Annotated in this window: 179 protein-coding genes and 1 riboswitch (1 of these 180 only partly in view); of the genes, 100 read left to right on the forward strand and 79 right to left on the reverse strand. The window is 43.8% G+C overall.

Features of this window, described 5'->3' with window-relative positions:
- The 5 genes from topA to VXQ11_RS04340 all read left to right on the forward strand — a co-directional run.
- Positions 1-1886, forward strand: the 3' portion of a protein-coding gene (topA, locus tag VXQ11_RS04320; RefSeq protein WP_416705502.1) for a type I DNA topoisomerase. It extends 757 nt beyond the left edge of the window; 1886 of the gene's 2643 nt are visible here — the last part of the coding sequence; its start codon lies off the left edge, out of view; its stop codon occupies positions 1884-1886.
- Positions 1887-1978: 92 nt separating this feature from the next.
- Positions 1979-2785: an NYN domain-containing protein gene (locus VXQ11_RS04325; protein ID WP_064094856.1), complete on the forward strand. Its 807-nt coding sequence runs from the start codon at positions 1979-1981 to the stop codon at positions 2783-2785.
- Positions 2786-2790: 5 nt separating this feature from the next.
- Positions 2791-3549 (forward strand): hypothetical protein, encoded by a 759-nt coding sequence (locus VXQ11_RS04330; RefSeq protein WP_180010920.1) that lies wholly within the window; start codon positions 2791-2793, stop codon positions 3547-3549.
- A 131-nt stretch (positions 3550-3680) separates the two neighbouring features.
- Positions 3681-4253: an HdeD family acid-resistance protein gene (locus VXQ11_RS04335; RefSeq protein ID WP_179993119.1), complete on the forward strand. Its 573-nt coding sequence runs from the start codon at positions 3681-3683 to the stop codon at positions 4251-4253.
- 73 nt (positions 4254-4326) lie between these two features.
- Positions 4327-5469 carry a glycerate kinase gene (locus VXQ11_RS04340; protein ID WP_416705503.1) on the forward strand — a complete coding sequence of 381 codons (1143 nt, stop codon included), beginning with the start codon at positions 4327-4329 and terminating at the stop codon, positions 5467-5469.
- A 25-nt stretch (positions 5470-5494) separates the two neighbouring features.
- Here VXQ11_RS04340 and VXQ11_RS04345 read toward each other — a convergent pair whose 3' ends face one another.
- The gene (locus VXQ11_RS04345; protein WP_416705504.1) at positions 5495-6631 is read right to left on the reverse strand and encodes a S41 family peptidase; all 1137 of its coding nucleotides are present in this window, start codon (positions 6629-6631) and stop codon (positions 5495-5497) included.
- Positions 6632-6854: 223 nt separating this feature from the next.
- Here VXQ11_RS04345 and VXQ11_RS04350 point away from each other — a divergent pair, with 223 nt between their 5' ends.
- From VXQ11_RS04350 to VXQ11_RS04365, 4 genes are all read left to right on the forward strand, one after another.
- A complete protein-coding gene (locus tag VXQ11_RS04350) occupies positions 6855-8843 on the forward strand; it encodes an ATP-dependent helicase (protein ID WP_416705505.1) in 1989 nt (662 codons plus the stop codon).
- 83 nt (positions 8844-8926) lie between these two features.
- The gene (locus VXQ11_RS04355; protein ID WP_416705506.1) at positions 8927-9178 is read left to right on the forward strand and encodes an RNA recognition motif domain-containing protein; all 252 of its coding nucleotides are present in this window, start codon (positions 8927-8929) and stop codon (positions 9176-9178) included.
- A 189-nt stretch (positions 9179-9367) separates the two neighbouring features.
- Positions 9368-9871 (forward strand): DUF6586 family protein, encoded by a 504-nt coding sequence (locus VXQ11_RS04360; RefSeq protein WP_064094850.1) that lies wholly within the window; start codon positions 9368-9370, stop codon positions 9869-9871.
- Between the two features lie 105 nt (positions 9872-9976).
- A complete protein-coding gene (locus VXQ11_RS04365; protein WP_064094849.1) occupies positions 9977-10255 on the forward strand; it encodes a hypothetical protein in 279 nt (92 codons plus the stop codon).
- A gap of 169 nt (positions 10256-10424) precedes the next feature.
- On the opposite strand, the gene VXQ11_RS04370 is transcribed toward VXQ11_RS04365, so the two are convergent.
- The 4 genes from VXQ11_RS04370 to VXQ11_RS04385 form a co-directional block, all read right to left on the reverse strand.
- Positions 10425-12140 (reverse strand): cation:proton antiporter, encoded by a 1716-nt coding sequence (locus VXQ11_RS04370; RefSeq protein WP_416705507.1) that lies wholly within the window; start codon positions 12138-12140, stop codon positions 10425-10427.
- 135 nt (positions 12141-12275) lie between these two features.
- Positions 12276-12431, reverse strand: a complete 156-nt coding sequence (gene rpmG / locus VXQ11_RS04375) for a 50S ribosomal protein L33 (RefSeq protein WP_001205031.1) — start codon at positions 12429-12431, stop codon at positions 12276-12278.
- A gap of 12 nt (positions 12432-12443) precedes the next feature.
- Positions 12444-12680 carry a 50S ribosomal protein L28 gene (gene rpmB / locus VXQ11_RS04380; protein ID WP_000048256.1) on the reverse strand — a complete coding sequence of 79 codons (237 nt, stop codon included), beginning with the start codon at positions 12678-12680 and terminating at the stop codon, positions 12444-12446.
- Positions 12681-12845: 165 nt separating this feature from the next.
- The gene (locus VXQ11_RS04385; RefSeq protein ID WP_416680447.1) at positions 12846-14294 is read right to left on the reverse strand and encodes a coniferyl aldehyde dehydrogenase; all 1449 of its coding nucleotides are present in this window, start codon (positions 14292-14294) and stop codon (positions 12846-12848) included.
- Between the two features lie 114 nt (positions 14295-14408).
- On the opposite strand from VXQ11_RS04385, the gene VXQ11_RS04390 reads away from it, so the two are divergent.
- The 5 genes from VXQ11_RS04390 to VXQ11_RS04410 all read left to right on the forward strand — a co-directional run bounded on the left by VXQ11_RS04390 (position 14409) and on the right by VXQ11_RS04410 (position 18063).
- Complete coding sequence (locus tag VXQ11_RS04390) at positions 14409-15140, forward strand: TetR/AcrR family transcriptional regulator (RefSeq protein WP_064094846.1); 732 nt, start codon at positions 14409-14411, stop codon at positions 15138-15140.
- A 48-nt stretch (positions 15141-15188) separates the two neighbouring features.
- Positions 15189-16055, forward strand: coding sequence for a formyltetrahydrofolate deformylase (gene purU / locus VXQ11_RS04395; protein WP_064094845.1), 867 nt, complete (start codon positions 15189-15191; stop codon positions 16053-16055).
- 193 nt (positions 16056-16248) lie between these two features.
- Entirely contained in the window at positions 16249-17010 is a 762-nt protein-coding gene (locus VXQ11_RS04400; protein WP_416705508.1) for a TonB-dependent receptor, read from the forward strand.
- A gap of 25 nt (positions 17011-17035) precedes the next feature.
- Complete coding sequence (locus VXQ11_RS04405) at positions 17036-17659, forward strand: MotA/TolQ/ExbB proton channel family protein (RefSeq protein WP_064094843.1); 624 nt, start codon at positions 17036-17038, stop codon at positions 17657-17659.
- Positions 17659-18063 carry an ExbD/TolR family protein gene (locus VXQ11_RS04410; protein WP_416680442.1) on the forward strand — a complete coding sequence of 135 codons (405 nt, stop codon included), beginning with the start codon at positions 17659-17661 and terminating at the stop codon, positions 18061-18063. Before VXQ11_RS04405 ends, VXQ11_RS04410 begins: the two co-directional genes overlap by 1 nt.
- 64 nt (positions 18064-18127) lie before the next feature.
- Here the strand turns inward: VXQ11_RS04410 and msrA are convergent, their stop codons facing one another.
- From msrA to VXQ11_RS04440, 6 genes are all read right to left on the reverse strand, one after another.
- Positions 18128-18652: a peptide-methionine (S)-S-oxide reductase MsrA gene (msrA, locus tag VXQ11_RS04415; protein ID WP_416680440.1), complete on the reverse strand. Its 525-nt coding sequence runs from the start codon at positions 18650-18652 to the stop codon at positions 18128-18130.
- Positions 18653-18755: 103 nt separating this feature from the next.
- Positions 18756-19217, reverse strand: a complete 462-nt coding sequence (locus tag VXQ11_RS04420) for an META domain-containing protein (RefSeq protein ID WP_416705509.1) — start codon at positions 19215-19217, stop codon at positions 18756-18758.
- Between the two features lie 106 nt (positions 19218-19323).
- A complete protein-coding gene (locus VXQ11_RS04425) occupies positions 19324-20367 on the reverse strand; it encodes a DUF4105 domain-containing protein (protein ID WP_416705510.1) in 1044 nt (347 codons plus the stop codon).
- Between the two features lie 26 nt (positions 20368-20393).
- Positions 20394-20906, reverse strand: a complete 513-nt coding sequence (locus VXQ11_RS04430; RefSeq protein WP_064102242.1) for a dihydrofolate reductase — start codon at positions 20904-20906, stop codon at positions 20394-20396.
- 198 nt (positions 20907-21104) lie between these two features.
- Entirely contained in the window at positions 21105-21947 is an 843-nt protein-coding gene (gene thyA, locus VXQ11_RS04435; protein WP_416705511.1) for a thymidylate synthase, read from the reverse strand.
- A 180-nt stretch (positions 21948-22127) separates the two neighbouring features.
- Positions 22128-22619, reverse strand: a complete 492-nt coding sequence (locus VXQ11_RS04440) for a lipocalin family protein (protein WP_416705512.1) — start codon at positions 22617-22619, stop codon at positions 22128-22130.
- Positions 22620-23029: 410 nt separating this feature from the next.
- Between VXQ11_RS04440 and VXQ11_RS04445 the strand changes: the two genes are divergently transcribed.
- Positions 23030-23542: a CHAP domain-containing protein gene (locus VXQ11_RS04445; protein ID WP_064094835.1), complete on the forward strand. Its 513-nt coding sequence runs from the start codon at positions 23030-23032 to the stop codon at positions 23540-23542.
- Between the two features lie 15 nt (positions 23543-23557).
- On the opposite strand, the gene VXQ11_RS04450 is transcribed toward VXQ11_RS04445, so the two are convergent.
- From VXQ11_RS04450 to lgt, 3 genes are all read right to left on the reverse strand, one after another.
- Positions 23558-23944, reverse strand: a complete 387-nt coding sequence (locus VXQ11_RS04450) for a hypothetical protein (protein WP_416705513.1) — start codon at positions 23942-23944, stop codon at positions 23558-23560.
- A complete protein-coding gene (locus VXQ11_RS04455; RefSeq protein ID WP_416705514.1) occupies positions 23937-24329 on the reverse strand; it encodes a hypothetical protein in 393 nt (130 codons plus the stop codon). Before VXQ11_RS04455 ends, VXQ11_RS04450 begins: the two co-directional genes overlap by 8 nt.
- Positions 24330-24421: 92 nt before the next feature.
- Positions 24422-25231: a prolipoprotein diacylglyceryl transferase gene (gene lgt, locus VXQ11_RS04460; protein ID WP_064094832.1), complete on the reverse strand. Its 810-nt coding sequence runs from the start codon at positions 25229-25231 to the stop codon at positions 24422-24424.
- A gap of 93 nt (positions 25232-25324) precedes the next feature.
- Here lgt and VXQ11_RS04465 point away from each other — a divergent pair, with 93 nt between their 5' ends.
- Positions 25325-26104, forward strand: a complete 780-nt coding sequence (locus tag VXQ11_RS04465; RefSeq protein WP_416705515.1) for an NRDE family protein — start codon at positions 25325-25327, stop codon at positions 26102-26104.
- A 53-nt stretch (positions 26105-26157) separates the two neighbouring features.
- Here the strand turns inward: VXQ11_RS04465 and VXQ11_RS04470 are convergent, their stop codons facing one another.
- The 4 genes from VXQ11_RS04470 to tatA form a co-directional block, all read right to left on the reverse strand.
- The gene (locus VXQ11_RS04470; RefSeq protein WP_416705516.1) at positions 26158-28398 is read right to left on the reverse strand and encodes a PhoX family protein; all 2241 of its coding nucleotides are present in this window, start codon (positions 28396-28398) and stop codon (positions 26158-26160) included.
- A 195-nt stretch (positions 28399-28593) separates the two neighbouring features.
- Positions 28594-29370 carry a twin-arginine translocase subunit TatC gene (tatC, locus tag VXQ11_RS04475; RefSeq protein WP_416705517.1) on the reverse strand — a complete coding sequence of 259 codons (777 nt, stop codon included), beginning with the start codon at positions 29368-29370 and terminating at the stop codon, positions 28594-28596.
- Complete coding sequence (gene tatB, locus VXQ11_RS04480) at positions 29367-29789, reverse strand: Sec-independent protein translocase protein TatB (protein WP_144724545.1); 423 nt, start codon at positions 29787-29789, stop codon at positions 29367-29369. Before tatB ends, tatC begins: the two co-directional genes overlap by 4 nt.
- A gap of 9 nt (positions 29790-29798) precedes the next feature.
- On the reverse strand, positions 29799-30017 hold the full coding sequence (gene tatA / locus VXQ11_RS04485; RefSeq protein ID WP_064094827.1) for a Sec-independent protein translocase subunit TatA: 219 nt from the start codon (positions 30015-30017) through the stop codon (positions 29799-29801).
- Positions 30018-30203: 186 nt separating this feature from the next.
- Here tatA and VXQ11_RS04490 point away from each other — a divergent pair, with 186 nt between their 5' ends.
- On the forward strand, positions 30204-31082 hold the full coding sequence (locus VXQ11_RS04490) for a permease (RefSeq protein WP_416705518.1): 879 nt from the start codon (positions 30204-30206) through the stop codon (positions 31080-31082).
- Between the two features lie 167 nt (positions 31083-31249).
- Here VXQ11_RS04490 and rdgB read toward each other — a convergent pair whose 3' ends face one another.
- The 8 genes from rdgB to VXQ11_RS04530 all read right to left on the reverse strand — a co-directional run bounded on the left by rdgB (position 31250) and on the right by VXQ11_RS04530 (position 42039).
- On the reverse strand, positions 31250-31876 hold the full coding sequence (gene rdgB, locus VXQ11_RS04495) for an RdgB/HAM1 family non-canonical purine NTP pyrophosphatase (RefSeq protein ID WP_416680418.1): 627 nt from the start codon (positions 31874-31876) through the stop codon (positions 31250-31252).
- 104 nt (positions 31877-31980) lie between these two features.
- Positions 31981-32571: a tetratricopeptide repeat protein gene (locus VXQ11_RS04500; protein ID WP_191730370.1), complete on the reverse strand. Its 591-nt coding sequence runs from the start codon at positions 32569-32571 to the stop codon at positions 31981-31983.
- Complete coding sequence (metW, locus tag VXQ11_RS04505; protein WP_004278415.1) at positions 32568-33161, reverse strand: methionine biosynthesis protein MetW; 594 nt, start codon at positions 33159-33161, stop codon at positions 32568-32570. Before metW ends, VXQ11_RS04500 begins: the two co-directional genes overlap by 4 nt.
- Entirely contained in the window at positions 33161-34321 is a 1161-nt protein-coding gene (gene metX / locus VXQ11_RS04510; RefSeq protein ID WP_064094823.1) for a homoserine O-succinyltransferase MetX, read from the reverse strand. The genes metW and metX overlap by 1 nt, the downstream gene beginning before the upstream one ends.
- A gap of 112 nt (positions 34322-34433) precedes the next feature.
- Positions 34434-36131 carry a 2-isopropylmalate synthase gene (gene leuA, locus VXQ11_RS04515; RefSeq protein WP_416705519.1) on the reverse strand — a complete coding sequence of 566 codons (1698 nt, stop codon included), beginning with the start codon at positions 36129-36131 and terminating at the stop codon, positions 34434-34436.
- A 432-nt stretch (positions 36132-36563) separates the two neighbouring features.
- Positions 36564-37247 carry a Fe2+-dependent dioxygenase gene (locus tag VXQ11_RS04520; RefSeq protein ID WP_044111892.1) on the reverse strand — a complete coding sequence of 228 codons (684 nt, stop codon included), beginning with the start codon at positions 37245-37247 and terminating at the stop codon, positions 36564-36566.
- Between the two features lie 72 nt (positions 37248-37319).
- Positions 37320-39551, reverse strand: a complete 2232-nt coding sequence (locus VXQ11_RS04525) for a TonB-dependent receptor (protein WP_044111894.1) — start codon at positions 39549-39551, stop codon at positions 37320-37322.
- A gap of 310 nt (positions 39552-39861) precedes the next feature.
- Entirely contained in the window at positions 39862-42039 is a 2178-nt protein-coding gene (locus VXQ11_RS04530; protein WP_416705520.1) for a TonB-dependent receptor domain-containing protein, read from the reverse strand.
- A gap of 264 nt (positions 42040-42303) precedes the next feature.
- Here VXQ11_RS04530 and tig point away from each other — a divergent pair, with 264 nt between their 5' ends.
- From tig to VXQ11_RS04550, 4 genes are all read left to right on the forward strand, one after another.
- Positions 42304-43635 (forward strand): trigger factor, encoded by a 1332-nt coding sequence (gene tig / locus VXQ11_RS04535; protein ID WP_064095175.1) that lies wholly within the window; start codon positions 42304-42306, stop codon positions 43633-43635.
- A 182-nt stretch (positions 43636-43817) separates the two neighbouring features.
- Entirely contained in the window at positions 43818-44423 is a 606-nt protein-coding gene (gene clpP / locus VXQ11_RS04540; protein ID WP_064094818.1) for an ATP-dependent Clp endopeptidase proteolytic subunit ClpP, read from the forward strand.
- Positions 44424-44452: 29 nt separating this feature from the next.
- Entirely contained in the window at positions 44453-45763 is a 1311-nt protein-coding gene (gene clpX, locus VXQ11_RS04545) for an ATP-dependent protease ATP-binding subunit ClpX (RefSeq protein ID WP_064094817.1), read from the forward strand.
- A 170-nt stretch (positions 45764-45933) separates the two neighbouring features.
- Positions 45934-46650 (forward strand): DUF2846 domain-containing protein, encoded by a 717-nt coding sequence (locus VXQ11_RS04550; RefSeq protein ID WP_416680411.1) that lies wholly within the window; start codon positions 45934-45936, stop codon positions 46648-46650.
- A 69-nt stretch (positions 46651-46719) separates the two neighbouring features.
- Here the strand turns inward: VXQ11_RS04550 and VXQ11_RS04555 are convergent, their stop codons facing one another.
- The gene (locus VXQ11_RS04555) at positions 46720-48246 is read right to left on the reverse strand and encodes a fumarate hydratase (protein WP_064094815.1); all 1527 of its coding nucleotides are present in this window, start codon (positions 48244-48246) and stop codon (positions 46720-46722) included.
- Between the two features lie 720 nt (positions 48247-48966).
- Here VXQ11_RS04555 and VXQ11_RS04560 point away from each other — a divergent pair.
- Positions 48967-49206 (forward strand): DUF2171 domain-containing protein, encoded by a 240-nt coding sequence (locus VXQ11_RS04560; RefSeq protein WP_064102255.1) that lies wholly within the window; start codon positions 48967-48969, stop codon positions 49204-49206.
- A gap of 152 nt (positions 49207-49358) precedes the next feature.
- Here the strand turns inward: VXQ11_RS04560 and VXQ11_RS04565 are convergent, their stop codons facing one another.
- The 4 genes from VXQ11_RS04565 to VXQ11_RS04580 all read right to left on the reverse strand — a co-directional run bounded on the left by VXQ11_RS04565 (position 49359) and on the right by VXQ11_RS04580 (position 55184).
- On the reverse strand, positions 49359-49910 hold the full coding sequence (locus tag VXQ11_RS04565) for a GNAT family N-acetyltransferase (RefSeq protein WP_064094813.1): 552 nt from the start codon (positions 49908-49910) through the stop codon (positions 49359-49361).
- Positions 49911-50053: 143 nt separating this feature from the next.
- Positions 50054-52192 (reverse strand): phosphate acetyltransferase, encoded by a 2139-nt coding sequence (gene pta, locus VXQ11_RS04570; RefSeq protein ID WP_064094812.1) that lies wholly within the window; start codon positions 52190-52192, stop codon positions 50054-50056.
- Positions 52193-52246: 54 nt separating this feature from the next.
- The gene (locus tag VXQ11_RS04575) at positions 52247-53467 is read right to left on the reverse strand and encodes an acetate/propionate family kinase (RefSeq protein WP_064094811.1); all 1221 of its coding nucleotides are present in this window, start codon (positions 53465-53467) and stop codon (positions 52247-52249) included.
- A 451-nt stretch (positions 53468-53918) separates the two neighbouring features.
- Positions 53919-55184, reverse strand: coding sequence for a glutamate-5-semialdehyde dehydrogenase (locus VXQ11_RS04580; protein WP_144724111.1), 1266 nt, complete (start codon positions 55182-55184; stop codon positions 53919-53921).
- Positions 55185-55505: 321 nt separating this feature from the next.
- Between VXQ11_RS04580 and VXQ11_RS04585 the strand changes: the two genes are divergently transcribed.
- Positions 55506-56843 carry an alpha/beta fold hydrolase gene (locus tag VXQ11_RS04585; RefSeq protein WP_416705521.1) on the forward strand — a complete coding sequence of 446 codons (1338 nt, stop codon included), beginning with the start codon at positions 55506-55508 and terminating at the stop codon, positions 56841-56843.
- Positions 56844-56871: 28 nt separating this feature from the next.
- Here VXQ11_RS04585 and VXQ11_RS04590 read toward each other — a convergent pair whose 3' ends face one another.
- Complete coding sequence (locus VXQ11_RS04590) at positions 56872-57735, reverse strand: class I SAM-dependent methyltransferase (RefSeq protein WP_416680405.1); 864 nt, start codon at positions 57733-57735, stop codon at positions 56872-56874.
- Positions 57736-57858: 123 nt separating this feature from the next.
- Positions 57859-58881 (reverse strand): beta-N-acetylhexosaminidase, encoded by a 1023-nt coding sequence (nagZ, locus tag VXQ11_RS04595; protein WP_416705522.1) that lies wholly within the window; start codon positions 58879-58881, stop codon positions 57859-57861.
- 199 nt (positions 58882-59080) lie between these two features.
- On the opposite strand from nagZ, the gene VXQ11_RS04600 reads away from it, so the two are divergent.
- From VXQ11_RS04600 to VXQ11_RS04630, 7 genes are all read left to right on the forward strand, one after another.
- Complete coding sequence (locus VXQ11_RS04600) at positions 59081-61267, forward strand: carboxy terminal-processing peptidase (RefSeq protein WP_064094807.1); 2187 nt, start codon at positions 59081-59083, stop codon at positions 61265-61267.
- A gap of 435 nt (positions 61268-61702) precedes the next feature.
- Positions 61703-63553, forward strand: a complete 1851-nt coding sequence (locus VXQ11_RS04605; protein ID WP_416705523.1) for a putative bifunctional diguanylate cyclase/phosphodiesterase — start codon at positions 61703-61705, stop codon at positions 63551-63553.
- Positions 63554-63696: 143 nt separating this feature from the next.
- The gene (locus VXQ11_RS04610) at positions 63697-65289 is read left to right on the forward strand and encodes a peptide chain release factor 3 (RefSeq protein ID WP_064094805.1); all 1593 of its coding nucleotides are present in this window, start codon (positions 63697-63699) and stop codon (positions 65287-65289) included.
- Positions 65290-65400: 111 nt separating this feature from the next.
- Positions 65401-66222, forward strand: coding sequence for a hypothetical protein (locus VXQ11_RS04615; RefSeq protein ID WP_191730380.1), 822 nt, complete (start codon positions 65401-65403; stop codon positions 66220-66222).
- Positions 66223-66269: 47 nt separating this feature from the next.
- Complete coding sequence (locus VXQ11_RS04620) at positions 66270-67232, forward strand: RsiV family protein (protein WP_416705524.1); 963 nt, start codon at positions 66270-66272, stop codon at positions 67230-67232.
- Entirely contained in the window at positions 67229-68050 is an 822-nt protein-coding gene (locus tag VXQ11_RS04625; RefSeq protein ID WP_416705525.1) for a TatD family hydrolase, read from the forward strand. The genes VXQ11_RS04620 and VXQ11_RS04625 overlap by 4 nt, the downstream gene beginning before the upstream one ends.
- A 127-nt stretch (positions 68051-68177) precedes the next feature.
- On the forward strand, positions 68178-68984 hold the full coding sequence (locus VXQ11_RS04630) for an enoyl-ACP reductase FabI (protein ID WP_416705526.1): 807 nt from the start codon (positions 68178-68180) through the stop codon (positions 68982-68984).
- 235 nt (positions 68985-69219) lie between these two features.
- Here the strand turns inward: VXQ11_RS04630 and secB are convergent, their stop codons facing one another.
- The 4 genes from secB to rsgA all read right to left on the reverse strand — a co-directional run bounded on the left by secB (position 69220) and on the right by rsgA (position 71552).
- Positions 69220-69678: a protein-export chaperone SecB gene (gene secB / locus VXQ11_RS04635; RefSeq protein WP_064094800.1), complete on the reverse strand. Its 459-nt coding sequence runs from the start codon at positions 69676-69678 to the stop codon at positions 69220-69222.
- A 38-nt stretch (positions 69679-69716) separates the two neighbouring features.
- Complete coding sequence (gene grxC / locus VXQ11_RS04640; RefSeq protein ID WP_004278388.1) at positions 69717-69971, reverse strand: glutaredoxin 3; 255 nt, start codon at positions 69969-69971, stop codon at positions 69717-69719.
- Positions 69972-69992: 21 nt separating this feature from the next.
- A complete protein-coding gene (locus VXQ11_RS04645; RefSeq protein WP_064094799.1) occupies positions 69993-70400 on the reverse strand; it encodes a rhodanese-like domain-containing protein in 408 nt (135 codons plus the stop codon).
- A 93-nt stretch (positions 70401-70493) separates the two neighbouring features.
- A complete protein-coding gene (rsgA, locus tag VXQ11_RS04650) occupies positions 70494-71552 on the reverse strand; it encodes a ribosome small subunit-dependent GTPase A (protein ID WP_416705527.1) in 1059 nt (352 codons plus the stop codon).
- A gap of 125 nt (positions 71553-71677) precedes the next feature.
- Here rsgA and orn point away from each other — a divergent pair, with 125 nt between their 5' ends.
- From orn to VXQ11_RS04665, 3 genes are all read left to right on the forward strand, one after another.
- Positions 71678-72235, forward strand: coding sequence for an oligoribonuclease (orn, locus tag VXQ11_RS04655; protein ID WP_005103209.1), 558 nt, complete (start codon positions 71678-71680; stop codon positions 72233-72235).
- Positions 72236-72709: 474 nt separating this feature from the next.
- Positions 72710-73480 carry a ThiF family adenylyltransferase gene (locus tag VXQ11_RS04660; protein ID WP_191730384.1) on the forward strand — a complete coding sequence of 257 codons (771 nt, stop codon included), beginning with the start codon at positions 72710-72712 and terminating at the stop codon, positions 73478-73480.
- A 98-nt stretch (positions 73481-73578) separates the two neighbouring features.
- On the forward strand, positions 73579-75411 hold the full coding sequence (locus tag VXQ11_RS04665; protein WP_416680394.1) for a tetratricopeptide repeat protein: 1833 nt from the start codon (positions 73579-73581) through the stop codon (positions 75409-75411).
- A gap of 68 nt (positions 75412-75479) precedes the next feature.
- Here the strand turns inward: VXQ11_RS04665 and VXQ11_RS04670 are convergent, their stop codons facing one another.
- The 3 genes from VXQ11_RS04670 to VXQ11_RS04680 are packed head-to-tail and all read right to left on the reverse strand — an operon-like array spanning position 75480 to position 80240.
- Entirely contained in the window at positions 75480-76895 is a 1416-nt protein-coding gene (locus VXQ11_RS04670) for an efflux transporter outer membrane subunit (protein WP_416705528.1), read from the reverse strand.
- A 10-nt stretch (positions 76896-76905) separates the two neighbouring features.
- Positions 76906-78882: a MacB family efflux pump subunit gene (locus VXQ11_RS04675; protein WP_064094793.1), complete on the reverse strand. Its 1977-nt coding sequence runs from the start codon at positions 78880-78882 to the stop codon at positions 76906-76908.
- Between the two features lie 2 nt (positions 78883-78884).
- Entirely contained in the window at positions 78885-80240 is a 1356-nt protein-coding gene (locus VXQ11_RS04680; RefSeq protein ID WP_064094792.1) for a MacA family efflux pump subunit, read from the reverse strand.
- A gap of 592 nt (positions 80241-80832) precedes the next feature.
- Between VXQ11_RS04680 and VXQ11_RS04685 the strand changes: the two genes are divergently transcribed.
- Positions 80833-81282, forward strand: a complete 450-nt coding sequence (locus VXQ11_RS04685; RefSeq protein ID WP_416705529.1) for a bacteriohemerythrin — start codon at positions 80833-80835, stop codon at positions 81280-81282.
- Here VXQ11_RS04685 and holA read toward each other — a convergent pair.
- From holA to VXQ11_RS04705, 4 genes are all read right to left on the reverse strand, one after another.
- Positions 81279-82277 carry a DNA polymerase III subunit delta gene (gene holA, locus VXQ11_RS04690; protein WP_064102268.1) on the reverse strand — a complete coding sequence of 333 codons (999 nt, stop codon included), beginning with the start codon at positions 82275-82277 and terminating at the stop codon, positions 81279-81281. The genes VXQ11_RS04685 and holA overlap by 4 nt on opposite strands.
- Positions 82278-82286: 9 nt before the next feature.
- Complete coding sequence (gene lptE / locus VXQ11_RS04695; protein WP_064094789.1) at positions 82287-82820, reverse strand: LPS assembly lipoprotein LptE; 534 nt, start codon at positions 82818-82820, stop codon at positions 82287-82289.
- 206 nt (positions 82821-83026) lie between these two features.
- Positions 83027-85648: a leucine--tRNA ligase gene (gene leuS, locus VXQ11_RS04700; RefSeq protein ID WP_416705530.1), complete on the reverse strand. Its 2622-nt coding sequence runs from the start codon at positions 85646-85648 to the stop codon at positions 83027-83029.
- A gap of 122 nt (positions 85649-85770) precedes the next feature.
- Complete coding sequence (locus VXQ11_RS04705; RefSeq protein ID WP_416705531.1) at positions 85771-86124, reverse strand: DUF4124 domain-containing protein; 354 nt, start codon at positions 86122-86124, stop codon at positions 85771-85773.
- 685 nt (positions 86125-86809) lie between these two features.
- On the opposite strand from VXQ11_RS04705, the gene VXQ11_RS04710 reads away from it, so the two are divergent.
- From VXQ11_RS04710 to VXQ11_RS04805, 20 genes are all read left to right on the forward strand, one after another.
- On the forward strand, positions 86810-88537 hold the full coding sequence (locus VXQ11_RS04710; protein ID WP_416705532.1) for an acetolactate synthase 3 large subunit: 1728 nt from the start codon (positions 86810-86812) through the stop codon (positions 88535-88537).
- Complete coding sequence (gene ilvN, locus VXQ11_RS04715; RefSeq protein WP_064094785.1) at positions 88534-89025, forward strand: acetolactate synthase small subunit; 492 nt, start codon at positions 88534-88536, stop codon at positions 89023-89025. Before VXQ11_RS04710 ends, ilvN begins: the two co-directional genes overlap by 4 nt.
- 106 nt (positions 89026-89131) lie before the next feature.
- The gene (gene ilvC / locus VXQ11_RS04720; protein WP_144724060.1) at positions 89132-90148 is read left to right on the forward strand and encodes a ketol-acid reductoisomerase; all 1017 of its coding nucleotides are present in this window, start codon (positions 89132-89134) and stop codon (positions 90146-90148) included.
- A 906-nt stretch (positions 90149-91054) separates the two neighbouring features.
- Complete coding sequence (locus VXQ11_RS04725) at positions 91055-91564, forward strand: hypothetical protein (protein ID WP_144724061.1); 510 nt, start codon at positions 91055-91057, stop codon at positions 91562-91564.
- A 114-nt stretch (positions 91565-91678) separates the two neighbouring features.
- Complete coding sequence (locus VXQ11_RS04730) at positions 91679-92380, forward strand: molecular chaperone (protein WP_416680383.1); 702 nt, start codon at positions 91679-91681, stop codon at positions 92378-92380.
- Positions 92381-92421: 41 nt separating this feature from the next.
- Positions 92422-94752, forward strand: a complete 2331-nt coding sequence (locus VXQ11_RS04735) for a fimbria/pilus outer membrane usher protein (RefSeq protein WP_416705533.1) — start codon at positions 92422-92424, stop codon at positions 94750-94752.
- Positions 94753-94760: 8 nt separating this feature from the next.
- Entirely contained in the window at positions 94761-95168 is a 408-nt protein-coding gene (locus VXQ11_RS04740; RefSeq protein ID WP_416680380.1) for a hypothetical protein, read from the forward strand.
- Between the two features lie 245 nt (positions 95169-95413).
- Positions 95414-96700, forward strand: coding sequence for a glycosyltransferase family 4 protein (locus tag VXQ11_RS04745; RefSeq protein ID WP_416705534.1), 1287 nt, complete (start codon positions 95414-95416; stop codon positions 96698-96700).
- A gap of 20 nt (positions 96701-96720) precedes the next feature.
- Positions 96721-97272, forward strand: a complete 552-nt coding sequence (locus VXQ11_RS04750) for a phosphatase PAP2 family protein (protein WP_144724064.1) — start codon at positions 96721-96723, stop codon at positions 97270-97272.
- Positions 97273-97359: 87 nt separating this feature from the next.
- Entirely contained in the window at positions 97360-97560 is a 201-nt protein-coding gene (gene iscX, locus VXQ11_RS04755) for a Fe-S cluster assembly protein IscX (RefSeq protein WP_064094779.1), read from the forward strand.
- A 109-nt stretch (positions 97561-97669) separates the two neighbouring features.
- Positions 97670-98101, forward strand: a complete 432-nt coding sequence (gene ndk / locus VXQ11_RS04760) for a nucleoside-diphosphate kinase (RefSeq protein ID WP_064094778.1) — start codon at positions 97670-97672, stop codon at positions 98099-98101.
- Positions 98102-98223: 122 nt separating this feature from the next.
- Positions 98224-99459 (forward strand): 23S rRNA (adenine(2503)-C(2))-methyltransferase RlmN, encoded by a 1236-nt coding sequence (rlmN, locus tag VXQ11_RS04765; RefSeq protein ID WP_064094777.1) that lies wholly within the window; start codon positions 98224-98226, stop codon positions 99457-99459.
- A 14-nt stretch (positions 99460-99473) separates the two neighbouring features.
- Entirely contained in the window at positions 99474-100274 is an 801-nt protein-coding gene (gene pilW / locus VXQ11_RS04770; RefSeq protein ID WP_005261820.1) for a type IV pilus biogenesis/stability protein PilW, read from the forward strand.
- Positions 100265-101056: a helix-turn-helix domain-containing protein gene (locus VXQ11_RS04775; RefSeq protein WP_064094776.1), complete on the forward strand. Its 792-nt coding sequence runs from the start codon at positions 100265-100267 to the stop codon at positions 101054-101056. The genes pilW and VXQ11_RS04775 overlap by 10 nt, the downstream gene beginning before the upstream one ends.
- A 23-nt stretch (positions 101057-101079) precedes the next feature.
- Positions 101080-102201, forward strand: a complete 1122-nt coding sequence (gene ispG, locus VXQ11_RS04780) for a flavodoxin-dependent (E)-4-hydroxy-3-methylbut-2-enyl-diphosphate synthase (RefSeq protein ID WP_064094775.1) — start codon at positions 101080-101082, stop codon at positions 102199-102201.
- A 3-nt stretch (positions 102202-102204) separates the two neighbouring features.
- The gene (hisS, locus tag VXQ11_RS04785) at positions 102205-103500 is read left to right on the forward strand and encodes a histidine--tRNA ligase (protein ID WP_416705535.1); all 1296 of its coding nucleotides are present in this window, start codon (positions 102205-102207) and stop codon (positions 103498-103500) included.
- A gap of 30 nt (positions 103501-103530) precedes the next feature.
- The gene (locus VXQ11_RS04790; protein ID WP_064094773.1) at positions 103531-104229 is read left to right on the forward strand and encodes a YfgM family protein; all 699 of its coding nucleotides are present in this window, start codon (positions 103531-103533) and stop codon (positions 104227-104229) included.
- Positions 104226-105374: an outer membrane protein assembly factor BamB gene (gene bamB / locus VXQ11_RS04795; RefSeq protein WP_416705536.1), complete on the forward strand. Its 1149-nt coding sequence runs from the start codon at positions 104226-104228 to the stop codon at positions 105372-105374. Before VXQ11_RS04790 ends, bamB begins: the two co-directional genes overlap by 4 nt.
- Before the next feature lie 167 nt (positions 105375-105541).
- A complete protein-coding gene (gene der / locus VXQ11_RS04800; RefSeq protein ID WP_005103252.1) occupies positions 105542-106951 on the forward strand; it encodes a ribosome biogenesis GTPase Der in 1410 nt (469 codons plus the stop codon).
- 138 nt (positions 106952-107089) lie between these two features.
- Positions 107090-107734 carry a 4'-phosphopantetheinyl transferase family protein gene (locus VXQ11_RS04805; protein ID WP_416705537.1) on the forward strand — a complete coding sequence of 215 codons (645 nt, stop codon included), beginning with the start codon at positions 107090-107092 and terminating at the stop codon, positions 107732-107734.
- Between the two features lie 23 nt (positions 107735-107757).
- Here the strand turns inward: VXQ11_RS04805 and VXQ11_RS04810 are convergent, their stop codons facing one another.
- On the reverse strand, positions 107758-108528 hold the full coding sequence (locus tag VXQ11_RS04810) for an SDR family oxidoreductase (RefSeq protein ID WP_416705538.1): 771 nt from the start codon (positions 108526-108528) through the stop codon (positions 107758-107760).
- An 89-nt stretch (positions 108529-108617) separates the two neighbouring features.
- On the opposite strand from VXQ11_RS04810, the gene mazG reads away from it, so the two are divergent.
- From mazG to VXQ11_RS04890, 16 genes are all read left to right on the forward strand, one after another.
- Positions 108618-109430: a nucleoside triphosphate pyrophosphohydrolase gene (gene mazG, locus VXQ11_RS04815; RefSeq protein ID WP_416705539.1), complete on the forward strand. Its 813-nt coding sequence runs from the start codon at positions 108618-108620 to the stop codon at positions 109428-109430.
- Positions 109390-109809 carry a ComEA family DNA-binding protein gene (locus VXQ11_RS04820; RefSeq protein WP_416680371.1) on the forward strand — a complete coding sequence of 140 codons (420 nt, stop codon included), beginning with the start codon at positions 109390-109392 and terminating at the stop codon, positions 109807-109809. The genes mazG and VXQ11_RS04820 overlap by 41 nt, the downstream gene beginning before the upstream one ends.
- 137 nt (positions 109810-109946) lie before the next feature.
- Complete coding sequence (pcnB, locus tag VXQ11_RS04825; protein WP_191730397.1) at positions 109947-111419, forward strand: polynucleotide adenylyltransferase PcnB; 1473 nt, start codon at positions 109947-109949, stop codon at positions 111417-111419.
- The gene (gene folK, locus VXQ11_RS04830) at positions 111416-111901 is read left to right on the forward strand and encodes a 2-amino-4-hydroxy-6-hydroxymethyldihydropteridine diphosphokinase (RefSeq protein ID WP_416705540.1); all 486 of its coding nucleotides are present in this window, start codon (positions 111416-111418) and stop codon (positions 111899-111901) included. The genes pcnB and folK overlap by 4 nt, the downstream gene beginning before the upstream one ends.
- 53 nt (positions 111902-111954) lie before the next feature.
- On the forward strand, positions 111955-112764 hold the full coding sequence (gene panB, locus VXQ11_RS04835; RefSeq protein WP_144724072.1) for a 3-methyl-2-oxobutanoate hydroxymethyltransferase: 810 nt from the start codon (positions 111955-111957) through the stop codon (positions 112762-112764).
- Position 112765: 1 nt separating this feature from the next.
- The gene (panC, locus tag VXQ11_RS04840; protein ID WP_416705541.1) at positions 112766-113614 is read left to right on the forward strand and encodes a pantoate--beta-alanine ligase; all 849 of its coding nucleotides are present in this window, start codon (positions 112766-112768) and stop codon (positions 113612-113614) included.
- An 18-nt stretch (positions 113615-113632) separates the two neighbouring features.
- Positions 113633-114484, forward strand: a complete 852-nt coding sequence (gene rapZ, locus VXQ11_RS04845) for an RNase adapter RapZ (protein WP_064094763.1) — start codon at positions 113633-113635, stop codon at positions 114482-114484.
- Positions 114481-114750: an HPr family phosphocarrier protein gene (locus VXQ11_RS04850; RefSeq protein WP_064094762.1), complete on the forward strand. Its 270-nt coding sequence runs from the start codon at positions 114481-114483 to the stop codon at positions 114748-114750. The genes rapZ and VXQ11_RS04850 overlap by 4 nt, the downstream gene beginning before the upstream one ends.
- Before the next feature lie 2 nt (positions 114751-114752).
- On the forward strand, positions 114753-115286 hold the full coding sequence (gene yjgA / locus VXQ11_RS04855; protein WP_416680368.1) for a ribosome biogenesis factor YjgA: 534 nt from the start codon (positions 114753-114755) through the stop codon (positions 115284-115286).
- 712 nt (positions 115287-115998) lie between these two features.
- Entirely contained in the window at positions 115999-117267 is a 1269-nt protein-coding gene (locus VXQ11_RS04860; RefSeq protein ID WP_064102288.1) for a sensor histidine kinase, read from the forward strand.
- 84 nt (positions 117268-117351) lie between these two features.
- Positions 117352-120102 (forward strand): bifunctional [glutamate--ammonia ligase]-adenylyl-L-tyrosine phosphorylase/[glutamate--ammonia-ligase] adenylyltransferase, encoded by a 2751-nt coding sequence (gene glnE, locus VXQ11_RS04865; protein ID WP_416705542.1) that lies wholly within the window; start codon positions 117352-117354, stop codon positions 120100-120102.
- A gap of 24 nt (positions 120103-120126) precedes the next feature.
- Positions 120127-121053 (forward strand): branched-chain amino acid transaminase, encoded by a 927-nt coding sequence (locus tag VXQ11_RS04870; RefSeq protein WP_416705543.1) that lies wholly within the window; start codon positions 120127-120129, stop codon positions 121051-121053.
- 128 nt (positions 121054-121181) lie between these two features.
- On the forward strand, positions 121182-121904 hold the full coding sequence (locus tag VXQ11_RS04875; RefSeq protein ID WP_416705544.1) for a glycosyltransferase: 723 nt from the start codon (positions 121182-121184) through the stop codon (positions 121902-121904).
- Positions 121905-121942: 38 nt separating this feature from the next.
- Positions 121943-122686: a hypothetical protein gene (locus VXQ11_RS04880; protein WP_416705545.1), complete on the forward strand. Its 744-nt coding sequence runs from the start codon at positions 121943-121945 to the stop codon at positions 122684-122686.
- 2 nt (positions 122687-122688) lie between these two features.
- Positions 122689-123501, forward strand: a complete 813-nt coding sequence (locus tag VXQ11_RS04885; RefSeq protein WP_416705546.1) for a glycosyltransferase family 25 protein — start codon at positions 122689-122691, stop codon at positions 123499-123501.
- 6 nt (positions 123502-123507) lie between these two features.
- Positions 123508-124560, forward strand: coding sequence for a glycosyltransferase (locus VXQ11_RS04890; protein WP_416680365.1), 1053 nt, complete (start codon positions 123508-123510; stop codon positions 124558-124560).
- A 15-nt stretch (positions 124561-124575) separates the two neighbouring features.
- Here the strand turns inward: VXQ11_RS04890 and VXQ11_RS04895 are convergent, their stop codons facing one another.
- Together VXQ11_RS04895 and VXQ11_RS04900 are read right to left on the reverse strand one after the other, a co-directional pair.
- Positions 124576-125598: a glycosyltransferase family 2 protein gene (locus VXQ11_RS04895; RefSeq protein WP_416705547.1), complete on the reverse strand. Its 1023-nt coding sequence runs from the start codon at positions 125596-125598 to the stop codon at positions 124576-124578.
- Between the two features lies 1 nt (position 125599).
- Entirely contained in the window at positions 125600-126724 is a 1125-nt protein-coding gene (locus tag VXQ11_RS04900; protein ID WP_416705548.1) for a glycosyltransferase, read from the reverse strand.
- A gap of 659 nt (positions 126725-127383) precedes the next feature.
- On the opposite strand from VXQ11_RS04900, the gene VXQ11_RS04905 reads away from it, so the two are divergent.
- Entirely contained in the window at positions 127384-128349 is a 966-nt protein-coding gene (locus VXQ11_RS04905) for a glycosyltransferase family 2 protein (protein ID WP_416680364.1), read from the forward strand.
- Between the two features lie 21 nt (positions 128350-128370).
- On the opposite strand, the gene VXQ11_RS04910 is transcribed toward VXQ11_RS04905, so the two are convergent.
- The 4 genes from VXQ11_RS04910 to VXQ11_RS04925 form a co-directional block, all read right to left on the reverse strand.
- Entirely contained in the window at positions 128371-129243 is an 873-nt protein-coding gene (locus tag VXQ11_RS04910) for a lysophospholipid acyltransferase family protein (RefSeq protein ID WP_416680363.1), read from the reverse strand.
- Positions 129244-129261: 18 nt separating this feature from the next.
- On the reverse strand, positions 129262-129483 hold the full coding sequence (locus VXQ11_RS04915; RefSeq protein WP_004278319.1) for a hypothetical protein: 222 nt from the start codon (positions 129481-129483) through the stop codon (positions 129262-129264).
- A 114-nt stretch (positions 129484-129597) separates the two neighbouring features.
- Positions 129598-131382: an aspartate--tRNA ligase gene (gene aspS, locus VXQ11_RS04920; protein WP_064094750.1), complete on the reverse strand. Its 1785-nt coding sequence runs from the start codon at positions 131380-131382 to the stop codon at positions 129598-129600.
- A 162-nt stretch (positions 131383-131544) separates the two neighbouring features.
- Positions 131545-132309, reverse strand: coding sequence for a DUF4184 family protein (locus VXQ11_RS04925; protein ID WP_144724112.1), 765 nt, complete (start codon positions 132307-132309; stop codon positions 131545-131547).
- A gap of 141 nt (positions 132310-132450) precedes the next feature.
- Here VXQ11_RS04925 and znuD point away from each other — a divergent pair, with 141 nt between their 5' ends.
- Positions 132451-134589 (forward strand): zinc piracy TonB-dependent receptor ZnuD, encoded by a 2139-nt coding sequence (gene znuD, locus VXQ11_RS04930; RefSeq protein WP_191730405.1) that lies wholly within the window; start codon positions 132451-132453, stop codon positions 134587-134589.
- 105 nt (positions 134590-134694) lie between these two features.
- On the forward strand, positions 134695-136158 hold the full coding sequence (locus tag VXQ11_RS04935) for a phospholipase D family protein (RefSeq protein WP_191730406.1): 1464 nt from the start codon (positions 134695-134697) through the stop codon (positions 136156-136158).
- A gap of 84 nt (positions 136159-136242) precedes the next feature.
- Here the strand turns inward: VXQ11_RS04935 and VXQ11_RS04940 are convergent, their stop codons facing one another.
- Positions 136243-136701 carry a hypothetical protein gene (locus VXQ11_RS04940; RefSeq protein WP_064094746.1) on the reverse strand — a complete coding sequence of 153 codons (459 nt, stop codon included), beginning with the start codon at positions 136699-136701 and terminating at the stop codon, positions 136243-136245.
- Between the two features lie 179 nt (positions 136702-136880).
- Here VXQ11_RS04940 and VXQ11_RS04945 point away from each other — a divergent pair, with 179 nt between their 5' ends.
- Positions 136881-137333, forward strand: a complete 453-nt coding sequence (locus VXQ11_RS04945; RefSeq protein WP_416705549.1) for an RcnB family protein — start codon at positions 136881-136883, stop codon at positions 137331-137333.
- A gap of 170 nt (positions 137334-137503) precedes the next feature.
- Here the strand turns inward: VXQ11_RS04945 and VXQ11_RS04950 are convergent, their stop codons facing one another.
- Positions 137504-138001 (reverse strand): phosphate-starvation-inducible protein PsiE, encoded by a 498-nt coding sequence (locus VXQ11_RS04950; RefSeq protein WP_064094744.1) that lies wholly within the window; start codon positions 137999-138001, stop codon positions 137504-137506.
- Positions 138002-138175: 174 nt separating this feature from the next.
- Here VXQ11_RS04950 and VXQ11_RS04955 point away from each other — a divergent pair, with 174 nt between their 5' ends.
- Positions 138176-138382: a hypothetical protein gene (locus VXQ11_RS04955; RefSeq protein ID WP_004278311.1), complete on the forward strand. Its 207-nt coding sequence runs from the start codon at positions 138176-138178 to the stop codon at positions 138380-138382.
- A gap of 61 nt (positions 138383-138443) precedes the next feature.
- Here VXQ11_RS04955 and VXQ11_RS04960 read toward each other — a convergent pair whose 3' ends face one another.
- The 3 genes from VXQ11_RS04960 to VXQ11_RS04970 form a co-directional block, all read right to left on the reverse strand.
- Positions 138444-140225, reverse strand: coding sequence for an acyl-CoA dehydrogenase C-terminal domain-containing protein (locus VXQ11_RS04960; RefSeq protein WP_416680356.1), 1782 nt, complete (start codon positions 140223-140225; stop codon positions 138444-138446).
- 169 nt (positions 140226-140394) lie between these two features.
- Positions 140395-142197: an acyl-CoA dehydrogenase C-terminal domain-containing protein gene (locus VXQ11_RS04965; protein ID WP_416680355.1), complete on the reverse strand. Its 1803-nt coding sequence runs from the start codon at positions 142195-142197 to the stop codon at positions 140395-140397.
- Positions 142198-142498: 301 nt separating this feature from the next.
- Positions 142499-143104 carry a hypothetical protein gene (locus VXQ11_RS04970; RefSeq protein ID WP_416705550.1) on the reverse strand — a complete coding sequence of 202 codons (606 nt, stop codon included), beginning with the start codon at positions 143102-143104 and terminating at the stop codon, positions 142499-142501.
- Between the two features lie 135 nt (positions 143105-143239).
- Between VXQ11_RS04970 and baeS the strand changes: the two genes are divergently transcribed.
- The gene (gene baeS, locus VXQ11_RS04975; protein ID WP_416705551.1) at positions 143240-144892 is read left to right on the forward strand and encodes a sensor histidine kinase efflux regulator BaeS; all 1653 of its coding nucleotides are present in this window, start codon (positions 143240-143242) and stop codon (positions 144890-144892) included.
- 13 nt (positions 144893-144905) lie between these two features.
- Entirely contained in the window at positions 144906-145592 is a 687-nt protein-coding gene (locus VXQ11_RS04980; protein ID WP_064094738.1) for a response regulator, read from the forward strand.
- Between the two features lie 235 nt (positions 145593-145827).
- On the opposite strand, the gene VXQ11_RS04985 is transcribed toward VXQ11_RS04980, so the two are convergent.
- From VXQ11_RS04985 to VXQ11_RS05015, 7 genes are all read right to left on the reverse strand, one after another.
- A complete protein-coding gene (locus tag VXQ11_RS04985; protein ID WP_416705552.1) occupies positions 145828-146382 on the reverse strand; it encodes a GNAT family N-acetyltransferase in 555 nt (184 codons plus the stop codon).
- A gap of 64 nt (positions 146383-146446) precedes the next feature.
- Positions 146447-146815 (reverse strand): MmcQ/YjbR family DNA-binding protein, encoded by a 369-nt coding sequence (locus VXQ11_RS04990; RefSeq protein ID WP_416705553.1) that lies wholly within the window; start codon positions 146813-146815, stop codon positions 146447-146449.
- Between the two features lie 73 nt (positions 146816-146888).
- Entirely contained in the window at positions 146889-148334 is a 1446-nt protein-coding gene (locus VXQ11_RS04995) for a protein adenylyltransferase SelO (protein WP_416705554.1), read from the reverse strand.
- Between the two features lie 133 nt (positions 148335-148467).
- Complete coding sequence (locus VXQ11_RS05000) at positions 148468-149634, reverse strand: acyl-CoA desaturase (protein WP_064094732.1); 1167 nt, start codon at positions 149632-149634, stop codon at positions 148468-148470.
- Positions 149635-150077: 443 nt separating this feature from the next.
- Positions 150078-150791, reverse strand: coding sequence for a glycerophosphodiester phosphodiesterase (locus tag VXQ11_RS05005; RefSeq protein WP_416680347.1), 714 nt, complete (start codon positions 150789-150791; stop codon positions 150078-150080).
- Between the two features lie 142 nt (positions 150792-150933).
- Positions 150934-151518, reverse strand: a complete 585-nt coding sequence (locus tag VXQ11_RS05010; protein WP_064102308.1) for a cob(I)yrinic acid a,c-diamide adenosyltransferase — start codon at positions 151516-151518, stop codon at positions 150934-150936.
- 92 nt (positions 151519-151610) lie between these two features.
- Positions 151611-153446, reverse strand: a complete 1836-nt coding sequence (locus VXQ11_RS05015) for a TonB-dependent receptor plug domain-containing protein (RefSeq protein ID WP_416705555.1) — start codon at positions 153444-153446, stop codon at positions 151611-151613.
- 36 nt (positions 153447-153482) lie between these two features.
- Positions 153483-153694, reverse strand: a riboswitch (cobalamin riboswitch).
- Between the two features lie 144 nt (positions 153695-153838).
- Here VXQ11_RS05015 and VXQ11_RS05020 point away from each other — a divergent pair.
- Both VXQ11_RS05020 and trpB read left to right on the forward strand, forming a co-directional pair.
- The gene (locus VXQ11_RS05020) at positions 153839-154483 is read left to right on the forward strand and encodes a phosphoribosylanthranilate isomerase (RefSeq protein WP_416705556.1); all 645 of its coding nucleotides are present in this window, start codon (positions 153839-153841) and stop codon (positions 154481-154483) included.
- A complete protein-coding gene (gene trpB / locus VXQ11_RS05025) occupies positions 154464-155708 on the forward strand; it encodes a tryptophan synthase subunit beta (RefSeq protein WP_064094727.1) in 1245 nt (414 codons plus the stop codon). Before VXQ11_RS05020 ends, trpB begins: the two co-directional genes overlap by 20 nt.
- Before the next feature lie 128 nt (positions 155709-155836).
- Here the strand turns inward: trpB and VXQ11_RS05030 are convergent, their stop codons facing one another.
- On the reverse strand, positions 155837-157477 hold the full coding sequence (locus VXQ11_RS05030) for an acyl-CoA synthetase (protein ID WP_416705557.1): 1641 nt from the start codon (positions 157475-157477) through the stop codon (positions 155837-155839).
- A gap of 233 nt (positions 157478-157710) precedes the next feature.
- Between VXQ11_RS05030 and VXQ11_RS05035 the strand changes: the two genes are divergently transcribed.
- The 5 genes from VXQ11_RS05035 to VXQ11_RS05055 all read left to right on the forward strand — a co-directional run bounded on the left by VXQ11_RS05035 (position 157711) and on the right by VXQ11_RS05055 (position 163691).
- The gene (locus tag VXQ11_RS05035; RefSeq protein ID WP_416705558.1) at positions 157711-158997 is read left to right on the forward strand and encodes a D-arabinono-1,4-lactone oxidase; all 1287 of its coding nucleotides are present in this window, start codon (positions 157711-157713) and stop codon (positions 158995-158997) included.
- A 10-nt stretch (positions 158998-159007) separates the two neighbouring features.
- Positions 159008-160165, forward strand: coding sequence for an alanine racemase (locus tag VXQ11_RS05040; RefSeq protein ID WP_416705559.1), 1158 nt, complete (start codon positions 159008-159010; stop codon positions 160163-160165).
- Between the two features lie 227 nt (positions 160166-160392).
- On the forward strand, positions 160393-162315 hold the full coding sequence (thrS, locus tag VXQ11_RS05045) for a threonine--tRNA ligase (RefSeq protein ID WP_416705560.1): 1923 nt from the start codon (positions 160393-160395) through the stop codon (positions 162313-162315).
- 59 nt (positions 162316-162374) lie between these two features.
- Positions 162375-162872: a translation initiation factor IF-3 gene (gene infC / locus VXQ11_RS05050; RefSeq protein WP_004647518.1), complete on the forward strand. Its 498-nt coding sequence runs from the start codon at positions 162375-162377 to the stop codon at positions 162870-162872.
- A 171-nt stretch (positions 162873-163043) separates the two neighbouring features.
- Positions 163044-163691 (forward strand): HAD hydrolase-like protein, encoded by a 648-nt coding sequence (locus tag VXQ11_RS05055; RefSeq protein ID WP_416705561.1) that lies wholly within the window; start codon positions 163044-163046, stop codon positions 163689-163691.
- A 42-nt stretch (positions 163692-163733) separates the two neighbouring features.
- Here VXQ11_RS05055 and VXQ11_RS05060 read toward each other — a convergent pair whose 3' ends face one another.
- Positions 163734-164285: a hypothetical protein gene (locus VXQ11_RS05060; protein ID WP_416680334.1), complete on the reverse strand. Its 552-nt coding sequence runs from the start codon at positions 164283-164285 to the stop codon at positions 163734-163736.
- A gap of 103 nt (positions 164286-164388) precedes the next feature.
- On the reverse strand, positions 164389-164844 hold the full coding sequence (locus tag VXQ11_RS05065; RefSeq protein ID WP_416705562.1) for an Hsp20 family protein: 456 nt from the start codon (positions 164842-164844) through the stop codon (positions 164389-164391).
- Positions 164845-165126: 282 nt separating this feature from the next.
- Between VXQ11_RS05065 and VXQ11_RS05070 the strand changes: the two genes are divergently transcribed.
- The 6 genes from VXQ11_RS05070 to VXQ11_RS05095 all read left to right on the forward strand — a co-directional run bounded on the left by VXQ11_RS05070 (position 165127) and on the right by VXQ11_RS05095 (position 167929).
- Entirely contained in the window at positions 165127-165747 is a 621-nt protein-coding gene (locus VXQ11_RS05070) for a glutathione S-transferase N-terminal domain-containing protein (protein ID WP_064094718.1), read from the forward strand.
- Between the two features lie 74 nt (positions 165748-165821).
- A complete protein-coding gene (locus tag VXQ11_RS05075) occupies positions 165822-166112 on the forward strand; it encodes a hypothetical protein (RefSeq protein ID WP_064094717.1) in 291 nt (96 codons plus the stop codon).
- Between the two features lie 7 nt (positions 166113-166119).
- On the forward strand, positions 166120-166542 hold the full coding sequence (locus VXQ11_RS05080; RefSeq protein ID WP_004278284.1) for a YqaA family protein: 423 nt from the start codon (positions 166120-166122) through the stop codon (positions 166540-166542).
- Between the two features lie 185 nt (positions 166543-166727).
- Positions 166728-166922 carry a 50S ribosomal protein L35 gene (gene rpmI / locus VXQ11_RS05085; RefSeq protein WP_004278281.1) on the forward strand — a complete coding sequence of 65 codons (195 nt, stop codon included), beginning with the start codon at positions 166728-166730 and terminating at the stop codon, positions 166920-166922.
- Positions 166923-166933: 11 nt separating this feature from the next.
- Positions 166934-167293: a 50S ribosomal protein L20 gene (rplT, locus tag VXQ11_RS05090; protein ID WP_004647525.1), complete on the forward strand. Its 360-nt coding sequence runs from the start codon at positions 166934-166936 to the stop codon at positions 167291-167293.
- A 153-nt stretch (positions 167294-167446) separates the two neighbouring features.
- Entirely contained in the window at positions 167447-167929 is a 483-nt protein-coding gene (locus VXQ11_RS05095; protein WP_416705563.1) for a GNAT family N-acetyltransferase, read from the forward strand.
- A gap of 351 nt (positions 167930-168280) precedes the next feature.
- On the opposite strand, the gene VXQ11_RS05100 is transcribed toward VXQ11_RS05095, so the two are convergent.
- Complete coding sequence (locus tag VXQ11_RS05100) at positions 168281-169306, reverse strand: hypothetical protein (RefSeq protein WP_416705564.1); 1026 nt, start codon at positions 169304-169306, stop codon at positions 168281-168283.
- A gap of 159 nt (positions 169307-169465) precedes the next feature.
- Here VXQ11_RS05100 and pheS point away from each other — a divergent pair, with 159 nt between their 5' ends.
- The 3 genes from pheS to VXQ11_RS05115 all read left to right on the forward strand — a co-directional run bounded on the left by pheS (position 169466) and on the right by VXQ11_RS05115 (position 173255).
- Entirely contained in the window at positions 169466-170446 is a 981-nt protein-coding gene (pheS, locus tag VXQ11_RS05105; RefSeq protein ID WP_004278272.1) for a phenylalanine--tRNA ligase subunit alpha, read from the forward strand.
- Between the two features lie 134 nt (positions 170447-170580).
- Positions 170581-172962 (forward strand): phenylalanine--tRNA ligase subunit beta, encoded by a 2382-nt coding sequence (gene pheT, locus VXQ11_RS05110; RefSeq protein ID WP_416705565.1) that lies wholly within the window; start codon positions 170581-170583, stop codon positions 172960-172962.
- A complete protein-coding gene (locus VXQ11_RS05115; protein WP_004783565.1) occupies positions 172959-173255 on the forward strand; it encodes an integration host factor subunit alpha in 297 nt (98 codons plus the stop codon). Before pheT ends, VXQ11_RS05115 begins: the two co-directional genes overlap by 4 nt.
- A 100-nt stretch (positions 173256-173355) precedes the next feature.
- Here VXQ11_RS05115 and VXQ11_RS05120 read toward each other — a convergent pair whose 3' ends face one another.
- The 3 genes from VXQ11_RS05120 to trxA all read right to left on the reverse strand — a co-directional run bounded on the left by VXQ11_RS05120 (position 173356) and on the right by trxA (position 175964).
- On the reverse strand, positions 173356-173643 hold the full coding sequence (locus VXQ11_RS05120) for a hypothetical protein (protein ID WP_064094713.1): 288 nt from the start codon (positions 173641-173643) through the stop codon (positions 173356-173358).
- 401 nt (positions 173644-174044) lie between these two features.
- Positions 174045-175313, reverse strand: a complete 1269-nt coding sequence (rho, locus tag VXQ11_RS05125; protein WP_004278267.1) for a transcription termination factor Rho — start codon at positions 175311-175313, stop codon at positions 174045-174047.
- Between the two features lie 324 nt (positions 175314-175637).
- A complete protein-coding gene (gene trxA, locus VXQ11_RS05130; protein ID WP_064094712.1) occupies positions 175638-175964 on the reverse strand; it encodes a thioredoxin in 327 nt (108 codons plus the stop codon).
- 261 nt (positions 175965-176225) lie between these two features.
- On the opposite strand from trxA, the gene ppx reads away from it, so the two are divergent.
- From ppx to VXQ11_RS05155, 5 genes are read left to right on the forward strand one after another with little or no spacing between them, the layout of a single operon-like run.
- Positions 176226-177746: an exopolyphosphatase gene (gene ppx / locus VXQ11_RS05135; protein WP_064102317.1), complete on the forward strand. Its 1521-nt coding sequence runs from the start codon at positions 176226-176228 to the stop codon at positions 177744-177746.
- A gap of 30 nt (positions 177747-177776) precedes the next feature.
- Positions 177777-178601, forward strand: coding sequence for an acetyl-CoA carboxylase carboxyltransferase subunit alpha (locus VXQ11_RS05140; RefSeq protein WP_064102318.1), 825 nt, complete (start codon positions 177777-177779; stop codon positions 178599-178601).
- Positions 178538-179911, forward strand: coding sequence for a tRNA lysidine(34) synthetase TilS (gene tilS / locus VXQ11_RS05145; protein WP_416680320.1), 1374 nt, complete (start codon positions 178538-178540; stop codon positions 179909-179911). The genes VXQ11_RS05140 and tilS overlap by 64 nt, the downstream gene beginning before the upstream one ends.
- Positions 179912-179913: 2 nt before the next feature.
- Complete coding sequence (gene proC / locus VXQ11_RS05150) at positions 179914-180753, forward strand: pyrroline-5-carboxylate reductase (protein WP_064094708.1); 840 nt, start codon at positions 179914-179916, stop codon at positions 180751-180753.
- Between the two features lie 19 nt (positions 180754-180772).
- Positions 180773-181342, forward strand: coding sequence for a YggT family protein (locus tag VXQ11_RS05155; protein WP_064094707.1), 570 nt, complete (start codon positions 180773-180775; stop codon positions 181340-181342).
- A gap of 241 nt (positions 181343-181583) precedes the next feature.
- Here the strand turns inward: VXQ11_RS05155 and polA are convergent, their stop codons facing one another.
- Positions 181584-184346, reverse strand: coding sequence for a DNA polymerase I (gene polA, locus VXQ11_RS05160; protein WP_416705566.1), 2763 nt, complete (start codon positions 184344-184346; stop codon positions 181584-181586).
- Positions 184347-184507: 161 nt separating this feature from the next.
- Between polA and VXQ11_RS05165 the strand changes: the two genes are divergently transcribed.
- Positions 184508-187216, forward strand: a complete 2709-nt coding sequence (locus tag VXQ11_RS05165; RefSeq protein WP_416705567.1) for a DUF2339 domain-containing protein — start codon at positions 184508-184510, stop codon at positions 187214-187216.
- Between the two features lie 40 nt (positions 187217-187256).
- Here VXQ11_RS05165 and VXQ11_RS05170 read toward each other — a convergent pair whose 3' ends face one another.
- Together VXQ11_RS05170 and VXQ11_RS05175 are read right to left on the reverse strand one after the other, a co-directional pair.
- Entirely contained in the window at positions 187257-188180 is a 924-nt protein-coding gene (locus VXQ11_RS05170; protein ID WP_064102323.1) for a mechanosensitive ion channel family protein, read from the reverse strand.
- A gap of 9 nt (positions 188181-188189) precedes the next feature.
- Complete coding sequence (locus VXQ11_RS05175; protein WP_144724113.1) at positions 188190-188969, reverse strand: hypothetical protein; 780 nt, start codon at positions 188967-188969, stop codon at positions 188190-188192.
- A 144-nt stretch (positions 188970-189113) separates the two neighbouring features.
- On the opposite strand from VXQ11_RS05175, the gene gspE reads away from it, so the two are divergent.
- Positions 189114-190601: a type II secretion system ATPase GspE gene (gene gspE, locus VXQ11_RS05180; RefSeq protein ID WP_191730428.1), complete on the forward strand. Its 1488-nt coding sequence runs from the start codon at positions 189114-189116 to the stop codon at positions 190599-190601.
- Positions 190602-190651: 50 nt separating this feature from the next.
- On the opposite strand, the gene VXQ11_RS05185 is transcribed toward gspE, so the two are convergent.
- The 6 genes from VXQ11_RS05185 to VXQ11_RS05210 form a co-directional block, all read right to left on the reverse strand.
- Positions 190652-191044: a DUF4951 domain-containing protein gene (locus VXQ11_RS05185; RefSeq protein WP_416705568.1), complete on the reverse strand. Its 393-nt coding sequence runs from the start codon at positions 191042-191044 to the stop codon at positions 190652-190654.
- Between the two features lie 179 nt (positions 191045-191223).
- Positions 191224-191649 (reverse strand): organic hydroperoxide resistance protein, encoded by a 426-nt coding sequence (locus VXQ11_RS05190; RefSeq protein ID WP_064094700.1) that lies wholly within the window; start codon positions 191647-191649, stop codon positions 191224-191226.
- A gap of 102 nt (positions 191650-191751) precedes the next feature.
- Positions 191752-192579 (reverse strand): carbon-nitrogen hydrolase family protein, encoded by an 828-nt coding sequence (locus tag VXQ11_RS05195; RefSeq protein WP_064094699.1) that lies wholly within the window; start codon positions 192577-192579, stop codon positions 191752-191754.
- A 20-nt stretch (positions 192580-192599) separates the two neighbouring features.
- Complete coding sequence (gigB, locus tag VXQ11_RS05200) at positions 192600-193118, reverse strand: anti-anti-sigma factor GigB (protein WP_064094698.1); 519 nt, start codon at positions 193116-193118, stop codon at positions 192600-192602.
- Positions 193119-193230: 112 nt separating this feature from the next.
- Positions 193231-194199 (reverse strand): RsbU family protein phosphatase GigA, encoded by a 969-nt coding sequence (gigA, locus tag VXQ11_RS05205; protein ID WP_064094697.1) that lies wholly within the window; start codon positions 194197-194199, stop codon positions 193231-193233.
- 102 nt (positions 194200-194301) lie between these two features.
- The gene (locus VXQ11_RS05210; protein ID WP_064094696.1) at positions 194302-195201 is read right to left on the reverse strand and encodes a VacJ family lipoprotein; all 900 of its coding nucleotides are present in this window, start codon (positions 195199-195201) and stop codon (positions 194302-194304) included.
- Positions 195202-195650 lie beyond the last annotated feature (449 nt).

A 195650-nucleotide genomic window follows, 5' to 3' on the forward strand; every position in this document is an offset into this window, starting at 1 on the left:
ATGATATTCGTCTTGAAGCAGTCAAGCAAAATGGCAAGACGCTCAAACTGCGCAACAAAGATGAAACTGATGCGCTTTTAAACCTGATCAAAGATGCCGAATACAAAGTCATCAGTCGTGAAGATAAACCGACCAAGGTCAATCCAAGCGCACCGTATATCACTTCAACCTTGCAACAGGCCGCCAGTACCCGATTGGGCTTCTCGGTGAAGAAAACCATGATGCTGGCGCAGCGTTTGTATGAAGCCGGTTTCATTACCTATATGCGTACCGACTCCACCTTCTTGAGTGATGATGCGGTCAATATGGTACGTGGTCATATCGAATCTGAATTTGGTGAAAAATATTTACCTGCCAAGCCGAACCGTTATGGCAATAAAGCCGGTGCTCAAGAAGCGCATGAAGCCATTCGTCCATCGAATGTCGCACTCAAAGGCGATAGTCTTGCCGGTGTAGAGCGTGATGCACAGCGTCTGTATGACCTGATCTGGCGTCAGTTTGTGGCCTGCCAGATGACACCTGCAGAATATTTATCATCAACGATTTTAGTGGATGCTAATGGGGTAGAACTCAAAGCCAAAGGTCGTACCTTGGTGTTTGACGGTTTCACTAAAGTACGCGGTCAGAACAAGTCGGATGATGATGTGCTGTTGCCTGCTGTGAAAGTGGGTGAAGTATTAAAGCTTGAAAAGCTCGATCCTTCTCAGCATTTTACCAAGCCACCGGCACGCTTTACTGAAGCCTCGCTGGTGAAAGAACTCGAGAAGAAAGGCATTGGCCGTCCTTCGACCTATGCTGCGATTATCTCGACCATTCAGGATCGCGGTTATGTGAAACTGGACAACCGTCGTCTCTATGCCGAGAAGATGGGCGAGATCGTGACGGATCGTCTGGATGAAAGCTTTAATAACCTCATGAACTATGACTTTACCGCAGACCTTGAAGGTCAGCTTGATAAAGTCGCAGATGGTGAACGTAACTGGAAAGAGCTGTTAGACAGCTTCTACGGCGACTTCAAGCAGCGTTTGACCACGGCACAGGGTGAAAACGGCATGCGCCGCAATCAGCCTGTGGAAGTCGATGCGGTACATTGTAAGGAATGTGACCGTCCGATGCAGATCCGTACCGGAACAACGGGTGTATTCCTGGGTTGTTCGGGTTATAACCTGCCACCCAAAGAACGTTGTAAAGGCACGCTAAACCTGACTCCGGTTGAATCTCTGGCAGCTTTGTCAGATGATGATGCGGCAGAAACTGCAGACCTGATGTCAAAAAAACGTTGTCCAGTCTGTGGCACTGCAATGGACAGCTATGTGATTGATGGCGGTCGTAAACTGCATATCTGCGGAAACAACCCGGATTGTGATGGTTATGAGCTGGAAGAAGGCGAGTTCAAGATCAAGGGCTATGATGGTCCGAGCATTCCATGTGATAAATGTGATGGTGAAATGCAGCTGAAGACGGGTCGTTTTGGTCCATACTTTGCCTGCACCAGCTGTGAGAATACCCGTAAAGTTCTGAAAAATGGTCAGCCTGCGCCACCACGCGTTGATCCGATCAAGATGGAACATCTGCGTTCCACCAAGCATGACGATTTCTTTGTGCTGCGTGACGGTGCAGCCGGTTTGTTCTTGGCAGCAAGCAAGTTTCCGAAAGTCCGTGAAACCCGGGCACCGAAAGTGGCAGAATTGCGTACCGTGGCCGACCAGCTCGACCCGAAATACCAGTTTATCTTGCAGGCACCGGATGTTGATCCTGAAGGGAATCCAACGCTGGTGAAATTTAGCCGTAAGAACCAGTCACAATATATTGGTTCAGAAAATGCTGAAGGCAAGCAGACCAAATGGTCTCTGGTTTATCAGGACGGAAAATGGGTGGAAGCCTAAACTTCAAAATTGAAAAAATGCTGACGAAAGTCGGCATTTTTTATGTCAGAATCATTTATAGAAAAAATTAAAAATAATATTTTGGGGTAAATGTGGATATTCAGACCAAAAAGTTTGCTGTATTAATTGATGCCGATAATTCTTCTATTAATGCGATTTCATCAGTCTTGGAAGAAGTTGCGAAATATGGCATTGCCAGTGTCAAACGTGTGTATGGGGACTGGAGCAGCGAAACTTTAAAGAAATGGCGAGATGTGCTACTTCCACTTGCTATTACTCCGGTACAACAATTCGCCTATACCAAGGGTAAAGATGCCACGGATATGATCCTGATTATTGATGCCATGGACTTGTTATATGCAGGTGCTTTGGATGGTTTCTGTATCGTCTCCAGTGATAGTGATTTTACCCCCTTAGCCTCAAGAATCCGTGAAAATGGCTTGAGTGTGTATGGTTTTGGAAAGAAAACGACTCCAGAAGCTTTTAAAAAAGCATGTGATAAGTTTATTTATGTGGAAAACTTGATTGCAGACATTGATATCAAGCAGCAGGAAGAGGATGAACTCGCTAATACTTCCCCGAAGAAAGGAGTAAGCTCTGACAAATCTTTAGACCATAAGATGGTGACTCCACCTAAGGAAAATTCAAATCTTCCTGAAGGGATGGATCGGGCTACGCTGAATCTGATTTATAAAGCTGTAAAAGATAATGCGGATGAAAATGGTTGGGCGAATTTAAGTATGGTCGGGCAGTATATCAGTGCAGTAAAACCTGATTTTGATTCTCGTAACTATGGTAGAGCCAAATTGTCAGGTTTAATTAAAACTCTAAATCTTTTTGAAACCAAGATTGAAATGAGCCAGATGTATTTAAGAAAAATAAAAAAACAGAGCGTGTAACTGCCATGTGGAAAAAGATTCGGATTCTGATTTTATTAATCATCTTGTTGATTGTTGCAGTCAATGCCTATCGGGACCAAAATCAGAACTGGTCCAAACCGGTTATGGTATTGCTACATCCGATTAATGCTGATGGATTGCCGACCACACAGCAATATATCCAGCAACTGTCGGGTCAGGATCTGAATGGAGCCAGGGAATATCTGGAAAAAGCAGCACAGCAATATCGTGGTCAGCCAACTTATTTTTATTTTAATTTAGGTCGTGAACTTAACGCTTTACCGCCGAAAGTCCCTGAGCAGGCCTCACTCATCGATACCGTTTTATGGAGTTTGAAATTCCGTTTTTATGCCTGGAAACAGCATCAAAGTACTGATGGTTCACCTAGTGTGACTTTATATTTAAATTATTATGATCCTGCACAAACCAAGCAATTAAGGCATTCAACTGCCTTGCAAAAAGGCCGGATTGGATCAGTCAATTTATTTGCCTCCAAAAAACAGGCTGAACAGAATAAAATTGTCTTGGTACATGAGTTGCTGCATGCTTTTGGGGCCTCGGACAAATATGATTTAGCGACAGGACAGCCGCTTTATCCGGTGGGTTATGCATTTCCAGATCAGCAACCTTTGTTTCCGCAAGCCAAAGCAGAGCTGATGGCAGGTCATATTCCCACTTCTCAAACGACCAGCAAAATGCCAGATGCTTTAGAGCAGACATTAATTAATGCGATCACAGCCATTGAACTTGGGTGGAAAGAATAACAACCTCCTTGTCACTGACCCCATAGCTGTTGCCAGCTTGAAGTCATGACATGAAAGTTGCATTTTTTATACAGTATGGTCAATTAAATCGCTTAAGATAAATTAAACGAACAGCATCAAGAAGAATAAAAATGAAAACAGTAGGTAATGACCTTGTATTCGATTCCTTACATCGAAACCGGAAATGGTATCTGCTCTTTGGTATCTTGCTGGTTATTTTTGGTTTGATCTTATTGGCGACCTTACCTGTGGCAACCTTATCTGCAGTATTTATATTTGGCGTGCTGATGATGGTCGGTGGGGTCTTACATATTATCGCATCCTTCAAGATTTTTGAGGGCGGTATGCGCTGGTTCTGGGCCTTATTTGGCCTGCTGTATTTAGTCGCCGGATATTTTGCTTTTACCACACCCGTGCAAACCGCGATCGTTCTAACCAATGTTCTGGCCATTATCCTGATTATTGCAGGAGTCATCCGCTTAATAAATGCCTTTGTATTCCGGCCAATGGCGGGATGGGGCTGGATCCTGTTTTCCGGCATACTGACTCTCCTGGCCGGAATCATGATCTTGCGGACACCAGATGCTCCGTTCTGGGTGTTGGGCTTGTTTCTAGCCGTTGATATTTTATTTCAGGGTATTAACTACCTGATGCTTGCTTCCTATATTCGCCGTGAGGTTCCGAAAAGTTCTTCTAAGGTTTAATCCTTTGTTTTAAGAGCATTATATACACTCTTTTTGATACTGTAGAGATACCAAAAAGAGTGATCGTCGCTATATGTCAAAAATCTTTGTTCTTGCACCAGATGCCTTTAAAGAAAGTATGAGTGCTCAACAGGCATGTGGAGCAATGCAGCGGGGTATCCAGAAAGTCATTCCGGATGCCTGTATCATACAGGTACCGATGGCTGATGGTGGTGAAGGAACTGTCGATGCGCTAATTTCAAGCCTAAGGGGACAGCAAATTCCATGTGAAGTGACCGGGCCACTGTTTGAGCAACGTATTCATACCTATTGGGGTTTAATGGACGCAGGTCAAACCGCCGTGATTGAAATGGCCAAGGCCAATGGCATTCATTTATTACCACCTTCACAGCGTAATCCGATGTTCACGTCAACCTATGGCACAGGAGAGATGATTAAACAGGCATTGGATCTGGGAGTGAAAAAAATCATCATTGGGCTGGGTGGCAGTATTACCAATGATGCTGGTGCAGGGATGGCTCAGGCACTGGGCGTGCGGTTTTTAAATCATGTAGGTGAGCCAATTCAGGTCTGTGGTGGAAACTTAGATCTGGTCAAATCAATGGATTTATCTGGACTGGATCCACGTTTAGCAGATACTGAAATAGTCATTGCATCAGATGTCAATAATCCGCTGTGTGGACCACATGGTGCATCGATAATCTTTGGCCCACAGAAAGGGGCAATGCCGGAAATGGTCAAGCAGCTGGATCAAAACCTTGGTCATTTTGCCGATGTAGCCGCTAGGCAGATTGGCCATGATCATCGTCATGTTGCAGGTGCGGGTGCAGCCGGTGGACTGGGTTTTGGTTTAATGGCATTCACCGCTGCCTCTATTCGTTCCGGGGTGGAACTGATGATTGAACAGGTTCAATTGAGCGAGAAAATAGCTCAGGCAGATTATGTCCTGACTGGTGAAGGTAAAATTGATTTTCAAACCAAATTCGGTAAAACACCATTTGGGGTGGCACAAGTGGCCAAACAATTGAATAAACCTGTGATTGCTTTTGCGGGTCTAGTCGGTGAAGGAATTGAGGATCTGTTTGAATCAGGATTTAGCCAGATTATTGGTATTAATCCACCAGATTGTCCTTTAGAAGAAGCCTTAAAAAATGCAGAAGTAAATCTGCAATTAGCAGTTTCGAAAGTTTGTGCTGATTTGGATTTAGTACAATAGGTTTAAAAGCTAGACATCACAGTCATTATAGACCTTGTTCTAAATAACGCTGTGCAAGTTGAATTTCGGCACTATATTCAGCTTGGTTTTGTGGTTTTGGTAGTTTGATGGCTGGCGGGATGCCAAGGCCGTCAATTTCTTTACCTGCAGGGCGGTGAATATAGGTTGATGCATAGTAAATTTGAAGTTGCTTGGAAGGCGAGGTCTTTTCCATCACATTTGAGGCATCAAGAGCGCCATAGGTTGGCCGCCCCATCGTGACCACACGAGGATTTTGCTGCGCAGTTAATACAAATTGTTCGCATGAGCTACCGCAATTTTTATCGATCAAGATTACCACCTTTTGCGGTGTTGCTAAAATATCTTTGCTTGTAACCACCTCTTGCGATTCTTTGTATGAACTCATACTGACCCATTGATTTTGCTGTTCACGCATTTTTTTAATTGTTTTATTGAGATGAGTCAGTGAATCTTCATCTGTTAAAAAGCTTTTGTATGCTTCCCATCCGTCAATATTGGTAGAGGAGGCATAAATTTGTGGAGAGGTATTCCAGTACTTCGCTTCCCCTAAAATCTTATATAATACTTCAGCTGTTTGGTCACTGCCGCCACCATTGTTACGCAAGTCAATAATCAAATACGGTGCTTTTAAAAGATTATCTTGATTACTGGATACCACCTGCTGAATTTTTTCATACAGAGCATAGTCAAAAGATAAAATGGTTAGTAAGGTGGTGGAATCAGATAGTTTTTTTGTGGTAACTCTCTCAGCTTTATTTTCTGTTATCACTTCAATTGGTACTTGCGTGTCTGAAGATTGCTGTTGTGCTGCTTGTGCATCTGGATGAATACTAATACCTAAATGACCATTTCGAATGGATTTCATGAAAGGTCGAATAATTTTTTGACACTCCACAACGGTTTTTACACCCTGAAGTTTTTCTTTTTGTTGATTGAAAATCTGTTGAATCTGTTCAGGGTAGGTGGTCCATCTTTTGGCAATAATCCCTGCATCATTTTCAAGGATGAGGTGGGCGGTATATTCAAGGTCTTTTAAGCAGACTTCGGGTGTCATTTCTATAGAAACTGTTTCTGCATGTAAATTTGAATACATGCCAAAGCTCATGATCAAAGCGCTGAGTGTTTTATAGGTTGTATGCAAGTTGCAGCATCCTTGTTTTTATTAAAAAATACGAGATTTATTGAGTAATTTTTATACCAATATTTAACTTATAAAATCAAATGTAAAACATCAACTTAGTTGTATTTAAATGCATGAAACAAAAAAAGAGTTCTACAATAAATCAAAAGGAAAATAACAGCAGAACACCCAGAATCTAGCCTGCTCTGTTAAACTATCTTTCTCCCTAGTACATTGAGACACTATGAGTTTAGCCACCCTGATTGATGAATTAAATCCCCAACAAAAGCAAGCAGCGACCACAGAAGCAAAACACAGTTTGGTGCTGGCCGGGGCAGGTTGTGGCAAAACCAAGACCATCGTGGCACGCGCAGCTTACTTGATTGAACAGGGCGTGCCTGCCAACCAGATTCAGATTCTGACCTTTACCCGCCGGGCTGCCAGTGAAATTGTGGCGCGTGTCGAACTGGCACTTGGTGAACAAGCCAAGGGACTGCGGGCCTCGACCTTTCATACCTTCTGTATGTATCTGCTGCGCCGTATTCCGAAAGCTTTTGGTCTGGAACAGTTTTCGATTATTGATCGTGATGATCAGCTGATGATGTTCCGCCTGATTCGCGGTCGTGATGACAAGAAGAACCCCAATCATTTGCCTAAGCCTCAGGAATTATGTGATTTGTATTCCTTTGCTCGGAACACCCGGCAAAAACTCAGTCTGGCGCTGGAAAAACAGATGCCGGAATATCTGGCCTTAAAGGACCAGATTGCCGAAATCATGAAAGAATATGAAGCACGTAAGCAGGCGCGAAGTTTTCTGGATTATGACGATATTCTGGCGATAGTTGCCACGGCGCTGGCACAGTCCGAAGGTCTGGTCGACTATGTCGCTTCTATATGCCGACATATGCTGGTGGATGAAATGCAGGATACCAATCCATTGCAATGGGCTTTGCTGGAGCCACTCAAAGACCGGATCAGCCTGTTCTGTGTCGGTGATGATGCCCAGTCGATTTATGGCTTTCGTGGTGCAGACTTTGAAAATATTCACCATTTCAAAGAACGTGTGCCAGATGCGCAAATTTTTAAATTAGAAAAAAACTACCGCTCGACCCAGGAAATTCTGGATCTGTCCAACTGGCTGCTCGATCAGTCTGAAATCAAATATGATAAACGTCTGGAAGCGTATCGGGGAGAAGGCATTAAGCCGCGTATGCATATCTTCCCGAATGAGTTTGATGAAGCCAAATGGATTGCGATTGATATTAAAGAACGCCATTATCTGCAAGGCAGCAAATGGGGCGAGCATATGGTTCTGGTTCGTTCCAGCTTTGCCGCACGGCATATTGAAGCGGCCTGTATCGCGGCCAATGTGCCATATCGCTTTATTGGTGGCATGAAGCTGCTGGAAACGGCGCATGTCAAAGATTTGCTCAGCATGCTGCGGGTGGTCGCCAATCCATTGGATGATATTGCCTGGATGCGTTTCTTAACCCTGTGGAATGGTGTAGGTGATGTAGGTGCCAGCAAGCTGTCACAGCAGCTATTGGCTGAACCTGAAATGGATCAGATTGCAAAGAAATTAGAACAGTTTGGCAAGATACCGCTAGAAACCATTCTGATTATGCAGCAGATGAATGTGCTCCAAGGCGAAGTGCAAGCCTGTGTCAGCCTTGCGATTCAGGCGATTGAATCTCAGTTGGCGGAAAACTATAAAAAGGACTGGTCACGTCGCCAGAGTGATTTTGAACTGGTCAAACAGCTGGCGTCCAAGCATTCGCAGCTGAGTGAATTTTTAGAGGAATATGTACTGGATCCGGTGTCAATCTCGGAAATTGAACGTCAGTCCGATCATGATGTGGTGACGCTGATTACCATTCACTCAGCCAAAGGCACCGAGCAAAATGTATGTTATGTAGCCAATGTCACGCCGGGGAATTATCCGCATGCACGTGCCCAAGGTGATTTTGATGATGTCGAAGAAGAGCGTCGTGTGCTGTATGTAGCATTGACCCGGGCAAAAAATGAATTGATTCTGACCAAACAGAACCTGAATCATTGGGCGCGGGAAACGGTCGATGAGCAGGGGCGTAAAGTCGAGAGCTATTTCCTGAATGATCTTACCCGGCAGTTCTGCACCACGGAAACTCATTACAAAACCCGGCAGCAAACCGTCAAAAGTGCCTTGATTGAACGCAAGTCGATTAATTTAGATTTTGGCATTGATCTCGATTAAACTATAGCAAAGTTGTTTCATGCAAAAAGTAGAGTAGGCGCGTGCTTTTTGATATTTTTTGCCTATCTTCTTAAGGTTATTAGATGAAAATTTTAGTTCGTAATTTAGAACGTACAGTCACAGAAGCCGAATTGCTGAAACTGTTCCAGGAATACGGCACAGTAGAAAACTGTACTTTGGTGCTGGATGCTGAAACTGGTAAATCTAAAGGCTTCGCCTTTGTAGAAATGCCACATGGTCGTGAAGCAGTTAAAGCGATCAAAGGCTTGAATACCTTACGCTTACATGGCACAGGTATTCGTGTCAAACAGGCTGAAGACAAGCCACAGGCGTAAATAGAAAAAGGAGCAGATGATGCTCCTTTTTTATGGCTGTAATTTAGGATATTTCAATTTGCTCAGTGGGCTTAATGCTTTGAAGTCGGATCTGGATGAATTCAGTTTAAACATCTTTTGATTGCGAAATGCAGGCGAACCTTTTACTTTATAAAAGCCAAAATTTGTTTTAACCCTTAGGAAATCTCGATGACCCGTGTTGCTCGCTATCATGCGGACCGTACCAATCAAAAACTGTATTTTGCCCGTCTTTCCTGCCAGCAGGCAGAGCAAACCGAACATGTACAACAGGCTCAGGCACAACGTGAGGCAACTGTTTTTCATTTACATGGTGCCTTGTTGGCATTTTTGCAGGAACTGGTACGTTACTATCGCCTGAATGATCCTAATCCGACCCTGAAATCAATTGAAGAACTGATGGCGGCCAAAGGCCAGATTTCGCCAGAAGTCACTGTGCTACAGCATTTATCTAAAAGCGGTTTCATTGCTGAACTGAAGCGCGCCTATCGTTTATGCCAGTATGCGCCAGAACCAAGTACCCCAGAACCTGAAGACGAAACCTCTTCAAATCTCATCATTAAAGTCACACAGTCTCCACAAGCATGGTTACCTGATACTGCTATATTAAGAGAGTGGCATCGTGACCTGACCCAATTAATTGATGGGTTTCGTAATGAGATGATTGAATTTTAATCAGATCGGCTGTACTTGAAATTACAATTTTTAACCCTATATCAATTACTCTAATGATGCAAAGTGCATTCAGCTCTTTGCCGCCATGTTGAACGTGGAGGATATATGTCTATAGAACAGTTGAAAGACTTATTTGGTAATCAAGACGCGATTTTAGAACTCGTTCAACTTGAAGGTGGCGCATTGGCTTTACGCAATGCAGGTTCACATAAACAGCCTTTGGTGATGATTCAGTTTAATGACGAGGTAAAAGCTCTACTTGGAGAGCAGACTCCTTTTGTTGCGCAGCAGATGATTCAGGCGGCCTTATATGGCTTGCTGGAACAGCAGGTCAATGAATGGCAGGCTGAGGTTGTGGATGAAGAGCCAAAGTATATGAGTTAATCGTTAAAACCCATTTAAAAAGCACACGATCAGTGTGCTTTTTTGGTTTTATCAGAAATGCAGTGATGCGGATTTATAAGTACAAGAAAGAGCTTCAGTGCCTGCTTTCCTATAAAAAAGTTGCCGGATCTGGCAACTTTTTTATAGGGAGGAATTCAAAGAAAAATTTTTAATGAGAAGGCGTATGCTGATGCGCGATTTCAATCTGGTTTAAAATATGATTACTCATATTTTTTGCCATTTCCTCTTTGGCATAATATACCTCACCAATATTATCCCGACGGATTGCTTCAGCTTCTTCCTTACTTTCTGCACAGACCAGTACCTGAATTTGGGGATTCAAAGTCTTGGCAATGTCGACAATTTTATGGATATCGATTATATCCATAGGGGAAATGACCAATAAGCGCGCGTGCTGAATATGCGCCTGAATGAGAACGCCAGCTTCAGTGGCAATACCGGAAACCGCAGCAATACCTTTTTCACGCAGATTTTCTACGATGTCACGGTTTTCTTCGGCAATCACCACCTTAATGTTCTCTTCCATCAATGACCGGGTAATACGCCGCCCAACCTCACCATGGCCAATAATCACCACCTGATCGCGCAAATAATCTTGTGAAACTTCATCAGGTAACATCGCCAGCGGGTCACCACTGCGTTCCAGTAAGCGAGCCAAAGTTGAGCGCTCCCGGATCCATTTTTGTACGGGTTCAATCGCAGAGAAAACGAAAGAGTTGAGGGTGATTGAAATCAAGGCACCTGCCAGAATCAGGTTTTGTCCCTCTAACGATAGCAGGTTAAGGGATACACCGAGCGCAGCCAAAATAAAGGAGAACTCACCAATCTGTGCCAGCGAAGCACCGACGGTCAAGGCTGTATTGATCGGATAACGAAAGAACAGTACCAGTGCCATGGCTGCAATGGTCTTACCAATCATGATAATGCCGACCACTGCCAGTACATGTAAGGGCTGTTCCAGCAGGATACGCGGATCAAACAGCATGCCGACAGAGACAAAGAATAAAATCGAGAAAATTTCACGCAGTGGCAAAGTTTCCTCTTCGGCGCGATGACTGAAATCAGACTCTTTTACCACCATACCGGCAAAAAACGCACCCAGAGCCATAGAAACGCCAAAAATCTTGTAAGCGCCGAAGGCGATAGAAACAGCAGCAGCCACCACGGTTAAGGTGAACAGCTCACGTGAACCAAGACGTGCCACTACCTGTATGATCATTGGAATCAAGCGCTTACCAATAATCAGCATGAAAGCAATAAAGCCTGCGACTTTAAGCAGGGTAATGCCTAAAGTGAGCCAGATATTTTCATCGCTTGCACCTTCCAGGGCCTGACCACCGAGTAGCACTGCAGTTGCAGGTAACAAGACCAGCGCTAATACCATCACCAGATCTTCGACCAGTAACCAGCCAACTGCAATTCGGCCATTGATCGAATCCAGCAGGCCACGGTCTCCGAGCGCTTTGAGTAGAACCACGGTACTGGCACAGGATAGGCTTAAGCCAAAGACCAGTGCTGAGCCAAAATTCCAGCCCCACAGCATTGAGATACCTACCCCGAGCAAGGTGGCAACTGCAATCTGTAAAATCGCACCAGGCAGGGCAATCCGGCGTACCTGCATCAGATCGTTCAGGGAAAAATGCATCCCGACACCAAACATCAGGAACATGACGCCTAGTTCTGCCAACTGGTTGGCCAGATGAATATCACCGACCACACCCGGCGTATGAGGACTAATCAGCACACCGGCAATCAAATAGCCGATCAAAGGGGGAAGACGCAGTCGTGCTGCGAGATAGCCAAAGACTAAAGCTAAGCCAAAACCAACAGCGAGTAATATAATGAGCTCTACATCATGTGGCACTAAATACTCCTTTAGTTAGGTTTATTGGGAAATAAGCACAAAAAATGCCAAAACATTCAGAAAGTTTATCAAGCCGGATAAAAAAAGTGCAAAAAAAAACGACCTGAAAAGGCCGCTTTTTTAAAGAAACTAAAATTATTTGATTTTAGCTTCTTTGAAGATTACGTGTTGACGGATTTTTGGATCAAATTTTTTGATTTCCATTTTTTCCGGCATAGTACGTTTGTTCTTAGTCGTGGTATAGAAATAACCTGTACCAGCTGAAGAAACTAAGCGAATTTTATCACGCATGGTTCAGACTCCTTAGATCTTTTGACCTTGAGCACGCAGGTCAGCAACAACCTTTTCAATGCCCAATTTGTCGATAATACGCATACCTTTAGTGGTTAAACGAAGACGTACAAAACGTTTTTCGCTTTCTAACCAGAAACGGTGGTGGTGCAGGTTCGGCTCGAACCGGCGCTTAGTTTTGTTGTTGGCGTGTGAGACGTTGTTACCAACGACTGGACGCTTGCCGGTAACTTGGCAAACCTTAGACATGGTGTAACTCCATTGATTTAGCCAACAGCAAATCTGTATGGCCAGTCAAAAATAAACGGATTGAAATCATTCAAGGGGCGTTTTATATCAAAAATGCGCTTAAAAGACAAGCGATTTCCGTCAAAACGCGGCACGAACTATATCGATAGCTCATGCCTTGATCATTTAGCGGAGAAGGGTCTTCGAAATCAGCTTGTGAATCGGTTTATTGAACGGCGGCAGAATGTATTTCAAGCTATACAGCTTTGGATTCGACATTACTGAGCGTTCATGCGACAAACTGAAGAAGCCCTCTGGACCGTGGTATTTACCCATACCTGATGCACCGACACCCCCAAATGGTAAGTCGTCCTGTGCAACATGGGTCAGTACCGTATTTTGCCCAAAATGCCCTGAATGGGTACGCTGTGCGACATAATCAGCACGCGCCTGATCAAAGTCGAAGTAGTATAAAGCAAGTGGACGCGGACGGCTATTAATAAAGTCGATGACATCATCAATTTGATCATATTCCATGATTGGAAGCAGTGGGCCAAAGATTTCATGCTGCATGATCTGCATCATTGGAGTGACATTGGTCACGATGGTCGGTGCAATCTTGCGCAGATCAGCCGAATTTTCACTGCGCGGATTAATTTCAATGACTTGCGCACCCTGCTCGCGTGCATCATCCAGATAACCTTCCAGACGGTTATATTGTTTGTCATTGATAATCGAGGTGTAGTCCTGGTTATGGGTGATATCCGGATACATGCTTTCTACGCAAGCCTTAAAATGATCAATAAATTCAGCCGTCTTGCCACGTGGCAGGAACATATAGTCGGGTGCCACACAGGTCTGGCCTGCATTCCAGAGCTTGCCAACGGCGACACGCTGAGCTACATCACGCAGATCAATGGATGGATGCACCAGTACCGGTGATTTACCGCCGAGTTCCAGAATCACTGGCACCAGATTTTCGGCAGCCGCCGCCATCACGGTTTTACCGACTGCCGTCGAGCCGGTGAAAATTAACTTATCGAACGGCAAACGGCAGAATGCATCCGAGATGACACCGCCACCATTCACCACCGCGACCAATTCTTTCGGAAAGGCTTCGGCCAGGGCTTTTTCCAGCACTGCACCAAAGGCAGCCGATGCACTGGAAATCTTGATCATGGCATGGTTGCCTGCAGCCAGAGCGCAGATCAGCGGACCGATAGACAGTAGCAGCGGATAATTCCACGGTGCAATAATTCCGACTACGCCCAAAGGCTGATATTGTACCCATGCCTTGGCTGGCTGGTGAATAATGCCGACATGACGTTTGGAGGGTTTCATCCAGCGGGTCAGGTTTTTACTGTAATATTTGACATGTTCCAGACAGGTGAGCAGTTCACCAATTTTGGTTTCCCCGATCGAACGGTTACCATAGTCCTGATTAATTGCTTCAGCAAATTGATCTTGATACTTAACTAAGATACGCTTAAGCCGAGCTAAACGATCGATACGTTCCTTTGCAGTTGGCAGAGGGTAGTGTAAGTAAGCGTGTTTTTGTTGTGCCAAGACTTCATTGAGGTACTGGCTATCAAAGAAATGTGGTGTCATTGATGTTGTTTTTGTGTGACTGTTCATGCCGCACTACCATATTCAAAAATCGATTAATTAATTTTTAGAGCAAATACTCTAATTAGTCAAGTGACTTTGTGTGTTAGCCTGCTAATGCACGAACTGAATGGTTATTTTAGGATGTCCCAAACCAAAACCTTAAAAACTAAAGAGCGTATCTTGCAGCTTAGTTTGCAGCTGTTTAATGAGCGTGGCGAACGGTCCGTCACCACCAATCACATTGCGGCTGAACTCGGCATGAGCCCAGGCAACCTGTATTATCATTTCCGCAATAAAAATGAAATTATTAAAGAATTGATGGAACAGTACCAGCAGCAAACGCTGGAGATGCTGGCCTTGCCGGATGACCGTGCGCTGGACGCCAATGACAAGGTGCATTACTTTCAGGTACTGAGTAGTCAGCTATGGGCTTATCGTTTCCTGCATCGGGATGTCTATCATCTGGTAGAAAATAACGAAGATTTTCGCAAGTTGTATCCCCGCTTTGCCGGACAGGTGATGCAGCAGGGCCAGAAAATCTATAAAGGCTTTGTCAATGCAGGCCTGATGGAAATGACCGATTCAGAAATTGAAGCCCTGATCATCAACCTGTGGATTGTACTGACCAACTGGACCAACTTCCTGTATATGTCAGGCCATCTGACCGATTCCAATACGCTGGAAGAAAAATGGGTCTGGCAGGCACTGCGCCAGATGGTATTCTTGGAAGGGGCCTATTTGCGTGGCGAAAGTCGTCAAACCTATGAAGGGTTATTGAATAGTCTGGGCTCTTCCGAACTTTTTGCCAGCCTGTCGGCTGCTAAAGACGCTGAATCTGAACAAACTATTCAGAATATCCAAGAAACGCGCTAGAATACTCGGCTTATTTTTTAATTTAACTGATTAGTGACTTAAACCAACATGAATATGACGACTGCTAACACCGCACGTTTATTGATTACTTGTGAAGACAAGCCGGGCATCGTGCAGGCTGTTTCAAGCTTCTTGTATCATCAAGGTGCTAACATTACTGCGCTTGACCAATATGCGACAGCAGCACAGGGCGGACGTTATTTCATGCGCGTTGAATTTGAATTAGATAATCTTCAAAGTCGCAAAGAAAGCATTATCCAGACTTTTGCAGCGAATGTAGCGGAACGCTATAGCATGCAATGGCGTCTGGCTCTGGTCAGTGATGTGAAGAAAGTCGGTATTCTGGTGTCCAAGGTTGATCATGCCTTGCTGGAACTATTATGGCGTCATGCACGTGGTGGTTTACCTTGTGAAATTACCAAAGTGGTATCGAATCACGAGACCTTACGCGAAGCAGTTGAAAACTTTGGTATTCCATTTGAAGTGGTGCCAGTAACCAAAGACAACAAGCGTGAGGCTTATGAAGAAATTGACCAGTTGATGCAGGGCAATGACCTGTTGGTACTGGCGCGTTATATGCAGATTCTGGATGAAGAGTTTGTCAGCAAGTGGGAAATGAAAGTGATCAATATCCACCATTCATTCCTGCCAGCTTTCGTGGGTGCCAATCCGTACAAGCAGGCTTATGACAAGGGTGTCAAACTGATTGGTGCAACTGCCCACTATGTGACAGCTGATCTGGATCAGGGGCCAATCATCGAGCAGGATGTGGAGCGCGTGAACCATGACTTTACTGTTGAACAGTTACGTGAACTGGGTCAGGATGTAGAGCGTAATGTATTGGCCCGTGCGGTCAGATGGCATCTGGAAGACCGTATTATTGTCGATGGTAACAAGACTGTCGTGTTCCAATAAGACTTGCATTGGATTTTAAAAAGGCATACTTTTAGTGTGCCTTTTTTTGTTTTGATGCAAAAAAAATCAGTCAAAGCTAAGATTAGCAGTTGCAAATGAAAACACTTCTCATTTATTATTGGCATACTTTAATTGTGCTAACCGATGAGCTTGATAGTTTGTTTCACATCATCTCCTCAAGGTAATAGATTTAATGAGTCAAGTTGCTGCGCCCCAAATGCCTACACCGCCGAATCAGATGAAAAAGAAAATCATCTCTATCGTTGCGGCTGTACTTGTTGGGCATGTGGGGGTGTTATATGCGATCAGCCAGATGAAAGCGCCTGAACTGACACCCATTGATAAGCAGCCCTTAAAAGTGCGCTTTGTCAAACTTCAGGAGGCACCGAAACCTTTACCGCCAAAGCCAAAGGCCGAGCCACAAAAAGAGCCACCTAAGCCTAAAAAAGAAGTCAAAATTGTAGAAAAACCGCTGCTACCGCCACCCAAAAAAGTAGAAAAAATTGAACAGGTGAAAAAGGTGGAAGCGCCTAAAGTAGTCACAGCACCGCCAGTTGAAGCAAAACCGACTCCGGCTCCGGTAGTGCCAACCGTGGTCACTGAAACTAAAGTAAAACCGGCACCCGCTCCAGTTGCACCACCTGCACCTGTGGCGCCCCCTGCACCTCCATCACCGAAAAGTGTATCGATTGGCGGAGGTGTTTCTTGGCAGCGTTCACCGAAAGTTTCATTATCTTCGGGTGAATTAAAATCAGCCTGTTCGCTGGTAGTGGACGTGGCAGCAAATGAACAGGGCAAAGTGGTCTCCGCGACTGCACGAAACTCAGATTGTAGCCCGGCAGTAACGCGCAAAGTAGAAGCAGCGGTACGTCGTGCACAACTCACCAAATATGTTGAAAATGGTGTGGCTTATCCAACCCGTGTGGAACAGCCTTTCGATTTTCAGGTTAAATAACGGCTAACCCATTAGGAGTTCGAATATGAACTTTTCAGTTTATTGGCAACACGCTGATGCAGTCAGTAAAACGCTGTATTTCGTGTTATTGGCAATGTCGATTGCGACATGGACCATTTTTGTGCTGCGTTTGATGGGCACTCGCCAATTGAAACAGATTGCCTATGCTCAGTTATCTCAGGCATTGGAAAAACTGAAAACCAAACTGGCTCCTTTGGGCTTTGAACAGCGTAAGGCAGTGGCAGAACAGGCGCTGTTACGCCAGATTTCAGCAGAGAAAGCCAATGCCGAAAAAGGTGTATCGGTTCTTGGTACAATTGCTTCAATTTCACCTTTTGTCGGTTTGTTCGGTACGGTATGGGGAATTTTCCATGCACTGGTTGCGGTTGGTAAAAGTGGTCAGGCTGGCCTTGCACAAGTAGCAACCCCAGTCGGTGAGGCCTTGATTATGACCGGATTGGGTCTGGCCGTCGCGATTCCTGCGGTACTGGCATATAACATCTGTGTGCGTATGAATCGTGGCCTGGCACATGAACTGCAAGATCAGGCGCATGGTCTGTTGATTGATACCATGCTGCAACAGGAATCTGCTGCAAAAAAATCTGATGCGCAGATTACGCAACAAAGTTTCGTGGGAGGTCAAGCTTAATGGCTTTTCAACTGGGTGAAGACAACGATGTAGGCATGAATGAGATGAACCTCATTCCACTCATCGACATTATGTTGGTATTGATGATCATCTTTCTGGTGACAGCGACCGTTGCGAACCCGTCAATTCCATTAACCTTGCCACAAACTACTGCGGAAATTATCGATCTGCCGCCTGAAAATGTCACCATCAGTATCAATGCAGAAGGTGACATTGCTTGGAATGGCGATGTACTGACGTTAGAGCAGCTTGAAACCCGCTTCAATGAAGCCGGACAGTCTGAACGTCAGCCGACGATTGTGCTGAAAGCAGATAAAGAATCACGTTATGATGCGGTGGCGCAAGTCATGTCGCGCGCGAGTGGAGCCGGACTCAGCGATATCGCTTTTGCAACTGATAACTAAGATTCAGTGAGTAAAAAAAGCGACTGATTGCAGTCGCTTTTTTTATGCCTATTTTTCATGAAACTTAATGAGTTTTTAACAAGGTTGTAAACTTACTGCGTAATTTGTTCAATTTTGGTGGAATGGCAAAATTGCAATAGCCTTGAGTGGGATTCTTGGCAAAGAAGTTCTGATGATATTCTTCTGCAGGATAAAAAGTCGGGGCAGGGCTGAGTTCAGTCACGATATTGATACCATCGGCTTTCAGGGCATCAATCGCCTGCTGTGCCTGTTGTTGTTGCTCATCATTCAGATAAAAAATCACAGAACGATATTGGGTGCCAACGTCATTGCCCTGACGGTTCAAGGTTGTTGGATCATGGGTTGCAAAAAATACATCAAGTAACTGTGTATAACTGATCTGGTTTTCATCGAAATCGATCAGAATCACTTCAGCATGTCCGGTTTCACCCCCGCACACGTCATCATAATTGGGATTAGTCGTATGGCCACCTGCATAGCCACTCAGAACCTGCTGGACTCCCTGGATTTGTAAAAATACCGCCTCAGTACACCAAAAGCATCCACCACCGAAAAGTGCTTGTTGCATGGTTGATTCCTCATTCAATTGAAATAGGCTGATGGTTTAATTCTAGCCCACCAGTATGAAAGATAAAAAAGCCTGTAAATGCAGGCTTTTTGTAGGAGGCTTATTAGCGTGGCTGAACCGCACTTTCCAGCTGGATTAACAAGTTGCCATGTCGATCCAACAGTTTCAATGTTTTTCCATATACTTGATAATGCGTCACTTTGCTTAAAGCTTCATTAAATTTTTGATCTAGTTGACCATTATTCATACAGGCCATGCGTGTAGTGGCCATTTGACTCAAATTCAAGGTGTCTTTACCCGCTGTATAGCTGCCCATGATCCGGTTACAGCCATCTGAACCTGAAACACGCTGGGTGCTGGCATCAAATTGCAGGCTTGGAATATTGCTTGCTGCTGGTACTGTCTTGATTTCAGTATTGCCAATCTGGGTAGCGATCCAAGTGCGATTCTGCAAAAGTTGTAAATGATTCGCGGTTTGTGTGGTGGCGGTAGATGGGACAGTTTCACAACCCATGACCGTTAAGACCGAACCTAAAATGGCGATGGCAGTAAATTTTTTTAGCATGAGAGATACCCTGATCATAGATTAGCCATTTGTATCTAAACAAAAAAATGATTAAGGTTCCAGTTGATTTTGTATCTTTATTGAAGTGGATATTACTGTAGAGTTATCACATGTCTGGTTTTGGCAGGCCCTGCCGGATCAGATGTGAATAATCCTGACTGGACAGCTCGGCGGTCTGTTTCACCCGTGGATTAACGTGTGCTCGCTGATACCAGGTATGCATATCCCAGGACTGATCCAGTACTTTCAGATCATAAAGATAGTTCGGTAAATAGCCGGAGGCAAGTAACCGATAATCTGAGGGCAATTGTTGTTGCGAAACTGCCTGCACCATATCAAAGACCAGCGTAGTACAGTTACTGGTCAGGGTGTTGTACCATTTCGGCTGTTTGGCCAGTGCATCGACCTGATGGAGATATTCCACAAATAATGCTTTGGCTTGAGCTTGTGGCATCTTTACCGGAAAGAAATAGACCTGTTCGCCGCGGACATTGCTGCGAGTATAAATGATATCCTTTTCGTCCGATGCCACCAGACTCAATTCATATTTTCGGAAAAAGCCACCTATCGCTGAAAAATTCTCATTCTTCTCCTTGCGGATTTCAATCGAAAAGGTGAGTGGCTTTTGATTAGCAAAATCGAAGCTGACCAGAGTATGAGCAATTTTTGGTCCCATCCAGTAAGACGTGATGATATTCACTCCGGTAATCTGGTTCAGATCAAAACTGCGGCTTTCCCAGCGCTCAGTATAGCGGCCATCCGGTTGCCAGTCGAAATTACGGATATTGTGCAGGGTGGCCAGATTGCCTCGCTGTTCATAGGAGAGCAGCCTGGAAACTTCAGGGTTCCAGTCACGATCTTGACGTGGCTCCATGCTGAAGTAAGCCAACAAGCTGAACAGAAAGGCCAGCAGATAGAGTACGGTATCCACCTGGCGGGAAATCAGATGCCGAGTAAAATAAATTCCGAGAACAACCAGTGCAAATGCGAGCCAAAGACCTATCAGAATTATGCTGCCAATTTTACCCAAAGGCTGTTGTACCCAGAGCATCAGGCTTAACCACAAGCTTGAACACAGGACAAATAAACTAAACAGACTGCCGAGTAACCACAGGCTCCAATGCTTTTCCGGTTTTTTGCGTCCTTGCATGCTCAATCTTTTATAGAAAATAGGCTTTATTTTCTGTATGTTGCGAACTCAAATGCAATACCGGATTTGTCATCAATATGTTGTTCTGATGCAACTTTTTCAAACTCGGCCGGAATCTCCGGGTAATAGGCATGACCTTTTACATCTAGTTCGACATGGGTGAGTTCCAGACGATCAGCGATATCCAGGGTCTGTTTAAATATTTCGCCGCCGCCAATAATATAAATGGACTTCGGATTTTCCGAGGCTTTTACATCTGCTACAGCCTGATTCAAGGCATCCTCAATCGTATGCGCAACTTTAGTGCCTTCAAAAGACCAGTCGGCATCCCGGGTAATCACCCAGTTCACACGTTTGGGCAGGGCACGGCCCATGGATTCAAGCGTTTTGCGACCCATCACAATTACGCCGCCCTGAGTGATTTCCTTGAAATGTTTAAGATCTGCTGAGATGTGCCAAGGCAGGTCATTGTCCTTGCCAATACAGCGCTGCTGATCCATTGCCACGACGTGTACAACTTCTAAATCTTGAAATGACATGTATTGAATCCTTCTCATCAAACCCAAAGTTCTTCGTGTAATGTTTTACTTGTACGAAGGAAAGGTTAAAAATCTATATTGACTGCCTTCATGCTTTAGGCCTGGGAATATATTTTGCAAGGGAGAGGCGTTACGCATGGTAAAAGGCCTTTCCCTAGCCCTCTCCTAGGAGGAGAGGGAACTTTAGAATAAAGAACATTAAACAGCGACAGGTGCTTTGATACCTGGATGTGATTCATAACCGACAATTTCAATATCTTCAAATTTAAAATCGAACAGGTCTTTGACTTCAGGGTTCAATTTTAACTGGCATAGACCAAGTGGCTCACGACTCAATTGTAATTGTGCTTGTTCAAAGTGGTTGGCATATAAATGGGTATCGCCACCGGTCCAGACAAAATCACCGACGTCCAGATCACAGACCTGCGCAATCATATGCGTCAGCAGGGCATAGCTGGCAATGTTAAACGGGACGCCCAAAAACACATCGGCACTACGCTGGTACAGCTGGCAAGAGAGTTTGCCATTATGCACAAAAAACTGGAATAGGGTATGACAGGGTGGTAATGCCACTTGACCCGCTTCATTCGGATTCCAGCCAGAGACAATCAGACGACGTGAATTTGGATTGGTCTTGATTTCATTGATCAGCCATTGGATCTGGTCAAAACCATCCTGTTTATAGCTGCTATCTGGATTTTTGGTTGCGCCAAAGTTACGCCACTGATGACCATATACCGGACCAAGTTCGCCTTCAGGACGGCCAAAACGCGCTGTCTGTTCCGCAGTTGCCCATTCATCCCAAATCGTGACTTTGTTGTCCTGAAGATACTTTACATTGGTATCACCTTTCAGGAACCACAACAGTTCAATCACGATGGAACGGAAGTGAACTTTTTTGGTGGTGAGTAGGGGAAATCCCTTAGAAAGATCAAAGCGCATCTGATGACCAAATACCGAGCGTGTACCTGTTCCGGTACGGTCGCCTTTATCACCGCCGTGGTCGAGGATATGTTGTAAAAGGTCAAGATATTGGCGCATAGGTCTCTCTTAAAATTTGTTGAAAATTGCTTTTCTTTGAACTGAGCAACTCAAAATTGCGTTCATCATAACATTTTTTTTAGTACTTCCGCATAGCGATAAAACTGATTCAACCAGAGAGCAATCGCAATAAAAAAGGCATCCTTGAGAGATGCCTTTGAATGGTTCAATTTATTTTGTTTAAGCGGTGGGTTGGCCCGTATGAACGGTATGAATCAGATCAGACAGGTCATAACCCAGTGATTCTGCATAGGCCAGATATTGCTGTTTGGTGGCCTCATCCAGCGTTGGTTTACGATGCAGTAGCCATAGATACTTCATGTGTGGCTCCCCGACCAGAGCAGTTTCATACTGTTCATCCAGTTTGAGCACCCAGTAATCTCCTTTGGTAAAAGGCACCCAGCGCAAACCTTCAGGCAAGAAGCTGACTTCCAGCTTGCCATGCTCTGCATCAACAATACTGGCCTCTCCAATTGCTTCATCCAGCTTTCCACCGCCATCCAGACAACGGTTCTGGACCCGAACAGTACCATCTTCATTCAGGCTATAAACTGCAGAAATATCAGTGCTGTCTTCAGGTTGGTGCTTCATCGGCAAACGCGCAATTTCATACCAGGTTCCTAAATAATGTTCCAGATCAAAATTAGAAACAGTAGCTAAATCCTGATTCATTTTTTTCTTCTCCGTTCACTTCAATAATTTGTACTGAATCAGTCTAATACATCAGCTAAGGCTTAAAGCGATGTAATCCTGTAGAAAATTGTTATCCTTTTTTTCGATAAGTAAAATTGGCAATAATGCTGCCTATAAATAGTTAAGAGAATAAATATAGAAGGAAATCTGAGATTGTAATAATTTACTTTGACGGGATTAATATTAAAAAAAACTAAATTAAATCTTATTTTTTATAAAAAATTTCCTAAAAAATAATACGAAAAAAAATAATAGTTTAGTTTCATTAAACGAACAATAGAAAAATTTTATTACATATTGAATGTGAAAAATAACATTTAACCGGCTAGTATTCTCCGTTCGTTAACAAATGAAAGCCGATATTTACGGCGTGGAGTAAAAGGTAAAGCATGGTTTATGATCAACCAATGGACATGAGTGCAATACATGCACCTGCTCAAGCGAACATCATATTACGTTCTCAGGCTGAACAAAATCCCAAAAAACCTTCAACAGGTTCTATCCATAAAGCCGTAAGTTCAAGCAACGGTCATCGTATCAATATCGAGAAATTCACAAGCTATTTGCAGGGTATTACCCGTCGAACCAGTACCCAAAAATGCGCGCGCAGTATTCGTGTCGGGCTGCAATCTTCGGGTGCCAAAATCGTGAATCATCCGGTCGCCGCAGCAGACTGGGGAAATACCCTGATGCAATTGGGTTATAAGAAAATTAATGCTTCTTTTGACCGCCCTAAAAAAGGTGATATCTATATTATTGATCGTACCTCAAATCATAAATATGGACACATTGCAGCATATTCAGGAACTGCCTGGGTATCAGACTTCAAGCAGAATAGTCATGCAATCTATCGCACCAAAAACCTGACCTATAGTTACTATCGTCTGGAAACATACTTCTAAAAAACTGTGCAAAGTTCACTCTTTGAAACGTTTCGCGCGGTTTTCATAGACTGAGACTATAAATAGTCCAATCGCGGTAAAACCAAAACATTGCAGACCCAAAGCAAATTTTGTCCATTGCGCATGTTGCTCGGGCAAATAGCCGAATAGGGTAATTAAGGCAATGATGGGAATGACCCGGCTCAAGGCGGTAAAGCCATTTGCATAGGGATTGGACTTCGAAATTTTCAGGCGGGAATGGTGCAATAAATGCACAGCAATTCCAATCGCTAAACTCACGCCAACAAATACCGAACCTAACTGGGCCACAGTTGATGCTGCATAAATCAAAATACAGGTCGCAATAATGACCATCAGCTTGATTTGACGGGTACAGCGTTCCGAATACCAGAACTCAAGCATGGGGTGAACCCGAATCTGATTTGTTCTGATTGAGCAGGGACATGGGAGAAAACAGGCAAATCGCCAGAGCCATAAAGGCAATACCCTGCGCGCCTGGAATCAGGATTTCACCCTGCTGCATGTTCATAAAAACCAAAGCAAGCAATAAGGCAATTGGAATCCAGGTCAGGAGTCTATACAGCAAGTCAGTCGGATTTTTACTGGCAAAGTGGATTTTACAGTAACGGCAAATCAGAAAAACAATGCCGGTACCGACAAACATCAGAATCGCATCTAAGGGCAGCGGCTCCATCCAGTACAAGCCTGCAGCTGCCATAGCAATCACAATAAAAATCAACAGTTTTTTGAAAACAGATACCTGCGGATTAAACCAGAACTCAAGCATAATAATGAAAGAATAGAAGAGATAATCGGCACTTTAGCATATTTTGGATATAAAAAAGCGAGGCCTCTGCCTCGCTAAATTCAGCTCTTTTCTCAGCTGTTTTTTTGTGGGCCCCAGTCATAAATTTTCTTCTGGTAGGCATACCACATCATCCACAAGCCAATCAAGATCATTGGCAGGCTCAGGAATTGTCCCTTGCTCATCCAGCCAATAAACAGCTGGCCATTGTCCGGCTCACGGAAGAACTCGACCACAAAACGTGCCAAGCCGTAACCGATCAGGAACAGTGCCGAAACTGCCATACGCGGACGCGGCTTGGAACTAAACCACCACAGCACAATAAACAGGATCAGACCTTCACACAATGCCTGATAGAGTTGAGATGGATGACGCACCAGTTGCAGCGGATCGGTCGGAAAAATCATGCCCCAGGCAAAGTTTGGATCGGTCACCTGACGGCCATACAGTTCACCGCCAATAAAGTTACCAATCCGGCCAAACATCAGCCCTGTCGGCACGCAAGGTGCGATAAAATCCAGGGTCTGGAACCAGGTCATCTTATATTTCTTGCACCACCACAACATGGCCAAAATCACACCGAGGAAGCCACCATGGAAACTCATGCCGCCAGTCCAGATCTGGAAGAGCCATAAAGGGTCGGCCAGGAACTGGGAAAAACCGTAGAATAAAACATAGCCCACACGGCCACCAATGATTACACCCAGAGCACCAAAGAAAATCAGATCCGAGACCATATCTGGCGTCCAGCCACGCTGTTTAGCGCGATAAGTTGCCAGTCCCCAGGCAAATAGAAAAGCCAGGAGGTACATGAGTCCATACCAGTGGACTTGCAAAGGCCCGAGCGAAATCGCAACGGGATCAATGTTTGGATAGGTGAGCATTCCTGTTCCTTGTGATTCTGTTTTGCACAGATTTTAGCTGAAAGCAAAGAAAAATGTTGTACATTCAATGTGTAAAGATCGAGGGCATCAATTATGTGTATTGTGGCACTGGCTTGGCAGGTTCTGGATCAGACCCCAGTATGTCTGATTTCAAATCGTGACGAGTTTTATCAACGTCCCACGCATGGCTTATATGAATGGGAAAATAGTCCGATTATTGCTGGGCAAGATTTACAGTCTGGTGGTACCTGGATGGGCATTACGGCTTCAGGAAGATGGGCGGTGATCACCAATTTCCGCGACGGACAGGACAAAAAATACTATCCAACTTCACGTGGACATATTATTCAAGACTTTTTAAATTCTGACTTAACTCCGATTCGTTTCGCGCAAGATCTGGAACAGAGACAGTGTGATTATGCTGGTTTTAACCTGTTTGTGGGAGACCAGCAGCAGGCGGTGTATATGAGCAATCGCGGGGAAGCACCGCACGTACTGGCCCATGGGGTCTATGTCGTTTCAAACGGATTGATGAGTGAAGACTGGTACAAGACCCGGCATTTGCGGAAACGCTTTACCCAGGAACTATTACCGATGCTGCAACAACAAAAGATTGCAGAAGCGGAGCTGTGTCATGCAGTCTGGGATATTTTGGAAGATGAACGCAAGGTGATTCCGGAGCTGTTGCCAGATACCGGTATCTCAGTGGAAATGGAACAACTGCTGTCTTCGACTTTTATCCAGAGTCCGGCCTATGGTACCCGTTGCTCCAATTTTTTGAGAATGCAGCAGGGACAATGGCACTGGATCGAAAAGTCACAACAAGGTGCGACCGCAGGCCAAATTATTGAAAAAATAATCAAACTAAAATAAGTGTCAGATATAAAAAATGCCGACATCTGCCGGCATTTTTTCACAATCGCTGTTTATGCTGTCGCTTGCTCCAAAGCTTCACCCGCAATAGCACCGCCATCTTTACGGGTAATCACCACAGTCGCAGAGCGAGGTACTTTGCCTAAACGGCTATAACGCTCGCTTTGGTTGGCTGGCCATGTACCCCCTGGATGCTGAACGTTGACGAAAATCGCCTTGTAGTCCGGGGTAATGGTCACACCGGTAATTTCACAGCCTGATGGGCCGGTGAGGAAACGGCGAACCCGATCATTCTTCAGCTTGGCACCAACAAAGGTTGCTTGTCCTTCTGCCTTGGTGCTGGCAGCAAGCGCTTTGGTTCCATCCCCTACTTTACCTGGCAGTGCTGCCAGCATCATACAGTTGGTTTCATCGGTATACTGACCATCATCGGTCTGAATCCACAGAATCCCGCGCGGATCGAACCACATGCCATCCGGGCTGGAGAAGTCATTTAGATCATCCAGACCTGACAGGTTGATGTTGGATGCAGCACGTGCTTCTGCACCGAACAGGAAGATATCCCAGGCAAATGCAGTGGCATTGACCGTATTCTCAGTTTCACTAAAACGGATGATATGACCATTCATATTGCCTGAGTTGCTGGCACTTGAACCCTTGAAATCAATATAGCTACGCGGATTGGCTGCATCAGTCGGGTAAGCACGCCCACGGTTACCGTTGTTGGTCAGCGTTACATAGACTTCGCCATTTTCCGGGTTTACTGCTACCCATTCCGGACGGTCCATTTTAGTGGCTTGAACATAGTCGGCTGCCAGACGTGCATGCACGACAATATCTGCCTGGTCTTTAAATGGATACACCGGATTTGATGCATCCAGGCCATTTTTACCATGGCTGAGTTCTAGCCATTGACCGGTACCATCCTCCTTGAACTGGGCGACATATAAGGTGCCTTGATCCATATATTTATCACCGACTGCATAACCGCCGTTGACGTCTTTAGGATCCCATTTTGCATCCGATACAAATTTGTAGATATATTCACCGGTTGCATCATCCCCCATATAGAATGCGAGCGGCTGACCGGGTACAGGATTACTGCAACGGCAATCTTCATGGGCAAAACGACCCAAGGCAGTACGTTTTACCGGACGGGCACTGGCACTGAACGGATCAATTTCAACAATAAAACCACAGGTATTCATGGCATTGCGATAGTCAGTAAGGGCACTGCCATCCGCCTGTGCAGTAATATTCCAGCGGTCATACAGATCGCGCTCACCCGTCAGTTCAGCATCGGTTTTATCCCAGCGATACTGGCTGGTTGCCGGACCGCCACGACCATAACGCGACAAAGCAACTTGTTCGGCATCTGTACGTACATCGCCTTCGTCACGGGAGAAATAGCCGCTCCAGTTTTCTTCCGCGGTCAGATAAGTTCCCCACGGGGTATAACCATTACCACAGTTGGCAAAGGTACCGCGCGTCAGGGTGCCTGCAGGCGAAAAACGGGTTTTCATCAGGTCTGAACCGCGTGCCGGACCACGTAATTCCATTTCAGTGGCAGCGGTAATACGGCGGTTAAATGGTGAGTTCAGGTTGATTTTGACGGCCTGGGTGTTCGGGTCTTTCTGGATTTCGACCACCGATACCCCGTGTGCATTCACTTCACGTAAAATCTGGTTTTCAGGGCGTTTACCATCTACCGTAATCGTACCGCCTGGCGTGTGTAACTGCGATTGTTGCAGATACTCATGGTTCAGCACCAACAAACCTTGTTGTGACTGTTTTGCAGCATAATTTTTTTTCTGTGGATCCATACCGAAGAAGGACATGCCGTCATGGTTATCCCCGGCACGGAACTGATAAGAAGCGCCTGATGGAAGTTCTGTATCCAATTTTTCTGGCACACTGCTATTGATTGGATCGCCGACGGCATAGAGTACATTTAACTCATAGCCTTCTGGCACCGTAAAAAAGTTCTGGGTGTTTTTCTTGACCGCTTTAAACGAGAACTTGCTTGGACGTTGCGCCAGATCGCTCCAGGCGTGCTGATCTACTGGTTTTTCATTGGCTGGTGGTGTTTCTGGTACAGAAGTATCATCGTCATTGTCATCGGAACAGCCACTGACCGACGCAGCAAATGCCAATGCCATGGCACCACTGCCTGTTTTTGCAATAAAGCTACGGCGGTTCATATATTGATTCAGGATCGTTTGGAAGTGGGTATTATTGGAATTATTACTGTCTTCAACCAGATCCTGGCAAGGTATCATATCTTCGTTTTTCATTTTAAAGTCCCAATTAAAAAGTAAGTGCTTGGTGGTGTAGAAGTTTTCAATACCTTAAGCTTGGGATGTGACAGTAATCTTAAGAAAATATGACATTAAAATTAAATAAATCAGTGTTTTATTAATTATATAAAATAAAAAGACAGCCAAGGCTGCCTGAACAGATAGATGAGTTCTTGTTTTGGCGGGTTGTTATTATTCGGTCTTTAAACGACGTTTTTCGATCAGTTTTCCTGCCAGTAAACCCAGTTCAAACAGTAGCCACATGGGAACAGCCAGCATAATCATCGACAGGGCATCTGGAGGTGTGACGAACATTGCCACAAAGAAGCAGCCTACAATAATAAAGCGCCGTTTCTCGATCAGTGTCTGTGTTGAAACTGCGCCAATCAGGATCAGAACCAGGGTAATAATGGGGATTTCAAAGGTAAAACCAAACACCAGAAACAGCTTTAAACAGAAGCTGAGATAACTGTTGATATCGGTCATCGGGGCCACAGTTTCCGGCGAAACACTGATAAAAAAATGCAGTATCGAAGGTAATGCCACAAAATAGGCGAAGCTGATGCCGGTATAAAACAGTACGATACTGCCGACCAAAAGCGGCAAGGCCAGACTCTTTTCCCTGGCATACAGTGCAGGCTTAATAAAGCTCCAGAGCTGATACAAAATAAACGGCATCGCGATCATCAGCGCGACAAAGAAGTTCAGCTTAAACGGTGCCATGAAGGTTGCGGTGACATCCGTGGCAATCATGGTCGAGCTGGCGGGTAATTGTGCCCGTAGTGGTTCAGACAGCCTTTGATAAGTCTGATTGGCAAAGGGCAGTAGACAGAAAAACAGGCCAATCAGGATCACAACCACTTTAAAAAGATGCTTTCTTAATACCACCAAATGCTGGGTGATTGGCATCTGTTCCAGATTCAGCGCTGCAGCATCATTGGAGGCTGGTGTAGTTGGCAAGGTTGTCATACGGCCACCTTTATATCTGTATAGCAAGGTTTAGACATTACGTTTTGAGTTGCTAGAGACTGGGGTAAATACACGGAGGATACGGGCTGTTGCACCGGCTGATAGCTGAGCAAGGGCTGAGCAGACTGAGGTTTTATTTTTAGTTGATCAGCTGCAATCGGCTGCTGTAAATCTGCCATTTGTGCCTGCATTCTGGCTTCCAGCTCCTGAATCCGTTGCATTTCAGCCTGCATCTGTTCACGCAATTCGGACAGGCGTAATTCACGATCAAGATCATTCTGAACATTGCTCACCATACGCTTGATCTTGCCGTACCATGTTCCGACAAAACGTACTGCTTCCGGAAGCTTGTCTGGTCCAAGAACCAAAAGTGCAATAATTCCGAAAATCAGCAGCTCGGTCATTCCAATATTGAGCATAGCGAACTCTTAACTTTTAGCCGAATGTTCAGAGGTTTTGACTTGGGCATCAATGGTACGTGGCTCTGCAAGCTTGGCCTGTTCAGCCTCTTCATCCTTGACTGATTTTTTAAAGTCTTTAATCGCGCCGCCCACGTCTTTACCCAGATTTTTAAGCTTGGATGTGCCAAATAATAAAATCACCACAATTGCAAAAATCAGCACATGCCAAATTGATAATCCTGCCATTAGTTTATCCTCTATATTTCATGCACCTATCTCAGCAGGCTTGTATGACAGTGGAGTGACGCTTTGATGACAGTTTGCCGACACGGCAGCAGGGGAATGAATCACTCATATAAAAAATTTCGTAATTCAATGAAAAACATACTGTGCTAGCATACAGCCTGATATGAAAATCTCAGCAGCATTGTCATGGCCTTGATTCTTCCCCTCCTGTCTTTTTTGACTGGTTATTGGGGGGTGCAATATTTAAAACCGATTCGACCTTTTTTGGCTGCTTTATTGGCGCGAGTACTGATTCCAGTACTGATTATCTACAATATGGTGTTTTACCAAGAGGGCAGTTTGTGGCTGATTGCCTTCAGCTTTTTCTGTTCCTGCGTATTCTTTGCCTTGTTTTATTTCACCCTGAAAAATAAACTGCGTGCCTTATGTTTGAGCTATTTAAACGGGGCGTGGCTGGGGATTCCTTTTGCACTGGCAGTTTTTGGCCCGCAAGCGACCAGTACCGTGGTGGCCCTATACATCGGTGGTTCCTTGTTTGGCAATGTCTGTGCGGTAATGGCAGTCAGTGAAGCCAGACAAGATAGTGGCTATATTTTAAAAAATGTACTGCTCTCACCACCTGTGGTGGCACTGTCGGTGGCAGCTCTATTATCATTTTGGGATTTGAGTCACTGGCAGCAAGTGCCTTGGATAGAGATACTGTATCAGGCCAATAAAGTGCTGGTGACTTTTAGCGGCATGTGTGTGCTGGGAATGTGGCTGAGCAATGTGCGGATCAGCCGCTTCGATTTAATGCGTAGTCTGCAACTGATTTTTTATAGAGGGCTGTTTGCGGTTTTGCTGTGTGTTGCCGCTTATTATTTACCTATTCCGCAGCAGACGCTGACTTATGCGGTAATGCTGATGTTCTTTTTATTGCCGCCTGCAGCCAATATTGTGGCACTGGAAACCCATTATCAGGGAACAGGCCATTCCGCCAAATATATTGCTTCGGGGACTTTGGCCAGCGCGATCTTGATTGCCTTATATGGGGCAGTCGTGCATGTATTGATGCCGGGATTATAAAAACATAAAAAGGTTCTCTCACCCCTAGAGAGAGTTAGAGAGGATGTAAAAGCTTTAGAAGGATGATTTTCCCTCTCCTTTAAGGAGAGGGTTAGGGAGAGGTGTATTTTAAAAATCCCTCACCCCAGCCCTCTCCCAAAGGGAGAGGGGGTAATGAGAGGCGGAACTTACTTCGCCAAACTTGCCTTGAACAACTGCATCGCCTGACCACGATGACTGATTTTATTCTTTTCTTCTTTGCTCATTTCTGCACTGGAAATTCCCAGTTCTGGTAACCAGAACAACGGGTCATAGCCAAAACCATTTTCACCACGCGCAGCTTCCAGAATTTCCCCGTGCCAGATACCCTGAAAGACTTGCGGTAAGGGATCTTCGGCATGTTGGACCAGTGCCAGTACACAAACAAACATACCCTCAATTGTTTCACCCTCTTGGCGTAAGGGTTTGAGATCGGCCAGCAGTTTTTCATTATTGGCGGCATCGTTACCATGCTCGCCGGCATAACGAGCCGAATAAATGCCGGGAGCGCCTCCGAGAACCGGCACACAAATGCCTGAATCATCTGCAATAGCAGGTTTTCCGGAAATTTTAGAAGCATGACGTGCCTTAATAATCGCATTTTCGACAAAGCTTAGACCATCTTCGATCGCATCTTCGATATTCAATTTTCCCTGGGCCACGACTTCAACCGGCAGTTGCAGCTCGGCAAACAGTTTTTCAAACTCGGCAATTTTACCTTTGTTATTACTCGCCAATACCAGTGTACCTTGGGATAACCAGTCAGTTGCAGCCATGTCAAAAACTCATTATTAGATAAAGAATGGGTGCTATTTTAGCAATGGATGAAGAATTTGCGGCAATAAAAAAGCACCCGAAGGTGCTATTTATACCATTCAGCTTATTGTGCCTGAATCCATCTGTCGGCACGGTCACGTGCCTGACGGATCTGCTCTTGGGTTAAATTCGCCGCCAAGGCAGTTTTTCTGCCTTCCGATAGCGTAATCACCTTATTGTCGAGCATGCCATCACGGGTAGACAGTTCATACCATTGGTAAGCACCCATATAGTTTTTCTTTTTCTCTTCCATCATTGCCAGGTTAAAGCTGGCACGGTTATCGCCACGGCTAGCGGCTTTTTCAAAATACTGACGTGCCAGCGTTTCATCTTTTCTGGTGCCAATACCATCGGCCAGCATACGGCCAACATTCAGCTGTGCAACTGCCAGACCTTGATCCGCAGCAGCTTTATACCAGGCAAAGGCCTGTCGTTCATCTTTTTGAATGTCTTTACCATACTGGTATTTGGTGGCCAGATAAAACTGTGCACCGGCCTGACCAGCTTTCGCTGCTTTGGTCAGACTGTTGATATCCATGATGGAATACTGAGCCGCTTGACTGGCAACAGATGGACTAGGTGCAACATAATCTGCATGGGCTTGCATGCCAAAAAGTCCCGCCAGTAGCGTCGTACTTAATAATAATTTTTTCATAGCGCGCTCACTCGATAAATTGCGACTTCACCAAATAGATTAGGGAGATGCTTGCTCAGCAAACTATCTTCTTGATTCCCGTTCACAGCGAGTCGATTAATAATTTTGATATTATTTTCCGCACAAAGTGCTTCAAAATCACGAAATGTACATAAGTGGATATTCGGGGTGTTATACCACATATACGGCAAGGCTTCAGAAACCGGCATTCTCCCTTTGATTGCCAAGAAAGAACGAGTCTTCCAATGCGCAAAGTTCGGGAAGGTAATAATGGCCTGTTTCCCCACACGCACCATATCACGTAATAATACGTCAGGCGCATCTACAGCTTGCAAAGCTTGTGCCATGACCACATTGTCAAAAGACTGGTCAGCAAAGCGGCTTAAGCCGAGGTTTAAGTCTTGCTGGATGATATTTAACCCGCGACTGACTGCAATTGCAATCTTTTCCTGATCAATTTCTAATCCGTATGCACGAATATCGTGCTTTTTGCTCATTTGTGCCAGCAGTTCACCGTCACCACAACCAAGGTCGAGTACGCTAGAACCCGGCTTGATCCACTTTTCAGCGAGTTGTTGATCGATACGCATTATATGGTCTCCTTCGGTGTTGCTTTAAGGTGTTCTTCACCCCCGAGAAATGCACGCAAAGATTTTACATAGAGCGGAATCGGGAACAGGAAGGAGTCATGACCTTGTTCCGCATCAATATCCAGATAGCTGACAGGTTTGTGGTTGCTGATCAAGGCATCCACGATTTCCTGTGAGCGGGCAGGGGTAAAACGCCAGTCAGTGGTGAATGACACTACAAGGAACTTGCACTGGGTATTGGCCATGGCTTTTTTAAGCGACTGTTCATATTCACGCGACGGATCAAAGTAATCCAGTGCCTTGGTCATGATCAGATAGGTATTGGCATCGAAGTTACGGCTGAACTGCTCGCCCTGATAACGCAAATAGCTTTCGACCTGAAATTCAACGTCAAAACCATACATAAATTTGCCTGATTTCAAATCGCGGCCAAACTTCTGCTTCATGGCCTCTTCGGACAGGTAAGTAATATGGCCCACCATACGCGCCAGAATCAGGCCACGTTTTGGATAGCTGTCATTTTCCAGATAACGACCATTATGGAAATCCGGGTCTGACAAAATCGACTGACGTGCCACTTCGTTAAAGGCAATATTCTGTGCAGAAAGCTTTGGAGCGCTGGCAATGATCACGCATTTTCTTAAACGGTTTGGATAATCCACGGACCATTGCAATGCCTGCATGCCACCCAGTGAACCGCCAATGATGGCATCCCAGGTATCAATCCCTAAACGGTCAGAGAGCAGGGCCTGGGTTTTGACCCAGTCGCGAACCGTAACTAGTGGAAAATCCGGGCCATAAGGACGGTTATCATGTTCAGGATTGGGTGAGGTCGGGCCGGTAGAGCCATTACAGCCACCAATATTATTCAGTGAAACCACAAAGAATTTTGACGTATCAATGGCTTTGCCGGGGCCAATACATGAATCCCACCAGCCGGGTTTTTTATCATCTTCATGATGATAGCCTGCAGCATGGTGATGCCCGGAAAGCGCATGGCAGATCAAAATAGCATTGGACTTATCGGCATTGAGTTCGCCGTAAGTTTCAACCATCAGTTCAAAACGGGGAAGGATGCGACCGCATTCAAGCTCTAACGGCTCTTCAAATTGGAACTTTTGTGGGACAACAATGCCCACTGAGTCAGCTGGAAAAGACACGGGAGGGATTCGCCTTAAAATCTTGAGTATGAATAATAAAAGGATACCATTTGCAGGTATCCTTCTAAAGTCTTTTTAATGCTATGGATTATTGCTAATTCTAATACCGTGTTTAGACGGCAGCAGCAATCACCTGATCAGTGCTTAACACACCCTGATCAATCAGACGGTTGGTACATGCGATAATCGCTTCGATGGAAGAGGTCACGATGTTGTCATGTACCCCTGCACCAAAGGCAGATTTACCGGTACCTTTCACTTGAAGTTCGATCAAGGCCAATGCTTTGGCATGGGCACCTGAACTGATGCTGCGCTCTTCATAGTTTACGACATCAATTGGCAACTGAAGTGCATCCAGAATTGCAGAAATTGGACCATTGCCTTCACCGCGGATACGACGGGACTGACCGTCAATTTCAAGGTCAAGCTCAATCACCTGATTGCCGTTATCATCTGACAATTTGTAGTTTTTCGCAGAATAGTGAACGTTTTTAGCATTCACATAGGTTTCCTTGAATAACTTCCAGATTTCGGTCGCGCTGATTTCAGTGCCTTGTTCATCGGTACGTTTTTGTACGATCTGAGAGAATTCAATCTGTAAACGACGCGGCAAGATCACGTTGTAGTTCGATTCTAACAAGTAGGCAATACCACCTTTACCTGATTGTGAATTCACACGGATTACGGCGTCATAATCACGGCCCAAATCTTTCGGGTCGATTGGCAAATACGGCATATCCCAGATTTCTTCGTTTTTCTGGAACTCGAAACCTTTTTTGATCGCATCCTGATGCGAACCCGAGAATGCAGTGAAGACCAAATCGCCGGCATATGGATGACGCGGGTGCACAGGTAAACCGGTACATTCTTCCACAGTCGCAATGATTTCATTGATGTTGGAGAAATCCAAATTCGGTGCTACACCTTGGGTGTACATGTTCAAGGCAATCGCAGCCACGTCAACGTTACCGGTACGTTCACCATTCCCAAATACGCAGCCTTCAACCCGGTCAGCACCGGCCATAATCGCCAATTCTGAAGCGGCAATGCCACAACCACGGTCATTGTGACAGTGAACTGAAATAATCACGCCGTCACGCCGCTCGATGTTACGGTGCATCCATTCGATTTGATCGGCATAGATGTGTGGTCCTGAAACCTCTACGGTTGCAGGCAAGTTCAAAATGACTTTATTGGTCGGTGATGCTTCCCAGATTTCAGTCACAGCATCACAGACATCTTTTGCAACTTCTAATTCGGTTGCTGTAAAACATTCCGGGCTGTACTGGAAGATAAATTCAGTTTCCGGCTGTTTTGCGGCGTATTCTTTCACTTTTTGTGCAGCATTAATGGCAAGCTGTTTTGCACCTTCTACATCAACATTCAAGACTTTGTTGCGGAATGTCGGCGAGTTGGAATTATAGATATGCACAATGGCACGTTTCGCACCTTGTAAAGACTCAAAGGTACGTTGTATCAAGTGATCACGTGCCTGAACCAATACCTCGATATAAACGTCATCCGGAATATGATCTTCTTCAATCAATTTACGGGTGAAATCGAAGTCAATTTGCGAAGCTGATGGAAAGCCGATTTCAATGTGCTTGAAACCGATTTTTACCAACATCTGGAACATCTTGAATTTCTGCTCCATGTTCATTGGCTCAAAGATCGCTTGGTTACCGTCACGCAGGTCGGTACTCATCCAGATTGGCGCTTTATTGATTTCGTTATTCGGCCATTGACGGTCTGGTAAGTCCACACGTTGATACATGCGACGGTATTTTTTACTTGGATCAGCCAACATCATGAGAGAGCTCCTTGTGTAACCTGATACAGCCTGTGTTTGGTTGAAGCACTGGCAAAGGTTGCGGAATAGATTTTGTCTATAATCATTTTCATGCAGGTTGGAACCAGGATTAAAACTAAAAAACTTCCGAAATATGTGAAATTTAGTTTTAACCACAAAACCTGCATGTATCACTTATACAATTTAGTTTAATCCAGTTAAATCGAAAAGTTTTTGCTTTTTTTATGGATTTTAGTCGTATCTCAATAAAGATTTTCTTATAAAGTTTAAGTCATGGAAAATATTTTCAATAATTTTAAATATTTTATTTTATATTTTCTTAATTTAAACTTAATGCATGATTTTTTACACTTAAATGCCCGGTGATGCAGTATTTTTTTTACAAAAAATAAATCTGCTTATGTTCACAGATCACTAAATTCATGCTGGCTTTCAAAGCTCGGCCCATTTACGCATTAAATTATGATACAGATTGGTCAGTTTCATGACTTCGGCGTGCTGATCACCTAGCTCAATTCTCAGATTTTGAATACTCTGATCCAGATTAAACAGCATATGCCGTTCTGCATCATCCCGAATCATACTTTGTACCCAGAAAAAAGAGGCTATTCGGCAACCAGAAGTAATCGGAGTGACTTCATGCAGGCTGGTCGACGGATATAGAATCATATCGCCAGCAGGCAGTTTCACTTCGTGATAACCGTAAGTGTCTTCGACCACCAGTTCACCACCGACATATTCTTCCGGCTCACTCAGGAAAACCGTACAGGATAAATCCGTTCTGAGGCGTTCATTGCTCCCGCGAATACGACGAATCGAATTATCGACATGAAAGCCGAAAGATTCATTATTTTCATAGCGGTTAAACAGAGGAGGAATAATATCCAGAGGAATTGCAGCTGATAAAAATAAAGCATGCTGTCCCAGGGATTCCAGAATAATATTGCTGAGATGATGAGTGAGTGGATGATCTTCAGGTAATTGCTGATTCTGTTTCACGCTGGCAGAGAGTGTACCAGCGGTGACTTTTCCATTGACCCACTCAATCTTCTTCATCTCCTCACGGAAATATTGCACCTGTTCTTTGCTCAGTACATTTGGAATATGATGCAGCACTGGAAACCCTCGAATAATTGCATTTTCAAAATAGCATAGCCTCCCATCAGGAGGCTATGCGCTTATATTGAATTAATATTTAAAGTTGACTGCCAGCACTGCACTGCGGCCTTCTGCTTCAGTGGCATAGTGAGAGGCATAAGCTTTAGTGAAGTAACGTTCATCAGACAGGTTATTGACGTTTAATTGCAAATCAACATTTTCATTCACGTTATAACGCGCCATGGCATCATAACGGACATAACCTGGAACCCACTTGGTATTGGCTGCATCCCCATAAACTTTATCCATTGCAACAGCACCCGCACCTAAAGTTAAAGCAGGTGTTACAGCATAGGTAGTCCAAAGGGTTGCAGAATTTTTAGGTACATTCTGCATTTGCTTACCTTTGGCAGGATTGTCAGGTGTACATACCCCTTGACGGTTACAGGATGGGCCTGGGTTCACAGTTTCACTGTCGAGATAAGTATAACCAGCAGATACAGCCCATTTATCCGTAATTTGGCCATTTACGCCCAGCTCAAGACCGTCTACTTGGGTTTCGCCGCCATTGGTATATGTAGTAGCATCCAGTTGAATCCGCGTATTTTGTTTTTCAGTACGGAACACGGCAGCGGTTAAATTCAGTCTTTCATTTAACACATCCCACTTTGTACCGATTTCAAAGGTACGGCTCTCTTCTGGATCTAAGTCCATATAGGCTTGGCCAATTGCTTCTGAACCATCCCCGCCATCTACACCGACCGGATTGGCAGAAGTCGCATAACTTGCATAGATAGAACCATTTTCAACAGGTTTAAAGATTAATCCAGCCTGATAGGTCAGGAAGTTGGTATTATTTTCAATAGAGTCGCCAGTCGCATTTGTGGTTTGCTTGGTATCAAATTTATCCCAACGTAAACCCAAATCTAATAACCATTGCGGGCTAAACTCGATATTATCTAAGAGATAGACAGATGTAGTCTCGGTCGTGGTTGTCGTGAGATTTTTGTTGGCTGCGGAAGAGCCCAACCATTGATCACGTGAGTCTGGGTTAGTTAATGATGTACACCATGCATCGTTGATAGCACAGTCGCTGTTGAAACCACCTGTAGTGGTACCTGGATAGCCTGGATAACTTGTTAAGTAGTTACCTTTGTCAGATTTTTGATCTGAGTACTCTGCACCTATATTAAAGCTATGCTTGAATGCACCTGTATTAAACTTACCTGTCAAAGCAAGCTGGTCGGTAAAGATGTTGGTATCAGTAATACGTGAGTTTATACGACGCCAGACTTTATCATTCAGCACGTTACCTTTGGAGTCATCTGGCTGGGTCCATAAGTAGTCATTTTTGGCAGAGCTATATACCGCTGTATTACTCAGGGTCAGGTTATCCGTTAAATCGTGTTCCAGTTTGAGGGTACCGATCTGATTTTCCTGTTTCTGGAAATCACGACTTAATAAACCATAATAAATGCCCTGTTTTACATCGACAGGTTTACCGACGGTAGCTTTTTTTGCCGCATCATACTTATAAGGAACCCCTGAATCCGGCGTGTCATCCGATTTTAAATAGTAATAACTTAAAGTCGCGCGGGTAGGGGTGTCCAGACCAAATACAATACTCGGTGCAATACCGGCACGTTTATATTCGGCACCATTTTTCTGGCCAGCTTTTTCATTATGGTGACCCATCACGGCCACACGTGCTGCTATACCATTTCCAAAATCTTTATTGCCATCCAAAGTTATGCGTTGATAGTTGTCAGTACCACCAGCGACAGAACCTTCTAGAAAGTCACCCGCTTTAGCAACTTTAGAAATCATGTTGATACTACCACCAGTCGTTCCTGCACCGCCCATGGCAGATGCAGAACCTTTGGTGACTTCAACCTGTTCGACAGCAAACATTTCACGGTTCTGTGAAGTGGCGTTGCGTACGCCGTCTACATACATGGAGCTTTCAGAATTATAACCCCGAATAAAAGGACGATCACCGTTTGGATTGCCACCTTCACCCGCGCCCAAGGTAATCCCTGGAACTGTACGCAAGGCATCACTTAAGGTAGTGACTTGTGTATCTTCAATTAACTGTTTTGAAATGACCGAAACTGACTTGGGGGTATCGAGTAAAGGCGCTACAAATTTGCTGTTTGCAGATTGGCTTACTTTGAAGCTAGGTGCCGGTTCAGCTTTGACTTCTTGATGAATCGTCTCTAACTGGATCACCTGTTCTTCTGCCATCGCAGATCCAGCCACCATTGATAAAGATGAAACAATTGCAGAGGAAACGATTTTTTTACGTGTTTTAATGAAGGTCATGTTAAACCTAAAAAATGAATATTAAAAAAGTATGAGAATAATAATGATTCTTGTTTTTATTTTTATCCTTTTGTCATAGGAATTCATGATCTTTAAGAAAATATTAAATGAGATTTCAAATGTAATATTATATCAATACTTGATTAAACAATTGATTTTAATAAATATTGATAAATAAAGCTGATTGTTAACTTTTTATTGAGAATAATGATGTTTATTAGAAGGGCACAAATTAGGGAGGTTTCATGGAGTATTCATTGAGCGATAGAAAAACCCTGCCGAAGCAGGGTTTTGAATCATGACTTTTATATTAGAAGTCGTATGAAACAGATAACCAGTAGTTACGGCCTGGAATATAAGTACCTGTTGTACTAGAGCCGATATCTAAATATTTATAACCGGTGGCAGTTTGTAGACGACCACGGTTGTCTAAATATTCATATGATTTTGCACCTTCGGTAAAATCTTTGTCCAGCAGGTTGTTCACAGCCATATTCAGACGTAATTGATCACTGACGGTATAACTTGCACCGAGGTTGAATACGCTATAGCCCGCTAACTTGTCACCAAATAATTTATATTCTTCATAGTCGCTTGAGCCTAAACCTGAAGCAGGTGCTGTTGGCGTAGTCAGGAAGCGTTGACGATCAGATTTATATTCGTACTGTAACCATAGGTCTACCGCAGGCACCAGATGCCATGTTGAAGTCAGGTTAAAGGCATTACGCGGTTGGTTATTATAATAAGTGCCTTCATTTTCTCCATCCGTAATTTCACTTCTGGTATAGGTATAGGCAGCTTTCATATCCCATTCAGGCAAAATGCTGTATTGCAGAGTTGCTTCTGCACCATAAACTTTGGCTTTATTCGCATTCACGCTGGTTGAACATGAGCTTGCAGTCAAGCATTCAGCGGATACAGGAAGATTCTCTGAAACAATCGCATCTTTAATCTGGTTGTAAAAACCGGTTGCCGTGAAATTGATATCATCTGTCGGCTGTAAATTAAAACCTAATTCATAGTTGGTTGAGGTTTCAGGCTTTAAGTCCGGATTACCAAATGTCAGGTTTTGTCCCTGTCCACTGAGGCCAACAACGCCGTCATAAAGGGCTTTCGCAGAAGGTGCTTTATAACCTGTGCTTACACCACCTTTCACGGTCAGCATGTCATTGGTATTCCAGACTAGATAGGCACGTGGACTAAAATGACCGCCAAAACCGGAGTGATCTTCAAAACGACCGCCATAAGTTAAACTTAAACTATCCAAAAGACGCCATTCATCTTCAGCATACACTGACCAGGATTTTTTATCGAATTCGTCTACACCAGTCGAATACAGAGCGATATTATCTTTATTGGTTTGCTCTTTGTATTCCGTACCCACAGTGAGCTTATGCGCACCCAAAGTTGAAATAATATGGCTGTCTGCAATTAAATCGGTATTTTTTAACACACGATCTGCACCAATTTGTGCATTTCCGACGGGTAATGCAGCCGAAGGTATCGTACGACCTTTGGTTTCAGTTTCTGAGTGGCTGATATAAGTATTCCACTGACCAAAGCTATAGTCGCCATCATGCCCGATTGCAAACTGGGTACGATCAAAAATTAATTTATCTTTATAACCATTTGCTGTTGTTGCAGTATCTAAAGTACCTAAACGGCTATTTTCATTCTTATAGTTTTGATGGCTGTAGAATGAGTCAAGCCACAAGGCATTTTGATCATCTACTTTGTATGTAAGTTTACCGCCTACATCATAATTATGTGCGGTGGTCGGGCGTGGATCACGGCCAGTTGAACCTTCGACACGCTCAGACTGGCCCCGGTCATAATAACTGCCGCGAAGTTGCAGACCAAGCACATCATTGACCAATGGACCATTCACCAAGAAGCTGGTTTTCCAGGAATCTGCTTCAGCACCATGCTCCATAACGTTGCCACTGACAGTAACGTTCCCATTCCACTCGTCTGAAACTTTTTTGGTAATGATATTAATCACACCACCCATGGCATCTGAACCGTAGAGGGTCGACATAGGTCCACGAATGACTTCAATACGCTCAATGGCTGAAAGAGGGGGCATAAAGCCTGTCGCTGCTTCACCAAAACCATTCGGGGTAACATCGGTAGAAGTTGTTTGGCGACGACCATCAATCAAAATAAGGGTGTCATCAGCATTCATACCCCGGATGCTGACATTTAGTCCTGCAGTTTTGCCTACGCCATTACGCACATCCACTCCAGGGACATCAACCAACAGGTCAGCAATATTGGTGGCATTCTTACGTTGAATATCTTCTTGAGTGATCACGCTAATTGAGGCAGGGGCATCTTTTAATTGTTGTTCAAACCCCGATGCAGAAACTACAATGGTAGACAAGGTGGTAGTTGGGATGTTTGAGGGGCTATGTGTCTCTGCAAAAGCAGATGTTGCTGTGGCTCCCAAAATTGCCAATGTAAGCGGACGAAGACTAAAACTATGCATGACCAAATTCCCGAACCGAAGAATAAATTAGTATTGTTGCTCAAATAAGAAACTGGATATTAATGATAGTACTTATCATTTGCAATAAAAATATACATTTTCTGCATTTAAGTGGGGTTGACTGAATATCTGAAAGGGTAGCAATTCGAATAAAAAAGACTTAAAAGCTGGAACTCGCGCGTATTTTTTGTATATCCTTAAATGTTGTCATATAATGTGGCACATTTTTATAAACCTGTTATTACCAAATATATAGAGGAAGCCATGCAAGTAACTTCTGAAGCGGTTTCGGGCGTTGCCCGTCGTTTAAATGTTTCTGTACCGACGAGCCGTATTAATGAGCAATTTGAAGCTCGTTTAAAACGCACTGCTAAAACTGCGAAGATCAACGGCTTCCGTCCAGGTAAAGTGCCTGTAAACGTTGTTCGTCGTGAATACGGCGCTGGTATCTACCAAGAAGTTGTCAACGACATCATTCGTGATACAGTTTTCGAAGCGATCCAGCAAGAAAAAATCAATGCTGTAGGCATGCCGAACATTGAAAAAACTGAAATGAAAGACGACGCTTTAGTTTATGAAGCGACCGTTGAAGTTTATCCAGAAGTTGACGTGAAATTCGAAGGCCTGGAAGTTGAACGCAAAGCTTCAGAAGTGAATGACAAAGATGTTGAGAAGATGATTGAAAATCTTCAAAAACAACGCGCTTCTTGGGCTGAAACCAAAGGCATGGCGAAAAAAGACATGCAAGTGACTTTTGACTTCGAAGGTTCAATCGACGGCGAAAAATTTGAAGGCGGTTCTGCAGAAGACTTCAAACTTGTTCTAGGTTCTGGTCGTATGATTCCTGGCTTCGAAGATGGCATCATCGGTATGAAGAAAGGCGAAGAGAAAGTGATTGATGTTACTTTCCCTGAAGACTATCAAGCTGAAAACCTGGCTGGTAAACAGGCTCAATTCAAAATTACTGTGAAGCTTGTTGAAAAACAAAAACTTCCAGAAATTGATGCTGAATTTCTGAAAATCTTCGGTGTATCTGAAGAAGAAGGCGTTGAGAAGTTGAAAGCTGACGTTCGTAAAAACATGGAACGTGAAGTGAAAAACGGCCTGCGCAACCAGGTTAAAGGCGCAACTTTTGATGCACTGGTTGCTGCAAACGAAGTTGAACTTCCAGCTGCCATGCTTGCTCAGGAAATTGACCGTCAACGTCAACAAATGATCCAGCAGTTCACTCAACAGTTTGGTGCTCAAGGCGCGAAAGCATTTGATTCAAGCATGCTTCCAGATGATCTGTTCAAAGAACAGGCTGAAAAATCTGTGAAACTTGGCGTGCTAGTAAGCAAAGTACTTGCTGATGCGAAAATCGAAGTTGATCAAGCACGTGTAGAAGCTTACATCGAAGACATGGCTTCTTCTTATGAAGATCCAAACGAAGTGATCGAATACTTCAAGAATGACAAGCAGCAACGTGCTCAAATCGAAGCTGTAGTACTTGAAGATCAAGTGGTTGACTACATTCTGAACTCTGCGAAAGTGACTGATGTAACTGTAAGCTATGAAGACTTATTGAAAGAGCAACAGGCTCGTCAACAAGGCTAATTTTAGCTTTCCATAAAAAGGCGCTTCGTGCGCCTTTTTTCATATTATTGATATATCTGTTTTTCACAAAACTAATGCAAAAAATATGAGAGATTTATTGGCGATTATTTTGCAATTTCATTGATTATCCCTCATATTGTAATTATGGATTAAGTCACAAAAATTTAGGAATAAATAAACCTATGTATGTTCCAACGATTGAAAACGCTTTAGTGCCAATGGTGGTAGAACAATCCTCTCGTGGTGAGCGTTCTTTTGATATTTATTCACGCCTTTTACGTGAGCGGGTAATTTTTTTAACAGGTGAAGTTGAAGACAATATGGCCAACTTGATCGTTGCGCAAATGTTGTTTTTGGAAGCGGAAAACCCAGATAAAGATATTCATTTATATATCAATTCACCGGGTGGCTCGGTGACAGCTGGCATGGCAATCTACGATACCATGCAGTTTATTAAACCGGATGTCGTGACTTATTGTATGGGTCAGGCAGCCTCAATGGGGGCATTCCTGCTGAATGCAGGGACCAAAGGCAAGCGTTATTGCCTGGAAAATGCCCGCGTCATGATTCACCAGCCTTTAGGTGGTTTTAAAGGCCAGGCATCAGATATTGAAATTCACGCACGTGAAATTCTGTTCATTAAAGAACGTTTAAACCGTTTAATGGCTGAACATAGTGGTCAGGAATATGAAAAAGTGGCACGTGATACAGACCGTGACAACTTTATGACTGCTCAGCAAGCGAAAGAGTACGGTCTTGTGGATGAAGTACTTACTAAACGTCCATAAGTTTTAAAGATTGAGATATTGGAGTAAATATGTCCGAACATCCTCAAGGACAAAAGCATTGTTCATTTTGCGGTAAAACGCAGTCTGAAGTCGGAAAGCTGATTGCAGGCGAGGACGCATACATTTGTAATGAATGTGTGGACGTATGCTTAGATTTGGTTCAAACCAGTCAGCAGGTAGAAACCAATGACTGGGCGAACCGTCCTTTGCCGAAACCGCATGAAATCCGTGCGGCGCTGGATCAATATGTGATTGGTCAGGACGTAGCGAAGAAAACCTTATCTGTTGCGGTATATAACCATTATAAACGTCTGAAAGTGCAGACCAATGGTAAGAAAGCAGATGATTCTGTTGAAATTGCTAAAAGTAATATCCTGCTGGTCGGACCGACTGGTTCAGGTAAGACCTTGCTGGCCCAAACACTTGCCCGTCTTCTCGATGTTCCATTTGCCATGGCAGATGCAACCACACTGACCGAAGCGGGGTATGTGGGTGAAGATGTAGAAAACATTGTACAAAAGCTTTTGCAAAAAGCTGATTACGATGTCGAAAAAGCGCAAAAGGGCATTATCTATATCGATGAGATCGACAAGATTACCCGCAAGTCGGAAAATCCATCGATCACACGTGACGTATCGGGTGAAGGTGTACAGCAAGCCTTGCTAAAAATGATCGAAGGTACGGTGGCTTCCATTCCTCCTCAAGGTGGGCGTAAGCATCCGCAGCAAGAATTTATTCAGATCGATACCTCGAACATCCTGTTCATTTGTGGTGGTGCATTCTCAGGTCTTGAGAAAATTGTCCAGCAGCGTCAGGAAAAAGGTGGTATTGGCTTTACTGCGGAAGTCCGTAACAAAGATGAAAGCAAAAAGCTGTCTGAGCTGTTCCGTCAGGTCGAAGCAACTGACTTGGTGAAATTCGGTCTGATTCCAGAATTTATTGGTCGTCTGCCAGTGATTGCAACGCTGGATGAACTGGATGAAGAAGCGCTGATGCAAATTCTGACTGAGCCAAAGAATGCATTGACCCGTCAATATAAACATCTGTTTGAGATGGAAAATGTAGATCTGGTCTTTGAAGACTCGGCTTTACGTGCTGTGGCGAAAAAAGCCCTGGAGCGTAATACCGGTGCGCGTGGTCTGCGTTCGATCCTGGAAAATTCATTGCTTGAAACCATGTATGACCTGCCGAGCCGTAGTGATGTAGGTACTGTGGTGGTGAATGAAGCAGTAATTAATGGTAAAGCTGCACCAGAGTTTCGTGCTGAGCGTCAACCACATGATGAACCAGAAACAGCAGCAAAAGTTGATTTAAAAGTGGTGAATAGCAAATCTGCCTGAGAGTTGCTATTCGTCAGAAACGTGTGAAAACCCCGTGTTTTCACACGTTTTTTATTTCCAAAAATAAAAGCAGATGCTAATCTCAACATCTAGGCGTGGACGCCGAAAGTTATAAAAAATATATCGCAAAGCACTTGCATACAAGAATAAAGACGCAGTGAGGGATAAGCATGCGTGGAGTCGCCATCGTACTCATCGGCAGTTTGGCGCTGATGGGGTGTCACGGTAAAAAAGCCGTAGTTGAACCTACACAGCCGCTCAGTACTTTAAAAAATATTGATCTTGAAAAAAAACCAGGCTTCGTCGAGAAGCACAAGGTAGGCATGTTCACGATTGGTGGTTGGGTGAACCAGAAACAGGGTCATCATTTCCAAACGGTTAAGCCACAGCATGAAGAAGCAGCTATTGTTTATTTATATCGTCCAGATTCAAAATGGAACCGTCAGGAAATTGTAGCTGCGAGTCTGTTTATCAATCAGCATCGCATTCCAAGTTTACTGCATAATCACCATTACTGGATCGAGCTACCTGCAGGCACTTATCGTTTAAGTACTAGCCGTCCTTTGGGTGCTCTGCACTTTCAGACACCTAAATATCTGGACTTTACGGTAGAAGCAGGACAGTCCTATTTTATTAAATATGATGAGGAAAATCTCAGCACCCGTCGTAGTGTACCGGGACCGCTGATGCTAATGCCGAATAATGTGGGTTTAAATGAAATTGCTTTTACCCAGTTAAAGTCAGACAGTTTTAACTTTTTTGCACAGGATCAGCAAACAGGAAAAATCCGCAAAAAAGCCCAGAAGATTAAACCGACTGCTTATGATCCAAGCCTAGACGTGCAATTGACCACGCCTTTTAAACTGTGGGATCCGCGGACTTGGTAATTTTGATAGTTCTTTGAGGAAAGATAATAAAAAAGCACCCTAAATGGGTGCTTTTTTATACAGCTTTAATTAGCCCGCAGCAGCATCAACTACTGGAATCTTGCCAATTTTAGCTTGCCAGATTTTCGGTGCAGTGGCATGAATAGAAGTACCATTCACATCAACCGCGACAGAGACCGGCATATCTTTCACAACAAACTTGTAGATCGCTTCCATACCCAGGTCAGCAAAGGCAACCACTTCAGCTTCACGGATCGCTTTAGACACGAGGTACGCAGCGCCACCTACAGCCATTAAGTAAGTCGCTTTATTGTCTTTGATTGCTTCAACGGCAGCAGGACCACGATCCGCTTTACCGATCATGCCAAACATGCCGGTCGCTTCAAGAACTTGACGTGTGAATTTGTCCATACGCGTTGCAGTGGTAGGACCTGCAGGACCAACGACTTCATCACCAACTGGATCGACTGGACCTACGTAGTAGATGAACTTGCCTTTAAGATCAACAGGAAGTTCTTCACCATTGTTCAGCATGTCCACCATGCGTTTGTGCGCAGCGTCACGGCCAGTGTAAATTGTACCGTTAAGAAGCAGCGTATCGCCTGGTTTCCAGGAGTTCATTTCTTCTTGCGTGATGTTGTCCAGATCAACGCGTTTAGACGTTGAAGAATCCCAAGTCACAGATGGGTAGTCTTCAAGTTTTGGTGCCTGAATATGTGCAACACCTGAACCATCAAGTGTGAAGTGTGCATGACGAGTCGCAGCACAGTTCGGGATCATACCGACTGGTTTACCTGCAGCATGACAAGGATAATCTTTGATTTTAATATCAAGTACAGTGGTTAAACCGCCAAGACCTTGTGCACCAATACCCAAAGCATTTACTTTTTCGAAGATTTCGATACGAAGCTCTTCCATTTTGCTTTGTGGACCACGACGAAGCAATTCGTCCATGTTGATCTCTTCCATCAATGCTTCTTTGGCAAGCATCATGGCTTTTTCGGCAGTACCACCGATCCCGATCCCCAGCATACCTGGTGGACACCAGCCTGCACCCATGGTCGGAACAGTTTTCAGTACCCAATCTACGATTGAATCAGACGGGTTCAACATTGCCAGTTTAGATTTATTTTCTGAACCGCCACCTTTGGCTGCAACAGTGATATCTACTTTATTACCAGGTACAAGCTTGTGATAGATTACAGCAGGGGTGTTGTCTTTGGTGTTTTTACGGCCAAAAGCAGGGTCAGCAAGTACAGATGCACGAAGTACGTTCGAGTTTTCTAAATAACCCTGACGTACACCTTCGTTAATTGCATCATCCAGGCTCATGGTTAAATCGAATTTAACGTCCATGCCCACTTCAACAAATACGTTGACGATACCAGTATCCTGGCAGATAGGGCGGTGGCCTTCTGCACACATGCGTGAGTTAATCAAGATTTGCGCGATTGCATCTTTCGCAGCTTTGTTCTCTTCACGGTCGTACGCACGGCTCATCGCTTGGATGAAGTCTTGTGGATGATAGTAAGAAATGAACTGAAGCGCATCTTTAACCGATGTGATCAAGTCATCTTGCTTGATAATAGTGGTCATACAAATATCTCTTGAGCGGGCTGTTAGCTAGCGGGCTAAATTATAAGATAAATAAATCCAGTTGTGGGCGTTTTACAGGGACATTGGCCAAAAGTTTATAGTTTAAGCAATTTATCGTCTTATTCTGGTCGCTGGCTTAATTAAAAAAGACAAGTTTGTGTCATATTTATTGTCATATTTCAGCTTATATTTCACCTCAATAAAGCTTGTATAAATTTAAGTTATTGATTTTTATTTAATATTTAAAAATATAAAAAATCCTGCTTGTCATATAACTGTCATAAAACTTTTACATAATGCAGCTATCAAATAAAGGAGATCCTAACAATGGTTACAGGTATTTTAATGGCAGCTGGTTTTTGTGTATATATCGCTGCAACTTGGATGTACGGTCAGAAAGAAGAGCAAGCCTAAGCTTATCTTCTTTCTCCTATTTTAAGACCTCAAAGAATTAAGCTATCTTCAAATCTTCAAATCTTCAAATCTTCAAATCTTCAAATCTTCAAATCTTCAAATCTTCAAATCTTCAAATCTTCAAATAATATTAATAAAAAACAATATTTCAAACATCTTCCCCTTGTCACAATACTCAGGTAACTCACACATTTTATAGAATTACATTATTAACCCAGAAAAACCCAAAGCCTGAAAACCCTTACACATGCAGCGTTTTTTATTGCTTAGACTGTTTTTCTCAACTTCTAGAAACAGGCAAGTAGAATGAACAATTTTAATGCAAGTGATATTAAAGAACATGCTTCAGTCATTGCTTCATGTGGTACTCAAGTCGGGAAGGTGGATCATCTGGAAGGTCAGAATTCAATTAAATTAACGAGAAGTGATGATGAAAATAATGAACATCATTTAATTCCATTAAGTTGGGTAAGTGAAATCAAAGATGGAAGTGTAGTTTTAAATAAAACAGCAGAAGAAGTGCGTCAGCAGTGGACCACCGTGTAAAAGTGTTTGATGTCTGATTGATGCTGGTTTAGGCGAAAAAGTAAAAACCAGCTATAAGTTTAGGCCGACAGAATTGATCGGTTAAAGTGCTAAATGCCAGCCTGATAGGCTGGCATTTATTATGTGTAACAAAGCTTTTTACGGCATTTATTTTATTCATATAAGGGATTTCGTGCCTGCATCATGATTTCATCTGAATATTTATCTTGGTATTCAAAAGCCTCTTTTTTAACTTCCATCACTTGGAAACCGCATTTTTCATAGGCACGAATCCCGCGTGGATTATGTCCAAACACTTGTAAAGATAGTGTTTTTAATCTTAATTGCTTAAAGGCCCACGTTTTGATGAGCTCGATGGCTTCACTGCCATAACCTTGGCTAGTGAACCTGATTTGAGAGAGCGCAATGCGAAATTCTGCTGTTAGGTTTTCAGGATCAATCTCTAAGACAGATAATTCCCCAATCATACGGTGATCAGCCTGCAGACAAATGGCAAAATCATAACGGAGCGGATGATCAAGGCAGCGTCGAATATGGGCTTCAATTTCAGCCAGGTTAAAGTTCCGCTTTAAGCCTGTCATATGACGAATCTCATCGACTTGCGTAGCCTCCAGGAAAATGGGTGCATCTTCAACTTTTAGAGGCCTTAAGTAGATACGAGCGCCATTTAACTGAAGTATAGGTTTAATGATATTTGGCGACATTTTTTATTTTCGAGATAATCCGTGTGTAGATTATAGAAAATCTGCTCAGTCATAAGAAAAAAATAAAATGATTAATAAAAAAACCACCTGATTTTTCAACCAGGTGGTTTGGAAAACTTAAATTCAAGAAAATTCAAGAAGTATTAAGCTTCTTGCTGCTCGGCCTGAATCGCAGTTAAGGCAATGGTAAACACGATGTCATCGACCAATGCACCACGTGACAAGTCATTCACAGGTTTATTTAAACCTTGCAGCATTGGTCCAACACTGACCACATTGGCAGCACGTTGTACCGCTTTATAGGTCGTGTTACCGGTGTTCAGATCCGGGAAAATAAATACATTGGCACGTCCGGCCACTTGTGAATCAGGCGCTTTCTGGCGCCCCACGCTTTCCACCGATGCTGCATCATATTGTAATGGCCCATCAATCAGCAGATCAGGACGACGCTCTTTGGCAATACGTGTAGCTTCCGCGACTTTTTCCACATCTGCACCGGTACCTGAAGTTCCAGTCGAATAGGAAATCATGGCTATACGCGGGTCAATACCAAAGGCTTTGGCAGAATCGGCGGACTGAATTGCAATTTCGGCGAGCTGTTCTGCATCAGGATCCGGATTGATCGCACAGTCACCATACACATAGACTTCATCTGGCAATAGCATAAAGAATACGGAAGAGACCAGTGAATAATCCGGAGCAGTCTTGATCAGCTGGAAGGCAGGGCGCACCGTATTTGCGGTGGTATGTACTGCGCCCGACACCAAACCGTCAACCTGATCCAGCGCCAGCATCATGGTGCCAAGTACTACCGTATCTTGCAGTTGTTCACGGGCTTGCAGTTCGTTGAGCCTGCCTTTACGCAGCTCGACCATCTTGTCGATGTAGTTTTCACGCACCAGATCCGGATCAAGAATTTCCAGATCTTCAGGCAATTCAATGCCGCGCGCTTTGGCTACTTCTAGTACAGCTTCAGGCTTGGCCAGCAGAATACACTGTGCAATACCACGCGCCTGACAGATGGCGGCAGCCTGTACGGTACGCGGTTCATCTCCTTCTGGCAGTACAATACGTTTTTTTGCGGCAATCGACTTCTGTACCAGTTCATGACGGAAAGCAGAAGGTGACAGACGTGGCTTATACGAACCATTCAACATTTGATTCAGCCATTCCGGATTGATATGGCTTGAAACAAAACGCGTGACCTGATCCGCACGTTCAGTATCATCTACCGGAATTTCATTGCTGAGATTTGCCAGTTTTTGTGCGGTTTCAAATGTGTTGAGTGGTGTATGTAAAATCGGTAAACCTTGCTTGATGGCAGTCTGGCAGAATTCCAGCACATGATCATTTGGCTGATGATGCTCAGTCAGCACCAGACCTGCCAAAGGAATCCCATTACTGCTGGCCAGACTGCTCGCCAGTAACACATCAATTCGGTCGGATGCACTGATGATCAGTTCACCCGCTACAAACTTATGCAGTTCATGCTCGATATTGGCTGAAATCAGGCTGCTATTTTGTACACGGCGCTGCTTGGCTTCGCCTTCATTAATCCAGTAACCAGAAATATATGCAGCAAGATCAGACATACGCGGTACGCTTAAGGTTTTACTGAAAGGTACCAAGCCAATCACTGGTAATTTTTCAGAACCAATATGCGGATGAGTCTGCTGAATGGCTTTAATAAATTCTGCAGTTTCAGTCTTGAGGCGTAAATCCGGATTCAGCGTGACAGGAATCTGTGCAGATTCTTCAGGCAAGCCCTTGGTACGCATCAACATGATACCTGCCAGACGGGTAGAGCTGGCACCACCAAAGTTACGAAGCTGATGTTCAATTTTATCCGCGGTTTGGCTTGGCTTGAGAATATTGGCATTGCTGACCACAATAACTTTGGCATCGAGGGCCTGTGCCAATGCAGCATTCAGATCGTCGGCAAAACTGTCTTGAGTATTTGGCAGCAAACCTTCGACAATAATCAGGTCATGCTGTTTGGCAATTTGACGATGCAGACGTACCGCTTCCTCAAGCAGTTCATCCTGTTCCCCCAGATTGATCTGCTGCAAGACTTTGCTATAACGGATGGGTTCAACAGTTTCACTCTGAGAAATATGACGATACAAAGCCGTGGTGCGGTCTTCGATTTCATTCAATTCCTGAGCAAAAGGTTTGAGGAAGCCAGCTTTTACCCCTTGGCATTCCAGCGCATAAATCAGGCCCAAACAGGCAGAAGTTAGGCCTACGCCTTCCCCGGTGGGTACCAATAAAATTGTTTTCATAAGTTATGTCAGTCGCAAAATAATAGAAATCAGTTAAAAAGTGGCCGGGCCTGCTTATGCAGGCGTTGCCTCAACTTTAGACTTTTTTGCAGTATGTTGCTCGATTTCGAGTTCTATAACACTCTGAACTTCCTGGGCAATGCGGCCTTCTTCATCGGTTGGTACCACCCAGATTTGTGGGCCTGTACCTGAGTCGATCCGGCCTTCGGTACCGCGTTTCAGTTCATTATTGGCATTCTTATCCAGATTGAAACCAAAATGAGGCAGGTAATTCATGGTCTTTTCACGGATATACGCCGAGTTTTCGCCAATGCCACCCGTAAAGAACAGACCATCGATGCGTGGCAGACCACAGCTCAATGCTGCCAGGGATTTAGCCAGGCGATAGCAGAATACTTCAATCGCCAGGCTGGCATCTTCATTGCCTTGCTCTGATGCTTCAATCAGGGTGCGCATGTCATTGGACAGATCAGACAGACCCAAAAGACCACTTTGGCTATTCAGCATCTTGTCAATTTTATAAATGTCCCAACCCAGATTTTTCGCCAGGAAGCTATGCAGGCTTGGGTCGACATCGCCACTGCGTGTGCCCATGACAATGCCTTCAAGTGGGGTTAAACCCATAGAGGTATCTACACTTTGCCCATTCCAAACGGCACAGGTCGAGCTACCATTGCCAAGATGCGCGGTTAACCAGCCCCCTTGCTTGAAGCTGCCTGCCAGTTCAGAACCACGGTCTGAAACATAGGCATGGCTGGTTCCGTGGAAACCATAGCGACGTACACCATGAGCAGTATATAAAAATTTCGGCAGGGCATAACGATAAGCATGCGCTGGCATGGTTTGGTGGAAGGCAGTATCAAATACTGCAACCTGTGGTAATTCCGGGAATAAGCGTTTGGTGGCTTCAATGCCAATCAGGTGTGCCGGATTGTGTAACGGCGCAAGCGGCGTTGCTTCACGGATTTTTTCAATAATTTCGTCATTGATCAGTTCGGCCTTGGTCAGGCTGCCGCCATGTACCACACGGTGACCGATCGCGTCCGGACGGTAGTTGGCCAGACGTTCCAGACCCACTTCAAGTGCCTTTTTATGGTCAGCAAATGGAATGTGGATATCCACCGGCTCATTGCCGACAGTCACGCCTTTAATACGAGCATTCTCTGTGCCTAAGTTTTCAGCTAAACCATGAATACGGAAATTCTGCTCCTCAAGAAGTAATGCGAACTTGATTGAAGAAGAGCCACAATTAATAACTAATACTGATTTAGACACGATTGATTACCCAATTTTTAATTAAAATTCTCGTCCATTTGCTTGATCCAATTGCAAACCATGAAGCTGCAATATTGATCAATACCTATCTTTTAACATTTGTTTTTTTTCTGTCCTAGATAGACTTTAGCAGATTAGACTTAAGCATTATCGACCAAGTTAATAATAATAACTAAAATTTATCAGTTCATAGTTTTCATTTATAAATAAAATGATGCTGAAAATACGATCAATAAAAATGTTAAATCCTGCTTAACGTTTATTTTGCAACAGATTGATTTTCTAGTTTAGCGCCTGAAATTGCAAATTTTGTTCTTGCATACAATTTTATAAAGAGATTCATCAATAAAATGACCGGAAGGTTCTGATCCCTCTGTTTCAGTGTCGATTTTTCTGTGCATAAAAAAACAGCCTCACACATGAGGCTGTTTTAAATGAGCGATCTAAAGACTTACTGGCGAATCTGACCATCACCAAAGACGATCCATTTCTGGGAAGTCAGGCCTTCAAGACCAACTGGACCGCGAGCATGGATCTTGTCGGTCGAAATGCCGATTTCTGCACCAAGACCATATTCAAAACCATCAGCAAAACGGGTAGATGCATTGATCATGACCGAGCTGGAATCTACAGCTGCTAAAAATTCACGGGCAATACTGTAGTTCTCAGTAATGATAGAGTCAGTATGGTGCGAGCCATATGTGTTGATATGTTCAATGGCTTCCTCGACACCCGATACAATCTTGATGGCCAGAATCGGTCCAAGATATTCGGTATACCAGTCTTCTTCAGTGGCAGCAATTACTGCATCACCGAGGATACGCTGAGTTTGTTTACAACCACGTAGCTCTACTTTTTTCTCTTGATACAGTTCTGCAATACGTGGCAAGAACTCTTCAGCAACTTTTTCATCGACCAGCAGGGTTTCCATGGCATTACATACGCCATAGCGATGGGTTTTGGCATTGAAAGCAATTGGCAATGCTTTTAACAAGTCCGCTTGTGCTTCCACATAGACATGACAGTTGCCATCCAGATGTTTAATGACCGGTACACGTGCTTCTTCAGTAATGCGCTCGATCAGGCTCTTGCCGCCACGGGGCACGATCACATCTACATATTCAGTCATGGTAATCAATTGGCCTACGGCAGCACGGTCAGTTGTATTTACGACCTGTACGGCAGCTTCGGGCAAGCCTGCCACTTTCAGCCCGTGTTGAATTGCGGCTGCAATTGCCTGATTCGATTCCAGCGCTTCCGAGCCACCACGTAGAATAATGGCATTTCCTGATTTCAGCGCAAGTGATGCGGCCTCCAGCGTGACGTTAGGACGTGATTCATAGATCATGCCCACCACACCTAAAGGTACACGCATCTTGCCCAGCTGAATCCCGGAGGGGCGATAGGCCATATCCGTAATTTCACCAATCGGATCTTTCAGGCCAATGACATCTTCGAGGCCTTGTAACATTCCTTCGAAGCGTGCGGGGTTCAGTTCTAAGCGATCAAGCAGAGCTGTATCCAGGTTGTTATTATGTGCCTTGGTCATATCTTTCTGGTTAGCAGCCAAAATAGCAGCTTGGCTATTTTCTAAAGCCGTATAAATAGCAGATAATGCATCGTTTTTGGTTTGGGTAGACGCACGAGCCAAAATGCGAGACGCTTGGCGTGCCTGCTGTCCTACCGTTTGCATATATTGTTCAATAGACTCTTGCATAGCGGTTTGATCACTTAGAAATTTCATTTCGATATTAACAGTCTGCTGCTGCACAATGAAGCCCATCTGTTAAAAATCATCTGTTTTCGCAGACTTCTAAACATTTTGAAATTTTTTTCTGTTTAAAAGCAGATAAGTGGTCAATCAAGCGGTTGCTTGTGAAAAGCAGCTCTGTATAGAATGAAACACGCGACATTGAAGTCATTTATAACTATTAAAGAGCAGGATGCGTGTTCAGGCACACCGGAATGCGCCTGAAATATAAGACTGTTCATCATGACTTGCACAATAAAAATAAGGCAAGGACGGAGGAAAAGGAATATGAATTCCATCATTCATATGGATGCCCAAGTATTGGAACAACCTAGCCATAAGGGCTTTTTTGATCTTTATGATAAGCACAGTTTTAAGCAGCCGCCACGTACCACCTGGATGAATGGCTGGAAAATTGAATATATGGCGATTGCCCGTCCAGATACTCTGCATTTAAGACCCATGGTGATTATTGGCGGAGCTTTTCAGAATTTTAATTCCTACAAATATTGTGTAGAACAGCTTTTTGATGCAGGCCCCATCATTCTGATTGACCTGCCCTCCATGGGAGCGAACCAGCAGATTAATAATGTCGACACAGGTCTGTCTGCAGGAACACTGGAGCTCGAAGATCTTGCTGCGATGCTGGGACGATGGCTGGAGCAGATGCAGCTACCGCAAGTGGCAATTCTAGGCATGTCCTTGGGGTCAGTGGTGGCCTCCTGTCTGGCAGATCAACGTCCTGAACTGGTAGACCGGATGATCCTGATGGGCGTAATGCAGAAAACCCGTAAAAGCTGGCGCATGCTGCTGGAAGAATCCTTACATCTGATGAAAGAACAGCGTATGGATGAATTTGGTCAGGCTGTCATTTTATATCTGGTCAATCATGCACGTTTGGCCGAAACCCGGATGTCACCTACTGCAAAGCGCCTGTTCTTTAAACAGATGGCGGAATTTACGGCGACCGAACAGGATCGCTATGAGGTCAATTGCAACCGTTTGTTGCGTCTGACCAATGTACCAATTCCACAGTGCAAAGTACTGGTAGCATGTGGCCAATATGACAGTTTTACTTTGCCACATGAGAATGCCGATTTTGCCCTGCAATGCCCGGATATGCAGTATGTGCAAATTGCAGGTGCTGACCATGTACCTCAGCTGCAACGCCGTAAAGAAACCATGCATTTATTTGCAACCTTTTTACGTGATGAAGTTGTTGATCAACTAGACGGCATTATTCCGTTCACGCGTGAACAAATGCAGCAGCTTGAACGTCGCGGTGAAGAACGGATTCAGGTACAAGATCCACAGCGCTATTTAAGTCATCGTCATTCTGATCTCATTTTAAAAGCAGAGATAGTGAACATGAATTTTTTTGGAGTATTGCTGGAGTTAGATGCAGGACAGGTTGCACGTGCAGCAACTCATCCACGTGATCTGGCTTTGCATCTTGAAGATGAAGCTGGGAAATTTCAGATTGAATGCCTGCTCTTTGAACAGGATGACACACAGCTGCGTGCCTTATTCAAACATGGCAGCTTTGAGGTTGCAGAACGTTTATTGCAATTTATACAAGTACAAAAAATGCTGTTACAGGCAGAAGTATTGGATGCAGTAATTTAAAAACATCATCTTTAAAAAAACAGCGTACTTAAACGCTGTTTTTTTTCACTGCATGAATCATCCAGACCAGATCACCTAAATGTTCATCCTGTTCTGGTCGTGGATTTTGCTGGCCTGGCTCGGCAAAATAACGTTGAGGTTGTTGTACCTCAACCTGGTCAAATCCTGCATCTTGAAAAAAGTGCTGCAGTTCTTGGGGGGATTTAAAATGAAAGGTAAACGCACTTCGAGACATGAATTTAAGCAGACGACTACTGCTCCAGATAAAGTTCGCCAGTTTATTTTTCACCGGTTCAGGATAAATATCGCTGAAATAGTGAACTGCCGGGAAATACTGCGCATTTTCTGTAATACCCTGCATCAGAATGCGTAACATCTGCTGATCAAAATAATTAATCAGTCCTTCGCTAATGACCACTAAGGGCTGGTTGCGGTCAAACATCTGAAAAATACAGTCCAACTCTTCACTAAAAATATCGGCAGTCAGTACTTCAGGGGCATGCTGATCGATTTGCTGCAACGCCTGAGTCTTGATCTTGGCCATATCGGGAAGATCCAGTTCACGATAATTAATTTCTGGAAATTTCTGTCTGAAATTCCAGCTACGTGGAGATAGTCCACAGGCAATTTCAAGAACCTGAAGCTGGGGATATTGCTCAAGCAGTTGACACAAATGCTCATCAATCATCTGATGGCGCTGCTTCAGTGTCGTACGCATACTACCGCCGACATAACGCTCTGCCCAGGACTCAAGTGGGTGAAGCAGTTTGGCCAGAATTTTACCTTTAGTGGTCGCAAAGGCTGGATGCGAGATCCCCATTTGATACCAGATATAGCCGGTATAGTGCGCAGTAAATGAAATATGGCGATGTTGTGAAAGTGTTTCTGTCATATCGTTCTTACCTTATTTTTATTTTTAAGTTAATTACATAATAGTGTAACCTTTTCATTACTATAATTAAAAAGGAACACTTTGTCGTGTTCCTTTTTTTGTGTTGACTGGATTAAAAAAGCTTTAGCTCATCTGCTGTTTGAATGCCAGTATTTCGTCACGGATATTGCGCCATGCTTCTCCCAGATCAAGCTCTGCACCAATCTGGATGTTTGGGATGTTGCCGCGCATGCGTTCCAGACGTTGCTGGTTCGGGAGGGGCAGATCAACAATCCCTTCCAGTGCAATGCATTGTGCTGCACGGTCATTGCAGACTAGACCCATGTCACAACCGGCTTTAAGGGCGGCCTGAATTCGGGCATCGGCATCGCCTGCAACACAGGCAGCCTGCATGCTTAAATCATCCGAGAACAGGACGCCGTCAAAGCCGAGCTCCTGACGCAAAACTTTCTGAATCCAGAATTCCGAGAAACCTGCCGGATTGGGATCCACTTGGCTATAGATAACATGAGCCGGCATTAAAGCATCCAGCTGTGGTTGTAACTGGATAAAGGTTTGCATGTCTTTTTGCTGGATCTCTGCGTAGGAACGCGTATCAATTGCTGCAGCAACATGCGAATCTGCTTTGACCGAGCCATGACCCGGGAAATGTTTACCGGTTGAAGCCATGCCGGCACGTTTCATACCGTGCAGAAATGCGCCAGCCAGCGGAATAATGTCCTGGATATTTTGGGCAAAGCTACGATCACCGATCACATCGCTGATATCATTTAAATCCAGCACAGGAGCAAAGCTGAAATCAATCCCGACAGCCAGTACTTCAGTCGCCATTAGCCAGCCGCATTTTTCAGCCAGTTCCAGAGCGCGCTGTGGATCGCTTGTATAAAGTTCGCCAAATTTTCCCATGGCAGGCAGTAGGGTAAAGCCCTGTCTTAGACGTTGGACACGACCGCCTTCCTGATCGACCGCAATTAAAATATCCGGGCGAACCTGACGCATATGATCAGTTAAGGCACGGACTTGAGCTGGAGATTCGATATTGCGACCAAATAAAATGACTCCACCGACTTGCGGCGCACTTAATAGTTCAATATCTTCTTGAGTCAGGGTGGTGCCTGCGATGTCGAGCATCAATGCGCCAATCATATGTGGATTCCATTTTAGAATTTTTCGGGGAAACAATACCTGATTTCTGCAATGATTTGCTACACTTTGTCAGCACAGAATATGATAAAACTACACGACATAAACATATTAAGTTGTTTAAGATGCTGAATACTTTAAATTCTGGTCGAAAAGCAACACGGTCACATTGGTCTCTAGGCCAAGGAAGTACGAATTATTTATGAAATTTCAAACGATAGCTTGCGCCGTTGCGATTGCGACAGGTGGATTCTTTTTTACCCATGTAGTGAATGATGCGATTGCGGCCAATAGTACAGAAGTGCTCAGCAAGGCGATTCAGCCATCTCAAGAACAGGCACTAGTGTCACGCCAGCTGGCAACCCTAGTGGACCGTCAGCACTATTTGAATATGCGTCTGGATGCTCAGACTTCACAGCGCATTTTTGATTTCTATATCGATAGTCTTGATCCGGAACATAGTCTATTTCTGGCTCCAGAAGTTGAAAACTACAAGAAACGTTATGGTGCCAGTTTTGGTGCCAATCTGAAAGCCGGCAATTTGTCGGGTCCTTATGAAATACATGAACAATATCGTCAGCGTCTGACCCAGTTCTATACGTATATGTTGAATGAGCTGAAAAAACCGCAGAATCTGAACCAGCCGAATGTTTATATCGAAACGGATCGTGAAAAAGCACCGTTCTTTAAAACAGAAGCTGAACAGCGCGCGCACTGGTCAAAAATGCTGGTGTCTCAGCTGATCAATCTGACTATCAGCAAAGAGGAAGAACAGGCCAAGCAGAAAGCCCTGAAAGCCAATCCGGAACTGGCCAATGGACAGGATCTCACAGGTCCTGAAGATCTGACGCCTGCGCAAACCTTGACTAAGCGTTACACCCGTCAGCTCGAACGCCTCAGCCGCATCAAGAGCGATGATGTGCTCGACAAGACACTGAACGCGATGATGCTGACCTATGATCCGCACAGTAATTACTTCCCGCCTGTCGATGCGATGGAACTGAATCGTCAGACGACTTTGCAGTTAGAAGGGATTGGTGTGTCGATTCGTCCGGAACGCGGCAATGAAGATTACACCAAGATTGAAACCATTGTCGAAGGTGGTCCAGCCAGTAAGTCAGGCCAGGTCAAATCAGGGGATCGTATCATTGGTGTAGCTCAAGATGGCGAGCAGATGGTCGATGTTATTGGCTGGCCAAGTAATGAAATTGTCGGTTTGATTCGCGGCAAGCGCGGCACCAAAGTCACTTTACGCTTACTCGGTGCAGGCGCTCCTATGGGACAGGCACGTAATGTGACCATTACCCGTGATGTGATCCAGGAAGAAGATGCAGGTGTACGTACACGTGTAGTTGAGATTCAACGTGACGGTAAAAAATATCAATATGGTGTGATCGAAATTCCGTCTTTCTATCTGAACTATCGTGCACGCCGTGCGGGTACGGATTATCGCTCGGTCTCTGAAGATACCAACAAGGCCTTGAAAGAGCTGGCAGCGAAGAATGTTGCCGGGATTATTGTCGATTTGCGCAATAACCCAGGCGGTTCACTGGAGGAAGTGGCACGTATGCTCGGACAGGTGATCAAGTCTGGTCCAGTGGTACAGATCCGTGATGGTAATGGCAACGTTAGCGTCTTTGAAGATGATGATGGCGGCGCACAAACCTATGCAGGTCCACTGGCAGTGATGGTCAATCTGGCATCTGCTTCAGCCAGTGAAATTTACTCTGCTGCGATTCAGGATTATGAGCGCGGGATTGTGATTGGCAGTACCACCACAGGTAAAGGTACGGCACAGGTACAACTGGATAGCTTGGCACATGGACAGGCGACACTGACCCAGCGTAAATTCTACCGTGTGACCGGTGGCAGTACCCAAAATAAAGGGGTCATTCCGGACATTAAACTGGTTGATATTTATAACGAAGAGTTCGGTGAGCGTAAGGCCAAAAATGCCTTGCAGTGGGATACCATTCCAACTGCGCCATTTAAACGTGAAGGCGCAGTACAGAAATATGTCCCTGAACTGGCTAAACTTTCTCAGCAACGGGTTTCACTTGATTCTCAGTTCAAGTATTTGGAACAGCGTAAAGCCGTAATGAAGAAAGCTGAAGAAGAAAAGCGTCAGGTACTGGACTTGCAACAGCGTAAAGCCGAGCTGATTGCAATGGAGCAAAAAACGCTGGAAGCAGAAAATGCCCGCCGTATTGCTACAGGTCTTAAGCCTTATCCGAATTGGGAAAGTTATCAGGCTTCGATGGATGCCTTGATTGAAACGCGTGCCAAGATGAAGGCCAAAGAACGTCCGGCTTTGCCTGAAGAAGAAGCTTTTGTGATTGAAGCGGCAAATGTGTTACTCGATTATGCCAACCTGCAGAAAAAATCCTAAGATTTAACTTTATTTATCTTTTATTAAAATAGCCTGTTTCGACAGGCTATTTTTTTATTCGGCCAGTTTGCACAAAAGACCAAATTAAATTTTGCTATGAAGTGCCATCTATCTAAATAAAAAGAAAAAAATTGTGACGGTGGTCGAATAAATGAGCTAAAAAAATGAAGCTAAATATTTGCTTAAATTTGAAACACTTCTAATATATAAGTCATATTTTATTTTTATGTTGAGTCAGATTTTAGGGGCAATTCTCAACTTCAAAAGAAAGAAATATAAATTCTAAGTTTGAGTTAAGACTGATGCTGTTGCAGATGAATTCACTTGCATTGATGTTCAGCTTGATGATTTTAATAAGTTCAAATTTGACCGGATGAAAATGGAAATACCAGTGCAGAGTATTATAAAAATGGTCACCGATGGGGAGCATTTTATATGATTGAAATTCAGCATGATATTACTCTGGTCACCGCTTCCATTCTTTCAGCATTGATTGCTTGTTATCTGATTATCCGGATTAAAAAATTTGCTTCAGGGGCTGCGCAGCCAAATGTTAAAACTTTCAGTTTAATGCTAACAGCTATGCTATTGGGACTATTGATCTGGTTGATCCATTTTATCGGGCTGACAGCAAGTTTTATGCTGCATACATATGAAATAGATTGGGGGATACTGCTCCTTTCTGTTCTGGTGGTATGCTTTGCCGCTATCTTTATCTTCTGGTTGAGTACACGGAAGACTTGGTCGTTTTTTCGAATAGTTCTTGTCACCGGGATAATCGCGCTTGGTATCTTTGGTATGCATTATATCAGCATGATGGCATTCAATTTTACTGCTAGCAATGTGCTACAGTTCCCGCAATTTACCCATACACAGGATCAGCTTTTTCTGGCCATAATATTAATGAGCGGGCTGTTACTGCTAACGCTGATTTGTATCGTTGTGTCCGAACTGCGTGTCGGTTCACGCAATCGTCAGCTTGCTTGGGCCAATCAGCAAATTGAAAACCAGACCATTCAGGATAATCTGACCAAATTACCCAACCGTCTATATCTGGCTGAGTATGCAAATAAATTATTTTCTGATCAGCCCCAGCAGCATGAAATTGCTTTTTTATACATTGATCTGGACCGTTTTAAGGCGGTCAATGATGTGTTTGGCCATCTGGTCGGTGACCAGTTGCTGATTCAGTTGACCACACGGATTCACCAGTTATTGGGTCATCACTCCAAGCTGCTCAGAATCGGCGGCGATGAATTTCTGCTGGTACTGGAAAATACCTCTGTTACCAAAGCGGCAAAAATGTCAGAAAAGATTCTCGAGCTGATCCAGGAAAGTTTCCTGATTGAAGGCAAGAGTATTCATATCTCGGGCAGTATTGGTATTGCCATGTATCCGGAACATGGCAAAAATTTACAGGATTTGTTAGTCAATGCCGATGCTGCCATGCTCAGTTCCAAGTATCAGGGACGCAATACCTATTCGGTGTTTAACTATTCTACCGATCAGGATGAAAGCAAGAGTCAAAGTACCCTGATTAATGATCTGTATAAAGCGGTGGAAGAACAGCAGTTTGTACTGTTCTATCAGCCAAAGTTTAGGACCAGGGACCGTAGCTTGTGTGGGGTAGAGGCATTAATCCGCTGGAACCATCCCCAGTTTGGATTGCTTGGCCCGAATCTGTTTATCAATGCAGCTGAAAAAACCGGACTGATTATTCAAATGGGCTATTGGGCATTAGAGTTGGCCTGTCAGCAGATTCAAAAATGGCAAGATACACATACCGAATTTTTCCCTGTTGCGGTTAATTTGTCTGCGGTACAATTTGAGCATAAGCAGCTTTTTAGTACCTTGGAAAAGTTATTTGCCCAATATAAAATTAGTCCTCGGCATTTGATGATCGAGATTACTGAGTCGACTGCCATGCATCACATTGATGTGAGTATTCGCAGCTTCAAGCGCTTAAGACAAATGGGCATCCGTCTGGCTATTGATGATTTTGGTACGGGACATTCAAGTTTTCTCTATTTAAAGAATTTAGCCGTAGATGAATTAAAAATTGACCGGGAATTTATCAAAAATCTGGCAGTCGGCTCCAAAGAAGAAATAATTCTGGAAAGCATTATTCAGCTGGCCATGAAACTGGGATTGGTGGTGACCGCGGAAGGTGTTGAAACAGAAGCGCAAGCGGAAATTTTAACCCGGCTCGGTTGTGAACAGTTACAAGGTTTTTTACTGGGCTTGCCGGTAGATGAACAACGTTTAGAAAGTTTACAATTCCATTAATAGCGCTCTAATTGATTGAGCGTCAGGATAGACAATATGGCTCACGGAACTCCACCCTGAAACTCTGCTACAATATCGCCAATTTTTTTCATATTGATCGAATTTGATCTCGAATGCTGTGCATTGAGCAGTAGGTATATTTCATGAGCTTTAAGCAAGAACTGGCGGCACAAGTCGCCCAGCGACGTACGTTCGCTATTATTTCCCACCCCGATGCCGGTAAAACCACCATGACAGAAAAATTGCTGTTATGGGGTCAGGCCATTCAGGTAGCCGGGATGGTAAAAAGCCGTAAATCTGACCGGGCCGCAACATCGGACTGGATGGAAATGGAAAAAGAGCGTGGTATCTCGATCACGACTTCGGTGATGCAATTTCCTTTTAAAGACAAGATGATCAATCTTCTGGATACCCCGGGACATGAGGACTTCTCGGAAGATACCTATCGTACCTTAACCGCAGTAGACTCTGCGCTGATGGTGATTGACGGGGCAAAAGGTGTCGAAGACCGTACCATTAAACTGATGGAAGTGTGTCGGATGCGCGATACCCCGATCATCTCATTCGTCAACAAAATGGACCGTGAAATCCGTGAGCCGCTCGAACTTCTTGATGAAATTGAAAACGTTCTAAAAATTAAATGTGTACCATTAACTTGGCCATTGGGTACAGGTCGTGACTTCGCTGGTGTTTATAACCTGATCGAAGACAAGTTTTATGTTTATAAAGCGGGCTTCGGTTCAGTGATTACCGACATTGAGGTACGCGATGGTTATGACTATCCGGATCTTCGCGAGAAAGTAGGTGATCTGGCTTGGGCAGCATTTGAAGAATCGCTGGAACTGGTACAAATGGCCAATGAGCCTTTGGATCGTGAAGAGTTTCTGGCGGGTCGTCAAACACCTGTTCTGTTCGGTACAGCCTTGGGTAACTTTGGTGTCGACCATGTTCTGGATGCTTTCAGCCAATATGCACCACCACCGAAAGCTCATCCGACCCAAGATCGTGTTGTAGAAGCGAATGAAGAAGGTTTTACCGGTTTTGTCTTTAAAATTCAGGCCAATATGGATCCAAAACACCGTGACCGTATTGCTTTCATGCGGATATGTTCAGGCAAGTATGAAAAAGGCCTGAAGATGAAGCATGTGCGTCTGGATAAAGATGTGCGCATCAGCGATGCCTTAACTTTCCTTGCAGGAGACCGTCAGCATCTTGAAGAAGCCTGGCCGGGTGATATTATTGGTCTGCATAACCATGGCACTATCCAGATCGGTGATACATTTACCTCGGGTGAGAAACTTCAGTTTACCGGTATTCCGCACTTTGCGCCGGAAATGTTCCGTCGTGTCCGATTGAAGGATCCATTAAAATCCAAGCAGCTGCAAAAAGGTCTGAAAGAGCTTTCAGAAGAAGGGGCAACCCAGGTATTCATGCCGCAGAATAACAACGATCTGATCGTGGGTGCTGTGGGTGTGCTACAGTTTGAAGTGGTGGCTTACCGTCTGAAAGAAGAATATAAGGTCGACTGTGTTTATGAACCTGTCAACATCAACACAGTACGTTGGGTATCTTGTGATGATGAGAAGAAATTCAATGAATTCAAGAAAAAAGCCCATGACCAGTTGTCTGTCGATGGTGGTGGTCATTTAACTTATCTTGCCCCAAGCCGGGTGAATTTACAGCTGATGCAAGAGCGCTATCCGGATATCGTGTTCCGTAATACACGCGAACACTAAAATTTCAGGGTTCGCAGCCAAAGTCTAAAAATATGAAGCAGCTTCTCCGGAAGCTGTTTTGTTTTATGCTACATTTAAGCAGTTAATAACTCGATAGATATAGTAAAGAGAATGAAGCTCAGTAAGGAAGTCGTCCTCGGTTCTGTGATTGGTTTAAGCCTTGTCCTAAATGGCTGTGATCAAGGTGAAAAAGAATCCCTTACTACTCCAAAAAATGAAAAAATCACTGTAGCGAAGAATGCTGATGTCTTGCCGTATCTGAATATTCAAGAGCAGCCGGCCAAGATTGCCTTGCCATTCTGTGAAAATAAAAACTGTATCAATCTGGATATTCAGACCTTAGATACGGTTGATCCATGGATGAACCAATGGATTGAAAAGCAGCAGGCAAAAGTGATTCAGGATCAAATTGGCTTGAAACAGGACATGAATTTACAGCAGGCCATCAATGCCTATGTGAAAAAATCGGATGCCTGGCAAGCTCAGCTCAATTTGAACAAGGCTTATGAACTGTCGCTATATACCCGTATTCCTTACCAGCGCAATCAGTATGTGCTGATGCAGATCGGGGTGGATTCCAAACAGGAAAATGTCAGCGTGCATGAGCGCTATTATTTTTTTGTGGCCGATCGCCGCCAGCAGAAAATGCTGACCCCACTTGATATTATCGACTCTAAACAGCAGTTGCTGATGGATCAGATTATTCAGCAGGCTTATCAAACCTGGTTAAAAGAAAACAATTCGCAAGTTCAGCAAAAAGCACCAAAAAAACTGTATTGGGGCCAAGCTGACTGGTTCTTTGATCAGGAAGGCATCGGTCTGCATTTTCGCAGTCATGAAATCAGTAAAGACGCCAAGCAACTGGATATTTATTTAACAAAACAACAAACACAACAGGTCTTGAAAGCTGAGATCTATCAGCATATGTTTTAAAGCTGATGATCTTGCAAGATGATTACAGGTTCCGAAAAGGTGAGTGAATGCCAAGATATAAGAATATTTTTTGTCTATCCATACTGGCATCAGCGGTGCTGCTGAGTGCCTGCCAGCCAAAGGGCGATGCCCCAAAAGAGTCGACTGCTCCTGAAGTGGTACAAACCGAGCCTGAAGTAATTAAACTCACGGGTGATACTGAAAAACTCAAGCTGACAATTCCGGAATGTGAAGACAAAAGCTGCCCGGAAATCTCGATTGAACGCCTGAACAGTAATCAAAGTTTTGTTAATGAATGGATTGATCAGCAGATTCTACAACAGTTGAAAAGTATCCTGTCTGTAGATGCGATTGAACCGGCAAAAGAGACCGCGGCTAGTGAAGCAGAAGCGGCTGCCTCTGAACCCAAAGCTGCTTTGACAACGGTAGCGACACCGAAACAGCAGCTTGAACAGCAAATTCAGCCTTATATACAGACTTTTTTGAATCTGGATAAAGAACTCAAAGCCCTGAGTGCCAGTCATAGCATCAGCCTGATGATTAAACCCAAGATTCTGAATTCAGGGGATCCCCTTGCGACCGTGGTTCTGAACAGCAGTTATTATCTGGGAGGAGCACATGGGGCATCTGCACAGACTTATTATAACTTTGATCTCGAACAGCAAAAACTGGTCAAGTTGGACGACATTATTGCGGCCAAGCAAAAAACCAAACTCGAAACGCGTGCCTATGAAGCTTTTAAAGACTGGGTGGTAGAATCCAAGCTTGCCAAAGATGTGGCCGAGTATGAACAGGCCTGGAAGTTCAAGCTTAGTGATAACTTCTATCTGGCCCAGCAAGGTCTGGTCTTGCAATATGCCGAATATGAAATTGGACCTTATGTCGCCGGTTTGCCACGTTTGATGATTCCGTATGAGCAGTTACAAGGTGTGCTGAAACCGGAATATTTGCCGCACACAGAAAATGCTGCCTCTGAAATAAAGCCAGCGCCTGCTGCAAAAGCCAAATGACCTTAAAGCTGTTTGATACGCATACCCATTTTGATGTTCCCGAGTTCGATCCTGATCGGGAACAGTTGGCGTATGCGGCCAAAACTGCCGGTGTTGAGCATCTGGTTTTAATAGGTTTTTTGCAAAACCGTTTTGCTGACCTACTAAGAACTCGCGACCTTATCAATGATCTGGAAAATGCACCGCAAAGCCATTTAGCACCGGGCTTGCATCCGTTTTATATTGAACAGCATCAGGTTGCTCATTTGCAGGAGCTGGAACAACTGCTTCATCATGAACGATGTATTGCCATTGGTGAAATCGGTCTGGATACCTTTTTAAAACAGCACAAACAGGCTGAAATTTTTCAGAAACAAAAAGATTTTTTTGCTGCACAACTGGAACTGGCGCAGCAATTCGATAAGCCGGTTTTGCTGCATATCCGTAAATCCCATGCGGAGGTTTTGCAGATGTTAAAACAACACCGATTTAAACAGGGCGGCATTGCACATGCCTTTGGTGGTGGAATTGAGGAAGCTAAAGCCTTTATCAAGCTGGGATTCAAACTGGGTATTACTGGGCAAATCACCAATCCAAACGCCAAAAAACTGCATCAAGTGGTGCAGTATGTCGGACCAGAACATCTGGTGCTGGAAACCGACTGTCCGGATATGACGCCGCTTTGTTGTCAAAGTTCGAGCGAGCATCGTACTAGAAATACGCCTGTCAATTTACCTTATGTGTTGCAAGGGCTGGCAAAAAGCCTGCATATGCATAAAGAGGAGCTGGCTGAACAGCTCTGGCAAAATACCCATCAGGCTCTGCATTTGACCATTTAAGTTAATACTCTTAACTCGGTCTTAAATTTCCAGTTCATCATAAATAGAAAAAAAGGTGCATTATGCAATTTCTAAAATGCTTCAGACTTGGCATCATGCCATATACATTTTTTTAGGTGAGATTCACATGGCACAAGGACTTTTGGCGGGTAAGCGCTTCTTGATCGCGGGCATTGCGAGTAAATTATCGATCGCTTTTGGTATTGCTCAAGCATTGCATCGTGAAGGTGCTGAATTGGCTTTTACTTATCCAAATGAAAAGCTGAAAAAGCGGGTAGATGACTTTGCTGAACAGTTTGGTTCGAAACTGGTTTTTCCTTGTGATGTGGCAGTAGATGCTGAAATTGACAATGCATTTGCTGAACTGGCTAAACACTGGGATGGTCTGGACGGCGTAGTGCATTCTATTGGTTTTGCACCGGCACATACGCTGGATGGCGACTTCACCGAAATCACGGATCGTGAAGGTTTTAATATTGCGCATGACATCAGTGCCTATAGTTTTATCGCAATGGCACGCGCGGCAAAACCTTTGCTGCAAGTCCGTCAGGGCTGCCTGCTAACGCTGACTTATCAAGGTTCTGAGCGCGTGATGCCAAACTATAACGTCATGGGTATGGCCAAAGCCTCTTTAGAAGCTGGCGTACGTTATTTGGCGTCTAGCTTGGGTCATGAAGGGATTCGTGTGAACGCGATCTCTGCGGGTCCAATCCGTACCTTGGCAGCGTCAGGTATTAAATCATTCCGTAAAATGCTCGACCTGAATGAGAAAGTTGCACCATTAAAACGTAATGTGACGATTGAAGATGTGGGTAATGCTGCCTTATTCCTGTGCTCGCCATGGGCCAACGGGATTACGGGTGAAATCCTGTATGTTGATGCCGGCTTTAACACTGTTGGTATGAGCGCTGAATTGATGGCAGATGCGGAATAAAAATCTGCTTTTCACCTTCTCCCTTTGGGAGAAGGTCGGGATGAGGGAATTTTTATTTACCTCTCCCTTACTAGCAGTGCTTGTCATCTTCTAGAAGATGAGAGAATTCCTCCCTTTTTAAAGGGAGGTGAGGAGGGATTGAGTTAAGAAATTAATCTCCCCAAATCTCTCTTTAAAAAGAGGGGCTCAAAAAAAGACCGCATAAGCGGTCTTTTTTAGATTTTAAGGGCAGCGATTAAGCTTGACCATCCACAGCAGCGGCTTGGGCACGTTGCATATTGGCTTCAAATTCAGCATCGAAGTTGATTGGTGTAAGCAGTAACTGTGGGAAACTGCCTTTAGTCACCATATCATTCACTGCCTCACGTAGGAACGGGAACAGGATATTCGGGCAATAAGCACCCAGGATATATGGCAGACGCTCTTCTTCAACGCCATCAATCAGGAAAATACCGGCTTGAGTGACATCAACGATAAACGCGGTATCACCTTCGTTGGTTGCTTGAACCACGACTTTCAACGTCACTTCAAAATGAGTTTCATCAATTTTTTCTGCAGAAGAAGAAAGATTGATGTTTAACTCAGGCTGCCATTGTTTGGTAAAAACTTGCGCCCCAGGAACTTCAAAAGAAATATCTTTGGTATAAATACGCTCTAATGCCAATTGTGGTTGAGCTTGTTGTTCTTCACTCATTTTTTGATCCTTAATATGAAGTGATAATTTTAGTAAGGTTAAGCCAGTAATTCATCAAGTTTGCCTTCACGCTCTAAAGCATAAAGCTGGTCGAAACCACCGATAAACTGATCATTAATAAAAATTTGTGGCACGGTACGGTGATTGGTACGCTGCATCAATTCAAGACGGACTTCTGGTGCTTCCTGAGATAAATTAATCTCTTTATATGCCACACCTTTGCGTTCCAATAGCTGTTTCGCACGTACGCAATAAGGACATACAGTCGTCGAATAAATAGTCACTTCAGCCATGATCAATCTCCTGTTCGTGGATTATTTGCTTTTCACCAAAGGTAAACCTTGAGCTTTCCAGTTGCTGATGCCGCCATCAAGACGGTAGGCATCGGCATGACCGACCTGTTGTAACGCAGTACCAGCCACCTGTCCAAGGTTGCAAATGAACACCAAAGGGCGATCAGATGCTTTAAGCTCTTCAACATGTTTTGTAATCTGGCTATATGGAATATTACGGCTGCCACTGATATGACCTTCACGGAAGTCTTTGGCATCGCGTAAATCAATCAGCATGGCATTTTTTGCTTTGACTAAAATTCCCAGCGATTGCGGAGAGATTTTGCGACCGTTACGTTGGCCTTCGACAATGAAGAACAAAACCACTAATACCGCGAGTGTTCCAAATAAGAAGGGGTGATTCCCCATAAACTCGAACCAACGTTCCACAATTCACCTAATTACAATTTTAAAATTGCCAAGAGTATAGCTCATAAATATGGTGATCAAAATCACCGCTTCAAGGGCGAGGCCTTAAGAAAATTAATTTTTTTGCTGTGCTTCAGTAATTTCGTCGATTAAACGCAAATAGCTGTCCAGTCGGCGCGGCAAAATTTCACCTGCTGCTGCTGCCTGACGTAAGGCACACTGCTTTTCATGTTTATGGGTACAGTTGCGGAACTGGCAGTGACCGAGCAGATTTTCTATTTCAGGAAAACCAGTCTGGATCTTGTCTAAAGTCAGATGCCAGAGACCAAATTCCCGGATTCCCGGTGAGTCGATCAGCGCAGCATTTTCCCCGAATGGAATCAGGCGCGTCGAAGTCGTGGTATGTTGACCCAGTGCCGAGTTTTCAGAAATGATATTGGTCTTTTGTGCAGCATCCGGCACGATCGCATTAATCAGCGTACTTTTACCGACACCCGATTGACCGACAAAGGCCACAGTTTCATTTTTCAGACGATTAGACAGTGCAGTCAGGTCGCCATCGGACTGGGTCTGCATCACTTCATAACCGAGATCCTGATATTCTTGTAACAGATTCAGAATCGGATCGTTTTCTTTCAACAAATCGGCTTTGTTCATTACCAGTAGCGCAGGAATGTCGGCATCGGCACAGGCCACCAGATAACGGTCGATCAGACCCGGCGCCGGCTCAGGCAGAGGAGCGAATACAATCACAATCAGTGAAATGTTGGCCGCAACCGGTTTAACCTTGTGATAGCGGTCGGGGCGTGTCAATAACGATTTGCGGGGATGAATCGCGGTGATAATCCCCAAACCGGTATTTGGATCGGCTTGCCATTTAACCCGATCCCCAGTGACCAGTAAATCCAGATTGGTTCGGGTATGACAGCGCCAGACACTGCCTAGCTCGATTTCTTTCCAGAAAGGTTCAGGTTCGCCCTCTTGTACCACCGGTTTTTCAGGATGAATGTCGGGGGTAGACAAGGCCTGCACTTCAAGTTGACGACCATAATGTTGCACCACTAGACCTTCGAGATCGCTGGAGGTATCGAGATCTTCTTGACGTGTTTTCTGTTGTTTCTGAATGCGGCGCTGTTGTTGCTCTGTCAGACGACGCTTACGTATTAAGGCCATTCATATCCTAAAAAAACCGGGTAAATCAGATGGCAAAAATAGCATGAAGCAGCCCCCGAATGACACCCAAGATGTAATTAATTTGCTACTATAGTTGTTTTTAAACCCAATAAGATTGCACATTTATGAGCAGTACCGCTGATACCCGCCTGATTTGGATTGACCTGGAAATGACAGGTCTAGACACAGACAATGACCAAATTATTGAAATTGCGACGATTGTAACCGATGACAATTTAAATATTCTGGCTGAAGGTCCTGTGCTTGCGGTGCATCAGCCTGCCCGTCTGTTAAATGCGATGGATGAATGGAATACCCGTCAACATGGTCAGTCTGGCCTGATTGAACGTGTGCGTCGCAGTAAACTGACCGCTCAGGATGCCGAGCAGCAAACGCTTGAATTTCTGAAAAAATGGGTGAATCCAAAATCATCACCAATGTGTGGTAACTCGATCTGTCAGGATCGTCGTTTCCTGCACCGCCTAATGCCTGAACTGGAACAGTATTTCCATTACCGTAATCTGGATGTTTCTTCAGTGAAAGAACTGGCCAAACGCTGGCGCCCGGAAATCATGAGTGGCCTCAAGAAAAATGCCTCGCATCTGGCGATGGATGACATTCGTGATTCAATTGCCGAACTGAAATACTATCGTGAATATTTTTTCATCATGAATAAAGACTAATTCCGATAGATGAAAAAGAGGCGTAAGCCTCTTTTTTTATGGTGCTGAGGCTTTTTTCTTTTTAAAAAGACCCTCTATGATTTCAAATATGGCCCACGATACAAGCACCAAAATCAAATGGGTCTGGGTTTCATAACGATCCAAGATCACAAAACCAAACAAGCCTAAAGTCAGCAAACGAATAAAAATACTCAGCCCATAGTTTTTCTGCTTTTGGCTACTGTAAAAATATAAATGTAACGCAATCAGTATAAAGTTGAGAGTCAAAAGAGCATTGATGAGCACAGGGTTTGACTCCTATATTTAAAATTCTATTTAATTTAAAATTATATGTATAAATTTTATTCAATTATAAGGTGTTCCTGAATTTATCTTTCTGATTTTCTTGATGGATTTTGTATCGAAATTTTAGGAGCAGTAAAACAATGCTGACTTTGCTAAAATAAACTGTGATTTAACTGCTATTGATGACTTATGACTGATCTGCTTCAAGACGATGAATATGAGCGCCGCTTTGCCGGTGTTGCCAAAATTTATGGAGAAGATAGCTTTAGCCATTATGAAAAAAGTCATGTGATGGTGATCGGTATCGGCGGTGTCGGTTCATGGGCAGTAGAAGCTCTGGCACGTAGCGGAATTGGCGAACTGACCTTGGTCGATATGGATGTCGTCGCAGCATCAAATATCAACCGCCAGTTACCTGCCATGAGTACCACCTTGGGTCATGAAAAAATTGAAGTTATGGCCGAGCGGTGTCGTGCAATTAATCCACGGATTAAAATCAATCTGATTGATGATTATCTGACACCTGAGAATATCAAAGAAATTTTAGCTCCGACACCGGATCTGATTTTAGATTGCATCGATGATGTCAAAGCCAAATTCGCCTTGATGTTACATTGTCGCTTTAACAAGATTCCGTTAATCGTATCGGGCGGGGCAGGGGGTAAACTGGATCCACTGAAAATTCGTGTTGCAGATTTATCTAAAACCGAGCAGGATCCGATGCTGGCCAAATTGCGTGCCCAGTTACGTGCTAAAGGCATCTGTAAAAAGCCCAAAGAAAAATTCGGTATTACCTGTGTCTATTCAATTGATAATCCATTCTCAAGTGCCGATGTCTGTGCCAGTGCCGGTTTGCGATGTGGAGGGTATGGGTCGGCTGTGGTGGTGACCTCCAGTTTTGCCATGGTCGCCGTGGCAGAAGGGCTGAAAAAGCTCGATAGTAAAAGAGCAAAATCCTGATTTGAAAAATAAAAAGCACAGTATCTGTGCTTTTTTTCAAGTGACGTTTAGAATGAAAGGATTCATTCACAGAACAAAAATAATGTTTTGGAGCAGCTATGTGGTTTTTGCTGGTATTGATTTTGGGGACAGGAGCTTTAGCGGTGTGGATGTGGAAACGTCCGGATCCGGTGAAACGTGATCAGGCCAAAGCCGAGTATCATGATTTATGGATTGAGCAGGTTGATGCGCAGCTTAAACATGCAGCACGATTGAGTTCAGATCCGGAGCATCCGAACTATGAACGTGCCTATCAGATTTATCAGGGACTGGCTCAGCAACAGGAAATCCCACAAGCCTATGTCGGGATGGGTCTGATGCATCTGCAAGGTCTGGGACATGAGCAAAATACTGAAAAAGCCATCAGCTACCTGGACAAAGCCTTTCGCCTAGGTAGTGATGAAGCAGCTTATCATCTGGGTCAAATTCATGAAGGAGAGGCGTATCAGCAGGCTGACCCGGAAAAAGCCCTGTACTGGTACCGTCATGCGGTAGCACGGGGTAATCTGGATGCCCAGTATCGTATCACTGAACTTTCTTCTGCCGAAGACCATCAAAACGAGATGATTGCAGAAAAACAGCGTCTGGCATTATTCATTCAAAATGCCGGGCAGGGTCATGCCAATTCGCAGTATCAGCTGGCCCAGTATTATCTGGCTGATTCTGCAGCCCAAGATTTAGTGCAAGGAATACATTATCTGTTTCTGGCGGCTCGGCAGGATCATTTGGCTGCCAATCAGCAGATCGCCGATGATTATGCGCATGGACAGATTCTCCCCCAAGACTTGACGCAATCGCTGCAATTTATTAAACGCTGTATCAGTCTCGGTGACCAGAAAGGTCTCTATGATTATTATGCCGGTGTGTTGCAAGGCCGTATCGATCCCGATCAGCGTCAGCGCGTGTTTCAGCATTTATTGCAGCAGTCCAAAGATCACGCCGATGCACACGCCAAGGCTTTAATCGGGCTGGCCTATTTTCATGGCTGGTATGTCGATAAAAATGAAACCATGGCATTTCGTTACTGGTCGGAAGCGGCCAACAGCAAACATGTGCCTGCCTTATGCATAATTGCTGCGCTGTATTTTGAGCAGCATCTGGTTGCCAACGAACCGCAAAAAGCATTTGAGTTATATCAGGCTGCCTATCGGCTTAGTCCTAACGATGTGTCTGCACAGATGGGGATGGCGCTGTGTTATTTAAATGGTATTGGTACGGCGAAAGATACGGGTAAAGCCACACAAATGATTCAGAGCGCGGCACAGCAGTATTGGCAGATTGTGGCTCAGTCTGAAGCGGATTTAATTTATAGCGTCGGCCGGTTTTATAGTCTGGCTGAATATCCATTGTCGACACGTGATAAAGCTGTCCAGTACCTGAATCAGGCAGTTGCGAAAGGTTCGAAAGAAGCGGCATGGTTCCTGTACCAAGCTCTCTCAGGTATTTATCCTGTGTTTAGCAATAATGCAGAGCTGGCCAATCGTTATCTGCATCAGGCTGCACAATTGGGGCATGCCCAGGCACAAGCAGAAGTGGGCTTGAAGTATCTTAAAGGGCAACAGATTGCGCAGGATATTGCCTTAGGCTTGAGCTATCTGCGAAAAGCAGCTGCTCAGCAGAATGGTGTGGCACTAAATGCTTTGGGCGAAGCATATGAGCAGGGTCAAGGAGTTGAGAGTAATATTGAACAAGCCGTACAGTATTATCAGCAGGCGGCAGCGCAGGTGAATGTGGATGCTTATAGCCATCTTGGACGTTTATATACCAAGGGCATTGGCGTGGAGCGTGATATCGGAACCGCACGAGACTGGCTGGAAAAAGGCAGTTTACTCGGACATGAGCGATCCAATGAATTATTGAAAAATGTGAATGCTTATTTGCAAATGCAATAATTTTCCTCGAATCACACGCACTAAAAAACCGCTGTTGGACAGCGGTTTTTTTATGATTCAGGTTGGATTCAAGGCAATTCCCGGAGGGGGCTACCACCCAATGCCTGCATTAAAGTTACATAGGCATTGTACTGGTTTTGTCTGGTTTGCACCAAAGCCAGCCGGGCATTTCGTGTGGTCTCCTGTGCATCCAGCAGGTTTTTCAAAGCTATAGCTCCATTACGATAACGCACTTCAGTCAGACGTTCTGTACGTTCAGCCAGTTCAACATTGCGTTGCTGTAATGCGACCTGTTTGGTTAGCTCAGTACGGTTCGACAGGGCGTTTTCGACATCAGCAAAAGCCTGATATATAGTCTGACGATACTGGATAATGGCTTTTTCATATTCCAGTTCATTCACCTGTAAATCACGCTTCATGTCATTCCATTGCAGGAAAGGCAAGCTCAGACCGGCACCTAAAGTCGCAACCGGATTTTTTAATGCATCTGACAATGAGGTGCTGCTGCCCACACCGGTACTCAAACTGCCGGTCAGGCTAATAGACGGATAATAACTGGCTTTATTGGCATCCTTGTTGGCCAAAGCCCTGCGTAAACGCAGTTCGGTTGCTCTCAGGTCAGGACGACGTGCCAGCAGGCTTGCCGGCAAGCCGGCTTCAATCGCAGGCAAGGCAATGTTGGGTAAACGTTGTGGTTCCTGAAGAGAGAGTTGCTGCACCGGTATATTCAGCAGTACCGCAAGTGCTGTACGCGTTTCTACCCGTTGCTGCGCTATCTGGCTTAAGGTCGCCTGCTGGCTTTGAATGGCCTGTTCGGCTTGGGTCAGATCAAGACCGGATACTGCACCGGCACGATACTGGACATTCACCAGATCATAAGTACGCTGTGCAGTCGCCAGATTTTGTTGCACCACACTATAACGCTCATTCAGATAGGCCAGTTGCCAATAGAGTTGCGCCGTGGTGCCGATCAGGCTTTGTGCGGTTGCCTGCAAGTCTTCCTCAGAGGCTAGGGCTTCCCAGCGAGCGGCTTCGGTCTGATTGGCCAGTTTGCCAAACAGATCCAGCTCATAGCTTAAACCTGGATAATTAATCCCAAAACCTGATGAACTATCACCATTTTCTAAATCAAAACTTCTACGTGTTGTCAGTCCGGCATCGCCAATACGGACCCCTTGCTGGCTTTGCGTTTGTCTGGCCTGAATCCGGGCCTGCTGCAAATTAATCCCGGCCACGGCCAGGTCACTATTGGCTGCCAGAACCTCATTCACCAGATTATTCAATTGTGGATCTCTAAATAAAGTCCACCACTGATCTGTCAGAATATCGGCATGGATCTGCCGGCTTAAAGCCTGACTATTTTGAAAATTGTTAGGCACCTGAAGAGCAGGTGGCTCATAGGGTGTTTTTACCACTGCGGCACAACCGACCAGCGAGCTTCCTAGCAACAGGGCACTGGCAAGCTTGGTTAAATTCATTTGCATATCAGATTCCTTATTCGCGAGAGAGTGCATCGACTGGGTTCAGACGAGCGGCATTACGTGCCGGGATAAAGCCGAACACAATCCCAATCAAGCTTGAGCAGACAAAGGCGGCTATGATCGAAGTGGTTGAATATGCCATCTGGAATGTACTACCAGCAAAATGGGTGATCAGTTGGCCAATCCCGAGGGAGAGCAGCACACCTAAAATGCCGCCTAAAATACATACCAGTACTGCTTCAATCAGGAACTGTTGCAGAATGTCACTTTGACGTGCACCCACCGCCATACGTACCCCAATTTCCTGAGTACGTTCAGTCACTGAGACCAGCATGATATTCATCACCCCGATCCCGCCGACGACCAGTGAAATCACGGCAATCGCTGAAATCAGCAAGGTCATGGTGGCTGTAGTTTGCTGAATGGTTTCACGGATACTGTCGGCATTCTGGGTAAATACATCCTGTGCCCCATGGCGCTGTACCAGCAGATTCAGAATTGCATTCTCCGCTGCTGCACTTGGGTATTCATCCTTAATCCGTACAATGATACTGCGCACATTGGATTGTCCCAGCATACGGCTCATTACGGTGGAATACGGCAAATACACATTCAGGCTGTCATTATTACCCATCATGCCTTTTTGCGCGTCGATCACACCGATAATCCGGCTCGGGACACTGCCCAGTAAAAGCACCTGTCCTACCGGATTGGTACCATCCTTAAAAAAGGTATTTTTGGTATTGGTGTCAATCACCACGTCTTGTGCCTGTTGCGTGACACTGTTACGGTCAAAGGGCTGACCAGACTGGAAGGTCATGCCACGTACATAGAAGAAATCTTCACTCACCCCATTTACCGTGGTTGAGGCTTCAATTTCTTTATAACGTCCGGTGACGTTGGTATTTACTGACGGGCTGACCCCATCTACATAAGGCTGTTCAGCCAGCGCATCGGCATCGGCTGGAATCAGGGTTTTGGCTTGTGAGGAGCGGGAATTATCTCCAAAACCCCGGCCCTGAAATACGGTAATGGTATTGGTTCCCAGACTGCTGATATTTTCCAGAATCTGCTTTTGTGAACCATTGCCCAGTGCGACGACTGAGACTACCGAAGCAATACCGATAATAATCCCGAGCATGGTCAGGAAAGTCCGCATCCGGTGCGCATTCATGGCCAGCAAGGCCATACGGAAGGCTTCACCCAGACGGTCAACCGCGGAACGCCATGAAGAAATCTTCTTTTTTTCATTCCGGATCAGCGGCTGTTTTTCCAGCTCGTCTTCGACTTCAGGAACATTCGGCTGATCGGAAATGATATTTCCGTCCGAAATTTCAATGATTCGTGTCGCGTTTTTTGCCACATTATGGTCATGCGTGACCAGAATAATGGTATGACCCTTGGCATTCAGTTCACGCAGAATCCGCATTACCTCTATACCGCTATTCTTGTCCAAAGCTCCTGTCGGTTCATCGGCCAGAATCACGTCACCACCATTCATCAGCGCACGGGCAATCGAGACACGTTGCTGCTGACCACCTGACAGTTGGCTCGGACGGTTCTGGGTTTTTTCACCCAGACCCAAATCGGTCAGAATCTTGACCGCACGCTCACGGCGTTCCGATGAATCCTCACCGGCATAAATCGCGGGGACTTCGACATTGCCGGCTGCACTTAAGTCACCGAGCAGGTGATAACGCTGGAAAATAAAGCCAAAATATTCACGGCGTAATTGTGCCAGTTCATCAGCTTCCAGTTCCCGGGTTTCACGACCTTTGACCTTATAGCTGCCAGTGGTTGGTTTATCCAGACAACCCAGAATATTCATCAGGGTCGATTTACCCGAACCAGACTGGCCGACAATCGCCACCAGCTCACCCGGATAAATTTCCAGATTGACCCCTTTTAAAATCTGAACCGTGCTTTCACCCGCAGGGAATTCACGTACCAGATTTTTCACCTCCAGAAGAGGCTGTTGTTGTGAATTCATGCTTACATTCTCATTGGGCCACGGCTATTGCCACCGCGTTTTGCTGCATCATTGGAAGTGTCGGAACCATCTGCAATCACCACCTGATCGCCGCGTTTCAGGCCTTTAATCACTTGCGCTGTCACACGGTTATTTAGTCCGATCAGTACAGGGGTTGGTTTTGCAGTACCATCGGCTTGCAACACACGAACCATGCCACGCTGTGCTTTACCTTGTTCAATCAGGGCACGTTCAGCATCGGAAAGCACCAGACGGGCAGGGCGATCACCTGCAGCTCGTTCATCACCACGGGCTTGATTCTGAGCTTCGTTAGGTCCAGATGGGGCACCGGCACCGCGAGATCCTTCACCACGATTTGGACGTTGTGGACGGTTTGAACTTTGAATGGCAGCAGCTGGAATAGTCAGCACATTCCGTGCCTCATCCAGAATGATATAGACCTGCGCTGTCATATCAATACGCAGCTTGCCATCTTCATTGGGTACATCAAACAGGGCGTTATAGTACACCGCAGAGCCTGAAGTTGAGCTTGAGGTATTGTTATCGGTATTGATTGAATTTGGTGCAGGCTCAACCTGACGCAGTTTGGCGTAAATCTTTTTGTCAGTATTGCCCAAAGTTGTGAAATAAACAGTTTGGCCTTTATGGACTTTCATTACATCTGCTTCAGAAATTTCAGCTTTGATGGTCATGGTGTCGAGTTGGGCCAGTTTGACTATAGTCGGTGCACTCTGGTTGGCATTCACGGTTTGACCTTCTTCGGTCACAATCGCCACGATAGTACCATCCATCGGTGCCACAATCTGGGTGTAGCCGAGGTCTTCCTTGGCAGTGGCTAAAGTCAAACGCGACTGTTCAATCTGCGCATTAATAGCAGTGATATCCGCCTGGGCAGTTTTATAGTTTGCCAGTGCAGATTCCAGTTCAGAGCGTGAAGTCGCATCTTGTGCATACATGGCCTGCTGACGCTTATACTCAGCTTCAACTTTGGCCAGATTGGCCTGTCTGACCGCCAGTTGAGCCATCTGATTTTTAATGCTGGCTTCAGCCGTTTTTAACTCATTTTCCTGACGGACAGAATCAATCTGGGCAATCAGCTGACCTTGCTTGACCTGATCTCCGAGTTGCACATACATTTTCTTGACCTGACCAGAAACCTGGGCGCCGACACTGACCATTTTTGTGGCTTCTAAAATACCGGTTGCCAGTACAGAGCTTTCAATGTCTCCTACAGTCACCTCAGCGGTAATATATTGCGGAGGCTGTTCTTTGGGTTTGAGGAAATACCAGCCTGCAGCGATTAACGCAATGGCAATCACGGCGACCATAATCAATTTCGTCGGTTTTATTTTTGGCATGATCAATATAGTTTCAAAATCAGATAATTGTGAACAATTATAAGAGTGAAATTAGGATAAATCGTGTATTTTTTTAATTTATAATGAGAATTGTTTTCTATTGTCGGGCTAAAAAAACAACATGGCATAAAGTCTGATTTTATATAAAAGATTCATTCAGCTGTTCATGCTGGCATAGCTAAATTTGATGAATTTTGAGATAGAAGAAGTAATTTATAGTATTAGTCACATGACTGTTTAATTAAATAGTCACTGTTTTGAGCGGTAGTCCTGAAATCTGGTTTCTGTTTAAACCTCTACAACGAATAACGATAAAAATTTCCCCTAAAGCCAAAAAAGTTATAGAAAGATTTAGTGATATCTGCTGTAAAAATAATTATTTTTTAACGGCAGGCTTTTTTTATTTTTTCTTGTGATTAGCTCATGCCTTCTTTTAAAAATTAAAAAAATCTATGTTTTACATATAGATTTAAATAAAGCTTGTAATATTTAATTCCATAAAAAAATTATGGTTTTATTTGTGCGGAAAAAATCGCCTATTTGTCAGCAAAAAATAATACGACTTTACTAATAAAATTAATGAGGTGTATAGATGGAATGGAATGAAAGTTACAATATTGGAATTGAGGTGATTGATCACCAGCACCGGCAAATTCTGGATTATATAAATACTTTGGAACAAGTTAAAAATACGGGGAAACGCGATAAAATCAAGGAAATTCAAGATGATTTAATTGACTATACCCAGTCACATTTCAGCTTTGAAGAAAATTTGCTGCAACAGGTAAATTATCAGTATTTACCTCCACATTGCGGTATTCACGAATTATTTGTCAAACGGCTCAATGATTATCGTCTGAGATTTGAACAAGGCGAGTCCATTGAAAAAGATTTATATCGTCTGCTATCTAAATGGCTAATTAACCATATTCAACATGATGATCAGGACTATGTCGATGCAGTACGTGACAATATGTTGAGTTACCTGCGAACGCAGGAAAAGAAAAAAGGCAAAGGCTGGTTTGCACGTTTCTTCAGTTAGGCATGCTGGGATGCAAACAAGGTTTGACCGCACATTTCAGTAATGGCCTGTAAGATCAGATGTTCAGGGTTCTCTCTGGACATCCCTTTAATAGCGGCATCAATCCGGATTAACAGCTGTGGCCAGGTCAAAAAGCGTTGCGGACTCAAACGACGCAAGGCCTGTTGATACAAGCTCACTTTGGTCTTCCAGATGCCGATTTGTAACGCATTTTGAGGTTGTTCAAACAATTGCATCAACAGACGCATTTCTTTGCTGATGCTCCACAAAATCAGGCTCATCGGTTCACCTGAAGCAATCAGATATTGAAAGATTTTGATAGATTGCAACAGGTTGCCATTTAGCAGGGCATCACTCAGGTCATAGGTACTGTAACGGGATTGGTCCTGCAAGCAGGCATACAGATGTTCAATCTGGATTATCTCTACTTCAGCAAAAGTATCAGCCACGCGCATCAGACTGTTTTTGGCTGCCAGTAAATTATGCTCATGATGCTGTTCCAGCCATTGCCAGGCATCATTCGCCAGTTTAATGCCAAGCTTTTCTGCTTCAATACTGAGAATTTGCTGACGGTCTTTGGGATAATTTGCCACCAGTGAGACATTCACCCCATTGGCATCCATCACCTGAAAAAAGCTGGATTTCAGACTGTTGGCATCCTGCTTCGGCATGACCACCAAAAGCAGGTTATCGCTGTCTTGCTGTAGATAGCTTTTCAGCAGTTTTAGCCCGCTGGCATCCGGCTTGATATTGCCATGTACTTCAATTGCCAATTGTGTTGAAAATAGCGACAGGCTGTTTAAGGCATTAAAAACAGTTTTCCAGTCAGCGACCGAACTAATGTCATAGCGCTGACGTTCAATATCCTGCTTTTGCCAGGTGGAACGGAAGGCATCAATTAAATTCTGTTCTAATAGAGGCTCTTGACCATGCAATACCCAGGCACCGCGAGCTGCGTCGACACGTTTGAGGGCTTGCAGATAATCAAGTTTCATATGGCAGTCTTATTGAGCAGGTTGTGGTGGGGTATTTTGTTTGACTAATGGTAAGCGGTTTGATGAGATCTGACGTGCGATCTGCTGAGCCACATCATCAATAATCACATGATCCAGAAACTTTTGTTCCTGGTCATCAGTGTTTACTGTTTCAATGTCGTATTGATAAGAACGGGTGGCTACTACAGTTCGTGGTTCAGTGATCGGATTGCCTTGTGCATCTTCAATCTGAAACGTCACATTTAAGCGCAACAAGGTTTCGACCAGTTTACCATTCAGTTCCAGACGGCGAGGAGCATAATCCAAGACACGCAACACATATGCATTCGGTGCATTACTCAGTTGTATGCCTGCTGCACCCAGGTAAACCGCCAGTTTTTCTTGCAGTTCGTCAGTGTCGGGTGGTAAAGACAGGCTCATAACAGAGTAAGCAACAGGTGCGGAGCTCGGATTGGTTCCTTTCAGATGGAAGCCACAGCCGGTCAAGCCTGCACTCAGACCACAAGTTAAAACAATTGCTGCTAAACGTTTGCCCAAATGCATGTGTTGCCCTCTATGCTTCCCAAAGGGGAATATTTGAAATTCTGATCTGGATTGTAAAGTCAAAGCCCGTTGACTGGCAACGGGCTTTGTTTGGGAATTGTTTTTTAATCCCTACCTTTTTCTAGGTAAAGATTAAATCCCTCCAAACCTCCCTTTAAAAAGGGAGGCTTTCCCCCTCTTTTTTAAAGAGGGGCTAGGGGAGATTTTTAAACCACCAAGTTCACCAACTTATTCGGTACAACAATTTCTTTCTTGGTTGGACCGGTCAAGAATTGTTGAACTTCAGGTAATGCTTTTGCTTGAGCTAGGATGTCATCTTTAGATGCATCAACAGACACTTCTAGTTTGCCACGAAGCTTACCGTTCACCTGAACTACGATAGTTTGCGTATTACGTGTTAATGCAGACTCATCCACAGATGGGAACAATACTTTTTCCAATTCGATGCCAAACTGAGCCAATAATGTTTGACTTAAGTGCGGTGCAAATGGCGCAAGCAATGTAAGAAGCGTTGTAATAGACTCACGTGCAACCGCTACATCATTGTCATCTTTCGCTTCAAACTTGTTGTTCGCGTTTAGAAGTTCCATCATCGCTGCAATGGCAGTGTTAAATGCATGACGACGTTCGATGTCATCACCCACTTTTTGGATAGTTTCGTGTGTTTTACGACGCAAGTCTTGCGCAGCAGTTGAAAGCGCAGCTTTGTCGATAGTTGATGCGTTGTTGCCTTTTTCAAGGAAGCCAGTCGCCAAACGCCATACACGTTTCAAGAAGCGGTTAGCACCTTCAACACCTGCATCAGACCATTCAAGTGACTGATCTGGTGGAGCTGCGAACATCATGAACACACGTGCAGTATCTGCGCCGTATTGATCAATAATCGATTGTGGGTCGATACCGTTGTTTTTCGACTTCGACATTTTTTCTTGACCGCCAACGACAACGTCTTGACCATCTTCTTTGTATTTCGCAGAAGTGATACGACCTTTTTCGTCACGTTCAAGTTCGATATCGGCAGGGTTAAACCATGTTTTCTTACCTGATTCCGCTTCGCGGTAATACGTATCAGCCAGCACCATACCTTGGGTTAACAAGTTGGTGAACGGTTCATTGCCTTGTACCACACCTTCATCACGCATCAATTTGTGGAAGAAGCGTGCATAAAGTAAATGCAGAATCGCGTGTTCAACACCACCGATGTATTGGTTGACTGGAAGCCAGGTTTGACCCGCTTCAGGTTTCACCATACCGCCAGTAAAGTCTGGAGAAGCATAACGTGCGTAGTACCAAGAAGATTCTACGAAGGTATCCAGCGTATCTGTTTCACGACGGGCATCGCCACCACAGCATGGGCAAGTGGTTTCATAGAATTCAGGCATTTTGTTCAGTGGGTTACCTGAACCATCTGGCACAACATCAGTCGGAAGGACAACAGGAAGTTGATCTTCAGGCACTGGTACTTGACCACAAGTATTGCAGTTAATCATTGGAATTGGACAACCCCAATAACGCTGACGAGATACCCCCCAGTCACGTAGACGGAATTGAACTTTTACATTGGCAAGTGCTTGAGGTTTTAGTTTTGCAAGGAAAGCATCAAATGCGCCTTGGAAATCTAAACCGTCAAATTCGCCTGAATTAACCAGTTTGCCGTCTTTAGAACCATACCATTCTTGCCACTCTGTCGCAGAGAATTCGGCATCGTCTGCGCCTTTGGCATCAATCACCTGTTTGATGGTCAGGCCATATTTATTGGCAAATTCGAAGTCACGTTCATCATGTGAAGGCACTGCCATCACCGCACCTGAACCGTAAGACATCAATACATAGTTCGCGATCCAAACAGGAACTTCTTCACCAGTCACAGGGTGTTTTACAGAAAGACCTGTTGCCATGCCTTTCTTCTCGGCAGTTGCAAGATCCGCTTCTGCCACTGAACCCATACGGCATTCTTCAATAAATGCAGCAAGTTCAGGATTGTTTTCCGCCGCTTTAAGCGCCATTGGGTGTTCGGCTGCAACTGCAACATAGGTCACACCCATTAATGTATCGGCACGTGTTGTAAAGACGGTTAAACCATCTGCATAGATTTCTGGATTTGCTGAAGGGAAGGTGATTTCCATACCCTGTGAGCGACCAATCCAGTTACGTTGCATGGTCAGAACTTGTTGGGGCCAGCCGTCTTTGAGCGTATCTAAATCATCAAGTAATTCTTGCGCATAATCAGTAATGCGGAAGTAATACATTGGAATATCACGTTTTTCAACCAACGCACCTGAACGCCAGCCGCGACCATTTTCAACTTGTTCGTTGGCAAGAACAGTTTGATCCACTGGATCCCAGTTCACAGTAGACAACTTACGGTAGATCAGACCTTTTTTATAAAGCTGAACGAATAACCATTGTTCCCAGCGGTAGTATTCTGGTGTGCAGGTTGCGAATTCGCGATCCCAGTCCACCGCAAGACCTAACTTTTTCAACTGATTACGCATGTAATCAATGTTTTCAAAGGTCCATTTTGCAGGAGCAACCTGATGCGCAATTGCTGCGTTTTCCGCAGGTAGGCCAAAAGCATCCCAACCCATTGGTTGAAGCACAGTTTCACCTTTTAAACGATGGAAACGGCTGATCACGTCACCAATCGTATAGTTACGCACATGACCCATATGCAGTTTGCCACTTGGGTAAGGGAACATCGAGAGGATATAACGACGTGGACCTTCTACAGTGTCGGCAACTTTAAAGGCTTTGCGAGATTCCCAGTCCTGCTGGACTTGAGGCTCAATCGCACTGGCTTGATATTCTGAGTCAATGTGAGTAGTCATATACGTAATACAAGAGAACGGTTAAAAAATTATGAGGCACAGCATAGCGCAAAATGCACCTAAAAGTGAATTTTGCACCCGCATTTCCCGAAGAAAAAATGACTGTTGTATAGAGGGATGCCTTATAAAGCGACTGCACGATTTTTAGATTGTTGCAATGCTTCATTGGCTTCGCGTTGCTGCTGGTCTTGATTCGCTGGAACTTGAGGTGATTGTTGCAGCTGTTCCTGAGTGATATTCTCGGTTTGTTCTACAGATTCAGCAGTTCTAGGCGGTGTTGGAGCTGAATTTTTCCAGCCATAGGTGTCTACTGTGGTGGCTTTCCTTGCGGATTTGGGTGGTGGGGTTTTGGTATAATGCGTGACACCTTTTGCATCGACCCATTTATGATACTCGATCGCGGAAGCGCTACTGCTACAAATGCTCAAAGAAACTGCACAACTCAGACTGAAGGCAGTTAAAAAAGATATTTTCATTGTTCTTGGGCCCCGTCTTTCTAGGCGTAAATTGCTGCAATCATTGTAATAATGTTTTCAATAGAAGTGATGGTTTTTTAGCTGTTTGATCACTGTTAATTGATGGCATAAATATCCTCTTGAATTTAAATACCGAGAGATAAATTTTCGTATACAAAATTTATTGATAAACCATTTGCTTTGATTTAATAAAAATTCATTCATTTTTTTTATATAAGACATATTAAAAATTTATAAAAATAAACAGTTAAGTATATGAATTATATTGAATTAATTAAGGTTGTAGGGAGCTAGGGGAATGACTACAAGCAGTGGTTGCTGTTAAAAACAGCAAATTTGAAGGCTATAAGCACAGATTGCCTGTTTTTTAAACTTGACTTTAAAGCCTGAAAACACAAGAATGCTGCAATAGTTTTATATGCCTTAGATCGATCACCCTTCGACTAAGAGTCATTTCATGCAGTGGGCGATTTCTCTAGCCGAGAAATTGAACAAAGCTAAGCAAAATATGTTTATCCCAACATGTTTTAGGTCTCGTATTGCTCGAACAGCGAAGAGATCAGATTTTTTTCCTATTGCTATGAAAACTATGAAATTTGTGTGCTATAACAGTGCAGACAGTTAACAAATGAAACACTGCAAATGCCTCCCATTTGTGCAGTGAATAATATTAGGGTGAATCACGTTGGAACTTCTATCTGGTGGTGAAATGCTCGTTCGCGCATTAGCGGATGAAGGCGTTGAACATGTTTTTGGATACCCAGGCGGCGCAGTACTACATATTTACGACGCGCTATTTCAACAAGACAAAATCAATCATTACCTCGTACGTCACGAACAGGCTGCCGGCCACATGGCAGATGCCTACTCGCGCGTGACAGGTAAAACCGGTGTGGTGCTGGTGACTTCAGGTCCGGGCGCAACCAATACGGTAACCCCAATTGCAACAGCCTATATGGACTCAATCCCGATGGTGATTTTGTCTGGCCAGGTTGCGAGTCATCTGATTGGTGAAGATGCATTCCAGGAAACCGATATGGTCGGGATTTCCCGTCCGATCGTGAAGCATAGCTTCCAGGTGCGTCATGCCAGTGAAATTCCTGCGATTATCAAGAAAGCCTTTTATATCGCGTCCTCAGGCCGTCCAGGCCCGGTGGTGATCGATATTCCAAAGGATGCGACCAATCCTGCAGAAAAATTTGCTTACGAATACCCGGAAAAAGTGAAGATGCGTTCGTATCAACCACCGTTCCGTGGTCATTCGGGCCAAATTCGTAAAGCGATTGAAGAATTGATCAACGCTAAACGCCCCGTGATTTACTCTGGCGGTGGTGTGGTTCAGGGCAATGCTTCAGAACAATTGACAGAGCTAGCGCATTTATTGGGCTATCCAGTAACCAATACTTTGATGGGTCTTGGCGCATTCCCGGGTAATGATGAACAGTTCATCGGTATGTTGGGGATGCACGGCACTTATGAAGCCAACATGACCATGCACAATGCAGATGTGATTCTGTGTGTAGGTGCGCGTTTCGATGACCGTGTAACCAATAACCCTGCAAAATTCTGTCCAAATGCCAAAGTCATTCATATTGATATTGATCCGGCAACGATTTCAAAAACCATTATGGCGCATATCCCAATCGTGGGCGCTGTAGAGCCGGTATTGAATGAAATGCTGAACCAGTTGAAGCAGATGAATGTATCCAAGCCAAATCCTGAAGCGATTGCGGCATGGTGGAAACAGATCAATGAATGGCGCAAGGTTCATGGTGGTCGTTTTGAAGCGGGTACTAATGGCGTAATGAAGCCACAGCAAGTGGTTCAGGCATTGGACAAGGTAACCAATGGCGAAGCGATCATCACTTCTGACGTGGGTCAGCATCAGATGTTTGGTGCGATGTATTACAAGTACAAGCGTCCACGCCAATGGATCAACTCAGGTGGTCTAGGTACGATGGGTGTAGGTCTGCCATATGCGATGGCGGCGAAGCTTGCCTTCCCGGAACAGCAGGTGGTGTGTATTACTGGTGAAGCATCGATTCAGATGTGTATCCAGGAACTTTCGACCTGTAAGCAATATGGCCTGAACGTCAAAATCCTGTGCCTGAATAACCAGTCTTTAGGGATGGTGAAGCAGTGGCAAGATATGAACTATGAGGGACGTCATTCAAGTTCTTATGTAGATTCATTGCCTGACTTTGCAAAGCTGATGGAAGCTTATGGCCATGTCGGCATTCAGATTAACCATGCAGACGAGCTTGAATCCAAGCTCGAAGAAGCGATGGCAATCAATGACAAATGCGTATTTATTAACGTAATGGTTGACCGTACCGAACACGTATATCCGATGCTGGTTGCAGGTCAATCGATGCAGGATATGTGGTTGGCTAAAGGGGAGCGCACGAAATGAGACATATTATCTCTGTACTCGTAGAAAACGAATCAGGCGCGCTTTCCCGCCTTGTCGGCTTGTTCTCACAGCGTGGCTATAACATCGAAACATTGAATGTTGCCCCGACTGAAGATCCAACACTTTCACGTTTGACATTGACCACCTATGGCGATGATCACAAGATTGAGCAGATCACCAAACAGCTTAACAAGCTGGTTGAGGTGGTTAAAGTGGTGGACCTGTCTGAAGGTGCACACATTGAGCGTGAATTGATGTTGATCAAAGTGAAAGCATTGGGTTCTTCTCGTGACGAAATCAAACGTACGGCGGATATTTTTCGTGGTCAGATCGTTGATGTAACACCAACGACCTATACCGTTCAAATCGCAGGGACTACTGAGAAAGTGGATGCGTTTATTGATGCACTTGCAGAACACACGATTCTAGAAGTGGTACGTTCTGGTGTATCCGGGATCGCACGTGGCGAAAAAGTTCTAACAATCTAAATTTTTAAATATTTCCTCATCTGTACAAGAAGAGGGGTCAGGCAATGTGAATTTAAGGGGCATTGCCTGATTTAACAGATAAACAAGCATTCAAGCGGAGACAGCAATGCAAATTTTTTACGATAAAGACTGTGACTTATCTATTATCCAATCTAAGAAAGTAGCGATTATTGGTTACGGTTCACAAGGCCACGCGCATGCGCTTAACCTCAAAGATTCTGGTGTTGACGTAACTGTTGGTTTACGTGCTGGTTCTACTTCTTGGAAAAAAGCTGAAAATGCTGGTCTTAAAGTTGCTGAAGTTCCTGCTGCTGTTGCGCAAGCTGACGTAGTGATGATCTTGACTCCAGACGAATTCCAGTCTCAACTTTATCGTGATGTAATTGAGCCGAACATTAAAGAAGGTGCTACTTTAGCATTTGCTCACGGCTTCTCTGTTCTTTACAACCAAGTTGTTCCACGTGCTGACTTAGACGTAATCATGGTTGCACCTAAAGCACCTGGTCATACAGTGCGTTCTGAATACCAACGTGGTTCAGGTGTTCCTGACCTTATCGCAATTCACCAAGATGCTTCTGGTAACGCTCGTAATGTTGCACTTTCTTATGCTTCAGGCGTAGGTGGCGGCCGTACAGGTATTATCGAAACTTCATTCCGTGAAGAAACTGAAACTGACCTATTCGGTGAGCAAGCAGTTCTTTGTGGTGGTGCAGTTGAATTGGTTAAAATGGGCTTCGAAACTCTTGTTGAAGCTGGTTATGCGCCTGAAATGGCATACTTCGAATGTCTACACGAACTTAAATTGATCGTTGACTTAATGTTCGAAGGCGGTATCGCGGACATGAACTACTCAGTATCTAACAACGCTGAATATGGCGAATATGTAACGGGTACTGAAGTAATCAACGAACAATCTCGTGAAGCGATGCGTAATGCGCTTAAACGTATTCAATCTGGCGAATACGCGAAGATGTTCATTAACGAAGGTGCTTTAAACTATCCTTCTATGACTGCTCGTCGTCGTCAAAACGCGGCTCACGGTATTGAAGTAACTGGTAACAAGTTACGTGCGATGATGCCTTGGATCCAAGCGAACAAGATTGTAGATAAAGAAAAGAACTAAGGTTTCGTGCCTTAAAAAGAGGAAAGCAGCGCTTTCCTCTTTTTTCGTACCTTGGATCCAAGCAAACAAAATCGTTGATAAAGAGAAAAACTAATTTCTCGTATCAATTGATTTTGAATGCGAAAAACCCACTCTTTTAGAGTGGGTTTTTTTAAAACCTAACATTGCGTGTCTTTTGCTTCATGCAAAGCAATGCTTTTTGATAGTGAAAGAGAAGCCTTTTTTTATTTCATATTAAGTAAGCGAAAGCAAGATGAATTAAAATAATAAAATTTTTAAATAAGGTTGTAATAAATTAATTGAGAAGTAGCTATTATCTTGATTAATTCAAGTGAATAATGATTAAACTGAGGATGATGAAATAAAATCGCGTATTTGACTTTTTAATTAAAAAATCATTTGAGATTTAATATTACTTGGTTAGAATTACTAGGAGAGCAAGAAGCCAATATTTTAAAACTAGATTTTATTTGAAAACTAATTAAAAAATATCTCTGTAATAAAAATTTATATTGGATTTAATTGTAAATTGTAAGACTTTGTAAAATTTAAAAATGAGATTAATATAGTCAGATATTTTTATTTAAAATAATATAAATATCAATATCTTATATTTTTTAAATAAGATTCTGAGAAAATCATTCTTATATATAATATATAAACATAAGTTTAACAGGATTATAGCTGTTTTATATATATCCTTGTAAAAAAAGAATTTTTAATAAAAATTTAAAAAATATAGTATAAGCAAATGTAGTGTGAATAATAGAGCTTCTATATGTTTTTTAATGAATAATAATAAGATGGCTGCACGCCTACAGTAACATTACTCATAATAACAAGAGTCCAAAATGTAAGCGTAAAACTTAATAAATATATTCTTCCAAAAAGGAATGGAGCATACTTATGAATAAAATAACTCAAGCAGTATTAGCCACCGTAGTATTGAGCTTTGGTTTAGGTTCAACAGCAGTTTATGCAAATCAGACTGCAGGAAAACCAGGTTCCCAAACACCACATAAGCCAGGCAAACATGGATGTGGAGATAAGTGTGACGGAAAAATTGACATTGTCCTGGAAGTTCCAAGACATTGTGATTTGGATGTGGAAACACCACAATTGACGCTTGCGCAAACAACGGGAGGTAACTGGAGCGATGCAGGTTTCTTTAATGTAAGCACAAATGCTCCTTATCGATTAAATATTAATGCACCAAATAATTTGCGCAGTGGCCAGAACTCTGTACCTGTATCTGTGACAACTACACGTGGTGGACGGGCTTATTCTGGAGCTCAATCAAGTACTAAGGGGCAAGCTCATCGTTGGGATGTAGCAGCTACAGTGGCTGGTAGTGCGATTGCAGCAGCTGATGCTGGTACTTATCGTGGCACATATAATGTCGAAGTTCGATTCTAATAATAAGAAACTTACTCTTAATAAGTATTGAACGGATAGGAGGTGTGTGAATCATCTCCTATTTTAATAATTTTTTTATTGAATAATAACTATAATAAGTTTTTGGAGTAAAAAATGCATAAAAAAATAATTGGATTTTTATTATTATTGTTATGTAGTGCTACTCTCTCTGCAGGAATAAAGTTTAGTCCAATCCAGTTATATATTGAAAATTCTAAAAAACAGAGAAGTACAACGGTTAATATTGAGAGTACAGGGTTAAAATATTCAAAAATATATGAAATTTCAGCATTTAAATGGCAACAGAATGAAAGGGGGGATGATGTTCTCGTCGAAGATAAAACATTATTATTTAATCCAAGAACCTTTGAGTTAAAACCGGAAAGTAAGCAGATAGTCCGGATCGGATTTAGTCAGCCACTTACAGGTACTGAAAAGCAGCAAGCATGGAGAGTTATTTTTAAAGAAGTTACACCTGTAGAAGACACTTCATCGATCAACTTTTTATTTAATTTTTCCTTGCCGCTTTTTACAGAAAAACACTCAGCACCACAACTTAATGTAAATCTGGAAAAGGTAAATGGTTTAGCTTATTTGAAAGTGGGAAATAAAGCCAAATCACATGCAAAAATTGTAGAGGTTATAGTATTAGATAATCTGAATAATGAAGTATTAAAAAAAGATTTTACCCAATATGTTTTGAGTGGAAATGAAATTAAATTTGAAATTGGGGAAATAAAAACTACTGGAAATCTGAAGTTGAAAATAAAAGTAGAAGAATATGGGGAATATTTAGAATACCCTATCAGTGCTTAGAACGGATTGGCAAAAGAATAAAAATAGTCAAAGGAAGTGCTATGAGAGCCACTAAAATTCTTATGATGATAGTCTGTGGTATTGGGGTGACGCCTGTAAAAGCAAATACTAGTCCGGTACAAGGCCAGACAAAAGATCCGGAGATGTTAATCGTAAATATATGGATAAATGGCCTGGATTATAAAACTGAAGCAATTACTTTCACGGAGGACAGGAAAAAATTTATTGAATGTGAATCCTTGCATAGTTTAGGAATTAAAGTAGAAAATTTTCAACGCCATTTAAAGAAAAAAGATTTCTGTTTAATCACTCAAACAGGAATTACAGTCGAGGATGACTATAGCCTTCAGGCAATTAAAATTAATTTTCCAGTCAGCTATTTTGAAGATCAGGCTTATGATCTAGAAGTATTGCAGCCTGCAAAGGCGGATTTTGGGGGATTCATTAACTATAATTTATTCTACAGTAGAGATAGTCGTGATCAGGAATTTAATACATTTTCAGAAGTTGGAGTATTTAAAGATTACTGGTTATTTAAAAATGCCTTTTTATATCGGAATGAACCTGAAGGCCAAGAAAAGAAATTCTTAAGAGTAAGAAGTAGTTTGGACTTTGAATTTCCTGATAGGTTTTTAAGATTAACACTAGGGGATACTACCAGTCCTTATAACACTTTAAATAGTTCTTTTCGTTTTGGGGGTTTAAGTCTTGGGACCATTTATACTGATCGTCCAGATTTTGTTTATTGGAATATCCCTGCTTTGAATGGCAGTGCCAGCCTGCCTTCAACTGTAGATTTATATATTAATGGCATAAATTTATATAAAGATTCAGTTGTACCAGGTAATTATAATCTGCCTGCAGGCTCAATTGTAAATCAGGCAGGTGATGCGCAAATTGTGGTGGAAGATATTTTAGGGAATAAAACAGTTAGAAGCTTCCCTGTATATATTAATAACCGTTTATTAAAGCCTAGACTCAATGAATATAATATTTCTTTGGGAAAGCTAAGATATAATTATGATTATGTTGATGATGATTATCGCGAGTTTTTTACTAAACTGTTTTTCCGTAGAGGACTTAACTTTTCAACTACCTTGGGTGGAGATCTTTTATATAGTGAGAAAGTAAGTAACTTTGACTTGTTATGGACCCAAGGGGTGAGTAAGTATTTTTTGCTGGATACGGCATTTTCAGTAAGTAAAGATGATAAGGAAAACCAGCGGGGCTATGCAGGATCTGTTGCCATAACACGGGATTTTGAAAACTGGTCATTAGGGATTAATAGCCGGTATTTTACTAAAAAATATGAATACTTAAGTGAGGATGATTACAGTTCTAATCTTAAAACTTCAGATATTATCTATTTTAATTTTTCTAATTTAAAAATTATTGACAGTTTAAATCTCAGTTATATTCAGCAGTCAAGTTACGCTACTGAAGATTTTTTCGAAGATGATCGTAAAATTTTTGATATTAGAGCATCAAAAAAACTAACAGATAATTTATATACAAGTTTTGGTTTTTTCAAAGATTTTGGAGATGGTGATGATGGAGGGTTTAACATTGCTTTTTCTTATGATTGGGAGGGGAAAGGTCAAATCTATCTAGATCATGATACTGATAATAATGAAACTGGCTTAAGTTATAGTAGAAGAACCATGACCCAAAATGGTTTTGATTATATTCTCGGAGTAAATCAGCGCGATAATGAAGTTAATTATAATGCCTATGGTTTATGGAAAACCAGCATCGGGAATTTGCAGCTGTCACATGATGAGTTTGAAGACCAGCGCAATTCACAGGCCGTGTTTGACGGGGCCTTAGTTTGGCTGGGGAATAAGGTAGCATTTACCAAATATGCAGATAATGCCTTTGCATTGGTCAATGTAGATCAGCATCCAGAGTTAGATATCTATCGCTCTGCCACTTTGGTAGGAAGTACCAATAATAACGGTTATATGTTTATACATAATATTATCCCTTATATTAATTATGATATTTCTTTTGACCATAACCAATTGTCGATGGAAGAAACTTTTACACATTCTTCCAAGAAAATAATTGGTCTGGATCAACGCGGATATAAATTAGATTTCCCTATTCATAAAACCAAGCGGATCCCATTAAGAATAAAAGACTTTAAACAAAATAATTTAATAGCAGGTTCAGAAGTGGTGGTTGAGGGCTTAAGCGGTGATCCATCTTTTGTGGACAGTCAGGGGATTGTCTATTTATATCTGATTCAACCCGGCCAATACCGGCTTAAAATAAAAACACAAGGTGGCCAGCAATGCCAGGCTCAATTGATTGTTCCTCAAAATCAATTTCAAAATTCAGAAAATCAAATTTTGGAAACCATATGCAGATAGGTGTAAAAATGAAAAAACTTTTTTTATTTATTCTAGTGAGCATGGGGGGGATTGCGAATGCCCAACATTGCTCAATTGATGGATTTACGAATCCGGAATTGCGTCTGGCGAGTTACCAGCGTAGTCAGTCCGCCACTTCATTTAATATTTCATGCGATACTGGCTATTCGATCCTGTTTAATAGTCAGAATCTGGTCAGTTCAAGTGGTGTGAGCTATGTTTCCAATGGCCCTTATAAATTACGTACCAAATTAAATTTGAGTGGTGCCAACAGTAATTTGTGGGGGGTGAGGCTCAATCAAGGGGCAGCCCAGCGACAAAAATACATTGTTTCAGTTCAGCTTGAGGATAATCCTTTAAATGGAGTTCCCGCAGGCAGATACAGCGATCGGGTTTCGATAGATATTTCCTTCTAATTTTCACAGGCTGTTGCTCTTGAAATAAAATCATAACTGGTGCACTTCATTTGAGGTGGGCATCAGGTTGAAATACAGATTTATATAAAAATGCGTCCCTATGGCGAGTGAGATGAAGTTGATAGAGATTTATTTATTGATCCGCTTAATAATTTTAAAAATAATCCTCTTTTTCTTTTCTTTTTATGATTCATGAGTTGGTCATATCTTTTGCTTATAGTGGATCAAATATACAAATAAAATAGGTGCGAGATGCAGCCCATGTCCATCTCAGAATTATTAAAGCAACAGCCTGTTATGCAAAAATCCGGTTTGATTTAAAACAACAACGTAAACAGGCTACTCATGACAAAATGGTCTTAGATGATCTGACCCGTTCCCGTTTGAAAATTGCCATTGTTACTGAAACCTGGCCTCCTGAAATCAATGGTGTTGCCCATGCGTTATTACAACTTTGCAAAGGATTGCAAAAGCAGGGACATAAGATTTTATTAATTCGTCCTGAACAACATCACGTCTGTACCGAATTCAAACCATATAACGAATGTTTGGTTAAGGCACATTGCATTCCCAAGTACAGCAATTTGCAGTTTGGCAGACTACAATTCCTGAAAATTCATCAAGCTGTTGAAGCTTTTGCACCGGATATTATTCATATTGTGACTGAGGGACCTTTAGGATTAGCGGCTCAGCAGCTTGCAAAATTTCATAAAATTCAAGTATCTAGTGGATTTCATTCGTCATTTCAGGAGTTCAGCCGGTTTTTTGATCTGGTTTTTTTGCTTAAACCCATTCAGGGCTATTTAAAGTGGTTTCATAACAATACTGACTTAACCTGTGTCCCAAGTCGGGATACTGCTCAAGCCTTAAAGCAGTTTGACATATCCTGTCCAGTGGCAATCGTAGGCAGAGGTGTTGATCCAGATACATTTTCACCAAAGTGGCGCTCATCGGATTTGCGCTATGCTTGGGGAGTCTCAGGCGATACCCGTGTGATGCTGTATGTTGGGCGGCTCTCGCCTGAAAAGGAAATTGACGTGCTGATCAAAACCTACTTTGTTCTGCGTCAGCTTTGCCAGCAAGATATACGTTTGGTGATTGTGGGAGATGGGCCAGACCGGACCCGACTGCAACAGCGGAATCAGGATGGTAGCATTCTTTTTACTGGCAGCTTAACCGGGAAAAATCTGTCTGAAGTTTATGCCAGTGCCGATGTGTTCTGTTTTGCCAGTCAGGTAGAGACCTTTGGAAATGTGGTGCTGGAAGCGATGGCCAGTGGCTTGCCGGTGATTGCTTATGATTATGCCTGTGCAAATTTACATGTGCGGCATGGTCAAACAGGATGGTTAAGCAGGCTTGGCAACCAGCAGGATTTTATCCAGCAGTTGCTTGGATTGCCTGATCTGTACAGATTGCGACAGATGGGCGTACAAGCACGTAAAAAGGCAGAAACGGTCGGCTGGCAGTATCCTGTCCGGCAGTTTGAACAAGCATTGTCTTCACTGGTACAGCATCAGGAATACAATATATAAAACAAGAAAGGAGCAACAGTGTGAAACTCCAGAATGTAAAAATTAAGTTTTTGGAAATTGATTTAAAAGGCTGTGTCTATCTGAATCATTTTTCGCATTCAGCACGAATTGCTACTTTTTTTAAAATCATTAGTCGCTTAGGGAATGGCGCATTTTGGTATTTCATGCTGTTACTGGTTTGGATCATGCAAGGCCTGATCTATACCTTACAGATTGTTTATTTGATTTTGGGAAGCACCGTAGCGACTATCATTTACAAGATGCTAAAAATTAAAACGGTGAGACCACGTCCTTATCAGGTGCATCAAGTCATCCGTCTGGGTGAACATCCCCTGGATCATTTTAGTTTTCCCTCCGGGCATACCTTGCATGCTGTCATGGCAACCACTGTTTTAGGCTATGTCGCCCCTTTATTGCTGATGCTGATGTTGCCTTTTACAGTTCTAGTCGCAGTGTCCAGAATGGTATTGGGCTTGCACTATCCAAGTGATGTGGTGGTTGGGGCTATTCTGGGTGGTATGATGGCAATTGCCATTGTGCTGACTGCACCTTATTTAAATATTGTGTTGTAAAAATAAATGAAAGCCGGGACAAAGGCTCGCAGATTTTCACAGATTTGTTAAAGTACAGCATCAAAGCAATTATGGTGAGAAATAGAGATGGGTTTACGTTGGACAGATACTCTCGATATCGCGATTGAACTCTACGAAGCGCATCCTGATGTGGACCCGCAGTGGGTTCGTTTTACCGATTTACATGCCTGGGTATGTGCCTTGCCTGAATTTGAAGATGATCCGACCAAGTCGACTGAAGGTCTGCTGGAAGCTATTCAAATGGCATGGATTGACGAGGCACGCTAAGCCCTCATCTTAAAAAAGCATTTTTTTACAGATGAAAAGCAGAAAAATGCGCATTATCTCGGTATAATGCGCCAAAATTTCATGTCAACAATTGACTTAAGGAGCCATCATGGCTATCGAACGTACTTTATCTATCGTTAAACCAGACGCAGTTGCTAAAAACCACATCGGCGACATCTTTGCTCGTTTTGAAAAAGCTGGTCTTCAAATTGTTGCAACTAAAATGAAACATTTGACTCAAGCTGAAGCTGAAGGCTTCTACGCTGAGCATAAAGAACGTGGTTTCTTTGCTGACCTAGTTGCATTCATGACTTCTGGTCCAGTTGTTGTTTCAGTTCTTGAAGGCGAAAATGCTGTTCTTGCTCACCGTGACATCCTTGGCGCGACAAATCCTAAAGAAGCTGCTCCTGGTACAATCCGTGCAGATTTCGCTGTAAGCATCGACGAAAATGCTGCTCACGGTTCTGACTCTGTAGCATCTGCTGACCGCGAAATTAACTACTTCTTCGCGCAAACTGAGATTGCTCCACGTACTCGTTAATTCGCAGTATTCAAGCCAGATAAGTGTTATTATACTTATCTGGTTTTTTTATTCTCTGAATAATTCTTTGCTCACATATTGAGCTTCTCCTTTCATCTTTAGGCATGGTTTAGGTAATACACATGAGTACTGAAGTCGTCGCTGTATCTGCAGTTTCAGCTGCACAGCAACCATCTCCGTCCACTCCGGCACAGCAAAATGCTGTAGAAAAAGTGAACCTACTCGGCATGTCTCGTCCGCAAATGGAGAAATTCTTTGAGGATATGGGTGAGAAGAAGTTTCGTGCCGGGCAAGTCATGAAATGGATTCACCAGTTCTTCGTGACCGATTTTGCTGAAATGACCAATATTTCCGGCAAACTACGTGAAAAACTGGAAAAGATTTGTGAAATTAAAGCACCGGAAGTGGTGCATAAAAACTATTCCAAAGATGGAACCCGTAAATGGGTATTCCGTGTTGGCGATGGTGAAGGTTCTCTTGTTGAAACGGTACTGATTCCTGCTGAACATCGCAGTGGTTTACGTCGCACTTTGTGTATTTCTTCACAAGTGGGCTGTGCACTGGACTGTTCATTCTGTTCGACCGGTAAACAGGGTTTTCAGCGCGATTTGACCCAGGCGGAAATTATCGGTCAGCTCTGGATGGCGAATTATTCGTATATGGAAGATGTGCCTGTACTTGAGCGTGAACGTTCAGTCACAAACGTGGTGATGATGGGCATGGGCGAGCCATTGCTCAACTACGATGCAGTATTGAATTCAATGCGCATTATGCTGGATGACTTTGCATACGGCATGTCAAAACGTCGTGTGACTTTATCGACTTCTGGTGTGGTGCCGAAAATCGATCAGATGGTCAAAGATATTGACGTGGCGCTGGCTATTTCATTGCATGCGCCAAATGATGAACTGCGTAACGAGCTGGTGCCGATCAATAAAAAATATCCGCTTGAGCAGCTGATTGCTGCATGTCAGCGTTATATTGCCAAAGATGGGAATGAAAGTTCACGTAAACATGTAACGATTGAATATGTGATGTTAGATGGCGTGAATGACCATCCTGAACATGCGCAGCAAATGATTAAGCTGTTGAAGAATTTGCCAAGCAAGATTAATTTGATTCCTTTTAATCCGTTCCCGCATGCGCCATATGGCCGCTCAAGCCGCAACCGGATTATTTCTTTCCAAAAAACTTTGTCTGATGCCGGTTTTGTGTGTACGATTCGTCAGACACGCGGTGATGACATTGATGCCGCGTGCGGACAGTTAGTCGGACAAGTTGCTGACCGTACCCGTCGTGCGGAACAGTGGAAAAAGAAAATTGCGCAATCGAATGAGATCATGCGCTCACAAGGATAATAAGAGGTCGCCAGTTGAGAAATCTAACATCAAAGTTTGCTTTGATTTCAACAGTATGTGTGTCTTTGGTTTTAGTCGCGTGTCAGACGCCAGATCTGGGTCAGAAAGACCCTGAAAAGGCCACCAAAGTCCGTACCCAATTGGCGGTAGAATATCTGAGAACAGGTGACCTGGATGCAGCCAAACGTGCGCTGGATCAGGCACTTGAGACTACTCCGCGTGATTCTCAAGCAAATATGATGATGGGTGTGCTACTGCAACAGGAAGGTAGTAAGCTTAATCTCGAAAAAGCAGATCATTATTTCAAGCGCGCGATTTCGGCCGATCCGAAAAATGCGCAGGCGCGAAATAATTACGGTACCTATTTATATCAGCTTGAACGCTATAACGATGCGATCGAGCAGTTTCAAATTGCTGGTGCCACGTTGGGTTATGATCAGCGATTCCGCGCACTGGAAAATATGGGGCGGATTTACCTGAAACTGGGTGATACAGCAAATGCTGAAAAATCATTCAAACAGGCACTGCAAGCCAATCGCGATTCTTATATTTCAATGTTAGAGTTGGCAGAAATATTTTATTTGAACCAGCAGTTCCCGGCGGCGACACAAATGTATCAACAGTTTGTGCGTGGTGTGGGGCAGAAAAATCAGGGTGCCCGTGCACTCTGGATTGGCATTCGCACTGCGCGTGCCGGAGGTGATCAGTTGGGTATGCAGGTATTGGTCAACCAGTTACGTGCACTCTTTCCTGAAAGCCAGGAATACCAACGTTATTTGCAATTACAGTACAGTACTGAGGCCGTATGGAAGTAAATCCTAATTCACCATCGAATCATTCGAGCGTAGCTCCAAATGCGTTAGGAAATATTCAACGTCCGGGCGAGTACTTGCGCCAGATTCGTATCAATCAGCAACGCAATCTGGAAGATGTAGCGAAAGAACTGAATATTCCGCTCAAAACCCTGACTGCACTGGAACAGGACGAATATAAGTCTTTGCCTGAAGCGACCTTCATTAAAGGTTATTACCGGACTTATGCCAAATTTCTGGGTGTTGATGCTTCAAGCATTATTCAGCGTTTTGATGAAATTTATACCAATGATACCGGGTTGCTGCCGAATCATGCCCTGAACAATTCTCCTATTAAAATTATGGGGAAATTGCCAGGCTCCAAGCGGGACCGCAATCGTAAGTGGTTAAAGCGCATTTTTATTACGCTGGTAGTGCTACTGATTTTGGGTGCACTGTTTGCCATGATTCAGAACTGGTCAAGCAGTAATTCACAAAATAGCAGTGAAGTTTCTGGAGTGGGCGCTTCTAATGTCGAGATTCTGAATCTGGATACAGGTAACGCGCTTTCGGGCGACCAGTTGAAACTTGAGTTTAAGCGTCCGACCTCTGTGCATATTGTAGACTCGGCGGGCAATGTTCTGGCAACTGGCCGTCAGGCATCAAGCTTGCAGCTCAATGGCGAAGCGCCATTCCAGATTCGTCTGGATGATGCATCGGCTGTATCGCTCAGTTTGAATAATGAAAATATTTCATTGTCACCCTACACTGTGAACGGAAAAGCAGAATTCCGTTTATCACCTTAACAGATCAAGAGTAGAGCAGAACAATGATCATAAATCCAATTAAACGTCGTCCAACACGTAAAATTCGTGTGGGTTCAGTTTATGTGGGTGGTGATGCACCAATCAGTATCCAGTCCATGACCAATACTGAAACCTGTGATGTGGCAGCTACGGTTGCACAAATCCAGCGCTGCGTCGATGCTGGTGCAGACATCATGCGGGTTTCTGTGCCAACGATGGAAGCGGCGGCGGCATTTGGTGAAATTCGCAAGCAGGTCAATGTGCCTTTGGTCGCCGATATTCACTTTGATTATAAAATTGCTTTGGCAGTTGCCGATTTGGGTGCAGACTGCCTGCGGATTAACCCGGGCAATATCGGTTCTGAAGCGAAAATTCGTGAAGTCGTGGCCGCAGCACGTCATAACGACATTTCCATGCGGATCGGGGTGAATGCCGGCTCACTGGAAAAAGATATTCAAAAGAAATATGGCGAGCCGACAGGTCAGGCATTGCTTGAATCTGCGATGCGCCATATCGATATTTTAGACCGTCTGGATTTCCAGGAATTCAAAATTTCAGTCAAAGCATCGAATGTATTCCTGACCATGGATGCGTATCGTTTGCTGTCACAGCAAATTGATAATCCGCTCCATCTGGGTGTCACAGAAGCGGGTATTTACCGTACCGGTTCGGTTAAATCTGCGATCGCTTTGGGCGGCCTGCTGATGGAAGGCATTGGGGATACTATGCGTATTTCCTTAGCTGCCGAGCCTGAAGAAGAAATTAAAATTGGTTTTGATATTCTGAAATCGCTGGGTTTGCGCTCCAACGGGATTAACTTCATTGCCTGCCCAAGCTGTTCACGTCAGGAATTTAATGTGATTTCAGTGATGCAGCAACTTGAAGAGCGTTTAGAAGATATTCGTACCCCAATGGATGTTTCTGTCATTGGCTGTAAGGTCAATGGGCCGGGCGAAGCCAAAGAAGCGGATATTGGTGTAGTGGGTGCAAGTCCACGTTCACTGGTGTACCGTAATGGTGAAAAGAGCCATTTAATTGACACGAATCAATTGGTTGATGAAATCGAAACCATGGTTCGTCAACGTGTTTCCGAGCTTGAAGAAGCTAAATCTAAAGAAATTATTCGTACAAGTTTTCCTGAGTAGATCATGAGTTCAATCGTCGCAATCAAAGGTTTTAATGACATTCTCCCAACGCAAACCCCAGCTTGGAGACGTCTTGAACAGCATCTATCCGGTTTGATGGATGCCTATGGCTATCAACAAATCCGTTTGCCTATCGTAGAACAGACCAATCTGTTTAAACGTTCGATTGGTGATGCAACCGATATCGTTGAAAAAGAAATGTATACCTTCCTCGACAAGGGTAATCCGCCTGAGTCGTTGACGCTGCGTCCTGAAGGGACGGCGGGTTGTGTGCGTGCCATGCTGGAGCATAACCTGCTGCGCGGTGCGACGCCTCGCGTCTGGTATATCGGACCCATGTTTCGTTATGAAAAACCGCAAAAAGGCCGTTACCGTCAGTTTCACCAGTTTGGTGTAGAAACCTTTGGTGTGGCAACGCCAGATATGGATGCAGAACTGATTCTGATGACGGCGCGTCTGTGGAAACGTATGGGTGTGGCAGACAAGGTTCAGCTTGAGTTAAATACACTCGGTGAGTCGGATGAGCGTGCAGCATATCGTGCGGCACTGGTTGAATTTCTGGAGTCGCATAAAGCGGATCTGGATGAAGATTCACAACGTCGTTTAACCACCAATCCACTGCGTATTCTGGATTCTAAAGATGCTAAAACACAAAGCATCTTGGAAAATGCACCGAAACTTCATGATTTTATGGGTGAAGAAACGCTGGCGCATTTTACCCAGCTACAACAGTACTTGACCGATGCAGGCATCAGTTTTGTGATCAATCAAAAACTGGTACGTGGTCTGGACTATTACAACAAAACTGTTTTTGAATGGACCACAACCCATTTGGGTTCACAGGGTACGATATGTGCTGGTGGCCGTTATGACGGTCTGGTGGGGCAGCTTAAAGGCAAGCCTGATCTATCTGTCCCTGCTGTTGGTTTTGCCATGGGGATTGAACGTTTATTGCTTCTGCTGGAACAGGTTGAAGACAATACCCCGACACGTGATTGTGAAGTATTCCTGGTGGCTGAACCGGCTGCTCAAGGTAAGGCTTTGGTCATTGCAGAACAGATCCGGGATCAGCTGGAAGCAGCGGGCAGTCAGATTCGACTTAAAGTGGGCTCACAGGGTTCAATGAAATCGCAAATGAAAAAGGCCGATCAGGCCGGTGCTTTATATGCGGCGATTTTAGGGGAACGTGAACTGGAAGCTCAGGCATTTACTGTGAAAGAGCTGGCAACTGCAGAGCAATCGAATGTACCATTTACGGACTTCGTTGCATTTTTTAGTACTAAAATTTCTTCAAAATAATCGATAAAACATTAGGAAAAGGGTAATCTCATGAGCGCAATGAGTGGTGATGAACAATTTGAAAGCTTAAAATCCTTTACGAAGAAATATGGTTCTTCGATGATTACCGGGATTTTAATTGCGCTGATTGCCTTTTTCGGATGGGAATATTGGCAGAAGAAAAACCTGGCAGAGTCGCAAATGAACACTGCCAGAGTTCAGCAGTTGATGGATGATGCACAGGCATCGAAAGGCGATGGTTTTGCTCAGCTGTCTGAAACTGCAGATAAAATTGTCAAGGAAGCCCCTGATTCAGCGCAGGCGATTCAGACCCAGCTGGTGATGGCAAAACTGGCTTATGACAAAGAAGATTATGCTGCGGCTGAGAAAGCGTTACAGAAAGTTGAAAACTCGAAAGTAGACGATAAAGGCCTGGTTCAGGTAGTCAAACTTCGTCTGGCTTATGCACAATTGGCGCAGAAAAAATATGATGCTGCATTAAAAACTTTAGAAGCAGTGACTGAGCCTGCATTCAAAGCAACCGCCGATGAAGCTCGTGGCGATATCTATGTTGCCAAAAATGATATTGAAAATGCTAAAAAAGTATATCAAAGTGCATGGGATGCTTTGATTGAACGTAAAGAAGAACGTCAGATTTTACAGATGAAGCTCGAAAGCGTAGGCGTATTGGTCGATGATCCGGAAATCGAACGCCCAATTATAGAAACACAAGCGGAAGAAGCTGAATGAATAGAAAATACAAAATTACCTGTGCCTTGACTGTTTTAACGCTTGCATTGGCTGGCTGTGCAGGTAAAACCAATAAAGTTCCAGAAGTAAAACCGAATCCACTTCCAAAACTGACCCAAGCCAAAACACTGGTGCCCGTATTTTCCACTAGTGTGGCTGCGACAGAGGCTGCCGATCCATTGCGTTTACGTCTGGATGCAGACAATGGCGTGGTTTTTGCGATAGATCCAAAAGGTGAAGTTTCTGCTTTTAATGGCAAGCAGCGTCTGTGGCAGAAAAAAGTCAGTAAAGATGGTTTAAGTTCCGGTGTTGAAGCAGCTGAGGGAATCGTTGTTGTCGGTAACCAGAAAGGCCAGCTTTTCGCACTGGACCAGCAAACTGGTGAACAAAAATGGACTGCGCAATTGACCGGTGCCTTACTGGCACCTTCATTAATTCATGCCGGGCGTGTCATTAGCGTGAGCAATGATGGTACTGTGTATGCGCATGAAATCGCGACAGGCGCACAAGTCTGGACTTATAATTTGCCTAATGTACAATTCAGCCTGCGTGGCATGGCTGCACCGGTTGCATTAGATGCGCGTAATGTGCTGATTGGCTCTTCCAATGCTTATATCTATGTGCTGGATGCTTTAAGTGGTATACCGAAATTACAGCGCCGTGTAGCAGTGTCTGACGGGCGTTCTGATATCCAGCGTCTGGTGGATATTGATGGTGAACCGGTCGTTGCAGGCCAGTTTGTGGTGACTACTAGCTATCAAGGTCAGGTGACTGTACTGGATCTGGCTTCACAACAGGTGGTCTGGAGTGAAGATGCCAGCAGTATCCAGCGTCCAGAAGTTGTGGGCAATGGTGTATTTGTGGCGCAAACTGATGGCAAAATCAAAGCCTTTGAGATTACTTCAGGTCAACTTCTTTGGGAAAATGACCAGTTGCTGAATCGCAAGTTAAGTAACCCGGTGATGCTGGGTACTGACCTGGTGGTTGGCGATCTGGATGGCGTTTTGCACCTGATTGATCCGCGTACCGGACAGATTACCGGTCGTGCAAAAACTTCTGGAGAAGTGCGTAACTTACGCGTCATTGACAACCAGCTGTATGTTTCCACACGCAAGGGCGCATTAAGCATTTGGCAGAACCGTTAATTTTAACGAGCCTTATGCTAAACTAGCCACAACCGTATTTTGTGAACGCGGGGTGATTGAAAAATCAATGCCCCGTGTTTTTATTTAGGGTATTTACCCCTTATATCTTCCTATGCTTTCTGATGTTCAGGCCACTTTGACGCCTGATATTAAATAAAGGTTACTCTATGAAACCCGTAATTGCGCTCATTGGTCGTCCGAACGTCGGAAAATCAACGCTGTTCAACCAGATTACCAAGAGCCGTGACGCATTGGTGGCAGACTTTGCCGGTCTGACACGCGACCGTAAATATGGCGATGCTACCTATCAAAATAAATCTTTCATTGTGGTCGATACTGGCGGTATTGGCGAAAATGAAGGTGGGATTGACTCCTACATGGCAGAGCAGTCCAAGACTGCCATTCATGAAGCTGACATCATCATTTTTGTGGTGGATGCGCGTGCCGGATTGCTGGCATCTGATGAACAGATTGCCCGTGAATTGCGTACTTTAGGCAAAAAAGTCTTTCTGGTTGCCAACAAAGTTGATGGTGTACATGCTGAAGCTGCCCTGGTTGAATTCTACAAACTGGGTATGGGCGAGCCGTTACAAGTCGCAGCCAGCCATGGTCGTGGTGTCCAGCAAATGCTGGAAGATGTACTTGCCGATGTACCGGAAGATGAAAATCCGGAAGAGCATGACAAAAACACGGGTCTGCGTTTAGCGATTATTGGTCGTCCAAACGTAGGTAAATCAACGCTGGTGAACCGCTTGCTCGGTGAAGAGCGTGTGGTGGCATTTGACCAGCCGGGTACAACACGTGACTCGATTTATATTCCATTCGAGCGTGATGGCCGTCAATATACCCTGATTGATACTGCCGGGGTGCGCCGTAAAGGTAAAGTTGATGAAATGATTGAGAAATTCTCGATTGTTAAAACTTTACAGGCAATGAAAGATGCCAACGTCATTGTTGTTGTAGTTGATGCACGTGATGGTATTGTTGAGCAGGACTTGCATTTGATTGGCTATGCACTTGAAGCGGGTCGTGCCATGGTTATTGCAGTCAATAAATGGGATAACATGACTGAATATGATCGTAAGCAATGTAAGCTCGATGTAGAGCGTCGCTTCGATTTTATTCCATGGGCGAAGGTGCATTTGATTTCTGCATTGCATGGAACGGGTGTGGGCGATCTTTATCCATCGATTCACCGTGCTTATGATTCATCGCGTTTAAAAGTGTCACCGGCAAAAATCACCCAGATTTTAAATGATGCGACAGAGGCCCACCAACCGCCTATGGTTCAGGGCCGTCGTATTAAAATGCGTTACGCACATATGGGTGGACAAAATCCGCCAACGATCGTGATTCATGGTAACAAGGTGGATAAAACTCCTGCAGATTATCGTCGTTACCTGGAAAACGTGTTCCGTAAAGTGTACAAGCTTGAAGGTACACCGATTAAAATTGAGTTTAAAACTTCTGAAAACCCGTTTGAAGGCCGTAAGTCTCAAGTGGATGAGCGTGCAGCTGCGCGTAAACGTCGTTATGTACAGAAGTTCAAGAAAGCCGAGAAGAAATTTAAACGCTAATTCTATAGTTTAAATTTTTCGGATAAAAAGCCTGCGTACAGCGGGCTTTTTGTTTAGAGACATAATAGAATTTCTCTTCCAATAAAAGTGTAAATTCTTTTACACTCAAATCAATTGACATCTTTTTAATGGATTCACGTGGCTCGGCTGATTCAAATTCATCTGCATCAACTTTCTGATCTGGCATGTGATCAATTGTCAGACCGCAAAACCCAGGTTGCCGAACGGAAACGCGAAGTGGCATTTTTGCGCAATCAGCTTTTATCCCAATCTTTTGAATTGCCAGTTAGCGATCAACAGGTGGTGCGGACGAATTTTGGCAAGCCTTATTTAAATGACTATCCGGATTTCAGTTTTAATCATAGTCATAGTCAAAGTTTCTACGCCTTGGCCACGAGCAAGCAAGTTCAGAATTTAGGAATTGATATTGAAGAACTGAATCGTAAAGTCCGTTTTGAAGCCTTGGCACAACATGCCTTTCATCCCGAAGAATTAAAATATTGGAAAATGCTGGCTTATGATCCCGAATACTGGTTTAAAGTCTGGACCACCAAAGAGGCGGTGTTAAAGGCATCAGGCTTGGGAATCCGGATAAACCTGAATGAGCTCAATACCAATATCCATCCTGAGCAAAATGGTGGGCGCTGCGAACATCCAGAGATTGGCGTCTATGCCTATCAAAATTATACGCTTGCTGGCTGCATGTTCACCGTGGCCTGGCAAAGTGAGGATTCCTGCAAGGGCTTGAGATTTCCTGTGATCCAGATTCATCACACTGTCTAAAACAGAATGAACCCGAATATTTTTTATTTTCTAGCGATGAGCAGATTACTCAGCCGATTCACAAATTGTGGACTCATCCGCGATAAATGAAATAAAAACTGGCTTTTGAATCCGACCGGATGATGGGTTGCCTGCCATATTGAATCTTTGAGCTGTGCCAGTTTCAGAATATCTCGTGCAACATCTTCTGCTTTTAAATGCACGCCCATTTTTTTAATACTTTCTGACTGCATATCTTTGACCATGGCCGTATTAACGAAAAGTGGCATGACATCCAAGACTCGAATCCCATAGGGTCGCCACTCAATATCCAGACTTTCAGTCAGGCCACGCACTGCAAACTTGCTGGTGGAATAACTGCTTAAATCGGCCTGGCCATAAATCGCCGAAGCTGAAGATAGATTAATGATGCGGGCAAATGCAGACTCTTTTAAATAAGGGAAAGCGGCATGACAGCCGTTCATGACCCCTTTGACATTAATATCCAGAGTCCGGTGATGTGCCGCAATGGTAGTATCTTCAAAAGGCCCTGAATATAAGATCCCGGCATTATTGACCAGAATATTGATTTCACCTGCCCAAGCTGAAAATTCGGCTAAAGCTGTTTCCCAAGAAGTATAGTCAGCCACATCGAGAAAGCCGGCTTTGGCATGTTCGCCCAGTTGCTGGGCCAGTTGTTCTGCCTGCTCCACCTGAACATCATAAATGCCCACCTTGTAGCCGTGCTGGTAAAATAGCTGGGCGGTTGCTGCCCCAATTCCTTGTGCTGCCCCACTAATCAATATACTGTGCATGTGCCTGATCTCCTTATTGTCTTTTTTTTGAGCATAACAAGAAACCGGCAGATTGACGCGACTATTTGGTAAAAAAGAGGTTTTTAAACATGGAACAACTACTCCAGATCATGCGCGAATTACGTGAAAAATGTCCATGGGATCAGCAACAGACCCCCGAATCTCTGACCAAATATGCGATTGAGGAAGCTTACGAAGTCGAAGCGGCTGTACGCTCTGGAAAAGTCGACGATGTCCGCGATGAGCTAGGTGATTTGCTGCTACAGGTGGTGTTCCAGTCGCAAATGTACAGCGAGCAGGGGGCTTTCGATTTTCAGGATGTGGTGCAGGCCATTACCGATAAACTGGTTCGCCGTCATCCGCATGTATTTCAGGCTGAACAATTTGCAAAAATGAGTCCGGAAGATGTGTCTGAGCTATGGAAAGAAATCAAACAGCAAGAAAAGCAGGGTAAGCCGCGTTCACGCCTAGATGATATTAAACATGCACCGGCTTTGGTGCAGGCCGATGAAATTCAAAAAAATGTCGCCAAAATCGGTTTTGATTTTCCAGACATGGCGGGTGCTTATGCCAAGCTGGAAGAAGAACTGGCTGAATTAAAAGAAGCGGTAGCCGGACAACATTCCGATGAAATACAGGAAGAATTTGGCGACTGCTTATTTTCTCTGGTCAATGTTGGTCGTAAACTTGGCATTTCCAGCGAGATGGCATTATTGGGGACAATCCATAAATTCCGGACCCGCTTTGCCCTGATGGAAGATCAGGCACAATTACAACAATTAAACCTGGAAAAACTGTCACTGGCTGAACTTGATCAGCTCTGGGAACAGGCCAAATTACAATTAAAACAAAGAGTGGCACATGAAAAAAATATCTTATCAAATCAGTCCGACATGGATTAATCTTGTTCTGGGTTGCTGGCTCGGCTGTATTTCTATCGGGACTGTGCATGCAACTGCCACCGATTATATGGAATGGAAGACCCAACAGCAGCAACATGATGCGCGGCTGAAGAAAAAAGCCGCTGTTACCGCCACATCAGAAAGCAATCATTATCTGGCCAAGCCTGCATTGTCAGATTCCGCTACTGACAAAATCAGTCTGAATCGTGCCAGCCTCGAACAGTTGCAGGAATTGCACGGGATTGGTCAGAAGAAGGCTGAAGCCATTATTCAGTATCGGCAAAAAAATGGTAAGTTCAAAAGTATTGAAGATATTCAGCAGGTCAAAGGCATTGGACCGGCTTTATTTGCCAAAAACAAGGCGAAACTCGCTTTGTAGAGTGACCATATGGATCATGGATTAGTTGATTGATTTGACTCGCAGGATTGACATAATCAAATTGCCCTTTAGTCGTGTAAGCGATATGATTAGCGTCATCTTAGAATTTTACGTTCAGACGTAGGAGACAGCGTCTTTTGCAAACTTTGCGCGCGTCAAAATGTGGTTTATCAACCGCTCAATTACCTTCTTATATTCTCGATGTGATTGATGCCTTAAACAAGGCAGGCTATGAAGCTTATATCGTGGGTGGTGGTGTTCGAGATCTGATGTTAGGCTTGAATCCTAAAGATTTCGATGCAGTTACCAATGCCACCCCGGCTCAGGTCAAGGAAGTTTTCGGACGGCGTTGTCGAATTATCGGGCGACGTTTCGAACTGGCCCATGTCTATTCGGGACGGGAACTGGTTGAAGTAGCAACTTTCCGTGCACCACCCAAAAAAGCAGTGACCTCGGCCGCGGGGATGATTCTGCGTGATAATAACTGGGGTAGCATCGAACAGGATTTTTCCCGTCGTGATTTCTCTATCAATGCGATGTACTACCAGCCGCGTAAGGGCATTGTGCTGGATTTCTGCAATGCAGTGGATGATATTCACAGCAAAACGTTACGCTTACTGGGTGATCCAGCTTTAAGATTTGAAGAAGATCCAGTGCGGATGCTACGAACCTTGCGTTTTGCCGCCAAACTGAACTTCAATATTGATGAAGCAATTCTGGAGGTTTTCACTCCGGAAATGACCCAGTTGCTGCGTGATGTTTCCCCACATCGACTTTATGATGAATCACAGAAACTGTTCACCATGGGACATCTGAATCGTGTCTTGCCGATGCTGATCGATTTTGGAATCTGGCAGCAGTTATTTGCAGATATCAAACCTAAAATTACGCCGTTTATGGAACGCGCTGCAAAAAATACCGATCAGCGCATTTCTATCGGCAAAACCATCAACCCGGCATTTTTCTATGCAGTGCTGTTATGGCAGCCATTTCTGGAACGTTGCGAATTCTATCTGAATAAAGGTGTAGTAGCGGCTGAAGCACGTGCCCAAGCTGGTCTCGACGTGTTAAAACGCCAGGCAACCCGTACTGTTATTCCGCGCTTTGCAGAAACCTTTATTCGTGAAATCTGGGAAATGCAGACCCGTTTGCTAAATCCTAAACCACAGCAAATCGAAGCTTTGTCCAGCCATGCACGTTTCCGTGCCGGCTTTGACTTTTTGCTGTTGCGTGAAAAATCAGGTGATGCGACTGCACAGGAGATGGGCAGCTGGTGGGATGCTTACCAGCAAATGAGTGGTGACGAGAAAGAGCGTGCCATTAGCCAATATAACCGTCAGCGTGCCAAGAGCCGGCGTAAGGCAAGTCAAGAAGAACCTCTGGAACAGAAACTGACGCAGCAGCAAGATTCCGTTGAGATCGAACCGTTGGTAAATGAACCTGAGCCGCGTAACCGCCGGGCGCGTAAAGCCAAGTTTGAAGACAAGGTAAAACCTCTGTCGCATGTGGCAGCCAGTGCCAGTGGTGAAATTGGCGCAGATCATCCGATTATGAAACGCAAGCGGGTAAAACGTGATCTGAGTCAGGTGGTATTTGGGCCAACACAATGATCGTGACTTATATTGGCCTGGGCAGTAACTTGGGCGATTCACGCCAGATTCTGGCAGAAGCTGTACAGAAACTGGCGACATTGGGTGAGGTAAAAACCTCGCATCTGTATCAAAGTCCACCCATGGGACCTCAGGACCAGCCAAACTATCTGAATGCCGTTGTACAGTTAACGACTGATCTGGCTGCTTTAAGCTTGCTGGACCGTTTGCAAGCTTTTGAGCAGGAAGCAGGTCGGGTACGTTTGCGGCATTGGGGTGAACGTACGCTGGATCTGGACTTGCTGATCTACGGTAACGAGCAGATTCAAAATGAACGTCTCACCGTGCCGCATGTCGGGGTATTAGAGCGTGATTTTGTCTTGATCCCACTTCTGGATATTGATTCTGAAATACAGGTCAATGACACATTCTTAAAAGATCTGGACATCGTCAAACAATCGACCCTCACGGTACTCGATGACAGCAACTGGGCAAATATTTAATTTTTGAGTTATTGGTATGTTCGAGAGAACTTCAATCATAGAGGAACATCTTCATGGTCAGTCTGAGTGATTTAAGACGCTTCAAAGCTGATGGACGCAAATTTTCATGCCTGACTTGTTATGATGCCAGTATGGCCAAAGCCATGGAAATTGCCCAAGTCGATAGCATTTTAATTGGCGATTCTTTGGGAATGTCAATTCAGGGTCGCGACTCGACTTTGCCTGTTACGGTTGCTGATATGGCTTATCATACGGCTGCGGTACGCCGTGGTAACCAGCATGCCTTTATCATGACTGACTTGCCATTTATGAGCTATGCCACCTTAAATGATGCCTTGCAAAGCTCGAAAACCGTGATGCAAGCCGGCGCACAAATGGTGAAAATGGAAGGCGGTACATGGCTGGCGGAAACCGTACAGGTACTGACCCGGAACGGTATTCCGGTATGTGTGCATCTGGGTCTTACTCCGCAATCGGTACATGTTTTTGGTGGTTATAAACTGCAGGCCCGTACCCGTGAAGCTGCTAATCAGCTTATTGCAGATTGTAAGGCAGTGGTAGAGGCAGGTGCTGCACTATTGCTACTTGAATGCGTACCTGCACAGCTTGGCCAGGAAATTACCGAACTGTTTCCACAGATTCCCGTGATTGGTATTGGCGCGGGTGCAGCTACAGACGGCCAGGTACTGGTGGTTCAGGACATGCTGGGTCTGACCTTTGGCCATACCGCAAAATTTGTACGTAATTTTATGCAGGAACAATCGGGTGCTACTGCCATTCTGGATGCTTTTAAAGCGTACCATGCGGCAGTTTTAGATGGATCTTTTCCGGCACCAGAACAGACTTTTCAGGTTGAATTGTAAGATGAAAACAGAAACCACCATTCAGGGATTAGCTGCATCATTAAATCCCGCACGTGCCAAGCGCAAGATCATTGGTTTTGTACCAACCATGGGCAATCTGCATCAGGGACATTTAAATCTGGTACGTGAAGCGCGTAAGTTGTGTGATGTGGTGGTGGTCAGTATCTTTGTCAATCCGATCCAGTTTGGACCCAATGAAGATTTTGACAGCTATCCGCGCACGCTTGAACAGGATCAGCAGCTTTTGGCTGAAGTCGGTTGTGACATTGTCTTTGCTCCAAGTGTGGAACAGATGTATGGCAAAAAACCGCGCTTGACCAATATCAGTGTGTCTGAAATTACCAATGATTTATGCGGTTCGCAGCGCCCTGGCCATTTTGATGGTGTGGCGGTGGTGGTGACTAAATTATTTAACATCATACAGCCGAATTATGCTTTCTTCGGCCAGAAAGATTATCAGCAGCTGGCGGTCATTCGGCAGTTTGTACAAGACCTGAATATTCCGCTGGAAGTGATTGGTGTGCCGATTGCCCGTGCAGAAGACGGTCTGGCTTTAAGTTCTCGTAATGGTTATTTAAGCAAAGAACAGCGTGCAATCGCACCGGTCATTTACCAGAGCTTGCAAAAGGCTGAACAGCAGCTACATGCATGCGTAGAACTCGATACGGTATTGGCCGAAATTCGCCAGAGCCTAACCGATGCCGGTTTCATTGTTGATTATGTTGAAGCTCGCACTCCGGAATTACAAAAAATTCATACGTTTAATCAAGATCTTGTGTTATTTGTAGCTGCAAAGCTGGGGAATACGCGTCTAATTGACAACTTGCAGGTCAAATATACTGCCGGCTAAGATGAAAGGGTAGCATGCATGAAGCGCATTTTAATTGTCACAGGGCAATCTGGTTCAGGTAAATCATCTGCATTACAGGTGCTTGAAGATCTGGGTTATTACTGTATTGATAATCTGCCTTTGGCATTGCTTCCCGAAATCGTGGCAAAACTGGACAGTGAAAACAACCTGGAACAGTTGGCGCTGGGTGTAGATGTACGCAGTACCCGGGCAGATTTACAAGAATTTGATCATGTATTTGAGCAGTTACAACAGCATGGTTCGGTCGATATTATCTATCTGACTACGCAGGATCAGGAGCTGATTGCACGCTTCAGTGCCTCGCGCCGCCCACATCCTCTGGCGTCACGCTTTAAAAGTCTGAATCAGTGTATCCAGGAGGAAAAAATCCTGTTGATGCCGATTCAGTTGCGTTCTACGGTGCATATCGATACCACCGACAAAAGCGTACATGACCTGAAACATACGCTGTTGTCCAAGCTGGGACAGGCCGATAACCTGATCCTGATTTTGCAATCCTTTGGTTATAAGCACGGGATTCCACTCGATGCGGATTATGTCTTTGATGTCCGGCACTTGCCGAACCCGCATTGGGAGCTAGAACTGCGCAAATTTTCAGGATTGGATCAGCCGGTGCAGGAATTTTTACAAAAGAGCGATCAGGTCGAAGAGATGTTTAATGACCTTTATCATTTTCTGGATAAATGGTTGCCAACTTTTGCCGAGGGACACCGTCATTATATGACCGTGTCGATTGGCTGTACCGGTGGTCAGCATCGTTCTGTTTATATTGTGGATAGACTAAAAAAAGCGCTTGAGGCAAAATGGTCTATTCAAGTCCTCCATCGAGAAATGAAGCACTGGTCATGATAGATACGACAGTTGACGTAATTAATAAACTGGGTTTACATGCACGCGCATCTGGTAAACTGATAGAAGTTACCACCAAGTTTCGTTCCAGTATCCAGATTGGCAAGACTGAAAAACTGGTAGATGCTAAAAATATCATGTCCTTGCTCATGCTTGGTGCAGGCAAAGGAACAACTTTACGTTTAGTGATTGAAGGAGCAGATGAGGACAAGGCCTTATCTGAAATTCAGGCACTATTTGCAGCAAAATTTTATGAGGCAGATTAATCGTGGCACGTCGACCGAACAGTTTAACTGAAGAAGATTTTGAGTCTTTAGAGGGACGCGCAAGTAAAACCGAACAGAAAAAAGCGGTCCAGCGTATGGCCGCTTTAGGTGCACAGCTTGCAGAGCTGAGCGCTAAACAAATTAAAAACTTACCCGTAGATGAGCGTTTGATTGAGGCTTTGCTTGATGTGCAAGCAATTAGTTCTCATGAAGCACGTCGTCGTCAATTTTCACGGATAGGCAAATTGCTGCGCAATGAAAATGAAACCGTGATTTTGTCTTATCTTACCCCGAAGCAAGGTTTGAAAAAGACAGCCCAATTACAGCGCTGGGTTGATCGAATTGTCAAAGATGGTGATCCAGCCATCAATGAGTTTACCAAAACCTATAATGCGACAGAGCGTCATACTTTGCGCCAGCATTATCTTCGGGTGCATCGTGATTTAAAAAATCAGGCTGCTGAAGAAGAAGTGAATGCGTCCAAATTAAAGCTGTTTAACTATGTACAGCAAGTAGCGCTGATTTCAGATAACTAATTTCTACTTTTTGAAAAAGCGGTCTTTATAGGCCGCTTTTTTTATGCCAGATTTAATTTAATTTTCTTAAATATGAATTACCTATAGCCTCTGTCTTTTCTTCTCCTGATTTTCATTTCTATCACTAGATAGATCAATAAAACAAAAAAATTCCGCAATTAATTTGTTAACGAATGTAATTCATTTACAATTCTCAGCTGCTTTTGTGAATTTTTTTTGATCGAAATTCTAAATTTCAAAGATGTTCTACCGTATAATTGTTAAGATAATTTTAATAATTAAAAGCTCATTCTGAGTTGGATAGGAGTGAAAATAATCAGTGGGGAAGTGATTTATTTGATCTCACTCTAAAGCTATATCATTGAAAAAAGATTAGCTTTTATTTAAAGCACGGTAAAAAGCGATGCTGGGTATTTTTTGGTCAATAGTGTGTTAAGGTGAGTACAAATAAACATGTTTATTTAAGGTGAGATATATTAATTTCAAACACTTATGTAGCATTTTTTTTGAATAACAAATTTTCAAGTTATTCTTAATTAATTAAATATCAGTGCTTTGTGGCTGTTAATGTATCTGGATAGAAACAGGTTAACAAATCCTTTAATCTATATGTGAGTTTTCATCGTTGAGTAAATATAGAATCTTTGTTATTGATTGTATAAATTTGGTCGGCTGTGTTTCCTATATTCTATAAACATTCAAAGAGGCAGACATGGAACTAAAACTGCTAGAGGTCGGTCAGAATACGGAGCTCTTAAGCTCGTGCCGTATATCTCTCATTTTAGGTGTCTATACCTCTGATAATTTATTAGACACCTTCTGTAATGTTGCCCGTAAAGTCCTGGATGTTAAAACCAGTATTATCGGCTTTCATACGGAACCTTATATCTGGTACAGCTGTCCGCGTGGTTTCCGGGGTCTGCATGCTCCCCAGGATGTTAGTATACCTGCATATCTGCTACAGGCAGATGTGATAGATTGCCTGCATCCCGCATATGCAGAACTGTCAGACTACTTGAAAAGTCTTGGCGTGATGCATCAGCGACTTGTCGCATTTAATTTAAAATCGGGTCAAGGTGATTCTTTAGGTCAGGTTGTGTTCTTTGATGATCAGACTGACCTGTTTGATCAGGAAGATATTGCCACTGTAAAACAATTTGCTGAAAGTTTAGTGAATCGTATCAAACTCAATCAGGAACATAATAATCTGAAAGAGTTATATGAACAGCAATGTGCACAAAACTTCAGTAAAACCAAATTTTTCCAGATTATCGCGCATGATCTGCGTGCGCCATTTCATGGCTTGCTGGGTTTTTCCGAAGTCCTGGCGCAGGAACGTGACACACTGGATGAATCCAGTATTCAGAGCATTGCGGATTATTTATATGATAATGCGCAAGCTACCTATAATCTGCTGGAAAGCCTGCTGACCTGGGCGATGGCAGAGGGTGGACGCTTTGTTTATCATCCGATTAATTATGAGCTCAAGCAGTCCAGTAAAATTGTCTGCAGTGTACTGAAAAGTCTGGCTTTGAAGAAAAAGATTGAATTAATCGACAATATCCCGGAAGACATTAAGGTCCATGCGGATATTAATATGATTACCTCGGTATTGCAGAATCTGGTGTCCAACGCGCTGAAATTTACGCCAGTCGATCAAGGCGGTAAAGTCATTTTAGCAGCCGAAATGGAAGGCGAGCAGGTTAAAATTACCATTCAGGATACAGGTTTGGGCATGACTGAAGAGCAGATGCAGAATCTGTTCAAACCGACGCTGGGTGTCAGTGTCAGAGGTACGGCTGAAGAGAAAGGTGCCGGTTTAGGTCTGGTACTGTGCAAGCGCTTTATTGACCTGAATCATGGTCAAATTAGTGTGGATTCCAAAGAGGGCAGAGGCACTATCTTTACCGTGTATTTACCGATGGTCACCAATGATCATCAGGCACTGGTGCTTGAAGACCTGCAGGCCGAGCAGTCTTAAAAATAAATTTCAAACTAAAACATTCCCCTTGAGACAAAACTCCTGCTATAACTAAGCAGAATGTTTCAGGGGAAGAGTTGAGTGATGAATGCAGTACAATTGCAGAAAACCTTAAGAGCCAGCCAATATGCGGAACAGGTATTGGCCAATCACCAGAGTTTACTGGAACAGGATTATGCAATTGACCAGTTTCAGGGCTCACTCAGTCGGGAATACATTGATCAGCTGGTACAGGACTGCATCCTGAATATTACTGATGAAGCCGCCTGGATGCGTGCAATGCGTATTCTGCGGGCCCGTCTGATGTTTCGCTGGATCTGGCAGGATGCCAACCAACTGACCGATGTTATCACTCTGACCCAAGAACTCTCCGATTTTGCTGATGCCAGCATCTGTGCAGCAAAAGATTTTGCCCGTATTCCGCTTGTTGCCAAGTATGGCCAACCGATTGGCTATAATGGAAAAGTACAGGATCTTATTGTCATTGCCATGGGGAAACTCGGAGCACAAGAACTTAATCTTTCCAGTGATATTGACTTGATTTTCGCCTTCGACGAGCAGGGTGAAACCGATGGGCGTAAATGTATTGATGTGCAGCAATTTTGCATACTCTGGGGGCAGAAACTGATTCATTTGCTGGATCAGATCACTGCTGACGGTTTTGTATTTCGCGTCGACATGCGGCTGCGTCCCTGGGGAGATGGTTCAGCACTGGCAATCAGTCACGCGGCCTTGGAAAAATATTTGAGCCAGCATGGGCGTGAATGGGAGCGCTATGCCTGGATCAAAGCACGGATTGTCAATCCAAGTCCGGAAGGCGATGAGCTGCTGGAGATGACCCGACCATTTGTATTTCGTAAATACGTCGACTACAGTGCTTTTGAAGCCATGCGCGAAATGAAAGCCATGATCGAGCGTGAAGTACAACGCCGGAATATAGAAGATGATATCAAGCTCGGAGCTGGCGGCATTCGCGAAGTCGAGTTTATCGTGCAGGTTTTCCAGTTGATTTACGGCGGCGCCAAGCTTGAATTGCAGGATCGCCAGTGTCTGGTGAATCTGAATCATCTGGATGATGCCGAATTGCTGGACGAACAGGCAGTACAGGAACTGGAAGATGCCTATCTTTTTCTGCGCCGGGTTGAACATGCGATTCAGGCACTGAATGATCAGCAAACACAATCATTGCCGACTGAGCCAGAATTAAGGGCGCGTATAACAGATACCCTGGGTTTTGCCGATTGGGACAGCTTTATGGCGTATCTCAATGCGAAGCGTAGCAAGGTGATGTATCAGTTTGATCATTTGATTAAGGAAAATGGTCCGGATACCCTGATTGAAAGTTTTTCACAGCTAGAAAACCGACTGCAAGAAGTTTTGGATGACAATGCAAAAAATCTTGTCTATGAGTTTTGGAATGGGCATGCCTTAAAAAAATTACCAGCCAAAGCAGTGCAGCGTTTAAAAACTTTTTGGCCACATTTAATCGAAGCAGTTTTACAGTCAGATGATCCGCAGACAGCACTGGTACGACTGATGCCCTTGGTGGAATCGGTAATGCGCCGTACGGTATATCTGGTGATGTTAATTGAGAGTAAAGGGGCGTTACAGCGACTGGTGAAGATGGCCACGGTCAGCCCATGGATTTGTGAAGAACTGACCCATTATCCGGTGCTACTGGATGAATTCCTGTCGATGGATTTTGAATTGCCAAAACGTAAGGATCTGGAAGATTCCTTGCGCCAGCAGCTTTTACGGATTGAAATTGATCAGGTTGAAGACCAGATGCGGGTTTTGCGCCTGTTTAAAAAATCCAATGTACTTGCTGTAGCCGCCAGTGATGTGCTGGCTGAAAGTCCTTTAATGAAAGTTTCTGATGCCTTGACCGATATTGCTGAAGTATCGGTGAATGCAGCGCTGCATCTGGCCTATCAGATTGTTGCGAAAAAGCATGGTTTTCCACTGGATGCAGAAGGGCAGCGCTGTTCAGTCGAGCATACGGCTTTTGCAGTCATTGGTTATGGTAAAGTCGGTGGAATTGAGCTGGGTTATGGCTCGGATCTGGATCTGGTCTTTATTCACTATATGAGTGAGCAGACCGATACAGATGGGCTCAAGCCGATCAGTGGCTTTGAGTTTGCCATGCGCGTGGCGCAAAAATTCATGTCCCTCATGACCACGCAAACTCTGGATGGGCGTGTTTATGAGGTCGATACCCGCTTGCGTCCATCGGGTGAAGCTGGACTTTTAGTGACCAGTTTAAAAGCCTTTGAACAATATCAGTTCAAGAGCGCCTGGTTATGGGAGCATCAGGCCTTGGTGCGAGCCCGCCCGATTGCGGGTGAAATGAGTTTAAGGAAAAAGTTCGAAGTTTTACGGCGAGATATTCTGACTCAGCCTCGCGATGAAAATTATGTACGGGCAGAAGTACTGAAAATGCGTCAGAAAATGAAGGAGCATCTCGGTTCTTCTAAAGAGCAAAAAAAAGATGGTATTTTTCATTTAAAACAAGATGCAGGTGGTATCGTAGACATCGAATTTATGGCACAGTATGCGGTGTTGGCTTGGAGTGGGACGAATAAAGATCTCGCCCATTTCTCCGACAATGTAAGAATTCTTGAGGATGCCGCAAAATCAGGTTGCTTATCCAGCGACGATGCGACTGCTCTGATTCAAGCTTATCTCCGTGAACGCGCCGAGAGCCATCGCTTAGCCCTTGCAAATCAATCCATGCAAGTGTCTGCAAGCGACTGGCACGATACCCGAATGACCGTTTGCAAGTTATGGCAAAGACTGATTGATCCAAGTGCAGACTTTGTACTGGATAGTGAATAATTGTGAGAAATTGGAGTTTGTGGCATGAATTTGGCTGATCGTGATGGTTTCATTTGGCAAGATGGACAACTAGTTGACTGGCGTGAGGCAAAAACTCACGTATTAACACATACTTTGCATTACAGCATGGGTGTGTTTGAAGGCGTCCGTGCTTATGAAACCCCGAATGGAACGGCTATTTTCCGTCTGAGAGAACATACGAAGCGTTTGTTGAATTCTGCAAAAATTTATCAAATGAAAGTTCCATTTGATCAAGCAGCATTAGAGCAAGCTCAAATTGATGTTGTTCGTGAAAACAAATTAGCGTCTTGCTATTTACGTCCAATTATTTTTATTGGTTCTGAAAAACTCGGTATTGCTGCAACTGACAATACCATTCATGCCGTTGTTGCGGCATGGAGCTGGGGTGCTTACCTCGGTGAAGAGGCAATGGCGAAGGGTATTCGCGTAAAAACTTCTTCATTTACCCATCATCATCCGAACGTGACCATGTGTAAGGCCAAAGCATCAGGCAACTACACGCTGTCGATTCTTGCACATCAGGAAGTGGCGCATTCAGGTTATGACGAAGCAATGCTGCTCGACCCGCAAGGTTATGTGTGTCAAGGTTCAGGCGAAAACGTATTCCTGGTACGTGATGGCGTGATTCATACGCCTGACATCGCAGGTGGTGCATTGGATGGTATTACCCGTCAAACCATTATTACCATTGCTAAAGACTTGGGTTATGACGTAATTGAACGCCGTATTACCCGTGATGAATTTTACATTGCAGATGAAGCATTCTTTACCGGTACTGCTGCAGAAGTAACACCAATCCGTGAATACGATGATCGTCAGATTGGTGAGGGTGTACGTGGTCCAATCACCACTCAAATCCAGAAAGCTTACTTTGATGCGGTTCAGGGCAAAGATCCTAAATATGCACACTGGTTAACGTATGTGAAGTAATTCAGAATTTACTGCTTGAAAAAACCTCTCATTTGAGAGGTTTTTTTTAACTGATGTACTTATTCTGCCGAACTTATGTCATCATATTCAGCATCAAGAAGATTTTAAGATGAGCTTAGGCATACGCAATGAGTAACATCGTTATTTGTATGAAATGGGGAACCAAATACGGTTCGGAATACGTCAATCGTTTATACAATATGGTTAAACGACATACGACAGTGGACTTTAAAATGGTCTGTCTGACGGATCGTACTGAAGGCATTGATCCTGCAGTACAATGTTTCCCTATTCCACCTTTGGCATTGCCTGAAGGTGCGCCTGAGCGTGGCTGGAACAAGCTGTCCACTTTTGAACCTGATCTTTATGGTTTAGAAGGCAATGCACTCTTCCTCGATCTTGATGTGGTGATTGTCGATAATATCGATGAGTTCTTTACCTATCCGGGCGACTTTCTGATTATTCATGACTGGAAACGGCCGTGGCGTATTACCGGTAACAGTTCGGTTTACCGGTTTAAACTGGGTGCTTTCCCAGGTCTGTTACCTTATTTCCGTGAATATTTTGATGAAATTCGTCAAAAATTCCGTAATGAGCAGGCTTATCTGTCTTGGTATGTAGATCGGGAGAAGAAACTGAGCTACTGGCCAGAGAGCTGGTGTAAGAGCTACAAATATCATTGCCTGCAAAAAATTCCGATGGCTTATTTTAAGCCGCCGGTAAAACCTGAAGGTGCCAAAATCATTGTTTTTCATGGTGAGATTAATCCGCCAGATGCAGTGAATGGTGGGGGTGGTAAATGGTATCGTTATGTGCTGCCATCGCAGTGGATTAAGGATGCGTGGCAGTAAGCGGAATAAATGTAGGATTGGAAGAGACTTGATTTCAAATGCCTGTGAGAAAAAAAAGTAAATTCGAACAATGGTTTTCATTTAGTCGCCATCAACGTCGATTTGGGGCAGACAAGGTCTACGCTCAGTTTAATGACGTAGACCTCGATGCACTTAAAAACCAGATGATTGGTGGTGAAGAAGTTCGCTATACCTATGGTTCGGCTAAAGATTTAAATGAACATATTGAACAGCTTGAACAGGAATTTGTGGGTCAGTCTGCGCTCAATCATTATCATGCCAGCTTGATTGTACTCATTCGTCGTGAAGTTGATGTTCAGAATAATTATGCAAGATTTAAAGCATTATGGTTGACTGAGCGTGACTATTTACTGGCTTCATTAAATACACGCTGGTTAATTTCTGCCTGTGATACTTTTATTGATTTAGAAGACGATCCGCTATTACAAGCAATTCTGATGAATGCAGTCGTACTGATCAACACTATTAAACTACAGGAAACTGAACGTTTTTTATGTGACCAGTCTTTAACAGTAAATCCGGAACATCAGCAGTTATTGCAGCAACAGCGTTATGCCTTGTTTGATGGTACGGCTGCATTTGCGGTTGGAACTGATGATACTTTACGTAATATGCGCTGGCGTCTCGAGCAAATATGTGAGGCCCATGAACTGGGTCAAATTGTAATTGAGATTTTTGACAGATTACAGCTTGATCAGAATAATAATGTATATTCACGTTTTAAACAGCGTCACACTCGTGAAAAGACGAGATGGTGGTAATTGTGAATACTTTAATTATCAATTTAAAAAGTTCACAGGATCGTCGTGATTTTCAAAAAAGACAATTTGGGAAATTAGGACTGGATTTTGAAATATTAGAAGCATTTTCAGTTGCTGATCTGAGCGAAGAGCAATACCAAAAATTCGGTTTTGGCTGGCAAAGGCCTTTGCGTAAAGTTGAGGTGGCTTGCTTTCTCAGTCACCAAAAAGCCTGGGAAGAAGTACTAAAAAGGAATCAGCCCTGTTTAATTCTTGAAGATGATGCAGTACTGGCTTCCAATGCAAAAGAAATTTTAAACGAAATTGAACAGCAACAATTTCCAGATGTGGACTTAATTAATCTGGAAGTAAGAAGCCGTAAAAAAATTATAAGTCGGACACCCGTGTGTACCTTAGATCATACTCAGGTCAAATTATATGATTTATATCAAGATCGTACCGGAGCAGCAGGTTATATCCTCTACCCGAGTGGCGCGCAAAAATTATTAAATCGTTTGGCAAAAACTGCACCGGCAATTGCAGATGGATTTATATTTTCTGCTTATGAATTACATTGTTTGCAAGCTGAACCTGCAGTGATTATTCAAGAAGACCAGCTTGGCGCATATGGCCTCCTGCAACAAGGGTGTTTTGATTCGACCATTGGCCGTTCTGAACACTTTAAGCCTGAATTCAGCTCTATCAAAGAAAAATACAAGTTCAAAAAAAGACGATTAGCGGGACAAATTGCGATGGCGATACGATATTTACAAGTGATGGGGAGAGCAGAAAAAAGAATGATTAAATTGAATCAAGAAAAATTTATTCAGGATTAATACTGTATGAAAAAAACCATCGTATTGGCTATTTTTACTTTACAGGGAAATGGGGCGGAACGTTTTGCTTTAACTTTGGCAAAGGGTTTAATTGATGCGGGTCATGAAGCGCATATTGTCTATTTTAAAAATATTATAGATTTACCGATACCTGAAGGCGTAAAACTCCACTTTTTTGATTATCAAAAATATCGTGCAATTCCTAAATTTATGCGTTCCGGTATTGCAGCCAAAGCATTTGATAAATTTGTACTAAAAAATATCGGCACACCTGATCTAGTGCTTTCAAACTTATTGCCTGTCGATTTTATTTTGTCTAAAAGCCAGTTGCCTAATGTTCATTTAGTCATTCATAACACGACCAGTCTGGAATATGGTGAAAGACTGGAAGGGATGCGAAAAGAGCTGACCAAGATTTATTTGGCGAAACCATGCGTAGCAGTCAGTCAAGGTGTTGAGAAAGATTTTATTGAGGTTTTTGGCCGTAAAAGTAAAATAACCACTATTTATAACCCGATTGATGTTAAGCAAGTCGTTTCAACAGCTAACGAATATGTGCCAGATATTGATCCACCCTATATTGTGAATGTTGGAAAATTTAAACAACAGAAGCGCCATGATGTTTTAATTAAAGCGTATGCAAAAGCGAATGTTCAGGAAAAATTGGTTTTGGTGGGTACGGGCGAATTATTAGAGGCATCTCAAAGACTAGTTAAAGAGTTAGGTATTGAAGATAAAGTTGTTTTTACAGGTTTTAAAAAAAATCCCTATCCCTATATGAAGCATGCAAAATTTATGGTGTTGTCATCTGATTTTGAAGGGTTGGGGTTGGTCATTTTAGAATCTTTAGCTTTGGGTACACCTGTAATTAGTACTGATTGCCCATCAGGTCCCAATGAAATTTTGCCATCTGATTGTTTGGTTAAACCTGGCGACATTTCGGCATTATCAGATAAAATTTCTGCATATTCACAGCAAACAGATAATAATCCAGTTAGGTTGGATCGAAAATTTTTACCTGATTATGCAGCCAGCCAATATTTAGATCTCATTATTTAAATTATTTAAAGCTGATTATTGATGATAAGGCTTCCTTAAGCGCTTTTTGAGGGAACGTAAAAGGCGACTCATTAATTTGGACAGGTAAAACCCATTTATTCCCAAATTTAAGCACTGGTATAAAAGTCGATTATGCTCATTTTTGATTAATTTGCCAGAAAAAGGCAATTGCTGAATTTGTTGAGAAAATTTTTTCCAGTTCAGTTTTGCAGTCTGCTTATTTTTGTATTTGGTACTTTGATGGATATAAATATAAAAAAAATGCATTAATGGAATGATAAAAATCGCCTGTACCTTGGTTTTCTCAATGAGTATTGGAATAAGTTGTTCGAGACAGGCCAGCGACTTATCAATATTAGCACCTTGTTTAGAGTTTGTAGCACTACTTGAGCGTATCCGGTATCCATATAAGGGTTTAGGAATCGTATAAAATGATGTGGCTTTTATCATTATACTTGGAATGGTTGCTGCATCTTCATAGTGAGTTAGTTCTGGGAATTTAGTATCTTTAAACAGGCTGGTTTTATAGACATGAATTCCAGAAAACCAGCGATTATAGTTGAAAATTTCAATGAGAGCATTTTCACTGCTGGGTAAATTACTAATCTGTTGATTGACAATGTGAGGAATAAATTGATCAGTACTTGATTTTAAATCTTCAGAAAGCTTTTTATATCCAAAACTCACTACATCTACATTATTTAAAAGAGCTAAATTTATCTCTTTAACGTAAGTCTCTAAAAGTACATCGTCTGGATCCACGAAAGTAAGATATGTACCTTTTGCATGTGAAATACCGAGATTCCTAGCAGAACTGACACCTGAATTTTTCTGTTGAAAGATTCTGATATTTTTTACGAGAGATTTAGGTTGCTGATTCAAATAATCTTTTAAAATTTCAATAGAATGATCTGTTGAGCCATCGTCAATACATAGAATCTCAATCCGATCATCTAACTGGTCGATGATGCTTTGAAGACAGTCAACAATATACTTCTCAACATTATAAATGGGGATGATGATAGTTAAATAAAGCATTTTAGTAATGATCATTCTTGATAAGGTTTAAAAATTTATTAACCATCGTTTCATTTGAGAGCAGTTTTTTCTCAAAAGAAGTACGATAGGTTTGATTCAGATTTTGATCTATTTTCTCTGCCAATTCATCTATATTTTGGGGAGTAACCAAATTTTCTTCTAAATTTGCGATGCTCAATTGGTGAGAAATCGCATCGCTTACATTATAGGCAATTACAGGAACATCAAGGTAAAGTGCTTCTGAGATGACTAAACCATAACCTTCACTGCCCGAGCTGGAAATTAATAACCGACTTTGCTGAATATATGGATACGGATTGTTGACCCATCCCATAAATTCTACGCGACTTTCAATATTTAGTTGTTTACATAAATCCTGTAGTGAAGGCTTTAAATCACCCTCTCCTACAATCAGCAGGTTTTTCGCTTTTTGAGATTTTGCAAATGCCCTGATAGCATGTTCTGGCTGTTTTTCCTGGCTTAAACGACCAACAAATATGCAATCCCAGATCTTTTGGGCTTCTATTAATTTTTGTTGCTCAATATGTTTTATATCAAGACCATTATAAATTGTTAAAATTTGTGAGTGGGGTAATAAGTGCTTATAATCTTTTTCCAGATTCTGGTTAACGGTAATAATATTTTTTCCGTCAAAAAGTTTAATAAAATATTTCTTATCGAGATAATGTCTTCGGTATTCTTTATACCATCTGAAAGGATTATTGGTCTGTTTTCTGGATGATTTGAAAATCTCGCCATGTATCCATAACCATATATTTCCACTGATAAAATCGGAAAGACAGAATGCAAATGCATGCGATAAAATAATAAGATCCGGCTGTATATCTGAAATTATTGTATTAATCTTTTCTATATCGGCTGTTGGTGTTTCTCGTTTTCTGAGTAATTTACCTGAACAAATACACTGATTAAAACTTTCTTGTATGAAGTTAAGATTCGTGGGAATGTCCATTTTAATCTCATGATGATTTAATGGTACAACCGTGACTTGATGCCCAGTCTTTTCTAAATTTGTAGCGGTATCAAGAAGAATTTTTTCTGCACCCCCTCCTTTAAGATGATCCACTATAAATAATATATGGTATTGATTAAATTCTTTTTTCATCAGACGCTATAGATTTATTAAGTAGAAATTTATTGATAATCTTTATTATAAAGATTTTTACGCATGTCTTGTAAGGCTCTCCACTGATTATATCCTGACAAATACTGTTTTAGAGTGATATAAATCACACTTTCTGTTTTTGATTTAAGATATTGACAGAGAAATGTAAATCTTTTGATGAAAGGTCACCGTAAATTGGGGCGGTCACAATATCATAACCTGCTAATGTACCGTGTCTAAGGTAATTTGGCCTGATCACTGAATATTGATTTTTTAGATGCCATTTGATAAATACAGACTGTTTTGATTTTTAAAGCTGCTTAAGCACCAGACGTCAGATTATTTTCATCAGCTTTATAACCCGCATGTATAAGTCATAATGGCGTCTATCGCTTTCGAAGAGTTGTAGTACTGCTATTTTGCGTGCCTTGGCATTCAACGACAGTCATCACTATGATTATCCATCCGAACCAAAGGGTGTAAGCTGCAAAAGTATGGCTCCTTTGCATGATGCTTATATATTGATTATAAAGTTAGCTATATCTGTATACGGGTACTTACACTTAACACTCCGGCTAGAACAAAAATACCTCAATAAGAAGAAAAATTTCTGATAAAAGCAATAATAAAGGCTTAGTTAAATTTGAGTGAAGAAAAAAATGAGTTCAAGCTATCCTTATGTGTTATCTATCATTATCCCTGTATATGGGGTAGAGGACTATATTGAAGCTTGTATTACATCATTATTACCCCAGCTGAGTTCAGAGGTCGAATGCATTATTGTCGATGATGGCTGTAAAGACCGTTCAATAGAAATTTTGGAAGCCTATCTTGCTACCCATTCATCTCAGGCCAAGATCTGTATTATCCACCAAGAAAATCAGGGTCTTAGCATGGCGCGTAATAATGGTTATGCGGTGGCGAAGGGGCAGTATATTGCCTATCTGGATTCTGATGATTATGTTGAGCCTCATTTTGTAGCGCGTATTTTAGAGGTCATTAGGCAGGCACCAGAGGTGGAATTAATTCACTTTAATGCACTGATGGAAAATAAACAGTATGGGACTAAACCGCTGGTACTGGCTGAACAGACAGGCTTGGTTTATGCCGATACAGATTATTTAAAACGCGTGTTTCTTAAAAACTATTGGTATACATGGTTAAGAGTGTATAACCGTAAACTTTTAAAGGACTTTCAGTTTCCACCAAATCATTTCTACGAAGACATGCTGTCGATTCCATTCCTGTATCGTAAAGGCCTCATCATTTATGAAATTGCCGAGCCTCTGTTCAGGTACCGTTACAGGGCAGACAGTATTACCAATGGTGAAATTAAGCCAGAACATATCAAGAGTCTGGAATATGGCTTAAGCCTGTATAGAGATAAGTTAGAAAATCCCTATTTCCAGATATTGTATGAGCACCTCATTTTGGCCCTGTTTGAACGGAACCTTAAACTGGGTTTTGCTATCTACAGCAAATTTTTACATCGTATTCATCACGATCTGGATTATTTCCAGGATAAATTACAGCATTTGAACCGGGAAAAGCGACTGATGCTACAATATCCAAAACTGTTCTACTGGTATAAAAACTGGCTCAGTTCGCGACGGTCTATCTTCTGACAATTATTACACCACATAATTTTAATGAGTCGGTTTATAAAGATTAACACCGCCTGCTAGACGTCTGAATCTCTTGTAACCCCACAAATACTGTTCTGGCGCGACATTAATCATACGCTCCATTTCTTTATTTAAAGTATCTACAGAAAGCTGTAAATCTTTCGATAAAATATCGTCAGAAATTGGGGTCACCACAATATCATAGCCTGAAAGATCCTTGCGTCTGAGGCAACTCAGCCCGACCACTGAACATTGTGTTTTAGCTGCCAGTTTGGAAAGCAAGGTAGAAGATAAAGCGTTCTGGCCATAAAAATAAGAATAAATTCCCCCGGATTCTTTAGGAACATGGTCTGGCAAAATTGCAGAAAAACCACCTTGCTTAAGATGCTTAAACACAGCACGTACACCAGAATCATCTGTTGGAACAAGGGTCGCCTTGAGCCGTTGTCTGGCTTGCAGCATAAAACGATCGATGTCTTCATTCTTGCTGGGTTTGTACATAATCACAGGAGAGGTGTGTTGATTCACCCAGACATTCAACAGCTCCCACGTACCAAAATGTGGCACCACGGCCAAACAGCCATGAGGATTTTGCAAAGCTTGCAGGAAAATATCTTCGCCATGCACATCCTGAATTAAAGACAGCGCGTATTCAGGAGATGAGCCCCAAATCTTGACTGATTCTGCATAGGTCATGCACTGACTTTTCAGACTGCGTTTTGTTAAATCAGCCCGTTCAGCTTCAGATAGGTCAGGGTAGGCAGATGCCAGATTAATCTCTGTCACCTGGCGTGCAGAAGAATGGCTGAGATACAAAAGAGATCCGGCCAGTTGTGCAAGATTTTGAATGAATCTTAACGGAAGCTTGGAGAAATTTTTGAGTATGGTGTACATGTGATCCAGACGGTCAGATTATAGATCTTTATCCGGATTGCCCTTCAGCACCATATAAATCAAACCCACAAAAATCAGCAGGGCACCTAAAATACTACTCAGGCAAAAATATACAATACGGTCGTTGGTATCGAGATTGAACAGATTGTTGGCAAGGATATAGCGCATGAACAGCCATTGAACCACTGAAAATACAATAAGCATAATGCTGCGATTACGAACTGCAGGACGCATAGCCATTGCTAATTACCTTAGATTAAAAACTATGGCTATTATGCCACTGTTCCAGATGCGACTCAATCTTACAAAAAAGCCCCACTCAAGGCAGGGCTTTTTCACTTAAAACGTCAAGAATTATTCTTGAGATTCAGCTTTTGGTTTTTCACGCAAGCGAATACCAAGGTCACGCAGTTGGTTTGATTCAACTGGTGCTGGTGCTTGAGTCAATGGACATTCAGCAGTTTTGGTTTTCGGGAATGCAATTACGTCACGAATTGAAGATGCACCTGTCATCAACATCACCAGACGGTCAAGACCGAAGGCCAGACCACCATGGGGAGGCGCACCATAACGTAAGGCATTTAGCAAGAAGCTGAATTTCTCTTCTGCTTCTTCTTCAGAAATACCTAATGCTTCAAAGATGGCTTTTTGCATTTCAAGGTTATAGATACGCAGTGAACCACCACCGATTTCAGTACCATTCAATACCATATCGTACGCAACCGAAAGTGCAGCACCTGGGTTATTCTTCACTTCTTCAACGCTTGATTTAGGCAGCGTGAACGGGTGGTGAACAGAGGTCCATTTGCCGTCATCTGTTTCTTCGAACATTGGGAAATCAACGACCCAAAGCGGAGCCCACTCGCAAGTCGCAAGATTCATGTCATGACCGATCTTCACACGAAGCGCGCCCATTGCATCATTTACAACTTTGGCTTTGTCCGCACCAAAGAACACGATATCGCCATTTTCAGCGCCCACACGTTTCAATAGATCCAGCACGATTGGCTCGATGAATTTCACGATTGGAGATTGTAAGCCTTCGATACCTTTTTCAAGTTCGTTGACTTTGATATAAGCCAAACCGCGTGCACCGTAGATGCCTACAAATTTGGTATATTCATCAATCGCGCTACGTGGGAGTGAACCAGCACCCGGTACACGAAGTGCAACGATACGGCCTTTAGGATCTTTAGCAGGACCTGCGAATACTTTGAACTCAACGTCTTGCATCAAGTCTGCAACGTCAACCAATTTCAAAGGAATACGCATATCTGGTTTGTCAGATGCATAGTCACGCATTGCATCGTTGTATGTCATACGTGGGAATTTATCAAACTCAACGTTTAGAAGTTCTTTGAACATCTTGATCGTTAAAGTTTCCATTAAATCCATGATGTCATCGTCACTCATGAACGATGTTTCGACGTCGATTTGTGTGAATTCAGGCTGACGGTCAGCACGCAAGTCTTCGTCACGGAAACATTTAGCAATTTGGTAGTAACGATCTATACCACCCACCATCAACAACTGTTTGAACAGCTGTGGAGACTGTGGTAGTGCATAGAAGCTACCGTTAGATACACGGCTAGGCACTAAGTAGTCACGTGCACCTTCAGGAGTCGCACGAGTCAAGATCGGAGTTTCAACGTCCAGGAAACCATTGTCCTCGAAGTAGTTACGAATCAGGTTAGTCAATTTAGAACGGAAACGTAGGCGATCTAGCATTTCTGGACGACGGATGTCCAGGAAGCGGTATTTCAGACGAATTTCTTCAGAAATATTGGTGTTTTCGTCATTCAGCGGGAATGGCGGAGTTTCAGACGCAGCAAGAACTTCAATTTCTTTACCCAGAACTTCGATTTGACCACTCACCATATTGGCATTTTCTGTGCCTGCATAACGGCGACGTACACGGCCTGTAATTTTTAAGACAAATTCTGAACGTACTTTATCAGCAGTTGCGAATGCTTCAGGAGTATCCGGGTCAATGACCACTTGAACAAGACCATCACGGTCACGCATGTCAAGGAAGATGACACCACCGTGGTCACGGCGACGGTGCACCCAACCGCATAATGTTACGGTCTGGTCAATTTGAGCTTCGGTTAAAGAACCGCAGTAATGAGTTCGCATCATAGCGTTAGAAATCCAACTATATGGTTTAAGGTCAGCGAATACGTAAACAGCGTACCGCTTTGAGTAAAGTTAAGATTATGCCTCTTTGGGCATGTTGTCACAAGAACTTGAGTCAAAAACAATATTATTTTACGGTGAAAGAACCTGGAGCCAGTGCTTTATTTAACCCATCCGGCGATCTCTGTCCAAAAATAAAAACAATAAACAACCCAGACTGAAGGTGATCAGAAAGCCCTGACTAAATTCATTGATCGAGCGGCCAGTAAAATAGTACAGATCCGATCGCCAGACATCTGTAGGAATATAGCGCGCATAATCCCAAACAGAAAACAGGCCGGTCAATACAGAAAACAGAACTAAGCTCCACGCAAACACTTTGATTTTTCGGCTGACTGCCAGATATTGCTGATGCTTTTTATAGTAGTGCACACTCATCCACAGCATAAACGGCAAAACAATCACGGATGTGCCGATCTGTAAAATCCGATGCAAGGGATAACTGTTGCCAAACAGCTGAAACTGTTGGGCTAAAAAATCATGAAAGGCAAAAGTACGAAAGTCGACATGCGTTAGTCCATCCCAGATTAAATGGCTTGCTGTACCGACAATCAGTGCAAGACAAACTGCCAAGAAAAACTTTAATGCTGAAAGGATGCTGCAAATATTTAACTCATGCTGAATACCGATGAAACGGTAAATGGCTGGGCGATATAGACCATACCAGATCATGCAGAAAACAAGTCCGATCCACAGGTCAGGATGTATCAGTGAAGACCATAAATGCGTGATATTTGAATTGCTCGAAGTAAAGAGACGATATAAATCGGGCACCATACAGCCAATCGCCAGTGCAGCAATCGGAAGCCGGTTTCCGCTTAAACGTGAAATGGGGGGAGCAAGCACAGCATGCGATAAGGTAAAGGGCATAAAAATAGTGTTTTTAATGTAATAAAAAATATTCAAAAGACATTCTAATAAAATATTCAGCTCATTATCGTAAAGGATTGCAAAAATAATGAAATGTTATATTATAACATTCATCCAAAATACTGAATTTGAGCTTCGGTCATGTCCTTTCCTAAGAATCTAATAACACTGTCAATTTTTGCTATAGCTGCGCCTACGGTATTTGCAGAACAAACTTTATCTTCAATACCTGTACAGACTTTGGATACCATTCAGGTGCAAGCTCATCCATTGGTGCAAACAGCGGCAGATTTTGCGGTTGCAGATCATGTTGTAGATCAGAAAGCGCTGTCTGAACGGGCGACGACCATTGGTGATGCCTTGGCAGATGAGCTGGGGGTTTATTCCAATCAGTTTGGCAGCGGTGCCAGCCGTCCCGTTATTCGTGGTCAGGATGGCCCACGCATAAAAGTATTGCAGCATGCGTCTGAAACAGCGGATGTGTCCACTTTGTCTCCTGACCATGCTGTCACCGTTGATCCGATTCTTGCCAAACAGGTTGAAGTGATTCGTGGTCCATCTACGCTACTTTATGGTGCCGGTACAGTCGGTGGTCTGGTAAATGTCACCGATCAGAAAATTCCGACCCAAATGCCTGAAGATGGTCTGGAAGGTACAGTGGGTCTACGTTATAACTCAGGCAGTGACGAGAAACTGGCGAGTGCTGGTGTGACAGCAGGTATTGGTGAAAGCTTTGCTTTGCGGGTAGAAGGTTCAAAACGTAAAGCTAATGATTATATTGCTCCGGATTATGTGGTCGAAGAGCCGCATGGAGATCACTCCCATTTTCATAAAGAACGCCGTGTAGGCAATACCTTTGCCGAAGGACAAACGGTGAATATTGGCGGTTCATGGATTCATGACCGTGGTTTTGTTGGTCTGTCTTATAGCAACCGTCAGGATCAGTATGGCTTGCCCGGTCATAGTCATGAATATCATGGCTGTGAAATTCATGGAGATCATTTTCACTGCCCAAAACCAGATGAAGATGAGCACGATCATGAAGAAACAGCTGGCCCTTGGGTGGATTTAAAATCCGAGCGTTATGAGGTGCGTACCGAACTGGAGCAACCATTTGCCGGTGTTGAAAAACTGCGTGCGCATGCCAGCTTTACTGACTATGAACATGATGAGCTTGAAGAAAGCGAAGTGATCAGTAATTTTAAAAGTAAGGGCTATGACGGCCGTTTAGAACTGGTGCATGTGCCAGTTGCAGGCTGGGAAGGGGTAGTTGGAACCCAGCTTTCACAGCAGAAAATTAATTTATCCGCTCCAGAATCCCATGGCCATGACGAGCATGATGATGAAGGACATGAGCATGATCATAGCGAACACGCTGGTCATAATCATGATGTGTTCATGCCAGACACCAAAACCCAGAAATACAGCTTATTTGCTTTGGAACATAAACAGTTTGGCGATGTGCATGTCGAGTTGGGCGCACGCGTTGAACATCAAAAAGTGAAAGTGGATTCTGAGCAGAAAGATTATTCAGGCACTGGCGTATCTGCATCTGCTGCGGCCAACTGGGAATTTGCACCGAACTACAAGCTTTCTGTGGTGGGATCACATCAGCAGCGTTTGCCTTTGGCCCAAGAGCTGTACGCGGATGGCCTGCATTTTGCCACCAATACGTATGAACTCGGTAACCCTGATCTCGATAAAGAAACTTCAAATAATCTTGAATTGGGTCTGCATTATGAAGGCGATCAGCTGGATTACCATGTGCATGTGTATCACAACTGGTTCGATGATTATATTTATGGCGAAACAATAGCGCAGAAAGGTAATTTACGCGGTGTGCAGTATACCCAAGACAAAGCCAGATTCTATGGGACTGAGGCACAGGCAGGTTACCAGATCAATGACATGTATAAAGTCAGTGTTTTCGGTGACTATGTGCGTGGCAAGATTGAAGCTGAGAATGCACCACGTGTACCCGCGGGTCGTTTAGGCACCAAAGTTGAAGCAGACTTTGCCGATGGCTGGTCAGGTCTGGCTGAATATTATCATGTCTTTAATCAGGACAAGATTGCCAGTTATGAAAATGAAACCCAAGGCTACAATATGGTGAATGTTGGCTTAAGTTATGCCAATAGCATCGCAGATAAAAATGCTTACCGGGTTTATTTCAAAGCCAATAATCTGCTTGATGATCAGGTGTATTCACATACTTCATTCCTGTCCAATATTCCTCAGGTGGGTCGCAACTTTACCGTCGGCCTGCAGTATGATTTCTAATATATTCATAAACTAACAGGTCAAATCAAATAGAGATCACTGAAATCTACTTGAAAAATCATCAGATAAAACCTAGCCTGAACATATTGGGTTAGGTTTTTTCTTATGCGTATCTTTCAACGAATTCACAATAAACTGAACTGGTCGACTCGCCGTTATGCGGCCTTAGCCATCAGTCTGCTGGCAGTCAGTTATCTGGCATCTGCCATTTATCATACTTATAAGCCTTTACCGGAAGGCTTGAATTACACGGGCAAGCTGCGTCATGCCGAAGTCAAGTTTCTGGCCGATCAGACCTATCTGGATGCAGAAGGAAAACAGCATCTGGATCATCGCATTTTCAATGAAATGCTGAAAATGATTGAAGAGGCCAAATCACTGATTGTGCTGGATATGTTTTTGTTTAATCAGCAAACCGGAACCTCGAAACAGGAGCATCAGGCATTGAGTCAACAGCTGACGGATGCTCTGGTCAGTAAACGTCTGGTACAGCCCGAGGTGGAAATCAAGTTTATTACTGATCCGATCAATTCGGTCTATGGCGGGGTCAAGTCCGAACAGTATCGGGAGTTGCGCCAGCACGGCATCGATGTCATTGAAACCAATCTTCTTCCTTTACGGGCTTCCAATCCGGGCTGGTCAGGCTTCTGGTATTTATGTTGCCAGGGCATTGGCAATAACCCGGAAAAAGGCTGGTTACCAAATCCATTTGGACCAGAAAAAATTACCCTGCGCAGTTATTTTGATTTATTTAACTTTAAAGCCAATCATCGTAAAACTTTAGTGGTGGATACCGATCAGGGCTGGAAAGCTCTAGTCACCTCCATGAACCCGCATGATGGCAGTTCACGGCATTCCAATATTGGCTTGTTAGTCTGGGGGACTACAGCCGTAGACATTCTGAAAACGGAACAGTCTGTAGGCATGATGTCACATGCCAATATGCCAGCGATCGTTGCGGGGGATTTTCAGGCAGAGAATACCCAGCCACAGGTGCAGGTGCTGACAGAAAAAGCCATTTATGACGCGATTCTGAACCTGATCCAGACGGCAAAAGCCAATGAACAGATTGATCTGGCGATGTTTTATCTGTCTGAACGCAAAATTATTAAAAGCCTGATCGCGGCTCATGATCGTGGTGTCAAGGTTCGGGTTTTGCTCGATCCCAACAAAGATGCTTTTGGCCGTGAAAAGAACGGGATTCCAAACCGGCAGGTGGCTTGGGAACTGCATCAGGCTGGCATTCCGGTACGTTGGTGTAATACCCAAGGGGAGCAATGTCATAGCAAGATGATCATCAAGCGTAATACCCAGCAAGCTGAAATGATTTTAGGTTCAGCCAATTTCACAGCCCGTAACCTGAAAAACTATAATCTGGAAACTGATTTGCGTGTAGTTGGGTCATCACAGGCGAGTGTGTTCGTCGATGCCCAGCGTTATTTTAATAGTTCTTGGTCGAACCAGAATGGCCAAAAAGCAAGTCTTGATTATGCTGCCTATCAGGATGATTCACGATGGAAATACTGGCTGTACCGCTTTATGGAATGGAGTGGCTGGTCGACGTTTTGATTTTAAATTCCTCCTGACCTCTCTTTAAAAAATGGGAGGAAAGTCCCTCTTTGAAAAAGAGGGACTTAGGGAGATATTTTATGATCAGCTTTTTGATTCTGGATTTGGCGGAACCAGCTGATCCAGCTCTTTATCCGTTAATTGATCCAGTTCAGAAATATCAGTTTTAATTTTCCATTGGGTTTCATCATCGACCGGATTGGGTAGACGCGCTTCTAGCCAGTCACAGACCACGTCTGGCGGGAAATCAGCGTGATTACACTGGATCACCCAGGACAGGAAATCTTTGGCAACCCCATTCATGTACGGTGGAGGTGATACGGGAAGAAACTGAGTCGGAAGACGTTCATTTTTAGAAATATAATTTAGGACATGTCCCAGCTCTTGCACAGTTTGCCACGCCAGCGGATGATCTACATTAATCTGAAATTTAAACCACCATGCTTGTTTGCCATCTGAGCCATAGCTATCAATTCGCTCTTTCTGAACACTCGGCACTTTAGAAAAATATTCATATAAACGATCGAAATTTAAATCAGCCACGGTATTCAACTCGAAACATTAAAAAAGCAATTTTAGCATAAAGCAGCCGCCTGCCGATGTGCCTGCCAGAATGAAAACATGCAAGCGCATTACAAAAAATTGCAGGTCCTACAAGCTTATTCATATTTCCTGCATTTATTTTGTTTAAAATATAATCAGGATATTTAGAGGAAGCTCAAATGAAAATAGTATTATCGGGTGCAATATTCGCTACATTGCTATTGGGAGCTTCTGCACAGAGTATGGCTGGAAATGCCTGGGTGGGCTACAGTGGTGTAGACCGTTCTGTACCGAATTATCGTAGTGCACCACGACCTTATGATCCACCACGGCAGCATCATCCGCAACGTCCGGTGCCACCGCGACCACATTACCCGCAACACCCATCACATTGGGGTTATCCGCCTGCGCAGAGTCAAAGCGGCCTCAATATTCAGTATCAGGCACCGACCACTATTTATCAAAATTCGAATAGTTATAGCTGGGTCAATGGTGATCCGAATGTTGCCCGGATTGAAAGTTCGAGATATACGGTAATTACCGATTGGCAGCGTTTAGGGTTACCAGCACCACCGCGTGGCAGCTACTGGATTTATGAAAACGGACGCTATGTGCTGATGTCAAATCGTTAAACTGTTCTAAATTCTGAACGGATAATTCAGTTATAAACGTAAATAACCAGAAAGACCAAAATAGTTTCCTCTCCCGTGAGGAGAGGTTACTTGAGATCAATAGTCCTAAACCCTGAACGAGGCTTAAGTATTACTTTAAGCTGAAGTGCAAAAAAAGAGGGCTTAAAAGACTATGCCAGTTCATCATCTTCTGGACGTGGCGTTTTGCCGGGCGGTAGGGGCTTTTCACTATGTTTGTCACGCATCACCGATGGATAGGTCCATGAAGCATAACGCACCACCAAGATTGCAAAAGCCAGAATCAGGATTGAACCGGTAATAATGACCAGATCCATGCTGGCCTTATGGGTATGTTGAATATCTGCAATCAGCAAACGGGTCAGGGCGGTAATCGCAATATAAATCAGGAAGCGTACCGGCATATGGTTGGTCTTGAAATAGATGCCGACCATGGCGCCAAGTTCCAGATAAATAAACAGTAAAAGAATATCGTCAATGGTGGCGAACTGTTTGACAGTCAGAATATCGATGACGGTATGGCCCGCAGACCAGATCACCATACAGCCAATAATAAACAGGGCAATATAATGAAAGCTTTCTACAGCAAGATTACCGAAACGGTCGAGGAGGGCTTCAAATTTTTCAATTTTCGAACGAGATATGGACATATTATCCTCCTGATTTTCCATGTGATATAAACGATAGTTACAGAATAACGTGCAAAGATCATGCACAGAATGATTGAATGAAAAATAAAGATTAAATTATTTGAACTTTTGCGCTTTTTTTAGACTAAATTGCTATATTGTATGGGTGGTACATTGAATAAATAGGAGAAAAAAGTGTTAGATAAAATTCAAACAAAAATTAGCCAATTAGAAGCCGGAAAAAAATTAATCCTCGGCGTAGGCATTAAGGCTGAAGATATGCAAAAGGTGGTGGAACTGTGCGAGTCATTGGAGTCTGAGGGGAATATCAAAATTGTGAATAAACATCTGAATCCGAAGAGTAATAATCAGCCAGATACCTTATTGATTCAAAAAGTTTAATTGTTGCATTTTCATAAAAAACGCCTGCTGATGCAGGCGTTTTTTATTGCAGATTTTCAGTTTAAGCTTGAGTCGTGAAATAATCTTCAGAGAAGTTCATGATGACGTCAGAACCTGATTTCACTTTAGTAATGCGTAATGCCAGTTCAGGCAAAATGCGTTGCACAAAATAACGTGCCAGAGCGAGTTTATTTTGATAGAACTCACCCTCTTTGTTTTTCGCTGCATTGGCAATGCGCGCGAACATATAAGAGAAGCTCAACAGACCTACAGCGTGCAGATAGTCCACTGCAGTCGCATTCGGAAAGTCATGGCTTTCTCTTGCTGCTTCCAGAATGTACTGAGTCACTGATTCAACTTCAGTCGCGGCATCCAGTGTGGCATCTTTAATGAAGTTCAGGTCCGCATCCAGACTATTGGCAAAGTCACGGATTTCAGAGATATATTCAGAGATATATTCGCCGCCACATTTAATGGTTTTACGGCCGATCAAGTCTTGTGACTGTACGCCATTGGTGCCTTCATAGATCTGGGAAATACGCAGGTCACGGATACATTGCTCTAGACCCCATTCACGGATATAGCCATGACCGCCGAAGACCATTTGCGCATCCAGAGTCGCCTGGAATGCGGTATCCGTTAAATACGCTTTCGCGATTGGTGTTAATAGCGCAACACGGTCATTGGCTTTTTTCACCGCTTCAGGATCAGTCGAGAATTTGGTGATATCCAACTGTTGACCTACATACACGGCGAATGCACGTGAAGCTTCATTATTGGCACGTACATTCAGCAGCATACGGCGTACATCACCATGCACTAGAATACTGTCCGCAGGTTTGTTTGGCGACTGAACGCCAGCCGCACTACGGCCCTGTAAACGGTCTGTGGCATATTGCGCAGCATTTTGGTAAGCAAACTCAGAAGCGCCCAAGCCCTGGATACCCATTGACAGACGTTCATAGTTCATCATCACGAACATTGCCGCCAGCCCTTCGTTTTCTTTACCAACCAGGTAACCTTTCGCATCGTCGAAGTTCATCACACAAGTCGCAGATGCCTTGATCCCCATTTTATGTTCAATTGAACCAGGGCCAACCGGATTACGCTCACCTAGTGAACCATCTGCATTGACCAGGAATTTCGGTACGATGAACAGGGAAATACCACGAGAGCCGGCAGGCGCATCAGGCGTTTTTGCAAGAACTAAATGAATGATGTTCTCAGCCAGGTCATGGTCACCGCCAGTAATGAAAATCTTGGTACCAGTAATGCTATAAGTACCATCATCATTACGTTCAGCTTTGGTCTTGATAATACCAAGATCGGTACCTGCATGCGGTTCAGTTAGACACATGGTACCTGACCATTCACCAGAGTAAATTTTAGGCAGGTAAGTTTCTTTTTGCGCTTGAGAACCATAACTGTTCAGTGCCATACCAGCACCCACTGAAAGAAGCGGGTAGAGCATGAAAGATGGATTGGTGGCAAAAAGCATTTCATCTGACAGAACGGTCAGCATTTTTGGCATTTCCTGGCCGCCCCATTCAGCATCAGCACCCAGGCCGATCCAGCCGCCCTCAGCATATTGTTTGAATGCTTCTTTAAAACCAGCAGGTGTGGTGACATTGCCATTTTCATATTTTGCACCTTCTTCATCACCTGTACGGTTCAGAGGAAGCGTGACATTTTGTGCAAACTTCGCCATTTCTTCAAGAATAGCTTCTGCTGTAGCAGTATCCAAGTGGGCAAGGTTTTCATTGGCTTGCCAGAACTGTTCTGCATTGAAAACATCGTTCAGAATGAATTTCATGTCAGCAAGTGGCGCGTTATAAATTGGCATAGTGTGTCACCTGTTTTATTGTTTGATTGGGTTGTTTTGAGTCAGTCTAAAGCATTAAAAATCTGAATGTTAGACGACTAAAGGTTAATTCTGTAACGCTTTATAAAGAAAAAGGACTGCCTGATGATGACCGTCCTTTTTCTTATTATGCATTTACAACTGCACTAACTTAGAATGCGAAGTGTTCAGCATCTAAAGTCATTAACGGCTCTACACCTGTTGCAATCACGTCAACGTGTGCACGAACACGTGGCAGGATTTTCTTGAAGTAGAAACGTGCAGTAGTCAACTTGGCATTGTAGAAGTCTGCTTCAGTTGTACCGGCAGCAAGTGTTTCCTGAGCAACCAGTGCCATGCGTGCCCATAGGTAGGCAAGGGTTACATAACCAGAGAAGTACAGGTAGTCAACCGCAGCTGCGCCCACTTCTTCAGGGTTTTGCATCGCACGCATACCAATCTGCATGGTCAGGTCACCCCATTCCTTGTTCAATGCCGCAAGCGGTTCAACAAACTCTTTCATTGCAGCATTGTCTTTGTTTGCTTCAGCAAATTTATGGATGATCTTGGTGAAGTCTTTCAACATTGCACCTTGAGTACCCAGAACTTTACGGCCTAACAAGTCCAGTGCCTGGATTTCAGTCGTACCTTCGTACAGGCAAGCGATACGTGTATCACGTACAATTTGCTCCATACCATGCTCAGAAATAAAGCCATGACCACCGAATACCTGTACACCGTGTTTCGCAGCTTCAGAACCGGTTTCAGTCAGGAAGGCTTTTGCGATAGGTGTGAGCAGAGACAAGATGTTGTCTGCAAATTTACGGTCTGCTTCTTCCGGTGCATGTTCAACCACGTCAGCATATTGTGCTAACAGGTAAACTAGTGCACGACCACCTTCTGCATATGCTTTTTGCGTCAACAGCATATTACGTACCGCAGGATGCACAATGATTGGATCTGCTTCTTTTTCAGGTGCTTTAGGACCAGAAAGAGAGCGCATTGCCAGGCGGTCTTTTGCATATGCAAGTGCGCCTTGGAATGAACCTTCAGATGCTGCAAGACCTTGAACTGCTGTACCGATACGTGCTGTGTTCATGAACGTGAACATGCAGTTTAGACCGCGGTTTTCAGGCCCAATCAGGTAACCTTTTGCGTTATCAAAGTTGATCACACACGTTGCGTTACCATGGATACCCATTTTGTGTTCGATCGAACCACAACGTACGCCATTGCGGTCAGCGATTGAACCGTCAGCATTCAGGTTGAATTTTGGTACGATGAACAGAGAAATACCTTTGGTACCTTTCGGTGCGCCAGGAAGGCGAGCCAGTACAATATGAATGATGTTCTCTGCCATGTCATGTTCACCAGCAGAGATAAAGATTTTCTCGCCAGAGATTGCATAACTGCCGTCAGCTTGTGGCTCGGCTTTGGTACGGATAATACCTAAGTCAGAACCTGCGTGAGATTCGGTCAGACACATGGTACCCGTCCACTCGCCTGAAACCAGTTTAGGCAGATAGGTATCTTTTTGTTCTTGCGAACCGTGGTGTTCTAAAGTACGAACTGCACCGTGAGACAGACCCGGGTACATACCCCATGCCCAGTTCGCAGTACCGACCATTTCAGAAATTGTGATGCCTAAAGAGTTAGGAAGACCTTGGCCGCCATATTGCTCTTCAGCAGAAAGAGAAGGGAAGCCCAGCTCGATATATTTTTGGTATGCTTCTTTAAAACCAGTTGGAGTGGTGACAACGCCATCATTCCAGGTACAGCCTTCACGGTCACCGGTCTGGTTAATAGGAGATAATTCATTTTCACAGAAGTCTGCTGCAGCTTCTAAGTACTGATCCACCAGCTCACGGCTTACGTTTTCTTGGAATGCAGGGAGATTTGCATAGTGTTGTTCAGCATTTAATAACTCATGCAAAACGAATTGCATATCACGTAAAGGCGCTTTGTATTGTGGCATATCGGGTTCCTCAATACTGGTTGAACCAGCGTTATAATCTTAGATGAACTAAAACCTGTCGTCACTGACATGGTTTGGAATAGTCTAATCGTGCAACAACTTCCCTTGCGGTACAAGCTTTTTGAGGTGATTTGTTGGTGACTGTAAAGTCAAAGATTAATCTGAATAGTACCTTAAATGTCTTGCGTATAAAGACTTTAGTCATATTCTGCAGGAAAGGAATAGTCAACTGTATGCAAAAAAGTGCACACAATAAAAAAGCACCCGAAGGTGCTGATGGTGACGCATTGATTCTTATGTATTAATAGGCAGGCGCTTTAGGCTGGAAACGAACAAGGCATTTGCCATTGATGGTGTGTTCACCCATCTTGATCTGTACTGCAGTACCGTCTTTTTTACCTTGACAGGCTTGGCGCATTGCCTGTTGATGTGCCTGACGTTGAGCCAGACGCTGATCAAACTGTTTGGTTAATTCTGCACGTTGGGCATCAGTCAGGACTTCGCCACGCATCATGCTTCCACGCATGTCACCACGCATTGGACCATATTCAGCTTGCATGCCGCGATATTCGCCACGTTGACCCTTCATCTCTTTACGGTCTGCTTTAAAGACCATCTGGCAGGTACCATCTATGGTTTTATCGCTACTCTTGACCTGAATGGCTGAACCAGCCGCTTTATTGTCGCAGGCCTGTTGAAGCTGTTTGGCAAACTGCATCCGTTCTGCACGTTTCGCCTTAAACTGCTCACGCTGTTCAGGGTTTAGATGATGTTTTTTACCTTCATGATGTTTCATCATGTGGGAGTGATCACTACTTTGCACATTGCTGGTAGATTGACAGGCAGTCAAGGCACCCATTGATAAAACACTGGCACTGATTAATGCTATTTTTGTCATGGTTTGCATATGATTTATCCCGTTAAAGGTCTGATTCTTTTGATCGTTAAAGATTAAACAATAAAGATGTAGAAACAATGAAGGGTTTTTTGATGCAGTGTTCGCTACAATAATGAATATAGAAGAAAAATTGAGATTTCTATTTTGAACATTCGCCGTATTCCCATTGCATTACGTCTATTTTTGACCGTGCTGTTGACCACGCTGGTCATTACTACAGTGAGTCTGGGTGTATTGCATCTGAATATGCAGCGTAATTTTGCCCGCTATGTCGCCGATGTCGAAATGCAGAAGCTGGATTATGTGATTGGAAATCTGGCAGATGTTTATGCAGTCTATCAGGACTGGGGGAATGCGATTCAGGCCCAAATTCTCCAGATAGAAGGTGAAGCTGCACCGGATGATTATGATCGTTTATCACGCTGGTGGCTGCGCCGTCAGTATGATATTGCCTTGCAGCAGCGTTATTTTCAGGAACAGACCTTGGCTCAGGTCGCACCCAGTATGGTAGATCCGGCGCTGCCACAACGTCAGGTCAATGAAGAAGAATTACGTGTGCTGGCATCTAATTTGCCGTCCCAGTTTCAGCCCTTTGAAGGTTTGAAATTCCCGCTCAGCTCCAATCAGAATCTGTTTAGAGCTGACCGCAAGAATGGGGAACAGCCAGCACAGCAACCGACCGGCAAGAAGCAGTTTATCCAGATGCCGGATCGTCTTGGTCTCAGTTCACGTCTTTCCCTGTATGATGCCAAGCGTCGTTTTGTGGTCGGTGAGGCTTCGGATGAGCAGGTCTCCTATCGTCCGATTATGGTAAATAACCAGATTGTCGGCTATTTGGGCTTAAAACCGGTACTGGACCAAGATGATGCCTTAAGTATCAATTTCTTCAGTAACCAGAAGCGTTATTTATTTCTGGTATATGCACTCAGCGTTCTGGCAAGTCTGATTGCTTCCCTGTTACTGGCGACTTATTTTAAAAAGCCGATTCAACGTCTGCTGAATGGTACGCGAGCCTTAACCCAGGGTAATTATCAATATCAGATTAAAGTGAACCGCAATGATGAACTGGGTGATTTATCCAATGAACTAAATGCATTGGCGGTAATTCTGGATCAGCATGAAACCTCACGCCGTCAGTGGGTGGCAGATACTTCGCATGAATTAAAAACCCCGCTGGCAGTATTGCAGGCGCAGATTGAAGCAATGCAGGATGGAATCCGTAAACCAACCCCTGAGCATTTTGCTTCCATGCTGGCGCAGGTGAGTAGCCTGAAAAAGCTGACTCAAGATCTAGCTGCACTGGCACAGGCAGACGCCCAGCAATTGCAATTTTATTTCTCGACGGTCAATCCGTGGGAAGTGGTACAGCAGGAACTCATCAACTTCCAGCCGAACTTTGAACAGGCTGAATTGGCAGTCATTGCAGAGGGTGAAGGTACTGAGTTAAATCTGGATCTGGATCGTTTTAAACAGATTGTGGCGAACTTGCTGAGCAACAGTATTCGCTATACTGAAGCAGGCGGGCAGGTTCATATTCATACCACACAGGATGATAAAGAATGGACCCTGTATGTCGATGACAGTCCATATGGCCTGACTGATGAACAACTGGCACGTATTGGTGAACGTTTCTACCGTGTCGATGATTCACGTACCCGGGCCACTGGCGGAACCGGCCTTGGTTTGGCATTATCATGTAAAATTACTCAGGCGCTGGGCGGCAGCTTAAGCTTTGCACATTCACCGTTGGGTGGCTTGCGATGCAAGCTGAGCTTTCCTAAACAAATGAAACCATGAAGGGAATATATTGATGAAACATATCATGCTGGTTGAAGATGAAATCGAACTTGCACAGTTGGTGCGAGACTATCTGGAAGCTGCTGGTTTTGAGGTCAGTATGTTTCATGATGGGCAGGAAGCATATAACAGCTTTACCCAGCGTAAACCGAGTCTGATGATTCTGGATCTGATGGTGCCGCGTATGGACGGTCTGACCATTTGCCGTAAAGTGCGAGAACAGTCAGATTTGCCAATTATCATGGTGACCGCGCGTACCGAAGAAATTGACCGCGTGCTGGGGCTGAATATGGGGGCTGATGATTATATCTGTAAGCCATTTAGTCCAAAGGAACTGGTAGCACGGGTACAGGCTGTGTTACGTCGTCTGGACCGTAAATCAGAACCGGAAAGCAATGACCTGTTCCGCATGGACAAATCCCAGCAACGAATCTGGTACCAGCAAAAAGCTTTGAACCTGACACCGACTGAATTCCGTTTACTGGAATTATTCCTGGAACATGTTGGACAGGTCTATTCTCGTGCGCAATTGCTGGATCATATCAATCCGGACAGTTTTGATGTCGCAGACCGGGTCATTGACAGTCATATCAAAAACCTGCGCCGCAAGATTTCCGATGCAGCTGAAACCGGTAACCGTCACGAGTGGATTCAGGCGGTGTATGGGGTCGGTTACCGTTTTGAATATCCTGAAGACTGATTTTTAGTCCGGCTTAAGAAAAGCGAATGGGTGAGTACTTATTCGCTTTTTTTTATAAAGCATTATTCTTTTGATTTTATGAAAAGAACAGGACACGTGTATAATGCCTCCTGGATCATTTTTAGAGGGTTCTGAAACCTAGGGTTTTTGATGGTTAAGAACTTATTCTGATCTAAATTATTTATTACTTTTTTAGATTCTGATTGAGTGCGAAAAACTATCAGCTATCAATATTTTAATTTATTTCAATATAATAATGAATGCAGTCTCTGGTATCCTCACCGATTAAAGGAAATCTTGCCCAATTTTTTAAAATGCCTGTTTGGGTGAAACCTGATTTAATCAGGGCGTTTTGCGATCTACTATGTTCTGCATCATAAAAAGTTTCAATTCTTTCAAGAGTGCTGTTATTTTTTAAATAAGTAATTACAGCTTTTAGGGCTTCTTGCATGAACCCTTGTCCTTGAAATTTTTTTCCTAGTCCAAAGTGGATTTCCCCACAATTCTCTTTATTAAAAAATAGCACAATCCCCAGAGCTACATCGGTTTTCCGGTCACTGACGATCCAGGCAAAATCTTGATCTTGGCTTTCCCAGTTGGCCCCACACCAATTTTCTAACATGTTTTTTGTCTGACTTATATTTTTATGTGGCATTCTCTGCAGGTATTTACTCGCTTCCCAGTCTCCGAAATATTCAGTAAAGAGAGAATTTTCATCCCCAGTCTGAAATTTACGTAAATTTAGACGATCAGTTTTTATAGGCGAAGCTAATACTTTGCGAGTTTTCATAGTTATTTAATTTAAAATTCTAGCCTTAGTTTAAAAATATATGATCAGTTTATTCAAGTACAGCTTAAATGCTCCCAAGTAATTTAATTCTTTGCTGATCTACTTTCTTTAATTTTGCCACAACCAACTCATAAGAATTCAGCACCAAATCTTTAATTAAAGATTCATCCAGATATTCATCCTCGTAAACTGAAATCCAATGCTGTTTATTCATATGCCAGCCAGTACGAATATATGGATAAATATCCCGCAGCATTGCACCGTGCTCAGGCTCGACTTTTAAATTAATGGCAGCTTTACCTTGTAAATGAAAAGTCAGTATAAAGACTTTATCCATGACTTTATAAACATCACAGCCCTTGCCAAAAGGCTGGGTGACTGTTACTTCAGGAAGTTTTAAAGCAGTTTGGGCAGCAAGAGTGTGTAAGGTCATAAGCTGTGAATAAATAAAAAAACTGTGGATAGTGTTTAAATTATCCACAGTTTTTATTTTAGATGTGAATAAATTAAGAAGAACAGCTGACCATGACTTCTGGCACATCACTTGGCAAGGGCGCTAAATCTTCAGGCTGTTCCAGACCTGACTGTTTCTGATAAGGCTGACTTAATAATTTAAACAGGCGGTCGACTTCAGAAAAATCATCCCGCTCTGCCAGTTCAATGGCTTTCTGTGCCATATGATTCCGCAGAATATAATGCGGATTGGCCAGTTGCATGGCGGCATCCAATTCTTCTATATCCTGATGTTCACGGATAGATTCATATTGCGCCAGGAATGCTTCAAACTGGCGTCGGTCCAGGCAATCATCTTTAAGGGCTTCATAGTCTTTATTTTGCAACCGGATAAAACTCTGGGTGTAGTCCAGTTGCTCACTTTGCAAAATTCGCAGGAAGGCCATTGCACAGTCAAAACTGTCTTTATGGAAACTTGGCAACCCCATTTTCTGGTTTAAACCATGCTCATAATGTTCCAGGAAAGTTGGTTCATAGTGTTCCAGACATTGGGACAGATCCTGTTTCCATTGTTCTTTATCATAGTCTATAGGGCAGAGCGAAATCAGGTTATTCAGCCACATCCATAAATTCCAGTGTCCGATACTGGGCTGCTGCTGATAGGTGTAACGGCCTTGATAATCGGAATGGTTATTGATCCAGTTCGGACGGAAGCGTTCCATAAAACCATAAGGGCCAAAGTCGAGTGTTGAGCCGGTAATATTCAGGTTGTCAGTATTCATGACGCCATGTGCAAAACCGACCAGTTGCCATTTGGCAATCATGACGGCAGTACGCTGAATGACTTTGGTGGCAAAGGCTAATATTGGCTGTTCAGCTTGCAGACATTCCGGATAATGCCACTCGATACATTTTTGCGTGAACTCAGCTAATACATCTGGCTGATATTGATTGATCCACTCAAAATGGCCAAAACGGATATGGCAGTCTGAGCTACGCAACATCATCGCGCCCGGCTCTAGCTTTTCGCGCTGTACCCCCTGAGTAGATGAAGTGAAACCAACTGCATTACTGGATGCCACACCCAAAGCATTTAAGGCATGACCCGCCAGATACTCACGGATCACTGAACGCAGTACGGCCCGGCCATCTCCCATACGCGAATAAGGCGTAGACCCAGCACCTTTTAAGTGTAGATCAATGGTCTGATTATTTTTATCCAGAATTTGTGCAATCAGCAGCCCGCGACCATCTCCCAATTGTCCTGCCCATTGTCCAAACTGATGACCTGCATAGACCATGGCTAAGGGTTCAAACTCAGCAAAGACTTTCTGACCACTACAAATCTCGACCCATTTTGCCTTGTCTTCCTCCGACCATTGCAGCTGTTCTGCCAATGCAGCATTAAAATGTCCGGCTTTTGCGCCTTTTAACGGAAGGGGAAGCTGATGATGATAGAGACAGGACGGAAGTGTTTGATAGCGAGAATTAAAATACATGGCATTCAGTACAGGCTAGGAGTAAATGAACTATAACAAAGATAGTTGTATAAAACTGTTGTATAAGCGAGAGTTCACGTTATCTTTCAGCATAAAAAAAGCCCCGAGCGGGGCTTTTCGTTTTGACAGATTTTTATTGAGAAACTGCAGATTTTTTCAAATTACGAACCAGTAAGTTCAAGGTCTCACGGTGATGGGAAAGACGTTGTTCTACCAGCTGGAATTCAACTTTCAATTTGTCATCCATCTGGTGAATCTTTTCAGCCATCGATGCTTTCTTGACCTGAATTTCCTGTTCTTTCAACTTCGCCCAGTCATTTAAAGTTTGGGTAAAAGCATCATATTCCTGTGCAATCTTGGTTTTCACTGTCGAGATATCTTCAGAAACGTCATGGCCATAAACTGCAAGATCCTGTTCAGCATATTTAAACTTCATTGCCAATTCCGCTTTTTTAATATTAAAGCTAGGAATACGGCGCAAGTTTTTTGCTAAACCGAGTTTAGAGCAGGTCCAGATCAACCATTTGGTTGGATCATACTGCCACCATTTCACGCCATTACGGTAGTCGTACTGGAAAATATGGTGATAGTTATGATAACCCTCACCCCAAGTTGCGATTGCGAGTACAAAATTGTCACGCGCAGTATTTTCGTCAGTATATGGACGATTCCCCCACATATGGCACAGTGAGTTGATGAAGAAAGTGACGTGATGGCTCAGGATTAAACGCATTAATCCGCCTAACAGCAATACACCCCAGACATCGCCTACCATCAAGCCAATAGGTAATAAAATTGCGGCATGAACGGCAATCACTAATGGAACGTAGTATTTGTCCTGAAACATCACTACTTTATCTTTCAACAGATCTGGCGCATTTTTGTAGTTGGCTACACCGGATGGATAATCACGTAACATCCAGCCGATATGTGCATACCAGAAGCCTCGATTGATCGAGTACGGGTCTTGCTCCACGTCATCAACATGACGGTGATGGGTACGGTGACCAGATGCCCAGAATAAAATACTATTCTGTACTGCAAATGTACCCATGATCATCAAGATGATTTTTAATGGTAAGGTGGCTTCATAAGCACGATGTGCCCACAGGCGATGGTATCCTGCTGTAATGCCAAGGCTGCTTACGCCCAGTAAAACAAACATACTGATCCAAGCGGCAACACTAAAATCATGGTGATACGCATACAACGGAATCGCAATCAGGGCTACGATTGGTAAAAATACCAATGCAAACACAGCAATCCAGTTGATGGGGGCTTTGGGTAAGGGAGCATTCATCTCCAACAGCACTCCTAGAACCTCGAAAGGTTTAACAATAAGCAGAAACCGCTGTTCGTTTTAACAGCAGCCTATCTTGTTCATATTAGCATGTGGTCTAGGGCTGCACTAGCATTATTGTACGGTTGTATTGTACTTATGAGTCTTGGAATAAGCCGACAAAAACTGCCATTTTTCCAAGCTGGATAAACCCTGATTTCTGTCTAAGTGACTGAGGATCATCAACCTTTTATTTTTTTATTTTTGGGTTAGGATAGCTGAAAGGGTTGTTCATAATTTCTACAAGATTACATGTCGGTTTGCAGACAGATGCGGAAAATAAACCTAAGTTAACCTAGACTTAGCATAAGTTTAAGCAGATTCTCTATTTTTAAAAATTGATGAGGGTAAAGATATCAACAAGAAGATAACTGCAAATTTATTATGTAAATGAGGCTAGTACTTTAAAGCTGTTGCAGCATCAGTTTTGGATAATCTGTAATTAAGCCCTGAATACCCCAGTCCCGAAGCTGCTTGGCACGCGTCACATCATTGACCGTCCAGACACTGATATTTAGCTCGGCCGCCTGCGTAGCCTGGATCAGGCCTTGGCTAACCAGTTCATTCATCCAGCCAATATGACAGCATCCCAGTTCCAACGCCTGATCAATGGCTTGATGTTTGACATCAGTTTCAATCAACAAGCCGCGTTTTAAGCGGGAGTTTTGCTGTTTCAATGCATTCAGGATTTTCGCATCAAAGCTGGTAACAATAGCTGCCTGCTCATAGCCTTGCAGTTGTTGTTCGACTTCTAATGCTATTTTTTCGGCTGCTGCTTCTGAGTCAACACTTTTGATTTCAACTTCAATATGTTCAAAATTTCGAATGACATTTAAGGTTTGATCAAGGAGCGGAGTGGCTTCGATTTTATTCCATTCTGACCATTTGACTGCATGATTATACTGGACAAGATCTTGACGGTTACACTCATACAAAGGCTTCTGCAAGCCGGTGGTACGAACAAAATTGTCGTCATGCATGATGATTAAAGCATTGTCTTTGAGTTGACGAACATCAAACTCAACGGCGCGAATGCCGATTTCCTGAATATACTGAAAACCGCCCAAGGTATTTTCAGGGGCTTCGCCACGTGCACCACGATGTCCAATTATGCGCATAAGATGCTCATGAGTGGGAAAGTTAAGTTCATTTTGCGAGGGCTACGTGACAGAAGGATGACACTATCTATTTTCGTCAGATGCCCTATAAAATCAAGACACATCTGACGCGTATTTTTAGATGCTAATCTGGAAGCTGATTTTACTTTTCGATGCTGTCATTGATATTTTTTTGCCAGAGCACTTCAGAACCACCCTCAGCGCGTTGCAGGGTACGCGATGCGACAAATAACCAGTCGGATAGACGGTTCAGCAGTTGTAGCGATGCAGCCTGAATATTTTGGTCACGGTGGTGGACTGACATCACGCTGCGTTCGGCACGACGACAGACTGCACGAGCCTGATGGGCAAAGCTGCACACCAGCGTTCCAGCAGGCAGAATAAAGTCTTTTAACATCGGCAAAGCTTCATTCATACGGTCGATATCATTTTCCAGAAACTCAATCGATACCGGTTGCACCAGATTAAAACCCGGAATACACACTTCACCACCCAGATCAAATAGCCAGTGCTGGATCAGACTTAAGGATTTATCCCAAGGAGTTTTATCTTCAATAGTGCTTGCAGAAATCTGCGCGCGTAATACGCCAATTACTGCATTCAGCTCATCGACATCACCCAGCGCGGTAATACGCAAGTCATCTTTGGCAACGCGTGAGCCATCACCAAGCCCTGTAGTACCCGAATCGCCTGTGCGCGTGTAGATTTTACTTAAACGGTGACCCATTTGAATTCCTTGATTTTTTAAATGCTGAATATAAAAAGAATCATGCCATAGGCATGACATGATTCTCAAAAGTATTTCTAAAAAGGTTGAACTTAGTATTTAAAGGTCACACCCGCAGAAGCGAGTCGGCCACCGTTCACATAGTACTGGTCGCCAGCACTATGCACAGTTTTGTATTTCACATCACCGACATTTTCAATGTTAGTAAACAGTTTAACTGTTGGATTAATATTCCAATAGGCATTTAAGTCAACACGTGCATAACCTGGAATATCACGACTAAAGTCCTTCGCTTTCGATTTTGCTACCAGTGCAGCACTTAAACCGTAATCCGCATTTTGTAGACCTGTCGATACAGTGAATGACTGACGAGGGCGACGTAACAGCTCTGAATTCTGTTTCGTATCTTCAGTTTTGACATAAGTGTAACCGGCATTAATAAAGAACTGATCTTTTGCCCATTGTGCCGTCAATTCGCCGCCAGTCATCCTGGCTTCATCAATGTTCTGGTTTTGGTAAACGGTCGTTGGAAACCATCCTTCTCCACAATCAATAATACATACCGAATTAATTAAATTATCGACTTCCGTATAGAAAACGGAAGCACCTGCCAAAATATTTAATGGAAGTTTTTGATCTATCCCCATTTCATACGAAATGCTTTCTTCAGGCTTCAATTGATCATTGCCGCCAAAAGCATACATATCATTTAAAGTCGGTGCCTTAAATGCTGAACCAATATTGGTATAAATGCTGGTATTAGGGAGCAGTTGGTAACGGATACCACCTTGTGCAACGGTATGTGAGCCAAATTTTTCGTTATCTTCGATACGCACACCCACCTGAGTGCTTAAGCTATTTGTCTGATACTGGTGCTGAATATAGTAACCTGTTGAATTAATGTCTTCATCAATATCCTGGGTTTTTGCACCGGTATTACGCTGGGTAATGCCCAGTAAAACATTTTGTGCTGCCGTGAAATTCCATTTGCCATAGATTTCTGCTTCTTGCGTGGTGCTATGTACAAAGCTGCTTGAGGTGACCTGATCTAAGTCATCTTTAAACTGAGATAGACGTGCATTAATTTCAGTAGTTTGTGTTGGGTTAATACGACCTTTTAAATTTACAATTTCATTTTGAAAATCTTGGCTGGAAAATGCACCCCAATTACTGTATTGGACATTTCCTGAATTTTGACTGTAATCGAGTGATGTTGCATAACGCTCTTTTTCAATACCGAATTTTGCACTATAACCTTTTTGATCATAACTGTAGTCACGGTTGTCATTGATATTGAATACAGGTGTGCCGTCAGTTTCTAAAACCTGACCGCGAATCTGTGCATACACCCCATTTTCTGCCAGGTCAGCACCAATAATTGATTTGTAGGTTTGATTCTCGCCAATTTCACCTGTTACAAAGGCACCTGTTTTTTCAGGCGTTTTTGTTACAAACTGTACTACACCACCAATTGCATCTGTACCATAAAGCACAGATGCAGGGCCTTTTAAGACTTCAATCTGTTTAAGATCTGTGGTGTCTAAAAATGGAATAGACGCTGCACCTGTGGTGGCTGTATTTAAACGAACACCATCACGTAGTACCAAAACTTGATTGGAATTGGTGCCGCGTAAGAAAATAGAAGTTTGCTGGCCATAACCACCCGATTGCACGACATTAATACTTGGGTCTGTTTTTAGTAAATCTGGTAGTGCTTTAAGAGGTGACTGCTCAAGAATTGCAGGTTCAATAATCGAAATACGCGCTGGCACATTTTCAATTTTTTCTCCAGAGCGAGTCGCAGTGACTACAATGGTATCTAAAGATGCTTTTGCAACTTTTTGCTCGGTGGCATGAACAGATGAAGTGGTACCCAACGCAAGTGCGATCGCACCTACCAAGGCAGTAGGTTGAAATTGAATAGACATGAAATGCTCCATACATTCACTTCCCCGTGAATGATTGAGTTATAGAACACAACAAGCAGGTTTCCGGACTTAAATGTGCAAAGCAGCGACTTTGCTGTATATCCACCTTCCCACATCAAGATGCAGTGGTGTAAACCGAAGGGTTTAAATTGAGATACGTTTCATTTTTTACCGTTGCGGGGGCAGTGCTGGATTTACACCAGCTTCCCTAAAGCCTGAAGGCTTGGACTTGCTGCAAAGTGAGCGCAGTATAAAGTCAGGATGGCGGATACACAATCTGCATCAAGAATAATCCGGATGAACTTTACGCAAGTCAGGAAAATTGCATTACAATGATTTGCCCCAATCTTATAGATTGTTCAATACATTGGTAGATATAGAGCCAACATAATATGCGAACCCGTGCCAAAATTTGTGGAATCACCCGAGTTGAAGATGTACATGCCGTAGTCAATGCTGGCTGTGATGCGATAGGATTTGTATTTTATCCACCGAGTCCGCGGCATGTCACTTTGGCACAGGCTGAAATCCTGATCCGGGCGGTTCCAGCTTATGTGCAGGCCGTAGGTTTATTTGTAAATAGTCGCGCAGATGAAATCCAGGCGATTTTAAATAAAGTACCGCTGGATATTTTGCAATTTCATGGCGATGAAACACCTGAACAATGTCAGGTCATCGCCCAGCAGGTGGGGCGCCGCTGGTATAAAGCCATTCAGGTGCAACCTGATCTGGATGTGGTTGCAGAAATTCAGCGTTATCAAGATGCAGGCGCAAGTGCAGTACTGTTAGACGCATGGCATCCTGACCTGAAAGGTGGCACAGGGCACAGCTTCGATTGGGATACATTTCCCAAACTCAATATTCCCTTGATCTTGGCAGGCGGTTTAAATCCTGACAATATCGAACAGGCAATTCTCACCACACAGGCGTATGCCGTGGATGTGAGTGGCGGTGTCGAGTCCGCAAAAGGTATTAAAGACCAACAACTCATAGAACGCTTTATGCAAGGAGTCCATCGTGGATCAGCAAAGTACTAGCCAGAACAGTCAGGCAGTTGACTATACCCAATTCCCGGATGAACGCGGGCATTTCGGTATTCATGGCGGACGTTTTGTGTCAGAAACACTCATGGCGGCTTTAGAAGACTTGGAAAAGCTCTATTTCCGTATGAAAGATGATGCGCAGTTTTTGGCAGAATTTGACCGTGACATGGCGTTTTACGTCGGTCGTCCGAGTCCTTTATATCATGCTGAACGATGGTCGAAAGAGTTGGGTGGCGCACAGATTTACCTGAAACGTGAAGACCTGAACCATACCGGTTCGCACAAAGTAAATAATACAATCGGTCAGGCCTTACTGGCGAAGCTTTCTGGCAAGAAACGTATTATTGCCGAAACAGGGGCAGGCCAGCACGGTGTAGCAACGGCAACGATTGCAGCACGTTTAGGACTTGAATGCGTAGTATTCATGGGTGCAGACGATGTAAAACGTCAGGCGATGAACGTCTACCGTATGCGTTTATTAGGCGCGACAGTTGTGCCGGTAGAAAGTGGCTCCAAAACATTGAAAGATGCCATGAACGAAGCCATGCGTGACTGGGTGACTAATGTGGATTCAACTTACTACGTCATTGGTACCGTGGCAGGTCCACATCCATATCCGCAACTGGTTCGTGATTTCCAGTCGATCATCGGTCGTGAAGCACGCCGTCAGATTCAGGAACAGGCAGGCCGTCTGCCAGATGCACTGGTCGCATGTGTCGGTGGTGGATCCAATGCCATGGGCTTGTTCTATCCATTCCTGAATGATCAGGACGTGAAAATGTACGGAGTAGAAGCAGCAGGTCTGGGTATTGAAACTGGTAAGCACTCTGCGCCGTTAAATGCCGGACATGTCGGTGTACTGCATGGTAACCGGACTTACCTGATGTCTGATAAAGAAGGTCAGATCATTGAAACCCATTCAATTTCGGCAGGTCTGGACTATCCGGGTGTGGGTCCGGAACATAGCTTCCTGAAAGATATGGAGCGTGTGAACTATGTACCAATTACAGATACTGAAGCGTTACAGGGTTTCCGTGACTTGACCAAGATTGAAGGCATTATTCCGGCGCTGGAAAGCGCACATGCCATGGCATACGTGACCAAGCTTGCACCGACCATGGACAAGGATCAGATTATTATTGCGACGGTTTCAGGTCGTGGTGATAAGGACTTGATGACTGTGGCACGCATTGATGGCGTAGAAATGGTTGAGATGTAAGTTCCTTAAAGTTCTCTCCTTATAGGAGAGGGTTTGGGAGAGGTTATTTCAAATAAAAAATCGTGCTAATAAAACTTAGCACGATTTTTTTTATCGGACAGATTTTGCGGGAACCTGCTTATCTGGAGTTAAGAGAACTCACCTTGTGCGCGTTCTTTAGCCCATTCACGTAAAACAAATTTCTGCAGTTTGCCGGTCGAAGTTTTTGGAATCTCGGTAATCACCACATCCTTAGGCACTTTAAAGCGGGCCAGATGCTCACGGCAGAATTCCATAATTTCTTCTTCAGTGGCCTGGGTACCTTCTTTAAGTTCAATAAAGGCACATGGTACTTCCTGCCAGCGTGGATCAGGCTTGGCAACTACTGCTGCAGTGAGTACGGCCGCATGTCGATATAATACTTCCTCGACTTCAAGCGAGGAAATATTTTCCCCACCGGAAATAATCACGTCTTTGGAGCGGTCAGTGATTTTGGCATAACCATCCGGTTGGCATACCGCCAGATCGCCAGTATGGAACCAGCCTCCTGCAAAGGCTTCCGCGGTGGCTTCGGGATTTTTCAGATAGCCTTTCATCACGATATTGCCACGGAACATGATCTCACCCATGGTCTGTCCATCGTGTGGTACTTCCTGCATGGTGTCGGGATCAAGCACTTTCATGCCATCCTGCAACGGATAAGGTACGCCCTGACGGGAGTGCAACTGTGCCTGTTCCTGAATGGATAAATCACTCCAGCCTGCCTGAGATGCACATAGTGCAGAAGGGCCATAGGTTTCTGTCAAGCCGTAGACATGCGTTACATTAATGCCGATATTGCGCATGCCCTCAATAATGGCCGCAGGAGGAGCGGCACCTGCCACCATGACCTCGACCCGGTGCTCAAACTTGGTCTTTTTCTCTTCAGGTGTGTTGATCAGCATCGACAGGACAATCGGTGCACCACAGAAGTAATCGACCTTATGTTCAGCGATCAGCTTAAAGATCAGTTCAGCATCGACTTTACGCAGGCAGACATTGGTTCCGCCGTTGGCCGCCATGGTCCAGGCAAAGCACCAGCCATTACAGTGGAATAGCGGCAGGGTCCATAAATAGGTGGCGCGGGGTGTCATGCCACAGGCAATAATATTACTGGCTGCATTAATGTAGGCACCTCGATGATGATAGACCACACCTTTTGGGTTGCCGGTGGTGCCGGAGGTATAGCTTAAGCTGATGGCATCCCATTCATCTTGGGGTAAATGCCATTCAAAGTTTGCGTCGCCTTGGGCAATCCAGTCTTCATATTCGATTTGACCAATACGCTGCTCTTCACCTTCAAACTCTTCATCAGCCACATCAATGACATAGATATCGTGTGAAATCAGGGCGAGGGCTTCTGCTGCAAGTGCAGTAAATTCGGGATCGACCAGCAAGACTTTGCTTTCAGCATGTTCCAGCATGAAGGCAAGGGTTTTGGCATCCAGACGAGTATTTAAGGTGTTGAGGACTGCACCTGCCATCGGTACGGCAAAATGTGCTTCAATCATGGCAGGGACATTAGGCAGCAGGACAGAAACAGTGTCATTTTTGCCGATGCCTAATTTTTGCAGCTGGTGAGCAAACTGACGGCAACGGTTATATTTCTCACGCCAGGTGATCCGACGCTTTCCGTGGATAATCGCATTCTGATTTGGATAAATATAAGCTGCACGATCCAGATAGCGTAAAGGTGACAAAGCTACAAAATTCGCGGGGGTACGCGGTAATTCATCATATGCGCTAACCATGGTAAAACTCCGTTCTATATTTATTTTGATATCCTGCTGAAAAGATATGTACTTCTTGGGGATCTTGCATTTATGCTTTAGTCGAGTACGATTTTAATAATTTTAAGTAATTGAATATTAATGTAAATATTTAATCCTGTTTAAATGTTTTGAACCCATGGGTTCCCATGTTTGATTTTTTAGGTATTTTACTCTAATTGAGCCATTCAAATTATATAAGCCAAGGAATAATAATGAAAATACAACAGGCAGATGCCACATGGCGAAACTGGTCAGGAAGCCAGTTGAGTTCTCCTCACATTTTTCAGCCTGGAGAAATGAATGAATTACAAAATTTGGTGAAGTCCCAGGCGCAGATGCGTGCAGTAGGTGCAGGGCATTCCTTTAGCCCACTCGCCAAAACAGATAAAGGACTGCTTAATCTTGATCAGTTCACAGGTGTGGTGGCCTCTAATCAAGCGAAATCCCAATGCACTGTCCAGGCCGGTACCCGTTTATATAATCTAGGTAAAGAACTAGCAGCCATTAATCAGGCTTTAATCAATCAGGGTGATATTGACCAGCAAAGTCTGGCTGGTGCAATTTCCACCGGAACCCATGGCACCGGTATCGATTTACCCTGTTTATCTGCTTTTGTGGAAGGCTTTGAATTACTGACTGCAGCGGGAGAGCTGCTGCAATGCGATGCCCAGCAGAATACCGAGATATTTCAGGCTGGACGGGTAGCACTGGGTAGTTTGGGGGTGTTGACCAAAATTACCCTGCAAAATCGGCCACGCTACAAATTAAAAGAACAAATCCGTTTGTGTTCATTAAAAGATGTTTTTACGCATATTGAGCAATGGAAATATCAGCATCGACATATTGAGTTTTGGGCTTTTCTGCATGCTGATCAGGTGATGCTGAAAACTCTGGATGAAACAGAAGATGACGTTCAGCCGAGGCAAGAGAGCTGGCCTTCGGAAGATACTTTATTGACCTTATGTTCCGAGTTGACACGGCTTTTCCCCCAGACGAATCCTTATCTGCAAAAACTGCTCGGTGTATTTGTCAAACCGACTCGTTATGTAGACTGGTCATCCAGGATTTTTCCAACTCCGCGTAAGACCAGGTTTAATGAAATGGAATATCAGATTCCGGTCGATTCGGGATTGCAGTGTCTGGACGAGATTCTGCATGTTTTACGTAAACATCAGGTGCCGATGTTTTTTCCCATCGAGTTTCGTTATGTCAAAGCTGACGATATCTGGCTGAGTCCTTTTTATCAGCGTGACGCGGTTTCAATTTCGATTCACCAGTTTTATAAACAGGATTACCGGACCATCTTTGATCTGATTGAACCGATTTTACAGAAATATCAGGGACGGCCGCATTGGGGCAAATTGCATAGCATGAACACCGCTTCGCTACATGATCTCTACCCGAAATGGGATAATTTTATGAGAGTACGTCAGCAACTGGATCCACAGCAAAAATGGCTGAATCCGTACCTAAAACAATTATTTTTATCTGGAAACTGAGGCTTGGGAGATGCAAACAGAGTATTTTCAGCAACTGACATGGGACTTGAAGCAGCAGGGGACTGGTACACCGCAACTGATTTTAGATTTAAAAACCTATCAACGTAATTTGGACTATGTACAGTCAAAATTGCCTGCGCAGTTAAAACCACGTCTGGTAGTAAAATCCTTGGCGAGTCCCCCGTTGCTTCAACTGGCCAGTGAGAAACTGAATACCAGGCGCTTTATGGTCTTTCATTTGCCTCATCTGCTGGAGATTATAGGGACATTTCCGCAAGCTGATATCTTGCTGGGCAAACCCATGCCGGTTCAGGCGCTAAAACGTTTTTACCAAAAATCCTCTAGTCAGAATAAAGCAAATATCCAGTGGCTGATTGATGATATAGAGCGTTTGAAGCAATATCTGCAATTCGCGCAAAGCCAGAATCTTTGCCTGAATGTCAACATTGAAATTGATGTGGGCCTGCATCGCGGAGGTGTAAGCAGTCAGGCACAGTTTGTCGCCTTACTTAAACTGATTCAGCAATATTCCTCATATCTGAAACTGTCTGGCTTGATGGGTTATGATGCGCATGTGGCAAAACTGCCAAAAATACTGAAATGTCCTGAAAAAAGCTATCGGCAATCGCAGCAGATTTATCAGCACTATAAAACTATTTTGCAGCAGAAATTCCCTGATTTATGGCATGAAGATCTGTGTTTGAATGGTGGGGGAAGCGCTACTTTTATGCAGCATTGCCAGCAAAGTGTCTGCAATGATCTGTCTTTTGGTTCCATGCTGCTCAAACCGAGTGATTTTGATCTGGATCATCTCTCTACCTTGAACTGCGCTTTATGGATTGCTGCACCAATTCTAAAAGTATTGCCTTATAGTCAGCTTCCCGGTCTCGAAGTACTTGATTATCTGCCACATCCGCATAAAGCATTATTTATTTATGGCGGTTATTGGCAGGCAAATTACTGTTATCCTGAAAAAAGTCGACCGCATATGTTGTATGGTCGCAGCAGTAATCAGGAAATGGTTTTGGTGCCTAAATACTGCGGGCTACAAGTGGATGATTACGTCTTTTTGAGACCGACACAAAGTGAAGCTGTCATTCCGCAATTTGCCCAGCTTTATAGCTACAGCAAGGGAAAATTTATGGCGTGGGACACTTTTCGGGAATAATAAAATTCTGAACTAAAAAATGAGCTTAAGTTTTTTTAAATCAGATATGGTTTTGGTGATAAATCTTATTTTTATTGGGGAAAAGGTTTAATCATGCGGCCAAGCCGTGTAAAATTCGAATCGATTTTTATTTATCCACCGTTTTTATCTTTTGAGGTTTTCCCTCGATCATAATCTCGCGGTGATATGCTCCATGGTACGGGGCATCACTCCTTAAGGATTTTCTTATGCCAATTATCACTTTGCCAAATGGCGATCAAAAACAGTTTGATCATGCCGTATCTGTGATGGAAGTTGCTCAAAGCATCGGTCCTGGTCTTGCAAAAAATACAGTCGCTGGACGCATTAACGGCCGTCTGGTTGATGCATGCGATTTAATTACCGAAGACGCAACTTTACAGATTATCACGCCTAAAGATGATGAAGGCGTCGAAATAATTCGTCACTCATGTGCGCACTTGGTGGGTCATGCGGTTAAACAGCTGTTCCCAGAAGCGAAGATGGTGATTGGTCCTGTCATTGAAGATGGTTTCTATTACGACATTTTTAATGCAAAACCATTTACCCCAGATGATATGGCTGCGATTGAAGAGCGCATGAAAAAGCTCATCGATCAGGACTACGATGTCATCAAAAAAATGACGCCACGTGATGAAGTGATCAAAGTGTTCACCGAGCGCGGCGAAGATTACAAACTACGTCTAATTGAAGATATGCCAGACGAGACTCAAATGGGTCTTTACTATCATCAGGAATATGTGGATATGTGTCGTGGTCCACACGTGCCAAACACCAAATTCCTGAAATCGTTCAAACTCACCAAGATGTCAGGTGCGTACTGGCGCGGTGATGCGAAGAACGAGCAGTTACAGCGTATCTACGGTACAGCTTGGGCAGACAAGAAACAGCTTGCAGCTTATATCAAGCGTATTGAAGAAGCAGAAAAACGCGATCACCGTAAAATCGGTAAAGCGCTTGACCTATTCCACATGCAGGAAGAAGCACCGGGTATGGTGTTCTGGCATCCAAATGGTTGGACCATTTACCAAGTCCTTGAACAGTACATGCGTAAAGTCCAGCAGGACAATGGCTATCTAGAGATTAAAACACCACAAATCGTAGACTTTAGCTTGTGGGAAAAATCGGGTCATGCGGCGAACTACGCAGACAACATGTTCACCACGCATTCAGAAAGCCGTAATTATGCGGTGAAACCAATGAACTGCCCATGTCACGTGCAGGTGTTCAACCAGGGTTTGAAATCTTATCGTGATCTTCCAATTCGTTTGGCAGAGTTCGGTTCATGTCACCGTAACGAGCCATCGGGTTCATTACACGGCATTATGCGTGTACGTGGCTTTACCCAAGATGATGCGCACATTTTCTGTACCAAAGAACAGATTGGTCCTGAAGTTGCAAACTTTATCAAATTGACACTGGATGTATACAAAGACTTTGGCTTTGAAGAAGTACAAATGAAGTTGTCGACGCGTCCTGAAAAACGTGTGGGTGATGACAAGCTTTGGGATATGGCAGAAAAATCTTTGGCAGATGCTTTAGATGCTGCAGGTCTTGAGTGGGAACTTCAACCAGGCGAAGGCGCATTCTACGGTCCGAAGATTGAATTCTCTCTGAAAGACTGCTTAGGTCGTGTCTGGCAGTGTGGTACCATTCAGTGTGACTTTAACTTGCCAGAACGTCTGGATGCGTCTTATGTCACTGAAGATAATGACCGCGATCAGCCAGTAATGTTACATCGTGCAATTCTTGGCAGTTTCGAGCGTTTTATTGGTATACTGATCGAACACTACGCAGGCTTCATGCCACCTTGGTTGGCACCAATGCAAGCATGTGTAATGAACATTACCGATTCTCAAGCTGAGGCATGTGAGTCAGTCGTCGCAAAACTTAAAGAAAACGGTATCCGTGCAATTTCTGACTTGAGAAATGAGAAAATCGGCTTTAAGATTCGTGAACGTACATTAGAGCGTATTCCATACTTACTGGTACTTGGGGACCGTGAAGTAGAGGAAGGTACAGTAAACGTACGTACCCGCTCAGGAAAAAATTTGGGTACTATGTCAATCGATGCTTTCGTTGATCTAGTAAAAACAGCCGTAGCCGAACGCGGCCGGTACATTGTGGAGTAACAGCGATTAAACAGCCTGACCGTAATCAACAGGGCGGTAACAAATCAAACCGTCCTGCCTTGAATGATGAAATTCGTGCGAAAGAAGTCCGTCTTGTAGACGAAAATGGTGAGCAAAAAGGGATTGTAAGCTTAGCTGAAGCCCTACGTGCAGCAGAAAGTGTTGAACTTGATCTTGTAGAGATCGTAGCAAATGCTGAGCCACCTGTATGTAAGATCATGGACTTCAACAAGCATTTGTTTGATCTTAAGCAAAAGCAGAAAGAAGCGAAGAAAAAACAACATCAAGTCCAGGTGAAAGAAATCAAGCTACGCCCGGGTACTGATGTTGGTGATTACAACGTAAAACTACGTGCAATCATCAAGTTCCTTGAAGAAGGTAACAAGGTGAAAATCACGCTTCGTTTCCGTGGTCGTGAGATGGCACACCAACAGTTGGGTCTAGCTCAATTGCAAAAAATTGAAGCTGACGTGGCTGAATTCGGTACTGTTGAACAGATGCCGAAAATGGAAGGCCGTCAAATGGGTATGCTGCTTGGTCCTAAAAAGAAAAAGTAAGCTCTCATTAAGCGAAAAAAGCCCTGCATCAGCAGGGCTTTTTTTATTAAAATCAGAAAATGTAAAGTATAAAACAATCAGATAGATTAAAATTGTTATAGCCTGATTCGTTTATTATTTAATAATTTTTTTATGATGCAGTGGGTTAAAGAGTTTTTTAAAAATGATTCGATGATAGATTATCAGCATCACTTGCCCTATCAAGTGGTGATTTTTGATGTGGATGGTACTTTGGTCGATTCTTTCCCGCTCTTCATTGGTTTATTCAACCGGCATGCTAGCAAGTACCAATATGCTGAGTTGAATGCTGAGCGCATTGAATATTTAAGATCTTTTCCACCGCGTACCATTCGTAGAGAGTTGGGCTTGTCACGTTTAAGCGCGATTCGTTTAGCCTTGGATTGTAAACGGAGTATACAGCACAGCCCGCAACCTGTTGTGTTCGACGGAATAGATCAATTGCTGCAACAGTTAAAGCAAGCTGGTATATGCTTGGCGGTCGTGACCTCCAATTCGCTGGAGAACTGTCATGCCAGTCTTGGCCAACAGCGTCTTGCTCTGTTCGACTGGATTATGCCAAATGCCTCAATTTATGGTAAACAGCGACAAATTAGAAAGGTATTACGCCATACCCATTGCTCAGCACAACGCGCCATTTATATTGGTGACCAAATTTCAGATATTCATTCCGCACAAGCCTTAGGTATGCCTGTGGCCGCGGTGACATGGGGATTTAACCATGCACATGCATTGGCAGAGGCCAAACCAACCTATTTGTGTCAAACAGTGGATGAATTGACAGCGTGTTTATTACCATAACCTGTTTACCCGGTATAAAAAAGTATTCAGTTGATGGCTTTTTTATGCTCTGAAATTCCAGGCACTTTGTATGGCCTGCATAATCTGTTGAGCCTGCTGACGAGAAAACATCGACAGTTGAATCCGGAAAAATCCAAGACAAAATTGATTTATCCGACCGGGGTGGTGCAATTTAAAATCCAAAGTGCCATCGCGTTGACTGATGACATGCGCTGGCATGTTATAGAGCCAGCGTTTGAGATGTGCTTTGAGAGAATCATAGTGTGGATTCAGAAAACTATACTGTACCGAGTGCCGTTTTAAGCACAGGCTGATTCGGAAACCTGCCAGAGTATAATAAATGGCGTGTGAGGTAATTTTTAATTTAGTTCCAAGCATAAGTACGGCAAGACCAAGAAAGCCACCAATATAAATATAAAAGCCAGGAGCCTCCTGCCATAAAAATAGCAGCCCTTGAAGAAAACTGGAATTGCTACCCGTACTGCTCAAATAGAAAATGCTGAATATTCCAACCGGACAGCACAGTAGCAGATATCCAGTTGCGCGCATGATCGGGCTGGCTTGATGAAACAGGATATTTTCTGGCGCATTCATGGCTTATTTTAATGATCAGAAAGCGTATTGCCTCAATGAGCTTAGGTAATCCGTAGCCAAAAAGAAAGGCCCTTTCGGACCTTGCTTTTTAGCCTAATCAAGCTTATTCCACTGATTTTTCAATATTTTCAATGAGCAGTTTCTTGCCGATCGGAATTTTTCGAGGTAATTTCTCTTCTGGAATAATGCGCTGCAAGTCAATGATCAGCAACCCATTTTCATAGTCTGCCTGTTGTACCTCAATATACTCATCTAGGCGTAAAGACAATTTAAACGCGCGTCGTGCAATTCCTTTGTGCAGGAATTCGATAGCGTTATTGTCCTGATTTTCAGGTTGCCCCAAGATGGTCAGCAACCTGTTTTCCAGACGAATGTCGAGTTCTTCCTGACGAAAACCCGCAGTTGCCACCACGATGCGGTAATTATTCTCACCATGCTTTTCGATATTATACGGCGGATAATTCGGTGTATCGCTTTGCATGGCGTAATCAATAAAGTCATTCAGGCGATCAAAACCAATACTACGACGAAACAAGGGATGAAGATTTAAGTTACTCATGATTAGAACCTTCTCATTTAAGTAAAGTTATAAAAACAAGAAAATAAGATCTGTCAGGTGAGGCATCTACAGTGCAGAAGACTGACTTAATTCTTATGCAAAAATAAATATGTGTATGTGGCTGAAATTTTCAAGATATCCAATATAAAAAATATAAAATTTTAATAATATATTGATTTTTATTATAAAATAATTTTTATCTCTAGGCTTGTTGTTTCCTTCTAAATCCTCTATGTTGGAGACATCATCGCACGTGACAAGTGCAGGGAGTATTAAAAGAAAATGATCGATTTATATTACTGGGGCACTCCGAATGGCCACAAAATCAGTATAGCCTTGGAAGAAATGGGGCTGGAATATCAAATTATTCCCATCAATATTCTAGAAAATGATCAGTTCCAGTCCGATTTTCTGGCTATTTCTCCCAACAATAAAATCCCAGCAATCGTTGATCAGAATGGGCCGAATGGTCAGCCGATTTCAATCTTTGAGTCAGGCGCGATCTTGCAGTATCTGGGTCGAAAAACAGGTTTGTTTTATCCAGTTGATGAAGTAAAGCGTGTTCAGGTGGAACAATGGCTGATGTGGCAAATGGGCGGTCTGGGACCAATGCTCGGACAAAATCATCACTTTAGCCGTTTTGCGCCTGAGCGGATTGCTTATGCAACAGATCGTTATGTCAATGAAAGCAAACGTCTGTATGGTGTGCTGAATAAACAGCTGGTCGGGCAGGAGTATGTGGCTGGCGAATACTCGATTGCCGATATGGCGATATTTCCGTGGTTATTGCGATATGACTGGCAGCAGATCAACCTGGAAGATTATCCTGAGGTTTCCAAATATATTGATCGCTTGAATGCACGTCCTGCAGTTCAGAAAGCGCTGGCGATACAGGTCAGTTAAGCTGTAGCCTTTATGCTAAAATAGTCTTAAGCAAATAAAGCCACCCTTACGGTGGTTTTTTATTGGATGGATATATGAACGATTTTCTTCTGAACTTTACCAAGATTATTGAAAGCAATACCCGAATTTACTGGAGTATCCTCTTTGGAATTGCTGCATGTTTGGTGCTTTATATTGCTGAAATTGTGCATATTGATCAGGTGATTGCAGCCTTGAATACCAAAGATCAGCAAATTCTCCGTGCAGCGATTGAACCCATTACTCAGCAGTATAAAGGGGGGCGGATTATTGTCATGGTAGCAGCAGTAATTTGGTCGAGTTGGGAATACAGCAAAGCCAAGAAAAAGTTGGGTTTGAGCCGTTAATAGCTGTATGAGTCTGTTGCTGCTATTTCTGTCGGCCTTTGGTGCAGCGACCTTATTGCCTTTACAGTCTGAAGCTGTTTTGCTGGGGCTTTTAGTGCAGAACAAGCAGCATGCAGTGCTGTTAATTGCGGTGGCCAGTCTGGGGAATATTCTGGGGTCGTGTGTGAACTGGTATCTGGGCCTCAAGATTGAACATTATAAGAATAAAAAGTGGTTTCCGGTTTCGGCAGACAAGATGCTCAAGGCGCAAACGACCTATCAAAAATATGGTTACTGGTCTTTACTGCTGAGCTGGGTGCCTATCATTGGTGATCCGATTACCCTGATTGCGGGACTATTAAAAGAAAACTTCGCCCGTTTTCTGCTGATGGTCAGCATCGCTAAAATTGGACGTTATCTGTTTGTCTATGCGGCCTTTGCCTTGTTCTAAGCCTGAAGCTATTTTCTTGATTCAGTCTTGGATATTATTTCAGAGCGAAATCATTCTTTAAATTCGCTTATTGGGTGAAGATGCTTTTGTTTTAAACAAAGATGCTTTAGAATACTCGCTCCCTTACCTGCAGGTCGTTTTGTAATGGTGCAAACGAGCCGAACAGGTGTTCAAAAGAGGTTGTTATGCCTAAGATGAAAACTCGCCGTGGTGCAGCTAAACGCTTTAAAGCGACTGCTAACGGTTTTAAGCGTAAACAAGCGTTCAAACGCCACATTTTGACCAAAAAATCTGCTAAGCGTATTCGTCAATTGCGCGGCTGTGTAATGGTTCACGTAAGTGACGTTGCTTCAGTTCGTCGTATGTGCCCGTACATCTAAGGAGATTATAAATGGCTCGTGTAAAACGTGGTGTACAGGCTCATCGCCGTCACAAAAAAATTCTTGCTCGCGCTAAAGGTTACTATGGTGCTCGTTCACGCGTTTACCGCGTAGCGTTCCAGGCGGTAATCAAAGCTGGTCAATATGCTTACCGTGACCGTCGTCAGAAGAAACGTCAATTCCGCGCTTTGTGGATTGCACGTATCAACGCTGGTGCTCGTCAAAATGGTTTGTCGTACAGCCGTATGATCGCTGGCTTGAAAAAAGCTCAAGTGATTATCGACCGTCGCGTACTTGCTGACATCGCTATGCATGACGCAGTTGCGTTTGCTGCTTTAGCTTCTAAAGCTAAAGATGCATTGGCTGCATAAGTCTTTATGACTTGAAAAAGACCGCTTTTAGCGGTCTTTTTTTATGCTTAAATAAAAGTAGTCATTTTAAATATTATTTAAAAATCAGTATTGTAAATCCTATATTTTTTAGTCATTGTTAAACTGCATAATCAAAAATAAGGCTTAAAAATAATGATTCGACTTGCCACTCAACAGGATGTTCTGCCGATTGCCCAAGTGCACGTACAAAGCTGGCGTGAAAGCTATAAAAACATCATCAAACAAGAAATTCTCGATAAGTTGAGTGTAGAACAAAGAACCGCTTTGTGGCGTTCTGTGCTTGAACAGGAAAATCGACGGGTATTTGTCTATGAAGAAAATGCTCAGGTGCTGGGCTTTGCTGCTTTCAATTTTCCGGTAGATGCACTAATCAGTGAGTTGAGAGCTTTGTATTTACTGAAACAGATTCAGGGACAAGGTGTGGGGGCTAAGTTGGTTCAATTGGGTTTGGGCTTAAGTCGAGAAAAATCCTATCAGCATATGCAATGCAGCGTATTGAACCTGAATTCCAGTCGTTATTTTTATGAAAAGACCGGCGCCTATTTTGTCAGTGAAGGAGATGCCAGTGATCTGGGTGAGAATCTTAAAGATTTATATTATCAGTGGGACATTTAATTTTTGAAGACTCTGGGCAAGCTGGCTCAACGTAGAAAAATCTAAACCCTGGAAAAAGACGATAGAAAATAAATCAGCCCTTACACTGTAGGGCTGATTTATCCTTTTATTTCAATACCGCCACCGGTCAATCAAAAGGGCATTTCTGGACGATCAGCAAATAACAGCTTTGGTCTCATTCCGACAATGTTGCAATTTTCAGGCAGCTGCTTAACCTTAATTCCATCACAGGTTGGATGATCATAATCTATTATAAAAGCGCCAGCGTTATTTCAAGCTGATGTCTGCTCCTGAGTATCAACATCTCCAATTGGATTCTACCTGTGATGTTCAAGCTTTTCTGGCAAAATGTTAAAGGCCGAAATAGTAGCCAATCAGACAGATAATCACGGTAATCACAATTAAGGTCAGCACATTTGCAGACGAACTGGATTTGCCTGGGTCCTGAGGTTTTTCTGCTTTAGAAATTTTTGGTGAGCGGTCTTCGGTACTCATACCGATAAATGGATCAGGCGCAACTTTAGGCGTTAGCTGTGCAGTTTTATAGTGGTTAGCGACTTTACTGATGAATTTAGCACTTAAATCATCAATTTTTTGCGAAAAATGTCGCAGGTTAAGTTGCTGCTCCGGGCTGAGTACTTCGCCATCTGCACGATAGGGATGCTGGATTTTCGTTTGAATAAAGTCATTTAAGGCATCTAGGCGGTACAAAGTCTGGTGAGCATAATCCGCTGAATAGTCAGTGGGAATTAAGGCCAAATGACTTTCGTTATCGGCCTGAATGGCAGGCATGGTGCCGTAATAGGGCAAATTGGTATACGCTGGTTCGGTAAAATCTTGGGCAAGGCTACTTTCAAACAGTTCATGATCGGTATAGGCCTGAATATCATCCCAGTTTGGGGCTTCCAGATCGACATCAATGCGCTTGGCCAGTTTAGGATTTAACTCATAACACCAGAAAGTTTCATGGCGTAAAGGGGACTGCTGTGATTTAGGAGCTTCGTAATCATTGTCTGCGCTGTACCATTCAGGCAGTTCCTTGCCGATGATCCAGGCTGTTTTGGTTTTGGCACCATGACTGACAATAAAATGCGCCAGTGGTAATAGCTCGACATTGGCATTCGGATTTTTTTCATCAATCAGTAAATCAGAGCGATGCAAGCTCAGTCGGCGTACGCCTTGTTTTTTCAGGCCTTCCAGCCAGATCTGAAAATGCTGAGCCAGCAGGTGTTGTGACATCAGATCCCGAAAGGCAAACTGATGCTGATTAAAAATGGCATGTTGAATCCAACGATTGAAACTCAGGCCCTGAGACAAATATTCATTGCCATAAGTGACCAGGGTCAGTTGCTGTTTCCAAATTTGATCGAGTGCCATAGTGATTTGATCTGATTGATATTGTGTTTATCTTATACTTTTTATATTTAATCATGCCAATCTAATTTTCCTTAAAACGCATCTTCATCAAAGTGTCTAAAAACTGTTAGAATGTGGGGTTTTTAAAATATTTTTTAACCTGTTGCTTTGAGAGTTACTATGTCACTGGAAGCCCTGACCACTGAAGCGCTCGCTGCGATTGCAGCAGCTCAAGACCTTGCTGCACTTGATCAAGTACGAGTGCAATTTACGGGGAAAAAAAGCCAGCTCGCGGAACAATCTAAGTCGCTTGGTAAAATGGATCCTGAAGAACGTAAAGTCTTCGGCGCACAAATCCATGCTGTACGTGAAACCATTACCGCTGCATTGACATCACGTCAGGCAGAACTGCATAAAGCTGCCTTAGAACAAAAACTGGCAAGCGAAACCATTGATATTACTTTACCAGGTCGTGGTCAGCAGGTGGGCAGTATCCATCCAGTGACCCAAGTGCAAGAGCGTATTTGCCAGTTCTTTACCAAGGCAGGTTTTACGGTTGCAACAGGTCCTGAAGTTGAAGATGACTATCACAACTTTGAAGCACTGAACATTCCAGGTCATCACCCAGCGCGTGCTATGCATGATACTTTCTATTTTGATGTGAACCATTTGCTGCGTACGCATACGTCTGGTGTGCAGATTCGTACCATGGAAACCCAGCAGCCACCAATCCAGATCGTGTGTCCAGGCCGTGTTTACCGTTGTGATTCGGATCAAACCCACTCGCCGATGTTCCATCAGATCGAAGGTTTATACGTGGCTGAAAATACCAGCTTCGCGGAACTGAAAGGTTTGCTGATTAACCTGCTGAACGAATTCTTCGAAAAAGATTTGAAAGTACGTTTCCGTCCATCTTATTTCCCGTTCACCGAGCCAAGTGCGGAAGTGGATATTATGGATGAACGGGGTCGCTGGCTGGAAGTACTGGGCTGCGGTATGGTGCATCCGAATGTGCTGCAAGCTGCAGGCATTGATCCTGAAAAATACAAAGGCTTTGCTTTTGGTCTGGGTGTTGAACGTTTTGCAATGCTGCGTTATGGCGTGAATGACTTACGTATGTTCTTCCAAAACGATGTGCGTTTCTTACGCCAGTTTGCTTAAAAACAAATTTATACCTCTCCCTAACCTCTCCTAAAAGGAGACGGGTGTCTAGATATGACATAGGGCTCTCCCTCTTTGGAAGAAAGTGGGAGTTAGAGGGGATTCTAGAGATTTGAATTACAGGTTTTATATCAATGAAAATTAGCGAAAATTGGCTACGCACATGGGTCAACCCAGCCATCGATAGCGAAAAACTTTCTGATCAATTGACCATGTTGGGTCTGGAAGTCGATGAGCTTGCACCTGCAGCTAAACCCTTTACTGGTGTAGTGGTTGGTGAAGTCCTGACAGTAGAACAACATCCTGATGCAGATCGCTTGCGTGTGACCACTGTCAATATCGGTTCAGGTGAGCCACTGCAAATTGTATGTGGTGCGCCAAACGTACGTGCCGGCATGAAAGCGCCAGTTGCGACCATTGGTGCAGTACTTCCAGGCGATTTCAAAATCAAGAAAGGCAAGCTACGTGGTATCGAGTCACAAGGTATGCTGTGCGGCGCTTCAGAAATTGATCTGGAAGATAAAATCGACGGTCTTTTAGAGCTGCCTGCAGATGCACCAGTGGGTATGAACATTCGTGAATATCTGGATCTTGATGACAACGTGATTGACATCAGCATTACGCCGAACCGTGGGGACTGCTTCAGTATTCGCGGGATCGCACGTGAAATTGGGGTGATCAACCAATTGCCAGTGACTGCCCCTGAAATTAAAGAAGTAGCTGCGACTATTAGCGACGAAAAGAAAGTCGTTGTGTCGACTGAAGGCTGCCCACGCTACTTGGGTCGTGTGATCAAGAACGTCAATACCAAGGCTGTGACTCCTGTATGGATGGAGCGAGCATTGGCTCGCTCTGGTATTCGTCAGCACAGCATTCTGGTAGATATTACCAACTATGTGCTGATGGAGCTGGGTCAACCGCTACATGCATTTGATGGTGGTAAAGTGCAAGGTGCGGTACATGTACGTCAAGCGACAGAAGCTGAAAAGTTAGTTTTGCTCAATGAACAAGAAGTTGAACTCAACGAAAAAGTGATGGTGATTGCAGATGATGAAAAAGCATTGGCCATTGCTGGTATTATGGGCGGCTTGTCTTCAGCAGTCAGCGATGCAACCACTGAAATTTTCCTGGAATCTGCATTCTTCGCGCCACTGCATATTGCCGGTCGTGCGCGTAGCTTTGGCCTGCATACTGATGCTTCTCAGCGTTATGAACGTGGTGTCGATTTTGAATTACCATTGATCGCTATGCACCGCGCATCACAATTGATTGCGGAACTTGCGGGCGGTGAGTTCGGGCCAATTACAGTTGCCGAAAATACAGCCCTATTGCCAACACGCGACGCAATTGAGTTGAATCAAGCCCAAGTTGATCAACTGCTAGGTTATAGTGTTGACTCAGCGTTCATTACTGATGCTTTAAGCCGTTTAGGTTGTGAAGTTACAGTAAAAGCAGAAGGCGAGTGGTCTGTAGTGCCGCCATCACATCGTTATGATATGGTGATTTACCAAGACTTGATTGAAGAAGTCGCTCGTATTCATGGTTATGACAATATTCAAATCAGTTTGCCTGTGATTGATGTGAAGCTGGCCAAATATCAAGATCAATTCGAATTGGGCCAACTTCGTCAAACCGCGGTAACTTTGGGTTACCAAGAGGCAATCAGTTTTAGTTTTGCAGACCTAAAACTTGAAAAGCAACTTAATTCTCATGTGAAACCTTTAGCATTAGCGAATCCAATTTCAAGTGATTTAGCGGTAATGCGTTCAACCTTGCTCTCTAGCCTGATTCCTTGTGTTCAATACAATATCAATCGTCAGCAAAGTCGGGTACGTTTCTTCGAGCTAGGTCTGCGTTTTGACTATCAAGAAGCGAACAGTATTCATGATTTAAAACAGATTCCAACCTTTGCCCTGATTGCAACGGGTGCACGTACCCCTGAGTCTTGGCATGGCAAGGCACAGCCAATGGACTTCTTTGACTTTAAGGGCGATATAGAGGAAATTCTGGCTGCTGGTCGTGTCAAAGTGGAATATATACGTTCAGAGCGTAGCTGGTTGCATCCAGGACAATCCGCAGAGATTCTCGTGAATGGTCAATCAATTGGTTACTTGGGTCGTTTACATCCCTCACTTGAAGACGAGCTTGATCTGGCAACCACATGGGTAGCAGAATTGGATCAAGCGGCTGTTTTGCAAACTTATGTATCTAATTTTACAGAATTATCACGTTTTCCATCGGTTCGACGTGATATTGCTCTTTTAATTAATGATAAGATTAATGTTAGCGAAATTCAGGGACTTATCGAAAAAACAGGCGGAGAGCTTTTAGACTCAACTTGGTTGTTCGATGTGTACACTGGACAAGGAGTAGAAGAAGGGAAACGCTCACTGGCATTTGCACTTCTCTGGCAGCATCCAAGCCGTACACTGGAAGATGCTGAAATTAAATCAGGTATGGATAATATCCTTCAAGTGTTAGAAAACACTTACCAAGCGACATTGAGGGCTTCATGACAGCACTAACTAAAGCAGAAATGGCTGATCATTTAAGTGAGCTCACGAGTTTAAACCGTCGTGAAGCAAAACAAATGGTTGAGTTGTTCTTCGATGAGATTAGCCAGGCGCTCATCTCAGGCGAGCAAGTAAAACTTTCGGGTTTTGGTAATTTTGAGTTGCGTGACAAGCGTCAACGTCCAGGCCGTAACCCGAAAACGGGTGAAGAGATTCCGATTTCTGCACGCCGTGTAGTGACCTTCCGTGCGGGACAGAAGTTTCGTCAACGTGTGGGAAATGAGCAGATCAACTGATCTGCTTTTTTTAAATTCTGCTATTTTTTTAAATTTCAGTATTTAAAATAAAAAAAGAGAGCCCAAGGCTCTCTTTTTTTATACTGAATAATCTAAAAGATTATTGAGCAGCAGCTTCAGAAGCAGCAGTAGCGTCAGCAGCAGCGTCAACAGCAACAGCAGCAGCAGCGTCAGCTTCAGCAACAGCAGCAGTTTCAGAAGCAGCAACTTCAGAAGTAGATTCTACAGCAGCAGCGTCAGCAGCAGCTTCAGCTTCAGATGCAGCTTCTACAGCTTCAGATGCAGCTTGGTTAGCGTCAGCAGCAGCGTCGTCAGCTTTTTTAGCACAACCAACGAAAGCTAAAGTAGTAGCAACTGCAGCAGCAATAGCGATTTTTTTGAATAACATGGCATCACTCTCTAAAAATTGAGATTAAAAAAAACCTAAGTTAGTCTGTTAAGTGCTTTTATTATTCCTAATTATGTTAGGTACTAACAATGCAGGAGCAGTCTAACTGGTCTGCAAATATGCTATCACTGCGCCTTTTTAAATGCTACTAGCAAGGCTTAAAAAAGTACTGAAATATGCTAAAAAGTAAGAAGTTTTTAACAGAAAATAACAATGGAATGAAACATTTAGATTGGAGAAAGGCTTGGTAAGTTTTTAAAAGTTATACAATTTTTAATCTGATTATTTTATTAATCAAAAACTTAAAAATAAGTTTACATAAATAGAGCTCGATTGTTTCATTGTGTAATTCATGTCAACTTAAAAAAGGCCACCGCTTAGGTGACCTTTCATTTGAAATTTTAATTTGAAGCTTTACGTTTCATCTGATCAAAGAAATCATCATTGGTTTTGGTTTCTTTCATACGGTCCAGCAAGAATTCCATTGCCGCCAATTCATCTTGCGTATGCAGCAGCTTACGCAGAATCCAGACCTTACGAAGATTATCTTCTGACATCAGGCGCTCTTCACGACGAGTACCAGATTTCTTGATGTTCATTGCAGGAAAGACGCGTTTTTCAGCAATACGGCGATCAAGGGTAATTTCCTGGTTACCTGTACCTTTGAATTCTTCGTAGATCACTTCATCCATTTTACTACCAGTTTCAATCAGGGCAGTAGAAATGATGGTTAGAGAGCCACCTTCTTCAATATTACGTGCCGCACCAAAGAAACGTTTGGGACGTTCTAGGGCATGTGCATCCACACCACCAGTTAATACCTTACCTGATGAAGGGATCACGGTATTATAGGCACGTGCCAGACGGGTAATTGAGTCAAGCAGAATCACCACATCTTTTTTATGCTCAACTAGACGTTTCGCTTTTTCAATGACCATTTCTGCAACCTGAACATGGCGCGCAGGTGATTCATCAAAGGTAGAAGCCACGACTTCACCGCGAACCGTACGTTCCATTTCGGTTACTTCTTCTGGACGTTCATCAATTAACAGAACGATCAGGATGACTTCAGGATTATTGCGAACGATCGATTGAGCAATGCTTTGCAGCAGCATGGTTTTACCGGCTTTCGGCGGAGCCACAATAATTGAACGTTGGCCTTTACCAATCGGTGCGACTAAGTCGATCACACGCGTGGTTAAATCTTCAGTGGTACCATTGCCTAATTCCATCACCAACTGTTCAGTCGGGAATAATGGCGTAAGGTTTTCAAACAGAATCTTGTTACGTGAGTTTTCAGGAGTGTCGTAGTTAATCTGGTTGACTTTAAGTAAGGCAAAATAACGTTCGCCTTCTTTTGGTGGACGAATGGTGCCGGTAATGGTGTCGCCAGTGCGTAGGTTAAAACGACGAATTTGAGAAGGGCTGACATAGATATCGTCAGGGCCTGCTAAATAAGAACCTGCGGCTGAGCGTAAAAAGCCAAAACCATCTGACAAAATTTCTAGAACGCCATCACCAAAAATCTCTTCGCCATTCATTGCATGACGTTTTAAGATGGCAAAAATAATGTCTTGCTTACGGTTACGGGCCATACCTTCAAGGCCCATAAACTCGGCAATCTTGATGAGTTCGCCAATCGGTTTTTTCTTGAGTTCGGTTAAATTCATAGGTGGTCAGATAGAATCAAAGTTCTGAGGTACAGGTTGGAAAGGGAGTAACATTCGGCCGCATACAAGCATTCAAACGAAAGCCATTGAATTTGAAAAAGAACAATTCAGAGATCTGTTTGAGTGTTTCAAAGAAAAATGTGAAAAACAATTTCTATTGCCGAGCGGCATCTTATGTAATGTGTCTTGTAAGAAATTGGCAGGATTTAGGATCCTTTATCTCTTGAGTAGCAAATATAAGAGAAAATGCTGACTTTGTCAATTTATAGCCGAAAAAAATACGCGAGCATAAGTCGCGTATTTTTTTACTAAAAAATGATCTGCTTAGATATTGTCATCAATAAATGCAGTCAGTTTAGATTTTGGTGCAGCACCGACTTGAGTCGCAACAACTTCACCATTTTTGAACATCAGCAAAGCCGGGATGTTACGAATGTTGAAATTTACAGCAGTTTGTTCGCAAGAAGTTACGTCAACTTTCACGATTTTAACCTTGCCTTGATATTCATCAGCAAGTACTTCTAGTACAGGTGCAATTGCTTTACATGGTGCACACCAACCTGCCCAGAAGTCGACCAGTACAGGAACGTCTGATTGAAGAACGTCTGCTTCGAAGTTTTCGTCAGTAGTGTTTACGATGTTGCCAGACATGGAATGTGCTCCAGATTAATATTTTAAAGATAACTAATTATTAGTATTACATAGCCATCTTTAACAATGTAGGGGAATCTGTAAATTTTCAATGCTTAATGTTATTTTGTCTAATGGATGATCACGATAGTGATGATCGTGTCTCACTATTATTCCCGATGCATAAAAAGAATAAGGCATAAAAATGTCGTTACAAATGGCTTTTAAATTGCATGCATGTGAATTACTCTAAGCACAATTCGTTAAAGGTTTATTTCTGGAATGTCTGACTTTTTGATTGATGAAGAATTACTTGCCGCCATCGATATGGGATCAAATAGCTTTCATTTGGCCATCGCTCGGGTGGATCATGGCGAAGTGAAGAAAGTGGCATCAATGTCAGAAAAAGTTCAGCTTGCCGCAGGACTAGACGAAAATAAAAATTTAACGGAAGCCGCACAGCAACGCGGTTTGGCCTGTCTGGCCCGTTTTGTCGGGCGTTTAGGTGCGGTTCAGCCGAACCGCTTGCGGATCGTGGCAACAAATGCTCTAAGGCAAGCCAAAAATGGCCATGAGTTTATCCAGAAAGCCGCAGAAATTTTGCCGAAACCGATCGAAATTATTGCCGGCCGTGAGGAAGCCCGCCTGATTTATCTGGGGGTATCGCATACCATGGCCAATAGCGGCCGTCGTCTGGTGGTTGACATCGGCGGTGGTTCGACTGAGCTGATTATCGGTGAAGAGTTCGAGCCTATTTATACTGAATCAGTACAGATGGGCTGCGTAGCCTTTACTAAGGCCTATTTTCAGGATGGGGAAATCAGTGCCAAAGCTTTTGACAAAGCAGTCACTGCGGCACGTAAAGAAATTTCCGGAATTGCCAATACCTATAAATCTGCCGGTTGGGATGCTGTCGTCGGATCGAGTGGTACAATTAAAGCCTGCCGCCAAATCTGTATTAATATGGGATGGAGCAATGATCGCGAACAGCTGACGCGAGAAGGCCTGGAAAAGCTTAAAGATAAGCTGCTCAAATATAAATATGTCTCGGATATGGAATTCGAAGGTCTGAAAGAGGATCGCCGTGCAGTTTTGCCGGCAGGAATTGCCATTTTATATGCGGTCTTTGATGTGCTGGATATTGAGTATCTGACTTATTCTGATGGGGCATTACGTGAAGGTGTCATGTATGACCTGTTAGGCCGTTTCAAACATGAAGATATCCGTGATCGTTCAGTCCATGCCCTGATTGGTCGTTATAATGCCGATGCCAAGCAGGCAGAACGTGTGGTACAAACGGCGCAAAAACTGTTTGATGATGTCGCGGCTGATCTTGGCCTGAATAGTGATGATAGTGACCTACTCCGTCGAGCCGCGTATCTCCATGAAATCGGTCTGGCGATTAGTCATAGTGGTTACCATCGTCATGGTGCCTATTTATTGCAGCATTCTGACATTGCTGGTTTTTCACAGGTTGATCAGAATCATTTGTCACATTTGGTCGCGCATCATCGGCGTAAATTGCGCACTGATGCCAAGCATGACGTGATGAAAGTGGGTGGAACTAAACTTTTACAGCTGTGTTTACTGCTTCGTCTGGCGGTTTTGGTCAATCACAGTCGTAGCGATGAGATGCTTCCTGCCATTGAACTCAAGGTCAAGAATGCGCAACAATGGCAGCTCAGTATTTCGGGTGATGCCAAACAATGGCCATTATTGATTGCTGAACTGCATGATGAACAGTTGCAGTTTAAAAATTGGGAGATTGAGCTCTCGGTTCTATCTGAACAATTTGTTAATTAATACCTTTATAGGGATGAAAACGGTTGACCTATGAAAAATAAAGCTACCCCATCAAAAGCATGGACGACAGTACAGATTGCTCGTCATCCGGAACGTCCACAATTTCTGGACTATGTTGGTGAAATATTCACTGAATTTGATGCTTTACATGGTGACCGTCTCTATGGTGATGATGGTGCAATGATCGGTGGCCTGGCTCGTTTCGATGGACAGCCAGTGATGATCGTAGGTCAGCACCGTGGTCGTAGTACCCGTGAAAAATTACAGCATAATTTTGGCATGAGTAATCCGGAAGGTTACCGTAAAGCACAACGTCTGCTAGATATGGCAGAACGTTTTAATCTGCCTGTTTTCACCTTTATTGATACCATGGGTGCTTACCCGGGTGTAGGTGCAGAAGAACGTGGTCAGGCTGAAGCCATTGCAACCAGTCTGGCGCAACTGTCTAACCTGAAAGTACCTGTAATTGCGACTGTCCTGGGTGAAGGAGGTTCAGGTGGTGCACTCGGTATTGGCGTAGCTGACCGTGTGGTAATGCTCTCTCATAGTATCTATTCGGTAATTTCACCGGAAGGTTGTGCCTCCATTCTATGGAAGACTGCAGAAAAAGCGGAACAGGCCAGTGAAGCCTTAGCCTTGACTGCAGAAAAACTGCAGAAGATGGGTATTGTAGAATATGTGGTGGATGAGGGTGAAGGTGCTCATTTAAATCCGGATCAGGTCATGAACAGCTTGAAAGCGGTACTGAAAGAAGCCTTAAATGAACTGCAAGCTATGGAACCACAAGCACGATGCGAAGCACGTTACCAGCGTTTAATGAAGTTTGGCAGCGACAATTTAGGTCTGGCATCTTAAAGCAGCTGCAGGAGTTTCCTGCAGGAACAAAATTTCTCATCGGATGCAGTGGCGGCGTAGATTCTATGCTGCTTCTGCATCTGATGTTTTTTTTATGCCCGGGAAAAATTCGGGCAATCTATGTGGATCATCAGCTGCAAAGTATCAGCAGGGCATGGGGCACTTTTGTCCAGCAGCAGTGTCAGCAACTGGATATTCCCTGCATCCTCCAGCCTGTTCATGTGGCTCATGGCAACCTGGAACAGCAAGCGCGTAATTCACGTTATCAGGCCTATCTACAACATTTACAGCAAGATGAAATTCTGGTGCTCGGACATCATCAGCAGGATCAGGCGGAAACCTTGATGCTGCGTCTATTATCGGGTGCCGGTATAGATGGTCTGGCTGCAATGAAACAGCTGGATATACGTGAAAATCTCACGATTTGGCGGCCACTGCTGGATGTTTCCCGTGAGCAGATTTGCCAATGGGCATCGGGTCTGAATGTTCAGAATATCGAAGACCCGACCAATCAGGACATACATTATGACCGGGCTTGGGCCCGTCAAACTCTTTGGCCGATGTTAAGTGAACGTTATCCTAAAATGCAGTCTGCCCTGGTACGTACCAGCGAGCTGATGCAGGATGCACAGCATATTCTGCAGGAAGTGCTGGAGCAGGATTTAAAATGCTGTGGCAATGCCGAAAGTCTGAATTTATCTGCATTTTTAAACCTATCTAAAGCCCGGCAGCGCCAACTACTTTCTGTCTGGATGAAAGGAGAAGGGCAATATCGTCCTTCTCTAGAAATGGTTGAGCGAGTACAGAATGAAGTAATTGCGGCAAAACTGGATGCGCAGGCAGCTTTACATTGGCAAGGCTTTTATTATGTGCGTTATCAGCAGCATTTGCATCGTCTAAAAGCTGAGGTCTATCGGGCGGATCAGCAACCGAAGCTAGCCGAACAGCAGATTATTTTACGTGAACAGGATCAGGTTCAGCTGCCTTCAGGACAATTTAAGATTCAAACAGCTACTTTCGGATTATCTGCCGCCTTATTCGGTCAACGCTTATATTTGCGCACACGCAAAGGCGGGGAGAAAATTCATCTGCATGGCCGGATTGGACACTGGCCTCTGAAGAAAGCCATTCAGGAAGCGCAAATATTTCCATGGACTCGGCATACTATTCAAATATTAAGCACAGATAATGTTATGCTAGGCGTGTTTACACCTAAAGGATTTTGGTTAGCTCAATCTGCATATTGTGAAGCAGGGGGGTGGCTACCCATTTCGGTTTCTTCAACTTTAGAATTCAACGACGAGCATTAAACATGAGTGCAGCTTTAAATTGTAATATTGGCTTTATTGGTGGCGGTAATATGGCTCAAGCCTTGATTGGCGGGCTGATTTCACGGGGATTGCCACCAACACGTATTACAGTTTCTGATCCGGTCGAGAAAGTACGTTCACTGCTTGCAGAAAAAGAAGTGAATGTCACCGATGATAATCGTGCTGCTATCAAAAATGCGGATATTGTCGTGTTTGCAGTCAAACCACAGGTATTGGCTGAGGTATTGAAACCATTGCAGGGTTTGCTGGACGGCAAGCTGGTTATTTCGATCGTTGCGGGTGCCGAGATTGCTACATTGTCTGCACTATTGGGGACTGACCGTATTGTCCGTGTCATGCCAAATACACCAGCACTCGTACAAACCGGTGCACATGGCCTATTTGCTAAAGATGAAGTAAAGGCAGAAGATCGCGAGCTGGCGAGTCAGGTTTTAGCTTCTACCGGCCTGACAATTTGGGTAGACTCTGAAGCTCAGATTGATGCGGTCACTGCAGTATCTGGTTCGGGACCTGCTTATTTTTTCTATATGATGGAAAGCATGATTCGTGCTGGCAAGAATTTAGGTCTGGATGAAAAAGTAGCCACAGCACTCACTCTGCAAACGGCTTTGGGGGCGGCACAAATGGCCATCACCAGTTCAAATACACCGGCTGAGCTACGTAAAAACGTCACCTCTCCAAATGGAACGACTCAGGCAGCACTAGAAGTGTTCGACCGTGCGCAAATTTCTCAGAATATTCAGGCAGCACTTGCTGCTGCGCAAAAACGCAGTCAGGAACTGGCTCAAGAGCTCAGTGAAAGCAGCAAATCTTCAGTTTAATTTTTAGGAAAGTTCAAGTATGGGTGCAAATTCTGCGCTAATTTTTGGCATTATCATTAACGTCGCGATTTTGCTCGTATTCTTCCGCTTTTTAATGCAATTGGCTGCGGTAAGTCCTTACAATCCCGTCGTTCTGTCTACCGTCAAAGCGACCAAAATTGTAGATGTATTCGGGCGTATTTTCCCCACGATGGGCAAAGGGCGGGTTAATACTGCGGCATTGGCACTTTTAGTGGTGCTGTATTTGCTGAAAATTTTCGGCATGATGTATCTGTCGGGTGGCATGCCGAATGGTCCTGTGCATTTGCTCATTCTGACTTTTGTCACCATGATGCAGGATTTGATCCGTTTCTGTCGTTACTTGATTTTCGCTACCATTATTTTAAGCTGGGTGGTGATGTTTACCCAATCCCGTTCACCTTATATTGAAGTCGTTCAGGAACTTGCCGAGCCATTGCTGGCACCTTTCCGCCGGATTATGCCGAATATGGGCATGATTGACCTGTCTCCAATCCTGGCGATTCTGGCCTTGATTGTGATTGAAATGATCATGAACCAGGTAGCAATTGTATTGTTAACGGGTTTTTAATCTGAATGAAAAGAAAAGGACGCTGAAGCGTCCTTTTTTATTTGCTCCTCCCTTTAGAAAAGGGAGGTTGGGAGGGATTTGTTAAACTTCCCCAACCGTGAATAAGTTTTAAGCGCAGTACAAGAAGAAGATGGGATATTAACCTCTCCCTAACCCCCTCCTGAGAGGAGAGTGGATACCTTTAATATATTGGTTTTCACACTCTCTCCCAGAGGGGGGAGGGCTGGGATGAGGAAATCCTTTAATGCGCCTCATCCCAGTTTTTGCCTTTACCGACTTCTACCACCAACGGTACAGAAATCTGTAGTACCGATTGCATCACTTCAGCCAGTTTAGGTGCCAGTTCATCGGCAATTGCTTCATCGACTTCAAACACCAGTTCATCGTGCACTTGTAGCAGCATTTTGGCCTGATCTTTTGGCAACATCTTGTCGACTTCAATCATCGCCATTTTAATGATATCTGCAGCCGAACCTTGTAGCGGGGCATTAATTGCGGCACGTTCTGCCGCTTTACGCACCATCATATTACGGGCATCGATATCTGGGGTATATAAACGGCGTCCGAGCAGGGTTTCAACAAAACCTTGTTCTAATGCAACCTGACGGGTACGTTGCATATAGTCATAAATGCCCGGATAACGGTGGAAATACTGCTTGATATAATCCTGTGATTCCTGACGGGTAAAACCTAACTGTCGGATCAGACCAAACTCGGACATGCCGTAAAGTAGGCCGAAGTTAACAGCCTTGGCCTGACGGCGCTGGTCATTGGTCACTTCTTCCAAAGGAATGCCCAAAACTTCCGCTGCGGTACGGCGGTGTACATCCTGACCATGAATAAATGCATCCAGCAGGGCTTCATCCTGAGATAAGTGGGCCATCAGACGCAATTCAATTTGTGAGTAATCGGCTGCCAGCAAGACACGGCCTTCAGGTGCCACAAATGCCTTGCGGATTTGACGGCCAATTTCGGCACGAATCGGAATATTCTGCAGGTTTGGATCAGTCGATGATAAACGGCCAGTTGCAGTCAATGCCTGATGATAACTGGTATGCACCCGGTGGGTATCAGGATTGGCCTGTTTGCATAAGCCATCGGTATAGGTACTTTTCAGCTTGGACAAACCACGATACTCCAGAATCAGCTGGGCAATCGGATGTTCAATTTTTTCCAGTACACTTTCACTGGTACTGTATTGTCCGGTGGTGGTTTTTTTACCGCCTTTTAGGCCCAGCTTTTCAAATAACACTTCACCGACCTGTTTAGGTGAGCTGACATTAAAGCTTTCACCGGCAATTTCCATAATCTGGTTTTCCAGATTTTGCATGGTGTTGGAAAATTCGCCCCCAAGCTGATCCAGAAAAGCCAGATCCAGTTCGATGCCGTTTTCTTCCATTTGCGTCAATACACGTGCGACCGGAACTTCAATATTGTGCAGAATATTCACCAGTTCCGGATGCGCCTGTAATTTGCTGCTCAAGACTTCATAAAGACGATAGGTGACATGTGCATCTTCTGCAGCATAATGTGCTGCAGTTTCAAGTGGAATCTGGTTGAAGGTCTTCTGTTTGGCACCTTTACCGGCTACCTGTTCATAAGTCGTGGTCAGATGACTCAAATACAGACGGGCCACATCATCCATGCCATGACGGGTTGCGACAGAATTCAGGACATAGGAAGCTAGCATGGTGTCGAAATACCAGCCTGCCAGATGAATGCCATGATTTTCTAGGACATGTGCATCATATTTCAGATGATGACCAATTTTCTTTACAGACTCATCTTCCAGAATTGGTTTGATTTGCGCCAGAATTACTTCACGATTCAGCTGCTCCGGTGCGCCTTCATAATCATGTGCCAAGGGAACATAATAAGCATCCTGCGCATCGAAGGCGACCGAGAAACCGACAATCTGTGCAATACGATAATCCAGACTGGTGGTTTCGGTATCAAAGGCAAAACGTTTTTCGGTACTTAAGCGCCCAAACAGTGTGTCCCAATCTTGTTGGCTTAATACCGTGTGATAGGTGGCTTGTCCTAACTGGTCATCACTGCTGGTCACAGACGCATGGTCTTCCAGAGGTTCTGGTACTGTAACCGCTTTGGCGTTAATAGATTTTGCCGCCTGCTTGTAGTTTGAATTATTCGGGTTGTTCGGGTGATCTAAGGACTGCAGCTGGTTACGGAATTCCAGCTCGGTGTATAAATGACGTAAGGTCTCGACATTCGGCTCACCCAGTTTTAAATCGTCATAACCAAAGTTAAGATCCAGATCGATGACAATACTGGCCAGTTGATGGTCCAGTGCAATGCCATCGACATGTTCTTTAATATTTTGACCGACTTTGCCTTTGATCTTGTCGACATTTTCTAAAATGCCACCAATCGAGCCATATTCGTTAAGCAGTTTTGCTGCAGTTTTGGCACCCACACCCGGCACGCCCATGATGCCATCCGATGCATCGCCCATCAGGGTCAGATAGTCAATAATCTGATTTGGCCAAACGCCAAACTTTTCAAACACGCCGTCGACATCCAGCGGTTTTTCTTTAAAGCTGTCTTCCAGGGTAACTTTTTCGGTCACCAGTTGCGCCATATCTTTATCGCCCGTAGAGATCAGCACCTGATGTCCCATCGCCTCGGCACGTTTGGCCAGTGTCCCGATAATGTCATCGGCTTCGGCACCTGGCAAGGTATGTAGCGGAATGCCCAAAGCGCGGATCAAGGCATGCAGATAAGGAATCTGTTCGGATAATTCCGTTGGCATGCTCGGACGGTCACCTTTATAAATCGGTGACAGCTCATGCCGGAAGGTCGGTTCTGGGGTATCGAAAATTACCGCCATATGGGTCGGTTGGGTCCGGCGCATCAGTTTTTGAATAGCAGAAATCGCACCACGAATTGCATTGGTATGTAAACCGGTTGACGTGGTTAATGGTGGCAGTGCGTGAAAGGCACGAAATAAAAAGTAAGAGCCATCGACCAAGACAAATGGTGGCATGTAATCAATTCCTTATTCAAAATACAGTGCTATTGTACGTGATTTTTACCGCGCTCGCTGAGACGAGTCTGAGTTTACAGCTTAGCGAATATCGGCCGAAGATGAAATAAGCAGCACAAGCTGTTGTATGATGGAGCGATTCAGGAAAGAGAAATATAAGAATGGGTGCAGGACGGAATGAGTTGCGCATGATCTGGCTGATTACCCTGCTGATTGCCGGGATCAGCGCCTGGTATCTGGGTTATCAGATTGTGACTTATCTGTGTGGTTTGGGGTTTATCTTTAGCGTGATGCAATATGTCACTGCGGTAGAAGCACCGCTGAATCAATTGGCCGGACAGCAGCAGATGTCCTTGGAGCATAACTCTAAAGTTCCTTTATATATTTCTTCAATTACTGCCATTGTTGGTGGACTGGCTGAACTGGATTGGCTGATGGGCATCGGAATTACGGCATGGGTATTCTTTTTGCTCAGGTGGCTGCAACGTCTGGAAGGGCGTTTGATACAGCTGCAATCACAATCCCATTCTGACGATCCCTTACAGCGATCACCGGATCGATCCGATTCTGTTCCATTCGTGAAAACTGAGTCTGCCCAAGAGGTAAATGACTCTCCTCATCTGGTAGATCAACTGCAGCGCTGGCTTTTCCAGGGAAATCCAGTTTTAAAAGTCGCAATTAGTATTTTAGTGATCGGGATTATTTTACTGCTGCGTTTTGCCACTGAGCACTGGCAACTCAGTCTGGCTGCAAAATTAGGCCTTGTTGCACTAGCAAGTGGGTGTATAGCAGGGCTGGGTTATCGCCTGATGCAGAAAAATCGGAGTTTTGCTCTGGCACTGGAAGGGCTAGGTTTGGGGAGTCTGTTCCTGACCTTATTTTTTGCCTATTACAATCTGGTGATTCCCACGTTACCGTTGGCGACTTTGCTATTCCTCATTATTCTGATTATTACCCTGTATTTAAGCCTGAAACAGGAAAGCATCGAACTGGCCTTGATGGCTTTGCTGATTGCTTATCTGGCGCCGTTTACCTTGCCGACCCGCGATGCTTCTGCTGTTGAGCTGATCAGCTATTATCTGCTGATCAATATCGGGGTGGCAGTACTGAGCAGTTTCCGGCCATGGAAGATTCTCAATCAAATTGCCTTTTTAGTGACTGCGGTCGTGGGCGGGATATATAGCCTGATTCATGGTTATACATATGAGCGTTATGCCATGACTGCGCTGATTCTGGCACATAGTGCGCTGTTTATCTGGCTAGGTTTCCGCTTTAGCCAGTTGCTGGCACGACAGGATCTCTCACGTTTTCAGTTAAAACCGGTATTGGACTTAGCGCTGATTTTCGCTGCACCGATCACGGCATATATTTTTCTGTATCTGATTCATTTTAATCAGCCCAATCAAAAACTCTGGCAAGCCGGATTAAGCCTGTTCTTTGCACTGGTATTTGCGGCTTGCTGGACACTGCTGCGCCGTAAACAAACTATCCAGCTCATTTCGCAGAGCTATCTGAGCCTGATGCTGATTTTCCTGGCCTTGGTGCCACCGATCTTATTGACAGAACAATGGAGTGTGATTGGCTGGGCAGTTGAAGGTGTGCTGATTTATTTATGGGCCTTGGAAAAAAATGTCCGGGTAGCACACTATCTGAGCATGGGCTTATTACTGATGGCCGGATTCAGCAGTCTGTATTATCTGGTCGAGATTAATCCAACACCGCGAATCATTTTCTGGATTTTGAGTCTGTGCTATGTGGCAGTCGTGGTCATCAGCCAGCTTAAAAAGCAATACCAGCAGCAGATGGATAGTCTGAGTGTCAGTTTTTTAAGCAGCGTGAGTGTCGCGGCCAGCCTGATGCTATTTGCCTTGCTGGAAGATGAATTCCCGAGTCAGCATGCCTATGTGCTGAGTTTATTTATCATCACACTGGGTTATGTACTGTTCAATGAAATGATCCTGCGCAAAAATCAGGAATGGTCCTGGTTACTGCCGAAGTGGAGCGGCATCTCGCCTTTGCTGGTCATTGCAGCGATTCTGACCCTGGATCGCAGTCAAAATGCGGTGATTGTCTGGAATGGTGATCTGGAACGTGGGGTTTCTGCACTTTCAGCGATATTATTGGCCATTCTGTGGCTTAGACCGCTGGCTGGCTTGCAGCTCTCCAAGGAATGGATGAGCTTTGGTGTTTTTAGCAGCCTGGCTCTGGCAAGTTTATGCCTGATCCCGAACATGCCTTATCTGAGCATGGTGATTTTACCTTTATTATTCTGCCTGTGGTGCTATCGGCAGGATGTGCAGTCAGGCTGGCAGCAGCTTTGGCAAACCAAGAGCTGTTTATTGCTGATGGCAACTTGGCTGGTTTGTTCACAGCTGTTTAGCCAGCAAGCTTTTCAATATTACTGGCTGCCGATTCTCAATCCTTTTGACCTGATCAGTATTGCCATGTTTGCCAGTTTTATCTGGATGCTGTTACAGCAAATCAAGGTGGGACGTGATAAAGGCATGATTGCAGTTTTAATGGTACTAAGCCTGTTATGGCTTTCCAGTTATATTGTTTTAAGAGCTTTGCATGTGTACCTGCAGACACCGTTTAATGAGCTGGCATTATGGAACAATGCAACAGTTCAGCTCAGTCTGACCATACTCTGGGTATTACTGGCTTGGATTACCATGTGGACGGCGACACTCAAAAAACTGAAACCGATGTGGATTTTAGGCGGCAGTATTCTGGTGATTGTGACCTTGAAGCTCGTACTATTTGACCTGTCACATATTGGCACCCTGACCCGGGTGATTTCCTTCTTGCTGGCGGGCGGGGTAATGCTGCTGATTGCGTATATTGCACCGATGCCAGAGAAAACTGATTGATTGAATCCTCTCCTCTAAAAAAGGAGAGGGAATCTAAGGATTATTTCAGACCAGACTCTCTTTTGAGAGCCTTGTCATTGGCGTATTGATCGATCTCTTCATTTTCTAGAGGGCGGGAAAGTGGAGGATCGACAAAGCCCATTTTTGGCACCGGAATTTCAATCTGGTTATCGACAAAGCCGTTTCGAATCCGTTCCTGCATTTCATCACGTACTTTCAGGTAGTTTTCCTGTTGGCACCACACCGCAAACAGCAGTTCAATCGAAGATTCACGGAACGCAGTAACGGTGACGGCCGGTTTCGGGTCGGCCAGAACCAGTGCATACTTGTTGGCAACGTCCAGCAGTACTTCGCGCACTTTGATAATATCTTCATGGAAATTGATTGCCAAAGTAATTGGAATACGCCGTATCGGAAATTTTGACAGGTTCTGCACTGGCGCCCGAATTAGCTGTTCATTTGGCAACCGTACATAAATATTATCTTGGGTCAAAAGTTTAACCGAGAGCAGGTCAATCGAAATCACTTCACCTTCAATGGTATGCCCACGAATCAAGGTAATCTGGATGGTATCACCGACTTCAAAAGAACCTTCACCAATCAGGAACAGACCACTGATCAGGTTGGATGCCGAGGTTTGTGAAGCGAAACCCAGTGCGACCGTTAGAATTCCGGCAGCGCCAAGGAAGACACTGAGTTTAAAGCCGGCCTCTTTCAGGCTGGCCATCACAAATAGCAGGAAGATAAAATAGAAAATCCCGCGGCGCCAGACCAGTTTCTGATGGGCATTAAAACGTACCCCAATGGTCCGGATAAAGGTATTGGAAATAAAGCGTGCGATCAGGAAACCAATAAAGCACAACACCACCGCCACCAGAACTTCGGTCAGGCGGTCGGTATTGATACTGGTAAACACTCCCTTCAGGCTGTTGGTGACTTCGGTCGGAATATTTGAACTTGGCATCAGACGCCCTTAGAAAAATGAATCAAACATATTAAATAACGCACCTGCCGGATCGCGCGGTGGGTGCAGATAGGCCACTTCACCAGCATTGGGCGGCGTGCGGTTTTCGACCCGAATCCGCGGTGGACGGTCCGAACTTTCATGCAAGACCCGGATTTGTGAGGTCCATAAGCGGCCGGTACTTTCACTATAAAATAAAGGTAGAGCCGGTACAGGAACATTCATCCGGTCAAAGCGCAATTGCTGGTTACTGGTATTGTGAAATTCAATCGGTGTGACTGCACGAAAGGCCCGTGGATGTAACTGTTTCAGTTCGGTTCTGCCATCAACTGCGGTGGCATAACAGATTTCCCCCGAACGGTGATTGGGTCCAAACCAGGTGTCTTTTGGTAAGATCACCGGCAAGTCAAAAATGGGTGCACGCTGACCTTCGACAAAACCTGCAATCCATAAGGGGGTGCTGATATAAAGCGTACCGCGTTGTCCGGCCGGGATGTAAATCGGATCGACTGGCTTGATCACCACAGAACGGTCTGCAAGACGTGGCATGAGTTGCAGTTTATTTTGTGTGGATTTGAACATGTAGCGTTCAATTTTCACTGGTAGTGGAAAGGCAAAATTTGGATCATCAATCTGATGCCATTGCTGCTCATAATCGTATTGTACGGAAGGACGATAATATTCCAGTCGCCACTCCTGAATGCCCCGGGTCAGACGAAACAGCAAGGAGCCAAACTGCCAGGCTTTGGATTGATTTATTTCAAAATTCTGTTCTCCCCACCAGCGCATTTTTGCTATATTCGGGATTAATTCATCTTTATCTTGCGGCAATCTTGGCACCCTTTCTTGCTAAATCTTTGAAAACATACTTCACGCTGTCATATGCTTAGAGTACACTCAATTTAAATTTTTTCATCATTATTATAATTCGCGATGCAAGTACTTAAACAATTACAAATCCCATATAGCTTCGCCAAGCGCCATGGAGTGCTGTTGCGTTATGAGGGAGATCAGGCCTTTATTCTGCGTCGTGACAATACCTCCATGCTTGCATTGCAGGAAGCCCGCCGTCTGCTCGGCTATCCGGCCCATTTTCAGCTGTGTAGCGAACAGGAATTTAACCAGTTGCTCAGTTCCAGTTTTGCCGGCGATAGCGGGGAATCACAACAGGTGGCTGCCGGTCTGGAAGATCATCCGGATTTACTCAGTCTGGCCGATTCCGTACCAGAAGCAGAAGACCTGATGGATCAGGAAGATGATGCGCCAATTGTGCGTCTGATCAATGCGCTATTATCCGAGGCGATTCGTGTCGGGGCTTCCGATATTCATATTGAATCTTTTGAGAAAAAACTCTCGGTGCGTTTACGGGTCGATGGCCAGTTACGCGAAATTGTCCAACCACGTCGTGAACTGGCCCCGCTTCTGGTTTCACGGATTAAAGTCATGGCCAAACTGGATATTGCGGAAAAACGTATTCCGCAAGATGGCCGTATTTCCTTGCGTCTGGCGGGGCGTGAAGTTGATGTGCGTGTATCCACTTTGCCTTCTTCTTATGGTGAACGGGTGGTGATGCGTCTATTAGACAAGCAGGCTGGCCGGTTAAATATGACCCATTTGGGTTTGATGCAACCAGACTATGAACGCTTAACCCATCTGGTACATCGTCCACATGGAATTATTCTGGTGACCGGCCCGACGGGTTCGGGTAAAACCACCACCTTATATGCGGCACTTTCTGATCTGAATGACGGTTCCAAAAATATTCTTACGGCTGAAGATCCGATTGAATACCAGTTAGAAGGGATTGGTCAGACTCAGGTTAATACCAAAGTGGATATGACTTTTGCCCGTGCGTTAAAAGCAATGCTGCGTCAGGACCCAGATGTAGTCATGGTCGGCGAGATTCGTGATCTGGAAACTGCAGAAATTGCGGTACAGGCTTCATTGACGGGGCATCTGGTGTTATCCACCTTGCATACCAATACTGCTATTGGTGCAGTGACCCGTCTTAAAGATATGGGAATTGAGCCATTTTTGCTTTCAAGTTCCCTGATTGGCGTGATTGCACAGCGTCTGGTCAGAACCCTATGCCCACATTGCGCAACCTGGCGTGAAGCAGATGCTTTTGAGAAGAATCTGTTTGAACATATTGAACATCCCCAGGATTTAAAACTCCCTCAACCGCAAGGCTGTGAGCGCTGTGGCAATATGGGCTTTAGCGGGCGTACCGCAATTTATGAAATTGTGTCCGTCGATGATCATATGCGTCGTTTAATTCACGGCAATGCGGCTGAATATGAAATAGAAAGCTATGCCCGACAGTCATCAGGCTCCATTCGTGATGATGGTTTACGCAAAGTATTGGCAGGTAAAACTACGATTGAAGAAGTATTGCGAGTGACCAACGAAGCGGCAGATTAATCTTTTAATCTATTACTTTCATTATAAGGATCGTCAGGACTTTTGGAAATTTACCAAAGGCTGGCGATTTTTTTCATGAGCTGGGCACGAAGTGGTGCAGTCGGATTGCCCGGATTGCGCAGAGTTTCATTTTCATAAAATGTCTGCCAAGTCTGAATCATTTCTAAAGTCAGTCCCTCCTGTTTCATTGTTTCAACATTTGCCTGAGTGATATTGAAAAAACGGGCTTGCGCACCATCGGGACCTGTTCCCCAGCCGATAATTCCTTGACCAAATTCGGGTAAGTTCATGTTGTTTGGGGTAGGTGGAATGGGCAAGCGTTCAATCTCTGTATTGATCAGAGAATTTACCTGTGGGCGGATTTTTTCTGAGAGATGAAGATCTGCAAAAGAGGCGGTAGCAACGGTCAGTAAGAAAGAACTTAAAAGAACAGGTTTGAACATCAATATAAATCAGATAAATGAAAATAAGAATCATTATATATAATTTCTTAAGTTTTTGCTGTTGTTTTGAAAAGGAAGTTGGATGTTCAGGGAAAGTGAAGCAACTAAAAGTTGAAATTTATAATTGAAGCTTGGCTATCCTGAAACTCTTTTTCAGGATAGCAGTTAAGCAAAAGAGTTTAGGTAATGACGTTTAAGTTCACATCAATATTATTACGGGTCGCATTTGAGTATGGGCAGACGATATGAGCCGCGTCTACCAGTTTTTGCGCTTCTTCCTGATCCATGCCTTCAAGATGAATATTTAAGGTCACTTCAATACCAAACCCGGTAGGAATCGGTCCAATACCGACATCACCTTCAATAAAAGCATCTTTAGTCATATTGAGCTTGTCGCGATTGGCCACAAACTTCATGGCACCCAAAAAGCAGGCTGAGTAACCTGCAGCAAACAGTTGTTCTGGGTTAGTTCCACCGCCTGGGCCGCCCATTTCTTTGGGCACCGCCAATTGTACATCCAGAATCTGATCGTCAGAGGTCGCATGGCCATCGCGACCGCCGGTGGCTTTGGCATGTGCGGTATATACTGCTTTTTCTAATGACATGAGATAAATTCCTGCTTATTTTTTATGGAGCTTTCATGCTCAGCTATTTTGCTCGAAGAATAAGCAGGGATTTTGTTATTTTATGCAAATATAAAAAAGTTTTTAAGAGAGCTGGAGCAATTTACGATGTTGCATTAAAGGCATGGATTCACGCACTTTTTGTTGTTCGTTTAAATCAAAGTCTACCGTAATCAGACCTGCACCCTCTGCATGGATCATCTGCAGAAGCTGACCGCGACTGTTGGTGGCAGCTGCATGACCCCAAGTCTGACGTTTTTCACCATGCCAGCCTTGCTGGGCTGCACCAAGCACCGAGCATTGGGTATCCATAGCACGTGTTTGCAGCAGAAGCTGCCAGTGCATTTCACCGGTGGTATAGGTAAATGCAGAAGGTGCAGTTAAAAGATTTGCACCTTTGGCCCGCAGGTTTAAAGCCAGTTCCGGAAAGCGCAGGTCATAGCAGACCATTAAACCGATATTGCCAAAAGGGGTCTTTGCTACTACCACATCTGTACCAGGCTCAAAGAACTTGGATTCCTGATAACCACCAACTGCATCACCAACTTGTACATCAAACAGGTGAATTTTGTCATAACGCGCTTCAGTGCGTTCTGGACTGATACAAAGGCTGACAGTACGTACCCGACCGTCTTCAATGACTGAGCCGTCTGGGCGATAGGGACAGGGTAAGGTCCCAGCCACAATCCAGATTTCATATTGATGGGCAAGCTGTTCAAGACGTTGCTGAATGGCTTCAAATTGGGCAGCAGTTTCGCGCTGTTTTCCTGCGGCAAAACAGACAAAATTTTCAGGGAACACAATAAGTTCAGCGCCATTGGCCTTACTTTGTTGAATTAAAGATTCAATCTCCATGAAATTGGCATTAATTTCATTTTGAGAATTCATTTGTACAACAGAAAGTAAAGTCATAGTGTCCTCTTGGAAGATGGTTATACCTTTTGTTCGGAAACTTTATCCAAACTATCTTGCTCTTTCTGTAACTGTTTGACTAAAGGTTCAAACATGTTCTTGTTGCTTTGATTCAGCTTCATCAAGGTTTTATGCGCATCCAGAACAGTATTCAACATATTCTGATGGGTAATATGTTCTTCCATCAGGGCGCGTGTGCATACATTGGGATCGCCACAATAATTCAGGATTACAAACACTTGGCTCAGTCCCATACTGTTGGCCAGAGTGGTAATGTCAGAATTGGTAGAAAGCATAACAGCTTGAATATTATGTACTTGTTTGAGCTTTAGGCCTAGCTTTGCCAGAACACCCAGTACAGTACTGTCAATAAAAGTGGTTTCGGTTAAATCAACGATAGCGCCAACTACGTTGTCTTGCTGTTCAATTCTGTTCAGTAATTTGTCTAGACTAATACAAGACTGGGCACGCACTTCGCCGATAAGCTTAAAAATATGCGTTCCATTCAGACTTGCATATTCAACATGACCTGTTGACATATAAATGCCATTTGCAGAGAAGGATATTAAATTATCCCATAGGGTCCATGGATACTCAAGTGGCTGAAAGTAGTAATCAAATTAAGTGCTTATAAAGTCTGTAAATATAGTATTAATTCACTCTTATAAAACTTAAAAAGGCGATATCATCGGCCACATGTTCTGGTACCTGAAAAGACTGATGCTGTAAATGGTGTAATAATTGCGAGAATTGTTCATTTAATCCGCCATCAAAAGGCTCCAGTGCACCATCTGAACAAATAATAAAACGGGAATTGCGGCTTAATACCCATTCATTTTCCTCAACCTCAAGCTCTTCAGTCAGGCCTAAAGGGAAGCTGCTCGTAGCAAAAATTTTAGGTTCTTGATTGGGTTCAAATATAATGGGTGGCGGATAATGTCCGGCACTGGACCATTTCAATACGTGGGTTTCCAGATTGAGAATCCCAGCAATCATGGTGATGTGTTTTTCAATATTCTCCTGCATCAGCATTCCGTTAAGCTTCTTGATCAGCTCGCGCGGGGTTTTGGAGCGTCCATGAAAAGCAGCCATCCAGGAGGTCAGCAAACTGCTCGTCACTCCATGTCCCGACACATCGGCTAAATAGAAAATGACTTCTTTATCGCTAATTTTCCAATAATCATACCAATCTCCTGAAAGATAGGCAGAAGGCTGAAAATAGGTTTCGACCTTATAATTGTTTAGTTCAATCGCATTCGGTAACAATCTTTTTTGTAATTCTGCTGCAGAGGGAAGATCCCGGCTATCCTGGTTACGCTTGTATTGTGCGTCAATTTTTTGCAGCGCCAGATCTGGATTATCAGGAAGTTTATTCCAGATCCAGCCGGCTAAAGCTCCTTGTTCCCAAGCTTGAGCTAAAGCGGTACCTTCATTCTCTAAGGCCAGTACAATCGTGGGCAGATTCCATTTGTATTGCAGATAGTCATGCACATCTGCAATCGCGATAATTGTAGAGTCATAAAGTTCATGATCATCCAGATAGATCATCTGAACATGCGGAAGCGTATCAAGTACTTGATCTAAATAAGGAATATCACGAGTCGGTTGAATGAAGTACATAAAAAAGTGATTCAATCCCGGGATTGGTTATAAGAGCTACTATAACAAGCAAAAGATGGCTAGCGAAGAGATTTCACTAGCAATCATACATGAAACATAAACTTAAGGAGCGTCGGGGGAAGATTCAATAGTGTCCTCACTAAAAGGTACATCATCCGAATTTTCGTCTTCAAAATCATCTTCCAGGAATAGAGTATCCTGTTCTGTGCCTTTCTTTTCTGCAATCGTATAGTTGGTGCGTTGCAAATAAATATCGCGAATCTGTGCATAACGATCACCCGTCAGTACCCCTTCAACATCCAGTAGTTCCGACCGAGTATCAACCACACGCCAAAACTGGTCACTCCAGTAAAGACCGTCGTTATCTTCGAGAATATATTTTTGTGGACGGGCCTGGCTATCTACAACGCTACCAATTACTCCACGAACAGAACTTGGACCTAAAAATGGCAGCATGATATATGGGCCGGAAGGCACCCCATAATAACCTAAAGTAATTCCAAACTTTTCATCTTCATGACTTAAGCCCAGACGACGTGCCGGGTCTGCCAGCCCTAAAGTAGTTAAGGTATTAATCGTGAAACGGCCCAAAGACTTGGCGGCACGAGCAGGACGACCCTGAATCAACTGGTTGACCACATTCCAGGGTTCACCCAGGTTACTGCGGAACTGGTTATAACTGCCGCGAACATCTTGAGGAACCTTTTCCACATATTGTACGGCTACAGGACGTAACACAGTGCGGTCAATTACATCATTAAACTGATAGATCTTTCGGTTTAATGGCTGAAAAGGATCTTTAACCTCTTCGGCCTGTGCTGCTCTAGCATCGACTTTCAATTGTGTCTGTAATTGTTGGGCTTTATTCGAGATTTTCGTTCTAAGCGGTGTTTTTGCAGGCTCGTCGTTTAGATTTTCCACATCGGTAGTCGTCTCAGCAAAAACCTGTGGGGTTATGGCTAGAGAAAATAAACATATAGAGAAGTAAATAGAACGATGCATAAAGTAACCTGAGGCCTTTTCTGGGTAAGTAGCACTACTTATTAGGATGAAAATAATAAACGTTATATTCACGAATAGACATCATTTAAGCAAATTTGTATAAAAAATGAATGAAAACACACGAAAAGATTAAAAAATATACATACAAAATGATTTTTTAAAAAATGGGGTTGCAAGGGATGTGAAATGCTGTAGAATGCACATCCATCGGCGGTGATGAAGATTAAAACTTCTGATAAAACAGTGACTTAGTTAAGATTGATTGAGTTGGGTTTTAGAAAGAAAGTTTAAAAATAATGTTCATGACTGGTTGACTTTCTAGAGATAGAGAGTAATATAGCCGACCTAGCTTGCTGGTGACGAATCAGCAAGAAGATCATTAAGAGATTATGAAGAACAACTTGTGTGGATTTTTACTGGTTGATTGATCGAAATTATTTTCATTGATT

It is taken from the genome of Acinetobacter sp. 197 (assembly GCF_048148385.1).
GTDB lineage: Bacteria > Pseudomonadota > Gammaproteobacteria > Pseudomonadales > Moraxellaceae > Acinetobacter > Acinetobacter pecorum.

Excerpts from the sequence above, each read along its gene's own strand:
- VXQ11_RS04330 (WP_180010920.1), top strand. The coding sequence starts at position 2,791 with ATGTGGAAAAAGATTCGGATTCTGATTTTATTAATCATCTTGTTGATT.
- VXQ11_RS04335 (WP_179993119.1), top strand. The coding sequence starts at position 3,681 with ATGAAAACAGTAGGTAATGACCTTGTATTCGATTCCTTACATCGAAAC.
- VXQ11_RS04340 (WP_416705503.1), top strand. The coding sequence starts at position 4,327 with ATGTCAAAAATCTTTGTTCTTGCACCAGATGCCTTTAAAGAAAGTATG.
- VXQ11_RS04350 (WP_416705505.1), top strand. The coding sequence starts at position 6,855 with ATGAGTTTAGCCACCCTGATTGATGAATTAAATCCCCAACAAAAGCAA.
- VXQ11_RS04355 (WP_416705506.1), top strand. The coding sequence starts at position 8,927 with ATGAAAATTTTAGTTCGTAATTTAGAACGTACAGTCACAGAAGCCGAA.
- VXQ11_RS04360 (WP_064094850.1), top strand. The coding sequence starts at position 9,368 with ATGACCCGTGTTGCTCGCTATCATGCGGACCGTACCAATCAAAAACTG.
- VXQ11_RS04365 (WP_064094849.1), top strand. The coding sequence starts at position 9,977 with ATGTCTATAGAACAGTTGAAAGACTTATTTGGTAATCAAGACGCGATT.
- rpmG (WP_001205031.1), bottom strand. The coding sequence starts at position 12,431 with ATGCGTGATAAAATTCGCTTAGTTTCTTCAGCTGGTACAGGTTATTTC.
- rpmB (WP_000048256.1), bottom strand. The coding sequence starts at position 12,680 with ATGTCTAAGGTTTGCCAAGTTACCGGCAAGCGTCCAGTCGTTGGTAAC.
- VXQ11_RS04385 (WP_416680447.1), bottom strand. The coding sequence starts at position 14,294 with ATGAACAGTCACACAAAAACAACATCAATGACACCACATTTCTTTGAT.
- VXQ11_RS04390 (WP_064094846.1), top strand. The coding sequence starts at position 14,409 with ATGTCCCAAACCAAAACCTTAAAAACTAAAGAGCGTATCTTGCAGCTT.
- purU (WP_064094845.1), top strand. The coding sequence starts at position 15,189 with ATGAATATGACGACTGCTAACACCGCACGTTTATTGATTACTTGTGAA.
- VXQ11_RS04400 (WP_416705508.1), top strand. The coding sequence starts at position 16,249 with ATGAGTCAAGTTGCTGCGCCCCAAATGCCTACACCGCCGAATCAGATG.
- VXQ11_RS04405 (WP_064094843.1), top strand. The coding sequence starts at position 17,036 with ATGAACTTTTCAGTTTATTGGCAACACGCTGATGCAGTCAGTAAAACG.
- VXQ11_RS04410 (WP_416680442.1), top strand. The coding sequence starts at position 17,659 with ATGGCTTTTCAACTGGGTGAAGACAACGATGTAGGCATGAATGAGATG.
- msrA (WP_416680440.1), bottom strand. The coding sequence starts at position 18,652 with ATGCAACAAGCACTTTTCGGTGGTGGATGCTTTTGGTGTACTGAGGCG.
- VXQ11_RS04420 (WP_416705509.1), bottom strand. The coding sequence starts at position 19,217 with ATGCTAAAAAAATTTACTGCCATCGCCATTTTAGGTTCGGTCTTAACG.
- VXQ11_RS04425 (WP_416705510.1), bottom strand. The coding sequence starts at position 20,367 with ATGCAAGGACGCAAAAAACCGGAAAAGCATTGGAGCCTGTGGTTACTC.
- VXQ11_RS04430 (WP_064102242.1), bottom strand. The coding sequence starts at position 20,906 with ATGTCATTTCAAGATTTAGAAGTTGTACACGTCGTGGCAATGGATCAG.
- thyA (WP_416705511.1), bottom strand. The coding sequence starts at position 21,947 with ATGCGCCAATATCTTGACCTTTTACAACATATCCTCGACCACGGCGGT.
- VXQ11_RS04440 (WP_416705512.1), bottom strand. The coding sequence starts at position 22,619 with ATGAATCAGGATTTAGCTACTGTTTCTAATTTTGATCTGGAACATTAT.
- VXQ11_RS04445 (WP_064094835.1), top strand. The coding sequence starts at position 23,030 with ATGGTTTATGATCAACCAATGGACATGAGTGCAATACATGCACCTGCT.
- VXQ11_RS04450 (WP_416705513.1), bottom strand. The coding sequence starts at position 23,944 with ATGCTTGAGTTCTGGTATTCGGAACGCTGTACCCGTCAAATCAAGCTG.
- VXQ11_RS04455 (WP_416705514.1), bottom strand. The coding sequence starts at position 24,329 with ATGCTTGAGTTCTGGTTTAATCCGCAGGTATCTGTTTTCAAAAAACTG.
- lgt (WP_064094832.1), bottom strand. The coding sequence starts at position 25,231 with ATGCTCACCTATCCAAACATTGATCCCGTTGCGATTTCGCTCGGGCCT.
- VXQ11_RS04465 (WP_416705515.1), top strand. The coding sequence starts at position 25,325 with ATGTGTATTGTGGCACTGGCTTGGCAGGTTCTGGATCAGACCCCAGTA.
- VXQ11_RS04470 (WP_416705516.1), bottom strand. The coding sequence starts at position 28,398 with ATGAAAAACGAAGATATGATACCTTGCCAGGATCTGGTTGAAGACAGT.
- tatC (WP_416705517.1), bottom strand. The coding sequence starts at position 29,370 with ATGACAACCTTGCCAACTACACCAGCCTCCAATGATGCTGCAGCGCTG.
- tatB (WP_144724545.1), bottom strand. The coding sequence starts at position 29,789 with ATGCTCAATATTGGAATGACCGAGCTGCTGATTTTCGGAATTATTGCA.
- tatA (WP_064094827.1), bottom strand. The coding sequence starts at position 30,017 with ATGGCAGGATTATCAATTTGGCATGTGCTGATTTTTGCAATTGTGGTG.
- VXQ11_RS04490 (WP_416705518.1), top strand. The coding sequence starts at position 30,204 with ATGGCCTTGATTCTTCCCCTCCTGTCTTTTTTGACTGGTTATTGGGGG.
- rdgB (WP_416680418.1), bottom strand. The coding sequence starts at position 31,876 with ATGGCTGCAACTGACTGGTTATCCCAAGGTACACTGGTATTGGCGAGT.
- VXQ11_RS04500 (WP_191730370.1), bottom strand. The coding sequence starts at position 32,571 with ATGAAAAAATTATTATTAAGTACGACGCTACTGGCGGGACTTTTTGGC.
- metW (WP_004278415.1), bottom strand. The coding sequence starts at position 33,161 with ATGCGTATCGATCAACAACTCGCTGAAAAGTGGATCAAGCCGGGTTCT.
- leuA (WP_416705519.1), bottom strand. The coding sequence starts at position 36,131 with ATGATGTTGGCTGATCCAAGTAAAAAATACCGTCGCATGTATCAACGT.
- VXQ11_RS04525 (WP_044111894.1), bottom strand. The coding sequence starts at position 39,551 with ATGACCTTCATTAAAACACGTAAAAAAATCGTTTCCTCTGCAATTGTT.
- VXQ11_RS04530 (WP_416705520.1), bottom strand. The coding sequence starts at position 42,039 with ATGCATAGTTTTAGTCTTCGTCCGCTTACATTGGCAATTTTGGGAGCC.
- tig (WP_064095175.1), top strand. The coding sequence starts at position 42,304 with ATGCAAGTAACTTCTGAAGCGGTTTCGGGCGTTGCCCGTCGTTTAAAT.
- clpP (WP_064094818.1), top strand. The coding sequence starts at position 43,818 with ATGTATGTTCCAACGATTGAAAACGCTTTAGTGCCAATGGTGGTAGAA.
- clpX (WP_064094817.1), top strand. The coding sequence starts at position 44,453 with ATGTCCGAACATCCTCAAGGACAAAAGCATTGTTCATTTTGCGGTAAA.
- VXQ11_RS04550 (WP_416680411.1), top strand. The coding sequence starts at position 45,934 with ATGCGTGGAGTCGCCATCGTACTCATCGGCAGTTTGGCGCTGATGGGG.
- VXQ11_RS04555 (WP_064094815.1), bottom strand. The coding sequence starts at position 48,246 with ATGACCACTATTATCAAGCAAGATGACTTGATCACATCGGTTAAAGAT.
- VXQ11_RS04560 (WP_064102255.1), top strand. The coding sequence starts at position 48,967 with ATGAACAATTTTAATGCAAGTGATATTAAAGAACATGCTTCAGTCATT.
- VXQ11_RS04565 (WP_064094813.1), bottom strand. The coding sequence starts at position 49,910 with ATGTCGCCAAATATCATTAAACCTATACTTCAGTTAAATGGCGCTCGT.
- pta (WP_064094812.1), bottom strand. The coding sequence starts at position 52,192 with ATGAAAACAATTTTATTGGTACCCACCGGGGAAGGCGTAGGCCTAACT.
- VXQ11_RS04580 (WP_144724111.1), bottom strand. The coding sequence starts at position 55,184 with ATGCAAGAGTCTATTGAACAATATATGCAAACGGTAGGACAGCAGGCA.
- VXQ11_RS04585 (WP_416705521.1), top strand. The coding sequence starts at position 55,506 with ATGAATTCCATCATTCATATGGATGCCCAAGTATTGGAACAACCTAGC.
- VXQ11_RS04590 (WP_416680405.1), bottom strand. The coding sequence starts at position 57,735 with ATGACAGAAACACTTTCACAACATCGCCATATTTCATTTACTGCGCAC.
- nagZ (WP_416705522.1), bottom strand. The coding sequence starts at position 58,881 with ATGATTGGCGCATTGATGCTCGACATCGCAGGCACCACCCTGACTCAA.
- VXQ11_RS04600 (WP_064094807.1), top strand. The coding sequence starts at position 59,081 with ATGAAATTTCAAACGATAGCTTGCGCCGTTGCGATTGCGACAGGTGGA.
- VXQ11_RS04605 (WP_416705523.1), top strand. The coding sequence starts at position 61,703 with ATGATTGAAATTCAGCATGATATTACTCTGGTCACCGCTTCCATTCTT.
- VXQ11_RS04610 (WP_064094805.1), top strand. The coding sequence starts at position 63,697 with ATGAGCTTTAAGCAAGAACTGGCGGCACAAGTCGCCCAGCGACGTACG.
- VXQ11_RS04615 (WP_191730380.1), top strand. The coding sequence starts at position 65,401 with ATGAAGCTCAGTAAGGAAGTCGTCCTCGGTTCTGTGATTGGTTTAAGC.
- VXQ11_RS04620 (WP_416705524.1), top strand. The coding sequence starts at position 66,270 with ATGCCAAGATATAAGAATATTTTTTGTCTATCCATACTGGCATCAGCG.
- VXQ11_RS04625 (WP_416705525.1), top strand. The coding sequence starts at position 67,229 with ATGACCTTAAAGCTGTTTGATACGCATACCCATTTTGATGTTCCCGAG.
- VXQ11_RS04630 (WP_416705526.1), top strand. The coding sequence starts at position 68,178 with ATGGCACAAGGACTTTTGGCGGGTAAGCGCTTCTTGATCGCGGGCATT.
- secB (WP_064094800.1), bottom strand. The coding sequence starts at position 69,678 with ATGAGTGAAGAACAACAAGCTCAACCACAATTGGCATTAGAGCGTATT.
- grxC (WP_004278388.1), bottom strand. The coding sequence starts at position 69,971 with ATGGCTGAAGTGACTATTTATTCGACGACTGTATGTCCTTATTGCGTA.
- rsgA (WP_416705527.1), bottom strand. The coding sequence starts at position 71,552 with ATGGCCTTAATACGTAAGCGTCGTCTGACAGAGCAACAACAGCGCCGC.
- orn (WP_005103209.1), top strand. The coding sequence starts at position 71,678 with ATGAGCAGTACCGCTGATACCCGCCTGATTTGGATTGACCTGGAAATG.
- VXQ11_RS04660 (WP_191730384.1), top strand. The coding sequence starts at position 72,710 with ATGACTGATCTGCTTCAAGACGATGAATATGAGCGCCGCTTTGCCGGT.
- VXQ11_RS04665 (WP_416680394.1), top strand. The coding sequence starts at position 73,579 with ATGTGGTTTTTGCTGGTATTGATTTTGGGGACAGGAGCTTTAGCGGTG.
- VXQ11_RS04670 (WP_416705528.1), bottom strand. The coding sequence starts at position 76,895 with ATGCAAATGAATTTAACCAAGCTTGCCAGTGCCCTGTTGCTAGGAAGC.
- VXQ11_RS04675 (WP_064094793.1), bottom strand. The coding sequence starts at position 78,882 with ATGAATTCACAACAACAGCCTCTTCTGGAGGTGAAAAATCTGGTACGT.
- VXQ11_RS04680 (WP_064094792.1), bottom strand. The coding sequence starts at position 80,240 with ATGCCAAAAATAAAACCGACGAAATTGATTATGGTCGCCGTGATTGCC.
- VXQ11_RS04685 (WP_416705529.1), top strand. The coding sequence starts at position 80,833 with ATGGAATGGAATGAAAGTTACAATATTGGAATTGAGGTGATTGATCAC.
- holA (WP_064102268.1), bottom strand. The coding sequence starts at position 82,277 with ATGAAACTTGATTATCTGCAAGCCCTCAAACGTGTCGACGCAGCTCGC.
- lptE (WP_064094789.1), bottom strand. The coding sequence starts at position 82,820 with ATGCATTTGGGCAAACGTTTAGCAGCAATTGTTTTAACTTGTGGTCTG.
- leuS (WP_416705530.1), bottom strand. The coding sequence starts at position 85,648 with ATGACTACTCACATTGACTCAGAATATCAAGCCAGTGCGATTGAGCCT.
- VXQ11_RS04705 (WP_416705531.1), bottom strand. The coding sequence starts at position 86,124 with ATGAAAATATCTTTTTTAACTGCCTTCAGTCTGAGTTGTGCAGTTTCT.
- ilvN (WP_064094785.1), top strand. The coding sequence starts at position 88,534 with ATGAGACATATTATCTCTGTACTCGTAGAAAACGAATCAGGCGCGCTT.
- ilvC (WP_144724060.1), top strand. The coding sequence starts at position 89,132 with ATGCAAATTTTTTACGATAAAGACTGTGACTTATCTATTATCCAATCT.
- VXQ11_RS04725 (WP_144724061.1), top strand. The coding sequence starts at position 91,055 with ATGAATAAAATAACTCAAGCAGTATTAGCCACCGTAGTATTGAGCTTT.
- VXQ11_RS04730 (WP_416680383.1), top strand. The coding sequence starts at position 91,679 with ATGCATAAAAAAATAATTGGATTTTTATTATTATTGTTATGTAGTGCT.
- VXQ11_RS04735 (WP_416705533.1), top strand. The coding sequence starts at position 92,422 with ATGAGAGCCACTAAAATTCTTATGATGATAGTCTGTGGTATTGGGGTG.
- VXQ11_RS04740 (WP_416680380.1), top strand. The coding sequence starts at position 94,761 with ATGAAAAAACTTTTTTTATTTATTCTAGTGAGCATGGGGGGGATTGCG.
- iscX (WP_064094779.1), top strand. The coding sequence starts at position 97,360 with ATGGGTTTACGTTGGACAGATACTCTCGATATCGCGATTGAACTCTAC.
- ndk (WP_064094778.1), top strand. The coding sequence starts at position 97,670 with ATGGCTATCGAACGTACTTTATCTATCGTTAAACCAGACGCAGTTGCT.
- rlmN (WP_064094777.1), top strand. The coding sequence starts at position 98,224 with ATGAGTACTGAAGTCGTCGCTGTATCTGCAGTTTCAGCTGCACAGCAA.
- VXQ11_RS04775 (WP_064094776.1), top strand. The coding sequence starts at position 100,265 with ATGGAAGTAAATCCTAATTCACCATCGAATCATTCGAGCGTAGCTCCA.
- ispG (WP_064094775.1), top strand. The coding sequence starts at position 101,080 with ATGATCATAAATCCAATTAAACGTCGTCCAACACGTAAAATTCGTGTG.
- hisS (WP_416705535.1), top strand. The coding sequence starts at position 102,205 with ATGAGTTCAATCGTCGCAATCAAAGGTTTTAATGACATTCTCCCAACG.
- VXQ11_RS04790 (WP_064094773.1), top strand. The coding sequence starts at position 103,531 with ATGAGCGCAATGAGTGGTGATGAACAATTTGAAAGCTTAAAATCCTTT.
- bamB (WP_416705536.1), top strand. The coding sequence starts at position 104,226 with ATGAATAGAAAATACAAAATTACCTGTGCCTTGACTGTTTTAACGCTT.
- der (WP_005103252.1), top strand. The coding sequence starts at position 105,542 with ATGAAACCCGTAATTGCGCTCATTGGTCGTCCGAACGTCGGAAAATCA.
- VXQ11_RS04810 (WP_416705538.1), bottom strand. The coding sequence starts at position 108,528 with ATGCACAGTATATTGATTAGTGGGGCAGCACAAGGAATTGGGGCAGCA.
- mazG (WP_416705539.1), top strand. The coding sequence starts at position 108,618 with ATGGAACAACTACTCCAGATCATGCGCGAATTACGTGAAAAATGTCCA.
- VXQ11_RS04820 (WP_416680371.1), top strand. The coding sequence starts at position 109,390 with ATGAAAAAAATATCTTATCAAATCAGTCCGACATGGATTAATCTTGTT.
- folK (WP_416705540.1), top strand. The coding sequence starts at position 111,416 with ATGATCGTGACTTATATTGGCCTGGGCAGTAACTTGGGCGATTCACGC.
- panB (WP_144724072.1), top strand. The coding sequence starts at position 111,955 with ATGGTCAGTCTGAGTGATTTAAGACGCTTCAAAGCTGATGGACGCAAA.
- panC (WP_416705541.1), top strand. The coding sequence starts at position 112,766 with ATGAAAACAGAAACCACCATTCAGGGATTAGCTGCATCATTAAATCCC.
- rapZ (WP_064094763.1), top strand. The coding sequence starts at position 113,633 with ATGAAGCGCATTTTAATTGTCACAGGGCAATCTGGTTCAGGTAAATCA.
- VXQ11_RS04850 (WP_064094762.1), top strand. The coding sequence starts at position 114,481 with ATGATAGATACGACAGTTGACGTAATTAATAAACTGGGTTTACATGCA.
- VXQ11_RS04860 (WP_064102288.1), top strand. The coding sequence starts at position 115,999 with ATGGAACTAAAACTGCTAGAGGTCGGTCAGAATACGGAGCTCTTAAGC.
- glnE (WP_416705542.1), top strand. The coding sequence starts at position 117,352 with ATGAATGCAGTACAATTGCAGAAAACCTTAAGAGCCAGCCAATATGCG.
- VXQ11_RS04870 (WP_416705543.1), top strand. The coding sequence starts at position 120,127 with ATGAATTTGGCTGATCGTGATGGTTTCATTTGGCAAGATGGACAACTA.
- VXQ11_RS04875 (WP_416705544.1), top strand. The coding sequence starts at position 121,182 with ATGAGTAACATCGTTATTTGTATGAAATGGGGAACCAAATACGGTTCG.
- VXQ11_RS04880 (WP_416705545.1), top strand. The coding sequence starts at position 121,943 with ATGCCTGTGAGAAAAAAAAGTAAATTCGAACAATGGTTTTCATTTAGT.
- VXQ11_RS04890 (WP_416680365.1), top strand. The coding sequence starts at position 123,508 with ATGAAAAAAACCATCGTATTGGCTATTTTTACTTTACAGGGAAATGGG.
- VXQ11_RS04895 (WP_416705547.1), bottom strand. The coding sequence starts at position 125,598 with ATGCTTTATTTAACTATCATCATCCCCATTTATAATGTTGAGAAGTAT.
- VXQ11_RS04900 (WP_416705548.1), bottom strand. The coding sequence starts at position 126,724 with ATGAAAAAAGAATTTAATCAATACCATATATTATTTATAGTGGATCAT.
- VXQ11_RS04905 (WP_416680364.1), top strand. The coding sequence starts at position 127,384 with ATGAGTTCAAGCTATCCTTATGTGTTATCTATCATTATCCCTGTATAT.
- VXQ11_RS04910 (WP_416680363.1), bottom strand. The coding sequence starts at position 129,243 with ATGTACACCATACTCAAAAATTTCTCCAAGCTTCCGTTAAGATTCATT.
- VXQ11_RS04915 (WP_004278319.1), bottom strand. The coding sequence starts at position 129,483 with ATGGCTATGCGTCCTGCAGTTCGTAATCGCAGCATTATGCTTATTGTA.
- aspS (WP_064094750.1), bottom strand. The coding sequence starts at position 131,382 with ATGATGCGAACTCATTACTGCGGTTCTTTAACCGAAGCTCAAATTGAC.
- VXQ11_RS04925 (WP_144724112.1), bottom strand. The coding sequence starts at position 132,309 with ATGCCCTTTACCTTATCGCATGCTGTGCTTGCTCCCCCCATTTCACGT.
- znuD (WP_191730405.1), top strand. The coding sequence starts at position 132,451 with ATGTCCTTTCCTAAGAATCTAATAACACTGTCAATTTTTGCTATAGCT.
- VXQ11_RS04935 (WP_191730406.1), top strand. The coding sequence starts at position 134,695 with ATGCGTATCTTTCAACGAATTCACAATAAACTGAACTGGTCGACTCGC.
- VXQ11_RS04945 (WP_416705549.1), top strand. The coding sequence starts at position 136,881 with ATGAAAATAGTATTATCGGGTGCAATATTCGCTACATTGCTATTGGGA.
- VXQ11_RS04950 (WP_064094744.1), bottom strand. The coding sequence starts at position 138,001 with ATGTCCATATCTCGTTCGAAAATTGAAAAATTTGAAGCCCTCCTCGAC.
- VXQ11_RS04960 (WP_416680356.1), bottom strand. The coding sequence starts at position 140,225 with ATGCCAATTTATAACGCGCCACTTGCTGACATGAAATTCATTCTGAAC.
- VXQ11_RS04965 (WP_416680355.1), bottom strand. The coding sequence starts at position 142,197 with ATGCCACAATACAAAGCGCCTTTACGTGATATGCAATTCGTTTTGCAT.
- VXQ11_RS04970 (WP_416705550.1), bottom strand. The coding sequence starts at position 143,104 with ATGCAAACCATGACAAAAATAGCATTAATCAGTGCCAGTGTTTTATCA.
- VXQ11_RS04980 (WP_064094738.1), top strand. The coding sequence starts at position 144,906 with ATGAAACATATCATGCTGGTTGAAGATGAAATCGAACTTGCACAGTTG.
- VXQ11_RS04985 (WP_416705552.1), bottom strand. The coding sequence starts at position 146,382 with ATGAAAACTCGCAAAGTATTAGCTTCGCCTATAAAAACTGATCGTCTA.
- VXQ11_RS04990 (WP_416705553.1), bottom strand. The coding sequence starts at position 146,815 with ATGACCTTACACACTCTTGCTGCCCAAACTGCTTTAAAACTTCCTGAA.
- VXQ11_RS04995 (WP_416705554.1), bottom strand. The coding sequence starts at position 148,334 with ATGTATTTTAATTCTCGCTATCAAACACTTCCGTCCTGTCTCTATCAT.
- VXQ11_RS05000 (WP_064094732.1), bottom strand. The coding sequence starts at position 149,634 with ATGAATGCTCCCTTACCCAAAGCCCCCATCAACTGGATTGCTGTGTTT.
- VXQ11_RS05005 (WP_416680347.1), bottom strand. The coding sequence starts at position 150,791 with ATGCGCATAATTGGACATCGTGGTGCACGTGGCGAAGCCCCTGAAAAT.
- VXQ11_RS05010 (WP_064102308.1), bottom strand. The coding sequence starts at position 151,518 with ATGGGTCACCGTTTAAGTAAAATCTACACGCGCACAGGCGATTCGGGT.
- VXQ11_RS05015 (WP_416705555.1), bottom strand. The coding sequence starts at position 153,446 with ATGTCTATTCAATTTCAACCTACTGCCTTGGTAGGTGCGATCGCACTT.
- VXQ11_RS05020 (WP_416705556.1), top strand. The coding sequence starts at position 153,839 with ATGCGAACCCGTGCCAAAATTTGTGGAATCACCCGAGTTGAAGATGTA.
- VXQ11_RS05030 (WP_416705557.1), bottom strand. The coding sequence starts at position 157,477 with ATGGTTAGCGCATATGATGAATTACCGCGTACCCCCGCGAATTTTGTA.
- VXQ11_RS05035 (WP_416705558.1), top strand. The coding sequence starts at position 157,711 with ATGAAAATACAACAGGCAGATGCCACATGGCGAAACTGGTCAGGAAGC.
- VXQ11_RS05040 (WP_416705559.1), top strand. The coding sequence starts at position 159,008 with ATGCAAACAGAGTATTTTCAGCAACTGACATGGGACTTGAAGCAGCAG.
- thrS (WP_416705560.1), top strand. The coding sequence starts at position 160,393 with ATGCCAATTATCACTTTGCCAAATGGCGATCAAAAACAGTTTGATCAT.
- VXQ11_RS05055 (WP_416705561.1), top strand. The coding sequence starts at position 163,044 with ATGATAGATTATCAGCATCACTTGCCCTATCAAGTGGTGATTTTTGAT.
- VXQ11_RS05060 (WP_416680334.1), bottom strand. The coding sequence starts at position 164,285 with ATGAATGCGCCAGAAAATATCCTGTTTCATCAAGCCAGCCCGATCATG.
- VXQ11_RS05065 (WP_416705562.1), bottom strand. The coding sequence starts at position 164,844 with ATGAGTAACTTAAATCTTCATCCCTTGTTTCGTCGTAGTATTGGTTTT.
- VXQ11_RS05070 (WP_064094718.1), top strand. The coding sequence starts at position 165,127 with ATGATCGATTTATATTACTGGGGCACTCCGAATGGCCACAAAATCAGT.
- VXQ11_RS05075 (WP_064094717.1), top strand. The coding sequence starts at position 165,822 with ATGAACGATTTTCTTCTGAACTTTACCAAGATTATTGAAAGCAATACC.
- VXQ11_RS05080 (WP_004278284.1), top strand. The coding sequence starts at position 166,120 with ATGAGTCTGTTGCTGCTATTTCTGTCGGCCTTTGGTGCAGCGACCTTA.
- rpmI (WP_004278281.1), top strand. The coding sequence starts at position 166,728 with ATGCCTAAGATGAAAACTCGCCGTGGTGCAGCTAAACGCTTTAAAGCG.
- rplT (WP_004647525.1), top strand. The coding sequence starts at position 166,934 with ATGGCTCGTGTAAAACGTGGTGTACAGGCTCATCGCCGTCACAAAAAA.
- VXQ11_RS05095 (WP_416705563.1), top strand. The coding sequence starts at position 167,447 with ATGATTCGACTTGCCACTCAACAGGATGTTCTGCCGATTGCCCAAGTG.
- VXQ11_RS05100 (WP_416705564.1), bottom strand. The coding sequence starts at position 169,306 with ATGGCACTCGATCAAATTTGGAAACAGCAACTGACCCTGGTCACTTAT.
- pheS (WP_004278272.1), top strand. The coding sequence starts at position 169,466 with ATGTCACTGGAAGCCCTGACCACTGAAGCGCTCGCTGCGATTGCAGCA.
- pheT (WP_416705565.1), top strand. The coding sequence starts at position 170,581 with ATGAAAATTAGCGAAAATTGGCTACGCACATGGGTCAACCCAGCCATC.
- VXQ11_RS05115 (WP_004783565.1), top strand. The coding sequence starts at position 172,959 with ATGACAGCACTAACTAAAGCAGAAATGGCTGATCATTTAAGTGAGCTC.
- VXQ11_RS05120 (WP_064094713.1), bottom strand. The coding sequence starts at position 173,643 with ATGTTATTCAAAAAAATCGCTATTGCTGCTGCAGTTGCTACTACTTTA.
- rho (WP_004278267.1), bottom strand. The coding sequence starts at position 175,313 with ATGAATTTAACCGAACTCAAGAAAAAACCGATTGGCGAACTCATCAAG.
- trxA (WP_064094712.1), bottom strand. The coding sequence starts at position 175,964 with ATGTCTGGCAACATCGTAAACACTACTGACGAAAACTTCGAAGCAGAC.
- ppx (WP_064102317.1), top strand. The coding sequence starts at position 176,226 with ATGTCTGACTTTTTGATTGATGAAGAATTACTTGCCGCCATCGATATG.
- VXQ11_RS05140 (WP_064102318.1), top strand. The coding sequence starts at position 177,777 with ATGAAAAATAAAGCTACCCCATCAAAAGCATGGACGACAGTACAGATT.
- tilS (WP_416680320.1), top strand. The coding sequence starts at position 178,538 with ATGCGAAGCACGTTACCAGCGTTTAATGAAGTTTGGCAGCGACAATTT.
- proC (WP_064094708.1), top strand. The coding sequence starts at position 179,914 with ATGAGTGCAGCTTTAAATTGTAATATTGGCTTTATTGGTGGCGGTAAT.
- VXQ11_RS05155 (WP_064094707.1), top strand. The coding sequence starts at position 180,773 with ATGGGTGCAAATTCTGCGCTAATTTTTGGCATTATCATTAACGTCGCG.
- polA (WP_416705566.1), bottom strand. The coding sequence starts at position 184,346 with ATGCCACCATTTGTCTTGGTCGATGGCTCTTACTTTTTATTTCGTGCC.
- VXQ11_RS05165 (WP_416705567.1), top strand. The coding sequence starts at position 184,508 with ATGGGTGCAGGACGGAATGAGTTGCGCATGATCTGGCTGATTACCCTG.
- VXQ11_RS05170 (WP_064102323.1), bottom strand. The coding sequence starts at position 188,180 with ATGCCAAGTTCAAATATTCCGACCGAAGTCACCAACAGCCTGAAGGGA.
- VXQ11_RS05175 (WP_144724113.1), bottom strand. The coding sequence starts at position 188,969 with ATGCGCTGGTGGGGAGAACAGAATTTTGAAATAAATCAATCCAAAGCC.
- gspE (WP_191730428.1), top strand. The coding sequence starts at position 189,114 with ATGCAAGTACTTAAACAATTACAAATCCCATATAGCTTCGCCAAGCGC.
- VXQ11_RS05185 (WP_416705568.1), bottom strand. The coding sequence starts at position 191,044 with ATGTTCAAACCTGTTCTTTTAAGTTCTTTCTTACTGACCGTTGCTACC.
- VXQ11_RS05190 (WP_064094700.1), bottom strand. The coding sequence starts at position 191,649 with ATGTCATTAGAAAAAGCAGTATATACCGCACATGCCAAAGCCACCGGC.
- VXQ11_RS05195 (WP_064094699.1), bottom strand. The coding sequence starts at position 192,579 with ATGACTTTACTTTCTGTTGTACAAATGAATTCTCAAAATGAAATTAAT.
- gigB (WP_064094698.1), bottom strand. The coding sequence starts at position 193,118 with ATGTCAACAGGTCATGTTGAATATGCAAGTCTGAATGGAACGCATATT.
- gigA (WP_064094697.1), bottom strand. The coding sequence starts at position 194,199 with ATGTACTTCATTCAACCGACTCGTGATATTCCTTATTTAGATCAAGTA.
- VXQ11_RS05210 (WP_064094696.1), bottom strand. The coding sequence starts at position 195,201 with ATGCATCGTTCTATTTACTTCTCTATATGTTTATTTTCTCTAGCCATA.